Here is a 164,954-nt window from a genome sequence, read left to right as displayed (position 1 = left end):
GCGCGCTCAGGTATCGCGCATGCGTGGGTGAACGTGCAGGCGGGAGAGCGCACACGCGGCGCGATCCACGTGCAAAACGTGAACGGCTGGCATAGCCGGTTCAAGAGCTGGCTGGTGCGGTTTCGCGGCGTGGCAAGCCGTTACCTGATTAATTATTCGGGCTGGCAACGCATGCTGGATGCGCGGCGGCTGACGACGCCCCGGCATCTGCTGCAAGCCGCCGTCCAGCTCAGCCAAATGGCGCAGTGACCGAATTAACGCGAACACAGCCATAAAAAAAGCGCCCCCGAAGGAGCGCTTTTCGTGACGAATCACATCAAATCAGGCAACCCACTTCCGCGCGTTCTGGAACATACGCGCCCAGGGCGAATTCTCGCCCCAGCCATCCGGATGCCAGGACATCGTCACGGTACGCGCCACACGCTCGGCGTGCGGCATCATCACCGTGAAGCGGCCGTCCGGCGTCGTGACCGCAGTCAGGCCGCCCGGCGAACCGTTCGGGTTGAACGGATACTGCTCGGTCGCCTGGCCGCGGTTGTCGATATAGCGCAGCGCGCCGATCGCCTTGGACAGGTCGCCGGTCTGCGAGAAGTCCGCGAAGCCTTCGCCGTGGGCGATCGCCAGCGGCGCGTGGGTGCCGGCCAGGTCGGCGAAGAAGATCGACGGCGAGTCCAGCACCTCGACCATGCCGAAGCGGGCTTCGAACTGCTCCGACTTGTTGCGGGTGAACTTCGGCCATGCTTCGGCGCCGGGGATGATGGACTTCAGGTTGCTCATCATCTGGCAGCCGTTGCAGACGCCCATGCCGAAGGTATCAAGGCGGCCGAAGAATCCGGCGAACTGCTCCTTCAGCGCGGCGTTGAACAGGATGGTCTTGGCCCAGCCTTCGCCGGCGCCCAGCACGTCGCCGTAGGAGAAGCCGCCGACGGCGATGATGCCCTTGAAGTCATCCAGCTTCGCACGGCCGGCGATCAGGTCGCTCATGTGCACGTCGACTGCCTTGAAGCCGGCCTGGTGCAGCGCCCAGGCGGTTTCGATGTGCGAGTTGACGCCCTGCTCGCGCAGCACCGCCACGCTCGGGCGGGCGCCGGTCGCGATGAAGGGCGCGGCGATGTTTTCCTGCGTGTCGTGCACCAGCTTGGGCGTCAAGCCCGGGTCCTGCTCATCCAGCAGGCGCTCGTATTCCTGGTCGACGCATTCCGGATTGTCGCGCAGGCGGGCGATGCGCCAGCTGGTCTCGCTCCACAGCCGGTGCAGCTCGCTGCGGCGCTTGTTGTAGATGACCTTGGTATCGCGGGTGAACTCGATCACGCCGCGGTCGTTGACCTTGCCGATGATGTGGCTGCAGGCACCCAGGTCGAAGGAGCGCAGCACGTTCATCACCTCGCTGCGCTCGTCGTGGCGCACCTGGATGACGGCGCCTAGCTCTTCGCTGAACAGCGCGCGCAGGGTCATCTCGTTGCGGCGTTCGCCGACTTGCGCGGTCCAGTTCTTGGCGTCGCCATGGTCGGAAGCGTGCTCGCCTTCCATGGTCAGGATGTCGAGGTTGACCGACACGCCGGCGCGGCCGGCGAAGGCCATCTCGCACAGGGTCGCGTACAGGCCGCCGTCCGAACGGTCGTGGTAGGCCAGCAGTTTGCCGTCCGCGTTCAGCCGCTGGATCGCGGCGAAGAAGGCTTTCAGGTCCCGCGGGTCATCGAGGTCCGGGGTGTCGTTGCCGACCTGGTTCGTCACCTGGGCCAGGCTCGACGCGCCGAGGCGGTTCTTGCCGCGGCCGAGGTCGACCAGGATCAGCGAGGTGTCGCCGAGGTCGGTGCGCAGCTGCGGGGTCAGCGTCTTGCGGACGTCATGGACCGGCGCGAACGAGGACACGATCAGCGACACCGGCGAAATCACGGCCTTGGCTTCACCGTCGTCGGTCCAGGTGGTGCGCATCGACAGCGAATCCTTGCCGACCGGGATCGAGATGCCCAGCGCCGGGCACAGTTCCATGCCGACCGCCTTCACGGTGTCGAACAGGGCGGCGTCCTGGCCCGGCTGGCCGCAGGCCGCCATCCAGTTGGCCGACAGCTTGATGTCTTCGATACTGGTGATCGGGCTTGCGGCGATATTGGTGATCGCCTCGCCGACGGCCATGCGGCCCGAGGCGGCGGCGTCGATCACCGCCACCGGGGTGCGCTCGCCCATCGCCATCGCCTCGCCCTTGTAGCCTTCGAAGCTCAGGGTGGTGACGGCGCAGTCGGCCACCGGAACCTGCCACGGACCGACCATCTGGTCGCGCACGCTCATGCCGCCGACGCTGCGGTCGCCGATGGTGATCAGGAAGGATTTGTCGGCCACGGTCGGCAGCAGCAGCACGCGACGCGCCACTTCCTCCAGTTCCAGGCCGGTCACGTCGACCGGCTGGAAGTCGTTCTGAACGTGGGTCACGTCGCGCTGCATCTTCGGCGGTTTGCCGAGCAGGACTTCCATCGCCATGTCGACCGGTGAAGTGTTGGTGAGCGGGTCGATCAGGCGCAGCTGGCGCTCCTCGGTGGCGACGCCGACGGCCGCGAAGGGGCAGCGCTCGCGTTCGCAGATGGCGGCGAAGCGCGGCAGATCGTTGGGCGAGATCGCCAGCACGTAGCGCTCCTGCGACTCGTTGCTCCAGATTTCGCGCGGCGACATGCCGCTCTCTTCCAGCGGCACCTTGCGCAGGTCGAAGGTCGCGCCGCGCCTGGCGTCGTTGGTGATCTCGGGGAAGGCGTTCGAGATGCCGCCGGCGCCGACGTCGTGGATGGAGATGATCGGATTCGCGTCGCCCAGCTGCCAGCAGGAGTTGATCACTTCCTGGGCGCGGCGCTCCATCTCCGGATTGCCGCGCTGGACCGAGTCGAAGTCGAGGTCGGCGGTGTTGGTGCCGGTCGCCATCGACGACGCCGCCGCGCCGGCCATGCCGATGCGCATGCCGGGACCACCCAGCTGCAGCAGCAGGCTGCCGACCGGAATGTCGTTCTTGTGGGTGTGGGCGTCCGAGATGTTACCGATGCCGCCGGCGATCATGATCGGCTTGTGGTAGCCGAACACGGTGTTCTCGCCCAGCGCCGTCTTGCCGACGTTCTGCTCGTAGGTGCGGAAGTAACCGCCGAGCACCGGACGGCCGAATTCGTTCGAGAAGGCGGCGCCGCCCAGCGGGCCGTCGACCATGATCTGCAGCGGCGAGGCGATGCGTTCCGGCTTGCCGTAGGCCGGCACTTCCCAGGGCTGTTCGAAGCCGGGGATCGCCAGGTTCGACACGGTGAAGCCGGTCAGGCCGGCCTTCGGCTTGGCGCCGCGGCCGGTCGCACCTTCGTCGCGGATCTCGCCGCCGGCGCCGGTCGAGGCGCCCGGGAACGGGGAGATCGCGGTCGGGTGGTTGTGGGTCTCGACCTTCATCAGCGTGTGGGTCAGCTCGGTCATGGGCTTGTATTCCTGGCCGCCGCTTTCACCCTGTTGCGGGAAGAAACGCATGGCTTCCGCGCCCACCATGATCGCCGAGTTGTCGCTATAGGCCACCACCGTGCCCTTGGGCTGCAGTTGGTGGGTGTTCTTGATCATCTGGAACAGCGACTTGTCCTGCTTGACGCCGTCGATGGTCCACTCGGCGTTGAAGATCTTGTGGCGGCAGTGCTCGCTGTTCGCCTGGGCGAACATCATCAGCTCGACGTCGGTCGGGTTGCGCCGGGCCTTGGTAAAGGCGTCGAACAGGTAGTCGATCTCGTCCTCGGCCAGGGCCAGGCCCATGTCGCGGTTGGCTTCTTCCAGCGCCAGCCGGCCCTTGCCCAGCACGTCGATGGCTTCGAGCGGGCGGCCTTCGAGTTCGCTGAACAGTGCCTGGGCTTCGTCGGCGCTGCGCAGCACGGTTTCGGTCATGCGGTCGTGCAGCAGGGCTGCCACGGCCTGGACCTCTTCAGCGCCCAGCTTCTTCGGCGCCTTGATGCCGGTGCCGAAAATGCCGGATTTAAGAACCACGGTATAGGCCACGCCGCGTTCGATGCGGTGGATGTGGGCCATGCCGCAATTGTGCGCGATGTCGGTCGCTTTCGAGGCCCAGGGCGAGATCGTGCCCAGGCGCGGGATCACGAAGTACTCCTCGGTCACGCCCTCGTATTGCGGGTCAAGCACAGGCTCGCCGTAGGTGAGCATGGCCGACAGGCGCTCAGTGTCCTCGGTGGACAGTGGGCTGCTTGCGTCGATGAAGTGGTAGAAACGGGCCTGGACCGCGGCAATCGTCGGGGCGACGGCTTGCAGCTGGGCGAGGAGGCGTTGGCTACGGAAGGCGGAGAGGGCATTGGAACCCGGCAGAATCAACATGGCTTGGTAGTCGGTTGATGCAGCGTGGCTGCGGGTGGAAGATAGCCCGCTATTATACAGCGTCGCCCCTTCTGCGGCTCTGGTCCTTCTGGTATGGTTGCCGGAACGGCAAGGAATAGGTATCTTAGTGGCGGAGACCCATTGAGCATGGACGCGAAAAACGATGCAAGAAAATAGCCAATTGACGGTACTGGTGGTCGATCCGAACCCCGGCATCCGGGCCAACCTGCAGAACATGCTCAACCAGTCCGGCATCTCGCGCGTCGAGTATGCCGTCAACGCCGGCACGGCCGTCAAGCAGCTGAGCCGGCGCGGCTACGACGTCATCCTCTGCGAGTACGATCTCGGCGGCGGCAGCGGCAGCGGCAGCGAGGGCCAGGACGGCCAGCAGCTGCTGGGAGACCTGCGCCACCACAAGCTGATTCCGCCCTGGGCCATCTTCATCATGCTGACCTCCGAGGCGGCCTACGACAAGGTGGTCAGCGCCGCCGAGCTCTCGCCCACCGAATACGTCCTCAAGCCCTTCACCGCCGAGGTCCTGAACCAGCGCATCCAGCGCGCCCTCGCCCGCCGCTGCGCCATGTTGCCGGCCTACCAGCAGGTCGCCCAGGGCAATTCGCACGCGGCCATCCGCACCTGCGTCGACGCCGCCAAAGCCCAGCCGCGCCACGCGGTCGACTTCGCCCGCCTGCGCGCCGAGCTGCACGTCTCGCTGAGGGAATACGAACAGGCGGAGGGCGTGTACCGCCAGCTGATCGCCGCGCGGCCACTGGGCTGGGCCAGGCTCGGACTGGCGCGCAGCCTGGTATTCCAGAACCGCGTCGACGAAGGCGTCGAGCTGCTCGAGCAGCTGGTGCGCGACAACCCGCGCCTGATGGCCGCCTACGACCTGCTGGCGCGCTGCTACGAGGAGCGCGGCGACCACACGCAGGCCCAGAAGACGCTGGAGGAAGCGGTCGGCATCTCGCCCCACATGGTGCGGCGCCTGCGCAAGCTGGGCGAGGTGGCGCTGGAGACAGGCGACGTGGCCGCCGCCGAAAAGTCCTTCAAGCAGGTCGTCACGCGCTCGCGCTATTCCGAATTCCGCAATCCCGAAGACCACGTCAACCTGGTCAAGGCCCTGGTGCGCAAGGGCGACCAGCCGGCGGCCGTCGGCGTGATGCGCGACCTCGAACGCTCGCTGCGCGGCACGCCTGAACTTGATGCCTGCATGGCGGTCTCCGGCGCCCTGCTCCACGATGCGAACGGCAACAAGGCCGGCGCCATCGCCGACCTGCGCAGCGCGGTGACGGCGGTCCGGGCCGGCAGTGCGCTGTCGCCGAACCTGAAAGTCGGCCTGACCCGCTCCCTGCTCGAGCACCGCATGGACGAGGAAGCGTCGGAAGTCATGATGACCGCCATGAACGGACAGGACGGCAGCGTGACCCTGCAGCAGGCCATGAACGTGTTCGTGAAGGCCGGCCGCCCCGACCTGGCGGACGGCATGGGCAAGCAGTTGCGCGCCCAGGCCCAGATCCTGCTCGGCGTCGCCGACGAGAAGCGCAATATGGGCGACGTGCGCGGCGCCGTCCAGACCCTGCTGGAAGCCCTGCATATGGCGCCGGGCAACCTGCAGGTGATGATCGCCGTGGTGGGCGGCATCCTCCGCCAGATCCTGGAGATGGGCTGGGACCACCCGCTGGCGGGCCTGTGCGCCGAGCAGCTCGAGCATATCCGGGCGCTGGATCCGGGGCATCCGCGCTTGCAGGCGCTGGATGAGGAATTTGCTTCGGCCAAGCGGAAGTATGGTATTTCGGGGTGAATTTCATGGTGGGGACTGCGGAACGAACCTGAGTTCCCGCCTTCGCGGGAACGACGGTTTCACGGCCGCGTTCCTCAACGGCGCTTAGGGTCACGCAGGTTTGCACGTCGTCCCCGCGAAGGCGGGATCGTGCCCCCGGCACCATCCACCCAAGTTTCCACGCGCAGCCGTTAACGCGCCCCGTAGCCGCCGCCACCGGGCGTTTCGATCACGAACACATCTCCAGCCTGCATATCGACCTTCCCGATATGCCCCAGTGCCTCCACCCGCCCATCGGCCCGCAGCACCAGGTTCCTGCCCTTCTCCCCAGGCTCCCCGCCAGCCATCCCGAAAGGCGCAAACACCCGGTTGTTCGACAGGATCGCCGCCGTCATCGGCTCCAGGAAGCGCAGCTTGCGCACCCCGCCGTTGCCCCCATGCCAGCGCCCCGCCCCACCGGATTCCGGCCGGATCTCGTAGCTCTCCAGCCGCACCGGGAAGCGGAATTCGAGGATCTCCGGATCGGTCAGGCGCGAGTTGGTCATATTGGTTTGCACCACGTCCGTACCGTCGAAGCCTTCTCCCGCGCCGGAGCCGCCGGAGATGGTCTCGTAGTACTGGTAGCGCGCATTCCCGAAGGTGAAGTTGTTCATCGTCCCCTGCGAGGCCGCCATCACGCCCAGCGCCCCGTACAGTGCATTGGTGATGCAGGTCGAGGTCTCGACATTCCCCGACACCACCGAGGCCGGATAATGCGGATTGAGCATCGAGCCCGGCGGGATGATCACCTTCAACGGCTTCAGGCAGCCGGCATTCAGCGGAATCTCGTCGTCGACCAGGGTACGGAACACATAGAGCACCGCCGCCATGCACACGGCGGACGGCGCATTGAAGTTGTTCGGCAGCTGGCCGGAGGTGCCGCTGAAGTCGATCTCCGCGCTGCGCCCGGCCGCATCGACCCGGATGGCGACCTCGATACGCGCGCCGTTGTCGAGCTCATAGCTGTACGAGCCGTCCTTCAGCACCGCGATCACCCGCCGCACCGCTTCCTCGGCATTGTCCTGCACGTGGCCCATATAGGCGCGCACCACGTCGAGGCCGTAGTAGGCGACCATCTTGCGCAGTTCCTCGACGCCCTTCTGGTTCGCCGCGACCTGGGCACGCAGGTCGGCCAGGTTCTGATCCGGATTGCGGGCCGGCCAACGCGCCGCGGCCAGCATGGCGCGCGTTTCTTCTTCGCGAAGCACACCGTCCGCACCGTCGACCAGCTTGAAATTGTCGATCAGGACGCCCTCTTCCTCGATGTGGCAGGAGTCCGGCGGCATCGAGCCCGGCGTGGTGCCGCCGATGTCGGCATGGTGGCCGCGCGAGCCGACGTAGAACAGGAGGTCCGGCTCCCCGGCCTGTCCGTCCGGCTCGTCGAACACCGGCGAGATGACCGTCACGTCAGGCAGGTGGGTACCGCCGTTGTACGGGTCGTTGAGCACGTAGACGTCGCCGGGCTTCATCCTGCCCGCATTCTTGCGCATCACCGCCTTGATGCTCTCGCCCATCGAGCCCAGGTGGACCGGCATGTGCGGCGCATTCGCGACCAGATTGCCCTCGTGGTCGAAGATCGCACAGCTGAAGTCGAGGCGCTCCTTGATGTTGACCGAGTAGGCCGTGTTCTGCAGGCGCAAGCCCATCTGCTCGGCGATCGACATGAACAGGTTGTTGAAGACTTCCAGCATCACCGGATCGGCACTGGTGCCGATCGCGTGACGTTCCGGCAGCGCCTCGACGCGGCGCAGCACCAGGTGGTCATAGGCGGTGGCCTCGGCCTGCCAGCCGGCTTCGACCACCGTGGTCGCATTCGCCTCGGCGATGACGGCCGGGCCTTTCACGATGGCGCCCGGCTTCACGTCCGCGCGCAGGTAGACCGCGGTGTCGCGCCACTCACCGCCGGCGAACATCCGCACGCGCTCGTGGGCGGCCGGTGTGGCGCCGGCTGCAGTAAGGTCGAGCGCCATTTCGGGCGGCGCATCGGAACGGCCCAGCGCCTCCACCGACACCGCCTCGACCACCAGGGCCTTGCCCGGCATGAGGAAGGAGAAGCGGCGCTTGTAGGCGTCCTCGAAAGCCTGTTGCATGGCCGCGGGCGTGCCAAGGCTCACCACGATGGCCGAATCCGTGCCTTCGTAGCGCAGGTGGACGCGGCGCAGGATGTCGATGCGGTCAATCGGCACGCCCTGGGCCAGCAGTTCCTCGCGCGCCCGCGCGGCAAGTTCGTCGAGTCCGGCGGACAGTTCGTCGCCGCGCATATCGGCCAGGCGGCGCTCGACCGCGCGTTCGCGCATCGCGCTCTGGTCGGCCAGGCCCATGCCGTAGGCCGACAGCACGCCCGCCAGTGAGTGGATGAATACCGTCTTCATGCCCAGCGCATCCGCCACCAGACAGGCGTGCTGGCCGCCGGCGCCGCCGAAGCTGGTGAGCGTGTAGCCGGTCACGTCGTGGCCGCGCTGCACCGAGATCTGCTTGATCGCATTCGCCATATTGCCGACCGCGATCCGGATATAGCCTTCGGCCACCGCTTCCGGCGCCGGCATGCTGCCGGTGGCCGCGCCGATCCGCTCCGCCAGCGCGCTGAATCCGGCGCGCACGGCATCGACGTCGAGGGGCTGGTCGCCGGTGGCGCCGAACAGGCGCGGGAAGTGCCGCGGCTGGATCTTGCCGAGCATGACGTTGCAGTCGGTGACGGTCAGCGGCCCGCCGCGGCGGTAGCTGGCCGGGCCGGGATTGGCGCCGGCGCTGTCCGGCCCCACGCGGTAGCGGCTGCCGTCGAAGTGCAGGATGGAGCCGCCGCCAGCCGCCACCGTGTGGATGCTCATCATGGGCGCGCGCATGCGCACGCCGGCCACCTGGGTCTCGAAGACACGCTCGAAGTCGCCGGCAAAATGCGAGACGTCGGTCGAGGTACCGCCCATGTCGAAACCGATCACGCGCTCGAAGCCGGCCAGGCGGCTGGAACGCACCATGCCGACGATACCGCCGGCCGGACCGGACAGGATGCTGTCCTTGCCCTGGAAGGCGCGCGCGTCGGTCAGGCCGCCGCTCGACTGCATGAACTGCAAGTTTACGCCGGGCAGCTCATCCGCGACCTGGTCGACGTAGCGGCGCAGGATCGGCGACAGGTAGGCGTCGACCACCGTGGTGTCGCCGCGCGCGACCAGCTTCATCAGCGGGCTCACCTGATGCGACACCGAGACCTGGGTGAAGCCGATCTCGCGGGCGATGCGGGCCACCGCCGCCTCATGCTGCGTGTAGCGGTAGCCGTGCATGAAGACGATGGCCAGGCTGCGCAGGCCGGCGTCCCAGGCTTGCTGGAGCTCGCGGCGCGCCTTGGCCTCGTCGAGCGGCAGCACCACGTCGCCGTGGGCACCGATGCGCTCGTCGATCTCGATCACGCGCCCATACAGAAGCTCGGGCAGCACGATGTGGCGGTCGAACAGGCGCGGCCGGTTCTGGTAGGCGATACGCAGCGCGTCGCGGAATCCGCGGGTGATGGCAAGCGCGGTCGGCTCGCCCTTGCGTTCCAGGAGCGCATTGGTGGCGACCGTGGTGCCCATCTTGACCGCTTCGATGGCGCCTTCCGGCACCGCGTCGCCGGCCTCCAGGCCCAGCAGGTGGCGGATCCCGGCCACGGCCGCGTCGCGGTATTGCTCGGGATTCTCGGACAGCAGCTTGTGGGTGGCGAGGGTGCCATCGGGGCGACGCGCCACGATGTCGGTGAAGGTGCCGCCGCGGTCGATCCAGAACTGCCAATCCATAGTGTCTCCAAGTCGTTGCCGGAAAATCCAGGCTATTGTAGTCGCGTCTCGCGCGCCGGCCCGATTTTGGCGACAATACCGGGTATCGACAGCATTCCCGTCCACCAGGAGGCACCATGGATACCCTGCTCTACAGCTGCGCGCAGATCCGCGCCATCGAACACGCCGCCCAGGCCCATCTCGCGCATGGCGAACTGATGGAGCGCGCCGGCCGCGCCGCCGCGGACTACGCGCGCGAACTGCTGGACGGCGAGGCTTCGGGCGCGGTGCTGGTGCTGGCCGGTCCCGGCAACAACGGCGGCGACGGCCTCGAACTGGCCGCCCACCTCGCACGCGCCGGCGCCGAGGTCGAGGTGCTGCACCTGGCCGCCGAGCGCGAACCCTCCTTCGAGGCGGGACGCGCACTGCAGCGGGCCCGCGAGGCCGGCGCCCGCTTCGTCGACGAGATCCCGGCGGCCCGGCCGTGGCGGCTGGTGGTCGACGCCCTGTTCGGCATCGGCCTCGCGCGCCCGCTGGCCGGGCRGGCGCGCGAGCTGGCCGCGTGGACGGCGGGTGTCGACTGTCCCGTGCTGGCCCTCGACGTCCCCAGCGGCCTCGATGCCGATACCGGCGGCCTGCATGGCGCGGACGGCATCGCGGTGACGGCAACCCACACCATTACCTTCCTCGGCAACAAGCCGGGCCTGTACACGGGCGACGGCTGCGACCACGCAGGCGACGTGCTTGTCGACATGCTGGGCAGCGAGGGACTGCATGGCGAGTCGGCCCAGGCCGTGCTGAACGGCCCCGCCTTGCTCGCGGACTCCCTGCGGCCGCGGCGCCAGAATTCCCACAAGGGCAGCTTCGGCGACGTCGCCGTGCTCGGCGGCGCGCGCGGGATGGCCGGTGCGGCGGTGCTGGCCGCACGCGCGGCACTGTACGGCGGCGCGGGGCGCGTCTTCGCCGCCATGCTCGATCCGGGCATGAGCATGGATCCGCTGCAGCCCGAGATCATGTTCCGCGACGCCGCCGGTCTCGATTTCTCGTGCCGCAGCGTGGTCGCAGGCCCCGGCATGGGCAGTGCGGATGCGGCCATCCACCTGTTCGGCCAGGTGCTGGCGGCGCGTGCACCGCTGGTGGTGGATGCCGATGCGCTGAACCTCACATCCGCGCGCCGCGAACTGCAGGAAGCCCTGGCGGCGCACGGCGGGCCGCTGGTCCTGACCCCGCATCCCCTGGAAGCGGCGCGCCTGCTGGGCGTGACCGCCGCCATCGTCCAGGCGGACCGCCTGGAGCACGCGCGCGAGCTGGCGATGCGCTTCAACTGCGTGGTGGTGCTGAAGGGTGCGGGCAGCGTGATCGCGCGTCCGGATGGCTTCGTGGCGGTCAACACCAGCGGGAATCCGGGCCTGGCGACCGGCGGCAGCGGCGACGTGCTGGCGGGCTTCTGCGGCGCCCTGCTGGCCCAGGGCTGGCCGGCCTGGGAGGCGGCGCTGGGCGCGGTGTGGATGCACGGCGCGGCGGCCGACTGGCTGGTGGCGGATGGTACCGGACCGATCGGGTTGACGGCGGGCGAGCTGCCGAAGGCGATAAGGAGTGTGTTCAACGCCCTGGTTGCCGGCACGGACGCCTGGTAGAGTCGGCGCTAGGTGCCCAGGCGGGCCGCGCCCACTCTACACCAGCCGGCCTGCGGCAATGGTGAGGGTACGCGCGCAACGCGCCGCCATCGCCGGATCGTGCGTAACCAGCACCAGGGTCGAGCCGCGTTCGCGGTTCAGCTCGAACATCAGCTGGATCACCGACTCGCCGGTGGCGGCATCGAGGCTGCCGGTAGGCTCGTCGGCAAACAGCAGCGGCGGCTCGGTCACAAAGGCGCGCGCCAGTGCCACGCGCTGCTGCTCGCCACCGGACAGGTACTTCGGATAGTGGCGCAGGCGGCTCTCCAGGCCGACCCGGCCCAGCATGTTCGAGGCCTTGCCGCGCGCGTCGGCATCGCCGCGAAGCTCCAGCGGCAGCATCACGTTTTCCAGGGCGCTCAGGTGCGGCAGCAGCTGGAAGGACTGGAACACGAAGCCCAGCTTGGCCTTGCGGAAAGCGGCGCGCCCATCCTCGTCGAGTGCGAAGATATCGGTGCCGTTGAGCTTCACGGTGCCGCTCGACGGCGTGTCGAGGCCGGCCAGCAGACCCAGCAGGGTCGACTTGCCCGAACCCGAGGCGCCGACCAGGGCGAGCGTCTCGGCCGGTTGCACGGTAAAATCGACACTGTGCAGGATGGTGAGTTCGCCGCTGGCGTCCGCCACCCGCTTCGACAGGCCGGCCACCTCGATTGCCGGATGCCGGACCATTGCACCATCTTTGGTAGCCTCGGGAATATCACGCATGCTTGCTCATCTCACTCTCAATGCCAGGAAAACGACGATCGGTGTCCTTGCGGCCTTCGCGCTGGCCGCATCGGGGAGCGCCTATTCTGCACCAAAAACCGTGCTGGTGGTGGGCGACAGCCTGTCCGCCGAATACGGTCTGGCGCGCGGCAGCGGCTGGGTCGCCCTGCTCGAACAGAAACTGAAGGCCGAGAAGCTGGACACCCGCATCGTCAACGCCAGCATCAGCGGCGACACCACCAGCGGTGGGCGCACCCGCCTGCCGGCCCTGCTGGCCCGGCACAAGCCGAACGTGGTGGTGCTCGAACTGGGCGCCAACGACGGCCTGCGCGGACTGCCGATCGCCTCGGCCGAAGACAATCTGCGCAGCATGATCAAGCTGTCGCAGCAGAACAAGGCCAAGGTCCTGCTGGTCGGCATCCATATGCCGCCGAATTACGGACGCGCCTACACCGAACGCTTCACCGGCATGTACAAGGAACTCTCGGCGCAGCTGAAGGTGCCGCTGGTGCCCTACATGCTGCAGGGCGTGGATCTGGTGCCGACGAACTTCCAGGCCGACCGCATGCATCCGCTGTCCACGGCCCACCCCGTCATCCTCAATAACATCTGGCCGCAACTGGCTCCCCTGATCAAACAATAAATAATGAAATACCCCGCAGTCCTGAGCTTCAACGACGTCCTGCCGCAGCTCGACGAATTCGACTCCATCATCGACGCGCGCAGCGAATCGGAGTTCGCGCTCGACCATATTCCCGGCGCCATCAACTGCCCGGTGCTGAACGACGTGGAACGCATCCTGGTCGGCACCACCTACAAGCAGGTCGGCGCCTTCGAAGCGAAAAAGATCGGGGCGCCGCTGGTAGCGCGCAATATCGCCCATGCGATCGACACCCTGTTCGCCGACAAGCCGCGCGACTGGAAGCCCCTGGTCTACTGCTGGCGCGGCGGCAACCGCAGCGGCTCGATGGCCCACATCCTGGCCAAGATCGGCTGGCCGGTGGTCCAGCTGGACGGCGGCTACAAGGCCTTCCGCGGCTTCGTCAACGACGCACTGGCCCAGCCGCCCGAACTGCAGTTCCGCGTCATCTGCGGCACCACCGGCAGCGGCAAGAGTCGCCTGCTGGAGACCCTGGACGCGATCGGCGCCCAGGTGCTCGACCTCGAGCGCCTGGCTGCCCATCGCGGATCGGTGCTGGGTCACCTGCCGAACGAGCCCCAGCCCAGCCAGAAGATGTTCGAGACCCGCATCTGGGACAAGCTGCGCCGCTTCGACCCGAGCAAGCCGGTGTTCGTCGAATCGGAGAGCAAGAAGGTCGGCAACCTGCGCGTGCCGGAGGCAGTGATGGAGCGCATGCGCGCCTCGCCCTGCATCTCGCTGACCCTGTCGCGCCCGAACCGCGTGCGCCTGCTGATGGAGGACTACCGGCACTTCTGCGCCGATCCCTCGGCCCTGAACCGCCAGCTCGACCATCTGGTGCAGTTGCATGGCCGGCCCAGGATCGATGCCTGGCACGGGATGGCGAACGGCGGCCAGTTGCCGGAGCTGGTCGACGAGCTGCTGGTGCAGCACTATGACCCGGCTTACCTGCGGTCGATCGACCGGAATTTCGTGCAGTATCCGCAGGCGGAGGTGGCGGAGCTGGCAGATATTTCGAAAGAGGATTTCCTGGCTGCCGCGCGCAAGTTGCACGCAGCCCAATAATAGAAAAGGCGCTGTTCGCGCTAAGTGTTGAATCTGCCCAGCGCCGCTCTCAAAAAGGCGTCTGGGCAGGCAATACGCTGGCCATGCAGCGCCCAGCGCCAGCCGAAGTAGTGGCTCAGGTATCGGCTGGCGATGCCGCGAAAAGGCAGCAGCCAGGTGCGGATCCGGCTGTGATAGGCGTTCACGTTCTGGATGTGCAGCGCACCGCGCTTTCTTTCGCCGGCGCTCGCGTTGATAGCCTCATGTGAAATCCCGACCTCCCGCGCGAATGCCGGTAGCGCAGCCGGGCCAGCGACGTGCCACTGAGGGCATTGAAGGTGCGATGGCAGCTGCAACAGCGATAACGCTGCAGTCCGTGCGCGTGACCGTGACGATACGGATTGTTGGTCTGGCAGTGCGGGCAGCAAAGTGGTGTGGCGGGTTGCTCGACGATCTCGAGTACACGGTCGAGGCCGGCCGCCGATTGCAGCAGGTCGAGCAGGCGGTCGCGCTGGCGCCGCGTTAGAGAGGACAGGCGTTGCAGGAACTGTTCGAACTGCCGTGCTTGCATGGGGCCTCCGTCAACGGTTCAGGTCGACGTTGGACCGCAGGCTTGCAGAAAAGATTCCACACTTGGCGCGAACAGCGCCATAGAAAAAGCCCGGCCGCACAAGCGAACCGGGCTTTCTTTTTACGCCTGGGCGATCACTCGGACCTGGTCCCCAGGTCGGCCGCCTTGACGTTCAGCTTGGCCTTGGCCTTCTTCTTCAGCGCCTCGATGTAGCCGTGGGTCTCGGCATTGCCGATGGCGCGGGCGATCGAGTCGGCTTCCTGCTTGCGGCGATCCTGGTCCGGTTTTGCCGGCATGGTCACCTTGCCGATGCGGTAGATGCCATAACCCTGGCCCGGCAGCTCGACGCCGATATAGGCCGGGAGCTTGCTCACGTCGGCCTTCAGCACGGCCAGCGCAGCGGCGTGGTTGATGCCCGGATCCGTGGTCATGGTGCGCGACAGGACTTTCACGTCGCCGAACCCGGCGGCGTCGCCGGATGCCTTCAGCGCGGCCAGCTTGGCTTCGCCGGCCTGGCGTGCCAGGCGCAGTTCTTCTTCCTGGGTCACGCGCTGGCGGATCTGGTCGGCCACTTCGGCCAGCGGACGCTTGGCGGCCGGCTTGAACTCGACCACGCGACCCGCCACCAGGGTGCTCGGCGCGACTTCCACCGCCTCGGTGTTGCGCTTGTTGGCGATGGCGTCCTGGGAGAAGATCGCCTTCAGGAACTTGTCGTTGTTGACAGGCGCATTGCCGAGCGCCGGGTTCGGCGTACGGGTCAGGCCCTCGACGGTCTGGATAGTCAGGCCCAGCTTGTCGGCCACCGGCTTCAGGCTGTCCGACTGCTCGTACACGGTATTCGAGAAGATCTCGGCCAGTTCCGAATACTTGTTCGACAGCTTGGTCTTCTTCAGGTCGGCAACGATCTCCGGCTTGGCTTCTTCCAGGGTCTTCTCGGTGGACGGCACGACTTTGGTCACCTTGACGATGTGGTAACCGAAGCTCGATCGCACCAGGCCGCTGACTTCGCCCTCCTTCAGCTTGTAGATCGCATCTTCGACCGGCTTGTCGAACAGGCCCTTCTCGACCACGCCGAGGTCGCCGCCCAGTTCCGCCGAGCCCGGGTCCTGCGACTGCGCCTTGGCGATCTTCGCGAACTCGTTCGGGTTCTTCTGGACTTCAGCCAGGATGGCCTGCGCCTTGGCCTTGGCAGCGGCGTCGTCGGCCGGCTTGGCGTCCTTCGGCACGGTGATCAGGATGTGGCTGGCGCTGCGCTTTTCCGGGGTGGCGAAGCGGGCCTTGTTCTTGTTGTAGGCGTCCGCGATTTCCGCGTCGCTGACGCTCACCTGCTTCTCGACGGTATCGGCGTTGAACACCACGTATTCGGCCTTGATCTGCTCCGGCACCTGGAACAGGGTCGCGTTCTTGTCGTAGTAGGCCTTGATCATGTCGTCGGTGACCTTGACCTGCGACGCGTAGTTCGCGATCGGGAACAGCAGTTCCTGCACCTCGCGCTGCTGGTCGTTGATGTCCGACAGGCGGCCGGCGACCGAGCGCGGCGCGAAGGCCGTTGCCTGCACCGATTCGGCCAGCTGCTGCACGGCCATCTGGTAGCCGATGCGCTGCTCGAAGGCCTGGGCGGTCAGGCCCTGGGAGGTCAGGAAGGCCTTGTAGGCGTCGAGGTCGAAGCTGCCGTCCGGCTTGCGCAGGCCGGTCTGTTCCTGAATCGCCTTGGCCAGCGAGGCATTGCCGACGGCCAGGTGGCTACGCGCCACTTCGGCACTGATCGCACGCTCGGCGACCAGGCCGTCCAGGACTTCCTGCTTCGCTTCCGGCGTCTCGAACAGCTTCTGGTCGAAGCGCGGGCCCATCATGGCGCGGGCCTGGTCGATCTGGCGGCGCTGCGCCGCTTCCCATTCCTGCTGCGTGATGGTGCGGCCGTCGACGCTGGCCACGCCATCGTTGCTGCCGCGCTTCTCATACTGGCTGACGCCGACGAGCACGAACGAAGGCAGGATCAGCAGGAGCAGGAAAAACTGCATCAGCCGCTGGTGGGTACGGATAAATTCAAACATGGTCAGCCAATCAAGGTTGAAAATGCGATTACAAAAAGCCGAAAAAAAAGGCGAACCGTGGTTCGCCTTTTTTTCACACCTGATTCTGGCGGAGCGGACGGGGCTCGAACCCGCGACCCCCGGCGTGACAGGCCGGTATTCTAACCAACTGAACTACCGCTCCAGATTCTGTGCTGCATGCGTATCGTCTTTTTGGTGGCGGAGCGGACGGGGCTCGAACCCGCGACCCCCGGCGTGACAGGCCGGTATTCTAACCAACTGAACTACCGCTCCACGCAATAAGGCGACACTTTCCGCCGCGCTCAGCGCAGCGAAGGCATTAGTTTACTGCATCTTTCAGGGCTTTACCAGCCTTAAATTTCGGGACATTGGCAGCCTTGATCTTGATGGCTTCCTTGGTGCGCGGGTCGCGGCCGGTACGCGCAGCGCGCTCGCCGACGGTGAAGGTGCCGAAGCCGACCAGGGTCACGCTGTCCTTGTTTTTCAGGGTGTTGGTCACGGCGTCGATCATCGCGTCGAGGGCACGTGCCGCAGAGGCTTTGGTCAGGTCCGCGGACTTCGCAATTTCTTCGATCAGTTCAGTTTTGTTCACTTCTTTTCCCTCGTTAGACATTCGGCAAAAAACCGCAAGCGCGTATTAGACAAGGCGGGAATACTTTGTGTCAAGCAACGTTGCCTCTCGAACGGGCGGAAGAGATTCAAAACTTTGTTTTTTGTGGCATTGCCCAAAAAAAACTCCCCGCGAAGGCGGGGACCCAGGTTCTGCATGCGCAATCGAAACGCAAACAAACTTGGGTCCCCGCCCGTGCGGGGACGACGGTACGACGGTGCGACTGCTAACCTGCTTTAGTGCTTGACCACGCCGCCCTGCCCTTCGGCGGTCGCTGCTACCGGGCTGCTGGCCACGGCCGGCACGTCGACCAGCGGCTCGGGCTCGCGTTCCAGCGCCACTTCCAGCACCTTCTCGATCCAGCGCACCGGAACGATCTCGAGCTTGTTCTTGACGTTGTCCGGGATCTCGGCCAGGTCCTTCACGTTCTGCTCGGGGATCAGCACGGTCTTGATGCCGCCGCGCTGGGCCGCCAGCAGTTTTTCCTTCAGGCCGCCGATCGGCAGGACTTCGCCGCGCAGCGTGATCTCGCCGGTCATCGCCACGTCGGCGCGGACCGGGATGCCGGTGAACACCGACACCAGCGCAGTCGTCAGGCCGATACCCGCGGACGGACCGTCCTTCGGCGTCGCACCCTCCGGCAGGTGGATGTGGATGTCGGTCTTCTCGAACACCTCGTTCTTGATGCCCAGGCGCGCAGCACGCGAACGCACCACGGTGCGGGCCGCTTCGATCGATTCCTTCATCACGTCGCCCAGCGTACCGGTACGGATGACGGCGCCCTTGCCCGGCACCTGCACGGCTTCGATGGTCAGCAGGTCGCCGCCCACTTCGGTCCATGCGAGGCCAGCCACCTGACCGACCTGGTTATCCTTCTCGGCCACGCCGAAGTCGAAGCGGCGCACGCCCAGGAACTTGTCCAGGTTCTTGCCGTTGACGATGACGCGCTTGTTGTCCTTCTTCAGCAGCAGCATCTTGACGACCTTGCGGCAGATCTTCGAGATCTCGCGCTCGAGCGAACGCACGCCCGCTTCACGAGTGAAGTAGCGGATGATGTCGCGGATCGCCGATTCCTCGACCTTGATCTCTTCTTCCTTCAGGCCGTTGTTCTTGATCTGCTTCGGCAGCAGGTAGCGCTGGGCGATCGAGGTTTTCTCGTCTTCGGTGTAGCCCGACAGGCGGATCACCTCCATCCGGTCCAGCAGCGCCGGCGGGATGTTGAAGGAGTTCGAGGTCGCCACGAACATCACGTCCGACAGGTCGAAGTCGACTTCGACGTAGTGGTCGGAGAATGTATGGTTCTGCGCCGGGTCCAGCACCTCCAACAATGCCGACGACGGGTCGCCGCGGAAGTCCGCGCCCATCTTATCGATCTCGTCGAGCAGGAACAGCGGGTTGCGCACGCCGACCTTCGACAGCGACTGCAGCACCTTGCCCGGCATCGAACCGATGTAGGTGCGGCGGTGACCGCGGATCTCGGCCTCGTCGCGCACGCCGCCGAGCGCCATCCGCACGTACTTGCGGTTGGTGGCGCGGGCGATCGATTCGCCCAGCGAGGTCTTGCCCACGCCCGGAGGACCGACAAAGCACAGGATCGGCGCCTTCAGCTTGTCGACGCGCTGCTGCACTGCGAGGTACTCGAGGATGCGTTCCTTGATCTTGTCGAGGCCGTAGTGATCGGCTTCCAGCACCTGCTGGGCCTTCTCGAGGTCGATGGTGACCTTGGATTTCTTTTTCCACGGCAGGCCGACCAGGGTGTCGATGTAGTTGCGCACGACGGTGGCCTCGGCCGACATCGGCGACATCATCTTCAGCTTCTTGATCTCGGCCTGGGCCTTTTCCATGGCCTCCTTCGGCATCTTGGCTGCGATCACCTTCTTCTCGAGCTCTTCGATGTCGGCGCCGTCTTCACCTTCGCCCAGTTCCTTCTGGATCGCTTTCACCTGCTCGTTCAGGTAGTACTCGCGCTGCGATTTTTCCATCTGGCGCTTGACGCGGCCGCGGATGCGCTTTTCCACCTGCAGGATGTCGAGTTCGCCTTCCAACTGGCCGAGCAGGTGCTCCAGGCGCTTGGAGACGTTGAAGATCTCGAGGATGACCTGCTTCTGCTCGAGCTTGAGTGGCAGGTGGGCGGCAACGGTGTCGGCCAAGCGGCCGGCGTCGTCGATACCGGCCAGCGAAGCCAGGATCTCGGGCGGGATTTTCTTGTTCAGTTTGACGTACTGGTCGAACTGCTGGACGATCGCGCGACGCATTGCCTCGACTTCCGAATCGTCGCCGGGTTCGGAATTAATCGGGGTCAGGTCGGCCACGAAATGGCTCGGCGCGTCGGTGATATGGTTGATACGGGCACGCTGGGCGCCTTCGACCAGCACCTTCACGGTACCGTCGGGCAGCTTCAGCATTTGCAGAATATTGGCCACGCAGCCGATTTCATAGATGTCTGCGGCCGAGGGCTCGTCCTTGGCAGCTGCTTTCTGGGCAGCGAGCATGATGCTCTTACCCTGTTCCATCGCGGCTTCGAGCGCCTTGATCGATTTCGGGCGGCCGACGAACAGAGGTATCACCATATGCGGAAACACGACCACGTCGCGCAGCGGCAGCAGCGGCAAGGTCATCTGTTCAGTAAATTTAGTAGTCGTCATGGCATACCTTATAAAAAGCGTGTTGACGATGTTGGGAGTCCACCGTCAATTCACAAGAGCGGCCGAAAAATAATTTTCTATCGCAACAGTTATTTACACTTAGCCGTTCTGACAAAAGCCAGTTTTGAAAATAAAAAAGCCACCACGCGACCGGAATCACGAGTGGCTTTTCGATTGAAGCCTGGTCTTTTGTTGAGATTGATTGTACCGCCAAGAATCAGCGTTTCAAGACCTTTTGTTGTGTGTGCGTCCGGAAATTTTTAATTTTCGCCGGCGGCTTTTGCGGATTCGCTATAAATCAGCAAAGGTTTCGCGCCGTTCGTGATCGTATTTTCATCGATCACGACTTTCACCACATTTTGCTGGCTTGGCAGTTCATACATCACGTCCAGCAGCGCATGTTCGAGAATCGAACGCAGGCCGCGTGCGCCGGTCTTGCGCGCCAGCGCCCTCTTGGCGATCGCATGCAGGGCCGCCGGGCGGATTTCGAGTTCCGCGCCTTCCATATCGAGCAGCTTCGAATACTGCTTGATCAGGGCGTTCTTCGGCTCGACGAGGATCTGGATCAGCGCGTCTTCGGTCAGTTCGCTCAGGGTGGCGACGACCGGCAGACGGCCCACCAGCTCCGGAATCAGGCCGAACTTGATCAGGTCTTCCGGTTCCGCTTCCATCAGCACGTCGCTGACCGAGCGCTGGGTCTGGCTCTTGACGTTGGCGCCGAAGCCGATGCCCGACTTTTCCGAACGGTTCTGGATCACCTTGTCGAGGCCATCGAAGGCGCCGCCGCAGATGAACAGGATATTGGTCGTGTCGATCTGGACGAAGTCCTGGTTCGGGTGCTTGCGCCCGCCTTGCGGTGGCACCGAAGCCATGGTGCCTTCGATCAGCTTCAGCAGGGCCTGCTGCACGCCCTCGCCCGAGACGTCGCGGGTGATCGAGGGATTGTCGGATTTACGGGAAATCTTGTCGATCTCGTCGATGTAGACGATGCCGCGCTGGGCTTTCTCGACTTCGTAATTGCAGCTCTGCAGCAGCTTCTGGATGATGTTCTCGACGTCCTCGCCCACATAGCCGGCTTCGGTCAGCGTGGTCGCGTCGGCAATGACGAAAGGCACGTTCAGCATGCGTGCGAGCGTCTGCGCCAGCAGGGTCTTGCCGGAACCGGTCGGGCCCACCAGCAGGATATTGCTCTTGGACAGCTCGATGTCGTCCTTCTTGCCGAGGTGCTTGAGGCGCTTGTAGTGGTTGTAGACGGCAACCGACAGGATGCGCTTGGCCGTTTGCTGGCCGATCACGTACTGGTCGAGCAGTTCGGCGATCTCGTGCGGCGTCGGCAGGTCGGACTTCGCGCCCGCCACCGATTCGACGTTGGAAGTCTCGTCACGGATGATGTCGTTGCACAGGTCGATGCACTCGTCGCAGATGAAGACCGACGGTCCCGCGATGAGCTTCTTCACCTCGTGCTGGCTCTTGCCACAGAAGGAGCAGTACAGGAGTTTTTCGCCGCTAGAGGATTTTTTGTCAGACATGGGGCAGGTTTCTGTTGAATTGCTACGAATATAACGCTAATACGGGGGCGCAACAAGTGCGCACCTCTCCATGCTACCTGAAATAAAAAAAGAACGCCCGGTACGCTGTTGCGCTCGGGCGTCTTTCAGCAACACCTATTATGGTGCTCAGGAGCGATTGGTCAAGACCTTGTCAATCAGGCCATATTCCACGGCTTCGTCGCTCGACATGAAGCGGTCGCGGTCGGTGTCCTTGTGGATCTGCTCGATCGTCTGGCCGGTATTGTCGGCCATGATGCGCGCCAGGCGCTCGCGCAGGTACAGGATTTCCTTGGCCTGGATTTCGATGTCCGAGGCCATGCCCTGCGAACCACCGGACGGCTGGTGGATCATGACGCGCGAGTTCGGCAGCGAGAAACGCTTGCCCTTGGCGCCCGCGGCCAGCAGGAAGGCGCCCATCGAGGCAGCCAGGCCCGTGCACAGGGTCGACACGTCCGGCTTGATGAAATTCATCGTGTCGAAGATGGCCAGGCCGGCCGACACCGAACCACCCGGCGAGTTAATGTAGAGCGAAATATCCTTGTCGGGATTCTCGCTCTCCAGGAACAGCATCTGAGCCACGATCAGGTTGGCCATCTGGTCGTTGACAGGGCCGACCAGGAAAATCACGCGCTCTTTCAGCAGGCGCGAATAGATGTCGTAGGCACGCTCGCCGCGGCCGCTCTGCTCGATCACCATCGGCACGAGGCCGAGGGCTTGTGTATCCAACGCAGGATTACGATTCATACCTGTCACTTTCCTTAAAGAAGATGTTCAGAGACGCCAACCGGCGCACMCGGCGCCGGTTGGCAAGGCTCGTCACCTCAAGCTTACAACCAAGCTCAGGCTTGCGGCGCGCTGCCCATCAGCTCGTCAAAGGCGATGTCCTTGGCCGTCACCTTTGCCTTGCCAAGCACATAGTTAACGACGTTTTCTTCCAATACAAGAGCCTCGATCTCGCCCAGGCGACGACGATCGCTATAGTAGTACTTCAGGACTTCCTTCGGATCTTCGTAGCTTTGTGCGAAGTCTTCGATCTGCGATTTCACCTGCTCCTGGGTAGCCTGGAGGTTGTTGTCACCCACCAGCTGCGACAGGATCAGGCCCAGGCGCACGCGGCGCTCGGCCTTGGTGGCGAACAGGTCGGCCGGGAACGGCAGGCTCTTCACGTCCATGCCGCGCTGGGCCATGTCCTGGCGGGTCTGCTCGGCCAGGCGCTGCGAATCCTGCTCGATCATGACCTTCGGCACGTCCATCTCGGTGGCCTTGACCAGGGCGTCCATCACGGCTTCCTTGTTGCGGGCCTTGATGCGGGCGTTGACTTCACGCTCCAGGTTGACCTTGATGTCTTCGCGCATCTTTTCGACGCTGCCGTCTTCGATGCCCAGCGACTTGGCGAACTCGGCGTCGACTTCCGGCAGGTGCGCCCACTCCAGGTTCTTCAGGGTGATGGTGAACTCGGCGGTTTTACCGGCCACGTCCTTGCCATGGTAGTCCTCCGGGAAGGCCAGCGGGAAGGACTTCGACTCGCCCACTTTCAGGCCGACGGTGGCGGCTTCGAATTCCGGCAGCATGCGGCCTTCGCCCAGCACGAATGCGTAGTTCTCGGCCTTGCCGCCGGCGAACTCGACGCCGTCGATGGTGCCGACGAAGTCGACGGTCACGCGGTCGCCGTTGGCTGCGACAGGCTCGCCACCGTCGCCGTGCTCACCGGCTTCGCCCTTGGTGTGGAAGTGCACGCGCTGTTTGCGCAGGATGTCGATGGTCTTGTCGATCTCGGCGTCCGAAACGTCGGCCTTGACGGTCTCGACTTCGATGCCCGCCAGGTCCGGCAGGGTCACTTCCGGGTAGACTTCGAAAGTGGCGTCGAAGGCCAGCATGCCTTCCGGTGCGTCTTCCTTCGGCTCGATTTTCGGCATGCCGGCAACGCGCAGCTGGTTCTCTTCGGCGGCCTCGCCGAATGCCTGGCCAACCTTGTCGTTCAGCACGTCAGATTCGATCTGGAAGCCGTACTGAGCCGCAACCATTTTCAGAGGAACCTTGCCCGGACGAAAGCCCGGCGCACGAGCGGTCTTGGCCTGCTTCTTGAGGCGCTTTTCAACTTCCGTACGTACGTCGCTCAGCGGAAAAGTGAGAGTCAAGCGACGCTCGAGTTTACCCAGGTTTTCGACTGCAGTTGCCATTGTAAAAATCGTCCAAAAAAATAATTATTCGTGGTGCGAGGAGGGGGACTCGAACCCCCACACCATTGCTGGCGTCAGGACCTAAACCTGGTGCGTCTACCAATTTCGCCATCCTCGCTCAGGATTGCATCTTGCCGCAAAAACAAAGGGCGCCCGACGATACTTCCGGTCGCCCTGCACTCCATCTGTTTAGGGGCTACAACTTCAACCAGTTATTTTACTGGATTTTCTGACACCATTGGGCGATTTTTCGTTCTGCCGTGCGGATGAGCCGAATCCGGCTTCTTCACCCGGAACCATGCGGCATACAGCGCCGGCAGGAACAGCAGGGTCAGCGCGGTCGCCACCAGCAGGCCGCCCATGATCGCCACCGCCATCGGTCCCCAGAATACGGAACGCGACAGCGGAATCATCGCCAGCGCCGCCGCGGCCGCCGTCAGCAGGATGGGACGGCAGCGCCGCACCGCCGCTTCGACGATCGCATCCCAGGCTTCGGCGCCGGCGGCGATATCCTTCTCGATCTGGTCGACCAGGATCACGGAATTCCGGATGATCATGCCGAACAGCGCGATCACACCCAGGTTGGCGACGAAACCGAAGGGGCGGCCCAGCAGCAGCAGTGCCATCGCCGCGCCGGCCACGCCCAATGGCCCGGTCAGGAACACCAGCACGGATCGGGAAAAGCTATGAAGCTGCAGCATCAGCAGGGTGAACACGATGAACAGCACCAAAGGCACGTTGGCCGAGATCGAGGCCTCCGCTTCCGAACTGTCGGCCGCCGCGCCGCGCAGGGTGACTTTGTAGCCGGCCGGCAGTTTGGCGCGCAGCGCGGCCAGCTTCTCGCCGACCTGGGTCGACACCGTCGCGCCCTGGATGCCGGGCACCACGTCGGACTGCACCATGATCGCCCACTCGCGCCCTTCCCTCCATACCACGCCCGGCTCCCACACGAACTCGATGCGCGCGACCTGCGACAGCGTTACCGGCTTGCCGGACGGCGTCGCGATATTCGCATTCGCCAGCACCGACATGGTCGAACGCTCCTCGACCGGCTGGCGCACCACGATGTCGATCAGGCGGTTGCTCTCCCTGAACTGGCCGATGGTGGTGCCGGACAGCACGGTGGCGACGGTGCGGCGCACCGCCTGGCTGGTCACGCCGAGGGCGCGCAGCTTGTCCTGGTCGAGGTCGAGCCGCAGCACCTTCACCGACTCGTTCCAGTTGTCGTTCACGCCCACCGCATTCGGATTCGCACGCATGATCTCCTTGACCTGGTCGGCCACGCCGCGCACCACGGCGATGTCCGGACCGGAAACCAGGAACTGCACCGGATACGGCACCGGCGGCCCGTTCGGCAGCAGCTTCACGCGCCCCCGCACTTCCGGAAAGTCGGTCTTCAGCACCGCCTCGATCTTGTGCATCAGGGCTTCGCGCATATGGGTGTCCTTCGGCAGCACCACCATCTGCGAGACGTTCGACTGCGGGAAGATCTGGTCCAGCGGCAAGTAGAAGCGCGGGCTGCCGGTGCCCACATAGCTGGTCACGCTCTCCAGCTCGGGCTGGCGGCGGACCCAGGTCTCGAACTTCTTCACCAGCGCCTCGTTGGCGGCAAAGCTGGTGCCTTCCGGCAGCCACATCTCGACCATCAGCTCGGGGCGGCTGGAATCCGGGAAGAACTGCTTCTCGATGAACTTGAAGCCGAACACGCCCAGCGCGAACACCGCCAGCGAGAGCGCAATCGTGGTCTTGCGCCATTCCACGCAGCGGCTCACCAGGCGGCGGAAACGCTCGTAGCCGGGCGTGTCGAAGACGTCGTGGCCGCCGTGCTCGCCGGCCGGATGCGGCTGCACCTTCAGCAGGACGAAGCCGATGTATGGCGTGAAGGTCACCGCGACGACCCAGGAAATCACCAGCGCCAGCGCATTCACCGAGAACATCGAGAAGGTGTATTCGCCGGCCGCGGATTTCGCCAGGCCGATCGGCAGGAAACCGGCGGCGGTGATCAGGGTACCGGTCAGCATCGGGAAGGCGGTCGAGGTATAGGCGAAGGTGGCCGCCTCGAAGCGCGACATGCCCTCCTCCATCTTTCGCACCATCATCTCGACGGCGATGATGGCATCGTCCACCAGCAGGCCGAGGGCGATGATCAGCGCGCCCAGCGATACCTTGTGCAGCGAGATATCGAGCAGGTTCATGAACAGGAAGGTGATCGCCAGCACCAGCGGAATCGTCAGCGCCACCACCAGGCCGGGGCGCACGTCGACGCGCCAGCGCGGCTTGCTGTGCAGGCCCAGCGCCAGGAAGGACACGACCAGCACGATTACCACCGCTTCGACCAGGGTGTGCATGAATTCACTGACGGACGCCGTGACCGCGGCCGGCTGGTTCGACACCCGCGCCAGCTCGATGCCGACCGGCAGCTGGGACTTGATGCGGGCCACGGTCTGCTCCAGGCCCTTGCCGAGCTGGATGATGTTCCCGCCCTTCTCCATCGACACGCCCAGGCCGATCACTTCCTTGCCGTTGAAGCGCATCTTGTCGTGCGGCGGATCCTCGTAGGCGCGCTGCACGGTGGCGAAGTCGCCCAGGCGGAAAGTGGTGTTCCCGGCGCGCAGGCTGAGGTCCTCCAGCTGCTTCGGCGACTTCAGGGCACCGGTGACCCGCACCTGCAGGTTCTCGCCCGGCGTCACCAGCACGCCGGCCGACTCGACCCCGTTCTGGGTCGCGATCTGGTTGACGATGGCATCGAAAGGCACGCCCAGCTGGGCGAACTTCTGCTGCGAGAACAGGATGTTGATCTTCTCCTGCTGCACCCCGAACTGCTCGACCTTGGCGACCAGCGGCACGCCCAGCAGCTGCTGCCGCACGAAGTCGGCATAGTCGCGCATCTCGGCGTAGGTGAAGCCGTCGCCGGACAGCGCGAAGATGGAGCCGTAGGTATCGCCGAATTCATCGTTGAAGAAGGGTCCGATCACGCCCTGCGGCAGGGTCAGGGCGATATCGCCGATCTTCTTGCGCACCTGGTACCAGGTCGGCGGCACCGCCGATGGCGGCGTCGATTCCCGCAGCTCGAGGATGATGGTGGTCTCGCCCGGCTTGGAAAAGCTGCGGATGCGGTTGACGTAGGGCGTTTCCTGCAGCTTGCGCTCCAGCGGGTCCGTCACCTGCTGGGCCATCTGCACGGCGGTGGCGCCCGGCCAGCGGGCCTGGATCACCATCGCGCGGAAGGTGAAGGGAGGATCCTCGTCCTGGCCCAGCTGGTTGTAGCTGAGGATGCCCAGCAGGAGCAGGACGGCGATCAGGTAGCGGGTCAGCGGGATGTTTTCCAGCGCCCAGCGCGACAGGTTGAATCCCCTCATTTGCGGGCTCCACCACCGGCCGCTTCAAGCTCCGCGTCGGCGCGGCGCGCGACGTCCGCGGTGAGGATCTTCACCTTCTGGCCATTCTTCAGCAGGTTGACGCCGGCGGTGACGATGGTCTGCCCGGGACGCACGCCGCCGCTCAGCAGCACGTCGTTGCCGGTCACGCCGGCCACCTGCACCGGCTGCAGCCGGACCTGCTGTACGTCGTTGGCCTTGTCGATCACCCAGACGGCGCTGCCGCCCTGGTTCTGCACCAGCGCGGAGAGCGGCGCGCGCAATTGCGTGCCGGCGGCCGCGCCGGCCTGGCGCACCAGCTCGACCACGGCGGTCATCCCCAGCCGAACGTCTTCGCTGGGCGGAATCGACACCTTCACGGTATAGGTACGGGTCGCCGGATCGGCCACCGGCGACACCTCGCGGATCGTGCCGGGAATGCTGCGATCGGGATCGGCCCACAGGCGCACCTTCACCTGGCCCATGTGGCGCAGCTGCTCGACCTGGTCTTCCGGCACCCCGATCACGACTTCCTTCTCGTCGGTGCGCGCGACCCGCACCACCGGGGTGCCGGCTTGCACCACCTGGCCGACTTCGGCATCGATGCCGGTCACCACGCCGTCGACATCCGACACCAGGCTCGCATAGCCGGTCTGGTTGGCCTGCTCGCGCAGCAGGGCGCGCGCGGCTTCTGCGCTGGCCTGGCTGGAATGGGCCGCCGCGACCTTCTGGTCGAGCACGGCCTGGCTGACGAAATTCTGGCTGCGCAGATCCTGGTAACGCTTCAGCTCCGCGCGCGCCAGTTCGGCATTGGTCTGGGCCGCGCGCAGATTGGCCTGGGCCTGGGCCTGGCCGAGACGCAGGTCCTGGGGATCGAGCTGCATCAGGACGGTGCCGCGCTTGACGCTGGTGCCGACGTCCACCTTGCGCGCGCTGATCTTGCCGCCGACCCGGAAGCCGAGGCGCGACTCGTAGCGCGGCCGCACGTCGCCGGAAAATTCGGCGCTGTCCTGCACGCCGCCGGCAGCCAGGGTCAGCGCCCGCACCGGACGCACGTCCTCGGGAGGCGGCGCATCCTTCGAGCAGGCGGCCAGCAGGGACAGGGCGAGGGCAGCGGCGATCAGGGTGCGCCGAACGGGAATGCGGAGTACTTGCACGGATGTTTCCTCTCGGGGGAAGGCCGCGGCGAGGGCGGCAATATTCTTGTCTTAGAGCGCAACAATTATAATCATGCAAACACAGCCAGTAAATGACGTTAGAGTCAGTTCTCGATGTCCGCCCCATGCCCATAGACCATTACGAAAACTTTCCTGTCGCGTCCATCCTGCTGCCGCGCCGCCTGGTGCCGGCGGTCGAGGCGATCTACGCCTTCGCGCGCAGCGCGGACGACATCGCCGACGAAGGCGATGCCGCGCCGGCCGAGCGTCTTGCCGCGCTGGATGCCTACGATGCCGCGCTGGACGGCATCGAGCGCGGCGATCGTCCCGCCACGCCGATGTTCGCGCGCCTGGCCGACGCCCTGCGGCGCCACGCCCTGCCCCTGCAGCCGTTGCGCGACCTGCTGAGCGCCTTCCGCCAGGACGTGGTCACCACCCGCTACCCCGACTATACAGCCCTGCTCGATTATTGCCGGCGCTCCGCGAATCCGGTCGGGCGCCTGATGCTGGGCCTCTACGGCACCGTGGACGAGTCCAGCCTGCGCGAATCGGATGCGGTCTGCTCGGCCCTCCAGCTGATCAACTTCTGGCAGGACGTCGGCATCGACATCGAGAAAGGCCGTATCTACCTGCCGCAGGAAGACCTGGTCCGCCACGAGATCGGCGAAGAAGAGATCGCCCGGGGCCACACCGGCCCCGCCTGGCGCGCCCTGATGCGCTTCGAGGTCGAACGGGCGCGCGCCCTGATGCTGGAGGGCGCGCCGCTGGCCACCCGCCTGCCGGGACGGATAGGCTGGGAGCTGCGCCTGGTCGTGCAGGGCGGGCTGCGGATCCTCGAAGGGATCGAGCGCGCCGACTACGATGTGTTCCGGCGCCGGCCCCAGCTCAGGCGGCTCGACTGGGCGATACTGCTGTGGCGAGCGTTCCGCATGTAAAATAGCGGACTAGCATCAGGCATCAACCACTATTATTTATGTCTCCCGACGACTACTGCCAACAAAAGACCGTCCAAAGCGGCTCCAGCTTCTACTACAGCTTCCTGTTCCTGCCGCACGAGCGCCGCAGGGCGATCACGGCGCTGTATGCATTCTGCCGGGAGGTCGACGACACCGTCGACGAGACCCACGACCAGTCGGTCGCGCGCATCAAGCTGGCCTGGTGGCGCACCGAAGTGTCCGCGATGTATAAAGGCGCGCCGACCCACCCGGTGACCCAGGCGCTGCAGCCCCACCTGGCCGCCTACAATCTGCAGGAGCAGCACCTGCAGGCCATCATCGACGGCATGGAGATGGACCTCGACCAGTCGCGCTACCTCGATTACGCCGGCCTGCGCAAATACTGCTGGCATGTGGCGGGCGTGGTCGGCATCCTGTCGGCCAGCATCTTCGGCGTCACGAATCCCAAGACCCTGCAGTATGCCGAGAAGCTGGGCCTGGCGTTCCAGCTGACGAATATCATCCGCGACGTCGGCGACGACGCGCGCAAGGGCCGCATCTACCTGCCGGTCAACGAACTGCAGCAGTTCAACGTGACCGCCGCGGACATCCTGAATTTCCGCCACAACGAGAAGTTCGAGGCGCTGATGAAGTTCCAGGCCGACCGTGCGCGCGCCATCTACGACGAAGCCTTCGCCCTGCTGCCGAAGGAAGACCGGCGCGCCCAGCGTCCCGGCCTGATGATGGCGGCGATCTACCGCACCGTGCTCGACGAGATCGAGCGCGACGACTTCAAGGTCCTGAACCAGCGCATCTCCCTCACGCCGCTGCGCAAGCTGTGGCTGGCGTGGAAGACCTATGTCCGCGGATAAGCGGAAGGCTGCCGCCGGTCCGCGCGTTGCCGTCATTGGCGGCGGCTGGGCCGGCTGCGCCGCCGGCGTCGAACTGGCGTCGCGCGGCGCGCGGGTCACGCTGTTCGAAGCCGCCCGCACCCTGGGCGGCCGCGCCCGTGCCGTGCAGGCGAAGGAAGCCCTGCTCGACAACGGCCAGCACATCATGCTGGGCGCCTATGCGCAGACGCTGGCGCTGCTGCGCCGGGTCGGCGTCGCGGAGCGCGATGCGCTGCTGCGCCTGCCGCTGCAAATGCGCTATCCGCCCGGCAGCGGGCTGCTGGACTTCGTCGCCCCGCCCCTGCCGGCGCCGCTGCACATGCTGCTGGCGCTGTTGCGCGCGAAAGGCCTGGACCGCGACGACAAGCTGGCGCTGGCGCGCTTCAGCACCAGCGCGCGCTGGATGCAGTGGGGCCTGAACACCGACTGCAGCGTGGCCGAACTGCTGGAGCGCTTCGGCCAGACCGCGCGCCTGACCCGCCTGATGTGGCGGCCGCTGTGCCTGGCGGCCCTGAATACGCCGATCGAGCGGGCTTCCGCCAAGGTCTTCCTGGCGGTGTTGCGAGACAGCCTGGGCGCCAATCGCAAGGCCTCGGACATGCTGATCCCGAGGGTGATGCTGGATGCCCTCTTTCCCCAGGCCGCGCAAGGCTATATCGAAGAGCGCGGCGGCCGGGTCCTGTGCGGAGCCCGGGTCGACGCCATCGCGCCGGCGGACGAGGGCTGGCAGGTCGCAAGCGGCGCCGATTCCTCACGCTTCGACGCCATGGTGCTGGCCACCCCGGCCTGGCAGAGCGCGGTCCTGCTGCGGCCCCTGGCCGGCGCCGAAACGCTGGCGGCCCAACTCGAGGCCTTCGACTACGAGCCGATTTCGACGGTCTACCTGCAATATGAGGCCGGCCAGCGCCTGCCGCTGCCCTTCTGCGCCCTGCTCGACGACCCGGCGCACGGGGCCTGGGGCCAGTTCGCCTTCGACCGCGGCCAGCTCGATCCCGGCCAGGACGGCCTGCTGGCGGTGGTCGTCAGTACGGCGGCCGAGGCGGCGGCCCTCGACCAGGATGCCCTGGCCCAGGCCGTCGCGGCGCAACTGGCGAGCGCTTTCGACCGGCCCGCCCTGGCGCAGCCGCACTGGAGCCGCGTATTGACGGAGAAGCGCGCCACCTTCGCCTGCACTCCGGGCCTGCTACGTCCGGCCAACGCCACCGGCCTGCCGGGCCTGGTATTGGCCGGCGACTATACCGCCGGCGACTATCCGGCGACCCTGGAGACGGCGGCGCGAAGCGGCCTGGCCGCCGCCCGGCTGGCGCTGGGCATCAAGCCATGAGCTACGGTTATCGGCCCCAGGCGCAGCCTGCCCCGTCAAAACTGCATCCTGTCGCACATGCGTGGCGTTCCACGGGCCGGATGGGTACAGTGGCAGCATCGACACAAGTGTTATCGGATCTGCAAATGAACAGCCTGCTGGCCCTGCGTACCCTGCTCCTGCTCGCCTTCGTGGTCGTGGCAACGGCCATCCTGGTGCAACCCGGCCTCGGCGCGTCGAGCGATCCGGCCGTCCATGCCATGCTGATGGTGGCGCGGAACTGAGGTGGAGCAGGCGATGGGCAAACTGGAATACCTCGAACTGCTGAAGCGCGCCATGCTGGGCCTGCCGCCCGAAGTGCAAGCCAAGACCCTCGGCTATTACGAGCAGCGCTTCGTCGACGGTGTCAATACCGGCCGCAGCGAACAGGACGTCGCGCGCGAACTCGACGACCCGAACAGGATCGCGATGACCTTGCGCGCCAGCAGCCATAGTGCGCAACTCGGCGCCCAGGCCACCGCGCAATCCACGCCCCCGGCTGCCGGCCAGGCCGCCGCCAGGCCGGGCCCGGTCCTGGAAAAGCGCAATCCGGTCGGGGTGCTGCGGGTGCTGGTGTCCGGCGCCGGCCTCGCGATCTTCAACCTGTTCATGATCGTGCCGGCGATGGTGTATTCGGCCCTGCTGTTCGCGCTGTATGTGTGCGCCCTGGCCTTCTACCTGAGCGGCATCGCCATCACCGCCAGCGGCCTGGCCGGCAACAGCGAACTGCTGCTCGACCTGCCGACCCGCTACGTGCAGATCGGCGACGAAGATCCGGACCGCCGGCAGATCCGGGTGCGGATCGACGATACCGGCATCCACGTCCACGAGGAAGGCGCCGACGCCGGCAATGACGACGAGGGCAAGGCCAGCGGCTCGCGCCTGCGCCGCGGCGCCGAAGTCGTGGCCGGCAACAGCCTGCATATCACGACCGACATGGACGCCGACTCGCGCACAACCCAGACCCTGTTCGGCTTCGGCATGGTGCTGGGCGGGATCGCGCTGTTCCTGCTGTCGCTGGTGGCGACGCGCTTCACGGCGCAAGGCATCAAGCGCTACGTCCAGATGAATTTCTCCCTGCTCAAGGGACATTGAGAGAGCGAGGAGACCCATGCGCGCATTGATCAAGACCGGATTCGCCCTGCTGCTGCTGGCCCTGCTGCTGATCGGCGCTTCCTGGAGCATGCTGCGGGCCCAGGGCAACAGCGGCGGCGCCGCCAGCCCGGGCAGCCGCCTGGTCGCCACCGAAAAACGCACGCTCGGCGCCAGCATCGGCGAGGTCGACGTCAGCGGGCCGATCAACCTGATCCTGCGCCAGGGCACCTCGGCCTCGCTCGAAGTGCGCGGCGAACAGCGCCTGCTGGCCAACGTCGACACCACGGTGGACGGCAATACCCTGCACATCGGCCCGCGCGGCATCCTGCTGCGCCACCGCCAGCCGCTCGAAGTCACCCTCGTGCTGCCGACACTCGAGCACCTGACCCTCGGCGGCAACGGCCAGCACACGGTCAGCGGCTTCTCGGGCGACCGCATCGAACTGAACGTCAACGGCTCGGCCGGCCTGCGCTTCAACGGCCGCTACCGCGAGATCGACGCCAGCCTGCTCGGCAGCGGCGACATCGACATCACCGGCGGCAATGCCGACCGGGTGACGGCCGACGTCAAGGGCACCGGCCACATGACCCTGGTGGGCGGCGCGCGCGAACTGCATGCGGAAGTCGCCGGCGCCGGCGAACTCGACGCCCGCCACCTGCGCGCCGCCGACGTCGACCTGGCCCACCACGGCTCCGGCAGCAGCGCGGTCTACGCCAGCAAGCGCGTAAACGTGGAAATGACCGGCAGCGGCAGCATCACCGTGTTCGGCAATCCCGACCGCCGGGAAGTCAGCCGCAACGGCAGCGGCAGCGTCAGCTTCCAGGACTGATCAGGCGCCGCCTTTCATCCAGTCCAGCGCACCCTGGCCGGCGGCCCGCCCGCTGCCGAAGCAGGCGGTCAGCAGGTACCCGCCGGTGGGCGCTTCCCAGTCGACCATCTCGCCGGCCACGAACACGCCCGGCAGCGCGCGCAGCATGCCGGCCGGCGAGGCCAGCGCCTCGAAGCGCACCCCGCCGCCGCTGCTGATCGCCTCCGCGATCGGGCGCGGACGCTCCAGCGTGAGCGGCAAGGCCTTGATGGCGGCCGCCAGCCGCGCCGGGTCCGCATATTCTTCCTTGCGCAAGGCTTCGTGCAGCAGGCCCGATTTCACGCCCTTGATCCCCAACCGGCTTTGCAGGTGGCTGGACATCGACTTCGCACCGCGCGGACGCATCACTTCCTCCGCCACGCGCGCGGCATCGTGGTCGGGCAGCAGGTCGATCCAGACCGTGGTCCGGCCATCGCGCTGGATGCGGTCGCGGATGGCCGCCGACAGCGTGTACACCAGGCTACCCTCGATGCCGCTGGCCGTGATCACGAACTGTCCCTTGCGATAGATCTTTCGCCCGTCGCCATCCTCGGCCGCCAGCGCCACCGTGGTGAGCGGCGCGCCGGCGTAGCGGCCGGCGAAATGCTCGCTCCAGGCGGTCTCGAAACCGCAGTTCATCGGCACCAGCGGCGCCACCTCGACGCCCTGTTCGCCCAGCAGCGGCGCCCAGGCGCCGTCCGAGCCGAGGCGCGGCCAGCTGGCGCCGCCCATGGCCAGCACCACCGCATCGGCGGACTCCACCCGCTCGCCGTCCGGGGCCGCGAACAGGAGCCCGCCGTCGCGCCAGCCCAGCCAGCGGTGCCGCATGTGGAAGCGCACGCCGGCCTCACGCAGCCGGTGCAGCCAGGCGCGCAGCAGCGGCGCGGCCTTCATGTCGGTCGGGAATACGCGGCCCGAGCTGCCGACGAAGGTATCGATGCCGAGGCCATGGATCCACTCGCGCACCTGCCGCGGCGTGAAGCCGTCCAGCCATTGCCCGACCTCCACGCGGCGCTTGCCGTAGCGGCCGGCGAAGGCCTCGAAGTCTTCCGAATGGGTGATGTTCATGCCGCCCTTGCCGGCCAGCAGGAACTTGCGGCCGACGGAGGGCATGGCGTCGTACAGGTCGACCTGCACGCCGCCGGCGGACAGCACTTCGGCGGCCATCAGGCCGGCGGGACCGCCGCCGACGACGATGGCGCGGCGCGGGGTTTCAGGGATGGCATTCATGGGCCGGCATTGTAGACGATGTGGGTGTTCAAAAATATATGTAAAGGGGCCTTGACATTGGTTTCGGTGCGTCCTACAGTGTCAAGCATGCTTTACATGTTAAGTGTGCTTTACATAAAAGGAGGTGTCCAAATGCATGAGAAACGCGTTGCGCGGGCCTATACCCTCGAGCTGATGATCGCGCTGGCGGTCTATACGGTGCTGCTGATGGCGGCGATCCGCTACGGCCGCCCGATGGAAGACGGCTGGCTGCGCACCCTGGTGCTGGTCAGCCCCATGATCGGCTTCGGCCTGATGATCCGGACCATCGTGCGCCATTTCGCCCGGATCGACGAATACCAGCGCATGCGCATGCTGGAGAACCTCGCGATCGCCACCGCCATCACGGGCGCGGTCACCTTCACCTACGGCTTCATGGAAACCGCCGGATTCCCCAAGCTCTCCATGTTCTACGTTTGGGTCGTGATGTGCTCGAGCGTGGCCGTCGTCAACCTGGCCCGCCGCCTGCTCGAAAAATGAAAAACCTGATCCGCGAACTGCGCGCCGCCCGCGGCTGGAGCCAGGCCCACCTGGCCGACCTGCTGAGCGTCTCGCGCCAGACCGTGATCGCCATCGAGACCGGGCGCTACGACCCCAGCCTGCCCTTGGCCTTCACGATTTCGAAACTCTTTGAACAACCGATCGAAGCAATCTTCTTTCCAGAACAGGAGCCAGCATGAACCCGTTTGCCTGCAAAAAGCCTTTCGCCTTCTTCCCCATCGTTGTCGGCGTTCTCGTCGCCCTGATGTCCGCTGGCTCGAGCCACGCCGTCGAAGCGGCCGCGCCGCAGGCGAACCGCTTCGCCGCCACCATCGCGCCGGCCGAGCGCTTCGAAATCGACGGCGTGCTGGTCGAACAGTTCGGACCGAAAACGGGCGCCAAGGGCCGGCCGCTGGTCCTGATTCCCGGCCTGGCCAGCGGCGGCTGGGTGTGGCAGGAGACGGTGCGCGCCTTCAGCCCCGAGCGCGCGGTGTACGTCCTGACCCTGCCGGGCTTCGACGGCCGCCCGGCGGCGCCCGCCAATGCCTTCGCATCGGCGCGGGCCGCGGTCGGGAAGCTGCTCGAGCAGCGCCGGCTGGACAAGCCGGTCATCGTCGGCCACAGCCTGGGCGCGACCATGGCGCTGGCGGTGGCCGAGGACAAGCCGGCGAGCGTCGGCGGCGTGGTCGCCATCGATGGCCTGCCCGTCATGCCGGGCACCGAAGCGCTGCCGCCGGCGGAACGCGGCAAGTATGCCCAGACCATGAAGGCGCGCCTGGCCGGCATGAACCCGGCGCTGTTCGCCTCCCAGCAGCAGGGCTACATGCGCACCATCGGCGTGATGGACATGAGCAAGGCCGACGACCTCGCCCAGCTGACCGGCCGCAGCGACCCGGCTTCCACCGGCCAGTACGCGGCCGACGTGCTGGAGCTCGACCTGCGTCCGGGCCTGAAGAACATCCAGGCGCCGGTGCTGGTCATCTCTCCTTTCTTCGACGCCGACGGCAGCCAGCAGGGACTCACCGCCGATGCCAAGGCCGACTACTACCGCTCCCTGCTGCAGGGCGCGCCGAAGGTCGAGGTGGTGACGGTGGCGCCGGCCCGCCACTTCGCGATGATCGACCAGCCGCAGCAGGTCAACGACGCGATCCGCAAATACCTGGCCTCGCTGTGAGCTTCCGCGCCGGCGCGAAGTGATATATGCTCAACGGCGCGGCCCGATGGCTGCCGCGCCGTGATCGTCTTCATCGCAAGGAGAGTTATGCCCCGTCTTACCAAGCTGTCCGTGGCCCTGCTGTTCGCCGGCGCCGCGTCCATCCAGAGCGGCGCGCAAGCCGCCGCCGACACTGCCGCCACAGACCGCCCGCTTCCCGTCCGCCAGGCCGAGATCGACGCCATCGTCAAGGAGATCTCGCCGCAACGCATCCAGGGCTACGTCAACAAGCTGGTGAGCTTCGGCACCCGCCACACGATGTCGGACACCACCTCCGATACGCGCGGCATCGGCGCCGCCCGCCGCTGGATCAAGTCGGAGATGGAGCGCTGCGGCGCCGGCCGCCTCGAGGTGCGCTTCGACAGCCACCTGCACCCGGTCGACAACCGCATCTCGCGCCCGACCGAGATCGTCAACGTGGTCGCGACCCTGCCGGGCAGCCAGGCGGCCTCGAAGGACCGCCTGTACGTGGTCAGCGGCCACTACGATTCGCGCGTCACCGACGTCATGAACTACACCGACGATGCGCCCGGCGCCAACGACGACGCCTCGGGCACCGCGGCGGTGATCGAGATGGCTTGCGTGATGGCGCGCCACAAGTTCGACGCCACCCTGGTCTTCATGACAGTGGCGGCCGAAGAACAGGGCCTGTACGGCGCCGGCCACTTCGCCAGGGAAGCCAAGGCCAACAAGCTGAATATCGCCGGCATGCTGAACAACGACATCATCGGCAGCTCGCACGACGAAAAGGGCAGGCAGGACAACTCGCGCGTGCGCCTGTTCGCAGAAGGCGTGCCGCCGCTGAAGGAAGCGCCTTCGCCCGAGCTGCGCACCCTGCTCGTGACCGGCGGCGAGAACGATTCGATCACCCGCCAGCTGGCCCGCCACGTCAAGGAAACCGGCGAGCGCTACGTCCCGAACTTCAAGGTCGACATCATCTACCGGCGCGACCGCTACCTGCGCGGCGGCGACCACAGCCCCTTCCTAGACGCCGGCTATGCGGCGGTGCGCTTCACGGAACCGAACGAGGACTTCAGGCACCAGCACCAGGACCTGCGCAGCGAAAACGGCGTCAAGATCGGCGACCTGCCGGAATTCGTCGACCCCGACTACGTGGCCCAGGTGGCGCGCGTGAACGCCGCTTCGCTGGCATCGCTGGCATTGGCGCCGGCCGCTCCCCAGGAGGTGAAGGTGAAGACCGCAGCCCTCGACAACGGCACCGACCTGGCGTGGAAGGCGAATGCCGAACCCGACATCGCCGGCTACCGCATCGTCTGGCGCGAGACCACCGCGCCGCTGTGGCAGGGTTCGCGCTACGTCGGCAACGTGACCACGGCCCGCGTCGACATGTCCAAGGATAACGTGCTGTACGGCGTGCAGGCCGTGGACAAGGACGGCAACGTCAGCCCGGCGACCTACCCGCTGCCGGCGCGCTGAGCCTCGCCCGAGCGCCGGATTCGCCACACGGCGCGCCGGCCACCCGCTTTTCCTACGCCGCGGCGCAGCATGCCGCGGCGTTCTCATTTTCGATCCCGCACTCTCCAGCGCCAGCGCAAGGACACCCCCGAACACATGGGTAATACTCATGCCGCATCGCGGTTTTTCACTATGCACTGCAGCATTTTTTCTTTAGCAGACACATAACAATTTTCTTGACTTGTATTCTGCTGAGAATATTCTTATGCGTACAACAATAAAGAACCACGTAGTCCGGTAGTCCGTAACATCATCTTGGAGGATGTAAATGTCGGCAATGACACGTAGGACATTGCTGGGCGCGATCGCGACCAGCCCGCTCTGGCTTCAAGCTGCATGGGCCCAGCCCACCAATCTCAAGATCTCCCACCAGTTCCCCGGCGGCAGCGTCGCCGAAGGAGATTTCCGCGACCGCCTGTGCCGCATGTTCGCGGCCGGCGTCGAACGCCGTACCAGGGGCAGGCTCAAGTTCTCGATCTACCCGCACTCCTCGCTGATGAAGAGCGAAGACCAGATCCCGGCCCTGTCCAAGGGCCAGCTCGACATGTCGCTGGTACCGCTGACCTATGCCGGCGCCGAACTGCCGGAAGTGAACATCGGCCTGATGCCGGGCCTGGTGACCTCCTACGAGCAGGGCTATGCCTGGAAGGATGCGGAAATCGGCAAGGAATTCACCCGCATGCTGGCCGACCGCGGCATCGTGATCCTGAGCTGGATCTGGCAGGCCGGCGGCGTCGCCTCGCGCGGCAAGCCGATCGTGAATCCGGAAGACGCGGCCGGACTGAAGGTGCGCGGCGGCTCGCACGAGATGGACATGCTGCTCAAGGAAGCCGGCGCCAGCGTGGTCAGCATGCCGTCCAACGAAATCCGCGGCGCCCTGCAGAAGGGGCAGCTGGATGCGGCCATGACCTCCTCGTCCTCGCTGATCTCCTTCCGCCTGGACGAAGTCTCGAAATACGTCACCACCGCCCGCGGCGGCGCCTACTGGTTCATGCTGGAGCCGCTGCTGATCTCGAAAGCCGCCTTCGACCGCCTGCCGCGCGAGCAGCAGGGCATCCTGATGTCGGTCGGCGCCGAACTGGAAGCCTTCGCCCGCAGGTCGGCCGAGATGGACGATGCGGCGGTCGCGGCCCTGTTCCAGGGCAAGGGCGGGCGCACCGTGGACCTGACCGGGGAGTCGCTGCGCAAGTGGCAGGAGATCGCGCGGGAGACGGCCTGGAAGGATTATGGGTCGCGTAACGAAAATTGCGCGCGCTTGTTGGCGTTGGCGGAGAAGACCTTAGCTTAGAAACGTCGTTCCCGCGAAGGCGGGAACCCAGGTTTGCTTGAGCAGCCGACTACGTTCAGCTTTTGCCGCTGAACGGCGAACTTGGATCCCCGCCTTCGCGGGGACGACGGTTCCTATGTTGCCAGTTACTTCATCCCCCCGTCACCGGCGGAAAGAAAGCCACTTCCCCACCCTCGCGAATCGCCGTCTCCGGCTCGCACATCACATGATTGAAGGCCATGCGCAGCGCACGCTCGCGGCCCAGGGCTTCGGCCCAGGCGCCGCCGCGGGCGATCAGGAAATCGCGCACCGCGCCGACCGTCGCCACGCCCTCGGGCAGCGTCACCGCCTCCCCAGCCGTACCGACAGCCTCGCGTACGCTGGCAAAAAATCGCAAATTGATGTTCATGTCAGTGTTGAAGTGAAGCGAAGGGGATGAAGCGGACCATGTCGCCGCGTGCGATCGCCTGGCCCGGCGGGCAGTCGATCAGGCCGTCGGCCCACACGGTGGAGGTCAGCACGCCCGAGCCCTGGTTCGGGAACAGTTCCACCCCGCCCTCGCCGTTGATGCGGGCGCGCAGGAATTCGTTGCGGCGGTCCGGTTTCGGCCAATCGAAATCGGCGCGCATCGTCACCGCTTTCGGCGCGAGCTCGCCGCTCACGCCCTGCAGGCGCAGCAGGAAGGGCCGCACGAACAGCAGGAAGGTTACGAAGCTCGACACCGGATTGCCGGGCAGACCGAGGAAGTAGGCAGCGCCAGTGGCGCTGCTGACGCCGGACCCCTTGCGTCCGTCGCCCCGGTTGACTTCACCGAAAGCCAGCGGCTTGCCCGGCTTCACGGCGATCTGCCACATGTTCAGCCGCCCTTCCGCTTCGACCGCCGGCTTGATATGGTCTTCCTCGCCCACCGAGACGCCGCCCGAGGTGATGATCAGGTCGTGCTGCCTGGCCGCCGCGCGCAGGGTGTCGCGGGTCGCCTGCAGCGAATCCGGCACGATGCCGTAGTCGGTGAATTCACAGCCGAAGTTCTCCAGCAGGCCGCGCAGGGTAAAGCGGTTCGAGTTGTAGATCGCGCCAGGCTTCAAGGGCTCGCCAGGCATCGCCAGCTCGTCGCCGGTGAAGAATACGGCCACGCGCAGGCGGCGCCGCACCGGCAGCTCGGCCAGGCCGACGGACGCGGCCAGCCCCAGTTCCTGGCTGCGCAGGCGGGTGCCGGCCGGCAGGATGACGGCGCCGGCGCGCACGTCCTCGCCCTGGCGGCGGATCCACTCGCCGGACTGCGGCGTGTGCCGGACGGTGACGATGTCGCCATCCAGCTCGGACTGCTCCTGCATGACGACGGCGTCAGCGCCTTCGGGAATCAAGGCGCCGGTGAAGATGCGCGCCGCGGTGCCGGGTTCCAGGAAGCTGCCGACCTGGCCGGCCGGGATGCGCTGCGCCACCTTCAGTTTTGCGGCAGCGCCGGCGCAGTCGGCCGCGCGCACCGCGTAGCCGTCCATCTGGGTATTGTCGGCGCCCGGCACGTCGAGCTTCGAGGCCTGGTCTTCGGCCAGTACGCGGCCGTTGGCTTCCAGGGTCGGCACCAGCTCGACCTCGGACACCGGCCGCGCGGCGGCCAGCAGGAAGTCGAGGGCTTCCCGCACGGGCATCAGCGGCTTGCGCGCCGGCGCGGCGGCTGCGCTCATTGCGCCGTCCTTTCTGCGCTGGTTCTTTCTGCAATATACGCCTTCATCTGCACGACGTCCGGCTTCATGACCACGAAGCGCTGCGGCAGCGCCTCGATGTTCTCGAAGCCGGCCGGGCGCTCGGCGTCCGTGCCCAGGGCTTCGAGGATGGTCTCATTGAACTTGGCCGCCAGCGCGGTCTCCAGCACGATCATCGGCACGCCGGGCGCGAGGTGCTCGCGCGCGACCTTGATGCCGTCGGCCGTGTGGGTGTCGATGGTGATGCCGTAGTCGTCGAAGACTTCGCGGATGGTGTTCAGGCGATCTTCATGCCTCGAGCAGCCCGAGACGAAGCCATACTCCGCCACGCGCTTGAACTCGTCGCCGTCGCTGCCTGGCGCGCCCGACAGGTCGAAGCCGCCGTGGGTCTCGACTTTCCTGAACAACGCGTGCGTGCGCCCGGCGTCGCGGCCCACCAGTTCGTAGACGAAGCGCTCGAAGTTCGAAGCCTTCGAGATGTCCATCGACGGGCTGCTGGTATGGAAGGTCTCGGCCGGCTTGCGCACGCGGTAGACGCCGGTGCGGAAGAACTCGTCCAGCACATTGTTCTCGTTGGTCGCCACCACCAGCTTGTCGATCGGCAGGCCCATCATGCGGGCGATGTGGCCGGCGCAGATATTGCCGAAGTTCCCCGAGGGGACGGTGAACGAGACTTTCTGCTCGTTCGAAGTGGTCGCCTTCAGGTAGCCGCGGAAATAGTAGACCACCTGGGCCACCACGCGCGCCCAGTTGATCGAGTTGACGGTGCCGATCTTGTGGCGGGCCTTGAATTCGAGGTCGTTCGACACCGCCTTGACCAGGTCCTGGCAATCGTCGAACACACCCTCGACGGCGATGTTGAAGATGTTCGGGTCCTGCAGGCTGAACATCTGCGCGGTCTGGAAGGCGCTCATCTTCGCGTGCGGCGACAGCATGAAGACGCGGATGCCGCGCTTGCCGCGCATCGCATATTCGGCCGCGCTGCCGGTGTCGCCGGAGGTGGCGCCAAAGATGTTCAGCTCATCCTCATTCTTGGCCAGCGCATACTCGAACAGGTTGCCGAGCAGCTGCATGGCCATGTCCTTGAAGGCCAGGGTCGGGCCGTTCGACAGGCCCTGCAGGATCAGTTTGCCCTTGACGCCCTCTTCGAGCACGCGCAGGGGCGTGATTTCGGCGGCCGACTCGTCGGCGCGCGCATTGCGGTAGACCTCGGCCGTATAGGTTTTCGCGGTCAGGGCCTTCAGGTCGGCTTCCGGGATGTCGGTGGCGAATTTGCGGAGGATCTCGTAGGCCAGGTCGGCGTAGGCCAGCTGCCGCCAGGCGTCGAGCTCGGCGCCGGTGACCTGCGGGTAGTCGGCCGGCAGATACAGCCCGCCGTCCGGCGCGAGGCCGCCCAGCAGGATGTCGGAGAAACCTTGGGGATTGCGTGCTGCGGACGCGCTGGTCGCGCGGGTGGAGACATAGTGCATACGGTAAGGAGGATCGAAGTTGGCGGGCGTTGACTATTTATTATAGTGCGCCTGCAGCAAACTTGTCTTTTTACCGAATATTGTTCAGATTGCGGCGCGTGGGCCGGTCATCCCAGCCGCCGGCCGGGATGAGCCCACGCACAAACTCAGCAAGCCGCGTGGTTGACGGTCACCACGTGCACCGCCAGGCCGCCAAGCGAAGTCTCCTTGTACTTGGCCTGCATGTCGTAGCCGGTCTGGCGCATGGTATCGATCACGTTGTCGAGACTCACGAAGTGAGTACCGTCGCCCTTCATGGCCAGCGAGGCTGCGGTGATCGCCTTGATCGCGCCCATGCCGTTGCGCTCGATGCAGGGGATCTGCACCAGGCCGCCGATCGGGTCGCAGGTCATGCCGAGGTGGTGCTCGATGCCGATCTCCGCCGCGTTCTCGATGCGCTCGTTGGAGCCGCCGAGCGCAGCCACCAGGCCGGCCGCCGCCATCGCGCAGGCCACGCCGACCTCGCCCTGGCAGCCGATCTCGGCGCCCGAGATCGAGGCGTTCTTCTTGCACAGCATGCCGATCGCCGCCGAGGTCAGGAGGAAGTCGCGGATGCCCTTTACCGGATCGCTCGGACGACAGTCTTCGGCGTAGTAGCGCAGCACCGCCGGGATGATGCCGGCCGCGCCGTTCGTCGGCGCCGTCACGACCCGGCCGCCGGCCGCGTTCTCTTCGTTGACCGCCATCGCGTACAGGGTCACCTGATGGGTCGCGTCGTGCGGCAGTTCGTTGCGGCGGTTGCCGGCATCGCAGTGCGCCTGCTTCCACAGCTTGGCGGCGCGGCGCTTGACGTTCAGGCCGCCCGGCAGCTGGCCTTCGGTCACCAGGCCGTGGGCGATACAGTCGCGCATCACATCCCAGATGCGGTCCAGGCCGGCGTCCAGCTCGGCCTCGCTCATGCGCGACAGCTCGTTCGTTCGCAGCATGGCGGGAATGGAGAGGCCGTCGCGCCTGCCGTGTTCGAGCAGCTCGCGCATGGTGCCGAAGGGATAAGGCACGGGCGCCGCTTCGGTCTCCTTGGCCGGCGCCTGGGTCTCGCCGGCAGCCGTGATGAAGCCGCCGCCGATCGAATAGAAGATCCGTTCGATGACGCTGCCGTCGCTCAACTGGAGCACGAAGCGCATGCCGTTCGGATGCTCGGGCAGGGTCGACTGCTTGTGCCAGACCAGGTTGGTCTTGCTGGAGAACGGCACTTCCCTGGTACCCAGCAGCTTGAGCACGCCATCGAGTTCGGCCTCGGCCAGCTTGTCCTCGACGCTGTCCGGATCGATGCCCTGCGGCGTCTCGCCCATCAGGCCCAGGATCACGGCCTTGTCGGTGGCGTGGCCGACGCCGGTCAGGGCCAGCGAACCATACAGGTGGGCTTCGACGCCGACCGCCTGGCTCAGGTCCCCGCACTCCAGCAGGAAGCGCCGCGCGGCGACCATCGGGCCGACCGTGTGCGAGCTGGAGGGGCCGATGCCGATCTTGAATAAGTCAAATACGCTCATGTCCATGAGCTGTCTCCTGAAAAGCTTCTTTATTATCTTTGGGTCCGGAAGAACAGGACAAGGGCCTGCGCCTCGTAAACGTCAACACTCAGGCAGTCTGTCCGACATCCACATTTTCGAGCATGTCGGCAACCATCTCCTCGACACCGATACTGGCCTTCCAGCCCCAGTCAGCAGTCGCGCGGGCATCGTCCAGGCTCTTCGGCCACGAATCGGCAATCTGCTGACGGCTGTCCGGCTTGTAGGCGATCCGGAAGTCCGGCAGCTTGCGCTGGATGCTGGCTGCCAGCTCGCGCGGGTTGAAGGACACGCCGGCCACATTGTACGAGGAGCGGATGACCACTTTTCCGGCCGGGGCTTCCATCAGCTCGATGGTAGCGCGGATCGCGTCCGGCATGTAGATCATCGGCAGCGTGGTTTCCGGGCCCAGGAAGCACTCGTAGGTCTCGCCCTTGAGCGCCGAGTGGAAGATGGCGATCGCATAGTCGGTGGTGCCGCCGCCCGGAGGCGACTTGAAGCTGATGATGCCCGGGTAGCGGATGCTGCGCACGTCGACGCCGTACTTGGCGTGGTAGTACTCGCACAGGCGCTCGCCGGCCAGCTTGCTGATGCCGTAGATCGAGGTCGGGTCCATCACCGTGTACTGCGGCGTGTCCTCGGCCGGCGTGTTCGGGCCGAAGGCGGCGATCGACGAAGGCCAGAACACTTTCAGCGGCTTGCCGGCTTCCACGCGCTCGCGGGCGATCTCGAGGATGTTCAGCAGGCCGTCCATGTTCAGCGACCAGGCTTTCAGCGGGGCCTTCTCGCCGGTCGCGGACAGCAGCGCGGCCAGCTGGTAGACCTGGGTGACGCCCTCATCAAGGATGAGGCGGGACACGGCATCGCGGTCCATCACGTCGAGGCGGGTGTAGCGCTGCGCGCCGTACACATTGGTTTCGCTGATGTCCGAAGCGATGACGTTGTGCGCGCCATGCTTTTCCGCCAGCGCGGACACGAGTTCACTGCCGATCTGGCCATTGGCGCCGATGATGAGGATGCGTTCCATTCTTTACCTACCTGTTCTCAGTTGCTTTTAATGATGCCCAGCTCGCGGCCGGCTTGTTCGAAGGCTTTCAGCACGGTGTCGAGCTGTTCGCGGGTATGCGCCGCCGACAGCTGCACGCGGACGCGCGCCTGGCCCATCGGCACCACCGGGTAGAAGAAGCCCGACAGCAGCACGCCCAGTTCGAACATGCGGGCCGCGAATTTCTGCGCCACCGGGGCGTCGAACAGCATCACCGGCACCACCGGGTGGGTGCCCGGCTTGATGGTGAAACCGATGCGCTCGATCTCGCGGCGGAAATAGGCCGTGTTCTCGTGCAGGCGGTCGCGCAGCTCCGTGCTCTTGCCGATGCGGTCCAGCACGGCGATCGACGCACCGGCGATCATCGGCGCCAGCGTGTTCGAGAACAGGTAGGGGCGCGACTTCTGGCGCAGGGTCTCGATGACTTCCTTGCGGCCCGAAGTGAAGCCGCCCATCGCGCCGCCCAGGGCCTTGCCCAGGGTGCCGGTGATGATGTCGATCTTGCCCATCACGTTGAAATGCTCGTGGGTGCCGCGCCCTGTCTTGCCCATGAAGCCGGAAGCGTGCGACTCGTCGATCATGGTCAGGGCGCCGTATTTCTCGGCCAGCTCGACGATCCTGTCCAGCTGGGCGATGGTGCCGTCCATCGAGAAGGCGCCGTCGGTGACGATGATCTTGTGGCGCTTGCCGGCGTCACGGGCGGCGATCAGCTGCTTCTCCAGGTCGGCCATGTCATTGTTGGCGTAGCGGTAGCGCGCGGCCTTGCACAGTCGGATGCCGTCGATGATCGAGGCGTGGTTCAGGGCATCCGAGATGATCGCGTCGTTCTCGTCGAACAGCGGCTCGAACACGCCGCCGTTGGCGTCGAAGGCCGCCGCGTACAGGATGGTGTCTTCGGTACCGAGGAATTCCGACAGCTTCTGTTCCAGTTCCTTGTGCACGGTCTGGGTACCGCAGATGAAGCGCACCGAGGACAGGCCGTAGCCGTACTTCTGCAGCGCGGCTTCGGCCGCCTTCTGGGTTTCCGGATCGCCGGACAGGCCGAGGTAGTTATTGGCGCACATATTGATCAGCGTACGGCCGTCCGCGGCGACGACTTCGGCGCCCTGGCGCGATGCCAGCACGCGTTCGGGCTTGAACAGGCCCTCGGTCCGGAGCGTGTCGAGTTTGGTCTGGAGGGCGCTATAGAATGCCTGGTCGCTCATTGTCTTCCTCGTCCTTGTATTTTCCGGCTTGACCGGTGGTTATCGGATGTTGTACCGTTGATCCGTTCGTTCGATGTATTGAACCGAGTTCTTTATCTCGAACAAAAATTCAATATATCGAATATTACCCCCGGCCATCGCAGTTGACAAGTGAGTTGGCAAGCAATTGCCAAATAAGCGTAGATGAATAAAGTTGTAACGACACTCGCCCCCGCCACCCCGGCCGGCGCACCGCCCGAAGTCGGCGCCACCCTGCAGCGCCTGCGCCTGGCGCGCGGCCTCACGCTCGAAGACCTGTCGCGCATCGCCGGCGTGTCCAAATCGATGCTGTCCCAGATCGAACGCGAGAAGGCGAATCCGACCATCGCCATCACCTGGCGCCTGGCCAACGCGCTGGGCGTGCAGATCGGCGAACTGCTGTCGTCGGAAGTGCGCAGCACCGACCTGATCCGGGTCGTCGACGCCCACGAGATCCCCACCCTGCCCGGCGCCCACGCCGGCTACTCGCTACGCATCCTCGGCCCGATGGACCTGGCCGGCAAATACGAATGGTACGAGCTGACCCTGCAGCCGGGCGGCGAACTGGCGTCCCAGGCCCATGACCCGGGCACCAGCGAGCACCTGACCGTGGTGACCGGCGCGGTCGAACTGGAAGTGGGACCGGAGAAGAAAAAGGTCAAGCATGGGGCGACGGCGCGCTATCCGGCGGATGTCGCGCATACGATCCGGAATATCGGCAAGACCGAGGCGAAGGCCTTGATGGTGGTGGTGCACCGCTGAGGCCGGGGCCGGCCTCGGGCGCCGGCTCAGGCGTAGCCGTGGAATGCGAAGTCGAGGAAGCGCCCTGCTTCCGGGTCGTAGTTCGCGTCGAAGAAACAGGTGCCGCCATCAAACACGACCTGGAAGCGCTTTCTCAACGCTTCGGCCTTGACGCCTTGCGAGCTGCAGGCGCCGCCCAGGCGTATCGAACGCTGCCCATCCTTGCGCTGCCCCTGGTACTGGATCGTGTAATCTCCCAGCGGTCTGCGCCGCCCCGTGCCCCAATGGCGGTCGGCTTCCGCCTGCAGGGCCGCCGCCATGCCCGCGACGACCGCCGGCGGCACCACCCACGCGCCGCCCTCCACTTCAATCCAATGCGCGCTGCCGGGCGCGGGCTCGTCCGCGGACACGAGACCGGATGAGATGAGGGCAAGACAAAGAAAGGTGCCCGAAGCGGCCCGGTAACAGTAACGAAACATCGTGACTCCTTAAGAAGATGGCGCACCGCCGGGGTGCGCCATCGAGGACAGGCTTTTACTCCGAACCGCCCGCCACCGTCTGCGCCTCATTCATCTTCAGCGCACGGGTCAGGAAGCCCCAGCGATCCGCCACCTCTTCGATCTGCTTGCTGGTCGGCTTGCCCGCACCGTGGCCGGCCTTGGTATCGATGCGGATGATGATCGGATTGCCCCCGGCCTGGTCGGCCTGGGCGGTGGCGGCGAACTTGAAGCTGTGCGCCGGCACCACGCGGTCGTCATGGTCGGCCGTGGTGATCATCGTCGCCGGATAGCAGGTACCCGGTTTCAGGTTGTGTAGCGGCGAATATTTCACCAGGGCCTTGAACTCGTCCGCGTTTTCCGACGAGCCGTAGTCCGAGGTCCAGGCCCAGCCGATCGTGAACTTGTGGAAGCGCAGCATGTCCATCACGCCCACCTGCGGGATCGCCGCGCCGAAGAGTTCCGGACGCTGGGTCATCGCCGCGCCCACCAGCAGGCCGCCATTGCTGCCACCGCCGATCGCCAGCTTGCTGGGCGACGTCACCTTGTTGTTGACCAGCCACTCGGCCGCGCCGATGAAGTCGTCGAACACGTTCTGCTTATTCAGCTTGGTGCCGGCTTCGTGCCAGGCTTCGCCGTACTCGCCGCCGCCGCGCAGGTTGGCGACCACGTAAACGCCGCCCATCTCCATCCAGGCCAGGTTGGCCGGCGAGAAGCCCGGGGTCATCGAGATATTGAAGCCGCCATAGCCATACAGGTAGGTCGGGTTGCTGCCGTCCAGCTTCAGGCCCTTCTTCGAGACGATGAACATCGGGACCTTCGTGCCATCGCGGCTGGTATAGAACTGCTGGCGGGTTTCGTAGTCGGCCGGATTGAAGGCCACCTTCGGCTGGCGGAACACGGTCGAGGCGCCGCTCTTCATGTCGACGCGGTAGATCGTGGTCGGGGTGGTGAAGCCGGTGAAGGAGAAGAAAGTCTCGGTATCGCCCTGCTTGCCGCCGAAGCCCGACACCGAACCGATGCCCGGCAGGGCGATCTCGCGCACCTGCTTGCCCTTCAGGTCGGTGATCCTGACCCGGCTTTGCGCATCGGCCAGGTATTCGTTGATCAGCTGCTTGTTGACCATGTGGCTGGACACCAGGGTCTGCTGGCTTTCCGGCACCACGGTCTTCCAGTTCGCTTCCTGGGGCCTGTTGACGTCGATCGCGACGATGCGCTTGCGCGGCGCATTGCGGTCGGTGGCGAAGTAGAACACCGGGCCGACGTTGTCGATGAAGTCGTAAGCGGCTTCGAAGTTGTCGATCAGCGGCATGACCTTGCCATCCGGCTTGGCTAAATCCTTGTAGAAGATCCGGTATTTATGGGCCGTGCCCTTGGTCGCCTGGATCAGCAGATAGCGGCCGTCGTCGGTGGTCTCGGCGTGGAAGCCCCATTCCTTCTCGTCCGGACGGTCATAGACCAGCACGTCGGCACTCTGCGGGGTGCCCAGCTTGTGGTAGTAGAGCTTCTGGAAATAGTTCACGTCGGCCAGCTTGGTGGCTTCCTTCGGCTCGTCGTAGCGGCTGTAGAAGAAACCCTTGCCGTCCTTGGTCCAGGCGGTGCTGGAGAACTTGACCCACTGGATGTGGTCTTCCAGGTCCTTGCCGGTGTCGACGTCGCGCACGCGGATCTCGTTCCAGTCCGAACCCGATGCCGCCGTCGAGTAAGCCAGCAGCTTGCCATCCGGGCTTACCGCCGTTCCCGCCAGGGCGACGGTACCGTCGGCGGCCAGGGTGTTCGGATCCAGCAGCAGGCGCGGCGTATCCTTCAGCGATTTCATGGTGTACAGCACCGACTGGTTCTGCAGGCCGTCGTTACGGCTGAAAAAGTAGCGGCCGCCTTCCTTGAACGGCACGCTGTAGCGCTCGTAGTTCCAGAGCTGGGTCAGGCGCTGTCGGATGGCTTCGCGCTGCGGGATCTGCGCCAGGTAGGACTGGGTCACCTTGTTCTCGGCCTCGACCCAGGCTTTGGTCTCGGCGCTGTTCGCGTCTTCCAGCCAGCGGTAAGGGTCGGCGACCCTGGTGCCGTGGTAATCGTCGGTCTGGTCGACTTTCTTTGCGACCGGATAGTTCAGCGGACTGCCGCTGGTGTCGCAGGTCGGAGCGGCCATGGCCGGAGCGGCACCGAACGAGAAGAAGGCGGCCGCGACGGCGGCGGCGAGGGTGACTTGTCTCATATGCATGCTTTTTCTAATTGACTTGACGGTGGAGGAAGTGGCTCATGCCGTTGGGCATGATAGCGCGAATTGTCCATCCGACAAATATCCTTAGTGCAGCATGCACATCCTACCTCGTCAGGTCCACTCATACGGTGCGCTGTTCGTCGCGCGCCAGCGTGCGTGCATGCCATTGCCGGCTGAGGTCCTGGGCGTCCTCGATTTCGCGGGGCGAGAGACGGCGGGCGACGATGGCCTTGTTGGCGCTGGCCGCCGGGTCGCCGGCATCGGCCGCCAGCAACATCCACATGTAGGAGCGCACGCTGTCGCGCGGCACGCCGCGGCCGCTGTTGTACATGCCGCCCAGGTTGTACTGGGCCAGCGCGTGGCCCTGTTCGGCGGCCAGGGCATACCAGCGCACGGCTTCGGCATCGTCCTGTCCGACGCCCTGCCCGGTGGCGTACATGACGCCGAGATTGTTCTGGGCGCTGGCATCGCCCTGTTCGGCGGCGCGCCGGTACCATTCGACCGCCAGCACCTCGTCGCGGTGGACACCCTGGCCGTTCGCATACATCACGCCCAGCGTGAACTGGGCATTCGCGGCGCCCTGCCCGGCAGCCAGCCGGTACCAGTAGAAGGCCTGGCGTATGTCGGCCGGTACGCCGCGGCCGTGCGCATACATATTGCCGAGGTTGTACTGGGCCAGCACGTGGCCCTGCTTGGCAGCGCGGGTGGTCAGGGTCAGCGCCTCGGCCTGGTCGCAGGGGCCGCCGCGGCCGCCGGCCAGCAGCAGGGCCAGGCTGAACTGGGCTTCGGCATCGCCCTGGATGGCGGCGCAGTGCAGCCAGGGCCGGGCCGCCTTGGCGTCGCGCGGCACGCCCACGCCTTCGAGATAGCACAGGCCCAGCAGGCGCTGGGCGGCAGGATCGCCGCGCCCGGCCGCACGCCGGAACCAGTACACGGCTTCGGCATCGTTGGCGGCCATGCCCTGGCCGCGCCGCAGCATCATGCCCAGCGCCACCTCGGCCGGCGCATGCTTGCCCAGGGCTGCCTTGCGCAGCCAGGCCGCGGCCAGCGGGTAGTTGACGGCCGTGCCTTCGCCGCGCAGATAGCATTCGCCGAGCAGGTGCTGGGCGCTGGGCAGGTTCTGGGCGGCTGCGCGCTGGTACCAGACCAGCGCCAGCTCCGGGCTGCGCGCCACGCCGCGGCCGCGGCGCATCATGTCGCCGAGGTTTTGCTGGGCAGAGGGATCGCCCTGCTCGGCCGCCAGCGCGAACCAGCCGACCGCCTGGGCGTCCGACTGCGGCACCCCGCGCCCTTGGTAAACCATCGAGCCGAGATGGTTCTGGGCGAAGGCCAGGCCGCGCTCGGCCGCACGGCGCAGCCATCCGGCCGCGCAGGCGTCGTCGCGGGTCACGCCGTCGCCATTCTTGTAGATCAGCCCAAGGTTGAATTGCGCATAGGGGTCGCCGCGCTCGGCCGCGCGGGCGAACCAGGCCAGCACGGAATTCTCCGGTGAGACGTCAGACTGCTGCATGCTCGCTCCAGGAAAAATCGGACAGGAAAGCCTCGGCGCCGCTTCATGGCAGCGCCGCAAGAATTGCCAAAAGTTTAACTATGAGGAATCCGACGGGCTTGATCTGGCACAGACGGGCGACCGTTCGACACGGAAAAAAATCCGGAAAAATCGGCAACTAGACAGAGCCAGCGCAACCGTTGCGGAAATCACGCCGATCTGATGAAGCAGCCATTGTGACGAGACAAACTGTTGGGTTCGCACACAGGCTAGCGGGCGACCCCTTCGACAGCTCAGCGCGCTCTTTTGCGCGCTGCAGCATAATCGCCGATGTAGCCATGCACCCTGGCTGCCGAGAGGCGATTGATCTCGACCAGCAGTTCGGGCGCCACCGGCGCCAGCCCGTAGGATTCGCCCAGGCGGCGGCCGATGTGCAGCAGCAGGCGGGCCGCCACTTCGGCGTCGGCCTCGGCGCGGTGGGCGGTGCCGCGGAAGGCGATCCCGAGGGACCGCGCCAGTTCGCCGAGCTTGTAGCTGGACATGCCCGGCAGCACCCGCCGCGACAGCTTGACCGAGCACACCAGCCCCGCATGGCGGCAGGCGTGGCCCAGGCGCGCGCCTTCGGCCTTGAGGAATTTCTCGTCGAAGCTGGCGTTGTGGGCCGCCAGCGTGTCGCCGCCGATGAATTCGATCAGTTCCGGCACCACGTCTTCGGCGAGCGGGGCCGTGTCGACCATCTGCTGGGTGATGCCGGTGAGCGAGGTGATGAAGGGCGGAATGCGAACCCCGCAATTCACCAGCGACACATAGCGGTCGACGATCTCGCCGCCGGCAATGCGCAGCGCGGCAACCTCGGTGATACGGTCGCCGCCCTCCGGCGAGAGGCCGGTGGTCTCGAAGTCGAGCATGACGATCGGGCGTTCAAACATGGTGGTCTTTCAGAGTTGGGCTTTCACTTAACCGAATTTACGGGCGGCGTCGATGGCCAGGCCTGCGCCGATGCTGCCGAACAGGTCGCCCTCGACGCGCCTCGCCTCGGGGACGATGGCGGCAATCCGTTCACGCAGGGCCGCGACCCCGCTCGAGCCGCCGGTAAAGAACACCGTGTCGACCTGGTCCGCGGCCACCCCGGCCTCGCCCAGCAGGCGCTGCACGGTGGCGCCGACCTGGTCGACCAGGCCCGCGATGGCCGCCTCGAACACCGCGCGCTCCACCTGCAGGCGTTCGGGCGGCGACAAGCGGTCCAGGTCGAGCTCGACCAGCGGCGTGGCCGACAGGCCGATCTTGGCGTCCTCGACGCGCATCGCCAGCCAGTGGCCGGCGCGCTCGTCGATCAGATTGCGCAGCCGGCCCAGCTTGGCCGGCTCGGCGGCGTCGCGCGCCAGGTCGTCGAGCTGGGCGATGCTCTTGCGGGTATAGGCCTGGTTGATCGTGTGCCAGGTCGCCAGGTTGAAATAATAACTGGACGGCACCGGCGCACCAGAAACCAGCGCGCTGCCGTAGCCCAGCAGCGGCATCACCGAGGCCAGGCTCAGGTATTTATCGAAGTCGGTGCCGCCGATGTGCACGCCGCCGGTGGCGAGGATGTCGTCGCGGCGCTCGATGCGGCCTGCGCGGTCCGGGCCGAGGCGCACCAGCGAGAAGTCCGAGGTGCCGCCGCCGATGTCGGCGATCAGCACCAGTTCTTCCTTCTCGATGCGCGATTCGTAGTCGAAGGCGGCGGCGATCGGTTCGTACTGGAAGCCGATCTCGCGGAAACCGGCCGCGCGCGCGATCTCGGCCAGGGTGTCCTCGGCCAGGCGGTCGGCCTGCGGATCGTCGTCGACGAAGTACACCGGGCGGCCGAACACGGCGCTGGTGAATTCGCGCCCGGCCTGCTGCTGGGCGCGACGGCGCAGCTCGCCGATGAAATGGGACAGCAGTTGACGGAATGGCAAGGCGCGCCCGGCGACTTCGGTCTGGCCATCCATCAGGCTGGTGCCGAGCAGGCTTTTCAGCGAGCGCATCAGGCGGCCCTCGTAGCCCTCCAGGTAGTCGGCCAGGGCGGCGCGGCCGTAGCGCACCTGTTCGTCGTCGGCATTGAAGAACACGACCGACGGCAGGGTCGGCTTGCCGTCCTCGAGGGCCAGCAGGCTGGGATGGCCGGGGCGGACCCAGCCGACGGTGGAATTGGAGGTGCCGAAATCGACGCCGCAAGCGTTCGCCATGGAAGCCTATCTGGAAGAGGAGCAAGGGAAGGGGCGAGATGTTACCAGAACTCGGCCGGGGCCGGCGAGTCTCCCGCCGCCGCGGAAGTTCCACAAGCCGCAATCGGGCGCCGGATGTATCAAGCCCGCCACACGCTGCGATCGTGCGCGCTGCCGGTGTGCTGCTGGACCTGGCTGATCACCGCCTGCCTCGGCACCACCCTCTTCATCGCGGCCGGCGGCGGCGGTCCGCTGATGTTCCAGCACGTATTCCGGTTCTTCGGCCATCCCGAGGTCTGCATCATGATCCTGCCCGGCTCCGGGATCACTTCCCAGGTCATTCCGGACTTCTCGCGCAAGCCCCTGTCCGGCCATGCCTCGATGGTCTACGCCACGGCGGCGATCGCCATCATCTCCTTCATCGTCTGGGCCCACCACATGTTCACCACCGGGATGCCGGTCACGGCCCAGCTGTTCTTCATGTACGCCACCATGCTGGTCGCGAACCCGACCGGGGTGAAGGTGTTCAACTGGGTCGCGACCATGTGGAAGGGCTCGCTCACCTTCGAGCCGGCGATGCTGTTCGCGGCCGGCTTCCTGTGGGTGTTCACGATCGGCGGCCTTTCCGGGCTGATCCTGTCGGTCGCGCCGATCGACATCCAGGTCCGGGACACCTATTACGTGGTCGGCCATTTCCACTACGTGCTGGTAGCCGGATCGCTGTTTTGCATGTTCTCCGGCTATTATTACCGGGTGCCGAAGTGGACCGGGCATATGGTCAACGAGTGGCGCGCCAGGTTTCACTTCTGGAATTCGCTGCACCGGCGCCTGCCAGGCCCTGGGATGGCGCGGAAGGGCTGGAGTGGACGGTGCCCAGCCCGGCACCCTTCCATACCTTCGAGACGCCGCCGATGGTGAAATGAATGTGGTTCGAGTGGACACTGCAGCGCAATTGTTCGATGACGCCCCGCCAGGTGGCGCGCGCCTATGCCGTGCTGTGCACCATCTCGCTGGCCGTCGCCCTCGCCTTCTTCCTGCGCGGGGTCTGGATCGTGCTGGCCTTCTCGCTGCTCGAACTGGCCTGCGTGGGCCTGGCCCTGGTCCTGTATGCCCGCCACGCCCTCGACCGCGAACGCATCTCCCTGTCCACCAGCTGCCTGCTGATCGAATGCGTGCAGGCGAACGTCCGCAGCCAGGCGCGCCTCGATCCGCTCCGGACGCGCGTCCTGCCGCCCACCGAGCTGCCGCCCGCCGGCGCCCGGCGCCCCCTGATCACCCTCGAGTCGCGCGGCGTGCGGATCGAAGTGGGCCGCTTCGTCAATGAAGCCAAGCGCCGCCAGGTCGCCCGCGAACTGCGCCAGGCCCTGCGCCAGGTTTCCGCCCTGCACTGATCCCTTCCTGTCCGTCTTCACGAATCCTTGTCAGCGGGCTCTTACATTCACACGGCCCCGGCACCGATGTTTCAATTTCGGCATCATTTGCATAATGTGCACATTCGAATGCCGCGCTGAAGCCTAGCGCGGCATTGCATCATTTTGGAGAAGAAGAATGTCCCTAAGCCAAGGAAGCCATGCCATCGTCGTCCACGGCGGCGCCGGCGGCAAGCCCGAATACAAGGACGGTTGCGAGCGCGCCGCCCAGCGCGCCGTCGAAGAGCTCGGCATCAGCGGCGATGCACTCGAAGCCGCCATCGCCGCCGTCACCGTCCTCGAGGATGACGGCCGTTTCAACGCCGGCCGCGGTTCGGTGCTGTGCCTGGACGGCGAGACCGTCGAGATGGATGCATCGGTGATGGATACCCGCGGCCGCCTGGGTGCGGTCGCCTGCGTGCGCGGCATCGAGAACCCGGTGCTGCTGGCGCGCGCGGTGGCCGATACCCCGCACTGGTTCCTGGCCGGCGACGGCGCCGACCGCTTCGCCGCCGCCATCCGCCATCCGCTCTGGAACACGATCTCCGAACACCAGCGCGAACAGCACCGCCAGGTGCGCGAGGCCCTGGCCGGGACCGCCCCGGCCATGCCTGGGGTCGACAACCAGGCCTTCCTGCGCTTCTGGAACTACCGGAGCGCGCCGGACCTGCCGCCGGGCGCCGCCTGCGACACTGTCGGCGCCGTGGTGCGCGCGCCCGACGGCCACTTCGGCGTGGCCGCCTCCACCGGCGGCTCGGCCCCTTCGCTGCTGGGCCGCGTGGGCGATACCCCCATCGTCGGCAGCGGTTTCTACGCCGGCCCGGCCGGGGCGGTAGCCGCCACCGGCATCGGCGAATACATCGTGCGCCACCTGCTGGCGCACCGCGTCTACACCTGGATCGAGGACGGCATGCCGCTCGAGCAGGCACTCAGGCGCGGTATCGAACTGTTCGACAAGGACGTCGACGTCGGCCTGATCGCGGTCAGCCGCACCGAAGCCGGCGCCTTCAGCAACCGCGACATGCCGCGGGCACGAATCGGCAACTGAGCATCAAGAACCGGGAAGCAGCGAACCCATGACGCCACGAGAACAAACGCCGCAACAACAGGAACAGGAGCGCCAGGTGCGCGAAAGCCACGGCCATCTGGTGATCATCGGCGGTCATGAAGACCGCCAGCACGACAAGGAAATCCTGTGCAGATTCGTCGAGCTTGCGGGGGGCAAGGACGCGAAGATCGTCGTGATCTCGGCCGCCAGCTCGGTCGCCGGCGAAATGTGGGAAATCTATGACCAGGCCTTCGGCGAACTCGGCGTGAAGAACCGCGTACACCTGCACCTGCAGAGCCGCCAGAGCGCCAACGACCACGAGCACATCAAGGACATCCGCGACGCCACCGGCATCTTCATGACCGGCGGCGACCAGAAGCGCCTGCTGGCCATCATCGGCGGCACCGCCCTCGACACCGAGATGCATGCCGCCCTCAAGCTGCGCGGCGCCTGCATCGGCGGCACCAGCGCCGGCGCCTCGGCGATGTCGGGCCACATGCTGGCCCAGGGCCGCGCCGAACTGCACCCCGAGAAGGGCTCGGTGAGCCTGGGCGCCGGCCTCGGCTTCCTGCACAGGGTCGTCGTCGACCAGCACTTCTCGGAGCGCCAGCGTCTCTCGCGCCTGCTGTCGGTGGTGGCCCAGAATCCGTATTTGCTGGGTATCGGGATCGACGAGGATACCGCCCTGATCATCGAACGCGGGGTCGGCATCGAAGTACTGGGCGAAGGCGCGGTCACCATCGTCGACGGCCGCAACATGAGCACCAATATCGCCGAGATCTCGGACCACGAGACCCCCGAACTGATCGACGTACGCCTGCACCTGCTACCGGCGGGCAGCAAGTTCCGCCTGCCGGACGACGACGACGAGGACGAGGAACAGCGCATTCCCCGTCCGCTGCTCGAGTTTCTGGAAAATGTAACTAAACCGAATCCGCTCTCATGAGAATCATCGAACAACGCTTTTTGCGCGGCCCCAATCTGTACGCCGCCACACCCTGCCTGATGGCCGTCGTCGACACCGGCGAAGATGGCAAGCATTCCCACACCGCTGGCCTCGGGGCCCGCTTGCTGGCCCTGCTGCCCGGCATATGCCCCGAAGCGGCAGCCCGCCTGGCCGACTGCGCCTCTCCCGCCGAAGCCCTGGAGCCGGTGATGATGGAGCTGCAACGACTGGCTGGCGCCGCCTCCGGTTTCAGCGCCAGCATGCCTGTTCCCGCGCAAGCGGAAAAACTGCGTGTGGTCTGCGGCTATACCATCGAACAGCTTGCCGGCGCCGCCCTGCGCACTGCCCGCGAGCTGATACGCGCGGTCGCCGCGCACCAGGAATACGAGCTCGGCGCCGCACTGAAGGAACTGCAGGAAATCGCGCAAGACTACGCAATCGGCACCAGTACCGGCGCCGTGGTCGACGCCGCCCGCAAGCGCGGCATCCCGAGCCTGCGCCTGACCGACCAGGCGAACCTGTTCCAGCTGGGCTGGGGCAGCAGGCAGAAGCGCCTGCAGGCGACCATCACCGGCGCCACCAATAACATCGCGGTCGGCATCGCCAGCGACAAGCAGCTCACCAAGCTGCTCCTCGACCAGGCCGGCTGCCCGGTCCCGGCCGGCGACACCGTCAGCACCCTGGCCGAGGCCCAGCGCGTGGCGCACAGGCTGTGCAGGAACGGTGGCAGCGTTACCGTGAAACCGCTCGATGCCAACCAGGGCAAGGGCGTGACCACGGCCTGCGCCACGCCGGAAGAAGTCGAGCGCGCCTTCGAGTTCGCGCGCAGACATGGCCGCCGCGTGATCGTCGAGGAATTCCTGCGCGGGCGCGACTACCGCGTGCTGGTCACCGGCAGCAAGATCGCGGCCGCGTCCTGGCGCCGCCCGCCGCACGTGACCGGCGACGGCGTGCATTCCATCCGGGAGCTGGTCGAGATCGAGAACCGCAACCCCGCGCGCGGCGACGGTCACACCAACATCCTGACCAACATCCCGCTCGACGAGATCGCCCTCCAGATATTGGCGAGGCAGGGCTATGATCTTGATTCGGTACCGGCGGAAGACACCTGTGTCGAACTGCGCGGCAACGCGAATCTCTCCACCGGCGGCACCGCCGAGGACGTGACCGACCTGCTGCCGGAAGAGACCCGCGACATCTGCATCCGCGCCGCCCGCACCATCGGCCTCGACGTGGCCGGCATCGACATCGTGTGCGAGGATATTTCGCAACCGCTGCGCGAGCAGCGCGGCGGCATCATCGAAGTGAACGCGGCGCCAGGCATCCGCATGCACCAGTATCCGAGCCGGGGCACGCCGCGCGACGCCGGCGCCGCCATCGTCGAGGCCCTGTTCGGCGAAGACGACGGCCGCATTCCCGTGGTGGCCGTCACCGGCACCAACGGCAAGACCACGACCACCCTGCTGATCGCCCACGCCGTCCGCATGGCAGGCCTGCGCGCCGGGGCCGCCACCACCGAAGGCGTGTTCGTCGACGGCCAGCGGATCGTCAAGGGCGATTGCACCGGCTACTGCTCGGCGCGCAGCGTCCTGAGCTCGCCGGACGTCGACTTCGCGGTGCTGGAGACGGCGCGCGGCGGCATCCTCAAGCGCGGCCTGGCCTACGACCGATGCGATGTGTCGGTGGTGCTGAACGTGTCGGCGGACCACCTGGGCCTGGACGGCATCGACTCGGTCGAGGAGCTCGCCAAAGTCAAGGCCGTGGTGGCCCAGCGCGCCTCGCGCGCGGTGGTGCTGAACGCCGAGGACGACCATTGCGTGGCGATGGCCGCGACCCTGGCGGACGGCGTCGAACTGCTCTACTTCTCGCTGGACGCCGACAACCCCTGCCTGCTGCGCCACCTTGACCACGGCGGCCGCGCGGTCTACCTGGAAGACAATACCATCGTGATGGCCAACGGCGCCCGTCACGAGGCCATCGTCGACGTGCGCCAGATGCCCGTCACGCTGAAGGGCGCGGCCCGCTACAACATCGCCAACAGCCTGGCGGCCGTCGCGGCACTGGCGGCAAGCGGCTTCGGGAACCTGGAGATCGCCGACGGCCTGCGCAGCTTCGTCTCCGACTGGAAGCACAACCCGCTGCGCTCGAACCTGTTCGACGTCGACGGCGTCACCGTGATCTTCGATTACGCCCACAACACGGCAGCCTATGCGGCCCTGGCCGAGACCGCGCGCGCGATGACGCCGGGCCGCCTGGTCGGCGTGGTGGCCGCCCCGGGCGACCGCCGCGACGCCGACCTGGTCGACATCGGCGCCACCTGCGCCGCCGGCTTCGACGCACTGGTGGTCTACGAAACCGAGAACCGCGGCCGCGCCGCCGGCGCCGTGGCGGCCAGGCTGGCCGAAGGAATCCGCCTGGCGAAGTTCGAGGAAGACCACCTGCGCGTGGAGCTCGACGTGATTGACGCGATCCGGGCGGGCCTGGCGCGCTGCGAGAAGGGCGACGTGCTGGTGTTCGGCTGCGGCTCGGATATCAGCGAGTTGCTGGAGGCGATACGGCCGACTTCGCCGGAGGTGGCTCGGCGGATTGAAACCGAGTCAGTGTAGCAAGCCACCAATGGAAAACGGGCCCTGAGGCCCGTTCGTCGTTCCAGCGCAGGTCTCTCACCCCACCTGTCCCGCAATCCGCTCCGCACTCTCCGGATCCATCTCCCGGATCGCATCCACGAACACCTGCAGCGAGGACCCGCAGGCAAACACCAGCACGTCCCCGCGCCCGCACAGCGACATCCCGAGGCGGATCGCCGCCCCCACCTCCAGCTCGCGGTGCAGGGTATCGGTCTTGCCGACCACCTCTTCCGCGCCCTCCAGGATCAGGTCGACGGCGCCGCCGTAGGCGCGGCCGCGGCTGGACGATTCGTAGACCACGAGTTCGTCGAAGCGCCCTGCGCAGACGCGGCCGACTTCGAGCAGGTCGGCGTCGCGGCGGTCGCCCGGTGCGGTGACGATGCCGACCAGCTGGCCGGGCAGCAGCGAGCGCGCCATCTCGGCCAGGGCGGCGTAGGCGGCCGGATTGTGGGCGTAGTCGACGATCACGGTGACGCCGCGCACCTCGAACACATTGGTGCGCAGCGGGTTGGTTTTGCCGTCGCTGACGAAGGTGGAGAGGCCGGTGGCGATCTGCAGGTTGCTGAAACCGGCCGCCATCAGCGCCGCGCTGGCTGCCAGGGCGTTGGCGATGTTGTAGCGCGCGCGGCCGCCCATCGAGATCGGCATGCTCTCGACCCGCAGCAGCTCCTGGTGCACATTGGCGTCGGCGAGCACGATGGCATTGTCCTGCAAATAGGCGGCGCGGCCGCCCTCTTCCAGGTGGCGCAGCAAGACCGGGGCTTCCGGATTCATGGCGAAATAGACCAGCTCCACGTCGGGGCGCACGCGGCGCGCCATCGCCACACACAGCGGATCTTCGGCGTTCAGCACGGCGGCGCGGGTGGCGGACAGTGGCACCACGGCCTTCACCTGGGCCAGGTCTTCGATGCTGTCGACGCCGTCCAGGCCCAGGTGGTCGGGCGAGACGTTCAGGCAGATGCCGACGTCGCAGTAGTCGAAGGCCAGGCCGCGCTTGAGGATGCCGCCGCGTGCCGTCTCCAGCACCGCGATCTCGACTTCCGGCGCGGCCAGCACGGTGCGCGCCGACCAGTAGCCGGTGCAGTCGCCCTTGGTGATCTGCTTGCCGTCGATGTAGACACCGTGGGTGGTGGTGGCGCCGGTCACGCGCCCGGCCAGGCGCGTGGCGTGGGCGATCAGCAGCGTGGTGGTGGTCTTGCCGTTGGTGCCGGTGCAGGCGATGATCGGGATGCGGCCGTCCGAGTTGCCCATCAGGCCTTCGACGATCGCGCCGCCGGCGTCGCGCGGCTCGCCGCTGCTCGGATACTGGTGCATGCGGATGCCCGGCGCGGCGTTCACTTCGATCACGGCGCCGCCCTGGGCCGCCAGCGGCTGGCTGATGTCGCGGCAGACGATGTCGATGCCGGCCACGTCCAGGCCAATCTTGCCTGCTGCGCGCACGCAGATCTGGCGCGTCGATTCCGGCAGCAGCTCGGTCACGTCCTCGGCGGTACCGCCGGTCGACAGGTTGGCATTCCCGCGCAGCTCGACCGCCACACCCTCGGCGGGGATGGTATCCGGCGCTTGGCCCTGTTTGCGCAGGACGTCCTCGGCATGCGCGTCGAGCGCGATCCGGGTCAGGATGTTGGTGTGCCCCGCGCCGCGCGCCGGGTTGCGGTTCTCGATCTCGACCAGCTCGCGAATCGTGTGCCGGCCGTCGCCCACCACATGGGCCGGACGGCGGCAGGAAGCCGCGGCGACGCGGCCGGCGGCCACGAACACGCGGTAGTCGCGGCCTTCGATGCTGCGTTCGACGATGATGCGGCGTCCGAACTTGCGGGCGAAGGCATAGGCCTGCTCGACTTCTTCCGGCGTGCGGCAGTCGACCGTCACGCCCTTGCCCTGGTTGGCGTCGAGCGGCTTGACGGTGACCGGCACCGCCAGCTTGCGCGCCACGCGCAGGGCGTCGTCGATGGTGTCGACGGTCTCGCCTTCCGGCACCGGCACGCCGGCTTCCGTCAAGAGCTGCTTGGTGAGCTGCTTGTCGCCGGCGATGCGCACCGCGATATTGCTGGTGTCGCCGGTGATGGTGGCCTGGATGCGCTTCTGCTTGACGCCCCAGCCGAGCTGGAACAGGTTGGCGTCCTCGGTGATGCGCTGGACCGGGATGCCGCGCTCGTGGGCGGCCGCCAGCACGGCGGCGGTACTGGTGCCGATCGCGTAGTGCTCGGCCAGCTCGCGCAGTTCTTCCAGGCGTGCCGCCAGGTCGTTGAAGTCATGGCCGTGGGCCAGCGCGTCGACGATGTCCACCGCCAGCTGGAAGGCCGGCTGCGCCACCTTCTCGATCTGGTAGGCGCACACCACCCGGTACTGGCCAGGTGTGCCGGCCACCGGGCGGGTGCGGCCGAAGCTGGCCGGAGCGCCGGCCAGGCATTGCAGGCCGAGGGTCACGTGTTCGACCACGCGCGCCAGGTAGGTGCCCTCGCGCAGGCGCTGGGCGAAGCCGCCCGGCTGGCCGATCGGCACCAGGTGCTCGGCCAGCGAAGGCAGCAGGTTCAGCAGGGCTTCGCTGAACCGCGGGATGTCGCGCGTGGAGACGCCGTACAGGTCGCCGAGGTCGAGCACGGACAGCAGGCAGGGGGTATCCGCATGGATGTTCGGGCCACGCAGGAATCGTTGTTCGAGAATTTGCACGTGTAGGTCCTTGTAAGGCTGATCGCACGGCGGCGCGGAAGAGAGGCATCCCTTCCGCGCCGTCGGGTCTTGCTTCCGTCCTGCCCTTGCCGCTATGCGTCCAGCAGTTGCGAATACATGCGGGTCGCCATCAGGCCGATGGCCGTGTGATGCACGGACGGCGACATCAGGCGCGCCAGCATGGCCATCGCTTCCGGCTTGGAAGCGGCGCCGGCTACCTTCTCTTCCAGTTCGCGCAACTCGGCATCGCCCTGCAGGGCGCCGGCCGCATGGCGGCGGATCAGGCCGCGCTCCGGATAGCCGCTCTTGCCGGCGTGCTGGGTCAGGGTGTCGAGGGTGCGCTGGCGCGCGCGGTGGCTCAGCACGCGCGTGGTGCGCTGGGAGGCGTCGGCATCGCGCGGGGTCTGGATCCAGTCGCGCAGCACCTGCTGTTCGTAGCTGGTGAAGACGCCGAACATCTCGGCGCGTTCGCCCTGGATCAGGCGCCAGAAGCGGCTGTTCTCGACGTCCTCGCCGCGCTTGATCCAGCCGGCGCTTTCCAGCGCCGCCAGGAAGGCCGGGATCTGCCTGGGCTCGCCGAGCCAGTCGTTGATCGAGCGGCCGGCGACGCGGCAGTAATCCGAATGCATGTTGCGGCCGACCGCGGCCTTGGCCGTGAAGATCTCGACCAGCTCCGCTTCCAGATCGAAGGCGGCGATCACCGAGGTGGTGCAGGCGCCGAGTTCGTTCAGCCGGTAGCCGTCCAGCACGCGGCGGAAGAAGTCGGCCGGGTCGCCGGACTGCGCCATCAGGTGACGGAGCGCCTGCACCGCCTTGTGCGCATGGCCGCTGCCGGCGTTGTCGACGGTAACGTGCAAGGTGAAGTAATACGGGTCGATGCCCAGTTCGTTCAGCTCGTAGGACGTGATCAGCAGGTGCAGCGGCAGCTGCTCGTAGCCGAGGTTGTAGCCCACGACCTCGGGCAGGAAGCGGTCGGCGTTGCAGGCCAGGGCCAGCTGGATCGCGCCCTGCACGAAATGGCTTTCCGACAGGCTTTCCCAATGCTCGCAGCCATGGGTGGCCAGCAAGCGGCGGTACAGGGTCACGTGGTTCTTGTCGGGCGCGCCGTCGCCCAGCTCTTCGAGATAGGTCTTGATGAGGGGGTGGAAATCCGGATTTTCCCAGCGCGGCAGGGTACCGTAGAGCCAGGCGCCGTCGACCAGCTTGGTCGGCGCGACGCCCTTCAGGAAGTACAGCGCATGCGATTTGCTGCCGAAGTAGCGGCGCGGCGCGCCGTTCTTGCGGGCGCTCAGGTATTCGCGATAGGCGATGCCCGCCGATTCGGCGCGGCCCTGGATCCAGCCGGGCAGCTCCCACAAGCCGTCCGGCAGGTCGCAGGGTTCCAGGCGCGCGGCCTCGATCTGGGCCTGCAGGTAGTCGCGCGACCTGGCGGCGGCCGCCTCCGGCTTGTCCAGGAGGGAGAAATACAGGGCTTTCGAGCTTGCAAGCGCCTGGCCTGCCCGCGCTCGTGGCGCGGATTCCAGCTCGGGCGACTCCATGGCATAGGTGGTGGTCATAGACAATCTATTGGTAAATGTTCTACCAAGATTATCCGTAGCGCCCGGCGCGCACGTAATCGGTTGTCGGCTTACCTGAATGTCGGACAGGGATTACAAAAATTTCACGAATTTCCAAAAGGAACTTCGGAAAGCGATCGGGGCGCCGCAGCAGGAGCCGCGGCGCCCCGATCGGGCAATACTAAAGGATGGCGCTGCCCCTTACTGGGTCACGCCATGCAGCAGAGAACGGCTGCGTGCGTAGCCGAAGTAGACCAGCAGGCCGATCGCCAGCCAGATCCCGAAGGCGATCCAGGTGATGAGGCTCAGGAAGCTCATCAGCGCCAGGCAGAAGATCACGGCGATCGCCGGAATCACCGGCACGCCCGGGCAGCGGAAGGCGCGCTTCAGGTCCGGACGCTTCTTGCGCAGCACGATCACGGCCACCGATACCAGGCAGAAGGCGGCCAGGGTGCCGATGTTGACCAGCTCGGCCAGCACGTTCAGCGGCACGAAGGCAGCGATCAGGCCGAACAGGATGCCGACCACCCAGGTCGCGAAGAACGGGGTGCCGAATTTCGGATGCACGGTCGACAGCTTGGCCGGCAGCAGGCCGTCGCGCGACATCGCGTACACGATACGGGTCTGGCCGAAGGCCATCACCAGGATGACGGTGGTCATGCCGAGGATGGCGCCGAGGTCGACGAAGCCGGCGAACCAGTTTTCGCCGGCGTGCTGCAGGGCCAGCGAGACCGGGTGGTCGATGCCTTCGAACAGCTTGAACGGCACGATGCCGGTCATGATGGCCGACACGATCACATACAGGATGGTGCAGATGGCCAGCGAACCGATGATGCCGATCGGCAGGTCGCGGGTCGGGTTCTTGACTTCCTCGGCGGCCGAGGTCACGGCGTCGAAGCCGATGAAGGCGAAGAACACCACGGCGGCGGCACTCATCACACCCGACACGCCGAAGGGCATGAAGGGATGCCAGTTGGCCGGGGTCACGTGCTTGAAGCCGACCAGGATAAACAGCAGCACGACCGAGATCTTGATGACGACCATCACGTTGTTGACGCGGGCCGACTCACGCACGCCCCAGGACAGCATGGCGGTCAGCACCAGCATGATCAGCAGCGCCGGCAGGTTCATGATGGTGCTGACGCCGGGCAGCGCGCCCGGTGCCGCCGACAAGGCTTTCGGAATCTCGATGCCGAAGCCGCCGATCAGGGATTGGAAATAGCCCGACCAGCCAACCGACACCGCCGAGGTCGCCAGGCCGTATTCCAGCAGCAAGTCCCAACCGATCATCCAGGCCACCAGTTCGCCCAGCACCACATAGCTGTAGGTATAGATCGAACCGGCCACCGGCACCGTCGATGCGAACTCGGCATAGCAGAGGGCGGCGAAACCGCAGGCGATGGCCGAGACGACGAAGGACAGCGTCAGTGCCGGACCGGCGGTCAGGGCGCCGGTGCCGGTCAGCACGAAGATACCGGTACCGACGATCGCCCCGATCCCCATCAGGATCAGGTCGAAGGGGCCCAGCACCTTCTTCAGTCCGCTGGGCTTGCCCGCGGCGGCGACCATGTGGTCGAGATTCTTGGTTCTAAAAAGACTCACTGCATTCTCCAATCGATAGTAGATAGTCCCCAGGCCCTTTTATATTGGATGTCTCCTCCGCGGGCATGGTTGCCGCTCGGCAGCAGCGTAAGCGGCACGCCATATTACTCAAAAATCAATCGATAGAGTACGCCCTTGCCCGAAAAACGGTTAATTCGGGAAGAATTTTTAGCGCAAAGTGCAGATGACGAGCTCCGGATCGGCGCGAACGCGCAACGGAATGCCGGCGCAGCCGATGCCGCGGCTGACGAACAGGGGGCCGTTGCCCGCGATCTCGAAGCGTCCATGGCCGTATTCCCGCGAATAGGGACCGCTGGGACGCTTCAGCGGTTCGCCATTGCGGCGTACCACCTGCCCGCCGTGGGTGTGGCCGGCAAAACCGAGGTCGAAACGCTGGCCTTGCAGGCACCACAGGCCGTCCGGGGAATGCATCAGATAGATCCGCACCGGGCCGGCGCCGGCGAAGGTGGCCCCGGCCGAAGGCGCGCCGGTCCACGGATCGTCGATGCCGCAGATGCTGACCGACCCGAAAGGCGCCGGCAGCGCGATATTCCGGTTGACCAGCACCTCGATGCCGGCCTCGGCCAGCACCGCGGCCACCTCGGCGCTGCCGTTCCAGACGTCGTGGTTGCCCAGCACGGCATAGGTGCCGAGCGGCGCCGTCGCTTGCCGCAGGAAGCCGCGCAGCTGGCCGATGTTGGCGGCGTCGAAGGAAATATAGTCGCCGCCCAGCAGCAGCACGTCCGGACCTTCGTGCCGAATCCGCTCCAGCAGCACGTCGAACAAGGCCGGATGGGTGGTCGGGCCGGCGTGGAAATCCGAGGCGAAGCCGATCTTCAAGGGACGCGGCAGCCGCCGCTCGGGTCCCAGCTCGAGCTCGTAGCGGCTCACGCCCAGGCTGCCGTGACCGCCCAGGCGATAGCTGAGTCCCGCCGCCCAGCCGCCCGCAAGCAGGGTGCCCAGCAGCCTCTCGGTGGCGTGGCGGACTGGCCGGTGGCGTTTGCTTGGTCGCATGCAGTGGAAAGAATTAACAGATGTTGCAAAATTGCCACTGTACACCATCGAGGCCGCCCAGTGGCGCAACCTTGGACCGGGACTAGTGCACTATGTCAACGAAGTGTAAGATGCGCGCATGCTGACACCCGAACAATTGCTCGCTTTCCTGGCCGCCGCCATCCTTTTGACCCTGTCTCCGGGGCCCGACAATATGATGGTCCTCGGCATCGGCATGGCCAAGGGCCGCATGCGCGGGATGGCCTTCGGCCTCGGCTGCGCGCTCGGCTGCCTGAGCCATACCCTGCTCGCGGTGATCGGTGTCAGTGCCCTGATCGCAGCCTCGCCGCTGGCCTTCACGACCTTGAAGGTATGCGGCGGCCTCTACCTGGCATGGATGGGTTTCAACGCCATCCGCAGCCGCGGCGGCGCCGCCGCCAGCCGCGCCGAGGGTGTGACCGAATCCGCGCGCACCCTGTTCTTCCGCGGCGTGTTCGCGAACGCCATCAATCCGAAGGTGGCGCTGTTTTTCCTGTCCTTCCTGCCGCAGTTCGTGGTGGCCCAGCGCGGCGACGCCAACCTGCAGACCGCCCTGCTCGGCCTGACGTTCACGGCGCAGGCCGCAGTCCTGTTCGGCCTGCTGGGCTTCTTCTCCGGCACGGTCGGCACCTGGCTGACGCGCCGCCCGCGCGCCGGCATGTGGATGGACCGGCTTGCCGGCGCCATCTTCATCTCACTCGGCCTGCGCCTGATCGTGGCGCGCTGAAGGCTGCGCCGGCGGGCATCTTCTTTCGTTTACGTTCGTCAACGCTGCGCCGCGGCATGCCGGTTCTTGGGATCATGAGCCGAACGCGGCCAGCCCCGCGGCTGGCCGTACGCAGACCGACAACGACAGAAAGGCGCCCCCTATGGATACCTCATCGCTCTGGAAAGGCACGGCGGCCAAGACCGCCTGCCTGCCGACCCTGCAAACCGACCTGAAAGTCGACGTCGCCATCGTCGGCGCCGGCATCACCGGCCTGACCGCCGCCATGCTTCTGGTCCAGGCCGGCAAGCGGGTCGCCGTACTCGACGCCAGCAAGGCCGGCGACGCCAACACCGGCAACTCGACCGGCAACCTCTACGCCACCGTCGACCTCGGCCTGCATACGCTGGAAGAGCTGCATGGCCTTGAAACCATGCGCCGGGTAGTGGAGTCGCGCTCGGCCGCCATCGACCTGATCGAGGCCACGGTCGGCCGCCTGAAACTGGACTGCGGTTTCCAGCGCGTGCCCTGGCACCTGATCGGCGTCGATGCCGCCCATGTGGGCGACATCGAGAAGGAAGCGCTGGCGGCGATGCGTGCGCGCCTGCATGCCGACCTGCGCGACGACGCCCCGCTGCCGATCGACACGGCGTTGAAAACCCTGCGGGTCGAGGACCAGGCCCAGTTCCAGCCACTGGCGTACGTGCGGCAACTGGCCCAGCGTATCGGTGGCGAGGATTGCCTGATCTTCGAGAACACCCGCGTCACCGCCATCGACGATGCGCCTGCCGTGGTCCACACCGAGCACGGCAAGGTCGCCTGCCAGCATATCGTGATCGCCACCCATACGCCGGTCGGCATCCACCTGGTGCAGTCGCAGCTGGAGGTGGTGCGCGAATACGGCATCGCCGCACCGCTGCACGACAGCGTGCCGGAACCCGGCGCCTACTGGTGCATCGGCCGGGAGCGGCATTCGGTGCGCGCCTTCACCGAGCACGGCCGCAGCTACCTGGTGGTGATCGGCAGCGCCCACAAGCTGGGCGAGCAGGAAGTCGGCGCCGAGCGCTTCCAGCAGCTGGAACTGTTCGCGCGCGACCACTTTCCGATCGGGCCGGTCGAATACCGCTGGTCGGCCCAGCGCTACCGCGCCAAGGACAAGCTGCCCTATATCGGCCGCAACGTCGATGCGGAGAACACCTATGTCGCGACCGGCTTCTCGGGCGACGGCCTGACCTACGGCACCCTGGCCGGCATGATGCTGGCCGACGAGATCCTCGGCCGCGGCACGCCCTGGCGCGACCTGTACGCGGTCGAGCGCCTGGCCGGGGACAAGCGGCCCAGGGGCTTCGAAAGGGAAAGCACCGGCCCCGCCAGCCCGGACCAGGCGGTGGCGCTCGGCGCCGGCGAGGTCGGCAAGCTGGCCGACCTGCCGCCCTGCCAGAACCGCAAGATCGAGGTCGACGGCAAGCCGGTGGCGGTCTATCGCTCCCAGGACGGCCGGCTGCAGGCGGTGGCCGGCAAGTGCTCGCACATGGGCTGCGAGATCAAGTGGAACGGCGCCGAGACCAGCTGGGACTGCAGCTGCCACGGCAGCCGTTTCGCGCCCGACGGCCGGGTGCTGGAAGGACCGGCGCTGGCGCCGCTGCAGACCGCCAGCATCGATCAAGGCGCTTGAAAATCGCGGTCACAGGGCTGAACGGGAGGCGAAAACCAGCATAAAATTGATCGCCTTCACGTTTTTGCGCTACATTGCTGGTTTTACGTTTTCTCGGGATAGATTTCTATTCCGCACGCAGCACGCGAATGCGCGATCTCTCCCTGTTCAAGCACCTGAATGCCGGCTCCCTGATCACCGTCACCTGTGGCCTGGGCCTGCTATACGTCGGCCGCGACGTTCTCGAACCGATCGCCCTCGCTTCCATCCTCAGCCTGGTGATCGCGCCGCTGATCCGCAGCATGCGCCGCGCCGGCCTGCCCCAGGTGCCGGCGACGGCACTGTCGGTGCTGCTCGCCACCACCTGCCTGGTCGGGGTCGGCATCGTGCTGGCCTTCCAGTTGGTGGCCGTCACCGGCGACCTGCCGAAGTACCGTGCGGCAATGCGCACCAAGGTGGCCGCCGTGCGCGAAATCGCCGAGCGGCCTTTCGCCCGCATCGAGGCCGAACTGAGCGCGGTGGCGCCGTCGGGCGGCACGACCGCCACCGGCAAGCGCGGCATGACCACGATCACCATCAGCCCGACCCAGCCGATCCCGGTCGAGATCCGCGCCCCGCGCCTGACCACCACCGGCGCACTGACCCGCCTGTTCTCGCTGGCCTGGGGCCCGATCGGCGAGGCCGGCCTGGTGCTGGTGCTGCTGATTTTCATGTCGCTGGAGCATGAATCGCTGCGCGACCGCCTGATCCGGCTCGGCGGCCAGACCGAGACCAGCCGCACGATCCAGGCCCTCGCCGATGCGGCCCAGGGCGTCTCGCGCTTCTTCTTCTCGCAATTCATCGTCAACATCACCTTCGGCGCCCTGATCGGCGTGGTGCTGTGGGCGCTCAGCGTGCCGCACGCGGCGCTGTGGGGTGCGCTCAGCGGCCTGCTGCGCTTCGTTCCCTATCTCGGCATCATGGCGGCCGGCGCCGTGATCGCGGTGTTCGTGGCCGCCATCGACCCCGGCTGGACCCTGGCCCTGTCGGTGATGGTGCTGTTCGTCGCCCTCGAACTGGTGGTGGCCAACATCATCGAACCGAAAGTCTACGGCCACAGCTCGGGCCTGTCGCCGCTGGCCGTGATCGTGTCGGCCCTGTTCTGGGGCGCGATGTGGGGCCCGGTCGGGCTGCTGCTGTCGACCCCGCTCACCCTGTGCCTGGTGGTGGCCGGCCGCCACGTCCGCACCCTGGAGCCGGTCACCATCCTGCTCGGCGACGCCCCGGCCGTCACGGGCGCCCAGCGCTTCTACCAGCGCGTGCTGGCCGGCGACATCGGCGCCATCATCCACGACGCCCATACCTACCTGGAGCGCTCCAGCTTCGCGCGCTACTGCGACCACATCCTGCTGCCGGGCATCGTGCTGGCGGCCAGCGACACCCGCTCGGGCAAGATGGAAAAGATCCAGGAGGAACGGATCCGCGCCGTCATCGCCGACGTCGCCATCACCCTGACGCCGGAATCGGGCGGCCCGCCGAAGAGCCGGCGCCGGCGCGACGTCTCGCTGCTCGACGCCAACGTCGGCGCCCACCTGCGCCAGATGCGCGAGGCGCGCCTGGGCCGCTGGCAGGGCGCCCTCGACGTCCCTGCCCACTCCGTCGTGCTGTGCGTCGGCCTGGCCTCGATGCGCGACGACCTGCTCAGCGAACTGCTGGTGCGCGCCCTGCGCGAAGCCGGCGTCGACGCGCGCAGCTTCTCGATCATCGCCGACAACGAGAACCCGGGCCCGGACACGGCCGACCTGGTGTCGACCGTCTTCATCGCCTATCCGGTCGAAGCCATGCTGGACCAGTGGCTGGCCACTGTCGCCAACCTGCGCGCCGGCCTGCCCGAATCGATGCTGGTGACGATACGGCTGCCGCTGATCGATCCGGTGCCGAGCGCCTCGCTGGTCGAAAAGCAGGTCGACATGGTGCTGCGTTCCTTCGAAGAAGCGCTGGCCTTTGTCGCTCCCGAGCGCGTGCCGCGCCCGTAAGCAGGCGCGGCCGACGCCGGTCTTTCCGGCCGACAGCAGCGGCGCGTCGCCGTCTTGATCCTTGCCCAAGCCACTGCTCGGAAAACGCTCCACGGCGGCGGCCCTGCCCGTATGATCATGGAGAGGCGACAGGAAGGGAGACGGAGGATGCCGGAACGGACGGAGGTCGGGGAGCGTGACATGGGCGGGGAGCGGCTGCGCGAGCCGGCCGCTCCGCGCCGGCGCTCGCCCGGCCGCGGCAACCATGTCACCCGCTTCACCTTCCTGCGCCGCACCCTGCTGCTGAATTTCTATCCGGTGCTGACGGTCGTCGCCGGCAACATCATCCTGCTCATGGTCCCCCAGGCGCGCGAGGCCCTGGGCGCCTTCGGCAACTTCAACGAGACCAGGGACGTGGTGTGGGCCAACGCCGGCTACTGGTTCTTCATCGCGGCCCTCGTCTACTGGTCGCTGACGGCCTGGTACTGCGCGCGGCTGCTGCTGGCCAAGCGCTTCGCCGTCGACAATGTCGGCCAGTGCGCCAGCCATCGCTTCGCCGCCGCCACCAATACCTGGCTGCCGCGCGGACTCGGCCTGCTGGCCTGCGTCCCGATCACGGTCTGGTTCGCGCTGCCGGACGCGCCGCCCGGCGCCTGGCTGGTCCCGGCCCTGTACACCGGCCTGTTCGTGGCGCTGACGGTGCGGCGCCGGCGCCTCCTGAACCGCTGGCTGGGCCGGCAGGCGCTGGCGGACAAGGCCTGGGCGCGCACCCACCGCACGCCGCGCATCAGCCTGGCCGCGATGCTGCTGATGTTCGCCGTGTCCGGGATGGTGCTGGCGGCGGTCTGCATCGGCCGGGAGACGGCCTCGCGTCTCCTCGGCGCCCCGGCCCTGCTGCTGTTCGCCTTCGGCTCCTGGACCGTGTTCGGCAGCATCATCCTGGTCTACCTGCCGAAAACCGCCGGCTGGCCCTCGCTGGCCCTGCTGCCGCTGTTCGCGGTCCTGCTGTCCTCGATCTCGAACGAGAACCACTTCGTGGCCCGCAACGGCGGCCCGCCGCTGGCCGTCCGGCGCCCGGGGCTCGCCGACGACTTCCGCGCCTGGCAGGCGGCGCGCGGAGTCCATGGCGGCGAACCGGTTTACCTGGTGGCCGCGGCCGGCGGCGCCTCGCGCGCGGCCTTCTGGGCCGGCACCCTGCTGCTGGAACTGGAGCGCCAGGCGCGCAGCCAGGGCAAGCGCTTCGCGCCCAACATCTATGCGATGAGCGGCGTCTCCGGCGGCAGCCTGGGCCTGGCCGCCTTCGCCGGCTCGCTGGCGGTGGGCGATCCGAACTATGACCTCACGGCCGACCGGGTCGAAGCCTTCCTCGGCCAGGATTACCTCGCGCCGCTGGTCGGCTACCTGCTCTATCCGGACCTGCTGGCCCGCTTCTGGCCCTTCCCCTGCCGCGCCTGCGACCGCTCGCTGGCGCTGGAAGGCGCCTGGCAACGCGGCTGGGCCCAGCGCTTTCCGCTGTCGCCGGCGCACGACTGGTTCAGCCGTCCCCTGCTGGCGCCCGGATCTGACGCGGCCGGCCTGCCGCGGCTGCTGTTCAACACCACCTCGGCCAGCGAAGGCCGCCGGGTGCTGCAGTCGAACCTGGCCTTCCTGCCGCCCCAGGCCTACGACCTGTTCGCCCGCCCGCCGGGCGACCAGGCGCTGGACACCACCCGCCTGACCCTGGCCCAGGCGGTCCATAACAGCGCCCGCTTTCCCTACATCAGCCCGGCCGCGCTGGTGTCCACCATCGGCGGCCAGCGCTGGGACTACCTGGTCGACGGCGGCTACTTCGAGAACTCGGGCGCGGCCACGCTCAACGCGATGATCCGCGAGATCCTGACGCTGGGGGTGATCAAGCTCGAACAGCTGGTGGTGCTGGTGATCGAAAACGAGCCGGCCACGCAGTCGCAATGGATCTGCCCGACGGGCGCCCAGTTGCGCGATGCCGCCGCCGGCCCGGCGCCGCGCCCCCTGTCGGTCGGCCTGCGCATGCCCTGGCAGGCGCGCCTGCGCCCCGGCGACAAGGTCGTGCCGCCGGTGCCCGAGCTGTCGCTTCCCTTCTACGCCCTGTACCAGACCCGCAACGCGCGCGCCCAGGCCGCCGAGGAGGAAACCACCCGCCTGCTGGGCGGCTGCGGCGCCGGCCGCGTGGTCGAACTGCGCTACCCCTGGACGCGTGATGCCCGCCAGCCGCCGCTCAGCTGGTACCTGAACGGCGGCACCACGCGGGCCATGGCCGGCATGCTGCAGCGGAAAGAGAGCGAGGCGCCCGAGGTCGGCGCCTTCCTGGCGAACTGGAAGCGGATCCGCGAGACCATCCTGGGCGAAGCCACCCCTTGAGGCCCTCCATTAAGTTGTCATACGTCAGTTGCACGTCGGTATAATCGGCGCTTCCACCCGCACCGCTGTGCTCTTCCGGAAGCCCCATGAAGCAGAACGGCCTGACCTTTCACTCCCCCTTCGCCTTCTGGATCGGCACCCTCGCCATCGTTGCCGGCGTCCTCGCCCACATTCCGATGTTCGTCTGCGCTTCCCACATGGGCTACCGCATGGTCGGCATGCCGATGGATGCGGCGATGCTGGCCGGGATGGCGCTGATTCCACTGGGCCTGGTCCTGGCCGCCTACGGCCTGATGCCCCGCCTCGGGCGCCTGCGCGCGCACGGCGGCGGCCACGCCCCCCTGCAGTTCGAGGTGGCGGACGGCATTCCGCTGAACCGCCGCCACTGGAGCCTGGTCCTGGTGCTGGTGGTGGCCCTCACCATCGACGTCATGAAACCGGCCACCCTCGGCTTCGTGATGCCGGGGATGACCAGCGAATACAGCCTCAGCAAACAGAATGCCGGCTTCCTGGCCCTGGTCGCCCTGACCGGCACCACGGTCGGTTCGGTGGCCTGGGGCATGATCGCCGACCGCTACGGCCGCCGCGCCACGATCCTCCTGTCCGCCCTGATGTTCATCGGCACCGCCATCTGCGGCGCCATGCCGTCCTTCGGCTGGAACCTGGCGATGTGCTTCCTGATGGGCGCCTCGGCCGGCGGCCTGCTGCCGATCACCTTCACCCTGATGGCCGAGATGATTCCGGCGGCCCACCGCGGCTGGCTGCTGGTGGCGTTGGGCGGCATCGGCAACTCGGCCGGCTACCTGGTGGCCGCCGGCGCCGCCAGCCTGCTGGAACCTTCGTACAGCTGGCGCGTGCTGTGGCTGCTGGGCCTGCCGACCGGCGCCGTGATCATCCTGCTCAGCCGCCTGCTGCCGGAATCGCCGCGCTTTCTTGCGAGTAACGGCCTGCATGCCGAGGCACGCGCGGTGCTGGCCCGCTTCGCCGGCAGCATCCGCGATGCGGGCGCTGGCCCGGCCGCGAGCGGCGCGCCGGCGGCGGCCGGCTCCGGTATCGGCGAACTGCTGCGCGGCGGCTATGCGCCGCTGACGATCGGCATGAGCGTGGCCGGCGTGGCCTGGGGGCTGGCGAACTTCGGATTCCTGCTGTGGCTGCCGATGAACCTACGCGCCATGGGCATGGATGCCGCCACCGCCACCTCCGTGCTGGCGCGCGCCGCCTTCCTCGCCCTGCCCGGCACCCTGCTGGTGATCTGGCTTTATCACCGCTGGAGCTCGATCATGACCCTGGTCGCCTTCATCGCCTTGAGCGCCGCCAGCCTGCTGGCCTTCTTCCTGCTCGGCTGGATGGGCATCGCTTCGACCACCGCCCTGGCGATCGCCACCTGCGCCCTGCTGGTCTCGGCCAGCGGCGTGATCGCCACCCTGATTCCCTACGCGTCGGAGATCTATCCGGTGCACCTGCGCGCCACCGGCTCCGGCGTGATCGCCGCCAGTTCCAAGCTGGGCGGCATCGTCGGCGCCGGCCTCGGGGTGGTGGGACTGTTCGCGGACGTCTCGCTGTCGGCCCTGGTCATCGCCGTGCCGATGCTGGCCGCCGCCGTGTTGCTGGCTCGCAAGGGCATCGACACGCGCGGCCGCCGTCTCGAGGACATCCAGCGCCTGGTGACGGTGGACGCCGCTCAGCGCGCCAGCGCCGGATAGGTAAATGCCAGGAAGTGCACGGCGTTGAGGACGAAGTGGGTCAGGATCGCACCCTCGATGTGCCGCGCGCGCAGGTAGGCCCAGCCATAGAACAGCCCGGCGACGGTCGCCAGCAACACCAGCGGCGCCCCGCCACGCGCGTGCGCCAGGCCGAACAGCACGGCGCTGAGCACCAGTGCCAGCGCGGCGCCGGCGCGCCAGCGTTGCATCGCAGCCGCCATGCGTTCGAGCAGCAGGCCGCGGAAGAAGGCTTCCTCGGTCACGCAGGTGAACAGCAGGTTCATCGCCAGGAAGGCCGCCGAATACGGCGTCCACTTGAGGTCCGGCAGCACATAGCCCAGCGCGAGGCCGACGCCCAGCACCACCGCCAGGGTCGCGAGCGGCACCGGCCACGCGTGGCGCAGCATGGCCAGCCATTCTTCTGCGGTCCGGAGCGGCCGGCAGAACACGCCCATCAGCACGATGCCGGCCACCACGGTGTCGTAGTTCAGGCGCAAGGTCAGCGCCGGCGCACCGCTGGAAAACACGATGCCCTCCGCCAGCACCGGATTGAAGAAGCCCGGCACCCGGTGCAGGGCGAACAGGAAGGCGGACAAGCCGGTCAGCACCAGCAAGGCTGTCCGCAGCCAGGTCTGTTGCGCCTCGCGCGCCTGCCAGGCCAGGGCCGCGAAGCCGCCCACGAACAGCGGCGCCCGCCAGTCCAGGCTGCCGGTGGCGATGCCCGCCAGGCAGACCAGCGCCAGGCCGGTGCACCAGGTCCAGTCGCGCCGGCCGCGGATCGGCGGCGCCCACAGCAGCAGTACGGCCAGGGCCAGGGCGCCGAAACTCGGCAGGATCGCGGAAGACAAGGGCATGGGTCGGAGGGCCGTTATTGTAAATTTGCAAGATTATACGGCCCGCCCGCACCAGCCGACTACCCGACCTTGCTACTCGGCATCGTTCATGTCGTCGTACTCGTTGCCCGGCGCCACGTCGAGCCGTCCGTACAGGCCATGCTGCTCGCCGGCCGGCCCGGCGCTGAAGAACAGCGTGTCGATCGGCTGGTTCTGCAGGCCGTTGCCGAAGGCGATGCCCCACAGGCCGTCGATATGCACGGGCTTGTGGTCCATGCCCTTCAGGCGCCCGACCCAGCGGCCGCTGTCGAGGTCATAGGCATTGATCCTGCCGTCGCCGAAATTCCCGACCAGCAGACGGTTGCTGAACTTGCCGAAGCTGGCCGGCGCCAGCGCCATGCCCCAGGGCGCGTTGAGGGCGCCGTTCGACGCCAGGCGCCGCACCAGGCGGCCGTCCGGGTCGAACACGTCGATGAAGCCGAGTCCGCGTCCCTTCACGTCGTCGTGGCGATCGGCGTCCTGCTTGGCGTAGCTGACGTAGAGGTCGCCATTGATGGCCTGGATGCCGAAGGGGGCGAAGCCCGACGGCATGTTCGGATCGAAGAACGGGCGGTCCGGCAGGGTGACCGGCTTGAAGCTGCCGTCGTAGACGTCGATCTTGCCGTTATGGAAGTCGGTCGCGTATATCAGGGGCCCGCGGCCGTTCGCGCTGACCGCCATGCCCTTGTAGACGGCCTGGCTGGCGCCGTTGTCGATCACTCGCACGGCATGGTTCAGGTCGACGCTCGGTGCCCAGCCGGAAATGCCGCCGTCCTCGTTGACGAACAGGAAGCGGCTCGGTGCCGACACCGCCCCCTTGCTGACGACGAAGGCGGGGCCGCCGTAGAAGACGACGCCGGTCGGGTTGCCGGTCTGCTTGCCGGTGCCGGGGATCGTGACGACCAGGGTCTGGGGTTTGCCGTCGCCGTCGTACAGGGTGGAAAAACCGGTGCCGTTGTCCGCCACCCAGGCCACGCCGAAGGGGTTAAAGGCAAGGCCCCAGGCGTTGATCAGGTGCGCGTCGTTATTTTCAGCGCGGATCTGGCTGCTGTCGGAGACCAGGTTGCGCTGCTTGTAGAATTCGCCCGCCCAGGCGCCTTGCGCGCCGGCGAAGGCCAGCGCGCCGAGCGCACAGGCCAGTGGTGTGGACATCCTCTTCATGATAAGCCCCTCCGGTTGGTCAATGGATTGCCGTCTGGCCCGCATGCGCGGGTTTGACTGGCACCGTTGATACCCGGATCAGGGCCGGTGGTTCACGGCGTCGACCGCAAAAGATCCATTTTAGTTGAAGCGCCCCGCCGCGCCGCCGAGGCTGTAACGGCCGGCGCCCAGCAAGGCCACGGCCACCGCGGCGCCGAGGTACATGCCCTGCAGCTCCAGCGCCCAGCCGCCGGTCTCGTTGAGGGTGAAGAACTGTTTGGTGTGCACCAGCATCAGCGCGACGATCATGTTGATCACGACCACGAGGGCGGCGGCGCGGGTGAACAGGCCGACCAGGATCAGCAGCGGGGCGATCACCTCGCCCACGTAGACCCCATAGCCGACCACATGAGGGATCCCGAGCTTGTCGAGCATGCCGGTAATCATACCAATGCCGCCGATCAGCTTGGAAACGCCATGGAACAGCAGCAGGACGGCGAGCAGCACGCGCAGCAGCAGCTTGCCCTGGTCGTCGGTGGCGGGATGCAGGACGTTCGAGGTTTCCATGGCGATGCCTCCTTTTGTCGAGTACACCACCGGAATCATATCCTGAATCCGCCCGAACTCAAGCGCCGTCCGCGCAGGTGGCCTCATCCAGTACTTGCTGCAGCGCGGCCAGGGTGAAGGGCTTGGGCAGGAAAGACGGTTTGACCGCCAGGCCCGGAGTATCCGGGGCGCCGTAGCCGGATGAGAAGATGATCCGCATTCCCATGCCGCGGTCGGCCACCGTGCGCGCCAGTTCGAGGCCGGTCATGCCGGGCAGCGAATGGTCGGTCAGCAGGATGTCGAACTGTCTTTCGGCCAGCATCTCGAGCGCCTCCTCGGCGCTGCCCGCGCCTTCCACCGCATGGCCGAGCACCAGCAGCAGCTCGGACAGCATGGCGCGGGCGTCCTGGTTGTCCTCGACCACCAGGATGGAGATCGGCCGGGCGGCGCTCGACGGCGCGGCTTCCTCATCGGCAGCCGGAGCCGGAATCGGCGGCGCCGGTTCGAGCGGCAAGGCCGGCGCCGGCGCCGCCACGGCAGCCTCCTTGCGCGCCGCGAACAGCTGGCGGATCTTGCGCGCCAGCTCGTCGCGGCGGTAGGGCTTGCTGATCAGTTCGACGCCCGGATCGAGGCGTCCGCCGTGCACGATGGCGTTCTGCGTGTAGCCGGAGGTGAACAGGACTTCGATGGCCGGCAACATCTGCTTGGCCTGGCGCGCCACCTCGATGCTGCGCACCGGGCCCGGCATGACGACGTCGGTGAACAGCATGTCGACCGGGATGCCGCTCTGCAGGATGGTCAGCGCGCCCTGGCCGTCGCTGGCCTTCAGCACGCGGTAGCCCAGGCCCTGCAGCATGTCGACCACGGTGGCCTGCACCGCCAGGTCGTCCTCGACCACCAGGATGGTTTCCGAGCCGCCCAGCACCGGCGCGTTGCGCAGGTTCGGCAGCTCGACTTCCGGCTGCATCGAGCGCGGCAGGTAGATCTTGATCGTGGTGCCGCTGCCGACTTCGCTGTAGATGCGGATGTGGCCGTTACTCTGCTTGACGAAGCCATAGGCCATCGACAGGCCCAGGCCGGTGCCCTCGCCTTCGCGCTTGGTCGTGAAGAAGGGCTCGAAGGCGCGCGCGATGACCTCCGGCGGCATCCCGCAGCCGGTGTCCGAGATCGCCAGCATCACGTACTGGCCGGGCGCCACTTCCGGCTCGTGCAGGACGTAGTTGTCGTCGAGCATGGCGTTGTTCAGTTCCAGGGTCAGGCGGCCGTCGCCCTTCATGGCGTCGCGCGCGTTGATGGCCAGGTTCAGGATCACGTTCTCGAGCTGGTGCGGGTCGGCCAGGGTGGTCCACAGGCCGCCGGCGACCACGGTCTCGATCTGCACCGATTCGCCGAGCGCGCGGCGCAGCAGGTCGTCCATGCCGCGCAGTACCCGGCCGATATTGGTCGCCACCGGCTGCAGCGGATGGCGGCGCGCGAAGGCCAGCAGCTGGGACGACAGCTTGGCGCCGCGGTCGGCCGCGAAGGCCGCGGATTCCAGGCGGCGCTGGGCCTCGGGATTGCCCGCCAGGGACATCTGCAGCAGTTGCAGGTTGCCGGCGATGACCTGCAGGACGTTGTTGAAATCGTGGGCCACGCCGCCGGTCAGCTGGCCGATCGCCTCCAGCTTCTGCGACTGGCGCAGCTGGGCGTGGGTCTTTTCCAGCTCGGCGGTGCGTTCGCGGATACGCTCTTCCAGCGAGTTGTTCAGCTGGCGCACGGCATCCTCGGCCTCGACCCGCACGTCCATCTCGTGCTGCATGCGGGCATGCGATTCTTCCAGCGCCTTGGCGCGCTCGCCGACTTCGCCGAGCATGCCGTTGAAGGCGTCGACCAGCACGCCGACCTCGTCTTCGGTGGTCTTCGGCACACGGGTCGAGAAGTCGCGCTTGCGCATCGCGCGGTCGACCGCGTCGGTCAGCGCCAGCACCGGCTTGATGATGGCTGCCTGCAGCCAGCTCGACATCAGCATGGCCACCAGCAGGCTGCCGCCCAGCACCGCGGCGAGGATGGACAGGTAGCGCTGCACCTGGGCCATCAGCGGATATTCGGCCTCGACGTAGATCGTGCCGACCAGCTCGCCGTTACGCAGCATCGGCGTGGCGACGTCGATCTTGCCGCCGTCGATGGTCTGGCCGGGGCGCGGCAGGCGCTTCGGCAGGCGCGCCAGGTCCTGCGGGGCCTTGGCATAGCTGGCGAACACCTTGCCGTCCGGGCGGTAGATGGCGGCGGTGACGATCGGCGGCCGCGCGCGCAGCTGCAGCAGGTTTTCCCGGGCCACGCCGGCGTCGTTGAATTCGAGGGCCGGCTTGGTCACTTCGGCCAGGATGTCGGCCTGGGCGCGCAGGTCGTCGGCCCAGCCGGTCTGGTAGTTGTGGACGTCGAGCACCAGCATGGAGGCGCAGGCGACCAGCAGCGCGGTCAGGGTGGTCACCAATACGCCCAGCACCAGCTTGCGGGAGATCGATTGTTTTACGGCGCCGAACATGCTTAATGGTTTCCTTTCACCACATTGGTCGCAACACTGAAGAGTCGCGAATTCAGGTGGATGCCGCTCTGCTCGGCGGCGTCCACGGAGACTTCGAAGCGGACCCGGTCGTCGACGGTCCGGAAGTTGATGATTGCGCCCTGATCCAGCGCGCCGTCAAAGGCGGTGACGGTCAGGATCGCCCGCCCCTTCGCCGGGCGCAGCCACTGGGCCAGCCGGCCGCGTTCGCCGCGCCCGACGAAGAGCATGTGCAGCTGGTTGACGGCGTCGCCCGGCAGCAGGCGCTTGACCACCACGCCGCGGTTGTTGACGCTGCGGCCGGCGGCGATGCGCGCCAGCTCGTCGGCGACGGTGTCGTCGCCGGCCACGCCGATCACGTAGGGACTGTCGGCCTGCGGGAACACGGCCGGCGGCCATTCCGCGTAATTCAGGAATTTGTGCAAGTAGGCCGCCTCGACCTTTTCCTCGCTGGCGACGATGGGAGCGCCGGCCGCGGCGGCACCGGCGGCCGCGCCCAGGCCGGCGCCCGCCAGGCAAACTCCGGCGAGGAAGGCGCTGCTGAACAGGATGCGCAGGGGTCGCACGGCTTACAGGTTCCAGACCAGCTTGAGGAGGACGGCGCGCTCGTAGCTGCTGCGCACGCCGGCCGCGCCGGACTCGGCGTGCCGGGGATCCAGCAGGTTGCGGCCGATCAGGTTCAGCTCGAGGCCCTTGCGGATGCGCCAGCCGTAGCGCAGGTCGAGTGCCGTGTAGGACGGCACGGCCGGCCTGGGCAGCGCGCCGACGTGGCGCAGCGTGACATCCAGCTCCTGGTTGTCCGCCAGGTCGTGCGAGGAGCGCAGCATCCAGTAATGGCTGGGATCGCTGGTGGCGAGGCCGGTGGCGCCACTCAGGTCGCGGCTCTCGGGGTTGACGGCGGTGTCGATGCGCTGCACCACGCCGCCGCCCGAGAGACGCCAGTTCTTGCCGGCCTGCCAGCTGGCCCAGGCTTCGATGCCGCGGGTACGGCCGTCGGCCAGGTTGCGGAACACCGAGCCGCTGCCATGCCGGTTCGGCTCGATGGTGCGCAGCTTGTCGTAGCGGCCGAAGAAGGCGGTGGCCGAATACGATAGCGCCGGCAGCGGCTGGGCGCGGTAGCCGAGCTCGAACACGTTGGCGACCTCGGATTCGAAGTCCGGGCCGCCCGCGATCGCGTATTGCGGCACGCCGCCGACGAGCGCCGGCCGGCTCGGCGAATACAGGTCGCGGTCGATCCGCGAAGGCGCGCGTACCGAGCGTGACAGCGAGCCCCACACCAGGGTCGACGGCTGCGGATTCCAGGCCAGGCGCAGGGTCGGCAGCACCTCCACGCCGGTGTAGTTGTTGTCTTCGAACTTGAGGCCCGCGGTCAGGCGCAGGTTGTCGCGCAGGGCCAACTCGTCCTGGGCGAACAGGTTGGCCCAGTGCAGGTTCAGGTGTCCCGGCAGGAAGCCGAAGGCGGCGCCGTTGTCGACGCGGTCGTGGCCCCAGCGGTAGCCGCCGCCCCAGACCAGGCGATGGCCCTCGCCCAGGCCTACCGCGTGCTGCAGCTGCAGGTCGAGGGTGTCGAGGTGCTCGACGAAGGCCAGCGGCTGGTCGCGTTCGGTATGGTCCCAGTACATCTGCAGGGTCGCGGTCGAGCCGCCGGCGAAACTCCGGCTGAGGCGGCCGAGCAGGTTGGCGCCGCGCACCGCGATATCCGCGGTGCCGGCCTGTTGCAGCTTGCCGTCGTAGACATCGCCCTGCACCGTCGCGCCGCGCGCCGCGTCGCCCCAATCGGCGCGGAAGCCCGCCTGCTGGCGCCGCCAGCCGGTGCGGCTGCGGGCGCCGTTCTCGCGGTCGACGTCGTCGTCGGCGGCGTATTTGCCGTAGACGCGGTAGTGGCCGCCGTTGCCGAGGGCGCCGCCATGGCGCACCGCGCCGTTGCGCTCGTCCTTGCCGGCGCTGGCGCTCACCAGGGTGCCCTGGGTGCCGGCCGCCGATTTGGTGATGATGTTGATGACGCCGTTGACGGCATTCGCGCCCCACAGGGTGGCGCCGGGCCCGCTGATGACCTCGATCCGGTCGATGTCTTCCAGCACCACATCCTGGACGTCCCAGAACACGCCGGAGAACAGCGGCGAATACACGGTCCGGCCATCGATCAGCACCAGCAGCTTGTTCTCGAAGGCGCTGCTGAAGCCGCGCGCCGTGACCGCGTAGTTACGCGCATCGACGCGCGCCACCTGCAGGTTGGGCGCCAGGCGCAGGGCTTCCGGCAAGGTGGCGGCGCCGGCCCGGTGGATCTCGGTGCCGGTGATGACGAAGATCGACGAAGCGGCTCCCGACAAGGCTTCCGGGCGGCGCGACACCGAGGTGACCTGGATGTTGGCCAGCTCTTCCAGGCTGAGGTCGCCGAGATCACGCGGATCGGGCGCGGACGCCTGGGCCCGGGCATCGAAGGCGATCAGGGAAAGGGCGATACAATGCGCCAGCGGGAGCAGTTTAGTTTTACCGAACACGTTTAAACAGCCTGGGCGGAAAATTCGTGCGACATTGTAACGCAATAAATTTCCGCGACACAAACTTATCCTTGTTGTACGTACTGTGTGTATACGGAAACTTCACCAGCGCGCGGCACTTTACCGCCCAGTTCTGGTCGAACTCATGCCCTCTTCCGAAAGGTCGCCGCCATGAACGCCCGTCCCGACATACCGCCCAGCGAGCAGATGCGCGAAGCCAGCGCCTGGCAGGGCGGCATCCCGCCGCGTTACCCCGAATCCAGCGTCGAGCACGCCCACGTCGACCTCGCCCTGAATGCCTGGCTGGGCCGCATGACCGGCTATGTGTCGCCGGCGGCCCTGGCCGCGGCCTGGGAGGACTGGGCAGTCCACCTGCTGCTGTCGCCCGCCAAGCAGATGGAGCTGGCGATGCAGGCCGCCACCAGCGTCGAGGAATGGCTGCGCTACTGCACCGCCGCCCTGCTCGGCAATGGCGAGGAACCGGTGCGGCCGCTGGCCCAGGACAAGCGCTTCAGCGACCCTCCCTGGCACACCTGGCCCTATAACCAGATGAGCCAGGGCTTCCTGCTGACCCAGATGTGGTGGCACCGCGCCACCAGCGGCGTGCGCGGCCTGTCGCCCCACCACCGCGACGTCGTCACCTTCCTCACCCGCCAGCTGCTGGACGGTCTGGCGCCCTCGAACTTCATCGCCACCAACCCGGTGGCGCAGCAGGCCACCCTCGCCAGCGGCGGCGAAAACCTGCTGCACGGCGCCCTGCGCGCGGCCGGCGACCTGCGCCGCGGGCTGGCCGGCACCGCCGCCGTCACTTTTCGCCCTGGCCGCGACGTCGCGGTCACGCCCGGCAAGGTGGTGATGGCAAACCACCTGATCGAGCTGATCCGCTACGACCCGCAGACGCCCCAGGTCCACGCCGTGCCGCTGCTGATCGTGCCGGCCTGGATCATGAAGTATTACATCCTCGACCTGTCGCCGGAGAATTCACTGGTGCGCTACATGGTCGAGCACGGCCACACCGTGTACATGGTTTCCTGGAAAAACCCGGACGCCGAGGACCGCGATCTCTCGCTCGAGGATTACCGGCGCCTCGGCGTGATGGCGGCGCTCGACACCGTGGCCGCCCAGACCGGCGCGGCGAACATCAACGCCTGCGGCTACTGCCTCGGCGGGACCCTGCTGGCGATCGCGGCGGCGGCGATGGCGCGCGACCACGACCGGCGCCTGGCCAGCATGACCCTGCTGGCGGCCCAGGTCGACTTCACGGAACCGGGCGAGCTTTCGCTGTTCATCGACGACAGCCAGGTCGCCTTCCTGGAAGCCGTGATGTGGCAGCAGGGCTACCTCGACACCCGCCAGATGGCCGGCGCCTTCCAGCTGCTGCGCTCGAACGACCTGATCTGGTCGCGGCGGCTGCGCCACTACCTGCTCGACATTCCCGACAAGGACAACGACCTCGCCTCCTGGAACGCCGACGCCACCCGCATGCCCTACCGGATGCACTCCGAATACCTGCGCAAGCTGTTCCTGAAGAACAGCCTGGCCAGCGCGCGCTACATCGTCGACGGCCACGCGGTGGCGCTGACCGACATCCATATCCCGATCTTCGCGGTCGGCACCATGACCGACCACGTGGCGCCCTGGCATTCGGTGTACAAGATCGTGCCGCTGACCGATACCGACGTCACCTTCCTGCTGACCACCGGCGGCCACAATGCCGGCGTGGTGTCGCCGCCCGGCACGCCTAGGCGCAGCTACCAGATCGCTTCGCATGCCCACGACGCCCCGTACGTTGCGCCGGACACCTGGCAGGCGGCGAACGAGCACCACGAAGGCAGCTGGTGGCCGGCCTGGGAGACCTGGCTGGCTGCGCGTGCCGGTCCGCTGACGGCGCCCCCGGCTCCGGTCGAGAGCCTGGGCGACGCGCCCGGCGGATACGTCCTGCAGCCCTGATTCGCAGGCCTCAGCCCCAGGCGAAGCTTTCCAGCTCGTCCGAGATCAGTTGCTGCCCGTGCTCGACCATGAATTCGTGGAAGGAGGCGGCCACCGTCGGGATCGCACGCGCGGCCTTGTGCATCACGTGCCAGTCGCCCTGGACCTTGACGCCCGGCACCCGCAGCACGCTGAGGAGATTATTCCTGACCTCCAGCGTACAGGCGTGCACGGACAGGAAGCCGACGCCGAGGCCGGCCGCCGTCATCTGCTTGATCGCCTCATTGCTCGACAGCTCGGAGCCGATCGCCAGCGGCACGCCTTCGTCCTCGTACAGGCGGTCGATGGCAGCGCGCGTGCCCGAACCGCGCTCACGCACCAGCAGGTTATCGGCGGCGATGTCGTCGAGGCTTACTGCCGCCTTCGCCAGCAGCGGGTGGCCGGGGGCGACGAAGAAGGCCATCGGGTGACGGGCGAAGCGGCTGGCGCTGGTCGGGAATTCGCGCGGTGGCGTGCCCATGATGGCCAGGTCGATCTCGTCGCGGCTCAGCATGCCGATCACTTCCGGCCGTGAACCGACCTGCAGCTTGATGCGCACGTGCGGGCGCCCCGTCGTGAAGCGCACCAGCATCGGCGGCAGCAGGTGTTCGGCGGTCATCACCGCGCCGATGCGCAGGGTACCGCTGGTCACGCCCTTGAGCGCGGCGATCTCGTCGCCCGCCTCTTCCCACAAGCCGAGGATGCGTTCGGCATAGCCCACCAGCAGTTCGCCGGCGGCCGTCATCTGGATGTTGCGGCCCTGGCGGCGGGTCAGCGGCACGCCGGCCGCCTCTTCCAGCAGTTTGAGGTGCAGGGACACGGCCGGCTGCGTGACGTGCATGGCTTCCGCGGCCCGCGAGACGCTCTGGTGGCGCGCGACCAGCACGAGGGCCTGCAATTGCTTGAAGCTGGCAGGATACATAAGCTTTACCTTATCGAAGTCCAAGAAATATTTATTTTTATTTTATCTTGCGCGGCCGTATAGTAAAACCCATCCAGCAACAACGGCTCAGAAAAGGAGATCATCATGACGGCACAAGCGCTCATCTTCGACTTATCCGCATTCGTGAACATGGACACGGACCGCCTGCTGCACGAAGCGGTCGAGCACGGACTGCCCTGCGCCCTGATCTCCGAACTCCCCTACCGCCAGGCCGAGCAGCAGTTGCGCGACCGCTTCGGCGACACTGCCCACCACATCTTTTCGGTCGTGCTGACCGGCGCGGATTTCAAGGAGCGCGGACACAAGTCGCCCTATTCCATCGTGCTGAACCAGCTCGGCGTGCCGCCCGACGAGGCGCTGGCCGTGACGAGCTCGTCGCGCGCCATCGCCGCCGCCCGTACCGCCCGGATCGGCGTGCAGGGCGGCAGCGAAACCCGTCACTGAGCCGCCACTGAGCCGCCACCGAGTCATGGCTGGCCGCCACCGCGCGGCCTTCGCAAACAGGCATCGCCCAACGGCCGTCGAACCAGCGTGTTAAAATCCTGTCTTCGGGAAAACCTCGCTTGGATGGCCGTATCGACGATTGACTAGTATCACCCTCGACTTCCCCCGCTCCGCAAAGACCAGGGCCGCATCAGCACACTGATCGCGCGCCGCAATTCATTACATATCCGACAAGCTTCGGCCAGGCTTCGTATCGCTTCGCAGCCAGGACGACACAAAAACGGACCATGTTTAACTAACTGGTTAGTTATCTGCCAGCCTGGCGAACGGGGCCTGCCGCACAGGCGATACGAATCGACGCGTCCCCTCCTCCGAGGCTGAACGAACAACGCTTGATTGCATGGTTAGTTCTTGGAGAATTCGTAATGACTAAAAATGAAACCCCTCCTTCGACAGGGCTGAAGGTGTGGTGTGGTTTACTAGGCCTGGTATTGCTGGCCACCGGCCTGTTCTTCGCCGTCGGCGGCGCCAGGCTCGCCTCGCTGCACGGCAGCTGGTACTTCCTGGTCGCGGGCCTCGTCATCGTCGCGGCCGCCGTCCAATTCCTGCGGAAGAAGCCGTCCGCGGTGGTCGTGTACGGCGCGGCCTTCGCCGGCACCCTGGTCTGGGCGCCGCTCGACGCCGGCATCGACTTCTGGCCGCTGGTCTCGCGCCTGATGCTGCCGACCGGCCTGATGGTGCTGGCCCTGCTGACCTGGCCGTCGCTGCGCAGGCGCGCCACCGGCCAGGCGGCGGGCAAGGCCGCCTACGGCCTGGCGCTGCTGCTCGCGGCCGGCATGGCGCTCGCCTTCGTCAACATGTTCCAGCCGCATCCGACCGTCGCCTTCCAGGGCACGCCCACCCCGCTGGTACCGGTGGCCCCCGGCCAGGCGCAGAAGAACTGGAGCAACTACGGCAACACGCCGGGCGGCAGCCGCTTCGCCGCACTGGACCAGATCACCCGCGACAACGTGAAGAATCTGCAGCTTGCCTGGACCTTCCACACCGGCGACACCCCGATCAGCCCCACCGGCAATGGCGCGGAAGACCAGGAAACTCCGCTGCAGATCGGCGACCGCATCTATTTATGCACGCCGCATAACAACGTCATCGCCGTCGATGCGGACAGCGGCAAGAAGATCTGGGAGCGCGCCATCAACGCGCAATCCCAGGTCTGGAACCGCTGCCGCGGCCTGGCCTATTTCGATGCCACGCAGCCCCTGGTCCAGCCGACCGTCGCCGGCGCGACCCCGGTCCCGGCGGCCACGGTGCCAGCCGGCGCCAACTGCCGGCGCCGCCTGCTGATGAATACCATCGACGCCCGCCTGGTCGCCATCGACGCCGACACCGGCGCCATGTGCGAAGGCTTCGGCAGGGGCGGCTTCGTCGACCTGAAGGCAGGCCTCGGCGCCGCCGACGATCCGAAATACCAGCTCACCTCCGCCCCGACCCTCGCCGGCACCACGGTGGTGGTGGGCGGCCGCGTGGCCGACAACGTCCAGACCGACATGCCGGGCGGCGTCCTGCGCGGCTTCGACGTCATCAGCGGCCGGATGCGCTGGGCCTTCGACCCCGGCCACGACGATCCGAACGCGCAGCTGGCGCCGGGCCAGACTTTCGCCCGCAGCACGCCGAACTCCTGGGCGCCGATGTCCTACGATCCGGCAATGAACACCGTCTTCATCCCGATGGGCAGTTCCTCGGTTGACCTGTGGGGCGGCAACCGCACGCCGCTGGACCACCGCTACGCCACTTCCATCCTCGCGCTGGATGCCAGCACCGGCAAGGAGAAATGGGTCTACCAGACCGTGCACAACGACCTGTGGGACTTCGACGTGCCGATGCAGCCCAGCCTGGTCGACTTCCCGGCCAGGGACGGCTCGACCAGACCGGCCGTCGTGTTCGGCTCGAAGTCCGGCCAGCTCTTCGTGCTCGACCGCCTGACCGGCAAGCCGCTCACCCGCGTCGAGGAACGCCCGGTCAAGACCGCCGGCATCCAGCAGGAGCAGTACTCGGCCACGCAACCGTTTTCAAGCGGCATGCCGCAGATCGGCGCGGACACCCTGAAGGAGTCGGATATGTGGGGCGCGACGCCCTTCGACCAGCTGATGTGCCGCATCAGCTTCAAGTCGATGCGCTATGAAGGCCTGTTCACGGCGCCGGGCACCGACGTCTCGCTCAGCTTCCCGGGCTCGCTGGGCGGCATGAACTGGGGCAGCCTGTCGGTCGACCCGAACCATCACGTCATCTTCGTCAACGACATGCGCCTCGGCCTGTGGGTGCAGATGATCCCGCAGCAGCATGACGCCGGCCCGGCCGGCAATGGCGGCGAAGCGGTCAACACCGGCATGGGCGCCGTCCCGCTGAAGGGCACGCCGTATGCGGTGAACAAGAACCGCTTCATGTCGCCGCTCGGCATTCCCTGCCAGAAGCCGCCCTTCGGCACCTTGTCCGCAGTCGACCTGAAGACCCGAAAGATCCTGTGGCAGGTACCGGTCGGCACCGTGCAGGACACCGGCCCGATGGGCGTCAAGATGCGCATGAAGATGCCGGTCGGTATGCCGACCCTCGGCGGCACCCTGGCGACCCAGGGCGGCCTGGTCTTCATCGCCGGCACCCAGGACTACTACCTGCGCGCCTTCGACAGCGCGACCGGCAAGGAAGTCTGGAAGGCGCGCCTGCCGGTGGGCAGCCAGGGCGGGCCGATGAGCTATGTATCGCCCAGGACCGGCAAGCAATACGTGCTGATCTCGGCCGGCGGCGCACGGCAATCGCCGGACCGCGGCGATTACGTCATCGCTTATGCGCTGAAGCACTGAATTATCGAGGTAACTGATGCAACTCATTCATGAATTTCGGCGCCTGCACATCTGGCGTCCGGCCTCCTGCGCCACCCTGCTGGCCATGGCAGCGCTTTCTCCGATGGCGTCGGCTGCCGACGAATCCACCCTGACCGGGGACTGGGGCGGCGCGCGCGCCCGGTATCTTGACGCCGGCGTGAACTTCCGGGGCGATTATGTCTCCGAGACCTTCGCCAACGTGAGTGGCGGCCTGAAGCGCGGGAGCACCTATGCCCAGCAGCTGCGCCTCGGCGCCGATGTCGACATGGGCCGTCTTGCCGGCTGGTCCGGCGCCACGCTCCACCTCACCATCAACGACCGGCGCGGCGCGGGCGTGTCCGCCGATTACATCGGCAACCGGCTGCCGGTCCAGGAAGTCTACGGCGGTCCCTACACCCGCCTGAGCGAGGCCAGCTATGAGCAAAACCTGCTTGGGGACCGGCTGAACCTGCGCCTCGGTTACTTCGCAATGGGCAATGACCTCGGCGGCATGGCGATCGGCTGCCAGCTGGTGAATGCGGCCTTCTGCGCCCACCCGCTTTCTCTGTCGGGCAATAGCGGCTGGTACAACTATCCGAATGCGCGCTGGGGGGCGGCCGTCCGCTACAGCTTGGGCCCGGAGCTGCTGTTCCGCACCGGCCTGTTCCAGGACAATCCGCGCCTCGGCGACAGGCGGAACGCCTTCCGGCCTTTCGCCGCCGGCACGGCCGGCGTGATGCTGCCGCTGGAGCTGGAATATGCACCCGGCAGCGCGCCGCACGGCGATGCACTGCCCGGCCATTACAAGCTCGGCGTCTTCTACGATACGGCGGACGCGAAGCGGCAGGGCGAAGCGGGCACGGTGAACGGACGCTACGGCGTGTACCTGCTGGCGGACCAGATGATCCTGCGCGACGGTCATGGCGGCCGCGGGCTGTCGGTGTTCGGCCAGTTCACGGCGAACCCGCGGGCCTCGGCCCAGATCACGCGCTGGGTTGCGGCCGGCCTGGTCAAGACCGGCACCTTTGCCGGCCGGGATACGGATACGGTGGCGCTGGGCCTGGTGCATGCGCAGGTCAATCCTCGACTGCGCGAGGTAGCGGCCCTCTCGAACCTCGATGACGGCGGCTATGCCGCGCCGCCGGCCGGCGAATCCGTGGTGGAACTGAGCTACGGTGTGCAGCCGCGGCCCTGGCTTGGTGTGCGGGCCGACGTCCAGTACGTCGTGCAACCCGGCGCCTTCAGCTACCGCTCGACCCGGAATGCGCTCGCGGTCGGCACCCAGCTGAAGCTCGCCTTCTGACCGGCTAAGCCCTTACGGCGCGCAGGACCGTGTCGATCACGGACGCGCGCCGCGCCGCATGCACCTCGGGCGCACCGAGGTCGCGGTCGAAAATGAAGCTGAAGGTATGACGGTTCGACACGTTATAGAAGGACAGCGCGCTGATCGTCATGTGCAGGTCGACCGGATCGACGTCGGCGCGAAACACGCCATCGGCGATGCCGCGCCGGCACAGGCTTTCCAGCACCGTGATCGCCGAACGGTTGATCGCACGCAGTTCCGGAATCTTGCGGATGTACTCGCCGTGGTTGATGTTCTCGCTCATCACCATGCGGATGAATTCGGGATGCGCGGCATGGACATCGAAGCTGGCGCCGACCAGTGCGCGCAAGGCGTCCACCGGCGGCAGGCTCTCGAGATGGAAGTCGCCCTCGATCTGGCGGAAGCGGCGATAACTCTCTTCCAGCGCGGCGACATACAGATCCTCCTTGCTACCGAAGTAGTAGTAGATCATGCCCTTGTTGATCCCGCTTTCGGCCGCGATGGCGTCGATGCGGGCGCCGCTCAGGCCGCGCCTGGAGAATTCCTGGAGCGCGACGTTGAGGATCTTGTCGCGGGTGCCTTCTTCCTCTTCCCCGGGGATGGCGTTCTTCGATCGGCTGGCTTTCGTCATCGAGCTATTCTAAACGATCGCGCACCCAGCGAGCGTGGCGTATGCGGCATCGACGTCTTCGACCTGGACCGAGATGATCACGCCCTGCGGCTCGCGCTGGAATTCCCTCAGGGCTTCAGATAGGCATAGCCTTCCTGGTACTGCAGGCGCGCCACTTCCGCCACGCCCGAAGGCACGATGGTCGCTTCCGGCATGACGCGCTTGCGATCGATCTTGCGCGCCTCCAGGGTGTTGTTGCACACCCTGAATTTGACGTTGCGGTTCGACAGTTCCTGGACCACGGCATCGTAGGGATTGCCGTTCTTGTCCTTGGCCTCCTCGAGCAGGAAGTCGATGCCCGGGCCATGGGCCACCACGACGATCTGCGCCTTCGGGCTGGCGTTCAGGTGGTTGCGGATATTCCCCATCGCCGCCATCGCCGTCGACGAATCGTTGATGTGATAGACGACCTTCTCTTCGCGTCCGCCGGCGGCGCCGACGGCGGCTGCGACGACGGCCAGGCACAGCACCGCGGCGATTGCTCGGAATAGCTTCATGGGATGCTCCTCAACGTTGTGGCGACGGTTTCGGGTTCGGTTCCAGGCTTTCCTTCTCCATCAGGAGGAAGGTGCCATAGGCATTGAGCCGGTTGGCCTGCTCGAATGCAGGATAACCCGCGTAGGCGCTCCAGTCGACTTTTGCGTAGGCTTCGTCGAAGGAGTTCAGGTCGGCCACCGCCTCGCCCATGGTCTTGCGCAGGAATAGCAGGTAGGAGCGGGTCAGGTCGAGATCCTTGCGCGGGTCGTGCGAGACCTCGCCATGCCCCGGCACCACGACCGCCGGCGCCAGCGCCAGCATGCGGTCCAGCGCCGCCAGCCAGATGCGGCTGTCGGCATCGCCGACGAAGGGCAGCCGGCCGGTGAAGAACAGGTCGCCGGCGAACAGCAGCCTGTCCTCAATGACGCTGAGCATGATGTCGTCCGGCGCGTGTGCGCCGCCGGCATCGATGATCCTGAAGTGGAGCCCGCCCATCTCGAAGGCGATCGGCCTGCCGTCGGCGAAGCTCAGCCAGCGGTCGGCCGGCAGCAGGCGGGTGCGTTCGTCGACCCAGGGCTTGAGCGCTTCCTTGCGCTGGGCCAGCCGCAGGGCCGCCGTATCCGAGGCCAGGTAGGCGCGGCCGTTCTGGTGCGCCCAGATCTCGGCGCCGGCGGCCTTGAAGGCTTGCAGCCCATAGAAGTGGTCGGCGTGGTAGTGACTGACGATCACGCGCCGGATCGGCTGCGAGGTGACGCCGCGGATCGCCTTCACCATCGCCTCGCCCAGGGCCGGGGTGCCGAGCGCGTCGAACACGAGCACGCCGTCGCCGGTGACGACGAAACCGGCATTCGACATGAAGCCCTTGTTGTCGCTGCCCGCCACGCCCGGCTGGCCGTGGAAGAACCAGGCGTGCGCACTGACCTTGATTGGCGTGAGTACCGGCGGCTGGGGCGGCGCAGCCGCGGCGCTCCGGACCAGGCCGATCAGTACCAGCGGCAGCAGCCATGCGCGACGCAGCCACGCCGACATCATCTGAAACAAGCGCATTCCCCACTCCTCCCGCGCACCGGCGCGATGTCAAGATGTTCGTTCACCGTTTTTCCGCCAGCGCGCGGCGCGCCGTGGCCAGCGTGTCGTCGAGGTAGGCGCCGTACATGCCGGCGACGTCGCCGCCTTCGAGCACCGGCGCCAGCTGCCGCCCGCGTCCATCCAGCACCAGCACGCTGGGCGCCACGCGGATGCCGTAGCGCTTGCCCAGGGCGCTGCCGGAACCGGCTTCGCCGTCGAAACCGCGCAACGGCGCGGCCGACGACAGGTCGGCTTCGCGCACCAGCGGCCGCTCGCCGGCCGCGCCTTCGCGCGCCAGCGGCAGCAGGTAATGACGGCGCACCACTTCGCAGTAGGCGCAGCCCGGCAGCGAGAACAGGATCACCAGCGGCACGCCGCGCCGCAGGGCCGTGCGGCCGTCGCTGGCAAGATCGTCTGCCGCCGGCAGCGTGGCCCGTGCGGGCTCCGCATGGGCGACGCACGTCAGCACGGCGCATGCCAGCGCCGTTGCCACCCTGATCGTCGCCGCCATCGTGAACCCTCGCACGGCGGCTAGGCCATGATGCCGGGATTGCCCTGCAGGCCCACCAGGCGCGGCGTATTCAGCTTGCGCGGCGAGACCGTCTTCTTCGACCTGAGCCACTGCGCCACCACGTTCCACACCGGCTCGCCCGAGGCGCCCTCGGCCACCGGCGCCCAGCCGGCCACCTTGTAGGTCTTGCCCGCCTCGACCGGCTTGCCGTTCAGGCGCATGTCGCGGATGCGCGAGCCCATCGGCGCCGCCGGGTCGATCGCATAGCTCATCCCGCCCACCCGCACCATGTCGCCGCCCTGCTGGTAGTAGGGATCGGGATTGAACAGGTTGTCGGCCACGTCCTCGAGCACGGTCTTGATGGTCGCGCCGCTCATCTCGGTCAGGGTGCTGTAGGAATAGGTGGTCGCGGTCTGGTCCATCAGGTGCTCCATCAGGATCGGACTGTCGGGCAGCAGCGTGGTGCCCCAGCGAAAGCCCGGAGAAAAGGCCAGGTCGGCGCCCTTCACTTCCATCAGCGCGTCGACGATCAGCTGGTCGAAAGTGCCGTTGAAGTTCCCGCGCCGGTACAAGGTGCCCTCGGTCAGCGCCAGCTTCTCGTTCAGCTGGGCTTCATACGGCGCACGGACCTTCTTCACCAGCGCGGCCATGTCGCGGTCGGGCGGCAGGAAGTTCGAGAATACCGGCAGCAGGCGGTACTGGAAGCCGCGCACCTGGCCGTCGCGCACGTCGAAGTCGAGTACCCCGAGGAACTTGCCGTTGCTGCCGGCATTCGTCACCAGGGTCTTGCCGCCGCCGTTGGCCACGACCACCGGCACCGGCACGCCGTCGTGCGTGTGCCCGCCCATGATGGCGTCGATGCCGCGCACCCGCGACGCCATCTTGATGTCGACGTCCATGCCGTTGTGCGACAGGACCACCACCAGCTTCGCACCCTTGGCGCGCGCCTCGTCGACCATCTTCTGCATGTTCTCTTCCTGGATGCCGAAGCTCCAGTCGGGCACCATGTAGCGCGGATTGGCGATCGGCGTGTAGGGAAAGGCCTGGCCGATGATCGCCACCGGCACCCCGTTCATCTCCTTGACCACATAGGGGTCGAACACCGGGTCGCCGAAGTCGTTGGTCTTGACGTTCTGCGCCACGAAGTCGACCTTGCCCTTGAAGTCCTTGCCGACGATTTCCTGCACCCGCTTGTCGCCCAGGGTCATCTCCCAGTGCGCGGTCATGACGTCCACGCCCAGCTGCAGGCAGGCGTCGACCATGTCCTGCCCCTTGGTCCAGAGCGCGGTGGCGGAGCCCTGCCAGGTGTCGCCGCCGTCGAGCAGCAGCGCACCGGGTCGCCCGGCGCGCATCTTCTTCACCAGTGTCGCCAGGTGCGCGAAGCCGCCGACCTTGCCGTAGCTGCGCGCCGCCTGCTCGAAGTCGAGCGCCGTGAAGGCGTGCGCCTGCGCCGAGCGCGCAGGCATGCGGACCTCCTTCAGCAGCGCTTCGCCGACCAGGTGGGGCATGCGCCCGGCCGCTTGGCCGAGGCCGATGTTCACGCTCGGTTCGCGAAAATAAACCGGCATCAGCTGGGCATGGCAATCCGTGAAATGCAGGAAGTGCACATTGCCGAAGCGCGGCAGCTCGTACAGCGCGTCCGGCCGCGGGGCCGCGAGCGCGGACTTCGCATCGAGCAGCATGCCGCCGGCCGCGGCGATCCCCAGCAGTTGCGCGAATTCGCGTCGATTCATACCCATCGATCTTCCTCCGACCCTGACTTCATTGGTTCACCGGCGACGCCGGGTCGAGCAGCAAGGCCACCACGTCCTTGATCTGCGCCTCGCTCAGGATGCCGTTGTGGCCGAAGCGCGGCATGTTCGAGCAGGCGGTATAGGCCTGGGCGTTGTAGATCTTGCCCCAGGTGTACTTGACGATCTCCTCGCTGTTCCCGCGCAGCTTGCCGTACTGGTAAAGGCTCGGCCCGATGTTACCGAAGGAGATCTCCTGCTTCGTGATCTGGTGGCAGGCGTAGCAGTTGCCGCCGTTGATGCCGCCGATCGCATCCGACGACTGCATGCCGCGACCGTTCTGGGCGATCTTCTCGCCTTCCTGCCAGCTGCCGAGGTAGTTGCCGTCGGCCGGCGGGCGGATGGTCTTCTGCTGGGCAGACTCGATGCGGGTCGCCACCTCGGCCGGGCGCTCCTGCGGATACTGGCTGCACAGCTGCTGGGCTTCGTCGCGCTCGGTCACGCGTTCGAGCGTGGCCGGGCCTTTCGAACGGAAGTCCTGCTTCAGCAGCGCCAGCGCGCTCTGTCCGGCATCGGACCCGGCGGCAACGGTGGCGCAGCCCGCCACAACAGCGGCGCCGGCCAGCGCGCCCAGGGTTCTTGCGAAGATGCTCATGCTGCCCTCCTATCGTTTCAGTGCCGGGCCGGCGTAGACGCCGCCGTTCGCGTTCTTCGCCAGGAACATCGTGATCGCGGTGATCGCATCCGATGCATACAGGGGTTCCGGGAAGCGCTGCTGGCGGAAGCAGTCGTACAACCGGTGCTGCATGGTGCGTACTTCTCCCTGCGAGACGCGGTAGGCCGGCCAGGTCGTATAGGCCGCCTGGGCATTGGCTTTATCCAGGATGTTCGGCAGCTCCTGCAGGCGGATGCGCTGGCCGGTGGTCGAATGGCAGGTGGCGCAGGCGAAGTCGTGGGCGCCGCCGCGGTAGAAGAACAGCTGCCTGCCGGCCTCGTAGGCCTGCTTCTCCATCGGATGATTCGTCGACACGGCCATGGGGACGCCGCGCGACTCGGAGGTGATGTAGGCGACCAGGGCCTCGATGTCCGACTGCTTGCCGGTCGAGCCGAAAGGCACCCTGGTGGCCTCGGCCAGGCTCAGTCCCTGCAGGGTCATGCGGCAGTACACCAGCCGCTGCTCGAGGTCCATCACCTTGCCCACGTCCTTGAAGTAGCGCGGCAGCTCGGCATAGGCCCCCTTCAGCATGCCCGGCCCCTTGCCGAAGTCGCACTGCTCGAGCGAGACCTTGTTCGGTCCCGCCTTTTTCTTCCACAGCTCCTCGCCGCGCATCTCCCACAGCTCGGCGGGATTGCCGTCGGCGAGCATCTGCCGGTACTTTGCGATCTCGTCGGTGGCCGACGATTGCGCCAGCGCCAGCGCGCACACTGCCTGCAGCGGCAAGGCGACGCAAACGAAACGTAGGATCCTCATGCCTCTCTCCTCCTGGTATGGCCTGCGCAGTCTGCGCCGCGCTCACCTGTTTTTAGCTGATGGTGCTTTCATCGGTGCGGGTGTCGCCGGCGGTGTCGACCCAGGTCACGCTGACCTTGTCGCCCTTGGCGGCGCCCTTGACCTTGAAGGACAGGAAGGGATCCTTCGACACCGAAGGGCCGAAGTTCGCATCCAGCACCACCTTGTCGTTGACCTTGGCCACGAGGGTCTTGATGAAATGCGCGGGGATCGTCTTGCCGCCCGCGTCCTTGCGCTGCCCGGTCTCCATGTCGTGCCGCATGAGGACCTTCACTTCGGCCGTGTCGCCGGTGATACTGGCGCGAATACGCATTGGGTCTGCCATGTTCTCTTCCTTTCTCTATGTCCTGCCATGTCCTGCCGGGAGCTCAGCCGCCGCAGCCGCCGAGGGTGACCTTGATTTCCTTGCTGGCGACCAGCCATTTGCCGTCGGCGCGCACCAGGGCATGGACGTTGGAAGTCGCGCCCATCTTGACCCGGGTGGTCACGGCCGGCTCGGTACCGGCGGGGAAATTGAAGCTGGCCGACATGGCGCTCGGATTCTTCTCGACCAGGATGGCCATGAAGTCCGTGTTCGGCGCGCGGCTGGAAATCGACACCGGCACCACGGCGCCGTTCTCGGCGATGTCCGGACCGGTGATGGTCACGTCCTGGCTGACGGTGAACTTGTCGCCGCCGAGCTCCTTGACCGCCGCCTCCAGGCTCTTGGCGTCGAATACCTTCTGGCTCCATTCCGCCGCGAAGACGTCGGCGGGCTTGAGCAGGCCGGCGGCAAAGGCGGCCCCCAGCACCGAGGTGATGCGCATGATGTTGCGTCGCTGTTGATTCATACGGTTCTCCGTTTGTTGAGTGTCACTTCACCTGCGCCATGTAGCCGGCGAGGCGATCCTTGTTCATGACGAAGGACTTCGACAGGGTCTCGGCCTGGCCCTTGGCCTCGGCCAGGTTGACCGGCTTGCCGACCTGGATGACGCCGGCCATGCCCATGATCTTGTGCGGATCGCACACGTAAAGGTACACCCCTTCCTGGTCGAGCTTCACCGAGATCTCTTCGTCCGGCCTGCCCTTCCACGGCGTGGCGCCGGCCGGCACCAGCACCGAGGCGCTGTTGTGCGAGGGGTCGACCTTCACGAACTTGACGGTATCGCCCTTGGCGACGCGCAGGAAGCCGGGTTCGAACACCATGCTGCCGTCCTTGCCGGTGTTGAGCATCCTGACCTGGTGATCGGCCGCCATGGCGCCCGCACAGGCGAGCGACAGGGCGATGCCGAGAACTGCATGTTTCATATGTGCTCCATCTCCAAGTTGAACTTGCTACAGCTTCATTGCGGGGCGAGGATCCACCCCACCAGGACCTTCAGGTCCTCGTCCTTCACGTGGTCCTGGGCCGGCATCGGGATCGGGCCCCAGCTGCCGGTGCTGCCGTTCCTGATCTTCTCCACCAGGCGCACGGATGCGCCGGGATCGTCCTTGTATTTGGCGCGCACCGACATGAAGCTGGGCCCCACTACCTTGCTGTCGACGCCATGGCAGGCCAGGCAGGCATTGGCCTGGAATGCCGCCGGCGGCGCCGTGGATGCGGTGCTGGCCATGGCCACGACCGGCGCCGCGGTGCCCTCGCCCAGCCTGGCCGGCGCCGGCCGCGTGGTATCAACGCCGCGGGTGGCGCCGAAGGCACGCGTCTGCAGGGCCAGGTTGCCGTGGGCGTTGCGCGATGCTTCCGGCAGTGTCGAACGCGGGGCCGGATCGGCCGGGCAGTTCTTCATGCAGGCCACGCTGTGCACGTCGGGCTTGCCCTTGATGTCCCACATGCCGTGATTGGTGGTCATCCCGTTCCGGTTCGGCATGCGCTGCTGGGCCTGGGCGATCGTCGCATCGGACAGCACGAAATCGTCGGGTACGATCTCGCCCATGTTCAGCAGATAGGCGGTGACGGCGTACACCTCGTCGGTGGTGAGCGACTTCGGCGCGTTCCACGGCATGGCGCGGTTGATGTAGTCCCACAGCGTCGACACGGTCGCCACTTTCATCAAGGTGGTCTTCTGCGGCTGGCGGCCGTTGACCAGGGCGGCGACCCGGCCGCTCCTGCCGTCTTCCGCCGTCGTGCCGCCGACCAGCGGCGTGAACACCTCGTTCGATTCGCCGAAGGTGCCGTGGCAGGAAGCGCACTTGCCTTCCCAGACCGCCTGGCCGGCGGACACACTGCCCGAACCCTTGGGCAGGCCCTTGAAGTCGGGGCGGACGTCGATGTCCCAGGCCGCGATCTCCTTCGGCGTGGCGGTGCGTCCGAGGCCGGTCAGCGGGCCTGCGATGGCGGCAGCGGCAACGACAGCAGCGCCGGCCACCGCGATCGCGGCAGCGGTCTTAATAAACCTGGACATTCGCCACCTCCCCCGATGCCGCCACCTGCCACGACTGGATGGCATTGTTGTGATAGATGGAGCGCGTGCCGCGCACCGCGCGCAGCTCGTTGATCTTCGGCTGGACATAGCCGGTGTCGTCGATTGCGCGCGACTGCAGCACGGCGGGCGCGCCGTTCCATTCCCAGTCGATGTTGAAGCGCGTCAGGGCCTTGCTCAGCACCGGCGTCTCCAGGCGCGCGGTGCGCCAGTTGCGGCCGCCGTCCACCGACACGTCGACGCGCCTGACCTTGCCGCGGCCGGACCAGGCCAGGCCGGTGACGTTGTAGAAGCCCGTGCCGAGCAGGCGCTGGCCGGCGGACGGCGTGGTGATCACCGACTTGCACTCCTGGATCGAGGTGTACTGGCGATAGCTCCCGTCCGGCATCGCGTCCATGTAGTGGATCGCCTCGTCCTTGGTGGCGTAGGGCTGGTCCCCGACCTCGATGCGGCGCAGCCACTTGACCCAGGACACGCCCTGGATGCCCGGCACCACCAGGCGCAGCGGATAGCCGTTCTCCGGGCGCAGCATCTCGCCGTTCATGCCCCAGGCGACGATCACGTCGTCGAGCGCGCGGTCGAGCGGGATGGTGCGCGTCATCGACGAGCCGTCCGCGCCTTCGGCCAGGACGACACGGGCGGTCCGCTTGTCGTAGCCGCAATCTTCCAGCAGGACCGACAGCGGCACGCCGGTGAACTCGCTGCAGCTCAGCATGCCGTGCGAGTACTGCACCGACGGCACCGCCACGTTGCCCCACTCCATGGCCGTGTTCGCGCCGCATTCGATGAAGTGGATGCGCGAGACCGAGGGCATGCGCATCAGGTCGTCCATCGTGTAGACCTTGGGATTGCGCACCAGGCCGTTGATCATCAGGCGGTGCCCGGTCGGATCGATGTCGTGCCAGCCCTGGTGGTGGCGCTCGAAGTGCAGGCCGGAAGGCGTGATGATGCCGAACAGGCCCTGCAGCGGCGTGAACGCGACCGAGGCCGCCGAGACGCGGGTCAGGCCGGGCGATTCGCGGCGCTGCAGGTTGGCTTCGTACCTTGAAGGCAGGCCATAGGGCATGGCCGCGACCGGCCGGCCGAGCGTGCGCGAATGTTCCGGCAAGCTCAGGATGTGCGGATCGCCATCGCCGCTCACGGCCGGGCGTTCCTGGCCGAGCGCGCCGCCGGCGGCCATGGCGGCGCTGGCCGCCAGGAAGCTACGGCGCAGGAAGCCTCGCCGCTGCTCGTCCAGTCCCTGGGTGTTGATCTCGTCGATCAGCTCCCGGTCGAGGAAATTCTCGGGCGCCTTCACGACACGGCCAAATCTGCGTACAGGTTTATCCATCCTCTGTTCCGTTCCGGTTGATGATGCATTACCAACTGCACATATAGTCATATGCGCATATCGCTACATGCGCATATACGCATTAAATCAATGCCTTGCCTGGCGCTTGCGCGCCCTCGCCTTATGCGTCCGTGGACATGAAGTGTTCGATTGCAGCCTGGTCGATGCGCCGGCTCTTCTTCACTTTCTCGGCCATGTGGGTGCACACCGTTCGGCAGAGTTCGATCGTGTTCTGGTCTTCGATGCGGTAGTACACCTGCGCGCCTTCCTTGCGCCTGCCGAGGATGCGGGCACGGTAGAGCATGTTCAGCTGGCGCGAAATATTTGCCTGGGTGGCGCCGAGTTCGCTGACGATGGTGCCGACCGGACGCTCGCCATTGCACAGCGCGTGCAGGATCTTCAGGCGGGTCGGCTCCGACAGCAGGAAAAAGTAGTTCGACACCTGCTCGAATACTTCGGCCATTTCCGTGTTGTCGAGATCGGGGTCCATGTGTTCGTATTCATCTATGCGTGTATGCGCATATAACCATCACATTGGCACTATCGCAAGAACTTTCGATATTGCATCGCCACATACGGGAATCAAAATTCGCCCGCGGCGCCACGATCGAGCATCTTGAGCATGGTCTTGCGCACCCGCAGCACGGACTGCTGCAGGTCCGGCGGCATCGAGCGGCCAAGGCGGAGCAGCACATCCATATTCATCGCGTAGATCCACAGGCCGTCGTCCTGTTCGACCACCGCAATCCGGCAAGGCAGGAAGGCCGACATGGCGGGACTGAAATCGACGATCGCGCGCGCGGTAGAGGGATCGCAATACGAGTAAATCTTCAGGAATTTTTGCTGCTGGCCGGAGCGGACGGCCAGCTCCCTGGACAGGAACAACTCGCCTACCGGCCGCAGATTGTCTTCGGCGGCCACGCTGGCGAAGGCTTCCTCGACTTCCTTGGGCGATATGCCTGGCGCGACCTTGCGCGACCAGGTGGTTGCCGCGGCGATGTCGCCATTCGCGTCCGCCCAACGGCCTGCGACCCTTGCCGCTTCGGCGGTGGTGCCCGGCTGGGCGTTGGCGAGGACTTGAACGGTCTTGCACCCTGTGATGCTCGAAATGAGGCAAAGGGCGAACAGGAGGCGGGATGCGAAGGCTGGCATGTGGCTTTACGCAGCTAGAAAGTTGCATAGAGGATAAACGCCGGGGACGGGTGATGCAAGCTTTGCGCCTGGGCAGCGCAGAAACAAAAAGGCCGGCAAATCTGCCGGCCTTTCCGATGAATCCTGGTGGGAAGTGCAAGTTTCGAACTTGCGACCCCTGCAGTGTGAATGCAGTGCTCTACCCCTGAGCTAACCTCCCTGTTTTGCTGCTTTTGCTGCGATTGCATCGCTGCAATGACGAGCATTATAGGGGGAGTTTTGCGTTTTGTCACCCCTGCGGAGAATATTTTCTCCAAACACATTCTCCCTTCACCCCTTTGTCGAGTGCGGCCAGCACGCTCTCGTGCTCGGCGAGCTCGTCCTCGGCAGCCGACACCACGAGGATGTCGCCCAGCGGGACGGCTTCCAGCTGCGCGCCGCCGCCGGTCTCTTCGATCTCGACGTCCATCGACAGCATGTTCTGCCCGCGCGTCATTGCCAGGTAGACGTCGGCCAACAGTTCCGAGTCCAGCAGTGCGCCGTGCAGCTTGCGGTGGGCGTTCGAGATGCCGTAGCGGTCGCACAGCGCGTCCAGCGAGTTGCGCTTGCCCGGGTGCAGTTCCTTCGCTTGCACCAGGGTGTCGATCACGCTGGCGCAATGGTTGACGAAGGGCGGCAGGCCAATGCGCTCGAATTCGTGGTTCAGGAAGCCGAGGTCGAAGGGCGCGTTGTGGATGATGATTTCCGCATCCTTGACGAACTCGCGCAACTCCTCGGCGATTTCGTGGAACTTCGGCTTGTCGCTCAGGAATTCGGTGGTCAGGCCGTGTACCGCCAGCGCCGCCTCGTCGGAGTCGCGCTCGGGGTTGACGTAGTAGTGCAGGTTCCTGCCGGTCAGTTTGCGGTTGAAGATTTCGACGCAGCCGACTTCGACGATGCGGTCGCCGGTGCGTGGATTCAGGCCGGTGGTTTCGGTATCGAGAACGATCTGGCGCATGCGCTTATTGAGAGAATTCGTTGAAAATCAAAGGCTTATTTTAGCATTTCCGGAACAAGTCTTCAGCGCCGGACCGAGGCCGCGCCCATGTTCGCCAGGGCGTCGGCGCGCTCGTTGCCGGGATGGCCGTTGTGGCCGCGCACCCAGCGCCATTCGACCGCATGCTGCTGCTGGGCGGCGTCGAGGGCCTTCCACAGGTCTTCGTTCTTGACCGGTTCCTTGGTCGAGGTCTTCCAGCCGCGCGCCTTCCAGCCGTGGATCCATTCCGAGATCCCCTTCTGGACGTATTGGCTGTCGGTATGCAGCACCACGTGGCAGGGACGGTTCAGCACGCCCAGCGCCTCGATCACGGCGCGCAGTTCCATGCGGTTGTTGGTGGTGTTCGGCTCGCCGCCGAAGATTTCCTTTTCGTGGTCACCGGCCACGAGCAGCGCGCCCCAGCCCCCTAGGCCCGGATTTCCCTTGCAGGCCCCGTCGGTAAAAATCTCTACTTTGGTCGTCATGCTGCGTTCTTTTCCTCTTGCCTTAGTTCTGGTTGTTGCGTTCGTTGCGGTTGGTCGCCGGCACCGCTTTCGGCGCCTTGCCCGGCTTCTTGTTCCAGGCCGGCCCGATGATGTTCATGCCCTTGACCCGCTTGATGGCGTGCACGATATAGACGGCCCCGAGATATGGCCACCAGCGCCGCCCTGCCCCCTCGACGAAGGCGAAGCGATGCAGCCATTGGGAAGTGCGGAATGGCGGCGCGTAACAGCCGAAATGGCTGCGGGTGGCGCCGAGATTCAACAATTTTAACCAGTCTTTCAGCCGGGGCATAGAGATGAACTCGCCCGCGGTGGGCAGGTAGGTGCTGCTGGTAATGCGGCCCATGCCCTGGCGCACGCCCCACATGCTGGCCGGATTGAAGCCGCAGATGATCAATTGCCCTTCCGGAATCAAGACCCGCTCGACCTCGCGCAGCACCTGGTGCGGCTCTGCAGCGAACTCGAGCACATGCGGCAGCACCACCAGGTCCAGGCTCTGCGACGCGAACGGCAGGTCGGCGAAGTCGAGGGCGACCGCGACCTGCTTGCCGCTGGCGGCAATCGCCAGTTCGTCGGCGCTCGAGGTGCGGGTCGCGGCCTGCCACTTGTTCGGCATCCGGTTGGCGGCCAGCGCGTCGATCTGCGGCACGCCGATCTGGACGGCGTTGAAGCCGAAGATGTCGGCCGTCAGCTCGTCCAGGCAGGCCTGCTCCCAGGCGCGCACATAGGCGCCGGCCGGCGATTGCAGCCAGCGGTCGAGCGCTATAATGGATTTTTCGGATGCAGCGCTATCCATGCCATCCTTTCCTGAATCGGATCTCTACACGCATTTTCATCGCTTATGACGATTTCGCCGAGCACTCTGGCAGTCCTGACCGTACCCGCCTTCAAGGACAATTATCTCTGGCTGATCCATGACGGTGTCCACGCCGCGGCGGTGGATCCGGGCGACGGCCAGCCCATCCTCGATGCCTTGCGCGCGAACGGCCTGACCCTCACCGCCATTCTACTCACCCATCACCATGCTGACCATATCGGTGGCGTGCCTCAATTGCTTAAAGAATATGACGTACCGGTCTACGGCCCGCGCAACGACGGCATCGCCGCGGTAACCGACCCGCTGGGCGAAGGCGACCGCTTGCAGGTGCCGGGCCTGGCGCTGGAGTTGTCGGTGCTCGAGGTGCCGGGCCATACGCTGGGCCACATCGCCTACGTCCGGAATGATGAAGGTCATGCCGCGGGCGAGCACTGGCTGTTCTGCGGCGACACCCTGTTCGGCGCCGGCTGCGGCCGCCTGTTCGAAGGCACGCCCGGGCAGATGGCCGCTTCGCTGGCCAAGCTCGCCGCCCTGCCCGACGACACCCTCGTCTATTGCGCCCACGAATACACCTTGTCCAACCTGCGCTTTGCCGAGGCCGTCGAGCCGGGCAACCGCGCCCTCAAGATGCGGATCGAGGCCGACAGCAAGGCGCGCGGCACCAAGCTGCCGACCGTGCCCTCGACCATCGCCGCCGAAAAAGCCACCAATCCCTTCCTGCGCGCCACCGAGCCCGGCATCGTCGACAGCCTGGTCGCCGCCGGCCGCCTGCAGCCGGGCGCTTCGCCGGTAGCCGCCTTCGCCGCCCTGCGCGAATGGAAGAACGTGTTCTGATGAGTGCCGCGCCGACGCAGGCCGACTTTTACTTCGACCCGATCAGCCCCTATGCCTGGCTGGCGGCACGTTCGCTCGGCCGTCTCGAAGGTGCCGGCGTTCGGGTCCGCTTCGTGCCGGTGCTGTTCGCCGGCCTGCTGAAGGCCCATGGCAACCTGGGGCCGGCCGAGGTGCCGGCCAAGCGCCTCTACCTGTTCCGCGACGTGATGCGCGAAGCGGCCCGCCGCGGCCTGCCCTTCGCCGGACCGCCCGGCCATCCCTTCAATCCGCTGACGGCGCTGCGCATGTGCTCGGCGATCGGCGACGACTTCGAGCGGCGCAGGCTGGCGCTGGCCTTGATGGCGGCCTGCTGGGAAGGTGGGGAAGATGTGTCGGATGCGGCCGTGTTGGCGCGCCTGGCCGATGAGGCCGGTTTCGATGGCCATGCCTTGCTGGAGCGGGCTGCGACGCCGGAGATCAAGCAGGCGCTGGCGGCGGCGACCGATGCCGCGATTGCCGATGGTGTCTTCGGGGTGCCGACATTCCGGCTCGATGGCGAGCTGTTCTGGGGCGGGGATCGCATCGAGGCGCTGCTGTGGCGGCTCGAAGGTGGGACGATCGATGAGGAGCAGCTGGCCGCGTTTCTGGCGAGGGAAGCGTTGGCACAACGTAGGGTGGGCACTCCCCTGCCCACGCAAACACCGGCATAACGCACATGTTCGCGTGGGCACACCGTGCCCACGACAGCGTTCAGATCTCTTCGTACAGCGGCAAGGTCAGGAACTCGGCAAACTCCTCCGAAGTCGACATCTGTTCGAAGATCTCGGCCGCCCGCGCATAGCTCGGGTTGTCGCCGTTCGGCGCGACTTCCTTCACCCTGGCCAGTTCTTCCGGAATCATCGCGCGTACCATCTCGGCGGTGACCTTGCGGCCGTCCTCCAGCACGCCCTTCGGCGAGCGGATCCACTGCCACACTTGCGAGCGGCTGATTTCGGCGGTAGCGGCGTCTTCCATCAGGTTGTGGATCGGCACGCAGCCATTCCCGGCCAGCCAGGCGCCCAGGTAGTGGATGCCGACGTTGATGTTGTAGCGCAGGCCTGCTTCGGTGATCGGGGTCTCCGGCTTGAAGTCGAGCAGTTGGGCGGCCGTGACTTCGACGTCCGGACGCTGCTTGCCGATCTGGTTCGGCTTGTCGCCCAGCACTTTCTTGAACTCGGTCATGGCCGGCTCGACCAGGCCCGGGTGGGCGACCCAGCCGCCGTCGTAGCCGTCGGTGGCGTCGCGCGCCTTGTCGCTGATGACGCCGCCCATTGCGATGGCGTTCTTTTCCGGGTCGTTCTTGATCGGGATCAGGGCCGACATGCCGCCGATCGCCGGCGCGCCGCGCTTGTGGCATGTCTTCAGCAGCAGCAGCGCATAGGCGCGCATGAAGGGTGAGGTCATCGTCACCTTCGGACGGTCGGCCAGGCAGAACTCCTTATCCAGCTTGAACTTCTTGATGCAGGAGAAGATGTAGTCCCAACGGCCCGCGTTCAGGCCGGCGCTGTGCTCGCGCAGTTCGTACAGGATCTCGTCCATCTCGAAGGCGGCCAGGATGGTCTCGATCAGCACGGTGGCCTTGATCGTGCCTTGCGGCAGGCCCAGCTCGTCCTGGGTCATCTTGAAGATGTCGTTCCACAGGCGCGCTTCCAGGTGCGATTCCATCTTCGGCAGATAGAAGTAGGGACCGGCGCCGCGCGCCAGCTGCTCCTTGGCGTTGTGGACCATGAACAGGGCGAAGTCGAAGATGCCGCCGGAGACGCGCTGACCGTCCACCAGCACGTGCTTCTCGTCCAGGTGCCAGCCGCGCGGACGCACGACCAGGGTCGCGACCTTCTCGTTCAGCTTGTACTGCTTGCCGTTCTGCTCCAGCGAGATGGTGCCGCGCACGGCGTCGACCATGTTCAGCTGGCCGGTGATCTGGTTGTCCCAGTTCGGGGTGTTCGAATCCTCGAAGTCGGTCATATAGCTGTCCGCGCCCGAGTTGAGGGCGTTGATCACCATCTTGCGCTCGACCGGGCCGGTGATCTCCACGCGGCGGCATTCCAGCGCTTTCGGGATCGGCGCAATCTTCCAGTCGCCGTTACGGATATTGGCGGTTTCCGGCAAGAAGTCCGGACGTTCGCCGGCATCCAGGCGCTTGGCGCGCTCGGCGCGGGCGGCCAGCAGTTGCTGGCGGCGCGGCTCGAACTCGCGGCTCAGCTTGGCGACGAGGGCGAGCGCCTCGGAAGTCAGGATCTGTTCGTAGCCGGGTTTGATCTCGGCGCGGATCTCCATTCCGGACGGGGTGGCGATGCTCATGACTTATTCTCCTAGGGTTGGCGTTTGCTATCTGGTCAAGTATATTCACTCAAGCGTCATTAAACGAGACAAAAAATATATTCATCTGTGCGTTTTTGTCACAGATAGGGAGCCTACACAGTCAGCATGGGTCATTTTCGCCAGATTTCCACCTTCGTCGAAGTCGTCGCGCGCGGCAGCCTGTCCGCCGCGGCGCGCGCCGAGGGCATCGCCCCCGCCATGATCGGCCGCCGCCTCGACGCCCTCGAGGCCCGCCTCGGTGTCAAGCTGATGCAGCGCACTACCCGCAAGCTGGTGCTGACCGACGAGGGCGCCGCCTTCCTTGAAGATTGCCAGAGGATCCTGGCCGAGCTGGAAGAAGCCGAGTCGGCCGTCTCGGAGCGCAGTGCGCGCGCCACCGGCCACCTGCTGGTATCGGCCCCGGCCGGCTTTGGACGCCAGCACGTGGCGCCGCTGGTGCCTTCCTTCCTCGCCGAGCACCGCGACCTGACGCTCAACCTGAACCTGAACGACCGTGTGGTCGACGTCATCGGCGAAGGCGTGGACGTGGCGATCCGCATCGCCGCCCTGTCCGATTCCAGCCTGGTGGGGGTGAAACTGGCCGACAACCACCGCGTGGTAGTGGCCGCGCCCGCCTACCTGAAGCGCCACGGCACACCGCAAACGCTGGACGAACTCGCGCGCCACAACTGCCTGGCGATCAGCAGCGAAGGCAGCCAGCGCGGCTGGACCTTCCAGGAAGACGGCCGCATCGTGACCCTAAAGGTGGGTGGGAATATGGTTTGCAACGACGGCGCCGTGCTGCACGACTGGGCGCTCGCCGGGCGCGGCCTGGCATGGCGTTCGATGTGGGAAGTGGGGCCGGAAATCGCGGCGGGAAGGCTGGTGCCGGTGCTGGAACAATACGCTGCGCCGGGCAACGATATTTATGCGGTATTCGCCCAGCGGCGCCACCTGCCGCTGCGCATCCGCAGCTTCGTCGACTTCCTGCGGCACGCCTATTCTCAGCCGGAGTATTGGCGGAACAAGCTTGGAAGTTAAAGAACATTTCCCGCAAAAATGAATGTCGCAGGCAAAAAAAATCCCCGGACATGCCGAGGATTTTTTGCTGACATTCAGCGAGTAATCGTGACGATTACAGCGGCTGGATGTTCGATGCTTGCTTGCCCTTCGGACCCGAGGTCACGTCGAACGAAACACGCTGATTCTCTTGCAGCGACTTGAAGCCTTGGGATTGGATCGCCGAGAAGTGAGCGAACAGATCTTCGCCGCCTTCGTCCGGGGTGATGAAGCCGAAGCCCTTGGAGTCATTGAACCATTTAACGATGCCAGTTGCCATTACTATTTCCTATTTCAGTTGAAGTGGGCTTGCGCCCGTTTACGATCGTTTGAAGAAGCAAGAAACAAATGACAGACTAACTGCACTGCAACCGCGAATCCAACGATCCCACATTATACCGAATAAACCAGAACATACACGGTTTTCGAAAAATAAAAAGCGCGATTCGTGTCATTCCTAAAACCAACTTTCACGCGCCTTTATTTAACGTCGGCTGTAAGCAGAATATAGAGTAACGAATCCTGACAAGTTTGTCATATATCAAACGACTTTCAGACAAATTTCTTGTCGAAAGATCAGATGCCGGACTCGTCGTTGGGATAGGCATCCTTCGGGTCGCGCAGGGCCCAGGCCACGAACACATCCAGTTCGCAGAGCCAGGCGCGCCAGTCTTCCGGCGCGACAGCGTCGAAGGTCATCAAGACCCGCAGGCGCTGCTCGAGGTTGCGGGCCTGGTGGCCGAGGATGCGGAAACCGAAGGTGGCGGAGGAGCCCGCCAAGGTGTGGAGCACGGCGTGCAGCTCGCCGATGAGCTCAGGCTGCGGCCGGACCGTGTCGAAGGTGTTGCGCGCAACCGACAGGCGCCCCAGGGTCAACGGGAGGGAGGACGCGAACTTGTCGTTCAGCTCTGCCAGACGCTCGAAGAATTCGACGTCGACCGCACCGTTCATGCCCTGGGCCGTGCTCATCTGCGCGCGTTACTTGGTGCCGAAGATGCGGTCGCCCGCATCGCCCAGGCCCGGAATGATGTAGGCGTGCTCGTTCAGGTGGCTGTCCAGCGAGGCCACGTAGAGCTTGACGTTCGGATGGGCCTTGTGGAACACCTCCACGCCTTCCGGCGCGGCCACCAGGGCCAGGAAGATGATCTGGTCGTCCGGCACGCCGCGCTTCTTGAGCACGTCCACGGCGTAGACCGCCGAATTGCCGGTCGCGACCATCGGATCGCAGAGGATGAAGGTACGCTCGTTGGTGTCCGGCAGGCGCACCAGGTATTCCACCGGCTGGTGGGTGTCCGGATCGCGGAACACGCCGATGTGGCCGACGCGGGCGGACGGCACCAGTTCCAGCAGGCCGTCGCTCATGCCGACGCCGGCGCGCAGGATCGGGACGATGGCCAGTTTCTTGCCGGCGATGACGGGCGCGTCGATCGTCATCAGCGGGGTTTCGATCTCGCGGGTGGTCAGCGGCAGATCGCGCGTGATCTCGTAGCCCATCAGCAAGGTGATCTCCCTGAGCAGCTCGCGGAAGGTCCGGGTCGAAGTGCCGCGGTCGCGCATGTGCGACAGCTTATGCTGGATAAGCGGGTGATTCAGGATGAACAGGCTGGGGAAACGCGGATCTTGTTTCATTATCGAACTCTATCTAATTGCGGTCATGCCTAGAGTGTCTGACAAAGCCTTCAGGGCAAGGGATACGGCCCACCGGCGCGCCGACGAAGACAGTAGGCTGGTACGGCGAGCCGATGCAACGCCGACATGGAGGTTTTGTCAGGCACTCGTAGCTGAAAGAGCAGCATTATCCCAGCCGCGGGCTTATTTGTCCCTATCTTGTTGAAGAAATTTCCAGAGCACGGGCCAGGATCGCGGCGGCGTCGACCCCATCCGCCAGCCGGCCGAAGGCGCCGCCGACGTCACGGGCGATGCGCGAGGCCACGAAGGCATCCGCCACCTGGGCCGGCGCATGGCGCAGCAGCAGCCCGGCCTGGACCCCGACCACCAGGCGCTCGGCCAGGCGGCGCGCGCCGAATTCCGACACCGCCCCACCCGCCAGCTCGTCGAGCAGGACCGCGCACCAGGCGTCGAAACGGGCGTCGCGTCCGGCGGCCAGTGAGAGCTCGCGCGCCAGCGCGGCGCCCGCCTCGGGCGACTTGCCGAAGGCGCGCAGCACGTCCAGGCACATCACGTTGCCCGAGCCTTCCCAGATCGAGTTCACGGGGAATTCGCGGTACAGCCGCGCCAGCGGGCCATCCTCGACATAGCCGTTGCCGCCCATGACTTCCATCGCCTCGGCGCCAATGGCCGGGCCGCGCTTGCACAGCCAGTATTTGCCGGCTGGGGTCAGGATCCGCCCCAGCAGCACTTCATCCGGGTCGTCCTGGCGGTCGTAACAACGGGACAGGCGCAGCGCGTAGGCCGTCGCCGCCTCCGATTCCAGCGCCAGGTCGGCCAGCACGTTCTGCATCAGCGGCTGCTCGGCCAGCGGACGGCCGAAGGCGCTGCGTCCGCGCGCATGGTGCAGCGCATGGCAGAGGGCTGCGCGGATGATGCCGGCGGTCCCCAGCACGCAATCGAGCCGGGTATGGCTGCCCATTTCGAGGATGGTCGGGATGCCGCGGCCTTCGCGGCCGATCATCCAGCCGACGGCGTCGCAGAACTCGACCTCGGACGAGGCGTTCGAACGGTTGCCCAGCTTGTTCTTCAGGCGCTGCACGCGGATGGCGTTGCGGCTGCCGTCCGGCAGGAAGCGCGGCACGAAGAAGCAGCTGAGGCCAGCGCCCCCCTCGCTGTCCGTCTGGGCCAGCACCAGATGGGCGTCGCACTGCGGCGCCGAGTAAAACCATTTATGACCCACGATCGCGAACGCGCCCTCGCCATCTTCGCCGAAGCGGGCTTTTGCCTGGCCTGGGCCGAGTGGCGTGGCGCGCGTGGTATTGGCGCGCACGTCGGTGCCGCCCTGCTTTTCCGTCATGCCCATGCCGATCAGGGCGCCGCGCTTCTGCTCCACCGGGAGCGAGCGCGGATCGTATTCGCGCGACAGGATTTTCGGCAGCCAGCGCGCGGCAATTGCCGGGTTCTGGCGCAGCGCCGGCACCGAAGCATAGGTCATCGTCACCGGGCATTGCGAACCGTTCTCGACCTGGCCGAACAGCAGGTAGGCGGCGGCGCGCGCGACCTGCCTTCCGGGCCGACCGGCTTCGCTGGGCTCCCACGGCAGCGAGTGCGTACCGTTCTCGATCAGCATGCTCATCAGGCGGTGCCAGGACGGATGGAATTCGACCTCGTCGATGCGATTGCCGGCGCGGTCGAAATTCACCAGCCGCGGCGAGAATTCGTTGGCCAGCCGCCCCAGGTCCAGCACCTCGCTGCTGCCCAGTGTGGCGCCGAGGGCGTCCAGCATCTCCCTGGCCCAGCCGGCGCCTTCTCGCTCCAGGCCTTCACGCAGGGCGGGGTCGCAGCGGAACAGGTTGACGTCGCCGAAAGGCGGCGCCTGGTTGAATACCTCGTGCGTATCGAATCGGTTCATGGCCGCGCCTCCTTGCGTGGTGTCCACATGTTGTTGCACATAAGCATCATGGCTGGAAAGGAAAAGTTTCCTAATTGCACTACATCGGCGACAATACAGCGGTCCGGCACCGCAATCGAGTTATCGACAAGACAACAAGGCTAGCCTAAAGCCTTTTGCCGGGCAAGCACGACCTGTCCGAAACGACAGCTGCCGGACCTCAAGAGAGAGCCAGACACGCGACCGCATTGTGTTTTTTAATGCTCTTGAGAATCTTTCAGTGATACATTGTCTTCGGTTTGGTACACTCGTGCGGCTCCACCGGAACCCGTCGTTTCGGCCAAGATAAGAAAGCAGATATTTTAATAATGCGCCCCGGTTCACCAGTAGCAGCGAACGAGGATCCGCGCCATGCGCAGACGGCCCACGGACTGGATGCGCTCATGGAGGCGGCGGGCGACATCGCGTTCCGGATCGACCCGTCCGGCCTGATCCGCCATGCCAGCCGGCGTACCCTGCGCCTGCTCGGCGCCGCCGAACTCCGCGGCACCTCACTGCCCTCCCTCGCGCTCGAAGCCGACCAGCCCGCGCTGCGCAACGCCATCGTCGACGCCACCGCGCGCGCCGAACCGGTGCTGGTCGAAGCCCGCCTGCGCGCCGGCGAAAAGGACACCTGGTTCGAACTGCGCGTCAGCCTGCTGGACGGCGGCCCGGATCTGCTGGCGGTTGGCCGCGACATGTCGTCCCAGCGCGCCACCGAGCAGCGCCTGCGCCACATGGCGACCCACGACGCCCTCACCGAACTGCCGAACCGCCTGCTGCTGTCCGACCGCATCCGCATGGTGATCGCGAACGCCCGCCGCTCCGGCCAGGGCTTTGCGGTCGCCACCATCGGCCTGGACGGCTTCAAGAAAGTCAACGACGGCCTCGGCCACCCGGTCGGCGACGCCGTGCTGCGCATGGCCGCCGGCCGCCTGCGCAAGACCCTGCGCGATTCCGACACCCTGGCCCGCGTCGGCGGCGACGAATTCGTCGCGGTCCTGCCGGGCACCTTCAACGAAGCGCAGATCAAGCTGGTCACCGGACGCCTGCTGGCCGCGCTGCAGTCGCCGTTCGAGATCGACAGCCACACGGTCTACCTGGGCGCCTCGATCGGGGTCTCGGTCTACCCGGACCACGCCGAGGACGAGGTACGCCTGGTGGCCCTGGCCGACAGCGCGATGAGCCGCGCGAAGGAAACCGGCAAGGCCCGCACCGTCACCTACAGCGCACGCGAGAGCGGCCCGCCCCAGCACGACATCTCGCTCGAAGCCGCGATGTTCTCGGCGGTACGCGAGGGCGAGTTCATGCTGTACTACCAGCCGATCGTCAGCAGCCGCACGCGCCGCATCGAAGGGTTCGAGACCCTGATGCGCTGGAAGCATCCGACCCTCGGCATGGTGCCGCCGGTGCGCTTCATCCCGATCGCCGAGACCAATGGCCTGATCAACATGCTGGGCGCCTGGGCGCTGAAGTCGGCCCTGGTGCAGCTGCGCCAGTTCGAGGAAGTCGCCAAGCGCGACCTCTACATCTCGGTCAATATCAGCCCGCGCCAGTTCCGCAACGACCGCTTCCTCTCGGTGCTGGACGACGCCCTCGCCTTTTCCGGCGCGCCCGGCGACAAGCTGGTGCTCGAGATCACCGAGGGTACGCTGATGGTCGATCCGGCCCACGCCGAGAGCATCCTCGGCAAGATGGCCGAACGCCGCGCGCGCATCGCGATCGACGATTTCGGCACCGGCTACTCCTCGCTGGCCTACCTGAAACGCTTCCCCATTTCGGTACTGAAGATCGACCGCGCCTTCATCAAGGACCTGCCCGCGTCCGAGAAGGATGCGGCGATCTGCAACGCCGTGCTCGACCTGGCCAAGCACCTCGACCTGTCGGTGGTGGCCGAAGGCGTCGAGACCGAAGAACAACTCACCTACGTGGAGTCGCGCGGCTGCGACTACGTGCAGGGCTACCTGACCGGAAAACCCATGTCGGCGCACGTGGCCCTGGCCGCGCTGAAGGAAGACCTGTACACCGAGCTGCTGCCGGACGACCTGCGCGCGGGCACACCATGAACCAGACACTCCAACTCGAGCGCTCGCCGAAAGCGGACGCCACCCTCGCACTGCTGTGGGAACGCATCCGCCGCCGCGGCGACATGCCCGGCTTCACGCGCGCCATCAACGCCATCCTGGCCTCGATGCGCGGCGAAGACGAGCGCGATTTCTCCATGACCCAGACCGTCCTGTCCGACCCCGTGCTGACGCAGAAGGTGCTGCGCCTGGCGAACAGCGGCATGTACTCGGCATTCGGCCAGCGCATCAACACCGTCTCGAAAGCCGTGCTGGTGCTGGGTACCGAAGCCATTGGCCACCTGGCGCTGGGCCTGAAGCTGATCGAGGAGCTGAGCAAGTCCACGCCGGATTCGATGCAGGCCCACATCGAGATGGAAAAGGCGGTGCTGGCCGGGATGGTGGCCCAGCAGGTCGCATCCATGGCGGCCGTGCGCGACCCCGAGGAAGCGGTGGTCTGCTCGATCCTGCACTCGCTGGGCCGGATGATGGTGACTTTCTACCTGCCGGAGCGCTGGACCCTGCTCCAGCAGGCCGCGAGCGAAGGCGCGGAAGACGCCGCCGCGCTGGACCAGCTCGGCCTCACCCTCGAACAGGTCGGCCGCGCCACCGCCGAACAGTGGGGCCTGCCGCGCAACCTGATCGCCGGCATGCGCCGGATCGAACCGGGCGAACGCGGCGACGGTTTCGGCCACGACGACTGGCTGGCAGCGCTGGGCACCATGTCCTCGCAGTGCGCCGAGTCGCTGTGGCATGGCGACGAGCAGGGGCTCGAGCAGGTCGCCCAGCTGGCCTCGAGCTTCGCGCCGATGCTGGGCATCGAGCCGGACAACATCGTCGGCGCCATCGAGCAGGCGAAGGTCGAAGCGGCCGCCGACCTGACCATTGCGCCGCTGGCGAACCCGCCCGAGAAGCGCGCCCGCGCCGCCGCCGCGACCCGCATGCGCGACGCCGGCAACAAGATCCTGAAAGCTGGCGTGGCCGAGATGCGCGACGCCGGCGCGGGCGCGACGCCCGGCCAGATGATGTCGATAGCGCTCGAGACCGCCTACCACGGCCTGTCGTTCACGCGCGCCTTCGGCTTCCTGCGCAGCCGCCGCGAGGGCAAGTACAGCGCCAAGATCGGCCTCGGCGACGGCGCCCGCACCCTGCAGCCGAATCTGGTGTTCGACGACGCCTACGAGCCGAACGTGTTCTTCGCCTCGCTCGGCAGCGACCGCGTGATCTTCATCGAGAACGCACGCGACCCGAAATTCGCCAGCAAGCTGCCCGGCTGGTGGAAAGGCGCCCTCGGCTCGGCGCGCTGCTTCGTGATCATCCCGCTGTGCACCCACGGCGAACCGGTCGGCTTCATCTACGGCGACTGGGACGACCGCTTCCCCCAGGTCTTCCTGAGCCAGACCGAATTCGGACTGCTGAACGATTTGCGGGCGCTGGTGGTGAAGTCGGTGGAGCGCAGGCAGCAGCTCGAGGCTGTCGCGACGCGCGCCTAAGCACCGCTACAATGCCGTCGTTCCCGCGACGGCGGGATAGTGCCCTTGGCACTCCCCCCGGTTTGTCAGTGTCTCGCCAGCGCAAGCAGAACCTGGGTCCCCGCCTTCGCGGGGACGACGGTAATCGAATCAGATACGCGGCGTGCTGACCCGCACATCCCCGCACTGCGCCCGGTGCATCAGCGCATGATCGATCAGCACCAGCGCCAGCATCGCCTCGGCGATCGGCGTGGCGCGGATGCCGACGCAGGGATCGTGGCGGCCGAAGGTTTCGACGCTGACCGGGTTGCCGTCCTTGTCGATCGAGCGGCGCGGCGTGCGGATCGACGAGGTCGGCTTGATCGCGATCGAGACCGTGATGTCCTGGCCGGTCGAGATTCCGCCCAGCACGCCGCCGGCGTTGTTGCCGACGAAGCCTTCCGGGGTCAGCTCGTCGCCATGCTCGGAACCCTTCTGCGCCACCGACAGGAAGCCGGCGCCGATCTCGACGCCCTTCACTGCGTTAATGCCCATCATGGCGTAGGCGATGTCGGCGTCCAGCTTGTCGTACAGCGGCTGGCCGAGGCCGACCGGGACGTTCTTCGCCACCACGTCGATGCGCGCGCCGATCGAGTCGCCGGCGCGGCGCAGCTCGTCCATCGCAGTTTCCATGCGCGCGATCAGGTCGGCGTCCGAGGTCGCGGCGAAGAAGGGATTCGCATGCACGTGTTCGAAGGACTGGAACGGGACGGCGATGTCGCCGAGCTGGGACATGCAGCCCATGAACTCGGTGCCGTAGTGCTCGCGCAGCCACTTCCTGGCGATCGCGCCGGCGCCCACCACCGGCGCGGTCAGGCGCGCCGAGGAACGGCCGCCGCCGCGCGGGTCGCGCACGCCGTACTTGTGCCAATAGGTGTAGTCGGCGTGGCCCGGACGGAAGGTGTCGGCGATGTTACCGTAGTCCTTGCTGCGCTGGTCCTCGTTCGGGATCAGCAGCGCGATCGGGGTGCCGGTGGTGACGCCCTCGTAGACGCCGGACAGGATCTGCACGCGGTCGGCTTCCTGGCGCTGGGTCACGTGGCGCGAGGTGCCTGGCTTGCGGCGGTCCAGCTCGGGCTGGATATCGGCCTCGGAAAGAGCGAGCCCTGGAGGGCAGCCATCGATGACGCAGCCGATGGCCGGGCCATGCGACTCGCCGAAGGTGGTGACGGAAAACAGCTTGCCAAAGGTATTGCCGGACATGGATGCGTGCGAGATAAGTAAACGGAATGGTCGATTCTACCAGCAGGACCCGGGCCATGGTGGAGAGGGGTGGTGGAACAACGCTTTCGATGTTGCCTTAAAGAATTTTTTTCTGTCGAGCTGGCAACTCAGATATACTAGATTTCATTGTTCCATGCCAACTTGGAGATACAGCAATGCCCGCACCGACGACGCCTCAGGGCCAGGCGCAGGACGACGAACTGGTGTTCGTCGACGAAGCGCCGACAGCCTCCGGCGGCGCCCCGGACAACGAAGCCGGCAGCGCCGGCGCGTGGCGGGTGCTGATCGTCGACGACGACGCCGACGTCCACTCGACGACCACCTTCGCCCTCGGCAGCCTCGAACTGCACGGCCGCAAGCTCGCCTTCCTGCATGCCTACTCGGCCGCCGAGGCGCGCGCCCTGCTGGAGCGCGAAGGCGACATCGCCGTGGTCCTGCTCGACGTCGTCATGGAGGAGGCGGACGCCGGCCTGCACCTGGTGCGGCACATCCGTGAAACCCTGGGCCGGCACGACCTGCGCATCATCCTGCGCACCGGCCAGCCCGGCTATGCGCCCGAGATGGACGCCATCCGCGGCTACGACATCAACGATTACCGGACCAAGTCCGAACTCACGCGCACCAAGCTCTACACCTCGGTGGCGTCGGCGATCCGCGCCTACGAACAGATCCGCGCGCTGGAAGCGAGCCGCCAGGGCCTGGCCGAAGTGGTGCGCGCCAACGCCGAGCTGATGGCGCAGCGCACGGTCGGCGGCATGGCGGACGGCATCCTGCGCGAAGCGGCGCGCCTGATCGGCCAGCCCGCGCCCGGCCTGATGTGCTCCTGCCTCGGCGGCCCGCAGGCGGCGGCATGGCAGGTGCTGGCGGCCAGCCACGACAAGGCCGCGCTGGCGCCGAGCGGCATGCTGGCCGCGGGTGGCGACAGCACCGCGGCGGCGATCCGCCAGACCCTGCTCGAACAACGCCACATCTTCGGCGAGCGCTACCTCACCCTTTATTTCGGCGGCAAGGCCCACTGCGATTTCGCCACCTGGATCGAGCTGGAACGTCCGCTGGATCCCCTGCGCCGCGGCCTGCTGGAGCTGTTTGCGTCGAATATCGCGGTCGGCCTCGACAACGTGGCCCTGCTGACCGACCTCCAGCGCGCCGCCTTCTACGACCCGCTGACCGGCCTGCCGAACCGCACCCGCCTGGTCGAACTGATCGATGAAGGCATCAGCCGCAACACCAACGTGGCGGACGAGGTCCTGTGCCTGGTCGACCTCGACCACTTTGCCGAGATCAACGACGCCCTCGGCCACCAGTTCGGCGATGCCCTGCTGGTCGCGGTGGCCCAGCGCCTGCGCGCCCGGCTCCATTCGCGCCTGCAGCTGGCGCGCATCGGCAGCGACATCTTCTGCGTGCTGGGCGACTCCGCCGAGGTCGATCCGGAAGCGATCCGCGCCCTGTTCGCGGCGCCCTTCTCGATCGAGGGCCAGGACCTGCAGGTCTCGATCACGCTCGGCCTGGTGCGCCTGATGGAGCACGACGGCAGCGGCGCCGACGCCCTCAAGGACGCCGACATCGCCCTCAAGCGCGCCAAGAGCCGCCAGCGCGGCGGCCATTTCTACTTCTCGCGCGGCATGGGCGTCGAGATCCGCGAACGGGTGCGCCTGATGCACGCACTGCGCAGCGGCTTCGCGCGCGGCGAACTGTTCCTGGCCTTCCAGCCCCAGGTGGAACTGGGCGCCCACCGCCCCTTCGGCGCCGAAGCCCTGCTGCGCTGGCGCACCGAGGACGGACGCCTGGTACCGCCCGATCGCTTCATCCCGATCGCCGAATCATCGGGCCTGATCATCGAGATCGGCGAATGGGTGCTGCGCCAGGCCTGCGCCGAGCTGATGCGCCTGCGCGCGGCCGGCTACCTGGACTTCACGATGTCGATCAACGTGTCCCAGGTGCAGTTCCGCCACCCGGGCTTCCTCGACATGCTGCGCCAGGCGCTGGTGGACACCGGCGCGCCGCCGGAGCGGGTCGAGCTGGAAATCACGGAATCGATGGCGATGGAAGAGCCGGACCTGCTGATCGAGCGCCTCGCCGCGATCAAGCGCACCGGCGTCTCGATCGCGATCGACGACTTCGGCACCGGCTTCTCGTCGCTGTCCTACCTGCAGCGCCTGCAGGTCGACCGCCTGAAGATCGACCGCGCCTTCGTCACCGAGATCACGGGCTCGGCGCGCGGCAGCAGCATTGCTGAAATGGTGATCGAGCTGGGACGCAACCTCGGGCTATCGATCATCGCCGAGGGCGTCGAGGACGAGCGCCAGGCGCAGATCCTGCAGGCGCTGGGCTGCCCGCTGGCGCAGGGCTTCCTGTTCTCGCGGCCGCTGGCGCCGGAGCAGCTGCTGGAGTGGCTGGGGGCGGATGCGCTGACGCGCGCGGCTTGAATATCAACTACGTCGTTCCCGCGGAGGCGGGAACCCAAGTTCGCCGCGAACTGAGGACGCCTGCCTGCACTACTCAAGCAAACCTGGATCCCCGCCTGCGCGGGGATGACGGTCTTCAGGCCAACACTTAGTCGTCAGCCGCCTGTTCCGCCGGCCAATCCCGGATATACGCCTTCAACATCCGGTTCTCGAAACTTTGCGCCTCCAGCACCGCCTTGGCGACGTCATAGAACGAGATCACGCCCAGCAGGGTGCGGGCATTCATCACCGGCAGGTAGCGCGCATGCTTTTCCAGCATGATGCGGCGCACCTCGTTGACCTCGGTGTCCGGGGTCACGGTGATCGGGCTGTCGTCCATGTGCTTGCGCACGCTGCCGGCGGCGGTTGCGCTGCCGAAGGTATTGACGGCCTGGATCACTTCGCGGAAGGTCAACATGCCGACCAGGTCGCCGTATTCCATTACCACCAGAGAACCGATATCGCGCTCCGCCATCGTCGCCGCGGCGTCGGCCAGCGGCGTGTCCGGAGACACCGTGTAAAGGATATCGCCTTTCACCTGCAGGATTTCAGATACTTTCATAGTGGTCACCATGTCGTGGGTACGTGGTACGGGAGCGCTGGGAACGAGAGAGCTGGACACTGGATTCGGAGGTACTTGGACCTTATTCAACACATAACGCCGACTCTAGCCTATGCCTTCCGAAAAAGCCATACTTGCGCGCTAACAAACTTGCGCAAATGATGATTTAAAGCCACTCGCGATGTCGCATTGCTATCGGCTGGTGGTAGGATGCCGCTCGTCACCATCACTACGGATGAACAGATCATGAGCGGTCCCAGGTATCCCGGCTTCGACACCCTGTCCCTGCACGCCGGCGCCAGCCCCGACCCGGCCACCGGCGCGCGCGCCACGCCGGTGTATTTCACGTCCTCGTTCGCGTTCCGCGATGCGGACCACGCGGCCTCGCTGTTCAATATGGAACGCGCCGGCCACGTCTATTCCCGCCTCTCGAACCCGACCAATGCAGTGCTCGAAGAGCGTATCGCCGCCCTCGAAGGCGGCGTGGCCGGCATCGCCACCGCCAGCGGCCAGGCCGCGCTGCACCTGGGCCTGTCCACCATCGCCGGCGCCGGCAGCCACGTGGTCGCCTCGCGCGCCCTCTACGGCGGCTCGCACAACCTGCTGGCCTACACCCTCAAGCGCTTCGGCATCGAGACCAGCTTCGTCGATCCGCGCGACCTCGACGCCTGGCGCGCCGCGATCCGGCCCGAAACCAAGGTGTTGTTCGGCGAAACCCTGGGCAACCCGGGCCTGGACGTGCTCGACATCCCGCGCGTGGCGGCACTGGCCCACGAGCACGACCTGCCCCTCATGGTCGATGCCACCCTGAGTACGCCCTGGCTCCTGAGACCCTTCGATCACGGCGCCGACCTGGTGTTCCACTCGGCGACGAAATTCCTGTGCGGGCACGGCACCGCGATCGGCGGCCTGCTGGTCGACGGCGGCAGCTTCGACTGGCAGCGCGCCCATGCGCGCACGGGACGCTTCGCCGAACTGTGCGAGCCTTATGAGGGCTTCCACGGCATGGTGTTTGCCGAGGAATCGACGGTCGGCGCCTTCGCCCTGCGGGCGCGGCGCGAAGGCTTGCGCGACTTCGGCGCGGCGATGAGCCCGCACAATGCCTTCGCCATCCTGCAAGGCATCGAAACCCTGGGCCTGCGCATGGAGCGCCACGTGGCCAACGCGCGCAAGCTGGTCGAATTCCTGGTGAGCCATCCGGCGGTGGAATCGGTGGTCTGGCCCGAGCTCGAAAGCCATCCCGACCACGAGCTGGCGAAGACCCTGCTGCCGCGCGGCTGCGGCGGCGTATTCTCCTTCCATCTGCGCGGCGGACGCGCGGCCGGCAAGCGCTTCATCGACGCTTTGCGCCTGTTCTCGCACCTGGCCAACGTCGGCGATGCGAAATCGCTGGCGATCCACCCCGCCTCGACCACGCATTTCCGGGTCCCTGCCGACCAACTGGCCGCGGCCGGGGTCGGCGAAGGCATGATCCGCATCTCAAGCGGCCTCGAAGATGCCGACGACCTGATCGAAGACCTGACGCGCGGGCTGAAGCTGGCCCAGAAGGGAGCCTGAAATGATCTATGAGATCAACGGCGCTCCAGCCTACAGCTACACCGGCGGCAAGGCCTTCGATGCCCGGCAGCCCACCATCGTCTTCCTGCACGGCGCCCAGAACGACCACTCGGTGTGGGCCCTGCAGAGCCGCTACTTTGCCTGGCACGGCTGGAACGTGCTGGCGCCCGACCTGCCCGGCCACGGCCGCAGCGGCGGCCAAGCCCTCGACAGCGTCGAGTCTATGGCCGACTGGCTGCTGGCCCTGCTGGATGCGGCGGGCGCCTGCCAGGCCGTGCTGGCCGGCCACAGCATGGGCTCATTGATTGCGCTGGAAGCCGCCCACCGCGCGCCCGGCCGGGTGACGGGCCTGGCCCTGCTCGGCACGACCTGGCCGATGAAGGTATCCGACACCCTCCTCGCCGCCTCGAAGGACCGGCTGCAGGAGGCAATCGACATGGTCAATATCTGGTCGCACACCGGTCCCCTGCCGCGCCCGGCCTGCCCGGCGCCCGGCTTTTCCGTCACGGGCCTGTCGCGCCGCCTGATGCAGCGCCTGGCCGAGCAGAACCCGGACCAGCTCTTCCACACCGACTTTTCGGCCTGTAATGCCTACGCCAACGGCGGCGTGGCGGCCGCCGGAATCAGTTGCCCGACCCTGTTCGTTCTGGGCGCACGCGACATCATGACCCCGCCGCGTTCCGCGCAGGCGCTGACGTCGGCCATCGTGCATGGCAAAATCGTCACCGTGGACGCCGGCCACGCCATGATGGCCGAGCAGCCCGACGCGGTGCTCGACGCGCTGATCGCCTTCGCCGGCAGACAATGAGAGGAGACCTTCAGATGGCGGCCGTTCGCTACAGCAGCTTTGCGGAGTTCTATCCCTACTACCTGACCCAGCACGACAACCGCCTGTGCCGGCGCGCCCATTTCATCGGGACCTCGTCGGCCATCGCCGCGATCGCCCAGTACCTCGACAGCCTGAATGCCTGGTGGCTGCTGTTCGCACTGGTGAGCGGTTATGGCGGGGCCTGGATCGGCCACTTCGTCTACGAAAAGAACCGCCCGGCGAGCTTCGGCAATCCCTGGTGGTCGTTCCGGGCCGACTGGGTAATGTACTGGCAGATGCTGACCGGAAAGCTCAGCTGGTAACGTTGACGAGGCTCAGCAGGCCATCGGCCGAAGCCTGCTTCAGGTCGGCATCGGCGGCGGCGACCGCCTCCTTGGTCAGCTCGGCGGCATCCTGCACGCCGAAAGCCTGGTTGCGGCCGGCCGTCTTGGCCAGGTAGAGGCAGAGGTCCGCCAGGTGGACCAGCTGTTCCCAGCCGGGGGCGGCCTCATTGTCGGCCGGGTTCGGGCAGAAGCCGATCGATACCGTGACGGTCAGCTCGCGCTCCTCGGCGACGATGGCGGTGCCGGACACCGACGCCAGCAAGCGGCCGCAGACCTGGCGTGCCTCGTCGGTGGCGACGCCGGGCAGGTAGGCCAGGAATTCCTCGCCGCCCCAGCGGATCAGCACATCCTGTTCGCGCAGCGCGCCCGCCAGGCGCGAGGCCACGTTTTTCAGGACCACGTCGCCGGCGCCATGGCCGAAGCGGTCGTTGATCGACTTGAAGTGGTCGACGTCGAGCAGCAGGAAGACGCCGCCTCCCTTGGCCTCGCCGCGGCTGCGCTGGGCGTGCAGTTGCGGCACGACCTGCTCGTAGAAGTAGTGGCGGTTGAACAGGCCGGTGAGCGAGTCGCGGGTGCTCTGCAGGAACAGCTGCTCGTTCTTCAGCTTCAGCGTGGCGTTCGCCTTCCTGACGCGGGCGTACAGCAAGGCGATCAGGGCCACCGCGGCCAGAGTCGTCGCGCTGAGCAGCACCCACATGCTGCGCAGGCGCTTGACGTTGGCCAGTTCGGCCGCCTTCAGCTCGCTTTCGTGGTGCAGCGCGCTCAACTCGGCCTGCTTCTTCTGGACCGCATAGGCGCGCTGCAGCGTCTGGTAGGACAGCTGCTTTTCCTTGCGCCAGGCGGCCAGCGAGACCGAGCCGGCCTTTTCGTAGATCGTCAGCGCGTCGTCGCCCCAGCCGACCTGGTTCAGCGCGTGGCCGTAATCCAGCAGCATGCGCACATAGCGCTCGTCGCCCTGCATGCCGGCCAGCGCCTTGTCGACCATGGCGCGGCCGCCGGCGATGTTGCGGAAATAGATGGTGGCGATGCCGAGCTGGAAGGATGCGAGCCGGCTGCCGGTATCGTCCTCGAACTCGCGCGCGATCCGCAGCGCCGCTTCGCTGGTGCGGGCGGCCTCGCCGAAACGTCGGGACTGGATATAGAGTTCGGCCAGGTTCGCCATCGGCACGGCCAGGCTCTCGCGGGCCTGGAGTTTTTCGAGGGTCTCGACGGCCGCCAGCAAGGCCTTCTCGGCGCGCTTCTGGTTGCCGGCGCGGGCGGCGGCCGCGTATTCCGTCAGCCTGGCGTGGGCCAGCTGGGCCGGGATGCCGCGGCTCCTGGCGATGGAAACCAGTTCGTCGGTCAGGGACAGGGCCTGGGCCGCGCCGGCAGTGCCATTGCCGGCCAGCAGGCGCACCTGTTCGCGCAGCGCCATCGACAAGGCGTCCGGGTCGCCGCCCGCGCGCGCCAGTACGACCGCGCGCGCCATGAAGTCGAGGGCGTCGTCGACGCGGCCTTCCTGGTCGGCCAGCAGGCCCTGGGCGACCAGGGCGCGGGTCTGCAGGTGGACATCGCGGCTGTCGGCGGCCAGCGCGGCGCCGTCCTCGACGAGGCGACGCGCCGCATCCTGGTCGTGTACCAGCCTGGACAGCACCAGGCCGTGGCTGAGCATGGCCTTGGCCAGCAGGTTATCGTCGCGGGATTCGCGGGCTATTTGTTCCGCCTGGACGGCGGCATCGAGGGCTTCGTGCTTCCTGCCGCGCCAGAACCATGCGCGGCTGCTTTCCACCAGGACCAGGCCCAGCTGCGGTCCGCTGCGCCCTTGCTTCAGGATATCGAGCCTGCGCAGGGCGTCGAGGGGCATGACATAGGCTTCCTCGCGGGCATTGATCAGCTCGTGATTGAATTCGTACTGGTCGTCGCCGGCATAGGCCAGCGCAGTCCAGCACAGGAACAGCAGGCCCAAGAGGAAGCGGCGCACAACCATGTGGTCTCCAAACGTATGCCGCCAATAGTAACATCGGGCAACGTTTGATTCCACAATTCAACTGTATCCGTAGCGAAACAGAAACGGAACCGTTGGTGAACAGGCTATTTAACAACAAAATGGTCCGCCAAGCTCTGGTCCAGCCCGCGCTCCACGGCCGCCTCGACCCGGCGCGCCAGCGCCGCCGTATCCAGCGCCAGCGGCGAGTTCTGCGCAGTCTCGACAGCCCCCGTTCCCGGCGCAGGCGGGCCCTCGACCCCGGCGCCGCCGAACACGAACAGGCGGTAGACGTCGGACAGGCGGACCAGGCCTGGGTCGACCAACAGAACCCAGCCGTCGCCGCCTTCGCGCGCGCCGCGGCCCCAGATCGCCTTGACGGACTCCTCCGCGTGCACCCGGCCCACCCAGCCCGCCGCCACCATCTGATCCAGCAGCAGGGACATCTCGTCGTAGCCGATGCGGGTGTGGGCGCGGATCTGGGCGCCGGTCGCCAGCGCGGTGCCGGTGGTCGCGGCGGCGCCGTGGAGCACCTTCAGGATCGCCATCGCATCGACGAAGGCGCCGCCCGGCACCGGTTCATACCACCAGCGCTCGTACTTCACCACCGGCAGCGCGGCGGTGAGCAGCGCCCCCACCAGGGTGATCAGCCAGGACAGATACATCCACAGCAGGAACAGCGGCAGCGCCGCCAGCGCGCCGTAGATGATGGCGTAGGTCGGGAACTGGCGGATGAAGATGGCGAACACGCGCTTGGCGATCTCGAAGGCGACCGCCGCCACCAGCCCGCCCCACAGGGCGTCGCGCCAGTCGACCCAGCGGTTCGGCACCGTCATGTAGAGCAGCGTGTAGGCGCCGGTGGTCAGCGCCACCGACATGGCGGTATAGAACAGGGTGCCGATGAAGGGAACGGCGCTCATCAGGCCCGTGGTGGCGCTGAACAGCTGGGAGGTGAGGGTTAGCGAGATGCCGAACAGCAGCGGCCCGAGCGTCACCAGGGCCCAGTAGATCAGCACCCGCTGCACCAGCGGCCGCGGGCGCTTGACCCGCCAGATCTGGTTGAAGGCGCGCTCGATCATGCCGATCATGGCCGCCGTGGTCAGCACCAGGGCCACCGCGCCCACCGCCGACAGCTTGGTCGCCTTGCTGGCGAACTGGGTCAGGTTCGAGGTGATCGTGTTCGCGATCGCCTTCGGCATCACCATCTGCACGAAGTAATGGTCGAGGGAGGAGCGCAGCTGGCCGAAGATCGGAAAGGTGGTGAAGATCGCCAGCACGATGGTCAGCAGCGGCACCAGGGCCAGCGTGGTGGTGAAGGTGAGGCTGCCCGCCACCTGCGGCAGCTTCTCGGTCAGCAGGCGGCGGCGCGCGAAGCGCACCAGGTCGCGCACCTCGGCCCAGGTCAGGCCGCGCACCTTGTCGACGCCGACGTTGATCATCTCGCTGGTGGAACGGGAAATACTGGAGACGGTTTTGGAAAGCATTGGACCCTGGTAGCGGCGCGCGGTCATGTCGCGCTTCGTGTCATATTATAAAGCGCCCTATAATACCAACGATGAACCCAACCGATCCGATCATCCTCGTCCTCTATTACTCTCGACATGGCAAGACACGCAAGCTCGCCGAACTCATTGCCCAGGGCGTGGAAAGCGTCCCCGGCGCGGAGGCGCGCCTGCGCACCGTGCCGGCGGTGTCGACGGTGGCCGAAGCCACCGAGCCGGACATCCCACGGAGCGGCGCTCCCTATGTCGAGCTCGAGGACCTGGCGGAATGCGCCGGACTGGCCCTGGGTTCGCCAACCCGGTTCGGCAATATGGCGGCGGCGATGAAGTACTTCCTCGACGGGACCTCGGCACAGTGGCTGTCCGGCACCCTGTCGGGCAAGCCGGCTGCCGTCTTCACCTCCACCGGCAGCCTGCACGGCGGCCAGGAATCGACCCTGCTGTCGATGATGATTCCGCTGCTGCACCACGGCATGATGGTGATGGGCCTGCCCTACACCATGCCGGAACTGATGACCACCGAAAGCGGCGGCAGCCCCTACGGCGCGACCCACTGGTCCGGCGTGGACGGCAACCGGCCGATCACGGACGACGAGAAGCGGCTCGCGATCGCGCTGGGCCGGCGCCTGGCGCTGGCGAGCCGCAATCTGCAGGGGATGGAGTAGGACATGCAAGTGCATCGGGTATTCCATACGGGGGCGGTGACCAGCCTGGTCATCCTGTGCGTCTGGCTGCTTGCCTGGGAAATCGCGGTCGCCCCGCTGCATCCGGGCGGCTCTCTGCTGGCGCTGAAAGCGCTGCCGCTGCTGCTGCCGCTGCGCGGCGTGATCAAACGCGACCTGTACACGCTGCAGTGGTCGTCGATGGTCATCCTCATCTACTTCGTCGAAGGCGTGGTGCGGGCCTGGAGTGACAAGACCGACATCTCGCGCATCATGGCGCTGGGCGAGGTGCTGCTGGTCGTCTCCTATTTCGTGTTCGCCCTGCTCTACCTGCGCCCCTACAAGAAGCAGGCCCAGAAGCTGGCGAAGGAGTTGCTCGACAAGGTAAAAGTTCCGCATGACTGATTCCGTATCCGATCTCTTCCTGGCGCATTGCCGCGAGCTGATCGGCGTCGAGCACGTCCTCACCGGCGAGGCCGACGTCGCCCCCTACCTGACCGACTGGCGCGGCCGCTTCACCGGCCGTGCGCGCGCCGTGCTGCGCCCCCTCGACGCCGCCCAGGTGGCCGGCCTGGTGCGCCTATGCGCCGCCCACCGCGTGCCCATCGTGCCGCAGGGCGGACGCACGGGCCTGGTGGTCGGCAGCGTGCCGGACGAATCCGGCCATGCCGTGGTGCTGTCGCTGCGCCGCCTGAACCGCATCCGCGCCATCGATCCGGTCAACCGCACCATGACGGTGGACGCCGGCTGCATCCTGCACGACATCCAGCAGGCCGCGAGCCATCACGGCATGCTGTTCCCGCTGTCGCTGGCGGCGGAGGGCAGCTGCACCATCGGCGGCAACCTGGCGACGAATGCCGGCGGCACCGGCGTCCTGCGCTACGGGAACACGCGCGAACTCTGCCTCGGCCTCGAAGTCGTCACCGCCCGCGGCGAGCTGTGGGACGGCCTGCGCGGCCTGCGCAAGGACAATACCGGCTACGACCTGCGCGACCTGTACATCGGCGCCGAAGGCACCCTCGGCGTGATCACCGGCGCCGTGCTCAAGCTCTTCCCGCAGCCGAAGGCCGGCATCACCGCCCTGGTGGCGCTGTCCAGCTGCCGCGATGCCCTGGGGCTGCTGGGCATGGCCCAGGACACCGCCGGCCCGACCCTGACCGGCTACGAGCTGATGAGCGACGTCTGCCTGCGCCTGGTCGGCAAGCACTTCCCCGACCTGCCGCGGCCCTTCCCGCAGCACCATCCCGAGTACGCCTTGCTCGAACTGTCCAGCCACGAGTCGGAGCAGCACGCGGTGCGCCTGCTGGAAGAGACCATCGAGCGCGCGCTGGAAGCCGGCCTGGCCCAGGATGCCGTGGTGGCGACCTCGATCGCCCAGTCGCGCGCCCTGTGGGCGATCCGCGAGCACATCCCGCTGGCCCAGGCCGCGGACGGCAAGAACATCAAGCACGACATCTCGGTCCCGATCTCGCGCATCGCCGATTTCGTCGAAAAGACCGACGTCCTGCTCGAACACGCCTGGCCGGGCGTGCAGGTGGTATGCTTCGGCCACCTGGGCGACGGCAACCTGCACTACAACATCGCGCCGCCCGAGGGCACCCCGCACGAAGCCTTCCTCGCCTACCAGGGCGACGTCAACCGCATCGTGCACGACAGCGTGGCGGCCTTCGGCGGATCGATTTCCGCCGAGCACGGCATCGGCGCCCTGAAGCGCGACGAACTGCCGCGCTACAAGGCCCAGGTCGAACTCGACCTGATGCGTGCCATCAAGGCAGCCCTGGACCCGCTCGGCATCATGAACCCTGGCAAAATTCTTTGACCGGAGATCCTTCATGATGCGCGTTTTCCTCCTCTTCGCCGCCACCCTGCTGCCGGCCGCCGTCCAGGCCCAGGACGTGTACAAATGTACGCACGAGGGCAAGACCAGCTACGGCGACCAGCCCTGCGCGCAAGGCGCGTCGAAAGCCCTGCCGCCGGCGCCGGCCGGCATCTCGATCTCGGACCAGATCGGTCCGCAGGGCGGCGACGCCCGCACCCTGCTGGAACTGGAAAAGGCCCGCATCGCCCGCGAGAAGGCGGCGGAGAAGCAGGGCCGCGTCGAGGTCCGGCAAGCGCGTGCAGTCCAGGCCCAGCGCAAGAAATGCGAGAAGCTGCGCCTGCGCCACAAATGGGCGGAAGAAGACCTGGCCCATACCGCGCACGGGCCGAAGCATGAGGCGGCGCGCATCAAGCTGAGGCGCCAGGCCGAAACCCTGGCGGTGGAATGTCCGGCTTAGGGCTGCTATCGCGCTGGCTGCTGTTCGGCGAGTGGCGCGCGCATCCGATGCGCGCCCTGCTCGCCGTCGCCGCGATCGCGGTCGGCGTCGCCATGGGCTTCGCCATCCACCTGATCAATGCCGCCGCCTTCAACGAATTCTCGGCCGCCATCCAGAGCCTGGCAGGCCAGGCCGACCTGCAGGTGCGCGGGCGTGAAGCCCAGTTCGACGAAAGCATCTATCCGCGCCTGGCCACGCATGAAGGCGTGGCGCTGGCCTCGCCCGTGCTGGAACTCGATGCCGCATTGGCCGGCAGGCCGGGTTCGCTGAAGGTCGTCGGCCTCGACGCCCTGCGCGCCGGCTACGTCTCGCCCGACCTGGCCGGCGTGCCGCAAAAGGGCCGTGGCGCCGACGTGCTGGCCGACGACACCATCTTCCTTTCGCCCGCCGCCCAGAACTGGCTCGGCGCGCAGGCCGGCGCCACCCTGATGCTGCGCGCCGGCACCCGGAACGTGCCGCTGCGCGTGGCCGGCCCCATCCTGCGCGCCCGCAGCGGCCAGCGCCTGGGCGTGATGGACATCGGCGCCCTGCAGTGGCGCTTCCACCAGCTCGGCAAGCTGTCGCGCATCGACCTCAAGCTGCGCGACGGCGTCGACCGCGCCGCCTTCGAGCGCGGCCTGGCACGCGAGCTGGAACGCGATTTCCCGGGCCGCTTCACGGTGGCGGCGCCGAACGACGCCAACCAGGAGAGCCGCAACAATAATCTCAGCCGCGCCTACCGCGTCAACCTGACGGTGCTGGCCCTGGTGGCCCTGTTCACCGGCGCCTTCCTGGTGTTCTCGACCCAGGCCCTGTCGGTGCTGCGGCGGCGCAGCCAGTTCGCGCTGCTGCGGGTGCTGGGCCTGCCGCGCCGCCTCCTGCTGCGCCAGGTGCTGCTCGAAGGCGCCAGCCTCGGCGTGATAGGCGCCCTGCTCGGCATCGCCGCGGGTTACGGACTGGCGGCGGCCGCGCTGGCCTTCTTCGGCGGCGACCTCGGCGCCGGCTACTTCCCCGGCGTGAAGCCGACCGTCCACTTCACGCCGGTGGCGGCGAGCGTGTTCTTCCTGCTTGGCCTGGGCGTGGCCCTGCTGGGCTGCGCGGCGCCGGCCTGGGAAGCGGCGCGCGCCCGGCCCGCCGTCGCCCTCAAGTCCGGCAACGACGAGACCGCGTTGGCCCGCCTGGCGCGCATCTGGCCCTCGCTGCTCTGCCTCGGCGCGGCCGCGGCCTGCGCCTTCGCCCCGCCGGTGTTCGAGCTGCCGCTGTTCGGCTATTTTGCCGTGGCCCTGCTGCTGATCGGCGGGATCGGCCTGATGCCGCGCCTGGCGGCCAGCAGCTTCCGCTTTCTGAACCGCCTGCACATGCGGCGCGGCTCGGGCCATCCGGAACGCGCGCCTTCGCCGGTGCTGTCGCTGGCGCTGGCGCGGCTCGCCAATGCGCCGGGCCAGGCATCGATCGCCCTGGGCGGCGTGCTGGCCAGCTTCAGCCTGATGGTCGCGATGGGCATCATGGTGGCCAGCTTCCGCGTCTCGGTGGACGACTGGATGCTGCACATCCTGCCGGCCGACCTCTACGTGCGCACCGCCAGCGGCGGCAATACCGGCGGCCTCGGACCCGCCGAACAGGCGGCGATCGCCGCGCTGCCCGGCGTCGCGCAGGCAGCCTTCCTGCGCACCCGCCCGCTGTCGCTCGACCCGGCGCGGCCGAACATCACCCTGGTCGCGCGCGACATCGATGCCGCCGACCCGGGCCGCCTGCTGGCCCTGGTCGGCGCGAGCGCTCCGGCGCCGGCCGGCGAACTGCCGGCATGGGTGTCGGAAGCCATGAGCGACCTGTACGGCATGCATGCCGGCCAGCGGATCGAACTGCCGCTGGGCGGCCGCAAGCAAGTCTTCTTCATCGCCGGCGTCTGGCGCGACTATGCCAACCAGTCCGGTTCGGCAATCGTCAGGCTGGCGGACTACCGCCGCCTGACCGGCGACACCACCGTCACCGATGCCGCGCTGTGGGCCGCCGACGGCACGCAGCCGGAGTCCATCGCCGCGCGGCTGCGCGGCCTGCCCTTCGGCGCCAGCCTGCAGCTGGCCAGCCCCGGCGAGATCCGCGCCGCCAGCCTGCGCATCTTCGACCGCAGCTTCGCCGTCACCTATCTGCTGGAGGCGATCGCGATCGCCATCGGCCTGTCCGGGGTGGCCGCCACCTTCTCGGCCCAGACCCTGGCGCGCGCCCGCGAATTCGGCATGCTGCGCCACGTGGGCGTGTCGCGCGGCCAGGTGCTGCGCATCCTGGCGCTGGAAGGCGGCTCGCTGACCGTGCTGGGCGTGGCCACCGGCTTCGCCCTCGGCCTGCTCATCAGCCTGATCCTGGTCTATGTGGTGAACCCGCAATCCTTCCACTGGACCATGCAGCTGCACCTGCCCTGGTCCCTGCTCGGCAGCGTGGCCGCGGTGCTGGTGGCGGCCTCGGTCGCCACCGCGCTGGTGTCGGGCCGCTATGCGCTGTCCAGCGGGCCGGTGCGCGCCGTGCGGGAGGACTGGTGATGCGCCTGCTCCGCCTGCTGATCGCCATGCTGTCGCTGCTGGCCGGCGCCGCCCTTGCGGGCCCGCCGCAATTCGCGCCGGTGACGCCCGGCCGCGCCCTCGTGTTCCCGCAGGACTATGGCGCCCATCCCGGGCACCGCACCGAATGGTGGTACGTGACCGGCTGGCTGAACACGCCTGACGGCAAGCCGCTCGGCTTCCAGGTCACATTCTTTCGCAGCCGCACCGAACACGATCCGGATAATCCCAGCGCCTTCGCGCCGAAGCAGCTGGTGATCGGCCACGCCGCCCTCTCCGATCCGGCTGCCGGCCACCTGCTGCACGACCAGCGCAGCGCGCGCGAAGGCTTCGGCCTGGCATGGGCGAAAACCGGCGATACCGACGTCAAGCTCGAAGACTGGCGCATGCGGCGCGGGCCGGACGGCCGCTACCTGGTCTCGGTCCGCGGCAGCCAGCTGGCCTTCGAACTGCAGCTCACGCCGACCCAGCCGGTGCTGCTCGAAGGCGAGGCCGGTTTTTCGCGCAAGGGCCCGCAAGCCGGGCACGCCAGTTATTATTACAGCGAGCCCCACCTGGCGGTGTCGGGCACGGTGACCAGCAGGGGCAAGCCGGTATCGGTCAAGGGCACGGCCTGGCTCGACCACGAATGGTCCAGCCAGGTGCTGGACACGAATGCGGCCGGCTGGGACTGGACCGGGATCAATCTGGATGACGGCGGCGCCCTGATGGCCTTCCAGATCCGCGCCAGGGATGGCGCCAAGCTGTGGGCCCACGCCACCCTGCGCGATGGCGCCGGCCGCCTGAGCCAGTTCGGCCCGGACCAGGTCGGCTTTGCGCCGCGGACGCGCTGGAAATCGCCGCGCACCGGCGCCACCTACCCGGTGGCGACCACGATCACGACCGGCGCGCTGCGCTGGCTGCTGAAGCCGCTGCAGCCGGACCAGGAACTCGACTCGCGCCGCTCGACCGGCGCCGTGTACTGGGAAGGCGCGGTGACGGTGGAGCGCGACGGCCGCCAGCTGGGCCGCGGCTACCTCGAGCTGACCGGCTACCTCGACCCAATGAAACTTTGAAGCACTCCGCCAACAAGAAGCCAAGAGACATGAGTAAAAGCACTACCAGTTCCAACGATGCCGTCAGCCGCAAGGGCACCTTTGCCGCCCTCGCCGGCCTCTTCCCCTTCCTGCGCCCCTACCGCCGCCAGTTCGTGCTGGCCGGGATCGCCCTGCTGGTCGCCGCCGGCGCCACCCTGGCCATCCCCTACGCCTTCAAGCAGATGATCGACCACGGCTTCGGCGCCGCGGCCGGTGGCAAGAGCATCGCCAACGTCAACGCCACCTTCCTCGCCCTGTTCGGGGTGGCGGCGGTGCTGGGGGTGGCGACCGCCGCCCGCTTCTACATGGTGTCCTGGCTGGGCGAGCGCGTGACGGCCGATATCCGCAGCGCCGTCTACTCCCACGTAGTCCGGCAAAGCCCGGAATTCTTCGAAACCACCCGCACAGGCGAAGTGCTGTCGAGGCTCACCACCGACACCACCCTGATCCAGGCCGTGGTCGGCACCAGCATCTCGCTGGCGCTGCGCAACAGCCTGCTGTTCGTGGGCGGACTGGCCATGCTGTTCGTGACCAGCGCCAAGCTCACCTCCATCATCCTCGGCCTGCTGGTGCTGGTGGTGGTGCCGATCGTGCTGTTCGGCCGCCGCGTGCGCAAGCTGTCGCGCGACTCCCAGGACCGCATCGCCGACGCCTCGGCGCTGGCCGGCGAGATCCTCAACGCCATGCCCACCGTACAGTCCTTCACCGGCGAGCGGCGCGAAGCCCAGCGTTTCGGCGCTTCCGTCGAGCACGCCTTCCACACCGCGATGCGGCGTATTCGCGCGCGCTCCATCCTCACCATGCTGGCCATCGTACTGGTGTTCGGTGCCATCGTCTTCGTGTTGTGGCTGGGCGCCCACGCGGTGCTGGAAGGCTCGATGACGGGCGGCGACCTCGGCCAGTTCATCCTGTATGCCTCGATCGTCTCCGGCGCCGTGGGCGCCCTGTCCGAAGTGATGGGCGAAGCCCAGCGCGCGGCCGGCGCCGCCGAGCGCCTGCTGGAACTGCTGGCCCTGCGCTCCAGCATCGAGAGCCCGCTGCAGCCGAAGCCGCTGCCGGCGCGCCAGGCCGCCGGCAGCTCGCTGCAGCTGGCCGGCGTCGGCTTCTCCTATCCCTCGCGTCCCGACCACGCAGCGCTATCCCACCTCGACCTGAACATCAAGCCGGGCGAGACGGTCGCCATCGTCGGTCCCTCCGGCGCCGGCAAGACCACCCTGTTCCAGCTGCTGCTGCGCTTCTACGATCCGCAGTCGGGCGCGATCCTGCTGGACGGCGTCGACATCCGCGACCTCGACCTGCACGTGCTGCGCAACGCGATCGGCATCGTACCCCAGGACACGGTGATCTTCTCGGCCGACGCGATGGAAAACATCCGCTATGGCCGGCCGGAGGCCAGCGACGCCGAAGTGATCGCGGCGGCGAAGATGGCGGCCGCCCACGAATTCATCGAACGCCTGCCCGAGGGCTACGGCTCCTACCTGGGCGAGCGCGGCGTGCGCCTGTCCGGCGGCCAGCGCCAGCGCATCGCGATCGCGCGGGCGTTGCTCAAGAATCCGCCGCTGCTGCTGCTGGACGAAGCCACCAGCGCCCTCGACGCCGAATCCGAGCGCCTGGTGCAGAGCGCCCTGGAAGCGGCGATGGTCGGCCGCACCACCCTCATCATCGCCCACCGCCTGGCCACCGTGCAGCGCGCCGACCGCATCATCGTGATGGAGGACGGCCGCATCGTCGAGACCGGCACCCACGCCTCGCTGGTGGCGCTGGGCGGCATCTATGCGAACCTGGCGGCGCTGCAGTTCCATCATGTGCAGGTAGTCCACTGAGCACCCGAGCGCTCCCGGCGCCCGGGGCCGCCCTTTCCGGTCCCGGCAGTTCGGTGTAGAGTGGCGCGGTTGACCAGACCGATCCACTGGAGCCCCCCTTGAGCGATACCGAACTGCTTGCACGCTGCACCACCGTCCTCCCCGGCCACCGCGCCCGCCGCCCGGCCGAGATGTTCTCCGCCATGGCCGCCTGGTGCGAAGCCAAGGGCATCCAGCACGACGTCTACGGCGAAGGCGCGGTGGTCCAGGACTTCGAACGCAAGGTCGCCGAACTGCTCGGCTTCGAAGCGGCCGTCTTCTGCATTTCCGGCACCATGACCCAGGTGACCGCCCTGCGCCTGGCCGCGATGGACCGTGGCATGGCGCCGGTGGCCCTGCACCCGACTTCGCACATCTTCGTGCACGAGCAGTCGAACTACCAGCTTCTGAACCACTTCGCCGCGCTGTCGGTCGGCGAGCGCCACCGTCCCTGGACCGCGGCCGATATCACCGGCATTCCGGAACGGCTGTCCGCCGTCGGCCTCGAGATCCCGATGCGCGAGATCGGCGGCCAGCTCTCCAGCTGGGACGAACTGCAGGCGATCAAGGCGCACTGCCGCGCGAAGGGCATCCACCTGCACATGGACGGCGCGCGCCTCTGGGAAGCGGCGGCCGGTTATGCCCGTCCGCTGGCCGAGATCGCAGCCGGCTTCGATTCGGTCTACGTCTCGCTGTACAAGGGTATCGGCGGCGTCGGTGGTGCGATGCTGCTGGGGACGCGCGAATTCGTGGCCCGTGCCGCCAAATGGTTCGCGCGCCAGGGCGGCAAGCTGGTGCACCAGAGCCCCTACGTGGTGGCGGCGGCAATGCAGTTCGATGCGCGCCTGGCCAGCATGCCGGCGCTGTTCGAGCGCACCCGCTTCGTGTACGAGGTACTGGCCGAGCATCCGGTCCTGAAGCTCAATCCGGCGGCGCCCCAGGCCAATATGCTGCACGTGCACCTGCCGGTCGGCCGCGAGCGCGCGCTCGAGATCCGCCGCAAACTGGCGGCCGAGCACGGGCTGTGGATCTTCCACCGCATCAGCCACGGCGTGCTGCCCGACACCTCCTACTTCGAACTCTACGTGGGCGACAATCTCCTCGAAGCGCCCGACGGACGTGTGCGTGAGGCGGCGGCGCTGCTGGCGGCCGAGGTGCAGGCGGCGATCGGTTAAAATGCCGGATCATCAACCCGCTTTACACCGAAACCCCGATGCGCCAATACACAGACCTCATGCGCCATGTCCGCGACCATGGCACGGTCAAGCTGGATCGCACCGGTACCGGCACGCGTTCCGTGTTCGGCTACCAGATGCGATTCAACCTCCAGGACGGCTTCCCGCTGGTGACGACCAAGAAGGTGCACCTGAAGTCGATCATCCATGAACTCATCTGGTTCCTGAACGGTTCGACCAATATCGCCTACCTGAAGGAGAACGGCGTCTCGATCTGGGACGAGTGGGCCGACGAGAACGGCAACCTGGGCCCGATCTACGGCTACCAGTGGCGCAGCTGGCCGGCGCCGGACGGTTCGCACATCGACCAGGTCAGCCAGGTGCTGGACCAGATCAGGAACAATCCGGATTCGCGCCGCATGATCGTCTCCGCCTGGAACGTCGCCGACGTACCGCAGATGAAGCTGCCGCCCTGCCACGCCTTTTTCCAGTTCTACGTGGCCGAAGGCAAGCTGTCCTGCCAGCTCTACCAGCGCAGCGCCGACATCTTCCTCGGCGTACCCTTCAATATCGCTTCCTACGCCCTGCTGACCCACATGATGGCCCAGCAGGCCGGCCTGGAAGTGGGCGACTTCATCTGGACCGGCGGCGACTGCCACCTGTACGCGAACCACATGGAACAGGTCGAGCTGCAGCTGTCTCGCGAAGAACGCCCGCTGCCGAAGCTGGTCATCCGCCGCAAGCCGGAGTCGCTGTTCGACTACAAGTTCGACGACTTCGAGGTGGTCGGCTACGATCCGCATCCCGCGATCAAGGCCCCGGTGGCGGTGTAATCCCATGGCTAAGCAAATCACTCTCGTGGTCGCGATGGACGGCCAGCGCGGCATCGGCGTCGACAACCAGCTGCCCTGGCACCTGCCCGAGGACCTGGCCCACTTCAAGCGGGTCACCCTCGGCCATCCCATCATCATGGGCCGCAAGACCTTCGACTCGATCGGCCGCCCGCTGCCCAAGCGCCGCAACATCGTCGTCACCCGCAACGCGGACTGGTGCTACGCCGGCGTCGAGGTGGCGGGGTCGCTGCAGGAGGCGGTCGCCCTCGCCGGCGATGAACCCGCCAGCATCATCGGCGGCGCCCAGATCTTCCATGAATCGATGGGCCTCGCCGACCGCATGATCATCACGCACATCGACGGCGTCTACCGCTGCGACACCTTCTTCCCCGAGATCGACCCGGCAACCTGGATCGAGACCGCGCGCGAGGAGCATCGCTCGGCCGATGGGGTGGCGTTTGCCTTCGTCACTTACGAGCGCAGGAAGTAGGCTCGGCCACAAGAGTGCGCCACGATCGGACCAGTCTGGTTAACCTAGCAAAAATTTTTGCACGGGACCGGAAGTTTTCTGCGAAAATCCGCTTCTCAATTTTTTACGGTGCCGTGCCCGGCCATCTCTACATTCCTGGAGATGGGGTGCACGGCGCTTCGCTTTGGAGCTGTCCATGAAATTTCGATTCCCTATCGTCATCATTGACGAGGACTTCCGTTCCGAGAACACTTCGGGCCTCGGCATTCGCGCGCTGGCCGCCGCGATGGAAAAAGAAGGCATGGAAGTGCTGGGCCTGACGAGCTATGGCGACCTGTCCCAGTTCGCCCAGCAGCAGTCGCGCGCCTCGGCCTTCGTGCTGTCGATCGACGACGAGGAATTCGGCGGCGGGACGCTCGAAGAGACCAATTTCGCCCTTAGCGCGCTGCGCGCCTTCGTGCAGGAGATCCGCCACAAGAACTCGGACATCCCGATCTACATCTACGGCGAGACCCGCACCAGCCGCCACATCCCGAACGACATCCTGAAGGAGCTGCACGGCTTCATCCACATGTTCGAGGACACGCCGGAGTTCGTGGCGCGCCACATCATCCGCGAAGCGAAAGCCTACCTGGACAGCCTGGCGCCGCCCTTCTTCCGCGCCCTGGTCAACTACGCCAACGACGGCTCCTATTCCTGGCACTGCCCCGGCCACTCCGGCGGCGTCGCCTTCCTGAAATCGCCGATCGGCCAGATGTTCCACCAGTTCTTCGGCGAGAACATGCTGCGCGCCGACGTCTGCAACGCAGTCGAGGAACTCGGCCAGCTGCTGGACCACACCGGCCCAGTGGCCAAGTCCGAGCGCAACGCCGCCCGCATCTACAACGCCGATCACTGCTACTTCGTCACCAACGGCACCTCGACCTCGAACAAGATGGTCTGGCACTCGACCGTGGCGCCGGGCGACATCGTCGTGGTCGACCGTAACTGCCACAAGTCGATCCTGCACTCGATCATCATGTGCGGCGCGATCCCGGTCTTCCTGATGCCGACCCGGAACAACCTCGGCATCATCGGCCCGATCCCACTGGAAGAGTTCTCGCCGGAGTCGATCCGCAGGAAGATCGAAGCGAACCCCTTCGCCCGCGAAGCCAAGAACAAGAAGCCGCGCATCCTGACCATCACCCAGTCTACCTACGACGGCGTGGTCTATAACGTCGAGACCCTGCGCGAACTGCTGGACGGCAAGATCGACACCCTGCACTTCGACGAAGCCTGGATCCCGCACGCGACCTTCCACGACTTCTACAAGAACATGCACGCGATCGGCCGCGACCGCCCGCGCGCCAAGGAGTCGATGATCTTCTCGACCCAGTCGACCCACAAGCTGCTGGCCGGCCTCTCGCAGGCCTCGCAGGTGCTGGTGCGCGAGTCGGAAACCGTCAAGCTGGACCAGGACGCCTTCAACGAGGCCTACCTGATGCACACCTCGACCTCGCCGCAATACTCGATCATCGCGTCCTGCGACGTCGCCGCCGCGATGATGGAAGCGCCGGGCGGCACCGCCCTGGTCGAAGAGTCGATCTACGAATCGCTGGACTTCCGCCGCGCCATGCAGAAGGTCGACGAAGAGATCGGCGACGACTGGTGGTTCAAGGTCTGGGGCCCGCAGGTCACCAGCGAGGAAGGCATCGGCACCCAGGCCGACTGGATGATCCATGCCGAGGACACCTGGCACGGCTTCGGCAAGCTGGCCGAAGGCTTCAACATGCTGGACCCGATCAAGGCCACCGTGGTGACCCCGGGCCTGGCACTGGACGGATCCTTCGACGACTCCGGCATCCCGGCCTCGATCGTGACCAAGTACCTGGCCGAGCACGGCGTGATCATCGAGAAGTGCGGCCTGTACTCCTTCTTCATCCTGTTCACGATCGGCATCACCAAGGGCCGCTGGAACACCCTGGTCACCGCCCTGCAGCAGTTCAAGGACGACTACGACCGCAACCAGCCGATGTGGCGCATCATGCCGGAGTTCACGGCGGCCAACCCGCGCTACGAATCCTGGGGCCTGCGCGACCTCTGCCAGCAAATCCACGACTTCTACAAGTCGCGCGACGTGGCCCGCCTGACCACCGAGATGTATTTGTCGGACATGATCCCGGCGATGAAGCCGTCGGACGCCTTCGCCAAGATGGCCCACCGCGAGATCGAGCGCGTGGCGATCGAAGACCTGGAAGGCCGCATCACGGCGATCCTGCTGACGCCTTACCCGCCGGGCATCCCGCTGCTGATCCCGGGCGAGCGCTTCAACAAGACCATCGTCGACTACCTGCGTTTTGCGCGTGATTTCAATGAGCGCTTCCCGGGCTTCGAGACCGATGTGCACGGCCTGGTCAAGCGTGAGGTGGATGGCAAGCTGGGGTATTTCGTCGACTGCGTGAGGCAGGACTGATTCACGGCCGCGTCATTCGCAAGCCCGGAGCGATCCGGGCTTTTTTTATGAGCACTCGCGAAATCAACGAATGCGCGGCCATCGAGCAGAAAGCGGTCGAAGCGAAGCTCAACCAGGCGTACCAGCGGACGCTCAAGGCGCTCGACGACGAGGGCAATGAAAGCATCGAGACGAAGAAGAAGCTGATCGTGGCGCAGCGCGCCTGGGTCAAATTCCGCGAGGCCGATTGCGATGCCGTCTACCAGCGCAATGCCGGCGGCACCATCCGCACCGTCATGTATATCGGCTGCATGCAGACCCACGCCAAGGAGCGCATCAAGGCGCTTGAGGATTTTTCGCCGGCTTACTGAAGCCAAGGGCTCGCAAACGAAAAAAGGGGCCGCAGCCCCTTTTGAACATGATACAGCCTGGCGCACCAGGCATCGAAAACCGTATCAGGTCTTCGGCAAGGTCACGCCATGCTGGCCCTGGTACTTGCCGCCACGGTCCTTGTACGAAGTCTCGCAGACTTCGTCGCTTTCGAAGAACAGCACCTGGGCGCAGCCCTCGCCAGCGTAGATCTTGGCCGGCAGCGGCGTGGTGTTCGAGAACTCCAGGGTCACATAGCCTTCCCACTCCGGCTCGAAGGGCGTCACGTTGACGATGATGCCGCAGCGCGCATAGGTCGACTTGCCGAGGCAGACCGTCAGCACATTGCGCGGGATGCGGAAGTACTCGATGGTGCGGGCGAGCGCGAAGGAGTTCGGCGGGATGATGCAGACGTCGCTTTTCACGTCCACGAAGGAGTTCGAATCGAAGTTCTTCGGATCGACGATGGTGCTGTTGATGTTCGTGAACACCTTGAATTCGTCGGCGCAGCGGATGTCGTAGCCGTACGACGAGGTACCCCAGGAGATGATCTTGCGGCCTTCGTTTTCCCTGACCTGCTTGGCCGAGAAAGGCTCGATCATGCCGTGTTCTTCCGCCATCCGGCGGATCCATTTGTCGCTTTTGATGCTCATCGCAGGGCTTTCCGGTGAATGAATAGTAACCCGCGATTCTACGCGAAAGCCTTGCGGCGGTCATCTGTCGCAAGCTCGGGCAAAAGACGTCCTATCATCTCGCGGGTCAGCTGCGCGGTGAGCTGGGGCGACTCCATCGGATACAGGTGGGAGCCCTCGATCGTGACCAGATTCTCGCCCACCAGCCTGCGGGTCGAGGCCATGCCGGCCTGGCGCAGTTCTTCCGAACGGGTGCCGGCCACGAAGCCGATCGGCAGCGGGTAGGGCTTGCGCAGCACCTCGCCCATGTCGTGCGGCAGGCTGCTGTAGATGGCCGCCTCGACGTCGCGGTCGAAGCGCAGCTGCACGCCTTGCGGATGCGGGGCCAGGCCGTGGTCGAGATAGTCGTCCAGCGCGCCCGGCGCCCAGGCCTGGAATATCGGTTTCGAGATGAAGTGTTCGTAGGCGGCCGCGCGCGAAGGCCAGACATTGCGGCGCCGTTCGGCGATGCCGCCCGGGGACAGCTTGCGTCCCAGGCCCAGCGCTTTCGCGATCCGCCAGACGTGGGCGCGCCAGCCCGCCACCACCGGCGAATCCAGCATCACCACGCAGCGCGCGAGATCCGGCCGGCGCCAGGCGGCCAGCATGCCGACCGCGCCGCCGAGCGAGTGCCCGACCAGGATCGCCGGTTCGTCATGGCGTTCGAGCTGGGCGATCAGCTCGTCGATCAGCGCATGCCAGTTGTCGTCCACCGGATAGCGCGGATCGTGGCCGAGCATGTCGGTGGTGTGGACGTCGAAATCGCGGCCCAACTCCCCGAGCAGGCGTCCGTAGGAGCCCGCCGGATAGCTGTTCCCGTGCGTGAAATGCAGCAGAGGCTTGTTCATGCCGCCCATTGTAAGGGCATTGCAGCGCACGGGTTGCCGGCGCGCTTTCCGTTTAGAGGGAAACGCCTACAGCCGGCAGCACCAGGTGCAGCACACCGCATCGCCGTCGGCGCCTCCCTTCCCGATCAGGGACGCTCTTGCGGCGGCTGCGGGCGGCGCTTGCGCATCTGCTCGCGCTGTTCGGGCGTCAGCACGGCCAGCACCTGGGCGTGGACGCGGGCCTGCAGCAGCGCCTCGGCGGCGATCGCCTGGCCGAGCTCGCGCGAGGCGGCACTGGCCCTGGCTTCGTCGAACTGGGCGGCGTCGCCGAGGGCGCGCAGGGCTTCGTGGGCGCGCCGCACCGCCTTTTCCTGCTGGCGGTGCTGCGGCGCGGCGGCATGCCGGATCGCGAACAGTTTGTCCTGCTGGGCTTCGGTCAGGTGCAGGCCGCCGTGATGGCCGAATCCGGGACCGCCCTCGTGGCCGAAGCCCGGACCGCCACTGTGCTCGCCGCCGTGGCCGAAACCGGGACCGCCAGGGCCACGGCCTTCCGCTTCGGGACCAGGACCAGGACCGCGGCCTTCGCGGCCCTGGGCGGCGTCCTGGCCGCCGTCAGCCGGAGGGGCTTCCAGCTGGCCGGCGGCGAAGGTGGTGGCACAGCAGGCCGCGAGCAGTGCGGCGGCGATGATTTTGCGCGTCGGATTCATGTCGTGCATCCTTGAGTGGTTGGGATGCCGCATTGTCGTGTGCGCCTCTGTTAAGTGGTGTTAGGCCGGTGTAAAACGAGGTAAAGAGAATCCATGGCCGGCTGCCCCATTTCCCGCCATTTGCTAAGATGCGAACATGACTCAAGTGCTGTTAATCGACGACGATACCGAACTGGTCGGGATGTTCACCGAATACCTGGAGCAGGAAGGCTTCCGGGTGGCCTGTGCCCACGACGGCGAAGCCGGGGCGCGCGAAGCGCTCAGCGGCCATTACGCCATCGTCATCCTCGACGTGATGATGCCTCGCATGAACGGCATCGAGACCCTGCGCCGCATCCGCGCCGCCAGCCGCATCCCCGTGCTGATGCTGACCGGCCGCGGCGACGACGCCGACCGCATCCTCGGCCTCGAACTGGGCGCCGACGACTACGTGACCAAGCCCTGTACCCCGCGCGAGATGACTGCCCGCGTGCGCGCCATCCTGCGCCGCACCCAGGGCACCGGCACCGAGGGAACCGGCATCACGCTGTCGGTCGGCAAGCTGACCATGCTGCCCGAACAGCGCCGCGCCACCTGGGACGGCGTACCGCTGGAACTGACCAGCACCGAATTCAACCTGCTCGAAGTCCTGGCCCGCAACGCCGGCCGCCCGGTCAGCAAGAACGACCTGTCCGAACAGGGCCTGGGCCGTCCGCTGGCCCGCTTCGACCGCAACATCGACGTCCACCTGAGCAGCCTGCGCCACAAGCTGGGCACGCTGGCGGACGGCCGCTCCTGCCTGCAGACCGTCTACCGTCTCGGCTACCAGCTGATCCGCGAATAACGATGGGCCGGCTGTTCTGGAAGTTCTTCCTGTCGATCCTGCTCGCCCAGGTGGCGGCCACGATCGGCATCGGCGGCACCGTGTGGCTGCGCGACCAGGCCCGGCATCGCAACACCGAACCGACGCTGGACGTCGGCCCGCCCGCCGCCATCATGCTCGACGCGGCCACTGCCACCCTGAGACACGGCGGCATCGACGGCCTGCGCGAACTGGCCGCCAGCAACCGCCGCGTGCGCCTGTATGTGCTCGACGAGCAGGGCCACGAACTGCTCGGGCGCTCGGTGCCGGTCAAGCTGCGCGAGCAGGTCGAACGCGACCTCGAAGCCGGCCCGCAGTCCCTCCATGCCGTCGCACGCCTGACCGCCCCGGACGGCCGGCGCTACCTGGCATTTGCTTCGCGCGTCCCGGGCCCCTATCCGGGCGCCGGCGGCGAGATGCCGAAGCCCGGGTTTGCCGGCGGCGCGGGCGCCGGGGCCGGTGCCGGCGTGGGCGCCCTGCCCGGCCCCCGGATCGCCTCGCGCGACGCCGGCGGCTATGGCTCGGGCCGCGGCACCGGTCCCGGGCTCGGTCCCGGCCTCGGTCCCGGTCCACGCGGCCCCGGCGGCGGATTCGGCCTGCCGCCCGAGTTCGGACGCCACGTCGGCCGCTGGCTGCCGATCGTCGCCGCGACTCTGGCCAGCTTCCTGTTCGCAGCCCTCCTCGCCTGGTATTTCTCGCGCCCGATCCGCGCCCTGCGCGGCGCCTTCGAATCCGCCGCCGCCGGCGATCTCGCGCCCAAGTTCGCCGAGACCAGGATGGCGGTCGGCGGCGACGAGCTGGCCGAACTGGGCCAGGACTTCGACCGCATGAGCGCCCAGCTGCGCGCCCTGATGGACGGCCAGCGCCGCCTGCTGCACGACGTCTCCCACGAACTGCGCTCGCCGCTGGCGCGCCTGCAGGCGGCGATCGGCCTGGCCCACCAGCAGCCGGAAAAGATCCAGGCTTCGCTCGACCGCATCGAACGCGAAAGCGTGCGCATGGACCGCCTGGTGGGCGAGCTGCTGACCCTGTCGCGCCTGGACGCGACCAGCAAGCCGCCGGCGATGGAACAGGTCGACCTGGTCGAGATGGTCGACCAGATCGCGGACGATGCGCGCTTCGAAGCCGGCGCCCGCATCGACGTCGACGCACCGGTCCCGGTGACGGTGCGCGGCGCGCCCGACCTCCTGTGGAGCGCGGTCGAGAACATCGTGCGCAACGCCGTCAAGCATGGCGGCGCGGACGGCGCGGTCGACGTCGCCCTGCACCCCGAGGACGGTTCGGTGCACATCGAAGTCCTGGACCGCGGACCCGGCATCGCCGAGGAAGACATGGGCAAGATCTTCGATCCCTTCTTTCGTTCGAATCCGACACAGAACAACGTCGACGGCCACGGCCTGGGCCTGGCGATCGCCAAGCGCGTGGTCGAGACCCATGGCGGGCGGATCACGGCGGCGAACCGCGCCGGTGGCGGCTTGCGGGTGACGATTACCTTGCCGCGCGAGGCCTGATCTAGCGCGGCCCGGCGTACCAGTAGCGGGCGTGCCGGCGGCGGTAGTCCTCGTAGCCGACCGCGTCGCCGAACTCCAGGGTGACGGCGCCCTGCTCGTCGGTCCGCAGGCGCTCGATGCCGAGCTGGCCGTAGCGTTCGAAGACCTCGTTCTTGGGATGTTTGTAGCGGTTGCGCCAGCCTACCTGGAACACGCCCACGCTCGGCTGCACGGCCGCGAGGAAGGGCGCCGTCGACGAGGTGCCGCTGCCGTGGTGCGGCGCCAGCAGCACATCGGCACGCAGGCCCGCTGCGTTTGCCGAGACCAACGCCGCTTCCTGGGCCGCCTCGATGTCGCCGGCCAGCAGGATCGCCGTGCGCCCGTTCGAGATTCTGACGGTGCAGCTGCGCGCATTCGCCTTCGGCTTCGGGTCCGCGTAGATCGGCGCCGGCGGATGCAGCATCTCGAAGCGGACGCCGTCCCACTCCCACTGCTGGCCCGCCGTGCAGCGCAGGTGGCGCCGCGCTGCGCGCACGATGGCATGGCCATCCTCCAGCGACGAGGCAACCCAGCCGACCCGCTGTTCGCCCAGCACCGCCAGCGCGCCGCCGGTGTGATCGAGGTCGCCGTGACTCACGACCATGCCGTCGAGCACGCCGATGCCACGCATGCGCAGATAAGGCAGCAGCACGCGGCTGCCGGCGTCCAGGCCGGGCGCGTAGCCGGGACCGGTGTCGTACAGCAGGCGGTGGCCGGACGTCTCGACCAGCAGCGCCATGCCCTGGCCGACGTCGAAGGCGATAACCCGGAAGCGCCCAGGCTCAGGATGCTCGGGCATCTGCAGCAGCAGCGGCAGCCAGGCCGCGGCGCCGGCCCAGCGGTGCGGCCAGCCGCGCGGCATCAGCATCCACAGCGTGCCGCCGAGGGCCAGCAGGAACACCCAGGGCTGGGGCGACGGTGCGCGCCAGACCGCCGCCGGCAACGCGGACAGATGGCCGAGCGCAGCAGCCAGCCCCTCGACCGCCGCATGTGCCGCCACCAGCAGCCAGCCGGACAAGGGCGCGGGCAGCAGGCTGCCCAGCAGCGCCAGCGGCGTCACGATAAAACTCACCAGCGGGATCGCCACCGCATTCGCCAGCGGGCTGGCCAGCGACACCTGGCCGAACAGCAGCATGGTCAGCGGCACCAGTCCCAAGGTCACCGACCACTGGGTGCGGGCGGCCAGCGCCATCTTGTTGCGCAACCCGGTCTCATGCGGCGCAATCCTGCCGTGGCCACCGAACAGGATCACCGCCACCGCCCCGAAGGACAGCCAGAACCCCGGCCACAGCACGGCCCAGGGATCGAGCAGCACGACCACGCCGAGTGCCGCGCACAGCACGTGGGTGACGCTGGACTGCCTGCCCATCCACAGCGCCAGCGCCACCACCGTCAGCATGTAGAGCGTGCGCTGGGCCGGCACGCCGAAGCCGGCCAGCAGCACGTACAACAGCGCGACCAGCGCCCCGCTCAAGGCGGCGACCTTTTGCGCCGGCAGCCGCAAGGGCAGCTGGGCGCCGGTGAAGAAGGATCGCCGCCACAGGCTCGAGACCGCCAGCGCCGCCAGCCCGGCAATCATCGTGATGTGCAGGCCCGAGATGGAAATCAGGTGGCCGATGCCGGTGCGGTTGAAGACCTGCCAGTCCGACTGGTCGATGCCGCGCTGGTCGCCGATCACCAGCGCGACGATCACGCCTGCGTACTGCCGCCCCTCGAGCGCGCGCAGGATGCGTTCGCGCAGCAGGGCGCGGCTGCGCTCGACCACGGTGCCGAAGCGCGGCACGAAGGCGTCCAGGCGGACATTGGCGTCGTCGGCGCGCACATAGCCGGTGGCGCGCACGCCCTGCTCCAGCAGCCAGGCTTCGTAATCGAAACCGCCGGGATTGGCATTGCCGTGGGGCCGCTGCAGGCGGACTGTCAGGCGCCAGCGCTCGCCGGGCATCAGCGTTGCGGGCAGTTTCGCTTCGCCGCGACGGTCGGCGTACCAGGAGAGTGCGATCCTCGGCGGGACGGTGCCACCCGGGGTTTCCGTGCGTTCGACCTGGAGATTGAAGCGCAGGCCTTGTTCGAAGCGATATGGGAGGCTGTCGACGATGCCGACGATGGTGAGATCGCGGCCTTCGTCATCAGCGGACAGTCGGGGAGCCAGGGCGTGGTAGGCCACCAGCGCGGCCCAGGCGTAGCCGAGCACCGCGCCAGCGATGGCGGCGGCGCAGGCCTTGCCCGCATCCTTGCTGAAGCTTCCGGGGCGCTTCGCCAGCGCGATCAGTGCGACGACGCCGGCGCCGCAGGTGATCAGCACGCCGATGGATGGGAGCCCGGCGGAGGACTGCAGTACCAGCACGCCGGTTGTGAACCCCAGGATGGCGCTGCGCATCGTGGATATCGTGGACGGGCGCTCAGGGGGCGACGGGCTGCCGCGGATCTACTGAAGTGGAATTCGGGCGGCGGCTGGCCTTGTCCGGGTTCCGGAGGCGGATACTGGAGGCGATGCGATCCCATAGTGCCAGTAGTGCGTCTTCGTGCAGGCTTGTGTCGGCCGGTTTGCCGCCCGGGCGCGCGCTGATTCCAGTTCTGAGCTCCAGGGACAGGTAAGGCAGTGCCGGATCGTCAGGAGTGCCGTGCGCTTCCCAGTTGAAGCCATACGTTTTAATGAGATTGTATTCACGGGCGCGAAGCAGAGCCTCCTCTCCATCGACACCGTTGATCTTGCGTTTGCCTTCCCGAAGCTTCGTCATTCGCAGCATCATGTCCGGCGTCGTCCTTGCGTCCGTTTCGGCTATCCGGGCTAGCAAACCTGGGCCAGGGCGGGCACCAGCGATACTGGCGAGGGACAACTCCAGATCAGGGTATTCAGGCAGATCAAGATGCATCACGATGTGTTCGCCGCTGTGAACAGGAAGCGGATCGACAAAGACGGCGCGTTCGACACAAAAGCCGGGCAAGCTGGAGACCTCATCGTCGCCACGCCTCCGTATCCGCGCAAGAAGTGCCTCAGCCTCAGCCACCCTCGATTCTTGCGTCGTATCGGCTGATAGAGAGACGCTTACACCGCCGATATGTGCGTGACTGTCGACTGACACCGATTCACTATAGACACGCCGATCCCCTTTCATCAAATACCCGCGGCTGCGCCCGTATAGGAAAGTTCGCCCGACCATACCTGCGTTTCGAAGATCGTGCGCCTCGACCATTCCCCCTTCGGTATTAGTAGCCGGATCCGCTTGGCTCGCTTCGATCGCGGCTTCGCGCGCCGCGACTCGCCGACGGAAAGCCGTCTCGCTCTCTTCGACCGTGACAAGCTCGAATCCGTCCAGGATACTGCCGGAAACGCTGACTTCGGCTTGGGCAGGTACATCGACCACGTAGCGGCCGACACACACTGTCTTCATCTTTTCCGTCATGTGCGCCACCTCGGACCTGTCGCGCATGCTGCGAGCCTCGCTGAACGCCCAGCTTCCCATAGAGCCCAAGGCCATCAACGAAATCACGACGTAGAGCCATCGGCGCATTTGCGTCTTCTCCCAAAGGGCGCTCAATAGATGACAAGAGGATGGCGGCAGATCAGACTGATGCAGGCGGATCATCGGCAGACAAGCCCTCTGCCGGAACTGGAGCAGGTGCCACCGACAGGGCAGCCTCGGCATGCCGCATCAATTGCCATGTACTGCGACGCTGGATGACATCTGGACCGGCAGCTTTCGCAAACACACCAGCCGGCACTCGGAACGTAGCGGGCGGCAGCACGCTCCCCCGAGCAAACCAACGCGTGCCGTCCAGCGCATGCGCCTCTTCACAGCGCCACCAACCGCTGGCGGGACAAACTTCTCCGGTGCGAATATATGCACCGATGGCTATTGCGGAGTGGTCGGCGGCAACGAGGCTTAGGCCAGGTGACGGCGTGACGGCGGGCGCCAACGCCACTGCAGGCATACTGCGCGGGCGCATGCGTTTGTCAACCAAAGTCCAGGCTGTACGTCGAGGAATCTCCACGCTCGGTTGAATGCGTTTCAGCTTTTGCCACAAAGTCTGGCGCGGCAGCAGCAGCGCTTGAGGCATGCGTACGTCTTTGCGAGTGTATTGGACCCGGCCCCCATAAACAATCATACCTTCGGCGACGTCGCTGCAGCGCCACCATCCAGTCTGTGGACAGACCTCACCCGCCTGGACCATGGCACCCAGCATAGGGCCCGTGGGTCCAGGCTCCGGACCCGAGCTTGGTGGTGGCTTGTTCTTGCGCAAACGGACGCTGGAAACAACGTTATCCCATAGTGCCAGCAAAGCGTCCTCGTGCAAGCTCGCGCCGGCCGGCTTACCGCCAGGACGCTCGCCTATGCCGGCCTGTGCTTCAAGTGACAAGTATGGTCGCAAAAGATCCCCATCCGCGCCGCGATGCTCCCAGTTGAGCGTGTATGTCGTCGTAAAATTGAACTCGCGAATGCGTTCGACAAGTTCCTCGCCGTCCATGCCATTGATGCTACGTGGTTCGGCACGAAGTTTAGTTACCCGCAATAGTTCGTCGGCCCCGGCGTTCGCATCCATCTTTGCATATCGTGCAAGCACACCTGGCCCGGGACGGCCACCTGCGACGCTTAAAAGCGTCAGCGCCACATCCGGGTGGTCCGGCATGCTGAGGTGCATGGCGACTTGTTCACTTTTGTGCGCAGGCAGCGGCTCGGCGAAGATTGCACGCGAAACGCAAAAGCCTGGGACCGTTGGTATTTCGTCTTCCCCGCGCATTTGTAGCCGTGCAAGCAGCCCTTCAACCGCTTTAGCATCGGACTCGTCCACATATTTCGCTGACAATGTAAAGCTCATCCCAGCAGTATGCGCATAAGCCTCTACCGATACCCACTCGACATCTACCTTTTGTCCTTCTATGAACTCGTAGCTACGTGTGCGGCCAAAAATAATTGTTCGACCAATCATCCCTGGAATGCGAAGTTCGCGTGACTCGACAATTCCGCCCCCGCCCCTACTTGCCGATCCGGCGCTCCTCTGGTTGATCTCGACCTCACGCGTGGCAAGACGCTGCTGGAATTCAAACTCGGATTCTTCAGCCGATACAATTTCGAACCCATCGATCCTTTCATGTGTGAGGTCAACTTCAGCTTGACTCGGGACATCGATCAGGTAGCGTCCGACGCATACCGTTTTCATCTTTTCCGTCATTTTTGCCACCTCGGATCTGTCGCGCATGCTGCGGACTTGGCCGGCGGCCCAGCTTCCCGCACACGCGAGGGCTGCCAGCAGGACGATGAGTTCCCGCCATCCGCGTTTCCTTATTCGCGTCATGGCAACTTCTGAATTGGCTTGAGGATAGGGTGATTGTCGCAGCGACATGGCAGCAGCTCGACGTAGCCTTGCGAAGGCGCAAGTATTTCGTTAGTTGCAAGCAGTTTTTCGTCACTACGGGCTGAAGTGCCGGTCCTGAGATCTGGACAGTAAGAAGTCTCCGCCGGATAAGCTTTAGCAACAGGATTTTTCGCCAAACTCATGGCGACTCCTGCACCAGTTTAACAACGAGATGTTGCGTGAGCAGCAAGACACTATCGTCATTGAAAGCTTCCTGATGCTCAATGCCGCGCATTTCGAATATATGCCGGATCTTCCCTCGCGGTCCTGCTCCAGATTGCTGTGGAACGGTGCCATCACCGCCCACATCCTGCCGTGCCGGCACAAATTCCAGCGTCGTCTTTCCCTCAACCTGGACACGCCGCCCTACAGTTTCCCGGTATCCCAACAAGCGAGCGCGACGCAGATTCGCCTCAGTAAAGACCGCATCACCACCCGGAACACGGGCCACCCAGCGGACGGCACCAAACGACAGGTGTGCCCGATCCGCGCCGTAGAATGCGTAGGTATTTGGGTGGTAATAAGTATCCAGGGTGTCGCGGTGGAATCGTTCTGTATGATCGATCGCTTCAAGAACAGCTTTCTTGGCGCTCCGTTCGTCATTTTTATAGTGTCCAGCGGGATCGATCAGTGCTGGATCGACGAGTCGATACCACGAATTCATGTCGCGATAAAGGTCGTAGGGGTTACCACCCGGCAGATGAACCACGTCACGTGGTACGTCCTTGTTATTGACTCGACTTAGCATGCACACATGCAGCCATGGTCCCGGATACAAATGGTTAGGCAAAAGTTCCAGCGGGCCGCGTGCGGTAGCCATTATCGGCATCGTAAGTTCCGGCCGCCCCCCTAATATGTCGGCCACAAACTCCGCTTTCGTATTGTCAAGGGATCCATTGCTGGGGCTCCAGCTTTCAGTACCGCACGCAATTCGGCGATAGCAGGCCGGAGCGCCGAATGCGGGCATGGCGCCATGAATGACACCTAGTATGTGTTCCGGGATTTGTTTGGCGCAAGCTCTGGCAACCAAGCCACCCATCGAATGTGTCACGAGGATGACCTTACTGCATTGGCGCTTGTTATCAGTCCAGAACTTGATCGTCTCTTCGATGCGCTGACGCAGGCGCTTTGCCGAGTCCTCACAGGATTCAAGCCAGTTGTATCCACACGCGTACACCGGAAAGTAATACTCGGCGTGCTTTTCGAGTTCCTTTTCCGTGATCTTTTGAACCGAGCGCTCCCCCCATCTTTCCGGATCACAGGCCATGATTTCCTTCCAGTGCCGGCACAACACACGTACATTGTCGAGCACGCTCGTTTCGTAGGTGTGGTTCAGGCCGACGTGTAGCCCATACAGCAGATTGCCATACGAGCCCCAATGCACTTCGCCCCAGTGACGCCCACGTACCTCTTTTTCCAGCATGCCATAGTTGCGTGCCTCCAACGGCAAAGAAATGCTCCCGCCGTCATCCACTTCGAGTGTGTCGCCATCAAGAATATTCTGTCTCGCTATCGGATCGCGCCCCTTCCATGCGCGCGAGGCATAAAGCCCCTCAGCTATACCATTCGGAGCGCGCCAAGCGGCTTCTCCCCTCTTGAGTGCCCTGTTCTCAGGCTTCTTCGAATCCTTCGCCGCCCGCAAATTCGTCCCCATAATCCCCGGCACCACAATCACCGGCACCACCTTTGACGGCGGCATCGTGAACAAGCCCCTGGTCTTGAGCGCCGTCGGCGTCAGCACCGTGCGTCCGGTCCAGCTGCCGTCCGGCTGCGGGACGAGGTTCGGCAATGGGCGGGTCGGGTCTGCCATGCGCGCTCCGTGTGAGGTAATGGATCCGGCTCAGGCGGCCGGATCGTCGTCTTCGGGAAGGTAGGCCATGTCGACGCCGCCGATCATTTCTCCGATCAGCAGCGAAGTCCGGCCCTGGTCGTCGGTGCGTCCGGTCACGGTGCGGCCGTCTTCGAAGGTGGCGCGATAGCGCTGGTTCGGGATCGGCGCGCCGGTCTGCAGGTGGCGCAGTACCACGTATTCGTCGGTGTGCAGGTGCGAAGCAGGCAGGCGCACGTCCTTCGGACTGGCGCCGCCGGGGCCGAAGTAGATGAAGTCGGAGCCCTTGTGGATCTGCTGGCTGCTGCTCTGGTGCGTGATCTTGCCGTCGATCCAGTCGGTGGTGGCGCCAGGAGCGATGATCTTTACGGCCGGCGCCTCCAGCTCGATGCGTTCGGCGGCGATCAGGCTGATGCGGCCGGACGACTTGATCTGGATGTTGCCCAGGTGGGTCTGGACGACGATGTCGCCGCGCCCCGCGCCCAGCTTCATGCCCATCTCGTGGGCGAACAGGCTCAGGCCGCGGGCGGCGCGCAGGAAGATGTTACGGCCGGTCGAGATCTCGGCGTCGCCGGCGCTCACCACGTCCACCTTGCTGGCCGCGCCCAGCGCCAGGTTGTCGCTGCTGGCGACGATCGCGCCGGCCGGGGCGCTGGCGGCGACGATGGCTGCGCCGCCGCCAGCGGCGCCCTCGGCGACGTTGCTGCCTTCATGCCAGCGCTTGAGCTTTTCGACCAGCGCGGCCAGGCGCTGCTGCGAGGGCTCGTCTTCGTTGTGGACGGCCGCCAGCTTGCCGACTTCGTCGAGGATGCCCTGCATGACTTCGGCCAGGCCGACCAGGCCGGCGCGCCCGAGCTGGCCGGTGGAACCGCCCTCGCCCGGCTCGGCGCTGATCAACACACCTTGCGCGCCGCGCACCGCCACCGACAGCTCGCTGCGCAGTTCGGCGCCCTCGCCGCGCGCTTCGGCGCCGCCGTGGTCGCGCGGCCGGGTCATCCAGCCCAGGTTGAGTTCCGAGGCACCGTGATCGCTGCCCAGCTGGGCGCTGATCTGGCCGCGGGTATCGTCGAAGCGCAGCTGGTTGCCGCGTGCGCCGCCGATTTCGCGGGTGCGGGTGCCGGACAGATAGCGGTTGCCCGGCAGCTTGCCCGCGCCGTTGAAGGCCGGCGGCGCCGAGCGCTGGTTGTACAGTTGGGCAAGAATGATGGGGCGGTCCGGGTCGCCGCCCAGGAAGGCCACCAGCACCTCGGTGCCGACGCGCGGCAGCTGAATGTCGCCGGACTGGTGCTGGCTGCCGCTGCCGTTGCCGGCCCAGTTCGAAGCCACCCGCACCCAGGCGGAATCCGCGGGGCCGCCGGAGGCGCCGGCGCCGCGCGCATGCTCGTGGTCGGCGGCGCGCATGCCGGGAAAGCGGATCTTCACGCGGCCGAGCGCGTCGCAATGCACGTCTTCGTTCGGCGGGCCGACCACGATCGCGCTTTGCAGCTGCGGATGCGGCAGATCGCTGCGCGGGTCGAAGGCGGGTACGATGGGGATGCCGCGCCGGACCGCGCTGAAGGCGATTCGCACGCGGCCGCCGCCTTCCGCGGAGGACGCCGGTCCGACCGTGCCGAGCAGCGAGGACACCGGCGCGGCCAGCTCGCGCGGCAGGTTGTTGTCGGCCACCACGCGCAGTTCGGTGATGACGAAGTCGCGCTCGGGCGCCGGGTGGGTATCGATCTCGGGATGGTCTTCCAGCGAAAAATACTGGCCGGCGCAGAAGTCCCGCACGCTGCCCTCGCCGTGGAAGCACTTCGATTCGAATTCGTGGCGGCTCATGCGCACGTGGCCGAGGCGCCAGTGGTCGTCGACGTCGTTGCCGGCGTGCGGCATCTCGATCAGGTAGTCGTCCAGGGTGGCGGCGAGCTGGTTGCCGCTCGGGCCCTGGTCGGCCATGCTGCGCGCGCTGGCAGTCATGAACTGCCCGCCGGCCGGGTTCTTGTAGTCCCAGCTATGGCGGGTGGTGACGCCGGGCTGCAGGCGGCGCGCGGCGGTCCAGGAGGTCACGGTGTCGCGGCCGTCGGCGATGCCGTCGCGGTGGTAGCGCACGCTGCCGGCGGCATTGCGCGGCAGGCTGCCGGCGTCGCTGAACAGCAGCAGCGTATGGGCCGGGGTGCGGTCGTGGGCGGGGTCGACCGCCGTGTTGCGGCTGCGTCCCGGACGGAAGACCCAGGCGATGCCGCGGCGCTTCAGCAGGCGGCGCACGAAGGCGGCGTCCGATTCGTTGTGCTGCATGGTCTGTTCGCGCGGCGGGTAGTCGCGCATGTCGATCAGCGGGTCGATTTCCAGTTCGAAGGCATTCGCCAGCACGGTGTTCGAGTGGCGCCATTCGTCGCACAGGACCTGCGCGATCTCCAGCTCGTTCTGATAGCGGAACACGCGGCTGTTGCTGCGCTTTTCCATCACCGCGAAAACGTCGCGCAGCACCAGTTCGTAGGCCGCCAGGGCGCCGTCGGAATCGCCGGCGCGCGCCTCGGTGACTAGGCCGCAGACGCTGCGCAGGTGGCCGCGGTCGGTGACGAACTGGATCTCGGCCGGCAGTGCGATCAGTTCCTTGAGCGGCAGGTGCGGGCTGCCGGCCAGGCAGGCGACGCGATACTCGATGCCGCCGCAGACCGCCTCGCTGCCCACCACCCGCTGCGGCAGCAGGACGTCCTCGGAGAGCTGCCCGGCGTGCGCCAGGCGCAGGCGCAGGGGGCGATGGGCCGTGCTCAGGGACTTCTCGTGCTGCAGCAGCCGCAGGAATTCGCTCGCGCTCTCCACCGTGTCTCCTCCATGCGTGCCGTCGTGCCGCGGAAGCACCCATTCTTCCACGGTGCGTGGAGCAAACATTGCAATGCGTCATACGCTTCAGGGCAGCTCCGGACGGAACTTCATTCTGCCGGAATGGTCGTGGCTGCGTGAACGCGGAAACCGGCGCGCGCGACGGTGCGTCTGCTGCGCCTCACGGTGTCAGCGCACGGCACCATGCATGCAGGATGGGCGAGGAAGCGAGCGCTTAGACGATCTTCAAGGCGCGAGCAGCTTTTCCAGGCGTGGAATCGCGCCCAACGCGCTGCGCCAGGTGGCCGCGCCGACCTCGGATTCGGGCACGCCGCGCAGCCCGGCCAGCATGCGGCCGATCGCCGGCAGCTCCTCGGGGCTGTTGCGGCCGGGGTGGATCCAGCTGGGGGCGATGTCGGGCGCATCGGTCTCGAGCACGATGGCGTCCAGCGGCAGCTCCGCCGCCAAACGCCGGATCTGCAGTGCGCGCGTAAAAGTCATGGCGCCGCCGAAGCCGAGGCGGAATCCCAGGTCGATGAAGTTCTGCGCCTGCTGGAAGCTGCCGTTGAAGGCGTGGGCGATGCCGCCGTTCGGCCTGATCTGGCGCACGTGCTTGAGCACCTGGTCCTGCGAGCGGCGCACGTGGGTCAGCACCGGCAGGCCGAGATCGCGCGCGATGCGAAGCTGCTCGCGCAGGAAAAGCTCCTGCTTCTCGCGCATGGCCGGCTCGCACAGCATGGGGATGAAAAAGTCCAGGCCGATCTCGCCGATGGCCACGAAGCGCGGGTCCGCCATCGCCTCTTCGGCCAGGTGGCGCAGCAGCGCCAGGTCGTCCTCGGTCGCCCGCGGCACATGGATCGGGTGGATGCCGAGCGCGTAGCTGGCGTTCGGGGCGGCATGGGCCAGCTTGCGAACGATCTCGAAGTTGCCGCGTTCGACGGCCGGGATCACGATCATCGACACCCCGGCCTGCCCTGCGCGCGCCGCGACCTGCAGGGACTCGTCGCCGAACTCATGGGCGTCGAGGTGGCAGTGGGTGTCGATCCACATGGCGGTTCAGGTCTGTTCGGCCTGCAGTCCGTGCTCGGTCAGGCGCAGCACGCGGTCGCAGCGGCGCGCCAGTTCCGGATCGTGGGTCACGATCACGAAGGCGGTGCCGAGGGTGCGCGAGAGTTCCAGCATGAGGTCGAAGATGGTCTCGGCGGTGTTGTGGTCGAGGTTCCCGGTCGGCTCGTCGGCCAGCACGCAGGCCGGCTCGGTGACGAGTGCGCGCGCCAGGGCCACGCGCTGGCGCTCGCCGCCCGAGAGTTCGCCGGGCCGGTGGATGGCGCGCTTGGCCAGGCCGACCCTGGCCAGCATGGCTTCGGCGCGCGCCACCGCCTCCTCGCGCTTCACGCGGCGGATCAGGAGCGGCATGGCGACGTTGTCCAGCGCCGAGAACTCCGGCAGCAGGTGGTGGAACTGGTAGACGAAGCCGAGCGAAGCGTTGCGCAGCTCGCCGCGCCGGGTTTCCGACAGCGCGGCGAAGTCCTCGCCCTGCAGCACCACCGCGCCGCCGCTCGGGGTATCGAGGCCGCCGAGGATGTGCAGCAGGGTCGACTTGCCGGACCCGGAGGCGCCGACGATGGCCACGCGTTCGCCGCGGCCGATGGAAAAGTCGATATTGTCCAGCACCCGCACGGCGTAGTCGCCTTCGCGGAAGGTCTTGCCGACGCCGCGGCAGGACAGGACCGGCGCGCCGGCAGTGTTCATGGTATTGCTCATTTCTTTTCGCATGTCATTCATAGCGCAGGGCCTCCGCGGGCTTCACGCGCGACGCCGACCAGCTCGGATACAGGGTCGCCACGAAAGCCAGCAGCACCGACACGCCGCCGATCTTGAAAACGTCCGGCCAGCGCATGTCCGAGGGGATCTCGCTGATCAGGTAGATATCCTTGGACAGGAACTGGATCCCGAACAGGTGCTCGATGAAGGGCACGATCACGTCGATGTTCAGGGCCACCAGCACCCCCAGCGCGACGCCGGCGATGGTGCCCATGATGCCGACCAGGGCGCCCTGGATCATGAAAATCTTCATGATCGAGCGCGGCGATGAGCCGAGCGTGCGGAGGATCGCGATGTCGGGCTGCTTGTCGGTCACCGTCATCACCAGGGTCGAGACCAGGTTGAACGCGGCCACCGCGATGATCAGGGTCAGGATGATGAACATCATCCGCTTTTCGGTCTGGACGGCGGCAAACCAGTTGGCGTTCAGCTTGGACCAGTCGCGCATGACCAGGTCGCCGGGCATCGACTTCTTGAGTTCCGCAGCCACCTGCGGGGCCTGGTGCATGTCGGCGATGCGCAGGCGCAGGCCCATCGGCGCCTGCAGGCGCTCCATGCGCTCGGCGTCCTGCAGGTGGACGAAGGCCATCGCCGAATCGAATTCGTAATGGCCGGCCTCGAAGATGCCGGCCACCGTGAAGCTGCGGGTGCGCGGCACCATGCCGGCCGGGGTGGTCTGGGCCTGGGCCAGCATCATGGTGACCTTGTCGCCGACGCCGACGCCGAGCGAGCGCGCCAGCACATAGCCCAGCACGATGTTGAATTCGCCCGGACGCAGGTTCTGCAGGCTGCCCTGGCGGACCTGCTTGCCGACGCTTGATACCTTGTGCTCTTCTTCCGGCAGGATGCCGCGGATGGCTGCCGGCTTCATGACGTCGTCGCGCACCAGCAGGCCCTGGGTCTCGACGAAGGGCGCGGCACCGCGCACGGCCGGGTTGCGGAAGGCTTGCTGCTCTTCCTGGCGCCAGTCGGGCATGCTGCCGCTGGCGTCGAAGACCTCGATATGGGCCAGCACCGACAGCATGCGGTCCATCACTTCCTTCTGAAAACCATTCATCACCGACAGCACCACGATCAGCGCGGCCACCCCGAGGGCGATGCCGGACACCGAAATCAGCGAAATAAAGGAGATAAAACTGTTCCGGCCGCTGCGCTTGCCGGCCCGCGTATAGCGCAGGCCGACCAGCCATTCGTAGGGCAATTTGTGGATGATGCTCATGGGCTCCATGATAAACGCTGCTCGAGGCCCGCAGTGTGCCATACAAAGCTCATCCATGTGAGAGCTTGTCACGATTGAAATAAAGATTTCAGGCTGGCCGCTGTTCTCGCGGACCGTCCATTTGTCCTACAATACGCCATGGCCCACATATCGCTCGTCCTGCCGTTCGCCCTCCCCGTTCCCGAATTCGCGCCCGACCTGATCCGCGCCCTCGATGCCCCGGCCCTGGCGGCGCTGCTGTCGCGTTCTTCCAGCCAAATGTTCCGCCCGCTGGAGGGCAGCGCGCGCGTGCTGCCGCACGAACTCTGGATCGCGCGCAGCCTCGGCCTGGCCAACGGCACCGCGCCCGGCTTCGCCACCAGCAGCATGCGCGGCTACGGCCTCGATCCGGGCGACGGCACCTGGTTCATCGTGAACCCGGCCCACATCCAGATCGCCCACAGCCACCTGATGATGGGCGACACGCGCCGGCTCGACCTGCGCGAGGATGAAGCGCGCGGCCTGTTCGACAGCGCGCGCGCCTGCTGCGAGGAGGCCGGCCACGCGCTGCTGTACGGCGCGCCCGACACCTGGTTCCTGCGCGCCGACACCTGGGACGGCATCCAGACCGCCAGCCCGGACGCCGCGGTCGGCATGAACCTGACCGACTGGGTGCCGGCCGGGGCGCAGGCGCGCGCCTTCCGCAAGCTGCAGAACGAAGTCCAGGTCAACTGGTACACCCACCCTGTCAACGCGGCCCGCGAAGCGCGCGGCCAGGCCCCGATCAATTCGATCTGGCCCTGGGGCGCGTCGAGCGTGGCGGCCGAGCATGCCTTGAAACTGGTGGCGCGCGCCGCCGGCAAGCTGGCGCCCCAGCCCGCGGTGGCCACCTATGCCGCGCCGGGCTGGCTGACGGCCCTGGCCGACCAGCGCCTCGACAGCCTGGACGGCATCGGCGCCCTGATTGCCGATGGCGACGGGGGTGCCGATAAGGGCCGCCTGCTCGTCTGCGGCAACGCCGCCGCCGCGGCCATCGCGGCCGACTGGCACGCCTGGCTGCAGGAAATGCACACCCTCGAGCAGACGCTGTTCGCGCCCCTGCTGGCGGCCCTCAAGAAGGGCCGTATCAAGGCCTTGCGGCTGGTGCTGAGCCACCGCGACGGCCACCTGGAAACCACGACCACACCGATGGCCCAGCGCAAATTCTGGCGCCGTCCGACCTTGGAACATCTGAAGAAGTGAAGACCCGTATCTCCACCCGTCCCTTCCCCGGCCGCCAGAGCGAGCAGCTGGCCCAGGGCGGAATCCATCCCGTTCTGGCCCGCGTGTACGCCGCGCGCGGCCTGTCCGACCCGCGCGAGCTGGCCAGCGAACTGCAGGCCCTGCTGCCGCCCACCGCCCTGCTGCAGATCGACGCCGCCGCCGTGTACCTGGCCGACGCCATCCAAAGCCGGAAGAAGATGACCATCGTCGCCGACTACGACTGCGACGGCGCCACCGCCTGCGCCACCGCCCTGCGCGGCCTGCGCTCGATGGGTGCCCACGTCGACTATATCGTGCCGAACCGTTTCGAGTACGGCTACGGCCTGACGCCGGAAATCGTCGAGCTGACCGCGCGCGAAAAATCGCCCGACATCATCATCACCGTCGACAACGGCATCGCCAGCATCGACGGCGTCGAGGCGGCGCGTGCGCGCGGCATCGAGGTCGTGGTCACCGACCACCACCTGCCGGGCGACCATCTTCCGGACGCGCGCGTGATCGTGAATCCCAACCAGCCCGAGTGCGGCTTCCCCAGCAAGCACCTGGCCGGGGTCGGGGTCGTGTTCTACGTGCTGCTGGCCCTGCGTGCCGAACTGCGCAAGCGCGGCGTGTTCGACGCCGTCTCCCAGCCCAAGCTGGATTCCCTGCTCGACCTGGTCGCACTGGGCACGGTGGCCGACGTCGTCAAACTCGACACCAATAACCGCATCCTGGTCGCCCAGGGCCTGAAGCGCATGCGCGCGGGCCGCATGCATGCCGGCATCGCCGCGCTGTTCCGCGTGGCGGGCCGCGAAGCGCGCTGCGCCTCGCCCTTCGACCTGGGCTTCGCCCTGGGTCCGCGCCTGAACGCCGCCGGCCGGCTGGAAGACATGTCGCTCGGGATCGAGTGCCTGGTAACGGACGATGAAGACCGCGCCTGGCAGATCGCCCAGCAGCTCAACGAGATCAACCTGAAGCGCCGCGAGATCGAGGCCGAGATGCAGGACACCGCCCTGCTCCACCTGGACGATTTCAGCCCGTCGGACGCCAGCACGATCGCCGTATTCGACGAGGGCTGGCACCAGGGCGTGATCGGCATCGTCGCCTCGCGCCTGAAGGAGAAGTTCTACCGCCCGACCATTACCTTCGCCCCGGCCGGCGACGGCTGGATCAAGGGTTCGGGACGCTCGATCGCGGGCTTCCACATGCGCGATGCGCTGGACCTCGTGTCCAAGCGCGTACCGGGACTGATCGACAAGTTCGGCGGCCACGCGATGGCGGCCGGCCTGTCGATCCGGCATGAGCACTTCGACACCTTCCGCGAGGCCTTCGAAGCCATCGGCCGGGCGTGGCTGAGCGAAGCCCAGCTCGAGCGGGTGGTCGAGACCGACGGCCCGCTGGAAGACGATTTTTATACCGTGCAGTTCATCGAGCTGCTGGACGGCCAGGTCTGGGGCCAGGGCTTCGCGCCGCCGGTGTTCTGCGACGAGTTCCGCGTGGTCAGCCAGCGCGTCCTCAAAGAGAAGCACCTGAAACTGCTGCTCGAGCGGAACGGCCGGCGTTACGACGCGATCTGGTTCGGCAACACGGCCGCCCTGGGCGAACGCGCGCGCGTGGCCTTCCGGCTGGACGCCAACGAGTACAACGGCGTGACCAAGGTCCAGCTGCTGGTCGAGCACGCCGAGCCGGTGTGAAGCTGAATCCGGACGAGGTCGAGTTCAGCGCGATCCGGGCCCAGGGTCCGGGCGGGCAGAACGTCAACAAGGTCTCCTGCGCCGTGCACGCGCGTTTCGACGTCAAGGCCTCCTCACTGCCGGACCATGTCAAGGAGCGCCTGCTGGCGATGCGCGACAGCCGTATCACCGAGGATGGCGTGCTGGTGCTGAAAGCCCAGCAGTCGCGCAGCCTGGAAGCCAACAAGGAAGACGCCCTGCGGCGACTGCAGGAGCTGATCGACAAGGCGGCCGTGGTGCAGGCGGTGCGGCGCCCGACCAGGCCGACGCGTTCATCCCAACGCCGCCGGCTGGACGAAAAGACCCGCAGCGGCCAGATCAAGGCGCTGCGCGGCAAGGTCAAGGACTAGAAAACCCGATCAGGCCTCGAACGGACGCTTGCCCAGTACCGCCACCACGTGGTCGACGAAGCAGGTGATGCGGGCGGCCAGCGCCGTGTTGCGGTAGTAGACGGCATTGATGGGCTGGAGCACGTCCAGGGTCTGTTCCGGGAAGAGCTGGACCAGCCGGCCGTTCGCGCGGTCTTCGCGGGTCATGAAATCCGAGAGGCAGACGATGCCGAGGTCGGCCAGCGCCATCTGCCGCAGTGTCTCGCCGCTGGACGAGGCGATGGTCGGGCGGATGCGCAGCGTGCAGCCGTCGGTATCGCGCAGCGGCCAGTCGTTCAGGGTCTCGGGCTGGTTAAAGCCGAGCAGCACGTGCTGCCCCAGTTCCTCCGGTCCGGCCGGGGTGCCGTGACGCGCCAGATAGGCCGGGCTGGCCAGCACGCGGATGCGGCTCGTTCCCACCAGCCGGGCGTGCAAGGTCGAATCCTTCAGGACACCGATGCGCAGGGCCACGTCGGTGCGCTTTTCGATCAGGTCGGTGATGCCTTCGTTCGAGTTCAATTCCAGCTCCACGTCCGGATAGCGGGCGCGGAAGCCTTCGATCAGCGGCACCAGCACATGCAGCATGAAGGGCGTGGCCGCATCGACCCGCAGCCGCCCGGCCGGGCGCATGCGCCGCGCCGCCATCTGTTCTTCCGCCGCGTCGACCGAATCCAGGATGGTGCGCGCATGTTCCAGGAAGGTCGCGCCCTCTTCCGTCAATTCCAGCCGCCGCGTCGTCCGGCGCAGCAACGTCGTCTGCAGCTTTTCTTCCAGCCGTCCCAGCGCGCGGCTGGTCGCCGATACCGTCATCCCCAGCAGTTCCGCCGCGCCGGTGAGCGAGCCCGTGTCCACTACGGCCACGAAGGCCTGCATTTCGTCGAGGGTTGTCTTCATTTTTGATTCAAACGCAAAAGTCTTTGGTCGATCAGGGTCTTAATCCGCAAATATAAACCAAGGACAATACTTCCATCGAAAAAACCGACGGATTCTTCTTCAAGGAGCTGCAATGAAATCTTCAACCGCCTTATTGGCCCTGGCGACCGGCGCCTTTGCGATCGGCACCACCGAATTTACGCCCATGGGGCTGTTGCCGGTGATCGCCGACGGCGTGAACGTCAACATCCCCACCGCCGGCATGCTCGTGTCCGCCTACGCGATCGGCGTGATGGTCGGCGCCCCGGTGATGACCCTGCTGTTCAGCCGCTTCGGCAAACGGGCGGCGCTGATGTCGCTGATGCTTATCTTTACGGTCGGCAACCTGCTGTCGGCATTCGCGCCAGGCTATACCACCCTGCTGCTGTCGCGCCTGATCACCAGCCTCAACCATGGCGCCTTCTTCGGCATCGGCGCCGTCGTGGCCGCCAGCGTGGTGCCGAAAGAGAAACAGGCCAGCGCGATCGCGGCCATGTTCATGGGCCTGACGGTCGCCAACGTCGGCGGCGTGCCGGCAGCCACCTGGATCGGCCAGCAGGTCGGCTGGCGTCTTGCCTTCGGCGGCACCGCCGTACTGGGCCTGATCACCATCGGCGCGCTGTGGCTGGCCCTGCCGAAGGGTGAACCGGGCGAACGTCCGGACGTGCGCCGCGAGCTGAAGGTGCTGACGAGCCGCGAAGTGCTGCTGGCCATGGGCACCACCGTACTGGGCTCGGGCGCCATGTTCGCGCTCTACACCTATGTGGCACCGATGCTGGCCGAGATCACCCAGGCCAGCCCGGGCTTCGTCGCCCTCGCCCTGGTACTGATCGGTATCGGCTTCACCGTCGGCAATAGCCTGGGCGGCCGCCTGGCCGACTGGTCGCTGGATGGCGCCACCAAGCTGATCCTCGCTTCGCTCGCCGTCGTCATGGTGCTGCTGCCGCTGCTGATGAAAACCCATGTCGGCGCCTCCATCGGCCTGCTGGTCTGGGGTGCCGCGGCTTTCGGCATCGTGCCGCCGGTACAGATGCGCGTCATGCAGGCTGCCTCCCAGGCGCCGGGTCTGGCTTCGTCGGTGAACGTCGGCGCCTTCAACCTCGGCAACGCGGTCGGCGCGGCCCTTGGCGGCGTGGTCATCGGCCAGGGACTCGGCTATGCGGCTGTGCCTTACGTCGGCGCGGCGCTCGCTGCCGGCGGTCTCGCCCTGGTCTGGATCGGCAATGCCGGGCGCCAGCGGGATGCGGCCTGCACTTCCTCTTCTTCCATCTAATTCGACTTGATAAGGACATATACCATGAGCAAGATCCCTTCCTTCGGCGTCGGCACCTTCCGCCTGACCGGCCAGACCGTCATCGATTCGGTGTCGACCGCACTCGAGCTCGGCTACCGGGCGGTGGACACGGCGCAGATCTACGGCAACGAAGCCGAAGTCGGCCAGGCCGTGGCGGAAAGCGGTGTGCAGCGCTCCGAGCTGTTCCTGACCACCAAGATCTGGACCGCCAACCATGCGCGGGAGCAGCTCGTCCCCAGCCTGCGCGAGAGCCTGGAGAAACTGCGCACCGACTATGTCGACCTGACCCTGATCCACTGGCCGGCGCCCGGCAACGGCGTCGAGCTGCCGGAGACCATGGAAGCGCTGGCCGAAGCGAAATCCCTGGGCCTGACGCGCCAGATCGGCATCTCCAACTTCAATATCGCACTGACGCGGCAGGCCATCGACGTCGTCGGCAAGGAACAGATCGCCACCAACCAGATCGAGCTGAGCCCCTACCTGCAGGGCCGCAAGCTGACCTCCTTCCTGGAAGAACAGGGCATCACCGTCACTTCGTACATGACCCTGGCCTACGGCAAGGTGCTGAAGGATCCGGTGCTGGCGCGCATTGCCGACAAGCACCAGGCGACCGTGGCCCAGGTGGCACTCGCCTGGGCCCTGCAACTGGGCTATGCGGTGATTCCGTCGTCCACGAAGCGCGAGAACCTGGCCAGCAACCTGCTGGCGCGTGAACTCGCGCTGGACGCCGACGACATGGCGCTGATCGCGGCGCTCGACCGCAACGGCCGCGAAGTCAGCCCCGAGGGCCTGGCGCCGGTGTGGGACTGAAGGGAGACCCGCCATGAACAGCCCCGCGCTCGCTCGCCTTGCCTCCGGTGGTTTCAGCATCGGCATCGAAGCTCCGCTGGACAACGACTGGACCCAGGCCGGCGAGAACGCCCGGCGCGCGTCGAAGCGGCTGCCCGGCGAGCCGGACCTGCAGCGCCATGCCGACCTGGCGCGGCTGGCCGACCGGCTCGGCTTCCGCGCCCTGTGGGTGCGCGACGTGCCGGTGTATGACCCGTCCTTCGGCGATGCGGCCCAGGTGTTCGAGGTATTTTCCTACCTGGGTTACCTGGCCGGCATCACCGACGACATCCTGCTCGGCACCGCCGCCGTGGTGCTGCCGATCCGCGAGCCCCTGCTCACGCTGAAGTCGGCCGCGACCGTGCAGCGCCTGAGCGGCAACCGCCTGCTGATGGGCGTGGCCAGCGGCGACCGGCCGGTCGAGTATCCGCTGTTCGGCCGCGACTTCGCCGGGCGCGGCGGCAGCTTCCGCGAACAGGTGGCGCTGCTGCGCGATGGCGCGCAGGCTATCCTGCCGCCGGGACTGGACGTGCTGCCGAAGATGGATGCGCCGCTGCCGCTGCTGGTGGCCGGTCTCGCCCAGCAGGAGCCGGCCTGGATCGGCGGACGGATGGATGGCTGCCTGGCCTATCCCGGCACGCCCGAGGACCACCAGCACCGCGTCGCCGCCTGGCGCGCGGTGGCCGGCGCCAAGCCCTACGCCAGCTTCATCCACCTGGACCTGGCCGAGCGGCCCGACGAGCCCCTGCAGCGCTGGCGCTTCGGCCTGCGCGGCGGCCGCGAGGCACTGATCGCCGAACTGCAGGCACTGCGCGCAGCCGGCGTCGACCACGTCGGCCTGCACTTCCGCCGCAACCGCCGGCCACTCGACGAGACCTTCCACGAGATCGCCGAGCACGTGCTGCCACATTTTCATCTCGCCCGCTAAATTCGGGGTCAGAGCACATTAGAAATGCAATTCGGGGTCAGAGCACATTTTTTGGCAACTTCCTGCGGTCAGTTGTCTAAAAAAGTGCTCTGACCCCGAATTATTGCAGGTCAAGGGATATCGATTTTGGCTTGCAGTTGTACGGCTGTTCGCCGGAATCGACGCCGATCTTCTTGCCCCTCGGTCTTTCCCGGCGCCAGATCGTCAATTCGGCGTCCGAGCACATTTTTGGACAAGTTCCTCAGGGCCGTTGCCTAAAAAAGTGCTCTGACCCCGAATTTCATTAAAAAAGTGCTCTGACCCCGAATTACTGACCCCGAATTGGCGACGAATTATTCGCGCTCAGGGCGTGTCGATTTTGGGCTTGCAATTGCACGGCTGTTCGCCGCGGTCGAAGACGATCTTCCAGCGCCCTGGCGCTTCCAGCCGCCAGATCGAGTTGAAGCGGCCGATCTTCTTGCCGCTGGCGTCGTAGACCGGGCCGCCGCTGTAGGCCAGGGTGCCGGACTCGACAACCTCGATTTCTTCCGGCTCCCAGGAGAACGGCGGCTGGTGGCCGTCGTAGTATTTCTTCCAGGCGGTGGACACGGCTTCGCGGCCGCGCAGCACGCTGCCCGGGCCCGAGAAGAACACGGCTTCCTCGGACAAGAAGCTGGTGAAGGCCGCATGGTCGCGCGCCTTCATGGTGGCGGCGAAGGCGCGTTCGGCGTCGGCCACCTGCTTCTTCAGCTCGGCGTTCGAGGGCCGCGCCGCGCTGGCGACCGCCAGCATGAACATACTGATACACAAAACCCCAATCGACAGCAGACGCATGCGTCCTCCACATGTTGAACTTCGGGCTTGAAATCGGCTATTGCTAAGCGGACAATTTTGTCACGGCAATACCGTTTGCACAAGTCACTTGCATCGAGTCCGGAAGCGGAGTATAAATGGTCCGACATCGGAGGGTTCCTATGAGTCTCGCCTACGCTTACCCGAAGAGCCGCTTCGAAACGGCAGTGCTGGTCGACCTCAACGACCGCGCACAACGCGAACGCCTGTCGCGCTCCGCGCTGCAGGGCTTTTTCCAGCTCGCCAATGCCTGGCAGGTACGCGACGACGATGCGCGCGAGCTGCTCGGCGGCGTCTCCTCGTCCGCCTTCTACGAATGGAAGAAGCATCCGGACCGTGTGCTCGAAGTCGACCGCATCACCCGCATCTCCTACCTGCTCGGCATCTACAAGGCCCTGCACATCCTGTACGGCGACAAGCTGGCGGACGAATGGGTGCATCTCCCGAACAGCAATCCCGTCTTCAATGGCCGCGCGCCGCTGTCCTTCATGCTGGCCGGCGGGCTGCTGTCGATGCAGACCGTGCGCCGCCTGCTCGACGCCCGCCGCGGAGGGCTGTGAGTGAAACTGGTCTCCAGGCAGGAACCCGGGCTCACCCAGCTGCGCCAGTTCGACACCGTCCGCCTGATTCCGTCCCGCTTCGCCGATGCCGAAGACTCGGTACTGGCGCCGCTGGCGGAAAGCGATGCCATGCTGCGCGACCTGTTCGACCTCGACAACGCCACCAATGACCGCCTGCGCGGCGAGTCCGGACTCCTCCCCGGCATCGGCATGGACGAGCTGGTGTTCGGCGTGCCCAACTTCCGCATGATCAATGCGGCCTATACCTATGCGCGCCCGGAAGGCAGCCGCTTCAACGACGGCGAGCGCGGCGCCTGGTACTGCGCCTTCGAGCTGGAGACGGCGCTGGCCGAGGTCGGCTTCCACAAGACCGTCGAATACCAGGAGATCGGCCGCTTCGACGACAGCGTCAGCTACCAGGCCCTGCTGGCCGACTTCACCGCCAGCTTCCACGACCTGCGCGGCATCGACGCCTACGCCGAGTGCCTGGCCCCCGACAGCTACATCGCCTCGCAGCGGCTGGCGGCGGAACTGCTGGAAGCCGGCTCGATGGGCATCATCTACCCAAGCGTGCGGTGGCCCGGAGGCACGA

134 protein-coding genes, 4 tRNA genes and 3 pseudogenes (1 of these 141 cut by a window edge) are annotated in these 164,954 nt (G+C 66.6%); 63 read left to right on the top strand and 78 right to left on the bottom strand.

The features are described from left to right. Nucleotides 1-249: pseudogene (locus AB4Z32_RS12435) on the top strand (IS1595 family transposase); the annotation flags it as partial. A 72-nt stretch (nt 250-321) separates the two neighbouring features. On the opposite strand, the gene purL reads toward AB4Z32_RS12435, so the two are convergent. After that, a complete protein-coding gene (gene purL / locus AB4Z32_RS12430; protein ID WP_442122151.1) occupies nt 322-4,332 on the bottom strand; it encodes a phosphoribosylformylglycinamidine synthase in 4,011 nt (1,336 codons plus the stop codon). Between the two features lie 163 nt (nt 4,333-4,495). Here purL and AB4Z32_RS12425 point away from each other — a divergent pair, with 163 nt between their 5' ends. Then, nucleotides 4,496-6,133 (top strand): tetratricopeptide repeat protein, encoded by a 1,638-nt coding sequence (locus tag AB4Z32_RS12425; RefSeq protein ID WP_442122150.1) that lies wholly within the window; start codon nt 4,496-4,498, stop codon nt 6,131-6,133. Nucleotides 6,134-6,303: 170 nt separating this feature from the next. On the opposite strand, the gene AB4Z32_RS12420 is transcribed toward AB4Z32_RS12425, so the two are convergent. Continuing rightward, entirely contained in the window at nt 6,304-9,918 is a 3,615-nt protein-coding gene (locus AB4Z32_RS12420) for a hydantoinase B/oxoprolinase family protein (RefSeq protein ID WP_442122149.1), read from the bottom strand. Nucleotides 9,919-10,034: 116 nt separating this feature from the next. Between AB4Z32_RS12420 and AB4Z32_RS12415 the strand changes: the two genes are divergently transcribed. Continuing rightward, the gene (locus AB4Z32_RS12415; RefSeq protein WP_442122148.1) at nt 10,035-11,534 is read left to right on the top strand and encodes an NAD(P)H-hydrate dehydratase; all 1,500 of its coding nucleotides are present in this window, start codon (nt 10,035-10,037) and stop codon (nt 11,532-11,534) included. A gap of 36 nt (nt 11,535-11,570) precedes the next feature. Here the strand turns inward: AB4Z32_RS12415 and AB4Z32_RS12410 are convergent, their stop codons facing one another. Next, entirely contained in the window at nt 11,571-12,278 is a 708-nt protein-coding gene (locus tag AB4Z32_RS12410; RefSeq protein WP_442122147.1) for an ABC transporter ATP-binding protein, read from the bottom strand. Between AB4Z32_RS12410 and AB4Z32_RS12405 the strand changes: the two genes are divergently transcribed. Together AB4Z32_RS12405 and mnmH are read left to right on the top strand one after the other, a co-directional pair. Beyond that, nucleotides 12,277-12,921, top strand: coding sequence for an arylesterase (locus tag AB4Z32_RS12405; protein WP_442122146.1), 645 nt, complete (start codon nt 12,277-12,279; stop codon nt 12,919-12,921). The genes AB4Z32_RS12410 and AB4Z32_RS12405 overlap by 2 nt on opposite strands. A 3-nt stretch (nt 12,922-12,924) precedes the next feature. Then, nucleotides 12,925-13,983: a tRNA 2-selenouridine(34) synthase MnmH gene (gene mnmH, locus AB4Z32_RS12400; protein ID WP_442122145.1), complete on the top strand. Its 1,059-nt coding sequence runs from the start codon at nt 12,925-12,927 to the stop codon at nt 13,981-13,983. Nucleotides 13,984-14,003: 20 nt separating this feature from the next. On the opposite strand, the pseudogene AB4Z32_RS12395 reads toward mnmH, so the two are convergent. The 12 genes and pseudogenes from AB4Z32_RS12395 to AB4Z32_RS12340 form a co-directional block, all read right to left on the bottom strand. Then, nucleotides 14,004-14,533 (bottom strand): annotated as a pseudogene (locus tag AB4Z32_RS12395) (IS1/IS1595 family N-terminal zinc-binding domain-containing protein). Nucleotides 14,534-14,667: 134 nt separating this feature from the next. Then, nucleotides 14,668-16,587, bottom strand: coding sequence for a SurA N-terminal domain-containing protein (locus AB4Z32_RS12390; protein WP_442122144.1), 1,920 nt, complete (start codon nt 16,585-16,587; stop codon nt 14,668-14,670). An 86-nt stretch (nt 16,588-16,673) separates the two neighbouring features. Beyond that, a tRNA-Asp gene (locus tag AB4Z32_RS12385) sits at nt 16,674-16,750 on the bottom strand. A 33-nt stretch (nt 16,751-16,783) separates the two neighbouring features. Beyond that, nucleotides 16,784-16,860, bottom strand: a tRNA-Asp gene (locus tag AB4Z32_RS12380). Nucleotides 16,861-16,906: 46 nt separating this feature from the next. Beyond that, on the bottom strand, nt 16,907-17,179 hold the full coding sequence (locus AB4Z32_RS12375; protein ID WP_442122143.1) for an HU family DNA-binding protein: 273 nt from the start codon (nt 17,177-17,179) through the stop codon (nt 16,907-16,909). A gap of 254 nt (nt 17,180-17,433) precedes the next feature. Continuing rightward, on the bottom strand, nt 17,434-19,842 hold the full coding sequence (lon, locus tag AB4Z32_RS12370) for an endopeptidase La (protein ID WP_442122142.1): 2,409 nt from the start codon (nt 19,840-19,842) through the stop codon (nt 17,434-17,436). 260 nt (nt 19,843-20,102) lie between these two features. Beyond that, on the bottom strand, nt 20,103-21,371 hold the full coding sequence (gene clpX, locus AB4Z32_RS12365; protein WP_442122141.1) for an ATP-dependent Clp protease ATP-binding subunit ClpX: 1,269 nt from the start codon (nt 21,369-21,371) through the stop codon (nt 20,103-20,105). Nucleotides 21,372-21,518: 147 nt separating this feature from the next. Continuing rightward, a complete protein-coding gene (clpP, locus tag AB4Z32_RS12360) occupies nt 21,519-22,136 on the bottom strand; it encodes an ATP-dependent Clp endopeptidase proteolytic subunit ClpP (protein WP_442122140.1) in 618 nt (205 codons plus the stop codon). Nucleotides 22,137-22,231: 95 nt separating this feature from the next. Continuing rightward, nucleotides 22,232-23,572 (bottom strand): trigger factor, encoded by a 1,341-nt coding sequence (gene tig, locus AB4Z32_RS12355; protein WP_442122139.1) that lies wholly within the window; start codon nt 23,570-23,572, stop codon nt 22,232-22,234. A 31-nt stretch (nt 23,573-23,603) separates the two neighbouring features. Next, nucleotides 23,604-23,690 (bottom strand) — tRNA-Leu (locus AB4Z32_RS12350). Between the two features lie 94 nt (nt 23,691-23,784). Then, nucleotides 23,785-26,931 carry an efflux RND transporter permease subunit gene (locus AB4Z32_RS12345; RefSeq protein ID WP_442122138.1) on the bottom strand — a complete coding sequence of 1,049 codons (3,147 nt, stop codon included), beginning with the start codon at nt 26,929-26,931 and terminating at the stop codon, nt 23,785-23,787. Then, nucleotides 26,928-28,127, bottom strand: coding sequence for an efflux RND transporter periplasmic adaptor subunit (locus AB4Z32_RS12340; RefSeq protein WP_442122155.1), 1,200 nt, complete (start codon nt 28,125-28,127; stop codon nt 26,928-26,930). The genes AB4Z32_RS12345 and AB4Z32_RS12340 overlap by 4 nt, the downstream gene beginning before the upstream one ends. 83 nt (nt 28,128-28,210) lie before the next feature. Here AB4Z32_RS12340 and hpnC point away from each other — a divergent pair, with 83 nt between their 5' ends. From hpnC to AB4Z32_RS12310, 6 genes are all read left to right on the top strand, one after another. Next, nucleotides 28,211-29,020 carry a squalene synthase HpnC gene (gene hpnC, locus AB4Z32_RS12335; protein ID WP_442122137.1) on the top strand — a complete coding sequence of 270 codons (810 nt, stop codon included), beginning with the start codon at nt 28,211-28,213 and terminating at the stop codon, nt 29,018-29,020. Between the two features lie 38 nt (nt 29,021-29,058). After that, nucleotides 29,059-29,892 (top strand): presqualene diphosphate synthase HpnD, encoded by an 834-nt coding sequence (hpnD, locus tag AB4Z32_RS12330; protein ID WP_442122136.1) that lies wholly within the window; start codon nt 29,059-29,061, stop codon nt 29,890-29,892. Beyond that, nucleotides 29,879-31,234 (top strand): hydroxysqualene dehydroxylase HpnE, encoded by a 1,356-nt coding sequence (hpnE, locus tag AB4Z32_RS12325; RefSeq protein WP_442122135.1) that lies wholly within the window; start codon nt 29,879-29,881, stop codon nt 31,232-31,234. The genes hpnD and hpnE overlap by 14 nt, the downstream gene beginning before the upstream one ends. Before the next feature lie 125 nt (nt 31,235-31,359). After that, entirely contained in the window at nt 31,360-31,497 is a 138-nt protein-coding gene (locus AB4Z32_RS12320) for a hypothetical protein (protein ID WP_442122134.1), read from the top strand. A 13-nt stretch (nt 31,498-31,510) separates the two neighbouring features. Further along, nucleotides 31,511-32,347, top strand: coding sequence for a DUF1700 domain-containing protein (locus tag AB4Z32_RS12315; RefSeq protein ID WP_442122133.1), 837 nt, complete (start codon nt 31,511-31,513; stop codon nt 32,345-32,347). A 16-nt stretch (nt 32,348-32,363) separates the two neighbouring features. Further along, the gene (locus tag AB4Z32_RS12310) at nt 32,364-33,176 is read left to right on the top strand and encodes a head GIN domain-containing protein (RefSeq protein WP_442122132.1); all 813 of its coding nucleotides are present in this window, start codon (nt 32,364-32,366) and stop codon (nt 33,174-33,176) included. On the opposite strand, the gene AB4Z32_RS12305 is transcribed toward AB4Z32_RS12310, so the two are convergent. Further along, complete coding sequence (locus tag AB4Z32_RS12305; protein ID WP_442122131.1) at nt 33,177-34,424, bottom strand: NAD(P)/FAD-dependent oxidoreductase; 1,248 nt, start codon at nt 34,422-34,424, stop codon at nt 33,177-33,179. It lies immediately after the preceding gene. Between the two features lie 132 nt (nt 34,425-34,556). Between AB4Z32_RS12305 and AB4Z32_RS12300 the strand changes: the two genes are divergently transcribed. The 5 genes from AB4Z32_RS12300 to dctP all read left to right on the top strand — a co-directional run bounded on the left by AB4Z32_RS12300 (nt 34,557) and on the right by dctP (nt 38,920). Continuing rightward, the gene (locus tag AB4Z32_RS12300; RefSeq protein WP_442122130.1) at nt 34,557-34,943 is read left to right on the top strand and encodes a hypothetical protein; all 387 of its coding nucleotides are present in this window, start codon (nt 34,557-34,559) and stop codon (nt 34,941-34,943) included. Then, complete coding sequence (locus AB4Z32_RS12295; RefSeq protein WP_442122129.1) at nt 34,940-35,143, top strand: helix-turn-helix transcriptional regulator; 204 nt, start codon at nt 34,940-34,942, stop codon at nt 35,141-35,143. Before AB4Z32_RS12300 ends, AB4Z32_RS12295 begins: the two co-directional genes overlap by 4 nt. Beyond that, the gene (locus tag AB4Z32_RS12290; RefSeq protein WP_442122128.1) at nt 35,140-36,117 is read left to right on the top strand and encodes an alpha/beta fold hydrolase; all 978 of its coding nucleotides are present in this window, start codon (nt 35,140-35,142) and stop codon (nt 36,115-36,117) included. The genes AB4Z32_RS12295 and AB4Z32_RS12290 overlap by 4 nt, the downstream gene beginning before the upstream one ends. A gap of 87 nt (nt 36,118-36,204) precedes the next feature. After that, nucleotides 36,205-37,593 carry a M28 family peptidase gene (locus AB4Z32_RS12285; protein WP_442122127.1) on the top strand — a complete coding sequence of 463 codons (1,389 nt, stop codon included), beginning with the start codon at nt 36,205-36,207 and terminating at the stop codon, nt 37,591-37,593. A gap of 307 nt (nt 37,594-37,900) precedes the next feature. Next, on the top strand, nt 37,901-38,920 hold the full coding sequence (dctP, locus tag AB4Z32_RS12280; protein ID WP_442122126.1) for a TRAP transporter substrate-binding protein DctP: 1,020 nt from the start codon (nt 37,901-37,903) through the stop codon (nt 38,918-38,920). 130 nt (nt 38,921-39,050) lie between these two features. Here dctP and moaD read toward each other — a convergent pair whose 3' ends face one another. The 6 genes from moaD to kbl all read right to left on the bottom strand — a co-directional run bounded on the left by moaD (nt 39,051) and on the right by kbl (nt 45,868). Further along, nucleotides 39,051-39,308 carry a molybdopterin converting factor subunit 1 gene (moaD, locus tag AB4Z32_RS12275; RefSeq protein ID WP_442122125.1) on the bottom strand — a complete coding sequence of 86 codons (258 nt, stop codon included), beginning with the start codon at nt 39,306-39,308 and terminating at the stop codon, nt 39,051-39,053. A 1-nt stretch (nt 39,309) separates the two neighbouring features. Continuing rightward, nucleotides 39,310-40,584 carry a molybdopterin molybdotransferase MoeA gene (locus tag AB4Z32_RS12270; protein WP_442122124.1) on the bottom strand — a complete coding sequence of 425 codons (1,275 nt, stop codon included), beginning with the start codon at nt 40,582-40,584 and terminating at the stop codon, nt 39,310-39,312. Then, nucleotides 40,581-42,071 carry a threonine synthase gene (gene thrC / locus AB4Z32_RS12265; protein ID WP_442122123.1) on the bottom strand — a complete coding sequence of 497 codons (1,491 nt, stop codon included), beginning with the start codon at nt 42,069-42,071 and terminating at the stop codon, nt 40,581-40,583. The genes AB4Z32_RS12270 and thrC overlap by 4 nt, the downstream gene beginning before the upstream one ends. Before the next feature lie 146 nt (nt 42,072-42,217). Beyond that, the gene (locus AB4Z32_RS12260) at nt 42,218-43,606 is read right to left on the bottom strand and encodes an L-serine ammonia-lyase (RefSeq protein ID WP_442122122.1); all 1,389 of its coding nucleotides are present in this window, start codon (nt 43,604-43,606) and stop codon (nt 42,218-42,220) included. A gap of 82 nt (nt 43,607-43,688) precedes the next feature. Further along, nucleotides 43,689-44,645 carry an NAD-dependent epimerase/dehydratase family protein gene (locus AB4Z32_RS12255; RefSeq protein ID WP_442122121.1) on the bottom strand — a complete coding sequence of 319 codons (957 nt, stop codon included), beginning with the start codon at nt 44,643-44,645 and terminating at the stop codon, nt 43,689-43,691. 17 nt (nt 44,646-44,662) lie between these two features. Beyond that, a complete protein-coding gene (gene kbl / locus AB4Z32_RS12250) occupies nt 44,663-45,868 on the bottom strand; it encodes a glycine C-acetyltransferase (RefSeq protein WP_442122120.1) in 1,206 nt (401 codons plus the stop codon). Nucleotides 45,869-46,051: 183 nt separating this feature from the next. Here kbl and AB4Z32_RS12245 point away from each other — a divergent pair, with 183 nt between their 5' ends. Next, nucleotides 46,052-46,648, top strand: coding sequence for a helix-turn-helix domain-containing protein (locus AB4Z32_RS12245; protein WP_442122119.1), 597 nt, complete (start codon nt 46,052-46,054; stop codon nt 46,646-46,648). Between the two features lie 26 nt (nt 46,649-46,674). On the opposite strand, the gene AB4Z32_RS12240 is transcribed toward AB4Z32_RS12245, so the two are convergent. The 3 genes from AB4Z32_RS12240 to AB4Z32_RS12230 form a co-directional block, all read right to left on the bottom strand. After that, complete coding sequence (locus AB4Z32_RS12240) at nt 46,675-47,106, bottom strand: hypothetical protein (RefSeq protein WP_442122118.1); 432 nt, start codon at nt 47,104-47,106, stop codon at nt 46,675-46,677. Nucleotides 47,107-47,161: 55 nt separating this feature from the next. Then, the gene (locus tag AB4Z32_RS12235) at nt 47,162-49,345 is read right to left on the bottom strand and encodes a prolyl oligopeptidase family serine peptidase (protein ID WP_442122117.1); all 2,184 of its coding nucleotides are present in this window, start codon (nt 49,343-49,345) and stop codon (nt 47,162-47,164) included. 121 nt (nt 49,346-49,466) lie between these two features. Continuing rightward, nucleotides 49,467-50,855, bottom strand: coding sequence for a tetratricopeptide repeat protein (locus tag AB4Z32_RS12230; RefSeq protein WP_442122116.1), 1,389 nt, complete (start codon nt 50,853-50,855; stop codon nt 49,467-49,469). On the opposite strand from AB4Z32_RS12230, the gene AB4Z32_RS12225 reads away from it, so the two are divergent. Further along, on the top strand, nt 50,854-51,057 hold the full coding sequence (locus tag AB4Z32_RS12225) for a hypothetical protein (RefSeq protein WP_442122115.1): 204 nt from the start codon (nt 50,854-50,856) through the stop codon (nt 51,055-51,057). The two genes, AB4Z32_RS12230 and AB4Z32_RS12225, sit on opposite strands and share 2 nt — an antisense overlap. 70 nt (nt 51,058-51,127) lie before the next feature. On the opposite strand, the gene AB4Z32_RS12220 is transcribed toward AB4Z32_RS12225, so the two are convergent. Further along, a complete protein-coding gene (locus AB4Z32_RS12220) occupies nt 51,128-51,763 on the bottom strand; it encodes a 3'-5' exonuclease (RefSeq protein ID WP_442122114.1) in 636 nt (211 codons plus the stop codon). Nucleotides 51,764-51,790: 27 nt separating this feature from the next. Beyond that, a complete protein-coding gene (locus AB4Z32_RS12215) occupies nt 51,791-53,041 on the bottom strand; it encodes an Hsp70 family protein (RefSeq protein ID WP_442122113.1) in 1,251 nt (416 codons plus the stop codon). Nucleotides 53,042-53,191: 150 nt separating this feature from the next. Between AB4Z32_RS12215 and AB4Z32_RS12210 the strand changes: the two are divergent. The 5 genes and pseudogenes from AB4Z32_RS12210 to cphA (AB4Z32_RS12190) form a co-directional block, all read left to right on the top strand. Beyond that, nucleotides 53,192-53,943, top strand: a pseudogene (locus tag AB4Z32_RS12210) (cbb3-type cytochrome c oxidase subunit I); the annotation flags it as partial. A gap of 36 nt (nt 53,944-53,979) precedes the next feature. Beyond that, nucleotides 53,980-54,411 carry a DUF2244 domain-containing protein gene (locus AB4Z32_RS12205; RefSeq protein WP_442122112.1) on the top strand — a complete coding sequence of 144 codons (432 nt, stop codon included), beginning with the start codon at nt 53,980-53,982 and terminating at the stop codon, nt 54,409-54,411. 157 nt (nt 54,412-54,568) lie between these two features. Beyond that, the gene (locus tag AB4Z32_RS12200; RefSeq protein WP_442122111.1) at nt 54,569-55,477 is read left to right on the top strand and encodes an isoaspartyl peptidase/L-asparaginase; all 909 of its coding nucleotides are present in this window, start codon (nt 54,569-54,571) and stop codon (nt 55,475-55,477) included. Between the two features lie 28 nt (nt 55,478-55,505). Next, entirely contained in the window at nt 55,506-56,423 is a 918-nt protein-coding gene (locus AB4Z32_RS12195; protein WP_442122110.1) for a cyanophycinase, read from the top strand. Further along, nucleotides 56,420-59,029: a cyanophycin synthetase gene (cphA, locus tag AB4Z32_RS12190; protein ID WP_442122109.1), complete on the top strand. Its 2,610-nt coding sequence runs from the start codon at nt 56,420-56,422 to the stop codon at nt 59,027-59,029. Before AB4Z32_RS12195 ends, cphA (AB4Z32_RS12190) begins: the two co-directional genes overlap by 4 nt. A gap of 57 nt (nt 59,030-59,086) precedes the next feature. On the opposite strand, the gene cphA (AB4Z32_RS12185) is transcribed toward cphA (AB4Z32_RS12190), so the two are convergent. From cphA (AB4Z32_RS12185) to AB4Z32_RS12170, 4 genes are all read right to left on the bottom strand, one after another. Further along, nucleotides 59,087-61,723, bottom strand: coding sequence for a cyanophycin synthetase (gene cphA / locus AB4Z32_RS12185; protein ID WP_442122108.1), 2,637 nt, complete (start codon nt 61,721-61,723; stop codon nt 59,087-59,089). Nucleotides 61,724-61,815: 92 nt separating this feature from the next. Further along, complete coding sequence (locus AB4Z32_RS12180; RefSeq protein WP_442122107.1) at nt 61,816-63,279, bottom strand: iron-containing redox enzyme family protein; 1,464 nt, start codon at nt 63,277-63,279, stop codon at nt 61,816-61,818. A 201-nt stretch (nt 63,280-63,480) separates the two neighbouring features. Continuing rightward, the gene (locus AB4Z32_RS12175) at nt 63,481-64,881 is read right to left on the bottom strand and encodes an amino acid permease (protein ID WP_442122106.1); all 1,401 of its coding nucleotides are present in this window, start codon (nt 64,879-64,881) and stop codon (nt 63,481-63,483) included. Nucleotides 64,882-65,049: 168 nt separating this feature from the next. Then, nucleotides 65,050-65,895, bottom strand: coding sequence for a metallophosphoesterase (locus AB4Z32_RS12170; RefSeq protein WP_442122105.1), 846 nt, complete (start codon nt 65,893-65,895; stop codon nt 65,050-65,052). A gap of 118 nt (nt 65,896-66,013) precedes the next feature. Between AB4Z32_RS12170 and AB4Z32_RS12165 the strand changes: the two genes are divergently transcribed. From AB4Z32_RS12165 to AB4Z32_RS12145, 5 genes are all read left to right on the top strand, one after another. Then, the gene (locus tag AB4Z32_RS12165; protein WP_442122104.1) at nt 66,014-66,640 is read left to right on the top strand and encodes a LysE family translocator; all 627 of its coding nucleotides are present in this window, start codon (nt 66,014-66,016) and stop codon (nt 66,638-66,640) included. Between the two features lie 142 nt (nt 66,641-66,782). Further along, complete coding sequence (locus tag AB4Z32_RS12160) at nt 66,783-68,294, top strand: FAD-dependent oxidoreductase (protein WP_442122103.1); 1,512 nt, start codon at nt 66,783-66,785, stop codon at nt 68,292-68,294. 128 nt (nt 68,295-68,422) lie between these two features. Further along, nucleotides 68,423-70,288, top strand: coding sequence for an AI-2E family transporter (locus AB4Z32_RS12155; protein ID WP_442122102.1), 1,866 nt, complete (start codon nt 68,423-68,425; stop codon nt 70,286-70,288). 147 nt (nt 70,289-70,435) lie between these two features. Then, a complete protein-coding gene (locus AB4Z32_RS12150; protein WP_442122101.1) occupies nt 70,436-72,646 on the top strand; it encodes a hypothetical protein in 2,211 nt (736 codons plus the stop codon). A gap of 86 nt (nt 72,647-72,732) precedes the next feature. Then, a complete protein-coding gene (locus tag AB4Z32_RS12145) occupies nt 72,733-74,349 on the top strand; it encodes an MFS transporter (protein WP_442122100.1) in 1,617 nt (538 codons plus the stop codon). On the opposite strand, the gene AB4Z32_RS12140 is transcribed toward AB4Z32_RS12145, so the two are convergent. From AB4Z32_RS12140 to AB4Z32_RS12115, 6 genes are all read right to left on the bottom strand, one after another. After that, complete coding sequence (locus AB4Z32_RS12140) at nt 74,328-75,203, bottom strand: CPBP family intramembrane glutamic endopeptidase (RefSeq protein WP_442122099.1); 876 nt, start codon at nt 75,201-75,203, stop codon at nt 74,328-74,330. The genes AB4Z32_RS12145 and AB4Z32_RS12140 overlap by 22 nt on opposite strands. Before the next feature lie 72 nt (nt 75,204-75,275). Further along, nucleotides 75,276-76,382: a TIGR03118 family protein gene (locus AB4Z32_RS12135; RefSeq protein ID WP_442122098.1), complete on the bottom strand. Its 1,107-nt coding sequence runs from the start codon at nt 76,380-76,382 to the stop codon at nt 75,276-75,278. Between the two features lie 120 nt (nt 76,383-76,502). Continuing rightward, nucleotides 76,503-76,928, bottom strand: a complete 426-nt coding sequence (locus tag AB4Z32_RS12130) for a DoxX family protein (RefSeq protein WP_442122097.1) — start codon at nt 76,926-76,928, stop codon at nt 76,503-76,505. A 58-nt stretch (nt 76,929-76,986) separates the two neighbouring features. Further along, nucleotides 76,987-79,431 carry a response regulator gene (locus AB4Z32_RS12125; protein ID WP_442122096.1) on the bottom strand — a complete coding sequence of 815 codons (2,445 nt, stop codon included), beginning with the start codon at nt 79,429-79,431 and terminating at the stop codon, nt 76,987-76,989. Between the two features lie 2 nt (nt 79,432-79,433). Further along, entirely contained in the window at nt 79,434-80,015 is a 582-nt protein-coding gene (locus AB4Z32_RS12120; RefSeq protein ID WP_442122095.1) for a YfiR family protein, read from the bottom strand. A gap of 3 nt (nt 80,016-80,018) precedes the next feature. Continuing rightward, entirely contained in the window at nt 80,019-81,950 is a 1,932-nt protein-coding gene (locus AB4Z32_RS12115) for a TonB-dependent receptor plug domain-containing protein (protein ID WP_442122094.1), read from the bottom strand. Between the two features lie 171 nt (nt 81,951-82,121). Between AB4Z32_RS12115 and AB4Z32_RS12110 the strand changes: the two genes are divergently transcribed. Then, complete coding sequence (locus AB4Z32_RS12110) at nt 82,122-83,900, top strand: PHA/PHB synthase family protein (RefSeq protein WP_442122093.1); 1,779 nt, start codon at nt 82,122-82,124, stop codon at nt 83,898-83,900. Nucleotides 83,901-83,910: 10 nt separating this feature from the next. On the opposite strand, the gene AB4Z32_RS12105 is transcribed toward AB4Z32_RS12110, so the two are convergent. Continuing rightward, nucleotides 83,911-84,840, bottom strand: coding sequence for a LysR family transcriptional regulator (locus AB4Z32_RS12105; protein ID WP_442122092.1), 930 nt, complete (start codon nt 84,838-84,840; stop codon nt 83,911-83,913). Between the two features lie 105 nt (nt 84,841-84,945). Between AB4Z32_RS12105 and AB4Z32_RS12100 the strand changes: the two genes are divergently transcribed. From AB4Z32_RS12100 to AB4Z32_RS12090, 3 genes are all read left to right on the top strand, one after another. Beyond that, nucleotides 84,946-85,305: an HAD hydrolase-like protein gene (locus AB4Z32_RS12100; RefSeq protein ID WP_442122091.1), complete on the top strand. Its 360-nt coding sequence runs from the start codon at nt 84,946-84,948 to the stop codon at nt 85,303-85,305. A 425-nt stretch (nt 85,306-85,730) separates the two neighbouring features. Beyond that, nucleotides 85,731-88,163 carry a membrane-bound PQQ-dependent dehydrogenase, glucose/quinate/shikimate family gene (locus AB4Z32_RS12095; protein ID WP_442122090.1) on the top strand — a complete coding sequence of 811 codons (2,433 nt, stop codon included), beginning with the start codon at nt 85,731-85,733 and terminating at the stop codon, nt 88,161-88,163. A gap of 16 nt (nt 88,164-88,179) precedes the next feature. Continuing rightward, complete coding sequence (locus AB4Z32_RS12090; RefSeq protein WP_442122089.1) at nt 88,180-89,466, top strand: carbohydrate porin; 1,287 nt, start codon at nt 88,180-88,182, stop codon at nt 89,464-89,466. A 4-nt stretch (nt 89,467-89,470) separates the two neighbouring features. On the opposite strand, the gene AB4Z32_RS12085 is transcribed toward AB4Z32_RS12090, so the two are convergent. From AB4Z32_RS12085 to AB4Z32_RS12000, 18 genes are all read right to left on the bottom strand, one after another. Further along, complete coding sequence (locus AB4Z32_RS12085) at nt 89,471-90,118, bottom strand: TetR/AcrR family transcriptional regulator (protein WP_442122088.1); 648 nt, start codon at nt 90,116-90,118, stop codon at nt 89,471-89,473. Nucleotides 90,119-90,225: 107 nt separating this feature from the next. Then, nucleotides 90,226-90,654 carry a DsrE family protein gene (locus AB4Z32_RS12080; protein ID WP_442122087.1) on the bottom strand — a complete coding sequence of 143 codons (429 nt, stop codon included), beginning with the start codon at nt 90,652-90,654 and terminating at the stop codon, nt 90,226-90,228. Nucleotides 90,655-90,664: 10 nt separating this feature from the next. Then, nucleotides 90,665-91,681 carry an MBL fold metallo-hydrolase gene (locus tag AB4Z32_RS12075; RefSeq protein WP_442122086.1) on the bottom strand — a complete coding sequence of 339 codons (1,017 nt, stop codon included), beginning with the start codon at nt 91,679-91,681 and terminating at the stop codon, nt 90,665-90,667. A gap of 43 nt (nt 91,682-91,724) precedes the next feature. After that, entirely contained in the window at nt 91,725-92,213 is a 489-nt protein-coding gene (locus AB4Z32_RS12070) for a thioredoxin family protein (RefSeq protein ID WP_442122085.1), read from the bottom strand. A 20-nt stretch (nt 92,214-92,233) separates the two neighbouring features. After that, nucleotides 92,234-93,946 carry a thiosulfohydrolase SoxB gene (gene soxB, locus AB4Z32_RS12065; protein WP_442122154.1) on the bottom strand — a complete coding sequence of 571 codons (1,713 nt, stop codon included), beginning with the start codon at nt 93,944-93,946 and terminating at the stop codon, nt 92,234-92,236. A 28-nt stretch (nt 93,947-93,974) separates the two neighbouring features. Next, the gene (gene soxX, locus AB4Z32_RS12060) at nt 93,975-94,598 is read right to left on the bottom strand and encodes a sulfur oxidation c-type cytochrome SoxX (RefSeq protein ID WP_442122084.1); all 624 of its coding nucleotides are present in this window, start codon (nt 94,596-94,598) and stop codon (nt 93,975-93,977) included. Between the two features lie 9 nt (nt 94,599-94,607). Further along, on the bottom strand, nt 94,608-95,414 hold the full coding sequence (soxA, locus tag AB4Z32_RS12055; RefSeq protein ID WP_442122083.1) for a sulfur oxidation c-type cytochrome SoxA: 807 nt from the start codon (nt 95,412-95,414) through the stop codon (nt 94,608-94,610). A gap of 52 nt (nt 95,415-95,466) precedes the next feature. After that, the gene (gene soxZ, locus AB4Z32_RS12050) at nt 95,467-95,778 is read right to left on the bottom strand and encodes a thiosulfate oxidation carrier complex protein SoxZ (protein WP_442122082.1); all 312 of its coding nucleotides are present in this window, start codon (nt 95,776-95,778) and stop codon (nt 95,467-95,469) included. A 43-nt stretch (nt 95,779-95,821) separates the two neighbouring features. Continuing rightward, complete coding sequence (gene soxY / locus AB4Z32_RS12045) at nt 95,822-96,283, bottom strand: thiosulfate oxidation carrier protein SoxY (RefSeq protein WP_442122081.1); 462 nt, start codon at nt 96,281-96,283, stop codon at nt 95,822-95,824. A gap of 22 nt (nt 96,284-96,305) precedes the next feature. After that, nucleotides 96,306-96,740 (bottom strand): pseudoazurin, encoded by a 435-nt coding sequence (locus tag AB4Z32_RS12040; protein WP_442122080.1) that lies wholly within the window; start codon nt 96,738-96,740, stop codon nt 96,306-96,308. A gap of 35 nt (nt 96,741-96,775) precedes the next feature. Continuing rightward, nucleotides 96,776-97,834, bottom strand: coding sequence for a c-type cytochrome (locus AB4Z32_RS12035; RefSeq protein WP_442122079.1), 1,059 nt, complete (start codon nt 97,832-97,834; stop codon nt 96,776-96,778). Next, nucleotides 97,818-99,182, bottom strand: a complete 1,365-nt coding sequence (soxC, locus tag AB4Z32_RS12030) for a sulfite dehydrogenase (protein ID WP_442122078.1) — start codon at nt 99,180-99,182, stop codon at nt 97,818-97,820. Before soxC ends, AB4Z32_RS12035 begins: the two co-directional genes overlap by 17 nt. Before the next feature lie 121 nt (nt 99,183-99,303). Then, nucleotides 99,304-99,672 (bottom strand): ArsR/SmtB family transcription factor, encoded by a 369-nt coding sequence (locus AB4Z32_RS12025; RefSeq protein ID WP_442122077.1) that lies wholly within the window; start codon nt 99,670-99,672, stop codon nt 99,304-99,306. Between the two features lie 92 nt (nt 99,673-99,764). Beyond that, nucleotides 99,765-100,334, bottom strand: coding sequence for a DUF302 domain-containing protein (locus AB4Z32_RS12020; protein ID WP_442122076.1), 570 nt, complete (start codon nt 100,332-100,334; stop codon nt 99,765-99,767). Nucleotides 100,335-100,458: 124 nt separating this feature from the next. Continuing rightward, a tRNA-Val gene (locus tag AB4Z32_RS12015) sits at nt 100,459-100,533 on the bottom strand. 69 nt (nt 100,534-100,602) lie between these two features. After that, nucleotides 100,603-101,310, bottom strand: coding sequence for a DNA polymerase III subunit epsilon (dnaQ, locus tag AB4Z32_RS12010; RefSeq protein ID WP_442122075.1), 708 nt, complete (start codon nt 101,308-101,310; stop codon nt 100,603-100,605). 62 nt (nt 101,311-101,372) lie between these two features. Continuing rightward, nucleotides 101,373-101,813 (bottom strand): ribonuclease HI, encoded by a 441-nt coding sequence (rnhA, locus tag AB4Z32_RS12005; protein WP_442122074.1) that lies wholly within the window; start codon nt 101,811-101,813, stop codon nt 101,373-101,375. 22 nt (nt 101,814-101,835) lie between these two features. Beyond that, nucleotides 101,836-102,627, bottom strand: coding sequence for a class I SAM-dependent methyltransferase (locus AB4Z32_RS12000; RefSeq protein ID WP_442122073.1), 792 nt, complete (start codon nt 102,625-102,627; stop codon nt 101,836-101,838). Nucleotides 102,628-102,672: 45 nt separating this feature from the next. Between AB4Z32_RS12000 and gloB the strand changes: the two genes are divergently transcribed. Beyond that, complete coding sequence (gene gloB, locus AB4Z32_RS11995; RefSeq protein WP_442122072.1) at nt 102,673-103,482, top strand: hydroxyacylglutathione hydrolase; 810 nt, start codon at nt 102,673-102,675, stop codon at nt 103,480-103,482. Continuing rightward, entirely contained in the window at nt 103,464-104,171 is a 708-nt protein-coding gene (locus AB4Z32_RS11990) for a 2-hydroxychromene-2-carboxylate isomerase (RefSeq protein WP_442122071.1), read from the top strand. The genes gloB and AB4Z32_RS11990 overlap by 19 nt, the downstream gene beginning before the upstream one ends. Before the next feature lie 40 nt (nt 104,172-104,211). On the opposite strand, the gene aceB is transcribed toward AB4Z32_RS11990, so the two are convergent. After that, a complete protein-coding gene (gene aceB, locus AB4Z32_RS11985; RefSeq protein ID WP_442122070.1) occupies nt 104,212-105,801 on the bottom strand; it encodes a malate synthase A in 1,590 nt (529 codons plus the stop codon). Between the two features lie 126 nt (nt 105,802-105,927). Here aceB and AB4Z32_RS11980 point away from each other — a divergent pair, with 126 nt between their 5' ends. Continuing rightward, nucleotides 105,928-106,842: a LysR family transcriptional regulator gene (locus AB4Z32_RS11980; protein WP_442122069.1), complete on the top strand. Its 915-nt coding sequence runs from the start codon at nt 105,928-105,930 to the stop codon at nt 106,840-106,842. Nucleotides 106,843-106,936: 94 nt separating this feature from the next. Here the strand turns inward: AB4Z32_RS11980 and AB4Z32_RS11975 are convergent, their stop codons facing one another. The 4 genes from AB4Z32_RS11975 to AB4Z32_RS11960 form a co-directional block, all read right to left on the bottom strand. Beyond that, nucleotides 106,937-107,140, bottom strand: coding sequence for a cold-shock protein (locus tag AB4Z32_RS11975; RefSeq protein ID WP_036166698.1), 204 nt, complete (start codon nt 107,138-107,140; stop codon nt 106,937-106,939). A gap of 296 nt (nt 107,141-107,436) precedes the next feature. Continuing rightward, nucleotides 107,437-107,829, bottom strand: a complete 393-nt coding sequence (locus AB4Z32_RS11970; protein WP_442122068.1) for an Hpt domain-containing protein — start codon at nt 107,827-107,829, stop codon at nt 107,437-107,439. 9 nt (nt 107,830-107,838) lie between these two features. After that, entirely contained in the window at nt 107,839-108,489 is a 651-nt protein-coding gene (gene upp / locus AB4Z32_RS11965; protein ID WP_442122067.1) for a uracil phosphoribosyltransferase, read from the bottom strand. A gap of 193 nt (nt 108,490-108,682) precedes the next feature. Continuing rightward, a complete protein-coding gene (locus AB4Z32_RS11960; protein ID WP_442122066.1) occupies nt 108,683-110,383 on the bottom strand; it encodes an isovaleryl-CoA dehydrogenase in 1,701 nt (566 codons plus the stop codon). A gap of 347 nt (nt 110,384-110,730) precedes the next feature. On the opposite strand from AB4Z32_RS11960, the gene AB4Z32_RS11955 reads away from it, so the two are divergent. Then, nucleotides 110,731-112,467, top strand: coding sequence for a putative bifunctional diguanylate cyclase/phosphodiesterase (locus AB4Z32_RS11955; RefSeq protein WP_442122065.1), 1,737 nt, complete (start codon nt 110,731-110,733; stop codon nt 112,465-112,467). Then, nucleotides 112,464-113,957, top strand: a complete 1,494-nt coding sequence (locus AB4Z32_RS11950; protein ID WP_442122064.1) for an HDOD domain-containing protein — start codon at nt 112,464-112,466, stop codon at nt 113,955-113,957. The genes AB4Z32_RS11955 and AB4Z32_RS11950 overlap by 4 nt, the downstream gene beginning before the upstream one ends. 129 nt (nt 113,958-114,086) lie before the next feature. On the opposite strand, the gene aroC is transcribed toward AB4Z32_RS11950, so the two are convergent. After that, the gene (gene aroC / locus AB4Z32_RS11945; RefSeq protein WP_442122063.1) at nt 114,087-115,178 is read right to left on the bottom strand and encodes a chorismate synthase; all 1,092 of its coding nucleotides are present in this window, start codon (nt 115,176-115,178) and stop codon (nt 114,087-114,089) included. A gap of 176 nt (nt 115,179-115,354) precedes the next feature. Between aroC and AB4Z32_RS11940 the strand changes: the two genes are divergently transcribed. Then, nucleotides 115,355-117,625 carry a putative bifunctional diguanylate cyclase/phosphodiesterase gene (locus AB4Z32_RS11940; RefSeq protein WP_442122062.1) on the top strand — a complete coding sequence of 757 codons (2,271 nt, stop codon included), beginning with the start codon at nt 115,355-115,357 and terminating at the stop codon, nt 117,623-117,625. A 127-nt stretch (nt 117,626-117,752) separates the two neighbouring features. Here AB4Z32_RS11940 and AB4Z32_RS11935 read toward each other — a convergent pair whose 3' ends face one another. Beyond that, a complete protein-coding gene (locus tag AB4Z32_RS11935) occupies nt 117,753-118,205 on the bottom strand; it encodes a CBS domain-containing protein (RefSeq protein WP_442122061.1) in 453 nt (150 codons plus the stop codon). A 246-nt stretch (nt 118,206-118,451) separates the two neighbouring features. On the opposite strand from AB4Z32_RS11935, the gene AB4Z32_RS11930 reads away from it, so the two are divergent. Genes AB4Z32_RS11930 through AB4Z32_RS11920 form a run of 3 tightly spaced genes read left to right on the top strand, consistent with a single transcriptional unit; the run spans nt 118,452 to nt 120,893 of the window. Further along, nucleotides 118,452-119,762 carry an O-acetylhomoserine aminocarboxypropyltransferase gene (locus tag AB4Z32_RS11930; RefSeq protein ID WP_442122060.1) on the top strand — a complete coding sequence of 437 codons (1,311 nt, stop codon included), beginning with the start codon at nt 118,452-118,454 and terminating at the stop codon, nt 119,760-119,762. A 1-nt stretch (nt 119,763) separates the two neighbouring features. Then, a complete protein-coding gene (locus tag AB4Z32_RS11925) occupies nt 119,764-120,570 on the top strand; it encodes an alpha/beta fold hydrolase (protein WP_442122059.1) in 807 nt (268 codons plus the stop codon). Nucleotides 120,571-120,584: 14 nt separating this feature from the next. After that, entirely contained in the window at nt 120,585-120,893 is a 309-nt protein-coding gene (locus AB4Z32_RS11920) for an Mpo1-like protein (protein ID WP_442122058.1), read from the top strand. Here AB4Z32_RS11920 and AB4Z32_RS11915 read toward each other — a convergent pair. Together AB4Z32_RS11915 and AB4Z32_RS11910 are read right to left on the bottom strand one after the other, a co-directional pair. Beyond that, nucleotides 120,883-122,880 carry a diguanylate cyclase gene (locus tag AB4Z32_RS11915; protein ID WP_442122057.1) on the bottom strand — a complete coding sequence of 666 codons (1,998 nt, stop codon included), beginning with the start codon at nt 122,878-122,880 and terminating at the stop codon, nt 120,883-120,885. The genes AB4Z32_RS11920 and AB4Z32_RS11915 overlap by 11 nt on opposite strands. Nucleotides 122,881-122,984: 104 nt before the next feature. Continuing rightward, on the bottom strand, nt 122,985-124,361 hold the full coding sequence (locus tag AB4Z32_RS11910) for a YihY family inner membrane protein (RefSeq protein ID WP_442122056.1): 1,377 nt from the start codon (nt 124,359-124,361) through the stop codon (nt 122,985-122,987). Between the two features lie 71 nt (nt 124,362-124,432). Between AB4Z32_RS11910 and wrbA the strand changes: the two genes are divergently transcribed. The 12 genes from wrbA (at nt 124,433) to AB4Z32_RS11850 (ending at nt 138,086) form a co-directional block, all read left to right on the top strand. Continuing rightward, the gene (gene wrbA, locus AB4Z32_RS11905; protein WP_442122055.1) at nt 124,433-125,044 is read left to right on the top strand and encodes an NAD(P)H:quinone oxidoreductase; all 612 of its coding nucleotides are present in this window, start codon (nt 124,433-124,435) and stop codon (nt 125,042-125,044) included. A gap of 3 nt (nt 125,045-125,047) precedes the next feature. Continuing rightward, nucleotides 125,048-125,446 carry a DUF2069 domain-containing protein gene (locus tag AB4Z32_RS11900; RefSeq protein ID WP_442122054.1) on the top strand — a complete coding sequence of 133 codons (399 nt, stop codon included), beginning with the start codon at nt 125,048-125,050 and terminating at the stop codon, nt 125,444-125,446. Then, nucleotides 125,439-126,860: an FAD-binding oxidoreductase gene (locus tag AB4Z32_RS11895; RefSeq protein ID WP_442122053.1), complete on the top strand. Its 1,422-nt coding sequence runs from the start codon at nt 125,439-125,441 to the stop codon at nt 126,858-126,860. The genes AB4Z32_RS11900 and AB4Z32_RS11895 overlap by 8 nt, the downstream gene beginning before the upstream one ends. A gap of 13 nt (nt 126,861-126,873) precedes the next feature. Beyond that, nucleotides 126,874-127,317 carry a DUF4124 domain-containing protein gene (locus tag AB4Z32_RS11890; protein WP_442122052.1) on the top strand — a complete coding sequence of 148 codons (444 nt, stop codon included), beginning with the start codon at nt 126,874-126,876 and terminating at the stop codon, nt 127,315-127,317. Next, nucleotides 127,305-129,872: an FtsX-like permease family protein gene (locus AB4Z32_RS11885; protein WP_442122051.1), complete on the top strand. Its 2,568-nt coding sequence runs from the start codon at nt 127,305-127,307 to the stop codon at nt 129,870-129,872. The genes AB4Z32_RS11890 and AB4Z32_RS11885 overlap by 13 nt, the downstream gene beginning before the upstream one ends. Next, nucleotides 129,872-130,945, top strand: coding sequence for a lipocalin-like domain-containing protein (locus AB4Z32_RS11880; RefSeq protein ID WP_442122153.1), 1,074 nt, complete (start codon nt 129,872-129,874; stop codon nt 130,943-130,945). The genes AB4Z32_RS11885 and AB4Z32_RS11880 overlap by 1 nt, the downstream gene beginning before the upstream one ends. Nucleotides 130,946-130,974: 29 nt before the next feature. Next, nucleotides 130,975-132,789: an ABC transporter transmembrane domain-containing protein gene (locus AB4Z32_RS11875; protein WP_442122050.1), complete on the top strand. Its 1,815-nt coding sequence runs from the start codon at nt 130,975-130,977 to the stop codon at nt 132,787-132,789. Between the two features lie 98 nt (nt 132,790-132,887). After that, nucleotides 132,888-133,982, top strand: coding sequence for a threonine aldolase family protein (locus tag AB4Z32_RS11870; RefSeq protein ID WP_442122049.1), 1,095 nt, complete (start codon nt 132,888-132,890; stop codon nt 133,980-133,982). A gap of 38 nt (nt 133,983-134,020) precedes the next feature. Further along, nucleotides 134,021-134,815, top strand: coding sequence for a thymidylate synthase (thyA, locus tag AB4Z32_RS11865; RefSeq protein WP_442122048.1), 795 nt, complete (start codon nt 134,021-134,023; stop codon nt 134,813-134,815). 4 nt (nt 134,816-134,819) lie between these two features. Then, nucleotides 134,820-135,305, top strand: coding sequence for a dihydrofolate reductase (locus tag AB4Z32_RS11860; RefSeq protein WP_442122047.1), 486 nt, complete (start codon nt 134,820-134,822; stop codon nt 135,303-135,305). Nucleotides 135,306-135,480: 175 nt separating this feature from the next. Beyond that, nucleotides 135,481-137,736 carry an Orn/Lys/Arg decarboxylase N-terminal domain-containing protein gene (locus AB4Z32_RS11855; protein WP_442122046.1) on the top strand — a complete coding sequence of 752 codons (2,256 nt, stop codon included), beginning with the start codon at nt 135,481-135,483 and terminating at the stop codon, nt 137,734-137,736. A gap of 47 nt (nt 137,737-137,783) precedes the next feature. After that, the gene (locus AB4Z32_RS11850; RefSeq protein ID WP_442122045.1) at nt 137,784-138,086 is read left to right on the top strand and encodes a lysozyme inhibitor LprI family protein; all 303 of its coding nucleotides are present in this window, start codon (nt 137,784-137,786) and stop codon (nt 138,084-138,086) included. 84 nt (nt 138,087-138,170) lie between these two features. On the opposite strand, the gene dcd is transcribed toward AB4Z32_RS11850, so the two are convergent. From dcd to AB4Z32_RS11835, 3 genes are all read right to left on the bottom strand, one after another. Next, entirely contained in the window at nt 138,171-138,737 is a 567-nt protein-coding gene (dcd, locus tag AB4Z32_RS11845) for a dCTP deaminase (RefSeq protein ID WP_442122044.1), read from the bottom strand. 38 nt (nt 138,738-138,775) lie between these two features. Further along, nucleotides 138,776-139,603: an alpha/beta fold hydrolase gene (locus tag AB4Z32_RS11840; protein ID WP_442122043.1), complete on the bottom strand. Its 828-nt coding sequence runs from the start codon at nt 139,601-139,603 to the stop codon at nt 138,776-138,778. Between the two features lie 125 nt (nt 139,604-139,728). Then, the gene (locus tag AB4Z32_RS11835) at nt 139,729-140,289 is read right to left on the bottom strand and encodes a Spy/CpxP family protein refolding chaperone (RefSeq protein ID WP_442122042.1); all 561 of its coding nucleotides are present in this window, start codon (nt 140,287-140,289) and stop codon (nt 139,729-139,731) included. Between the two features lie 136 nt (nt 140,290-140,425). Between AB4Z32_RS11835 and AB4Z32_RS11830 the strand changes: the two genes are divergently transcribed. Together AB4Z32_RS11830 and AB4Z32_RS11825 are read left to right on the top strand one after the other, a co-directional pair. After that, nucleotides 140,426-141,112 carry a response regulator transcription factor gene (locus AB4Z32_RS11830; RefSeq protein ID WP_442122041.1) on the top strand — a complete coding sequence of 229 codons (687 nt, stop codon included), beginning with the start codon at nt 140,426-140,428 and terminating at the stop codon, nt 141,110-141,112. Between the two features lie 2 nt (nt 141,113-141,114). Then, entirely contained in the window at nt 141,115-142,641 is a 1,527-nt protein-coding gene (locus AB4Z32_RS11825) for a sensor histidine kinase (RefSeq protein ID WP_442122040.1), read from the top strand. A 1-nt stretch (nt 142,642) separates the two neighbouring features. Here the strand turns inward: AB4Z32_RS11825 and AB4Z32_RS11820 are convergent, their stop codons facing one another. From AB4Z32_RS11820 to AB4Z32_RS11785, 8 genes are all read right to left on the bottom strand, one after another. Beyond that, nucleotides 142,643-145,036: a DNA internalization-related competence protein ComEC/Rec2 gene (locus tag AB4Z32_RS11820; RefSeq protein WP_442122039.1), complete on the bottom strand. Its 2,394-nt coding sequence runs from the start codon at nt 145,034-145,036 to the stop codon at nt 142,643-142,645. A 22-nt stretch (nt 145,037-145,058) separates the two neighbouring features. Beyond that, a complete protein-coding gene (locus AB4Z32_RS11815; protein ID WP_442122038.1) occupies nt 145,059-146,171 on the bottom strand; it encodes a T6SS immunity protein Tli4 family protein in 1,113 nt (370 codons plus the stop codon). A 52-nt stretch (nt 146,172-146,223) separates the two neighbouring features. Then, nucleotides 146,224-148,002: a T6SS immunity protein Tli4 family protein gene (locus tag AB4Z32_RS11810; protein ID WP_442122037.1), complete on the bottom strand. Its 1,779-nt coding sequence runs from the start codon at nt 148,000-148,002 to the stop codon at nt 146,224-146,226. Nucleotides 148,003-148,153: 151 nt separating this feature from the next. Beyond that, the gene (locus tag AB4Z32_RS11805) at nt 148,154-149,824 is read right to left on the bottom strand and encodes an esterase/lipase family protein (RefSeq protein ID WP_442122036.1); all 1,671 of its coding nucleotides are present in this window, start codon (nt 149,822-149,824) and stop codon (nt 148,154-148,156) included. Between the two features lie 30 nt (nt 149,825-149,854). Further along, nucleotides 149,855-152,713, bottom strand: coding sequence for a type VI secretion system Vgr family protein (locus AB4Z32_RS11800; protein ID WP_442122035.1), 2,859 nt, complete (start codon nt 152,711-152,713; stop codon nt 149,855-149,857). Nucleotides 152,714-152,890: 177 nt separating this feature from the next. Next, entirely contained in the window at nt 152,891-153,694 is an 804-nt protein-coding gene (locus AB4Z32_RS11795; RefSeq protein WP_442122034.1) for a TatD family hydrolase, read from the bottom strand. A 6-nt stretch (nt 153,695-153,700) separates the two neighbouring features. After that, nucleotides 153,701-154,408 (bottom strand): lipoprotein-releasing ABC transporter ATP-binding protein LolD, encoded by a 708-nt coding sequence (gene lolD / locus AB4Z32_RS11790; RefSeq protein WP_442122033.1) that lies wholly within the window; start codon nt 154,406-154,408, stop codon nt 153,701-153,703. Nucleotides 154,409-154,421: 13 nt separating this feature from the next. Then, a complete protein-coding gene (locus AB4Z32_RS11785) occupies nt 154,422-155,687 on the bottom strand; it encodes a lipoprotein-releasing ABC transporter permease subunit (RefSeq protein WP_442122032.1) in 1,266 nt (421 codons plus the stop codon). Between the two features lie 138 nt (nt 155,688-155,825). Here AB4Z32_RS11785 and AB4Z32_RS11780 point away from each other — a divergent pair, with 138 nt between their 5' ends. From AB4Z32_RS11780 to arfB, 3 genes are read left to right on the top strand one after another with little or no spacing between them, the layout of a single operon-like run. Continuing rightward, nucleotides 155,826-156,908: a hypothetical protein gene (locus AB4Z32_RS11780; RefSeq protein WP_442122031.1), complete on the top strand. Its 1,083-nt coding sequence runs from the start codon at nt 155,826-155,828 to the stop codon at nt 156,906-156,908. Beyond that, nucleotides 156,905-158,602 carry a single-stranded-DNA-specific exonuclease RecJ gene (gene recJ / locus AB4Z32_RS11775; RefSeq protein ID WP_442122030.1) on the top strand — a complete coding sequence of 566 codons (1,698 nt, stop codon included), beginning with the start codon at nt 156,905-156,907 and terminating at the stop codon, nt 158,600-158,602. Before AB4Z32_RS11780 ends, recJ begins: the two co-directional genes overlap by 4 nt. Next, nucleotides 158,599-158,991: an alternative ribosome rescue aminoacyl-tRNA hydrolase ArfB gene (gene arfB / locus AB4Z32_RS11770; protein WP_442122029.1), complete on the top strand. Its 393-nt coding sequence runs from the start codon at nt 158,599-158,601 to the stop codon at nt 158,989-158,991. Before recJ ends, arfB begins: the two co-directional genes overlap by 4 nt. A gap of 9 nt (nt 158,992-159,000) precedes the next feature. On the opposite strand, the gene AB4Z32_RS11765 is transcribed toward arfB, so the two are convergent. Beyond that, nucleotides 159,001-159,903 (bottom strand): LysR substrate-binding domain-containing protein, encoded by a 903-nt coding sequence (locus AB4Z32_RS11765; RefSeq protein ID WP_442122028.1) that lies wholly within the window; start codon nt 159,901-159,903, stop codon nt 159,001-159,003. Between the two features lie 112 nt (nt 159,904-160,015). Between AB4Z32_RS11765 and AB4Z32_RS11760 the strand changes: the two genes are divergently transcribed. From AB4Z32_RS11760 to AB4Z32_RS11750, 3 genes are read left to right on the top strand one after another with little or no spacing between them, the layout of a single operon-like run. Continuing rightward, nucleotides 160,016-161,194: an MFS transporter gene (locus tag AB4Z32_RS11760; RefSeq protein ID WP_442122027.1), complete on the top strand. Its 1,179-nt coding sequence runs from the start codon at nt 160,016-160,018 to the stop codon at nt 161,192-161,194. A 24-nt stretch (nt 161,195-161,218) separates the two neighbouring features. Next, nucleotides 161,219-162,025, top strand: a complete 807-nt coding sequence (gene dkgB, locus AB4Z32_RS11755; RefSeq protein WP_442122026.1) for a 2,5-didehydrogluconate reductase DkgB — start codon at nt 161,219-161,221, stop codon at nt 162,023-162,025. A 13-nt stretch (nt 162,026-162,038) separates the two neighbouring features. Next, nucleotides 162,039-162,971, top strand: a complete 933-nt coding sequence (locus AB4Z32_RS11750) for a TIGR03571 family LLM class oxidoreductase (RefSeq protein ID WP_442122025.1) — start codon at nt 162,039-162,041, stop codon at nt 162,969-162,971. Nucleotides 162,972-163,313: 342 nt separating this feature from the next. Here the strand turns inward: AB4Z32_RS11750 and AB4Z32_RS11745 are convergent, their stop codons facing one another. Next, entirely contained in the window at nt 163,314-163,742 is a 429-nt protein-coding gene (locus AB4Z32_RS11745) for a YybH family protein (protein ID WP_442122024.1), read from the bottom strand. A gap of 182 nt (nt 163,743-163,924) precedes the next feature. Between AB4Z32_RS11745 and AB4Z32_RS11740 the strand changes: the two genes are divergently transcribed. Continuing rightward, complete coding sequence (locus AB4Z32_RS11740) at nt 163,925-164,362, top strand: MbcA/ParS/Xre antitoxin family protein (protein WP_442122023.1); 438 nt, start codon at nt 163,925-163,927, stop codon at nt 164,360-164,362. Beyond that, a protein-coding gene (locus AB4Z32_RS11735) for an RES family NAD+ phosphorylase (protein ID WP_442122022.1) crosses the window boundary here: on the top strand, nt 164,363-164,954 show its 5' portion. It continues 104 nt past the right edge of the window; 592 of the gene's 696 nt are visible here — the first part of the coding sequence; the start codon lies at nt 164,363-164,365; its stop codon lies off the right edge, out of view.

It is taken from the genome of Massilia sp. 2TAF26, assembly GCF_052115005.1.
Lineage (GTDB): Bacteria > Pseudomonadota > Gammaproteobacteria > Burkholderiales > Burkholderiaceae_D > Telluria.
Note: the sequence above shows the minus strand (reverse complement) of the source record. Positions and strands in the feature narration are given on the sequence as shown.

What these genes read in the sequence shown, in the direction of transcription:
- purL (WP_442122151.1), bottom strand. Translation starts at nt 4,332, where the DNA reads ATGTTGATTCTGCCGGGTTCCAATGCCCTCTCCGCCTTCCGTAGCCAA.
- AB4Z32_RS12425 (WP_442122150.1), top strand. Translation starts at nt 4,496, where the DNA reads ATGCAAGAAAATAGCCAATTGACGGTACTGGTGGTCGATCCGAACCCC.
- AB4Z32_RS12420 (WP_442122149.1), bottom strand. Translation starts at nt 9,918, where the DNA reads ATGGATTGGCAGTTCTGGATCGACCGCGGCGGCACCTTCACCGACATC.
- AB4Z32_RS12405 (WP_442122146.1), top strand. Translation starts at nt 12,277, where the DNA reads ATGCTTGCTCATCTCACTCTCAATGCCAGGAAAACGACGATCGGTGTC.
- AB4Z32_RS12410 (WP_442122147.1), bottom strand. Translation starts at nt 12,278, where the DNA reads ATGCGTGATATTCCCGAGGCTACCAAAGATGGTGCAATGGTCCGGCAT.
- mnmH (WP_442122145.1), top strand. Translation starts at nt 12,925, where the DNA reads ATGAAATACCCCGCAGTCCTGAGCTTCAACGACGTCCTGCCGCAGCTC.
- AB4Z32_RS12390 (WP_442122144.1), bottom strand. Translation starts at nt 16,587, where the DNA reads ATGTTTGAATTTATCCGTACCCACCAGCGGCTGATGCAGTTTTTCCTG.
- lon (WP_442122142.1), bottom strand. Translation starts at nt 19,842, where the DNA reads ATGACGACTACTAAATTTACTGAACAGATGACCTTGCCGCTGCTGCCG.
- clpX (WP_442122141.1), bottom strand. Translation starts at nt 21,371, where the DNA reads ATGTCTGACAAAAAATCCTCTAGCGGCGAAAAACTCCTGTACTGCTCC.
- clpP (WP_442122140.1), bottom strand. Translation starts at nt 22,136, where the DNA reads ATGAATCGTAATCCTGCGTTGGATACACAAGCCCTCGGCCTCGTGCCG.
- tig (WP_442122139.1), bottom strand. Translation starts at nt 23,572, where the DNA reads ATGGCAACTGCAGTCGAAAACCTGGGTAAACTCGAGCGTCGCTTGACT.
- AB4Z32_RS12345 (WP_442122138.1), bottom strand. Translation starts at nt 26,931, where the DNA reads ATGAGGGGATTCAACCTGTCGCGCTGGGCGCTGGAAAACATCCCGCTG.
- hpnC (WP_442122137.1), top strand. Translation starts at nt 28,211, where the DNA reads ATGCCCATAGACCATTACGAAAACTTTCCTGTCGCGTCCATCCTGCTG.
- hpnD (WP_442122136.1), top strand. Translation starts at nt 29,059, where the DNA reads ATGTCTCCCGACGACTACTGCCAACAAAAGACCGTCCAAAGCGGCTCC.
- hpnE (WP_442122135.1), top strand. Translation starts at nt 29,879, where the DNA reads ATGTCCGCGGATAAGCGGAAGGCTGCCGCCGGTCCGCGCGTTGCCGTC.
- AB4Z32_RS12320 (WP_442122134.1), top strand. Translation starts at nt 31,360, where the DNA reads ATGAACAGCCTGCTGGCCCTGCGTACCCTGCTCCTGCTCGCCTTCGTG.
- AB4Z32_RS12315 (WP_442122133.1), top strand. Translation starts at nt 31,511, where the DNA reads ATGGGCAAACTGGAATACCTCGAACTGCTGAAGCGCGCCATGCTGGGC.
- AB4Z32_RS12310 (WP_442122132.1), top strand. Translation starts at nt 32,364, where the DNA reads ATGCGCGCATTGATCAAGACCGGATTCGCCCTGCTGCTGCTGGCCCTG.
- AB4Z32_RS12305 (WP_442122131.1), bottom strand. Translation starts at nt 34,424, where the DNA reads ATGAATGCCATCCCTGAAACCCCGCGCCGCGCCATCGTCGTCGGCGGC.
- AB4Z32_RS12300 (WP_442122130.1), top strand. Translation starts at nt 34,557, where the DNA reads ATGCATGAGAAACGCGTTGCGCGGGCCTATACCCTCGAGCTGATGATC.
- AB4Z32_RS12295 (WP_442122129.1), top strand. Translation starts at nt 34,940, where the DNA reads ATGAAAAACCTGATCCGCGAACTGCGCGCCGCCCGCGGCTGGAGCCAG.
- AB4Z32_RS12290 (WP_442122128.1), top strand. Translation starts at nt 35,140, where the DNA reads ATGAACCCGTTTGCCTGCAAAAAGCCTTTCGCCTTCTTCCCCATCGTT.
- AB4Z32_RS12285 (WP_442122127.1), top strand. Translation starts at nt 36,205, where the DNA reads ATGCCCCGTCTTACCAAGCTGTCCGTGGCCCTGCTGTTCGCCGGCGCC.
- dctP (WP_442122126.1), top strand. Translation starts at nt 37,901, where the DNA reads ATGTCGGCAATGACACGTAGGACATTGCTGGGCGCGATCGCGACCAGC.
- moaD (WP_442122125.1), bottom strand. Translation starts at nt 39,308, where the DNA reads ATGAACATCAATTTGCGATTTTTTGCCAGCGTACGCGAGGCTGTCGGT.
- AB4Z32_RS12270 (WP_442122124.1), bottom strand. Translation starts at nt 40,584, where the DNA reads ATGAGCGCAGCCGCCGCGCCGGCGCGCAAGCCGCTGATGCCCGTGCGG.
- thrC (WP_442122123.1), bottom strand. Translation starts at nt 42,071, where the DNA reads ATGCACTATGTCTCCACCCGCGCGACCAGCGCGTCCGCAGCACGCAAT.
- AB4Z32_RS12260 (WP_442122122.1), bottom strand. Translation starts at nt 43,606, where the DNA reads ATGGACATGAGCGTATTTGACTTATTCAAGATCGGCATCGGCCCCTCC.
- AB4Z32_RS12255 (WP_442122121.1), bottom strand. Translation starts at nt 44,645, where the DNA reads ATGGAACGCATCCTCATCATCGGCGCCAATGGCCAGATCGGCAGTGAA.
- kbl (WP_442122120.1), bottom strand. Translation starts at nt 45,868, where the DNA reads ATGAGCGACCAGGCATTCTATAGCGCCCTCCAGACCAAACTCGACACG.
- AB4Z32_RS12245 (WP_442122119.1), top strand. Translation starts at nt 46,052, where the DNA reads ATGAATAAAGTTGTAACGACACTCGCCCCCGCCACCCCGGCCGGCGCA.
- AB4Z32_RS12240 (WP_442122118.1), bottom strand. Translation starts at nt 47,106, where the DNA reads ATGTTTCGTTACTGTTACCGGGCCGCTTCGGGCACCTTTCTTTGTCTT.
- AB4Z32_RS12235 (WP_442122117.1), bottom strand. Translation starts at nt 49,345, where the DNA reads ATGCATATGAGACAAGTCACCCTCGCCGCCGCCGTCGCGGCCGCCTTC.
- AB4Z32_RS12225 (WP_442122115.1), top strand. Translation starts at nt 50,854, where the DNA reads ATGCTCGCTCCAGGAAAAATCGGACAGGAAAGCCTCGGCGCCGCTTCA.
- AB4Z32_RS12230 (WP_442122116.1), bottom strand. Translation starts at nt 50,855, where the DNA reads ATGCAGCAGTCTGACGTCTCACCGGAGAATTCCGTGCTGGCCTGGTTC.
- AB4Z32_RS12220 (WP_442122114.1), bottom strand. Translation starts at nt 51,763, where the DNA reads ATGTTTGAACGCCCGATCGTCATGCTCGACTTCGAGACCACCGGCCTC.
- AB4Z32_RS12215 (WP_442122113.1), bottom strand. Translation starts at nt 53,041, where the DNA reads ATGGCGAACGCTTGCGGCGTCGATTTCGGCACCTCCAATTCCACCGTC.
- AB4Z32_RS12205 (WP_442122112.1), top strand. Translation starts at nt 53,980, where the DNA reads ATGACGCCCCGCCAGGTGGCGCGCGCCTATGCCGTGCTGTGCACCATC.
- AB4Z32_RS12200 (WP_442122111.1), top strand. Translation starts at nt 54,569, where the DNA reads ATGTCCCTAAGCCAAGGAAGCCATGCCATCGTCGTCCACGGCGGCGCC.
- AB4Z32_RS12195 (WP_442122110.1), top strand. Translation starts at nt 55,506, where the DNA reads ATGACGCCACGAGAACAAACGCCGCAACAACAGGAACAGGAGCGCCAG.
- cphA (WP_442122109.1), top strand. Translation starts at nt 56,420, where the DNA reads ATGAGAATCATCGAACAACGCTTTTTGCGCGGCCCCAATCTGTACGCC.
- AB4Z32_RS12180 (WP_442122107.1), bottom strand. Translation starts at nt 63,279, where the DNA reads ATGACCACCACCTATGCCATGGAGTCGCCCGAGCTGGAATCCGCGCCA.
- AB4Z32_RS12170 (WP_442122105.1), bottom strand. Translation starts at nt 65,895, where the DNA reads ATGCGACCAAGCAAACGCCACCGGCCAGTCCGCCACGCCACCGAGAGG.
- AB4Z32_RS12165 (WP_442122104.1), top strand. Translation starts at nt 66,014, where the DNA reads ATGCTGACACCCGAACAATTGCTCGCTTTCCTGGCCGCCGCCATCCTT.
- AB4Z32_RS12160 (WP_442122103.1), top strand. Translation starts at nt 66,783, where the DNA reads ATGGATACCTCATCGCTCTGGAAAGGCACGGCGGCCAAGACCGCCTGC.
- AB4Z32_RS12155 (WP_442122102.1), top strand. Translation starts at nt 68,423, where the DNA reads ATGCGCGATCTCTCCCTGTTCAAGCACCTGAATGCCGGCTCCCTGATC.
- AB4Z32_RS12150 (WP_442122101.1), top strand. Translation starts at nt 70,436, where the DNA reads ATGCCGGAACGGACGGAGGTCGGGGAGCGTGACATGGGCGGGGAGCGG.
- AB4Z32_RS12145 (WP_442122100.1), top strand. Translation starts at nt 72,733, where the DNA reads ATGAAGCAGAACGGCCTGACCTTTCACTCCCCCTTCGCCTTCTGGATC.
- AB4Z32_RS12140 (WP_442122099.1), bottom strand. Translation starts at nt 75,203, where the DNA reads ATGCCCTTGTCTTCCGCGATCCTGCCGAGTTTCGGCGCCCTGGCCCTG.
- AB4Z32_RS12135 (WP_442122098.1), bottom strand. Translation starts at nt 76,382, where the DNA reads ATGAAGAGGATGTCCACACCACTGGCCTGTGCGCTCGGCGCGCTGGCC.
- AB4Z32_RS12130 (WP_442122097.1), bottom strand. Translation starts at nt 76,928, where the DNA reads ATGGAAACCTCGAACGTCCTGCATCCCGCCACCGACGACCAGGGCAAG.
- AB4Z32_RS12125 (WP_442122096.1), bottom strand. Translation starts at nt 79,431, where the DNA reads ATGTTCGGCGCCGTAAAACAATCGATCTCCCGCAAGCTGGTGCTGGGC.
- AB4Z32_RS12110 (WP_442122093.1), top strand. Translation starts at nt 82,122, where the DNA reads ATGAACGCCCGTCCCGACATACCGCCCAGCGAGCAGATGCGCGAAGCC.
- AB4Z32_RS12105 (WP_442122092.1), bottom strand. Translation starts at nt 84,840, where the DNA reads ATGTATCCTGCCAGCTTCAAGCAATTGCAGGCCCTCGTGCTGGTCGCG.
- AB4Z32_RS12100 (WP_442122091.1), top strand. Translation starts at nt 84,946, where the DNA reads ATGACGGCACAAGCGCTCATCTTCGACTTATCCGCATTCGTGAACATG.
- AB4Z32_RS12095 (WP_442122090.1), top strand. Translation starts at nt 85,731, where the DNA reads ATGACTAAAAATGAAACCCCTCCTTCGACAGGGCTGAAGGTGTGGTGT.
- AB4Z32_RS12090 (WP_442122089.1), top strand. Translation starts at nt 88,180, where the DNA reads ATGCAACTCATTCATGAATTTCGGCGCCTGCACATCTGGCGTCCGGCC.
- AB4Z32_RS12085 (WP_442122088.1), bottom strand. Translation starts at nt 90,118, where the DNA reads ATGACGAAAGCCAGCCGATCGAAGAACGCCATCCCCGGGGAAGAGGAA.
- AB4Z32_RS12080 (WP_442122087.1), bottom strand. Translation starts at nt 90,654, where the DNA reads ATGAAGCTATTCCGAGCAATCGCCGCGGTGCTGTGCCTGGCCGTCGTC.
- AB4Z32_RS12075 (WP_442122086.1), bottom strand. Translation starts at nt 91,681, where the DNA reads ATGCGCTTGTTTCAGATGATGTCGGCGTGGCTGCGTCGCGCATGGCTG.
- AB4Z32_RS12070 (WP_442122085.1), bottom strand. Translation starts at nt 92,213, where the DNA reads ATGGCGGCGACGATCAGGGTGGCAACGGCGCTGGCATGCGCCGTGCTG.
- soxB (WP_442122154.1), bottom strand. Translation starts at nt 93,946, where the DNA reads ATGAATCGACGCGAATTCGCGCAACTGCTGGGGATCGCCGCGGCCGGC.
- soxX (WP_442122084.1), bottom strand. Translation starts at nt 94,598, where the DNA reads ATGAGCATCTTCGCAAGAACCCTGGGCGCGCTGGCCGGCGCCGCTGTT.
- soxA (WP_442122083.1), bottom strand. Translation starts at nt 95,414, where the DNA reads ATGAGGATCCTACGTTTCGTTTGCGTCGCCTTGCCGCTGCAGGCAGTG.
- soxZ (WP_442122082.1), bottom strand. Translation starts at nt 95,778, where the DNA reads ATGGCAGACCCAATGCGTATTCGCGCCAGTATCACCGGCGACACGGCC.
- soxY (WP_442122081.1), bottom strand. Translation starts at nt 96,283, where the DNA reads ATGAATCAACAGCGACGCAACATCATGCGCATCACCTCGGTGCTGGGG.
- AB4Z32_RS12040 (WP_442122080.1), bottom strand. Translation starts at nt 96,740, where the DNA reads ATGAAACATGCAGTTCTCGGCATCGCCCTGTCGCTCGCCTGTGCGGGC.
- AB4Z32_RS12035 (WP_442122079.1), bottom strand. Translation starts at nt 97,834, where the DNA reads ATGTCCAGGTTTATTAAGACCGCTGCCGCGATCGCGGTGGCCGGCGCT.
- soxC (WP_442122078.1), bottom strand. Translation starts at nt 99,182, where the DNA reads ATGGATAAACCTGTACGCAGATTTGGCCGTGTCGTGAAGGCGCCCGAG.
- AB4Z32_RS12025 (WP_442122077.1), bottom strand. Translation starts at nt 99,672, where the DNA reads ATGGACCCCGATCTCGACAACACGGAAATGGCCGAAGTATTCGAGCAG.
- AB4Z32_RS12020 (WP_442122076.1), bottom strand. Translation starts at nt 100,334, where the DNA reads ATGCCAGCCTTCGCATCCCGCCTCCTGTTCGCCCTTTGCCTCATTTCG.
- dnaQ (WP_442122075.1), bottom strand. Translation starts at nt 101,310, where the DNA reads ATGCGCCAGATCGTTCTCGATACCGAAACCACCGGCCTGAATCCACGC.
- rnhA (WP_442122074.1), bottom strand. Translation starts at nt 101,813, where the DNA reads ATGACGACCAAAGTAGAGATTTTTACCGACGGGGCCTGCAAGGGAAAT.
- AB4Z32_RS12000 (WP_442122073.1), bottom strand. Translation starts at nt 102,627, where the DNA reads ATGGATAGCGCTGCATCCGAAAAATCCATTATAGCGCTCGACCGCTGG.
- gloB (WP_442122072.1), top strand. Translation starts at nt 102,673, where the DNA reads ATGACGATTTCGCCGAGCACTCTGGCAGTCCTGACCGTACCCGCCTTC.
- AB4Z32_RS11990 (WP_442122071.1), top strand. Translation starts at nt 103,464, where the DNA reads ATGGAAGAACGTGTTCTGATGAGTGCCGCGCCGACGCAGGCCGACTTT.
- aceB (WP_442122070.1), bottom strand. Translation starts at nt 105,801, where the DNA reads ATGAGCATCGCCACCCCGTCCGGAATGGAGATCCGCGCCGAGATCAAA.
- AB4Z32_RS11980 (WP_442122069.1), top strand. Translation starts at nt 105,928, where the DNA reads ATGGGTCATTTTCGCCAGATTTCCACCTTCGTCGAAGTCGTCGCGCGC.
- AB4Z32_RS11975 (WP_036166698.1), bottom strand. Translation starts at nt 107,140, where the DNA reads ATGGCAACTGGCATCGTTAAATGGTTCAATGACTCCAAGGGCTTCGGC.
- AB4Z32_RS11970 (WP_442122068.1), bottom strand. Translation starts at nt 107,829, where the DNA reads ATGAGCACGGCCCAGGGCATGAACGGTGCGGTCGACGTCGAATTCTTC.
- upp (WP_442122067.1), bottom strand. Translation starts at nt 108,489, where the DNA reads ATGAAACAAGATCCGCGTTTCCCCAGCCTGTTCATCCTGAATCACCCG.
- AB4Z32_RS11960 (WP_442122066.1), bottom strand. Translation starts at nt 110,383, where the DNA reads ATGAACCGATTCGATACGCACGAGGTATTCAACCAGGCGCCGCCTTTC.
- AB4Z32_RS11955 (WP_442122065.1), top strand. Translation starts at nt 110,731, where the DNA reads ATGCGCCCCGGTTCACCAGTAGCAGCGAACGAGGATCCGCGCCATGCG.
- AB4Z32_RS11950 (WP_442122064.1), top strand. Translation starts at nt 112,464, where the DNA reads ATGAACCAGACACTCCAACTCGAGCGCTCGCCGAAAGCGGACGCCACC.
- aroC (WP_442122063.1), bottom strand. Translation starts at nt 115,178, where the DNA reads ATGTCCGGCAATACCTTTGGCAAGCTGTTTTCCGTCACCACCTTCGGC.
- AB4Z32_RS11940 (WP_442122062.1), top strand. Translation starts at nt 115,355, where the DNA reads ATGCCCGCACCGACGACGCCTCAGGGCCAGGCGCAGGACGACGAACTG.
- AB4Z32_RS11935 (WP_442122061.1), bottom strand. Translation starts at nt 118,205, where the DNA reads ATGAAAGTATCTGAAATCCTGCAGGTGAAAGGCGATATCCTTTACACG.
- AB4Z32_RS11930 (WP_442122060.1), top strand. Translation starts at nt 118,452, where the DNA reads ATGAGCGGTCCCAGGTATCCCGGCTTCGACACCCTGTCCCTGCACGCC.
- AB4Z32_RS11925 (WP_442122059.1), top strand. Translation starts at nt 119,764, where the DNA reads ATGATCTATGAGATCAACGGCGCTCCAGCCTACAGCTACACCGGCGGC.
- AB4Z32_RS11920 (WP_442122058.1), top strand. Translation starts at nt 120,585, where the DNA reads ATGGCGGCCGTTCGCTACAGCAGCTTTGCGGAGTTCTATCCCTACTAC.
- AB4Z32_RS11915 (WP_442122057.1), bottom strand. Translation starts at nt 122,880, where the DNA reads ATGGTTGTGCGCCGCTTCCTCTTGGGCCTGCTGTTCCTGTGCTGGACT.
- AB4Z32_RS11910 (WP_442122056.1), bottom strand. Translation starts at nt 124,361, where the DNA reads ATGCTTTCCAAAACCGTCTCCAGTATTTCCCGTTCCACCAGCGAGATG.
- wrbA (WP_442122055.1), top strand. Translation starts at nt 124,433, where the DNA reads ATGAACCCAACCGATCCGATCATCCTCGTCCTCTATTACTCTCGACAT.
- AB4Z32_RS11900 (WP_442122054.1), top strand. Translation starts at nt 125,048, where the DNA reads ATGCAAGTGCATCGGGTATTCCATACGGGGGCGGTGACCAGCCTGGTC.
- AB4Z32_RS11895 (WP_442122053.1), top strand. Translation starts at nt 125,439, where the DNA reads ATGACTGATTCCGTATCCGATCTCTTCCTGGCGCATTGCCGCGAGCTG.
- AB4Z32_RS11890 (WP_442122052.1), top strand. Translation starts at nt 126,874, where the DNA reads ATGATGCGCGTTTTCCTCCTCTTCGCCGCCACCCTGCTGCCGGCCGCC.
- AB4Z32_RS11885 (WP_442122051.1), top strand. Translation starts at nt 127,305, where the DNA reads ATGTCCGGCTTAGGGCTGCTATCGCGCTGGCTGCTGTTCGGCGAGTGG.
- AB4Z32_RS11880 (WP_442122153.1), top strand. Translation starts at nt 129,872, where the DNA reads ATGCGCCTGCTCCGCCTGCTGATCGCCATGCTGTCGCTGCTGGCCGGC.
- AB4Z32_RS11875 (WP_442122050.1), top strand. Translation starts at nt 130,975, where the DNA reads ATGAGTAAAAGCACTACCAGTTCCAACGATGCCGTCAGCCGCAAGGGC.
- thyA (WP_442122048.1), top strand. Translation starts at nt 134,021, where the DNA reads ATGCGCCAATACACAGACCTCATGCGCCATGTCCGCGACCATGGCACG.
- AB4Z32_RS11860 (WP_442122047.1), top strand. Translation starts at nt 134,820, where the DNA reads ATGGCTAAGCAAATCACTCTCGTGGTCGCGATGGACGGCCAGCGCGGC.
- AB4Z32_RS11855 (WP_442122046.1), top strand. Translation starts at nt 135,481, where the DNA reads ATGAAATTTCGATTCCCTATCGTCATCATTGACGAGGACTTCCGTTCC.
- AB4Z32_RS11850 (WP_442122045.1), top strand. Translation starts at nt 137,784, where the DNA reads ATGAGCACTCGCGAAATCAACGAATGCGCGGCCATCGAGCAGAAAGCG.
- dcd (WP_442122044.1), bottom strand. Translation starts at nt 138,737, where the DNA reads ATGAGCATCAAAAGCGACAAATGGATCCGCCGGATGGCGGAAGAACAC.
- AB4Z32_RS11840 (WP_442122043.1), bottom strand. Translation starts at nt 139,603, where the DNA reads ATGAACAAGCCTCTGCTGCATTTCACGCACGGGAACAGCTATCCGGCG.
- AB4Z32_RS11835 (WP_442122042.1), bottom strand. Translation starts at nt 140,289, where the DNA reads ATGAATCCGACGCGCAAAATCATCGCCGCCGCACTGCTCGCGGCCTGC.
- AB4Z32_RS11830 (WP_442122041.1), top strand. Translation starts at nt 140,426, where the DNA reads ATGACTCAAGTGCTGTTAATCGACGACGATACCGAACTGGTCGGGATG.
- AB4Z32_RS11825 (WP_442122040.1), top strand. Translation starts at nt 141,115, where the DNA reads ATGGGCCGGCTGTTCTGGAAGTTCTTCCTGTCGATCCTGCTCGCCCAG.
- AB4Z32_RS11820 (WP_442122039.1), bottom strand. Translation starts at nt 145,036, where the DNA reads ATGCGCAGCGCCATCCTGGGGTTCACAACCGGCGTGCTGGTACTGCAG.
- AB4Z32_RS11815 (WP_442122038.1), bottom strand. Translation starts at nt 146,171, where the DNA reads ATGCGCCGATGGCTCTACGTCGTGATTTCGTTGATGGCCTTGGGCTCT.
- AB4Z32_RS11810 (WP_442122037.1), bottom strand. Translation starts at nt 148,002, where the DNA reads ATGTCGCTGCGACAATCACCCTATCCTCAAGCCAATTCAGAAGTTGCC.
- AB4Z32_RS11805 (WP_442122036.1), bottom strand. Translation starts at nt 149,824, where the DNA reads ATGGCAGACCCGACCCGCCCATTGCCGAACCTCGTCCCGCAGCCGGAC.
- AB4Z32_RS11800 (WP_442122035.1), bottom strand. Translation starts at nt 152,713, where the DNA reads ATGTTTGCTCCACGCACCGTGGAAGAATGGGTGCTTCCGCGGCACGAC.
- AB4Z32_RS11795 (WP_442122034.1), bottom strand. Translation starts at nt 153,694, where the DNA reads ATGTGGATCGACACCCACTGCCACCTCGACGCCCATGAGTTCGGCGAC.
- lolD (WP_442122033.1), bottom strand. Translation starts at nt 154,408, where the DNA reads ATGAGCAATACCATGAACACTGCCGGCGCGCCGGTCCTGTCCTGCCGC.
- AB4Z32_RS11785 (WP_442122032.1), bottom strand. Translation starts at nt 155,687, where the DNA reads ATGAGCATCATCCACAAATTGCCCTACGAATGGCTGGTCGGCCTGCGC.
- AB4Z32_RS11780 (WP_442122031.1), top strand. Translation starts at nt 155,826, where the DNA reads ATGGCCCACATATCGCTCGTCCTGCCGTTCGCCCTCCCCGTTCCCGAA.
- AB4Z32_RS11765 (WP_442122028.1), bottom strand. Translation starts at nt 159,903, where the DNA reads ATGAAGACAACCCTCGACGAAATGCAGGCCTTCGTGGCCGTAGTGGAC.
- AB4Z32_RS11760 (WP_442122027.1), top strand. Translation starts at nt 160,016, where the DNA reads ATGAAATCTTCAACCGCCTTATTGGCCCTGGCGACCGGCGCCTTTGCG.
- dkgB (WP_442122026.1), top strand. Translation starts at nt 161,219, where the DNA reads ATGAGCAAGATCCCTTCCTTCGGCGTCGGCACCTTCCGCCTGACCGGC.
- AB4Z32_RS11750 (WP_442122025.1), top strand. Translation starts at nt 162,039, where the DNA reads ATGAACAGCCCCGCGCTCGCTCGCCTTGCCTCCGGTGGTTTCAGCATC.
- AB4Z32_RS11745 (WP_442122024.1), bottom strand. Translation starts at nt 163,742, where the DNA reads ATGCTGGCGGTCGCCAGCGCGGCGCGGCCCTCGAACGCCGAGCTGAAG.
- AB4Z32_RS11740 (WP_442122023.1), top strand. Translation starts at nt 163,925, where the DNA reads ATGAGTCTCGCCTACGCTTACCCGAAGAGCCGCTTCGAAACGGCAGTG.